This window comes from Acidovorax sp. SUPP950 (assembly GCF_030158935.1).
Classification (GTDB): Bacteria; Pseudomonadota; Gammaproteobacteria; order Burkholderiales; family Burkholderiaceae_C; genus Paracidovorax.
Genome location: NZ_BQXE01000001.1, coordinates 1521239 through 1742700, shown reverse-complemented (window position 1 = coordinate 1742700; position 221462 = coordinate 1521239). Strand labels below are relative to the sequence as shown.

Sequence of the window (221462 nt, the reverse complement as noted above, 5' to 3'; positions counted from 1 at the left end):
ATGAGCCGCGCCCCCTTCGTGATGCCGAAGGCCGAAACCGCCTTCAGCCGCGCCAATGCGGTGTACGACACCACCATCGGCTGGCGCTTCGTCAACAAGCTCATGAAGGCGCAGTACGGTGTGGATTCGATGCCTGAGACGGCCGAGAACGTGGCCGACGACTACGGCATCGAGCGCGAAGCGCAGGACTGCATGGCCCTCGCCAGCCAGCGCAAGGCCGTGGCCGCCCAGCAGGCCGGCCATCTGGCACGCGAGATCACGCCCGTGCAGGTGCCGCAGAAGAAGGGCGAGCCCGTCACCGTGGACCAGGACGAGCACCCGCGCGAGACCAGCCTGGAAGCGCTGGCCAAGCTCAAGCCCGTGGTGCGCGAAGGCGGCACGGTGACGGCCGGCAACGCCAGCGGCGTGAACGACGGCGCCTGCGCGCTGCTGCTGGCCGATGAGGCGAGCGCCGCCCGGCACGGCCTCACGCCGAAGGCCCGCGTGGTCGGCATGGCCACGGCCGGCGTGGCCCCGCGCGTGATGGGCATCGGTCCCGCGCCGGCCACGCAGAAGGTGTTGCAGCTGACGGGCCTCACGCTCGATCAGCTCGATGTGATCGAACTCAACGAGGCCTTCGCCGCGCAAGGCATCGCCGTGCTGCGCCAACTGGGCCTGCAGGACGACGACGCGCGCGTGAACGCCTGGGGCGGCGCCATCGCGCTGGGCCATCCGCTGGGCGCCAGTGGCGCGCGCCTGGCCACCACGGCCGTGAACCGCCTGCATGCCACGGGGGGGCGCTACGCGCTGGCCACCATGTGCATCGGCGTGGGGCAGGGCATCGCCGTGGTGCTTGAACGCGTCTGATCGGCCCGCTGCCAAACCCCAGGAAATCAAGCCCGTGTCCACCGCCACCCTCCATACCCCCGCCGGCGCCTTCCGCGTGCGCCTCGACGGTCCCGAAGGCGCACCCGTGCTGGTGCTGTCCAACTCCCTGGGCACCACCCTGGAGATGTGGGACGCGCAAGCCGCGCGCTTCGCCACGACGCACCGCGTGCTGCGCTACGACACGCGCGGCCACGGCGCGAGCGTGGCCTCGCCCGGCCCGTACACGGTCGACCAGCTGGGCAGCGACGTGCTGGCGCTGCTCGATGCGCTGGCCATCGAGCGCGCCAGCTTCTGCGGCATCTCGATGGGCGGCCTCACCGGCCTGTGGCTGGGCGTGAATGCCCCCGCGCGGCTGAACCACCTGGTGGTGGCCAACAGCGCCGCGAAGATCGGCACGGCCGAGGGCTGGACATCGCGCGCCGCGCTGGTCCGCGAGAAGGGCACGGCGGCCATGGCCGAGCTGGCCGCATCGTCGCCCAGCCGCTGGTTCACCGATGCCTTCGTGGCTGCGCAGCCCGCCGTGGTGCAGCGCGCCCAGGGCTGGATCGCCGGCATGGCCCCCGAGGGCTATGCCGCCTGCTGCGAGGCCCTGGCCCAGGCCGACCTGCGCAGCGCCATCCGTGCCATCAGCGTGCCCACACTGCTGATCGCCGGCAGCGCCGACCCCGTGACCACGGTGGCCGATGCGCAGGCCATGCAGGCCATCATCGCGGGCGCGCAGCTGGCGCAGGTGCCGGCCTCGCACCTGTCCAACCTGGAAGCGCCGGCCGCGTTCGACGCCGCGCTGGCCGCTTTCCTGGCGCGCTGAGCCGCGGGCACGAAGAGAGACCGAGACCGCATGGACCCGCAGCCCACCAACCCCCGCTGGCAGCACCGGCCCGCCGGATCCACCTGGGGCGACTTCGGCCCCCATGACCAACTGGGCCGTCTGAACCTGCTCACGCCCGAAAAGGTGCGCCAGGGCGTGGCCGAAGTGCAAGAGGGCCTGGCCTTCGCGCTGAGCCTGCCGCTGGACTATCCCGGCGGCAATGCCCTCAACCCCAATCGCCAGCCGCCCGTGTTGCGGCCGCTGCTGCGCAAGGGGCTGGTCAACTTCAATTGCCTGCTGGGTGCGCTGGAGCCGGGCCGCACCGACGTGCTGTCGGACGACCTGGCCATCCTGCACCTGCAGTACTCCACGCAGTGGGATGGCCTGGCGCACGCGGGCTCGATGTTCGACGCCAATGGCGACGGCCTGCCCGAAGCGCTGTACTACAACGGCTATGCCGCCGGCCGCGACATCGTGGGCCCGGACGACGTGCGCGATGCCGGCGTGCCCGCCGCGCCGGGCGCGGCCACCAGCACCTCGGCCGCGCATGCGCTGGGCATCGAGGGCATGGCCCGCACGGGCGTGCAGGGCCGCGGCGTGATGATCGATCTGCGCGCGCACCTGGGCGATGCCCGCACCGTGGTCGGCTACGACACGCTGATGCGCGTGCTGGAGGCCGACGGTGTGGCGGTGGAGCCGGGCGACATCGTCTGCCTGCACACGGGCTTTGCCGACGTGGTGCTGGGCATGCGCAGGCACCCCGATCCGGCCGTGCTGGCGGATAGCTGCGCCGTGCTGGACGGGCGCGACGACAGGCTGCTGCAGTGGATCACCGACAGCCAGCTCGCCGCCATCGCCGCCGACAACTACGCCGTCGAGGCCTTCCCCGCCAAGGCGGGCCCGGCCTGCTGCGCCGCGCTGCCGCTGCACGAGCACTGCCTGTTCAAGCTGGGCGTGCACCTGGGCGAGCTGTGGCACCTGACGCCGCTGGCCGCGTGGCTGCGCGCGCGCCACCGCTCGCGATTCCTGCTGACGGCGCCGCCGTTGAATTTGCCCGGGGCCATCGCCTCGCCCGTGACGCCGGTCGCCACCGTCTGAAGCCCTGATCGTCACCCCGTTCCGCGCAGTGCGCACTGCGCGGAAATCCATCCCCTGAAGCCGGTTGACCGGCGTTTGCAATGTGCCGGACCGCCGTGCACACGGAGACTGTTGTGCCTTTCATCATCGAGACCTTCGACAAACCCGATCACCAGCACGTGCGCCAGGCCACGCGGGCCGCGCACCTGGCGTTCCTCGACCAGCACAAGGCCCTGCTGCTGGCCTGCGGCGCCAAGCTGGCCGACGACGGCAAGGATCTGGGGGGCGGCCTGTACGTGGTGGCGCTCGATTCGCGCGAAGAGGCGCAGCGCTTCATCGAATCCGACCCGTTCCACGCCGCGGGCCTGTTCGAGCGCGTCACGCTCACGCGCTGGCGCAAGGCCTACGTCGATGGACAGAGCTACCTGTAATCCCCACGCGCCCCTGCACTCCCTGAAGAAGAAAGACCTTCCATGACCACTGCATCCGCACGCGAGCGCGTTCTCATCACCGGCGGCGGCGCCGGCATCGGCGCGGCCACGGCCGAGCGCTGCCGCGCCGACGGCTACGAGCCCGTCATCATCGACCGCGCGATCGCCCACGTGCCCGGCGGCATCCAGGCCGACCTGTCCGACACCGCCGATACCGCGCGGGCCCTGCAGCAAGCGCTGGCGGGCGGGCCCATCACGCGCCTGGTCAACAACGTGGGCATCGTGGTGCCTGCCGAAGCCGCGGAACAGACGCTGGAGCAATTCGACCTCGCCGTGGCGTTGAACCTGCGCTGCGCGCTGCAGTGCATGCAGGCGCTGCTGCCGGGCATGCAGGCGGCGGGCTTCGGGCGCATCGTGAACATGTCCTCGCGCGCCGCATTGGGCAAGGAGCTGCGCACCGCGTATTCGGCCACCAAGGCCGGCCTGATCGGCATGACGCGCGTGTGGGCGCTGGAGCTGGGCCGCCACGGCGTGACGGCCAACGCCATCGGCCCGGGCCCCATCCGCACCGAGCTGTTCGACCGCGCCAACCCGCCCGATGCGCCGCGCACCAAGGCCATCATCGACTCGGTGCCCGTCAAGCGCGTGGGCACGCCGGACGACGTGGCGCATGCCGTGTCCTATCTGCTCGATGCGCGCAGCGGCTTCGTCACCGGCCAGGTCTTGTACGTCTGCGGTGGCATGACCGTGGGCGTGGCCGGGGTCTAGCGCTTCCTCCTCGCGTTTTCTCAAAACCTCACAACACCAAAGAGACAATTTCCATGTCGAGAATCACCGCCTTCTTCACCGAACTGATGCGGCGCTACCTGCCCGATCCGTTCGTCTTCGCGATCATGCTCACGCTGCTGACCATGGCGCTCGCCTTCGGGGTGGAAAATCGCCCCATCAACGCCGTGGTGCAGGACTGGGGCAAGGGCTTCTGGAGCCTGCTGGCCTTCACCACGCAGATGGCGGTGATCCTGGTGATGGGCTACGTGCTGGCGGCCGCGCCCATCGTGGACCGCTTTCTCGACCGCATCGCCTCGCACGTGCACACGCCGCGCCAGGCCATCATCGTCGCCACCATCGTGGGCTGCGTGGGCAGCTACCTCAACTGGGGCTTCGGCCTGGTGATCGGCGGCATCATGGCGCGCAAGCTGGCGCTCAAGGTCAAGGGCGTGCACTACCCGCTCATCATCGCGGCGGCATACACGGGCTTCACCATGTACAGCCTGGGTTTCTCGGCCACCATCCCCGTGCTCATCTCCACCAAGGGCCACGCGTTCGAAAGCACCATGGGGCTGATCCCGCTCACGCAGACGATCTTCTCCGCGCCCATCCTGCTGACCAGCCTGGCCGTGCTCATCGCGCTGCCGCTGCTCAACGCCACCATGCACCCCAAGAAGGGCGAGCCGGTCGTGGAACTGGACCCGGCCACCGTGGCCGACACCAAGCCCGCCAGTGCCGAACACCTGCTGGGGGACGAGAAGACGCTGGCCTGGCGCCTGAACAACAGCCGCGTGCTGAGCCTGCTGATCGGCCTGTGCGGCATGGCGTACGTGGCCATGCATTTCATCCAGGGCGGCAACCTCGACCTGAACATGATCAACTTCTTCATCCTGTTCCTCGGGGTGCTGCTGCTGGGCACGCCGATGAAGTACGTGGAGAAGGTCAACGAAGGCGTGAAGACCATCGGCGGGATCATCCTGCAGTTCCCGTTCTACGCCGGCATCATGGCCATCATGCATGGCTCGGGCCTGGTGGAGTCCATCGCGCACGTGTTCGTGAGCGTCTCCACCGCCGACACGCTGCCGCTGTGGGGCTTGGTGAGTTCGTTCGTCATCAACTTCTTCGCGCCTTCGGGCGGCGGGCACTGGGTGCTGCAGGGCCCGTTCATGATCAACGCGGCCACCACGCTGGGCGCCTCGCAGGCGCAGACCGCCATGTCGGTGATGCTGGGCAACGGCTGGAACGATCTGGTGCAGCCGTTCTGGATCCTGCCGGCGCTGGCGCTGTCCAAGCTCAAGCTGAAAGACATCATGGGCTACACGGTGGTCTCCATGCTGCTGGTGGGCGCGATCTACGCCGTGACCATGCTGGTCTGGCCGCACCTGTGACCGCAGGCGCCTCTCTTTTCTTCCCTGTCCATCCCTTTTCGTTTTCAAGGAGCAACCGATGCTGTTCATGGCTGAAATGACGGTGAACATCCCGTCCACGCTGGCCCCCGAAGTGGCCGACGAGATCAAGCGCAAGGAAAAGGAATATTCGCAGCAGCTGCAGCAGGGCGGGAAGTGGCGCCACCTGTGGCGCGTCGTCGGCGAATACGCCAACGTGAGCATCTTCGACGTCGCCAGCAATGACGAGCTGCACACGATTCTGAGCGGCCTGCCGCTGTTCCCCTACATGCAGATCAAGGTGACGCCGCTGGCCAACCACCCGTCGTCCATCGTGCAGGAATAACGGCGTTGGCCGCTGCGCCCCGCTGGCGGGCGCCGCACCCGCCACGCGCCCCGCTTTTCATCCCCATAAAGAGATCCGAGGAAACAACATGACTTCCGTCCGCCCAAGCCTTCGCTTCGCCGCCCATCGCCGCACCCTGCTGGCCGCCGCCCTGGCCGTGGCCGCCACCGCTGCGGTGCCCACCGCGTTCGCGCAGGCGTTCCCCAACAAGCCCATCACCATCATCGTGCCCTTCGCAGCCGGCGGCACCACCGACATCCTGGCGCGCGTGATCGGCCAGGGCCTTTCCGCGGAGCTGGGCCAGTCGGTGGTGGTGGACAACCGCGCCGGCGCGGGCGGCAACATCGGCGGCCAGATGGCCGCGCGCGCGCCGGCCGACGGCTACACGCTCTTCATGGGCACGGTGGGCACGCACGCCATCAACGCCGCGCTCTACAAGAAGATGCCGTTCGATCCGGTGAAGGACTTCGCGCCGCTCACGCGCGTGGCCAACGTGCCCAACCTGCTGGTGGCCAACCCCAACCAGCCCTACAAGACGGTGCAGGAGCTGATCGCCTATGCCAAGGCCAACCCCGGCAAGGTGAACTTCGGCTCGTCCGGCAGCGGCAGCTCCATCCACCTGTCGGGCGAGCTGTTCAAGAGCATGGCCAAGGTGGACATGCAGCACGTGCCGTACAAGGGCAGCGCACCGGCCGTGACCGACCTGCTGGGCAACCAGATCGGCATCATGTTCGACAACATGCCCTCGGCCATCCAGCACGTGCGCTCGGGCAAGCTGCGCCCCATCGCCGTGACCACGGCCAAGCGCTCGCCCGAGCTGCCCGACGTGCCCACCATCGCCGAAGCCGGCGTGCCCGGCTACGAGGCCACGTCGTGGTTTGGCATGTTCGCGCCCGCCGGCACGCCCGCGCCCATCGTGGCGCAATTGAACAAGGCGCTGGTCAAGGTGCTGTCGCAGCCCGAGACGAAGAAGAAGCTGGCCGACCAGGGCGCCGAGCCGGTGAGCGAGACGCCCGAGCAGTTCGCCGCCTTCATCCAGGCCGAAAGTGCCAAGTGGGGCAAGGTCGTGAAGGAGTCCGGCGCCAGCGTGGATTGATTTGCTATATTTTTAATAGCTACATGCCCTAGTGGAATTTGCGCTGGTGGCATTTTTCATGCCGGTGCCGGCCGCTTGAGTCGCAGGCGCCGGCGCCGACTCAGCAGAACGCCTGGCGCTGCGCCTTGAGCGCATCGCGGTCGATGCTGGCGTGCAGCAGTGCCATGTCGTTCGCGTCCACGCCGTGGCCGGCAAAGTGCTGCGGCCACTGGTCCACCGTGCGTGCCACGGCCTGGATGAGCTCGATGGCCCGGGCGCGCGGAATGCCGAACTCGCTCAGGTCCGTCAGCGCGTTCTCCAACGTGGATTCGGCGCCGTGCCGGCCGACCACCATGGCCTGGTAGCCCATGTTCTGCAGCGTGGGCACCACGTCGAACGCGGGCGACAGCTCGTAGTACCCGTCCCAGCCCAGCCGCAGGCAGTGGTTGCGTTCGTGGTCGTCCGTGTTGTCCATGAGGATGTTGAACACCATGCGCTGGAACAGCTCTTCGCGCTGGGCTTTCTGCTGGTCCGGATGGGCCTGGCGCCGCAGCACGGTGGCCAGCGCCCCGTAGCTTTCCGCAAGGCCCGCCGCCGCCAGCGCCGTCCGGGCCGAGAGGCAATGCAGCCGCAGGGTCTGCCCGCCGATGTCGAGCCGGTCGAAGCGCTCGATGGTCAGCGCATGGCGCCGCTTGCCGTGCGCGTGCCGCGAGGGCAGGGGCAGCACGCCGGTGGTGGCCACATGGATGCCGGCCTGCGCCGCCAGCGTCATGGTGGCGTGTTCGATCAGCGGCGTGTCCACGGCGTCGTCCCATTCGCTGAACTTGACCAGGCAGGGGCCTTTGTCGGTCTGCAGCAGCGCCTTGGGCCGTGCGCCGCCCAGCGTGACGCCGGGCTGCACCAGGCGCTGGATGTCCGGCGTGATGGGTGCTTGCGTCTGCACGTCTTCCACGGCCTGCGCCAGCGAGGCCAGATCGCGCAGCTGCGGATAGGGCCCGATGCGCCGGGGCACGTAGCGCTCGGCGGAGGTGGAGATGCCCAAGGCACCGAAACGGTCGTCCCCAGCGAACAGCAGCATCTCCAAAATCGACAGTCGCGCGGGCCGGTCGATGTGGCGGATGATGCGCTCGCCCCACCGGTCGGGCCGCGCGTCGTCGATGGCGCCGGGGGCGGTGTCCTTGTGCCCTGCGCTGAAGGTCTGGCCCGCGATGAGTGGCAGGTCTTCGCTCAGCGCGAATTCCCACCAGTCCGCGGCGTAGGTGAAGGTGGCACAGTTGGGCACCAGCGGCGACAGGGCCACGGAGCCCGTCAGCACGGGGGCGGCCGGGTTGACCAGGGTCCAGACGCAGAGCGTGTCCTGCGGCGCGTAGGTACGGGGCGTGACCCCTCCTGGCAGCGTCATGGCCGCTCTTTCTTGATGCCGGCGATCAGGGCGGCCAGGCCTGAAGCGGCATTGGGCAGAAAGCGTTCAGCTCGCCGTTTTTCTTCAGCGAAATCCCGCAGGGCTTTTTCGATCTCCACTTTCCTGTCCGGCACAGGAACGCCGCGCAAGGCTTCTCTGGACGATGCGGATGGCCGGTTCGCCACCCGGGGGGGCGAATGGGGAGCCCCGCTGTCGGGCGCAGCGCCTGCCTTCAAGGTGGAGGGGGGGCGCTTTGCACGGCCTTGGGTCGCCGCTTTCCTGCCCCTGTCTTCTTGCTTGGCCGGAGACCGGGGTTTGGGGCGTGCTCTTGCCACTTCGCGCTCCAGCGAGGCAAGATCGTTCTGCGGGGCAACCAGATCGGCCAGCCCCTGCGCCTGGTTGATGAGCCACAGGCACATGACATAAGACGCCATCGCCACGGAGGGATCGCCCCGCTCGATGCGGGCCATGGTCGGCTGCGACACACCCAGCCGCTGGGCCCACTGCGCCTGCGTTTCCCTGCGGCGCTTGCGGGCGATGACGATGTTCTGCGCCAATTGCTCGATCTGCTGCAGTACGGCCTGGGGATAGTCTGCGGGAGGGGTGTTCTGTCTCGGCATTCATAGATGTTAGTGAAAATGCCTAAAAATAGAAACCTATGAATCAATGGCTTGGCCGGGGATCAGGGCAAGATAGTCAAAAAATTGCATAGATAGCCGATTAATGCAAAAAAATAAATATCTATGAATAAATGGAGACAAGCAACGATTGGCCCATAGCGATGCCGGCCCACGAATGGAGCGCGATCCGGCGGTTCGAGGGGCAAGGGCACGGGCAGGGCACGGCGCGGGCGGCGGCCAGTTCCCATGCGGGCGGCGGGCAACAACGCCCTTCCGCCGGTGTCCATGTCTTCAGAAGAAGTACGTCAGTCCCACGCTGAAGCTGCGCGGCAGGGCGGGCGACACCACGTTGGCGTTGATCGCGCCGTCGTAGTAGGCCTTGTCGAACACGTTCTTCACGCCCGCGGTGATGCGGTAGTTGGAGCCGGCATAGCCGATCGACAGGTCCGCCACGGTGTAGGCGGGCAGGGTGAAGGGGTACGAGCCGACCTGCTCGCTCACGTAACGGGCGCCGGCGCCCAGGGTGATCTGCGGCATCTGCGGCAGCTTGTAGGTGGCCCACAGGGCCAGCGTGTGGCGCGGCGTGAGGTTCAGCGGCAGGCCCACGATGGCGGCGTTGTTGTCGCGCGTGACCTTCGTGTCGGTATAGGTGTAGGCGCCCGTCAGCTTCAGGGTGCGCAGCAGTTCGGCGCCCACTTCCAGCTCCAGCCCGCGCGCGCGCTGCTCGCCGGTCTGCACGCTGAAGCCGGTGTTGGCCGGGTCGGCCGTGGTGACGTTGCGGCGCTTGAGGTCAAAGAGTGCCAGCGCCCCGGTGAGCCCGCCGCCGGGCGCCTCGTACTTCAGGCCCGCTTCCCATTGCTTGCCGGTCTCCGGCACGAAGGGCGAGCCGCCGAAGCTGGTTCCCGACACGGGCAGGAACGATTCGCCGTAGCTGGTGTAGGCGGCCCATCCGGGCGTGAACTCATACACCAGCCCGGCCGACAGGGTGGTGGCGGAATCCTTCTGGCGTGTCTGCCGGTTGGTCAGGCGGTCGTCGATCTGGTTGTCCGACCAGTCGCGGCGCAGCCCGACCAGGGCCGTCCATTGCGGGTTGAACTTGATCTGGTCCTGCGCGTACAGGCCCATCACGCTGAGCTTTTCAGGTGCGTTGCTGGTGTAGGCGGCCGGGCAGGTGGTGGCCGCGCCGTACACCGGATTGAACAGGTCGAGCGCGCCGATGGTGCAGCGCCGCTGGCCTTGCCAGCTGTGGCTGGTGCGTGCATCCAGCCCGGTCACCAGGCGGTGCTGCACGCCCAGGGCGGCAAACTGCGACAGCAGCGAGGTGTCGGTGGCCAGCATGTCGTCATCCAGGTACTGGCGCGTGGCCTGCCGGTTCTGCAGGCGCTGATTGGACTGCAGCGCCAGGTTGGAGACGAAGTTGCCGTTGCCCTTCTCCGATTCGTAGCGCACGTTCTGGCGCAGCGTCATCTGCGGCGAGAAGCGGTGCTCCAGCGCGTAGCCGACCGAGGTGCTTTCGATGTCGTAGCCGCCGAAGCTCGGATCGCCCGTGTACAGCGTGGTCCGCACGGGGCCGTTGCGGTTGGGCAGCACCGTGCCGTAGGGCGTGATGCCCTGCTGGCGCATCCAGTTGCTCTGGCTGTAGGTGGCGAACAGCACCAGATCGGTCCGCGCGCCCAGGTCCAGCGACAGCGAAGGCGCGATCCAGCGGTCGCGCCGGTAGATGAAGTCGGTCGGATCGTCGCTGTTCGAGACCTGGGCGTTGATGCGGAACGCCGCCTTGCCCGACTCGTTCAGCGGGCGGTTGATGTCGGCCTGCAAGGTGCGCTGGCCGAAGCTGCCCACCTCCACGCCCACTTCGCTCAAGGCATCGCGCTTGGGCCGCTTGCTGATGGCGTTGACGATGCCGCCGGGCTGCACCTGCCCGTACAGCACCGAGGCCGCGCCCTTGAGCACCTCGAAGCGCTCGTAGCCGTAGGGCGTGAGGCGCGTCCACATGCCGGGGCTTTGCACCAGGCCGTCGATGAGGATGGATTCGGTGGAGCGAAAGCCCCGGATGTTGATGTCGTCGAAGCCGCGCCGCCCGAAGTTGACCGGGCTCACGCCGGCCACGGTCTGCAGCGCCTGCTGCAGGTTGGCGATCTGGCGCGACTCCATCTGCTCGCGCGTGACGACGCTCACCGACTGCGGGGTTTCCAGCCGGCGCATGGGTGCCTTGCCGGCCGTCTGGGCTTCCACCGGGGCGAAGCCCACGTCCTTTTCCGTGCTGGCATTGATGCGCACTTCCTGCAGTTGCGGCGTCGCGTCCGCGCTGGCCTGGGCCATGGCGGCCTGCGACAGGCACAGCGCCAGCGGCGTGAGTGCGCAGCGGCACAGGGCGCGTGCGGGCGAGCGGGCCAGCGAAGGGCTCAGGGAAGGGCGCAGGAAAGGAGTGGCGTGGGCAGGCGAGTGCGCCGCGTCGGAACGGGTGTGGACCATGGAAATGCGGGAGAGGAGGGGCTAGAAAGAGGCCGCCGGCCAGCCGGAAGGCCACCGGACCAGGCGATGGAAAGAAACGGATCCATTTGATTAAGAATAATTATCATTCAAATTGATGTGAAACGGGCGAGTCGGACAGGGGCGCCGGCCATCGGCGGGCTTTCTTCAGGTTTGCAGCCGGCATGCGGCGTGCGTGCGCGTGACGCGCCTGCACCCGCTGGCAGGGGTGTCCGTGCGGTCTTGCGGCCGCCTCAGCCGCCCTGGGCCTGCAACAGCAGTGCCAGTGTGGAGAGCGCTGCCAGCAGCGGTCCGCGGTCGGCCGACCGCAGGTGCCCGCCCAGGCTTTCGAGGAGCGCGGCGCAGCGGTCCAGGCCGCCTTGCCGTAGCTGCCGGGCCTGAGACTGCGCGCGCGCATCCAGCCCGCCTGGCTGGTGGCGCAGGCCCTGGCGCAGCCACTGGGCCAGCGATTGCAGGGTTTCGTCGAGCAGGGCCTGCACGGGTGTGGGTGCATCGGCGCAGGTGCGCAGCGCCAGCGGCTGGGCGGCTGGCGGCTCGATCTGCGGCACCACGGCGCGCTGCTGGGTGAGCAGGGCCAGCGGCTGCATGACCGCCTCGCCGCCGCGCAGCGCCACCGGCCCGGCCACCGCGCGCAGCGGCCCCCATTCGCCCGCCAGCGCGCGGGCCAGCGCGTCCACGGCGCCCGGCGCGGCCGCACGGTGCGGCAGCGCAAGGTGCAGTGCAGGCCCGGCGTCCTCGTGCTGCGCGTCCACGATGCGCGCATGCAGTACCTGCTCGGCCGCATCCCACTCGCAGCCCTGCACCTGCATGCCGCCTTCGAGCGCCACCACATGCAGCGCGCCCGATGCCCCGCTGGCCGCGCCGGTGGCGGCCTGGCGCGGCTGCACGAAATCGGGAAGCGCGGCGCGCAGGCGCTCGCGCAGCGCTTGCACGCTGGCTTGGCGCAAGGGCGGGGCCAGCTCGTCCCAGGCCGCGGGCGAGAGCGGCATCACGCCGGTCTGGCGCGCCCCGGCGGTGATGTCGATGAGGCCGTTGGCGCGGCGCGTGGCGGTCTTGGTGATGACCTGCCCGGTCGCGATCTGCCGCAGCGGGAACCCCGCCACGCGCCGTCCGGCGAGGGCCTGCGCAGGGCCGCCGGCGCCTTCGCTGCGCGGCCATTGGCGTTCCAGCACCGTCACGGTCTGCGTGTCCGGATCGGCGAAAAGCACGTTGGCGCCTTCGGCCGCCGCGTCGGACCAGAGTGCGGCGCCCAGCGAGACGAGCTTGATGTGGTCCAGCGCGACCTCGCCCTTCACGCCCGCGCCCAGGATCTGGCTGGCATGCAGCGCGGGGCGTGCGGCCCCCGTCCTGTCCGCAGCGGCAGCCTCGGCGTGAACCGCGGCACGCGGGCGCGCCCACAGCTCGGCCGCCACGGCCAGCAGGCGCAGCGGGTCGTGCCGGCTGCTGCGGGCCTGCAGCGATTGCAGCAGCAGCCACAGCTCCGCGATGCCGTCGTCCACCCAGCGCCAGCCCAGGGCCTGCGACTGCGCGCGCAGCGCTTCGAAGCGCGCTGCCAGGGCCATCGTGGGCTGGGCCGATCCGTCGAGCCACAAAGACAGCAGCACCGCATCGAGCGCCCCGCGCAGGCGCAGCGCCTCGGGGGACTGCAGCTGCGCGGGTGCCGCCGCGGCGCCGCTGCCGCCATCGGTGCCGGCACCAGCCTGCCCGGGGCCCGCGCGCGGCGGCACTTCCACCATGGTTTCGTCGCCGCCCGCGGGCAGATCGCCCGCGGCGCGGAACGCCCACAGCGCCACCACGACATGCGCGCAGCCGCTGCCCTGCTGGCAGTCGCAGCGCGCATGCACGAGCGAGCTGCGCGAGAAGAACCGCACGGTGCACATCGGCAACCGGGCCGTGGGCGGCGAGGCGTGGCCCTGCCATGGCTGCACCGCCACCACGGGGCGCGAGGCCGCCAGCCGCGCGGCCTGCTCCAGCACCGAGGGCGCCACGCTGGCCGACACCGCCGCGTCGTCGAAATGCGCGGGGCTCCAGGCGCCCCCCGGTTCCGTGGGCGGCGCTGCGGCCGTGGACGCATCGACCGCAGGGGCGCTCGCCGTGCCGTGCCGTTGTTGATAGGCCAGCACCAGCATCACGCGGTGGCGGCACATGCCGCTCGCGGCGCAGGAGCATGCGGCATCGCGCAGCGTGCGGCCCGGCGGCAGGCGCGTGCGCGCGCCGTCGTCGAATTCCGCGCGCACGGTGCCGTCGGGTTCGGTCTCCAGCCGCGGCAGCACATTGGCCGCCACGTCCTTCTGCGCGCGCTTGACGAAGCCCGCGTTGGCCAGCGCCGTCAGCGCCTCCGGGGTGAGTTCGAGCAGGTCGGCCCGCAGCGGCGCGTTCATGCCTGCACCTTCTCGGCCAGCCAGCCCGCGAGCTGGCCCGGGGTCATGGCGCCGACCTGCGCGCCTTCCTTCACGAGGCGCGCGGCCATCTCGCGGTCGTAGGCGGGCTCGGCCTGCGCGTCGAGCGCGGCCAGGCCCAGCACCTTCGCGCCCGCGCCGGTCAGCGCCTTCACGCGGCGCACGAGTTCTCCGGGGTCGCCGCCCTCGTAGAAATCGCTCACCAGCACGACGATGGTGCGGACCGGGTTGGCGACAAGCGATTGCGCATAGGCCACGGCCCGGGCGATGTCGGTGCCGCCGCCCAGCTGCACTTTCATGAGCAGCTCCACCGGGTCGGACACATCGGCCGTGAGGTCCACCACCTGGGTGTCGAAGGCCACCAGCCGCGTGCGCATGCCCGGCAGCTGCCAAAGGCAGGCGGCCATCACCGCGCTGTGGATGACGGAGTCCACCATCGACCCGCTCTGGTCGATGAGCAGCACGATGTCCCACGGCTCGGCATGCCGCCGCGTGCGGCTGATGAAAATGGGCCGCTCCACGTAGAGCTTGCCGCGCGCCGCGTCCCAGCGCCGCAGGTTGGCCTGCAGGGTGCGCCGGAAGTCGAAGTTGCGCGCCACTTTCATGCGCGAGAGGCGGCGCCGGTCGCGGCTGCCGCTGAACGCCTGGCGCACTTCGGTGGCGAGCTTTTCCATGATGCGCCGCACCACCTCGGCCACGAGCCGGCGGGCGGCGGCCAGCACCTGCGGGTTCATGAGGTGCTTGGTGTGCAGCACCGCGCGCAGCAGCGATTCGGACGGCTCGATGCGTTCCAGCACCTCCAGGTTGGTCACCACTTCGTCGATGCCGTAGCGCTCCACCGCATCGCGTTCCAGCCGCTCGATCACTTCCTTGGGAAAGAGCGTGTGGATGGTGTTGATCCAGTCCGGCGTGCTGAGCGCCGAGGGCCCCAGGCCCGCGCTGCGCTCGCCGCGCTCGGCGCGATCGCTGTCGCGGCCGTAGAGCCATTCGAGCGCCGCATCGGCCGCCTGCGCGGCATCGCCGAGCGCGCCGCACGCGGGTTCCGCCGGTTCGCCGAGCAACAGGCGCCAGCGCTGCAGGGGGTCAGGGATGGTCAGCGGTGTCATGCAGGGGCTCCTGTGCCGGCGTCGATGCCCCACGCGGCCAACCGCGCCGCGGCCGCGGCTTCGCCGGCGCGGGCACGGGCCAGTGCTTCGGGGGGCAGGGCGCCCGGGGTCGCGGCCGTGAGGGTGCGGCGCGGCAGGTGCTGCGCGCCGTGCAGCGACAGCACCTGCCCGGCGAGTTGGCCCCGCTCGCGCGGTGGCAGCCAGGCGAAGGCGGCCCGCAGCGCCGGCAGGGCCTGCACGAAGTCTTCGTCGTCCAGCGCCCGGATGCGGCGGTCCATGCCGGCGGCGAAGGCCGGTTCGGTGGCGAGCGCCTCGCGCGCCAGCGCCAAAAGGCCGGCGAGGGCGTCGCCCAGCGTGGCGGCGGTCATGGCGGCGAGCAGGTCCATGGCTTCCTGCACGCCGGCCTCGGGGGTGGCGGCACCGTCGCCCTGCGCGCCACCGCCCAGGCGGCCCGACAGCGCCAGCACCGCGCCCAGCGCCGCGCCGCGGCTGACCGGTGCGGCCTGCGGGTCGGCCGCCTTGCGCTGCCATACAGCGAGGGCGCGCGCGGGTTCCAGCGCGAGCGGATGGGGCGTGCCGTCTTCCAGGTCGGCCAGTGTGTCGGCGACGATGCGCTGCAGCGCGCGGTGGCCCTGCAGATGGTCTTCGGTGTCGGCGGTGGCCACCGCGGCGGGAGCTTCGAGCAGCCAGAGCGCGCGGTCGAAGCCGGCCTCCACCGCGATGCGCAGCACGGGTGCGCCGGCCATGCCGAGCATCTGGCCGTGGCGCAGCAGCGTGTGCAGCAGCCCCAGCGCGGGGGCCAGCGCCTCGAAACGCGGCTCCTGCGCGATGGCTTCGCCGATGTCCCGCAGCAGCCCGTCGCTCAGGTCCGCAAGGCCGGCCCAGGCCGCGCTGTTCAGGCCTTCGGCCAGCGGCGCGATGCGCCCGCGTGCCTGGCGCAGGCGGTCTTCCAGGCGCGCCCGCGCGGCGTCTTCCAGCGTGGCGCCCCAGGCGCCCGCCTCGATGAGCGCGGCCTGCTGCTCCAGCGGTTCGCTGAGGCTCCAGGCCTCGCCGCGTTCGCCCGACAGCGCCATCGCCGGGCCGCGCGTGCGCACCACGCCCGGCAACTGCAGCAACGCCAGCCGGTGCAGCACGCGGCTGCGGGCGCGGTCGCCTTCCTGCAGCAGGTCGAGCGTGACGGTGCCGCGCAGCGGCAGGCCCTGCGCGGCCAGCTCGGCCCGCACGGCCGCGACCAGCGGCGGCTGCGGCGTGCCCGGTGCGAGGCGGCCCGCCGTGTCGCCGGCCAGCACGTCCATCGCCTGCACCAGCACCGGGGCGGTGCCGGCACGCAGCGGGCCGCGGTAGGTCCAGGGCAGGGGGGCGTCGAGCGCCTCCTTCACCAAGGCGCCCGCCAGGGCGTCGAGCCAGTCCGAGCGCAAGGGCTGGCGGTGCCCCCGCAGCCGCGCCAGCCCCAGCGCGCGCGCATGCACGGCCATCAGGTCGGCGGTGGAGGCGCTCAGCTGGCGCTCGCGCAGGCGCTGCACCACGCCGCGCAGCAACTCGCGGGCCGCGCCCTCGGCCCCGTGCTCCCAGAGCCACTGGTAGTACTGCGGCGACGGCATGCCCGACGCATAGCCCGCGAAGGCATCGAGCCGCCGGAAGGTGTAGGGCACGATGTAAGAGCCAAATCGTGCCGATGCCTTAGTGGTAATTGGGTGGTTTGCTATATTTTTGATAGTTTCTTCGGGGTCTTCCGCAGGCTGCGGCGTTTCCGGCTCGCCGGTGGGCATCCCGCGCCAGAGCCGCGCGAGCGCGGGTGCGTGGTAGCCGCCGCACACCACCAGCACGGCGCCGCGGTCCTGCGCCATGGCCCAGGCGATCCAGCGCGCCATCATCTGTTCGCGCGCCTGGTTGCCGAGCGAGCCCGCCTCCCCCTCGCCGCGCAGGTGGCCGAAGTACGTGGACAGGCGCAGCGCCAGGCCATCGCTGGCCTCCCAGCCGGCCTGCGCATTCTCCGGCCCTGCGTCTTCGAAGAGGTGGTCCCAGAGCGCGTCGCGGCCCTGCACCGCGAGCTGGTCCGCCAGCGCGCGCTCGTAGGCCTCGGCCCGCGCCTGGTGCTCGGCATCGGCCGCATCGGCGTAGCGGTTCTCGAGATGGGCGAACGCGTCGTGCCAGGCGGGCAGGTCGATGAAGCGCACCTGCGCGCCGGCTTCCCGCCCGGCCTGCAGCGCCTGCCATTCGGGCGAGTGATCGGCGAAGGGCGTCCACGATCCGCGGTGCGTACCGCCGCGCGCCAGGTAGCTGTAGATCGCCACGGGCAGGCGGTGCGGCAGGTAGAGCTCGTCCAGCCGGTCGTTGAAATCCGCGGGCCCCTCGATCAGCACGAACGCGGGCCGCAGCGCCCGGATGCGCGCCGCCACCAGCCGCGCACAGGCGGGGCTGTGGTGGCGCACGCCGAGGATGACGGGGTCGGCGGGCGGCGCCGTGCCGGCCTTCACGGCAGCCGGTGGCGCGCTTCGTAGTACGCGCGCCAGTGCCCGCCCGTGCGCTTGGCGGCCTTTTGCTCGAAATAGCGGCGCAGCTTGGCGCGGTCGTCGGCGTTGTCCTTGACGATGGTGCCGGCGATGCAGTCCACCAGGTCGGCGGGCGAGCCCTCGCGCCGCTCCAGGAACCAGGCGCGCACGCCCACCGCGTGGGCCACGTTCACGGCCTCGGCGGTGGACATCACCGCGCTCAGGCGGTCCATGGCCGCATCGGGCGGCGCGCCGCGCTGGCCGTCGGCCGGTGCACCGCGCAGGTCTCGGAAGGTGGACACGAGCAGCTCCAGCACCGGCGCCGGCACGGCGTGCGGGATGCCGCTTTGCGCGAGCAGCCGCGCGCTGGCGTCCTGCACGAGCGACAGCTCCCGGTCGAAGTCGAGGATCGGGAAGACGGTCTCGAAGTCGAAGCGGCGCTTGAGCGCGGCACTCATCTCGTTCACGCCGCGGTCCCGCGTGTTGGCCGTGGCGATGATGTTGAAGCCCTCGCGGGCGTAGAGCATGGCGTGTTCGCCCGCCAGCTCGGGCACCGCCATCACGCGGTCGGAGAGCATGCCCAGCAGGCAGTCCTGCACCTCCAGCGGCGCGCGCGTGATCTCCTCGAACCGCACGATGCGGCCCTGCTGCATGCCCTGGTAGAGCGGTGCGGGCACGAGCGCGCGCGGGCTGGGGCCTTCGTTGATGAGCAGGGCGTAGTTCCAGCCGTACTTGATCTGGTCCTCGGTGGTCGAGGCGCCGCCCTGGATGGTCAGCGTGGAGACGCCCGAGACGGCCGCGGCGAGCAGCTCCGACAGCAGCGACTTGGCCGTGCCGGGCTCGCCCACGAGCATCAGCCCGCGGCCGGTGGCCAGCGTGACCAGCATGCGTTCGATGCTTGCCACGGGCGCGACGATCTTGGGGGCGATGCCCAGCGCCGCATCGCCCAGGATGAAGGCCCGTGCGGCGCGCAGGCCCAGCGACCAGCCGGGCGGGCGCGGGTCCGTGTCCTGTGCGCGCAGGCGCTCCAGCTCCGCGGCATGGAGGATTTCGGAAGGCGGCCGCTGCAGCGGGACACCCGCGGTTGCGGCTTCGCCGGGAGGTGGTGTTTTGCGGGAGATGGCCATGGTGCGGTCGGTCAGGGATGGAAAAGGCAGGGGGTAGCCATGCGATGGCCGGTCAGGCGCGAAGCCCCTCCAGGTCGCGGATCAGCTCGCTGGCGGAGATGGCGTCCAGACGGCCGATGGGCTCGGCATTCTGCAACTCGCCCCACGCGGAAGGCTTGCCCACCTGCACCTCGCCCAGTTCCTGCTCGGGGTACTCGTCCACCATGCCCACGATGATGCCGGGGTCCAGGTGCAACTCGATCACATGGGCGGCCCCCAGCGGCTTGGTGAAGTACCAGATGCCGCCGCCGTCCTGCGCCTGTCCGCGGCGCCAGCCCTTGTTGACCAGGCCCAGCACGCGGCCCGTGGGCACCTTGGCCTTGGTCCAGCGCGATAGCTTGATGTCCGCCTTCTCCGCCTCGGTCAGCGTGTAGGTGTCGCGGCCGATCTGCGGGAACGGCTGCAGCAGCTCGTAGTCCGCGAAGATCTGGCCGAAGGCCGCGGCGTCCTCGGGCGACAGTTCCAGCGCATGCGGAACGCCGATGCGCACCTGCGCGCCCTCCGGGATATCGAACGGGTCGTCCTCGGCCGTGGTGGTGCTGCCGTCTTCCGCCACGCGAAAGCAGGCCGCGAGCCGGCCGCCGTAGCTGCCGCCATCTGGCACCTCGTACACGCCCCAGACCAGGCGCTGAACGATGTGGCGCACGAGCGGGTGGCCGGCGAGGAAGGTGCGGAACACCTCCGGCGTCCAGCGCCGGCGCGCGCACATGGCCACCTCCAGGCGCAGCAACTGCTGGCTGGCGATGGTACGCGCGTCCTTCTTGAGCAGCTTGAAGCGCTCCACGGCCTGTGCCGAGAGGTCGGGGTCGTCGGTCTTCTTCGGCTTGGGCAGGTCCGGCAGGCGCGCGCCGTCGCTGCCGTCCACCGAGACCTCGCGCACATAGGGTTTGAGCGTCTCGTCGAAGCCCACTTTGAACGCCCTCGGACCGAAGTCGAGCCGCAGCGTGCCCTGCGCATCCAGGCCCAGGTCGGGCGCGAGGCGGTCCTCCAGTTCCTCGGGGCTCAGGCCCCGCGCCTCGGCGATGGCGGCGATCTTCTCGCGGGCCTTGTCCTGCAGGCCCTTGAACTTGATCTTCTGTGCGATGCCGTTGAGCAGCATCAGCGCGACGTCGGTGCCGATCTGCGCGAGCACGTCCAGCCCCGTGACGGCGCGCGCATGGGCCGACTCGCCGGGCCAGGCGCGGATGAAGGGCGTGAGCCGGCGGGCCGTGTCGTCGGTGCCCAGCAGGCCCAGCGCGGTCAGCGCCCAGCCGTCCTTCGACGGGCCGCCCGCTTCGAGCCAGGCGCCGAACGCATCCCATGCGAAATCGGCCAGCGAATCGGGCGTGCAGGCCTCGCGCACCATGGCGATGCCGGCATACACCTCTTCGCTCGTGGGGAAGGTCAGCATCTGGCCAAGCGCGTCGAGCGCTTCGTCGGGCAGCGCCTTGCCGCGGCCCGGGCCGTCCTTCAGCACCGGGCGGCGCCATCCGCGCGGCTGCCAGAACTCGGGCAATTTGGCGCGCTTGGTCGGGAAGCGGTCCAGCGGGCTTTCGTCGAGCACGGTGCGCAGCGCCTGCAGGACCGCATCGTCACCGTAGCGGCCGGCCACTTCCACCAGGAGGGCCCCGTGGCCTTGCGCATGCAGCAGCCGCAGGGCGGCGCCCGCGCAGTCGCGCGCCTCGCCCGCTTTGCCCAGGGCCGGCGCGATGAGCGCACAGGCCGCGTGCTCGGGGTATTTCAGCAGCCAGGCGCGGCCGGTGTCGCGCGCGGTCTTGAGCTTGGCGAACGCGCGCGCGGCCGTGGGGGCGATCTCCACGGCACCGTAGTGCATCGCCCAGGCCAGGTTCTCGGCCGGCTTCGCGCGCACCATGGCGGTGAGCGCCGGCAGCGCGGGCAGGCCCAGCTTGGCGATGGCATGGCCCACGCCGTAGCCCTCGGCCTCGCCCGCCACGGCATTCCAGAACGGCACGGCAAGCGCTGGAGGCAGCGTGGCCGCGGCCACGCAGTCGAAGGAATACCAGTAGTAGCGCTCGCGCTTGCGCTCGGCCAGCATGGCGCGCCATGCCGCGATGAGCGCGTCGGCGTTTCCCGCCCGGATGGCGCGCGCGGCGTCCTCGGCCAGGGGGGCGAGCTGCTTTTTCCTGTTCGTGTCGAAGCCCAGCAGATCCACCATCTCCAGCACGTCCTGCGCCGCTTTCGCAAAGCGGTTGAGATGCCACGAGTTGAGACGCTGCGCCTCTTCGCGTTCGCCCGGCGCCCATTCCTCGACGGGGGCCAGCGGCAGCGGCTCCAGCGCCAGCGCCGCCGCGGTCTTGCGCGCGGTCTTCGCAAGCCAGGGCGGATCGGCGAGCACGGCCGGCAATTCTTCGCGGGCGGCCACCTCGGCCGGGCCGGTGAGGAGGGCCAGCTGCCGGTCCACGGCGGCCTGCGCGGCGGCATCCAGCCAGGGGCGCAGCAGCGGCACGCTCTGACCGTGCGCACGCAGCAGGCGCGAGAGCATGGGCGTGAGCAGGCCCGCGTCCTTTCCGTCCGAGGCCACCAGCCGCGAGAGGGCCGCGATCGCCGCGAGCGGCCAGCGGTCCGCCGCCAGGGACAGGCGCGCCAGCGCGCCCTTGGAGCTGCTGGCGGCCTTGGCCAGCGCATGCACGGCCTCGGGGGTGCCGAGGGTGGCGAGCGCTTCCCCGGCGGCCTCCTCGGCGGCCCCGCGTTCCAGCACCGCCACCGCGCCGGTGCCGCGTTCGCGCACGGCCGTCGCCACCATGCGCCGGTTGCCCCAGAAGCCCTCGGAGTAGCCCAGCCGCGTCTTCGCGGCCAGCGCAATCGCGGCGGGGTCGGTGGCCGTGAGCATCAGCCAGTGCAGGGTGTCGGGCACCTCCTTCTCGGCGGCGAGCCGGTGCGCCAAGGCGTCGGAAACGGCCGGCCGGTCGGGCAGCAGCAGCGCCATCGCCGGCTGCCGGCTCGGGTGCAGGGAGGGCAGGTCGGCCTCGATGCGGTCCGCACAGGCTTCCCACTCGGCCTGTGGCGCGGCCGCGAGATGGCGGCGGAAGGCTTCCTCGCCCTGGCCCAACGGCCCGCGCCATCCGTTGCTCATCGCGCGGGTCACGGTGGTGGACAGGTGCGCGCGGCGCTTCTTGGTGGTCGAGTCGTAATCGTTGGTCGTCTCCAGGCGCTGCGATGCCATGAGGATGTCGACGGCCCCCGGCAGTCCGTACTGCGCCACGAGGTAGTCCACGATGGCGGCGGCCGGTTCGTTCTCGCCGTAGTAGCCCGAACTGGCCAGGGCCAGCGCGAGCAGTACGGTATCGGCCTCTGCGTCGGCCTCGGCCGTGTGCCGGTCGAGGCGGTCGATGGTCCGCTGCAGCGGATCGCGCAGGGGCGCATCGGTGGCTGGCAGGTTGAAATGGAAATCGCAGTGGCTGCGCACGCGCTGCCATGCCTGGGGCAGTGCAGCGGCTTTCGCTTCCTGGGGGAAACGGCGCGAGGCATAGGCCTCGCGCTCCATCTGGGACGGCAGGCGCACGGGGTCGCCCTGGGCCAGCCAGGGCGGCACCGCGCCGGGCCCGCCGTCACCGGCCGGGGCATCGGTGGGCGCTGCGGCCGGGGGGGGTGTCTCGGCCCCAGCGGCCGCTTCGGCGAGCAGGGCCTGGGCGAGGGCGGTCGCGCGCTTGCCGACCTGCGCGGTCGTGCCCCAGCCCGTCAGCAGGCCTTCGGATTTCAGGCGCTCGAACGCCATCGAGGCACCCTGGTCGCTCACGCCGTGCTGGCGCTTGAGCACCGCGGCCGAGAACACTTCGTCCACCTTCACCGCACCTTCGGCCAATTGCGTGCAGAAGGCGGTGAAGACGCGATCGCACTGCGCATCCAGGCTTTCCGCCGGGGCGGGAGCCGGTGCAGAAGCGCTGGCGGTGGCGGAGCGCTCGGCACCATCCGCGGCCGCCTGCCTGGAAGCGGCCTGGGGTGCGGGCGCCTTGGCGGGCGCTGGCGAGGCACCGATGGCGGCGCCCGGTGCCACGCCGACTTCGCTGTAGCCCTTGTTCGTTTTCTCGGTGACCAGCTTGGTCAGCGCCGCCGAGGCCTTCGCGGCGTCGGCGAACGATTTGGTCTGGCTCTGGCCGGCCGTGCCGATGCGGCCCCACCGGATGTTGAGGTCGGAGCCGGAGGGCTCGATCTCCCAGAATTTGCTGGAGTTTCCTTCGATCAGTTCGAAACGGCGCATGGGGTCGGGTGTCCTTTCGCAAACGGGTCTTGGGGGATGGCCGGCGGCCGCGCGCGCAGCCGGTCGAAAAGGGTCAGGCGCTGCCCGGCGGCAGGCCGGTGCGCTGCGCGGGCGGGGCATGGCCTGCGGCGTCCGCAGGGGGGCCCGCATCCGCCGCGGCGGATGCGGCTTCCTGCCGCTCCTTGGCCATCTGTTCCACCAGTTGCTGGCGGCCTTGCCGCGCCACGGCGATGAACTTCTCCTGGTTCTTGTGGTGCGGGTACATGCGGTTGGCCAGGTCGATGTTGTGTTCGCGGAACCGGTCCGCCACGCGCTGGGCCTCTTGCGCCGGCAGGCCCATGAGTTCCAGTACCGTGCGGGCGGTCTTCAGGCTGGACTCGAACAGCTCGCGCTCGACGTGCTCCACGCCCAGATCGCGCAGCGCGTTCCAATGGCTCATGTTGCGGGCGCGGGCCACGATTTTCAGCTGCGGAAAGTGAGCGCGCGCCAGTGCGGCGATCTTGACGGACTGGCCCGTGTCGTCCACCGCGATGACCAGGATGCGGGCCTGCGCGGCCCCTGCGATGCGCAGGAGCTCCAGCCGCGTGGCGTCGCCGTAGAACACGCGGTAGCCGAAGGTGTGGGCCACCTCGAGCATCTCCACGCTGTGGTCCAGCACGGTGGTCGGCACGGCTTGCAGCAGCATGGTGCGCGCGACGATCTGCCCGTAGCGCCCGAAGCCCGCGATGATGACCGGCGCCTCCTGCGGCTCGGAGATCTCGGCCGCGGCCGGCACATCGGTCTTGAGCCGCGCATAGCGGCGCAGCAGCACGCGGTCCAGCAGCACCAGCAGCAGCGGCGACAGCAGCATCGACAGCGCCACGGCGCCGATCAGCAGCGACGCGGTTTCGGCCGGCAGCGCGCCCGCCGTCGATGCCGCCTGGAACACGACGAACGCGAACTCGCCGCCCTGCGCCAGCAGCAGTGTCATCACGGGCCGCTCCTGGTACGGCGTGCCGGTCACGCGCGCCAACGCGTAGATCACCACGCCCTTGATGACCAGAAAGCCGAGCAGCACCAGGGCCATCAACCCGGGCGAGCGCATCAGCACGCCGAAGTCGATGGACATGCCCACGGCCATGAAAAAGAGCCCCAGCAGCAGGCCCTTGAAGGGCTCGATATCGGCCTCCAGCTCGCGCCGGTATTCGCTGTCGGCCAGCAGCACGCCGGCGAGGAAGGCGCCCAGCGCCATCGACAGGCCCACGATGACCATCAGCCAGGCGATGCCCACCACCAGCAGCAGCGAGGCGGCGGTGAAGATCTCCGGCGTCCTGCTCTTGGCGATCCAGCGCAGCACCGGGCGCAGCAGCAGCCGCCCGCCCAGGACGATGCCGCCCACCACGCCCACGATCTTGGCCGCTTCCAGCAGCAGGTCGGGCGTGGCGTGGGGTGCGGCCTCGGCCGCGGCGGCAGCGCCCAGCAGCGGCAGCAGCGCCAGGATGGGAATGGCCGCCACGTCCTGGAACAGCAGGATCGAGAACGCCTTCTGCCCGCTGTCGGTGCGCATCAGGTTGCGCTCGCCCAGCGACTGCAGCGCGATGGCCGTGGACGACAGCGCCAGTCCCAGCGCGCCCACCAGCCCCACGCGCCACGGCAGGCCGCAGGCCCACGCCGCCAGCCACAGCAGCGCCGCGCACCCCAGCACCTGCGCGCTGCCCAGCCCGAAGATCGGGCGCCGCAGGCTCCACAGCCGGCTGGGCTGCAGCTCCAGGCCGACGAGGAACAGCATCAGCACCACGCCGAACTCGGCGAAATGCAGGATGTCCTGCACGTTGCTCACCAGGCCCAGGCCCCAGGGGCCGATGGCGATGCCGGCCGCCAGGTAGCCGATGATCGCCCCCAGCCCCAGCGCCCGCGCGATGGGCACGGCGAGCACGGCCGCGCCCAGGTAGAGGAAGCCGTAGGTGAGCCAGGTGGGTGCGTGGGCCATGGAGAAAGAAGGGGGTGGAGAGAGAGGCGGTGAAAGGGACCTCGGCAATTTTGCATCGGTAAGATCGGCGGCTCCCGATCCTTTCATCTTCTTTCCTTTCTTTTCCGGCGGACCCATGGACCTGCACACCTGGCTGGCATTTTTGGCGGCGGCTTGCCTCATCGCGATCTCGCCGGGCTCCGGCGCCGTGCTGTCCATGAGCCACGGCCTCACCTACGGCGTGCGAAAGACGGGCGCCACCATCCTGGGGCTGCAACTGGGGCTGCTGCTGATCCTGGTGATCGCCGGGGCGGGCGTGGGCTCGCTGCTGCTGGCCTCGGAGACGGCGTTCAGCGCGGTGAAGATCCTGGGCGCGTGCTACCTCATCTACATCGGCATCGCCCAATGGCGCTCGGGCGATGCGTCGTCCCTGCCGGGTGGGGAGGCCGCGCCGGCCGGCCCGTGGCAAAAGCGCTGCCTCACCGGCTTTCTGACCAACGCCACCAACCCCAAGGGCATCATCTTCATGGTGGCCGTGCTGCCCCAGTTCATGACCGACACGCGCCCGCTGTGGACGCAACTGCTCGCCATGGCGGCCACGATGGTGGCGGTGGACATGGCCGTCATGCACGGCTATGCCGCGGGCGCCAGCGCGCTGCGCCGGCTGCTGCGCAACGCCCGCGCGGTGCGTGCGCAGAACCGCGTGTTCGGCGGCCTGCTGATGGCCGTGGGCACGGGGCTCTTCTTCGTCAAGCGCGGGGCCCAGCACGGTTGAATCCATTTGCTATTAAAAATATAGCAATATGCCCTAGTGGAATATGCGCTGAAGGGGTTTTTGACGCATACTCCCCAGCCCGGCCCCGGGCGGCGCTACCATCGCCCCCGCCAACCCAACTTTTGACACCCAGGAGGCGTGCATGCCAGTGATCGCAGTGGCCAATCCCAAGGGCGGCGTGGGCAAATCCACGCTCGCCACCAACATCGCCGGCTATTTCGCCAGCCAGGGCCACGCCGTGGTGCTGGGCGACGCCGACCCGCAGCAGTCGTCCCGGCTGTGGCGCGGGCTGCGGTCCCCGGCCGTTCGGCCCATCGGCGACTGGCCCGTGCAGCCCGACGCCATCGGCCGCCCGCCCAAGGAGGCCACCCACGCGGTGCTGGACACGCCCGCGGGCCTGCACGGCGCGCAGCTCAAGTCGGTGCTCCAGCTGGCCGACAAAGTGATCGTGCCGCTGCAGGCCAGCGTGTTCGACATCTTCGCCATCCGCGGCTTCCTGGACGAGCTGGCCCAAAGCCGCCATGCGGCGAACGTGCAGATCGGCATCGTCGGCATGCGGGTCGATGCCCGCACCATCGCGGCCGACAAGCTGGGCGAGTTCGTCGAAAGCCTGGGCCTGCCGGTGCTGGGCCGGCTGCGCGACACGCAGAACTACATCCATCTGGCCGCGCAGGGCCTGTCGGTCTTCGACGTCTCGGCCAGCCGCGTGGAGCGCGACCTGGAGCAGTGGCAGGGCATCTGCGACTGGCTCGATCAGTAGGCCGGCGCGCGCGGCTGTCGCGTGCCCGACAACGCGCACGGCCCGCCCCGGCCTAAAGTGCGCGCATGAAAACCTTCCAGACGTATTCCGAAGTGGCCGCCTGCGTGGGCAGCGAGGTGGCGGTGACCGACTGGATCACCATCACCCAGGCGCAGATCGACCAGTTCGCCGAGGCCACGGGCGACCACCAGTGGATCCATGTCGATCCCGAGCGCGCGGCCCAGGGCCCGTTCGGCGCGCCGATCGCCCACGGGTTTCTCACGCTGTCGCTGATTCCGCGGTTCTTCGAATCGGCGTTCGCCATCGCCGGCGCGCGGATGGGCGTGAACTACGGGCTCAACCGCGTGCGCTTCACCTCGCCCGTGCCCGTGGGCAGCCGCCTGCGCGCGCGGCTCACGCTGCAGGCCTGCGAGCCCGCCGCGCCGGACGGCATCCAGATGACCTGGCTGGTCACCATCGAGCGCGAAGGGTCCGACAAGCCCGCGTGCGTGGCCGAGTCCCTGGCGCGCAATTACGGCGCCGCGCCCTGAAGGCGCCCCATGAAAAAGGCCCGCAGGGGCGAACCTGCGGGCCTTTTTTGGGGGAGGAGCTGGGCCGGCCGCAACCGGCCGGGCCGCCGTGCGATCAGATCAGTGGTCGCCGCTGACCGTGTTGCGCGACTTCGCGGCCGCCACGGTTTGCGCCTGCACTTCCTTGCGGGTGACGACCGTGGCGTTGCCGGAAACGGCCAGAGGCGCGGGCACGTCGTACCAGTCGCCGGCGCGGGGCAGGGTGCCGTTCTGGCGGGCGGCCACCAGGTCGGCCACGACGGCTTCACGGGTCAGTGCGCTGGAGGCGGCGACAGGGGCGGGATAGTCGGAGCCGTCGCCTTCCACCCCGGCGTGGGCGGCGAAGGCGCTCAGGGCGATGGCGGCAGCGGTGGCGAGAGTGCGGTAGTTGTTCATGATGGTGTCCTTCATTGGTTGGTGTTTCCGGGCAAGGCTGGTCTTGTTGGGGGCCGGTCTTGTCCTGCCTCGGTGGGTCCGCCTTCAGGCTTTCTCATCGATGGGTTGAACTGTACGCAGGGTTAACCCTTTGAAAAACAGCACTCTTGGCAATGAATAATTAACGAAATTGAAATAATCGCGGCCCTTGAAACGCCGTCATTCCTGCAATGGATAGATTGCTGACGATGCGCGTGTTCCAGTCGGTGGTGGACGAAGGCGGCTTCGCCGCGGCCGCGCGCGCGATGGACCTGTCGGCCGCGGCGGTCACCCGGCTGGTTGCCGACCTGGAGAGCCACATCGGCACCCGGCTGCTGCAGCGGACCACGCGCCGGGTCTCGCTCACCGATGCCGGCGAGGCCTACCTGGCCCGCGTGCGCACCATCCTGGCCGACGTGGAGGAAGCCTTCGCCGCGGCCCAGGCCCACACCTCGGAGATCGCTGGCGTGCTGCGGCTGCACGCGCCGCCGGTGCTCGCGGTCCACATTCTCGCGCCGCTGGTGGAGGGCTTTCACCGGGCGCATCCCCGGGTGGTGCTGGACATCCATGTGGACTCCTCGCTGGAGCCGCCCATCGGCGATTTCGACATCACGCTGCTGAGCGACGACGCGGTCTTCGGCGCCAACGTGATCACCCGGCCCATCGTGCGGTCCGACAGCGTGGTGTGCGCCTCGCCCGCCTACCTGCGGGACCACGGCATGCCGCAGGTGCCGCAGGACCTGGCCCGGCACCAGTGCCTGCTGCGCCGGCGCAGCGACACCAAACCCGGGGTGATGCGCCTGTTCGATCCCCTGCTGGGCCACCGGGCCATCGACATCGAGGTGCAGCCGGTCTGCGTGACCAACCACATCGAGACCCTGCTGCGTGCTGCGCTGGATGGCGCGGGGCTGACCTCGCTACCAGTCGATCTGGCCGCACCCTACCTGCGAAGCGGGCAACTGGTGCGGGTGCTGGCGCCCTGGACGGCGGGGCGCTTCACGCTGTACGCGGCCTTTCCGAGCCGCAAGTTCATGCCCGCACGCACGCGGGCCTTCCTGGATTTTCTGAGCGCCCGCACGCGCAAGTCCGTGGAGGAGGCGCTGCAGGCCCCTGGCGTCCTGGACCAGGACGCGGCGGCGCTCGCGCCGCAGGCCTGAAGGCCGGGCCTGGGCCTCAACGCGTCAAAGGAAGCTGTTTTGCCGCCAGGCTTCGTACACCGTGACCGCCACGGCGTTCGACAGGTTCAGGCTACGCTGCCCCGGCACCATGGGCAGCCGCAGCTGCTGGGCAGGCGGGAACGATTCGCGCAGCTCGGGCGGCAGGCCGCGCGTCTCGGCGCCGAACACCAGCCAGTCGCCGGCGCGGAAGCTGGTCTCATACACCGTGAGCGTGGCGTGCGTGGTCATGGCGAACATGCGGGTGGCGTCCGGCTCGGCATCGCGCAGGAAGGCGGTCCATCCCGCGTGGCGCTGCACCTCGGTGTACTCGTGGTAGTCGAGGCCCGCGCGCTTCATCAGGCGGTCTTCCATGGAAAAACCCAAGGGTTCGATCAGGTGCAGCCGGCACGCGGTGTTGGCGGCCAGCCGGATCACGTTGCCCGTGTTGGGCGGGATCTCGGGTTCGACAAGAACGATATGAAACATGGCGTCTATTGTCGGCATCTGCGCCGCACCCGGCGCGAAAGCTCGTAAACAAACGTATCCAGGCCCGGTGATCGGCCCGGGTCAGGGACTATCGGTGCGGGCGACCACCACCGCGGTGATGTGCGCGGCGCCGGCCTCGCGCAGCACCCGCGCCGCCGCGTGCAGCGTGGCGCCTGTGGTCATCACGTCGTCCACCAGAACCACCCGGCGGCCCGCGATGCGCGCGGCGCGCGCGGGCTCCAGCGCGAACGCGCCGCGCAGGTTGCGCAGCCGGTCCTTGCGCGGCAAGCCGCTCTGCGCCTCGGTGGCGCGGGTGCGCAGCAGGCTGGCGGCATCCGCCTTCGCCGGCGACAAGGCACGCGCCAGCAGCGCGGCCTGGTTGAAGCCGCGCTCTTTCATCCGCTCGCGCGACAGGGGAATGGGCAGCAGGCAGTAGGCCGCTTCCACGGCCGGTTCCACCCAGGGCGTGCTGCGAAGCAGGGTGGCCAGCGACGGCGCCCAGCCGGGGTCGGCCCGGAACTTGAAATCGGCCAGCGCCTGCGCCCAGGGGTAGCCGTAGTCCACCGCGGCAAGGCAGGCGTCCAGCGGCGGCGGGTCGGTAAGGCAGCGCCCGCAGCGCGCCACGCCCGCCGGCACGGGCAGGGCGCAGGTCGCGCAGCGCGGCTGCGGCTGTGCGAAGCGGGTGGCGCAGGCATCGCAGACGCGCCGCGCGGGCCAGGCATGGCAGACGGCGCATTGGCTGGGCACGGCACCCAGGGCCGCGCCCAGCCAGTGCGATATCCCTGCAAGCTGCCTGTGGAGCATCGACTCAATATACTCGCCGCGACCCCGTTCCCCCACGATGCCAGAGCACCTTCCCCCCACCATCGACCCGCCCGCCGCGGCCCGCTGGCATGCCGCCGCCCCCGCCAGCTCCCCCTGGCTGCACGAGGAGGTGGCCCGGCGCATGGACGACCGGCTCCAGTGGATCCGCCAGGCCCCGGCCGCCTGGTGTGACTGGGATCCGGTGCGCGGTGGCCTGCAGGCCCATGCCCTGGTGCGCCAGCGTTACCCCCAGGCCGCCTGCCAGGTGGCGGAAACCGCGGTGCGCCGCCAGCCGGTGGCCGAGCAGGCATTGGGCGCGGCATGGTGGAGCCCTTCGCGCTGGGGTGGGCGTGCTCCGAAGTTCGGCCTGCCGGCGGACGGCAGCGTCAACATGGTGTGGTCCAACATGGCGCTGCACACGGCCGCCGACCCGCAGCGGCTGATCGGCCAGTGGCACCGGGCACTCGCCGTGGACGGCTATCTCATGTTCTCCTGCCTGGGCCCCGACACCGTGCGCGAACTGCATGCCGTCTACGCCGAACTGGGCTGGCCGCCCGCCGGCCATGCCATGACGGACATGCACGACTGGGGCGACATGCTGGTGCAGGCCGGGTTCGCCGAACCGGTGATGGACATGGAACGCATCCGGCTGACCTTCGCCACCCCGGCCCGGCTGCTGCAGGAGTTGCGCGAACTGGGCTGCAACCTGCACCCGGCGCGCTTTCCCGCGCTGCGCGGGCGGCGCTGGCGCGAGCGCCTGGAACAGGCGCTGGCCGACCGCCTGGCCGACCCCAACGAGGGCGGCCAGCTGGCGCTGACCTTCGAGATCGTCTATGGCCACGCCTTCAAGCCGGCGCCACGGTTGCGGGTGAGCGAGAGCAGCGCCGTGTCGCTGCAGGACATGCGCGCCATGCTGCAGGGGGCGAGAAAGCCGGGCGCCTGAGGGTGTTTTCCCGGGGGCAGGGCCCCCATGATCCGTCGCAACAGCAGGCTACAATTCTTGGCGGTGCTGTTCCGGAACTTCTGCTGCGCGGTGCGATCCCTGCGGCCCCGCCGGGAGGCCGCCTGTCGGCGGCAGGCTCAGCGGTCGGCGCGAAACCTTCCAACCTTCTCATGGTTTGTACGGGGCTGTGCAGCGGATGTCGCCGCGGGCCTTGCAATCGGACCACGGGAACGGCATGCTGCACGGTGCAGGGCACGCGCCAACCCGCGCGGGCCTTGAAGGTCAGGAGACAAAAAGCGAAGCACCGCCGGTGCTCCGCATCGATGAAACCGGGTTCATGTGGAACCCAGCCGCGCTGAAGGGTTCGGGCATTGCGCCCCAAGGCCCGGGCACGGTCTGGATGTTGGAATTCGCATGGCTTTGTGCGCCGCCCCGACCCCACGCGGGGGCGCCCAGGGATTGGTTAATTGAGGCTTAGAAGTGAGAACTATGAAGAGCATTTCCAACAAGCTGGCTTCTTTGCTGCTGATGGCGGGTGCATGGGTGGGCACCGCAGCCCACGCCGTGCAGGATCTTCCCGGTGGCCCGGCCGTCAACCAATTGAACCTGGCGCCTCCGGTCACCCGCATCGCCGAGGAGCAGCAGTTCCTGCACTGGATGATGCTCATCATCTGCACGGTGATCTTCATCGCCGTGTTCGCGGTGATGTTCTATTCGATCTGGAAGCACCGCAAGTCGCGCGGTGTCAAACCGGCCAATTTCCATGAGTCCGTGACCGTCGAGGTCATCTGGACCATCGTGCCCTTCATCATCGTGATCCTCATGGCGCTGCCCGCCACCAAGGTGCTCGTGGCGCAAAAGGACACCACCAACGCCGACCTGACCATCAAGGTCACCGGCTACCAGTGGAAGTGGGGCTACGACTACATCACCGGCGAAGGCCAGGGCCTGGCCTACATCTCCACGCTCGACAGCAGCCACCGCCGCATGTCCGACAGCGGCAACGTGAGCAACGCGCCGGCCGACTACCTGCTCAAGGTGGACAACCCCCTGGTGGTGCCCGTGGGCAAGAAGGTGCGCGTGATCACCACCGCCAACGACGTGATCCACTCGTTCATGGTGCCGGCCTTCGGCATCAAGCAGGATGCGATCCCCGGCTTCGTGCGCGATACCTGGTTCCGCGCCGACAAGGTGGGCGACTACTACGGCCAGTGCGCCGAGCTGTGCGGAAAGGAGCACGCCTACATGCCCATCCACGTGAAGGTCGTGTCTGCCGCCGACTACACCCAGTGGGTGGCGGGCGAGAAGAAGAAGGCCGCGGCCAAGCTGGACGACCCGAGCAAGGTGTGGACGCTGCAGGACATCCTGCCGCGCGGCGAGAAGGTCTATGCCGCCAACTGCGCGGCCTGCCACCAGGCCAACGGCAAGGGCGCGGGCCCCATCAAGCCGCTGGACGGCTCCGCCATCGTCAAGAGCGACGACCACACCCAGCAGATCCACATCGTGCTCAAGGGCGCCGCCAACGGCGCGATGCCCTCCTGGGCGCAGTTGAGCGATACCGATCTGGCGGCCGTGGTGAGCTACACCAAGAACGCCTGGTCCAACAAGACGGGGCAGATCGTGCAGCCGTCCGAGATCCTGGCCCAGCGTGGCAAATAGCCACCCACGCCCCAACGCACTGAGGAATCCAAGATGAGCGCAGTTCTCGACAACCACGGTCACGCGGGCGGCCACGCACACGACAGCCACGGCGATCACCACCACCACGGCCCGACGGGCTGGCGGCGCTGGGTGTTCGCGACCAACCACAAGGACATCGGCACGCTGTACCTGCTGTTCTCGTTCACCATGCTGATGGTGGGCGGCATTCTGGCGCTGCTGATCCGCGCCGAGCTGTTCAAGCCTGGCCTGCAGTTGGTGAACCCCGAGCTGTTCAACCAGCTCACCACCATGCACGGCCTGATCATGGTGTTCGGCGCCATCATGCCGGCGTTCGTGGGCTTCGCGAACTGGATGATTCCGCTGCAGATCGGCGCATCCGACATGGCCTTCGCGCGCATGAACAACTTCAGCTTCTGGCTGATGATCCCGGCGGCCATCATGCTGGTGACCTCGTTCCTCATGCCTGGCGGTGCGCCGGCGGCGGGTTGGACGCTGTATGCGCCGCTCACGCTGCAGATGGGCCCGTCGATGGATGCCGGCATCTTCGCGATGCACATCCTGGGGGCCTCGTCCATCATGGGCTCGATCAACATCATCGTGACCATCCTGAACATGCGCGCCCCCGGCATGACCCTGATGAAGATGCCGATGTTCGCCTGGACCTGGCTCATCACCGCCTACCTGCTGATCGCCGTGATGCCCGTGCTGGCCGGCGCCATCACCATGACGCTGACCGACCGCCATTTCGGCACCAGCTTCTTCAACCCCGCCGGCGGCGGCGATCCAGTGATGTACCAGCACATCTTCTGGTTCTTCGGCCACCCTGAGGTGTACATCATGATCCTGCCGGCCTTCGGCATCATCAGCCAGATCGTGCCGGCGTTCTCGCGCAAGCGGCTGTTCGGCTATGCCTCCATGGTGTATGCCACCTCTTCCATCGCCATCCTGTCGTTCATCGTGTGGGCTCACCACATGTTCACGACCGGCATGCCCGTGACCGGCCAGCTGTTCTTCATGTACGCCACCATGCTGATCTCGGTGCCCACGGCCGTGAAGATCTTCAACTGGATCGCCACCATGTGGCGTGGCTCCATGACGTTCGAGACCCCGATGCTGTTCGCCGTGGGCTTCATCTTCGTGTTCACCATGGGCGGCTTCACCGGGCTGATTCTGTCGATGGCTCCCATCGACATCCAGCTGCAGGACACCTACTACGTGGTGGCCCACTTCCACTACGTGCTGGTGGCCGGCTCGCTGTTCTCCATGTTCGCCGCGTACTACTACTGGGCGCCGAAGTGGACCGGCGTGATGTACAGCGAAACCCGGGGCCGCATCCACTTCTGGGGCTCGCTCATCACGTTCAACGTGACGTTCTTCCCCATGCACTTCCTGGGACTGGCCGGCATGCCGCGCCGCTATGCCGACTACCCCATGCAGTTCGCCGACTTCAACATGCTGGCCTCCATCGGCGCATTCGGCTTCGGCCTGATGCAGGTGTACTTCTTCCTGTTCATCGTGGTGCCCGCGATGCGCGGCAAGGGCGAAGTGGCGCCGCAGCGCCCGTGGGAAGGGGCCGAGGGCCTCGAATGGGAAGTGCCTTCGCCGGCGCCTTTCCACACGTACGAGACGCCTCCGAAGCTGGACGCCTCGGCCACCCGCGTGATCGGCTGAGGAGGGCCTGGCAATGACCCCCGAGCAAAAGAAGTCCAACCGGCGCATGGCGCTGATCCTGGCCTCGGTGGCCGTGGCCTTCTTCGTCGGCTTCATGGTCAAGATGGCCTGGCTGGCCCGCTGAAAGCCTGGACGCGCCATGGGCATGTTCCGCACTGAAAACGCCAAGATGGTGGGCAAGCTGGCCGTGATCTCGGTCGGCATGTTCGCCTTCGGCTACGTGCTCATTCCCATCTACAAGCACATCTGCGAGATGACCGGCATCAACATCCTGTCGCTGTCCGAGCGGCAGGTGCCGGGCAACGGGGTGGCGGGACGCGATGTGAAGGTGCCCGCGAACACGCAGGTGGACAAGAGCCGTACCATCACCGTGGAGTTCGATGCGAACGCGCGCGGCCCGTGGGACTTCAAGCCCGCGCAGCGCTCACTGCAGGTGCACCCGGGCGAGCTGGCCACGGTGATGTACGAGTTCCAGAACGTGCAGAACCGCCGCATGGCCGCTCAGGCCATCCCGAGCTACGCACCGCGGCAGGCGGCCGCGCACTTCAACAAGCTCGAGTGCTTCTGCTTCAACCAGTATGTGCTGGAGCCGGGCGAAAAAAAGCAATGGCCCGTGGCGTTCGTGATCGACCCGCGCCTGTCCAAGGACGTGACCACCATCACCCTGTCCTATACCTTCTTCGAGGTGGGCGGCAAGACGCCGCCCGCGCCCACCGAGCCCACGGCCGCGCTGCCCGCCGGCGTGGTGCCGCAGGGGGCCGGATCGTGAGCCCGCGCACCCCCGGCGAATCGCCGGCGCGCCGCAAGGGCTCGCTGCTGCGCACCGTGCGGGCGGTGGCGTGGTCGTTCATCGGCCTGCGCAAGGGCTCGGAATACCAGCAGGACGTGGAGCGGCTGAACCCCATCCACATCATCGCCGTCGGCCTGGCCGCGGCGCTGCTGCTGGTGGTCGGGCTGATCGCGCTGGTCAACTGGGTCGTCTGATGGACGGCCGCAGCCCGACGGATAACAACGATTTGAGATTCAGGAGCTGACATGAGTGCATCTACCCCCGGCACGACCCCGTACTACTACGTGCCCGCCGAATCGCGCCATCCGGTGATGGCGGCGGCCGGCCTGTTCTTCGTGATCCTGGGCGCGGGCCAGTGGGTCAACGGCCATGACTGGGGCAAGTATTCGCTCGCCCTGGGCATGGTGTGGTGGCTGTTCGTGCTGTACCAGTGGTTCCGCGATTCCGTGCGCGAGAGCGAGGGCGGCCTGTACGGGCACAAGATCGATCTGTCCTACCGCTGGAGCATGAGCTGGTTCATCTTCTCGGAGGTGATGTTCTTCGGCGCCTTCTTCACCGCTCTGTGGTGGGCGCGCTCCCATTCGGTGCCGGCCCTGGGCAGCCTGGACAACGCGCTGCTGTGGCCCGACTTCAAGGCCGTGTGGCCCAGCATGGCGGCGGGCATGACCGCATCGCCCGCCGGCATCGTGGAGCCCTTCCAGACGGTCGGCCCGTTCTGGCTGCCCACGATCAACACGGCGCTGCTGCTGACCTCCGGCGTCACGCTGACCATCGCGCACCATGCGCTGCGCGAAAACCACCGCGGCAAGACCATCGCCTTCATGTGGGCCACCGTGCTGCTGGGCATCGTCTTCCTGTGCGTGCAGGGCTACGAGTACTACCACCTGTACACCGACCTGAACCTCAAGCTCAGCTCCGGCGTCTTCGGCTCCACCTTCTTCATGCTGACGGGCTTTCACGGCTTTCACGTGTTCGTGGGCATGCTGATGCTGCTGTTCATCACGCTGCGCCTGCAAAAGGGCCACTTCACGCCGGAAAAGCACTTCGGCTTCGAGGGCGCCGCCTGGTACTGGCACTTCGTGGACGTGGTGTGGCTGGGCCTGTACGTGCTGGTCTATTGGCTGTAATCCAGGCCCCTCGGCGGCCCGACGAAAAAAGCGCCGCAGGGCGCTTTTTTTGCGGCGGTGCTCCGGTGCCCGCCGCGGCCCGTGGGCCATGCCGGACGGACCGGGTGGCGCTCAGCGCGTGGCCGGGAGTCCTGTGGGCTGGATGTAGCCCAGCTTCCAGGCGGCCAGCAGGCACAGGAAGAGCAGAATCGACAGCCCCACGCGGACGGCGAGCGCGCGGGCCATGTGGCCGCTGCGGGCTTTGTCGTTGCGGCCGTTGCGCATCATGAAGAACAGCGCGGAACCGAGGCTCGCCAGAATGGCCAGGAAGGCCAGCACCACCACGTATTTCATGGAGCGCATTATCCCGTGACATCTGCAAGACGCCGATTGGGCCTGCAATTTTGGCTGGTCAGCCTGGCCGCTGTGCTGGCCATGGCCGCGACCGCGTCGCTCGGGCGCTGGCAGCTGTCCCGCGCGGCGCAGAAGGAAGCCTTGCAAGCCGCCATCGACGCGCGTTCGGCCCGGCCGCCATTGGAGGGCGCCACGCTCGCGGCCCTGCCTGCGGCCACGGGGCCGGACGACCCGCTGGTGCACCGCCGCATCGTGCTGCGCGGCCGCTGGCTGTCCGCCCACACCGTTTTCCTGGACAACCGGCAGATGCAGGGCCGGCCGGGGTTCTTCGTGCTCACGCCGCTGCAATTGCAGGGCAGCGCCACCAGCGTGCTGGTGCAGCGCGGCTGGGTGCCGCGCAATTTCCAGGACCGCACCCAGTTGCCCCAGATCCCCGCGCCGGTGGGCTACACCGAGGTGGAAGGCCGCATCGCGGCGGCGCCATCGCGGCTGTACGAAGTTGGCGCTACCGGCAGCGCCGAGGGGTCTTCCCGCATCCGGCAAAATCTCGACCTGGCAGCCTATCGCGGCGAGACCGGCCTGGCCCTGGCGCCACTCACCGTGCTGCAGACGGGGGGCGCGAGCGACGGGTTGCTGCGCGACTGGCCCGTCATCGACGCCGGGGTCGAAAAACACTACGGCTACGCCGTCCAATGGTTCGGGCTTTGCGGCCTGGTGGCAATCCTCTATGTCTGGTTCCAAATCGTCCGACGCTTCCTTCGCCCACGCCGCCAGCCTGCCGCCTGACGCGCCCCAGGGCGCCCACCCGCTGGGCCTCACGGTGCACAGCCTGCCGCCCGCGGGCGGGGCCATGGCGGCCGTGCAGCAGTCGCGCCAGGGGCGCTGGAAGATGCTGGGCATCCTGCTGGTATGCGCCGCACCCGTGGTGGCCTCGTATTTCACCTACTACGTGCTGCGGCCCGAAGGGCGGCGCAATTTCGGCGAACTCATCGCCCCCCAGCGCGCGATGCCGGCGGGCATGGCGACCACCGCTCTCGATGGCGCTCCCGGTCGGCTCGACCAGCTGCAGGGCCAGTGGCTGCTCGTGAGCGTGGCGCCCGGCGCCTGCGGCACCGCCTGCCAGAACCATCTGTACCTGCAGCGGCAGCTGCGCGAAAGCCTGGGCAAAGACAAGGACCGCATCGACTGGGTCTGGCTGGTGACCGATGGCGCCGCGCCGCCGCCCGAGATCCAGCCGGGCCTGCAAAAGGCCCAGGTGCTGCGGGTGGATGCGCAGGCGCTGTCCGCGTGGCTCGCGCCCGCCACCGGCCACGCGATCGAAGACCATCTCTACGTCGTCGATCCCATGGGCCACTGGATGCTGCGTTTTCCGGCGGGCCTGGACGCCGCCGGGGCCGCCAAGGCCAAGCGCGACCTGGAGCGGCTGATGCGCGCCTCGGCCTCGTGGGACCAGCCCGGCCGCACCGGAGCGCCATGATGCAGGACGCCCAGCCGCTGTACGACCTGGCCCCGCTCGCCCGCATGGTGCTGCTGGGCGCGGTGATCGCGCTCGGGCCGCTGGCCTGGGTGTGGCTGCGCAACCGCGGCACCTCGCGCGTGCGGCGCCTGCAGGCGCTCACCGTGCTGACCCTGTTCCTCACCTTCGATCTGGTGCTGTTCGGCGCCTTCACCCGGCTCACCGATTCGGGCCTGGGCTGCCCCGACTGGCCGGGCTGCTACGGCAACGCCAGCCCGCTGGGCGCGCATGCCGAAATCTCCGCCGCCCAGCAGGCCATGCCCACCGGCCCGGTCACGCACGGCAAGGCCTGGGTGGAGATGATCCACCGCTATCTGGCCAGCGGCGTGGGCATGCTCATCATCGTGCTCACCGTCGGCGCATGGTGGCAGCGGTCTCGCGCGGCCAGGCACCAGGGCCCGCCGCCCGCCCTGAGCCCCTGGTGGCCCACGGCGACGCTGGTGTGGGTGTGCCTGCAGGGCGCATTCGGTGCGCTCACGGTGACCATGAAGCTCTTTCCCGCCATCGTGACGCTGCACCTGATCGGCGGGCTGGTGCTGCTGGCGCTGCTGTGCGTGCAGGCCGTGCGCGAGACGCACGCCGCACGCGGCATCCTGCCCGTGGCGCTGGGCCGGGGCCTGCGGGGCCTGCTGGTGGCGACCACCGTGCTGCTGGCGGTGCAGATCGTGCTCGGCGGCTGGGTGAGCACCAACTATGCGGTGCTGGCCTGCACCACGTTCCCCACCTGCCAGGGCAGCTGGTGGCCCGACATGGCCTTCGGCCAGGGCTTCGAGATCTGGCGGCCGCTGGGCCTGCTGCAGGACGGCAGCCACATCACCTTCGCGGGCCTCACGGCCATCCACTATGCGCACCGGCTGGCGGCCTACGCCGTGCTGCTGGCCCTCGGCGTGCTGGCCTGGCGCCTGCATCGCGCCGCGCTGCTGCCGGCCCAGGCGCGCTGGATCGCGGGCCTGGCGCTGATGCAGTTCGCCACCGGCCTGTCCAACGTGGTGCTGGACTGGCCCCTCGTGGCCGCCGTGCTGCACACCGGCGGCGCCGCGGCCCTGGTCGTGGTCCTCACCTGGGCCCTGGCCGCCAGCCGCGCCGTGGGCGCCGCCCGTCCCCTGGCCGCCGCTGCCGGCGCACCGACAACCGCGCCCACGGGCGCAACGAGAATCTCCGCATGAGCGCTGCTCCCGCCACCTCCCCTCCGATCGCCAGCATGCCGTCGCGCGCGGCGCAGTTCTATGCGCTGACCAAGCCGCGCGTGGTCCAGCTGATCGTTTTCTGCGCCTTCATCGGCATGGTGCTGGCCGTGCCCGGCATGCCCAGCGGCGCGCAGTGGGCGCACATGGCCGTGGCCTGTGCGGGCATCTGGCTCGTGGCGGGTGCCGCCGCGGCATTCAACTGCATCGTGGAGCAGGGCATCGACGCGAAGATGAAGCGCACCGCCTGGCGGCCCACCGCCAAGGGCGAGCTGTCCAACACGCAGACGCTGCTGTTCTCGGCGGCGCTGTGCGCGGCGGGTTCATTAGTGCTCTACCGGTGGGTCAACCCACTCACCATGTGGCTCACCTTCGCCACCTTCGTCGGCTACGCGGTGGTGTACACGGTGATCCTCAAGCCGCTCACGCCGCAGAACATCGTGATCGGCGGCGCCTCGGGCGCCATGCCGCCGGTGCTGGGCTGGTCGGCCATGACGGGCGACGTGGCGCCCGAGGCGCTCATCCTGTTCCTCATCATCTTCCTGTGGACGCCGCCGCATTTCTGGGCCCTGGCGCTGTACCGCGTGGAGGACTATCGCAAGTCGGGCCTGCCCATGCTGCCCGTCACGCACGGCAACGAGTTCACGCGACTGCAGGTGTTCCTGTACACGCTGATCCTCTTCGCGGGCTGCCTCATGCCCTTCGTGTACGGCATGAGTTCCTGGATCTACCTGGCCGCCGCCGTGGTGCTCAGCCTGGGCTTTTGCGCCTATGGCTTTCGGCTGTGGCGCCGCTACTCCGATGCGCTCGCCCGCGAGACCTTCCGCTTTTCCCTCATCCACCTGAGCCTGCTGTTCGCCGCGCTACTGGTGGACCACTACGTGCTGTGATTGCCATGAACAAACGCGTTGCTCTTAAAAGAATCGCTGCCAGCGCTTTGCTGGTCAGCGCTGGTGGCCTGTTGGCGGCGTGCTCCAAGAAGGGCCCGGAGTTCAAGGGCGTGGACATCACCGGCGCCGACTATGCGAAGGACCTGCCCCTGCCCGACCACAACGGCCAGCCGCGCCACCTCAAGGACTTCGCGGGCAAGGTCGTGGTGGTGTTCTTCGGCTACACCCAGTGCCCCGACGTGTGCCCCACGTCCATGGTGGAACTGGCGGAGGTCAAGCGCTCGCTGGGCGCGGACGGCGACCGGCTCCAGGGCATCTTCGTCACCGTGGACCCGGAGCGCGACACGCCCGAGGTGCTCAAGGCCTACATGGCCAACTTTGACCCCACCTTCCTCGCGCTGCGTGGCAGCCCCGAGCAACTGGCCGCCGTGGCCAAGGACTTCAAGATCTACTACAAGAAGGTCGACGGCAAGACACCCACCAGCTACACCATGGACCACTCGGCCGGCAGCTACGTGTACGACCCCGCCGGCCGCCTGCGCGTGTACAACCGCTACGGCAGCGGTGCGCAAGCGTTGGCCGCCGATGTGCGGGCCCTGCTGAACGAGGGCTGAGGCGGCGGCGCGGCCGCATCGGCGTGCTTCACCACCGCCGCTGCGCACCAGGCAGCACCGGCCACCGGGCCGGACACCGGTTCTGCCATGCCGCGGGCCAGGGCCGCGAGGCGGGGCCGCACGATGGCGCAGTGCCAGCGGTCATGCCGGACCAGACCGCCCGTCTGGGCGATGTGCGCTAGCCCCCGGGCCACCGTCTCGCGCGTGGTGGCCAGCAGCGCGGCCAGCATCGCCTGCGTGGGCAGCCGCACCAGCGTGCTGCGCTGCAGATCGGCCAGCAACAGCAGGGCGCTTGCCAGGCGCGCCGTGGCCCCGCGCATGCGCAGCAGCCCCGACCAGTCCGCAAGCTGTGCCTGCGCCCGCGCGTTCTCGCGCGACAGCGCCTCCAGCCAGCTCAGTGCCGCGGCGCCGTGGTGGACCGAGCGCAGCGCTTCTGCAGACACTTCGCACAGCCGGCCCTCGCCCAGGGCCGTGCCCGACAGCTCCGCAGGCGCCGCGAACAGCGCCGTCGTGCCCAGGGCATGGCCGCAGCCCGCCAGGCCCACGGGCCGGTCGATGCCTTCGGCGCCCCGGCGGTGCAGCAGCACCGTACCGACCTTGAGGATCTGCAGCACCGGCGCGGACTGGCCTTGGCGCACCAGCGTTTCGCCCTTGCGAAAGCGCCGCTCCACCACGCGGCCCGCCATCTGCACCTCGCGCGGGGCCCGGCCGAGCAGGCAGTGCGAGCGGCCGGCGCAGGTGTGGCACGGAGGCAGGGGCGCGCCCTCTTTGGTCGGCGTGGCGCCGTGGGGCCGGGTGCGCAGACTCAGCACGAAAACGGCCTCCAGGGCATGATTTCTCCCGGCATATCGCTATAAAAATAATAGCAATTGCTTGCGATGGTGACGGACGGAGCGAACCGGGTGCTCAGGCGTAGGCCAGTTCGCCGTGGCGGCTTTCGATGCGCTGGCCGGCCGACAGCGACATCAGCAAAAGCGCGATGGTCTCGTGCAGGATGACCGTCTGCTGGTTGCCCGTGTCCACCATGTGCCGGCGCAGCGCGTCACGCACCGCCGGTTGGCCCGTCACATCGATCACGATGTCCGCGGCGCTGCCGTGCGCCGCCAGCAATCCCATGAAATCGGAGGTCACGGGCACGCCGTGGCTGCGCGCCAGCTCGATGCTGCGCAGGGAGAGGTTCAGGTCCGCCACCCCGAGCACGGAGACGAACGGCGCTGCCAGCAATTGCTGCAACAGCGGGGTGCCGGTGTGGCCGGCACCGATGACGAGGATGCGAAAGGGCTGCATGGCGTGCCTTGGAAATCACGAAGGCGCCAGTCTGCCGGCCACGGGCTCCGCGGGGCATGATCTGCATCAACATCGGTGGAGGCGCAGCGCACCCCACCGGGGCAGGGCGTCAGTCGGCCCGGATGCCCTGCGTGCGGATCACGCGGGCCATGAGCGCGGTGTCCGCCTGGATGCGGTTCGCCAGCCCCTGGGGCGAGGTCCCGGCCACCTGCCAGCCTTGCTGGAACAGCTTGGCCCGCACGTCGGGGCTGCGGGCGATGTCGGCGATCAGCGCCGACAGCCGCGCCTGCACGGCAGCGGGCATGGTGGCCGGTGCGGCGAATGCGTTCCAGATCTCCAGGTTCAGGTCCGGCACGCCGGCCTCCGCCAGGCTGGGCACGCCGGGCACGAGCGTGCTGCGACCGGCCGAGGTGACGCCGATGAGGCGCAGCTTGCCCGTGCGTTCCTGCGACAGGGCGAGCGCAGGCGGCAGCAGCGCCATCTGCAGCTGTCCGCCCAGCATGCCCGTGGCCACCTGCGGGTAGCCGGGGTAGGGCACATGCACTGGCGCGATGCCGGCGCGGGCCTTGAGCAGTTCCGTACCCAGGTGGCCCACCGTTCCCACGCCCGGTGTGCCGTAGCTCCAGCGGCTGCCGGCCTGCCGCGCCGCTGCGAGAAACGCGCGCGCATCGGCATGGGCCGGCACGTCCGGCTGCGAGGCCGGGGCGGTCAGCACCAGCGGCGAAGTGCCCACCAGGCTCAGCGGCGCGAGGTCCTTCTGCGGGTCGTAGGGCACGGCCGGGTTGAGCAGCTTGGCGATGGTCAGGTTGCCGTTGATGAACAGGCCGATGGTGTGGCCATCGGTCGCCTTGGCCACCGCATCGGCGCCGATGTTGCCGCCCGCGCCCACCTTGTTTTCCACGATCACCGGATGGCCCAACGCCTGCGCCAGCGGCTCGGAGAACGTGCGCGCCGTCAGGTCCGGCGACGATCCCGGCGGAAAGCCCACGATGATGCGCAGCGGCTTGCTCGGCCACCCCGGCGTCGCCAGTGCGCCGGGTGCCGATTGGGCCGTGGCCGTGCCCAGAGCGCCAGCGAGCGAAAGGGCCACCATCAGCGTGCGGCGTCGAACGGCAGGAAAAGTCATGGGGGTCGTGTCCTTGGAGATCGGGGGCACCGGCAGCCGGCGCACCCATGAAAAAAGCGCGCAATCCGCAGGGGATTGCGCGCTCGGGATTATCGCCATGCCAGCCGCCTGCGAAGGCGGGTGGCCAGCCGGTCAAGCGTACTCGACCAGGGCCTTTTTCATCTTCTTCATCGCGGCCACTTCAATCTGGCGGATGCGTTCGGCGCTCACGCCGTACACGGCGGCCAGCTCGTGCAGCGTCATGCCGCCGGAGCCGTCGTCGTTCACCTTGAGCCAGCGCTCTTCCACGATGCGGCGGCTGCGATCGTCCAGGCCCGAGAGGGCGGCGGCGATGCCGTCGGTGGCCAGGGCATCGCGCTGGCGCGATTCGATCATGGCGGTGGGCTCGTGGGCACCATCGGCCAGGTAGGCGATGGGGCCGTAGGCCTGTTCGCCGTCGTCGGAGGGCGAGGGGTCCAGCATCACGTCACCGCCCGACAGGCGGGTTTCCATCTCGATGACCTCTTCGCGCTTGACGTTCAAGTGCTGCGCCACCGCATCGATTTCGCGCTCGGAGAGCGTGTCGCGGTGGGTGGCTGCATCGGCGGCGGCCGCATCGGCCTTGAGGCCCTGCTTCATCGAGCGCAGGTTGAAGAACAGCTTGCGCTGCGACTTCGTCGTGGCCACCTTGACCATGCGCCAGTTCTTCAGGATGTACTCGTGAATTTCGGCCTTGATCCAGTGCATGGCGTAGCTCACCAGGCGCACGTTCTGATCGGGGTCGAAACGCTTGACGGCCTTCATCAGGCCCACGTTGCCTTCCTGGATCAGGTCGCCGTGGGGCAGGCCGTAGCCGAGGTACTGGCGGGCGATGGAGACCACCAGACGCAGGTGCGACATCACCATGCGGCCAGCGGCATCCACGTCGTTGTTGTCCTTGAGCTGGCGCGCGTATGTGCGCTCCTCTTCCGCCGTGAGCAGCGGAAGGCGGTTCACCGCCGAGATGTAGGCGTCCAGATTGCCCAAGGGGGGGATGAGCGCCCAAGGATTGGCGGGAGCCAGAGCGGTGGCTGCGGTTCCAGATTGAAGCGTCATTCCAGAGATCCTTTCTTCCATGACATTCATGTTAGCACTCCATATGAGGGAGTGCTAAGGGACTAGTTCCCGCACCGGCGTAGGACGTGGGAGATGCGTTATTGTCGGAAAAAAGGGCGTCAGCGCAGCAATTTAAAGGGTGTGGTGCTATTGAATTGGTAGCGAAAAAATCCAAAAACTTCGTTTTGTGAACAATCAATTCACTGGATGGCACCAATCCGTCCCGGTCGCCCAGCCCCCCGGCACACGTGGCAAGAGGCTTCGGACTCCATTTGCCGGTCGGTCAAGTCAGCAAAGCTTGCGCGAATTCCTTGGCGTTGAAGGTTTCCAGGTCTTCCAGCTTCTCGCCTACGCCGATGAAGTACACCGGAATGGGGCGTTCCTGCGCGATGGCAGCCAGCACGCCGCCCTTGGCCGTGCCGTCGAGCTTGGTCACGATGAGACCGGTCAGCTGCAGCGCATCGTCGAAGGAGCGCACTTGGGCCAGTGCGTTCTGTCCCGTGTTGCCATCGATCACCAGCAGCACCTCGTGCGGCGCCGTCGCATCCGCCTTGGTGACCACGCGCTTGATTTTCTGCAGCTCCTGCATCAGGTGCAGTTGCGTCGGCAGGCGCCCGGCGGTATCGACCAGCACCACGTCCTTGCCGCGCGCCTTGCCGGCGGTGACGGCGTCGAAGCTCACCGCCGCAGGATCGCCGCCGTCCTGGCTCACGATCTCGACCGTGTTGCGGTCAGCCCAGACGCCGAGCTGCTCGCGCGCCGCCGCCCGGAAGGTGTCGGCCGCGGCCAGCAGAACCGCCGCGCCCTCGTTGGCCAGGTGCTTGGTCAGCTTGCCGATGGAGGTCGTCTTGCCCGCGCCGTTGACCCCCGCCACCATGATCACGGTGGGCGTGTAGCGGCCGATGACCAGCGATTTCTCCAGAGGCCGCAGAAGATCGGCCAGGGCCTCGGCCAGCAGGGCCTTCACGGCGGCCGGATCGGTGGTCTTGGTGTCCTTGACGCGGCGCTTGAGGTCGTCCAGCAGGTGCTGCGTGGCCTTCACGCCGGTGTCGGCCATCAGCAGGGCCTCTTCCAGCTCTTCGTACAGCGCGTCGTTGATCTGGGTGCCGGTGAAGACCGTGGCGATGCTGCTGCCGGTCTTGCGCAGGCCGTTCTTCAGGCGGTCCATCCAGCCCTTGCGCTCGGCGGGAGCGGGCTGCACGGGCGGCGCGGCCGGGGTGGGCATCGCCGGTGGTGGGACCGGCACGGCGGGCACCGCCGCCGGGGCATGCACGGGCGGCACGACGGGCGTGGAAACAGGCGCAGGAACACGCGCCACTGTGGGGGCCGCCGGGGCCGGCACGGGTGCCATCACAGGGGCAGCCACGGGGGGCGTGATGGGTGCGGGAGAGGGGGGTGTAACCGCAGCCGGTGCGGGTGCCGTGGGTGCCACGGGTGCCGCAGGCGCGATGGGTGCGATGGGCGCGGGCGCCGCGACCGGGGCTGGCGGCTGCACCGGGGCATCGACAACGGGCGGGGGCGCCACCGGCACCTCCACCGGCGCCTTGGCGAACGGGTTCTTCAGCCACCCGAAACCCCCGGAGGCCGCAGGGGCACTCGAAGGGGCTGCGGAGGGCGGCGAGAGCGCGTCGGCGGCGGGCGTTGCAGGCACGGAAACCGCTGGCGCAGCCTCCGCGGGATGGGGGGCTTGCGGCTCGGTGGGGGCGGCGGGCTTTTTCTTGAAAAAACTGAACATTGGAGGGTTCTTAGAATCGCATCCATTCTATGAAACGCGCTATCACCCTTCTGGGCCTGCTGGCCTGCGTGCATGCCGGGGCCCAAACCCCGCCATCCGCTCCCACCCCCCTTCCTCCCTCGGCCCAGGACACGCAGGCGCAGCGCCCGCCGTCCACGGGGGTTCGGCAATTCACCTTGAAGAACGGCATGCAGCTGCTCGTGCAGCCCGATCGCCGGGCGCCCACGGCGGTGCACATGGTCTGGTTGCGGGTCGGCGCGATGGACGAGGTGGACGGCACCTCCGGCGTGGCCCACGCGCTGGAGCACATGATGTTCAAGGGCTCCAAGACCGTGCCGCCGGGCGAGTTCTCGCGCCGCGTGGCTGCGCTGGGCGGGCAGGAAAACGCCTTCACCAGCCGCGACTACACCGGCTATTACCAGCAGATCCCCGCGAACCGGCTGGAAGATGTGATGAAGCTCGAAGCCGACCGCTTCGCCAACAACCAGTGGCCCGACGCCGAGTTCAAGCGCGAGATCGAGGTGGTCAAGGAAGAGCGCCGCATGCGCACCGAAGACCAGCCCCGGGCCGCGCTCATCGAGCAGCTCTACGCCGCCACGTTCATCGCCTCGCCCTACCGCCGGCCCGTCGTCGGCTGGATGAGCGATCTCGATGCCATGACCGCCGACGACGTGCGCGCCTTCCACCGCCAGTGGTACGTGCCGGCCAACGCGGTCGTCGTGGTGGCCGGCGACGTGGACCCCGACAAGGTCCGCGTGCTGGCTGAAAAGTACTACGGCCGCATTCCCGTGCGCGCCGTGCCGGCCCGCAAGCCGCGCGCGGAGCCCGTGCAGCAGGGCATCCGCCGCATCGCCTACAAGGCGCCGGCCGAGCAGGCCTATGTGGCCCTGGCGTTCCGCGCGCCGAGCATCACGCGCCTGGAGAACATGGCCGATAGCGACCGCGATGCGCTGTCGCTGCTGGTGCTGTCGGCCGTGCTCAGCGGCTACGACGGCGCGCGCCTGGAGCGCGCCTTGAGCCAGGGCCCCGACCGTGTGGCCGACAGTTCGGACAGCTCCGCCTCCGTCGTGGGCCGCGGCCCCAGCGTGTTCCTGCTGACCGGCGTGCCGGCCCCCGGCAAGACCCCGCAGCAGGTCGAGGACGCCCTGCGCGCCGAGGTCGCCCGCATCGCCCGCGAAGGCGTGAGCGAGGCCGAACTGGCCCGCGTGAAGGCGCAGTGGGCGGCCTCCACCATCTACCAGCGCGATTCGCTGCAAAGCCAGGCCAGCGACCTGGGCAGCAACTGGGTGCAGGGCCTGCCGCCCGACGCCGACGCGCGCCTGATCGCCCTGCTGCGCGCGGTGACGCCCGCCCAGGTGCAATCGGTGGCGGCCCGCTACTTCGGCGACGACCAGCTCACCGTGGGCACGCTGCTGCCGCAACCCATGGCCCCTGGCGCCAAGCGCGCCGCCCCCGCAGCTGGCGCCGACGGGCGGATGCATTGATGAGAACGCGCAGGACACCCCCCATGAAAACCTTCCAACGCATGGCCGCACGCGCGTGTCTCGCCTTTGCCGGGGCCTTGTGCCTGGCCCACCCCGCCTGGGCGCTGCTGCCCATCCAGCACTGGACGGAGCCGAGCGGCGCCCGCGTCTGGCTGGTGGAGAGCCCGGCCATTCCGATGGTCGACGTGCAGGTGGACTTCGATGCCGGCGCGCGCCGTGACCCGGCCGCGCAGGCCGGTCTGGCGAGTGCCGTGGCGGCCATGTCTTCCAAGGGCGTGCGCGCCCAGGGCGATGAACCCGCCATGGACGAAAACGCGCTCGGCGAAGCCTGGGCCGATCTGGGCGCGAGCTTCGAGGCTGCGGCCGACCGCGACGGCCTGAGCTTTTCGCTGCGCTCGCTCACCGAGCCCGACCTGCTGGACCGCGCGGCGCGGCTCGCAGCCCGGCAACTGGCCCAGCCGAGCTTTCCGCAGGACATCTGGCAGCGCGAGCGTTCACGCTGGGCCGCCGCTTTGAAAGAGGCGGAAACACGCCCCGGCACGGCCGCGGCCAAGGCCTTCGGCAGCGCGGTGTACGGCAGCCACCCCTACGGCCAGCGCACGACGCCCGACACCCTGGGCCGCATCGAGATCGCGGACATGCAGGCCTACCATGGGCGCTACGTCGAAACCTGCCGGGCCCGCGTGAGCATCGTCGGGGCCGTCACGCGCCCACAGGCGCAGGCGCTGGTGGCCACGCTGCTGTCGCAGATGCCCGCGCGCGATCCCGCCACCTGCCAGCCGCTGCCGCCCGTGCCCGAAGTGCAGGCGCTGGCCGCACCGGTGCAGCAGGACATTCCCTTCGCCTCGGCGCAGGCCCATGTGCTGATCGGCCAGCCGGGCTTCGCGCGGCGCGACCCGGACTTTTTGGCCCTGCTCGTGGGCAACCACATCCTGGGCGGCGGCGGCTTCACCTCGCTGCTCACCAGCGAGGTGCGCGAAAAGCGCGGCCTGAGCTACAGCGTGTACAGCCAGTTCTCGCCGGGCCTGAACACCGGCGTCTTCCTGGTCGGGCTGCAGACCCGTCCCGACCAGGCCGCCGAGGCCGTGAAGGTGTCGCGCGACGTGCTCGCGCGCTTCGTGGCGCAGGGCCCGACCGAGGCCCAGCTCAAGGCCGCCAAGGACAACCTGATCGGCGGCTTCGCGCTGCGCATCGACAGCAACCGCAAGCTGCTGGCCAATGTCGTCAACATCGCGTGGAACGACCTGCCGCTGGATTACCTGGAGCACTGGACCGACCGCGTGCAGGCCCTGACGGCCGCCGATGTGCGCGCCGCCATGGCGCGCAAGCTGCAGCCCGACCGCATGGTCACCGTGGTGGTCGGGGGCCAGCCTTGAACCGGCCCGCACGCCGCGCCGCGCCGGCAGCTTCGGCCAGGTCGGGGGCCGCTGCGAAGAAGCCCGCGGCCAAGGGGCCCGCGGTGAAAGGCGCGGGCGAGGTCCGGATCATCGGCGGGCAGTGGAAGCGCACGCGCCTGCCCGTGGCGCAACGCCCCGGCCTGCGCCCCACGCCCGACCGGGTGCGCGAGACGCTCTTCAACTGGCTGGGTCAGGACCTGACCGGCTGGCGCTGCCTCGACGCCTTCGCGGGCACGGGCGCCCTGGGGTTCGAGGCCGCCTCGCGCGGCGCCACGGCCGTGCAGCTGGTCGAGAACGATCCGGCGCTGGTCGAGCAACTGCACACGCTGCAGCAGCGCCTGCAGGCCATGGCGGTGCGGGTTCAGCGGGGCGACGGCGTGGCTGCGCTGCGGCACTGCGCGCCAGGCAGCCTGCATTTGGTGTTTCTGGACCCGCCGTTCGATGGTGCTCTGTTCGAGCCTGCGCTCGCCGCGGCGGCCCAGGCGGTTGCGGCCCAGGGGTTCATCTATCTGGAAGCGCCGCAGGCCTGGGACGAGGCCGTGCTGGCAGAGCTGGGGCTGGCGGTGCACCGCCATCTGAAAGCCGGCGCCGTGCACGCCCATCTGCTCCAAAAACAGTGATGCTATTGAATTTGTAGCGTAATGCCCTAGTGAAATATGTGCTGGAGGCATTTTTTGCTTTGAATGCCCTCGGCCATCACTGCCGCAGAGGCGGCCTTTCCGCCCGCTGCATAATCCGCCCCTGCGCCCGCCCAACCGCGTGTGCCCCCTTCCGCCAGACCGAAAAGGAGCGACCACGCCATGGCCCAGAACGTCCTCGCCATCTATCCCGGCACCTTCGATCCCATCACGCTGGGCCATGAAGACGTGGTGCGCCGCGCCACGCAGCTCTTCGGCCGGGTCATCGTGGCCGTGGCGGCAGGGCACCACAAGAAGACGCTGTTCAGCCTGGAAGAGCGCATCGAGATGGTCCGCGAAGCGGTGCGCGGCTATCCGCAGGTACAGGTCGAGACCTTCTCCGGCCTGCTGCGCGACTTCGTGGTCGAGCGCGGCGGCAAGGCCATGGTGCGCGGCCTGCGCGCCGTGACCGATTTCGACTACGAGTTCCAGCTGGCCGGCATGAACCGCAGCCTCATGCCCGAGGTGGAAACCGTTTTTCTCACGCCCAGCGACAAGTTCCAGTTCATCAGCAGCACCTTCGTGCGCGAGATCGCCCTCTTGGGTGGCGAGGTGGACAAGTTCGTTTCCCCGGAAGTGTCCGAACGCCTGGCCGTCAAAGTGCGCGCCCAGTCCGCCTGAGGCGAGTTCGCGGCCGGCGCCGTCATGCTTGCCGTGCTTTCAGCGGTTCGGGCCGTGCACGGTTGCGGGCGGACTGCACCAGTTCATGCACGAAGCGCAGCTTGGCGAGCGCCCCGGATGACAGGGCGAACGGATAGGCATCCTGCTGGCCCAGGCTGCGGTTCAGGCTGTTGAGCAGCAGCGTGAGCGGTACCCACTCGCTGACCATCGCATCGAAATCCGGGGATTGCGGGGCGAACGGGTCGTTCATCGTGAAGCGGCGCGGCGCGCCTGCCTTGGGCTTCGGGATCTGAAGCCCGGTGCGGTAGCTCGACGCCGTTTCCAGCAGATCCACCATGTGCAGGTAGTGCGCCCAGGTCTCGGCCCAGTCTTCCCAGGGGTGGGCCGTGGCGTACGCGCTCACATGGTGGTCGCCCCAGTCCCGCAGGTGCGGACTGCTGGCGTAGTAGGTCTGCAGCGCCGCGCCGTAGTCCTGCCGCTCGTCGCCGAACACGGCACGGAAGTGGTCCAGCTTGCCCTGGTCGCGCAGGAGCCGGTCCCAGTAGAAATGCCCGGATTCGTGCCGCAGGTGGCCGATCAGCGTGCGGTAGGGCTCGTGCAGCGCCAGCCGGCGGCGCGCACGTTCGTCATCGTCGGCTTCGGCGATGTTGAGGGTGATGGTGCCGCTCGAATGCCCGGTGATCACGGGGTACCCCGGCTGGTCGGCCAGAAATTCGAACGCCGGGCTTTCGCCGGGGGGCGCCGGCTCCAGGCCCAGCTTGGCCAGCGTGTAGTAAAGCTGCCGCTTGGCGTGTTCGATCTGTTTCCAGCGCCGCAGGTTGGCGGGCTCCGACAGGTCGGGGAGGATGCGCGTCTGCCGGCACGAGACGCACAGGGCCTGGGGGTCGTCGCCCTGCAGCGCGAAGTTGCAGGCGCGGTGCGCGGTGCGGTGGTGGCACAGCCGGTACAGCGGCTGGGCACTGCCCCTGCCGGAGTCCGCGACCCGCTCCCACAGGTCCGAGTCGTCACGCAGGCCCGATACGGCTGGCACCAGCGCCGCCATCGTCAATTGGTCTGGCAGGAAGGCGAGCTTGGCGCCGCAATGCAGGCATTGGACGCTGTCGAAGAAAACGAGGTGACCGCATTGGTCGCAATTGAATACCTGCATGGTGCGAGCTTAGAGCCTGTGACGAATCTTGCATTGCACTTGCGGCAAGCCTGTGGCAACCCAAGGGGTTGGCGAAACAAAAACAGGCTCCGAAGAGCCTGTGTTTGCAAGGTCTCCGCAGGCCGCAGGGGCCTGCGTGGCCTCAAGGACGCACGACGATGCTGTTGCGCACGTCACGCACGTGCTTGGTGTTGCGTGCGATGGATTCGGCCGTGTTCTTTTCGGTCTGCGACTTGGCGAAGCCCGACAGCTGCACGGTGCCGTTCAGCGTTTCCACGCTGATGGACGTGGCGGACACGGACTTGTCTTCAGCCATCTTGGCCTTCACAGCGGTCGTGATGCCGGCGTCGTCCACGTAGGAGCCGACGGTCTGCTGGTCGCGCGCCACCGAGCAACCGGCGGAGATGATGGTTGCGCCAGCGAGGGCTGCAAAAGCGAGGGCACGTGCGTATTTCATGATTATTTCCTTGGTTTGGTTTGTTAACACGGGTGCTTTGGGATTCTGCAGCCCACCGACCTGTTGCACCCCCCGCGGTCGATGAACTGTTTCTTGGTTGGCGGCGTCGCCTTTCAGCGTTGCAGCCAGTCCTTGAGTTCGTCGGCATGCTCTTCTTCGTCGGCCAGGATGCCTTCCAGCATCCGGCGCGTCGTCGGGTCCTTGTCGCCGATCAAGGTGATCATCTGGCGGTAGGCCTCTACCGCGATGCGCTCGGCCACCAGGTTGGCTCGCACCATGGCCTTGAGGTCGGACGATTCGTCGTAGTCGGCGTGGCTGCGCTCTTCCAGCGAACTGGGGGAAAAGTCGGGCTCGCCGCCGAGTTGAACAATGCGCTGCGCGATCTTGTCCGCATGGGCGGATTCCTCGTTCGCATGCACCAGGAATTCGGCCGCGATGGCGGGCGACTCCAGGCCGTCCGCCGTGAAATGGTGTCGCTTGTAGCGCAGCACGCACACCAGTTCGGTGGCGAGCGCGTCGTTCAGCAGCTTCACGATGGCATCGCGGTGCGGACCGTAGGCGGGCGTGACAGCGCCTTCATCCAGATCCTGCGTTGCTGCGTAATGCAGCGCCTTTTCGTCCAGCACGAGGGCCTCGGACGGGGCCGCCGGATGGCTGGCTGTGTTGATGGTGGTGACAGGGGACATGGGGACGCTCGCTCTTTGTTATTGCCGTGTTTTAAGCAGTTGCCAGTGAATCAATATTCGTGGCGGCGGGGGCGGCGGCTCATCAGGCACAGCGTGGCCACTGCGGCGCCCGCGGCGGCAGCCAGCAACATCGATTTGCCAGGCTGCTCGACCACGTAGCGCGTCGTGACGTCGGCCGCCTGGTTGAGCTGGCGGCGGGCGCGTTCCGTGGTGTCTGCGCAGTAGGAGATGCCACGCGATGCCAGGTCTTGTGCACGGGCTGCGAGATCGTCGATCAGCGGGTTCACCTCACCATGCAGTTCGTCCACTTTGCGTGCGGCCTTGTCCAGGGTGTTGTTGGCAGCGTCGCGGGTGGATTGCACGGCGTCCTTGGCGGAGTCGAGCACGCTGTCTGCGGCGTTGTGTGCGGAATCCACGGCTTTTTTCGCGGCGTTCTGGGTGTCGATCATGGTTGGGTTCCTTGGGGTTTTGGAGTGGTGAGCGCTTCGGTACGCGGTGCGTTCAGTGCGTTAACCGCGCTTGAGCAGGCTCAGCACGAAGGTGACCACGGCCATGATCACGAACACGAAGAACAGGATCTTCGCAATGCCAACGGCGCCGGCAGCGATACCGCCAAAGCCAAAAAGTGCGGCGATCAAAGCGATCACCAGGAAAACCACTGCGTAATGCAACATATCCATCTCCTCTTGCACCAGAAGTTCCGGCGGGTTGGTGGGGGGCGCATTGGTCAGCGCCTGGAATTGAATGTAGTTTTCGCAGTGCAGGGTGGCTGCCGGTCCCTGGCGCGCACCCATGTAGGACGCCGCCCATGAGGGAAGGCTGCTAAAAAATCAAGAGTGGCTGGGGCGGCAGGTCCCGCCGAAACAGGGTGTGCGGGGCGCTGCGCCGGGCCCCACCGCGCTGTCAGTGCACGTGCGGCAGCACGGCGGATACGAGGGTGCCTTCGCCAGGTTCGGAGGTGACGGTCAAGCGACCGCCAGCCGCTTCGACCCGGTGGCGCATGCCCATCAAGCCATGGGCGGAAGGGTTGGCCTTGCCTGTGTCGAAACCGCTGCCGTTGTCGCGGATCTGTACCGCTACATGCGTGGGGTAGTTGTGCACGGCGACCAGCACCTTGCTGGCGTTGGCGTACTTGCCGATGTTCGTCAGCGATTCCTGGACCATGCGGTAGATGGTCAGTTGAACGGATTCGGGCAGTTCCACCGCTTCCAGATTCAGGTCCACCTCCACATTGCTGCGTTCTGCGAACTCGCGGCCCAGGATTTCAAGCGATGCCGTCAGCCCCAGGTTGAACAGCGACGAAGGCCGCAGGTCTTCGATGATGCGGCGCTTGAGCGCAATGCCGCTGTTGAGTGTGTCGGTCAGGTGCTTGAGGCGTTCGGCGATTTCAGGCGCCTGGGAATCCACCCTAGATTTGAGGCGCGCCACGTCGAGCTTGGCCGCGGTGAGCAGGGCGCCCAGTTCGTCATGCAGTTCGCGCGCCAGATGGCCGCGTTCGTCCTCGCGCACCTGCTGCAAGTGGTTCGCCAGCTCAGTGAGGGACGCGGTGCGCTCACGTACCAGCTGTTCGAGCCGGTCACGCTCGCGCTCCAAGGTTTCCTGCTCGCGCTGGTTGAACGACTGCAGTGCGCTCGCCTGCCGCAGGTACATGTAGAAAGCCAGCAGCCCGATGGCCGCCATGGTCGCGATGCCGATGCGCGACAGCATGAGGGAATGAAGGATCTCTTGCGTGCTGTGGTTGGTGCGTTCGGTGCTGCGTTCGGTCAGCCGGCCCGACAGCGAACGGATGGCATCCATGTTCTCCTTGCCCACGTCGGTGGAGAGCACGAACTTCCATGCGTCGTCGTTGTCCTGGCGCCGCAGCCGCAGGCTCAGATCGAGCTCGGACATCTTGCGGGATATCTGCCGCGAAAGCTGCGTGAAGTCTTCCTGGTCTTCGACCGAAGAGGCGGCGAAGATGGCGCGCAACTCGTCCAGATTGCTGTTGATGGTGGACGCGGCCTTCTCGTAGGGCTCGAGATAACGCTCATCACCGGTCAGCAGATAGCCCCGAAGACCAGTCTCCGCATCGAGCATGTTCTGCATCATGCGATCGAGCGCGGCGCGGGTGGTATAGGTGCGAGAGAGGGCGCTGACCGCATCGTGCGAGCGGTCATAACCGGCCTCGTTGATGCCAACCAGCGCCGATGCAGCCAGCAGTGCCAGGGGCAAGCTGACTGCCATCTTGCGAAAATTGGACCAACGCATAGGTTTCTCCGAAAGACAGGCGGGTGATTTCTGGATAATGTCACCAGCCAGCGGTGTTCCGCTGCAGGCACGCCCGCAACGGGTGAATTGGCTACCAGAACGATAACGGGCAGCTTGGCTGCCCCTTGAAAGAACGCTCAATGATCAAGATCGGCATTGTGGATGACCATGCGATTGTCCGCTCGGGATTGCGACAATTTTTGTCAGAACATGTAGACCTTCGGGTGGTGGGTGAGGCGTCCAACGGGCGCGAGGCGATCGATCTGGTTCGTGCACAGGAGATCGACGTGCTGCTCATGGACTTGTCGATGCCCGGCCAAAGCGGCCTCGATGCGCTGGCCATGCTGCGTGCGAAGGCGCCCGACATGGGCATCCTGATCCTCAGCGGCTATCCGGAGGAGCACTACGCCATCAACCTGATTCGCCAGGGTGCCAGCGGCTACCTCAACAAGGAATGCGACCCCAAGGAGATCGTCGAAGCCATTCGCACGATCTCGCTGGGCCGCCGCTACCTGACCCCTGCCGTGGCCGATCTGCTGGCCCAGCAGCTCAACCGCAAGGACGATGCGCCGCCGCACGAACAACTGTCGGAGCGCGAGTTCCAGGTGTTCCTCAAGCTGGCCAAGGGCGAAACCGCGGGCGACATCGCCAAGTCTTTGTCGCTCAGCGTGAAGACCGTGAGCACCTACCGCACGCGCCTGATGGAAAAGATGGCGCTGTCGTCCAACAGCGACCTGACCTACTACGCACTGAAGAACAAGCTGATCGATTGAACCAGCACCCAAGCAAAACGGCCACCGGGCAATCGGTGGCCGTTTTCAAATGGAATGGGTGGAAAAAGAGCCTGAGCCTGGTCCGATGACCGCGCCCTCGCGGCTTGGCATTGAATCCGGCTTCAGCGTCAGCCGGTGGCGGATTTTGGGTTGGCCTGGCGGGCCGTGCTGTGCTCTACACAGTATTCGACCAGTGCGTCGATCTCGTTGGATTTGTCGAACACTGCATCCACGCCCAATTGGGCGCAGCGCATGCGAACGTCCGGCGTCGCATAGTTGCTGAGCACCACCATCTTCTGGCCTGCGGTGCGATTGCGGCACGCTGCCAAGACCCCCAGACCGCTTCCCTGTCTCAGAAAAAGATCGACGATGGCCAGGTCCCACTGGCCTGCATTGTTGGCCAGCCACTCTTTGCCTTCGTCTTCGGTCTCCGCAATGCCTACGGCTTCCACCTCCGCCAGTTCCTCGAGCGTGCCGATCAGGTTTTCTCGGATGGTGGCGTTGTCTTCAACAATGTAGGTGCGCAGTTTCACTGTGGGGTCCAGTCCGGATCACGGAGGCAGAATGAGAATGTGATCACAGCTTCACTTTATGGGGAACCAATGTGTCATTCTGCCAGTAGCAACATGCTGAGCCGGTAGGATTCTTCCTACGGTGTGGCGTGACCACATACGCTGCAATGACCATGGCGCGGAATTTTCATCACAGTCCATTCCATGGAACGCCCGTCGAGCATCGAGAGCCGTCCCGCCAGCGATTCACCAAACCCCGCGATGAGCTTGAGAGCTTCCGCCGCCTGCATGGCGCCGATGATTCCGACCATTGGCGCGAACACGCCCAGGGTGGCGCACTGGGTTTCTTCGAATGCGGTGTCCGGCGGGAAGATGCAGGCGTAGCACGGCGATAGTGGATCGCGCGGGTCGATGACGGTGATCTGCCCGTCGAATCGGATGGCGGCGCCCGTGACCAGCGGCTTGCGGTGGGTCACGCAAGCGGCGTTCACGGCATGGCGCGTTGCATAGTTGTCGCTGCAGTCAAGCACCACGGTGGCCTGGCCCACCCAGTCATCGAGCCATTCCTTGTCGGCCCGGGCCTGGATGGCGTCCAACCGCACGCCCGGATTCAAAGCCTGCAGCGCTTGAGCGGCGGAGTGCACCTTGGGCTCTCCGACACGCTCCGTGGTATGGGCGATCTGGCGCTGCAGGTTGGTCAGATCCACCACATCGTCGTCCACCAGGGAGATGCGTCCCACGCCGGCAGAGGCCAGGAACAGGGCGGCGGGTGAGCCCAGCCCACCCGCTCCGATCACGAGCGCGTGGGCGGCCAGGATGCGCTCCTGGCCCTCGATCCCGATCTCGTCGAGCATGATGTGGCGCGAATAGCGCAGTAGCTGATCGTCTGTCATGGAGGCTGGAAACGGGTGCGATAGCGAGGCCATGAAAAAGGCCGGGCGCCTGAAAGGCGCCCGGCCGTCGGTGAATCCAGAAGGGATTTAGTTTTCCTTCTTCTCTTCCTTGCGTTCAGTCTGCGTCTTGCTGACGAGCACGGTCTGGCCCTTCAACTGGTTGAGGGCCTGCGCCAGCTGAAAGTCCTTGTCCGAACCGAACTCCGGCATCTTGCGGTCGGCGATGGGCTTCTTGGCTTCTTCTTCAAGCCGCTTGCGCGCTTCCTCGCGGGCCTTCTCGCGTGCTTCGTCCTTCTTCTCTTCGCCCTGGCCGCTGGTCAGGTGCTTTTCGAGATCGGCCTCACGCATGCGCAGCGATGCATACACATCGCCTTCGGCGCTTTCATCCACCATCACGTCGGGCACGATGCCCTTGGCCTGGATGGACTTGCCGCTGGGGGTGTAGTAGCGCGCGGTGGTCAGCTTGATGCCGGTGTCCGGACCCAGGGGGCGCACCGTCTGCACCGACCCCTTGCCGAACGTCTGGCTGCCCATGATGGTGGCGCGCTTGTGGTCCTGCAAGGCGCCGGCCACGATTTCACTGGCAGAGGCCGAGCCTTCATTGACCAACACCACCAGGGGCACGCTCTTGAGGGCGGCGGGCAATCGCTTGAGCGGATCGCCATTGCCGCGGCGCTGGTAGAACTCCGGTGCCGCCTTGAACGTGGCCTTGCTTTCCGCCAGTTGTCCGTCGGTGGTCACCACGGTGACGTTCTCGGGCAGGAAGGCGGCAGAGATGGCCACGGCTGCGTCCAGCAGGCCGCCCGGGTCGTTGCGCAGGTCGAGCACCAGGCCCTTGAGGTTCGGCTCCTGGCGATAGACCTCTTCGATCTTGCGAACGAAGTCGTCCACCGTGCGTTCCTGGAACTGCGACAGGCGGATCCAGCCATAACCGGGCTCGATCACCTTGCCCTTCACGGACTGCGTCTTGATCTCTTCGCGCGTGATCGTCACCGGGAACGTGCGGCTCTCGTCCTTGCGGAAGATCGTCAGCGTGACCTGGGTGCTCGGCTCGCCGCGCATTCTCTTGACCGCGTCGTTGAGGGCCAGGCCCTTGACGGCGGTGTCGTCGATCTTGGTGATCAGGTCGTTCGTCTTGAGGCCGGCACGGAAGGCCGGCGAGCCTTCGATGGGCGAGACGACCTTGATGAGCCCGTCTTCCTGCGTGATCTCGATCCCGACGCCCACGAAGCGGCCGGAAGTGCCTTCGCGGAATTCCTTGAAGGACTTCTTGTCGAAATACTGGGAGTGCGGATCGAGGCTGGACACCATGCCCGAGATCGCGTCGGTGATGAGCTTCTTGTCATCGACCGGCTCGACGTAATCGGTCTTCACCAGACCGAACACGGCGGACAGCTGCTGGATTTCCTCGAGCGGCAGCGGCGTCATCGCGCCGCGCGCCACCGTCTGCAGGGAGACGGTGGTCAGTGCCCCGGCAACGACGCCGATCGACACCCAACCTGCGATTTTCAGTTTGTGGCCCATTAAAAACACCTTTGCCGCTTCAATATACACCTTGGAAAGATTGCCACCAGTGCAGTTCCGCGCTGGAAGCGACTTTTGCGCTGTGCGGGCCGCCTTTACACGGACTTTACGCCTTGCCCTGCGATGCCACTGCGGCCGCGGCCTTGGCGGCGGCTTCGGCGTCGCCCAGGTAGTAGTGGCGCAGGGGTTTCAGGTCCGTATCGAGTTCATAGACCAGGGGGATGCCGTTCGGAATGTTCACGCCGACGATGTCGTCGTCCGAGATGCCGTCCAGGTACTTGATCAACGCGCGGATCGAGTTGCCGTGCGCCGCGACCACGATGCGCTTGCCGGCGCGGATGGCGGGCGCCATGGATTCGTTCCAGAACGGCAGCACGCGCGCGACGGTGTCCTTGAGGCACTCCGTCAGCGGGATCTGCTCGGGGGCCAGGCTGGCGTAGCGCAGGTCGCCCCGCTCGCTGCGAGGGTCGGCGGCTTCCAGCGCGGGCGGCGGCGTGTCGTAGCTGCGGCGCCACACCAGCACCTGCGCATCGCCGTATTGCTTGGCCATGTCGGCCTTGTTCAGGCCCTGCAGGGCGCCGTAGTGGCGCTCGTTCAGGCGCCAGCTGTGGTGCACCGGCAGCCAGGTGCGGTCCATCTCGTCGAGCGTGTGCCACAGCGTGCGCGTGGCGCGCTTGAGCATGCTGGTGTAGGCCAGGTCGAATTCGTAGCCCTCCGCCTTCAGCAGGCGGCCTGCGCTCTTGGCCTGTTCCACGCCCGTGGGCGTCAGATCGACGTCGGTCCAACCGGTGAAGCGGTTCTCGAGGTTCCAGGTGGATTCTCCGTGGCGGATCAGGACGAGTTGGTGCATGGTTTCCCTAGAGCAGGCGGGTCAAAATCCAGCATTCTAAAATTGAGCGGTTTGCCAACCCTAGGACTGACGTGAAATTCATCATCGACAACTGGTATTTGTTCTTTATCGCGCTGGCCTCCGGCGGCATGCTTTTGGTGCCGCTGCTCAAGGATGCCACCGGCGGCTCGCTGACGGCGGCACGCGCCGTGCAGCTCATCAACCGCGAGAAGGGCGTGGTGATCGACGTGTGCGAGCCCGAGGAATTCGCGGCGGGCCATGTGGGTGGCGCCAAGAACATCCCGCTGAACCAGCTGGAAGAGCGGCTGCCCCAGGTGGTCAAGAACAAGGCCCTGCCCATCGTGCTGGTTTGCGCCAAGGGCCCGCGGGCCCAGCGCGCCGTGGGCATCGCCAAAAAGCTAGGCTACGACAATGCCCAGGCGCTGGCGGGCGGGCTGAAGGCGTGGAAAGACGCCAGCATGCCGGTTGAAAAGGCCTGAGTTGGCCGCAATGTGTGTTGTGTAGCCATTTTTTGAGCAGGAAGGCCCTCCCATGCAAGCCGTGAAGATGTACACCACCGCCGTCTGCCCCTACTGCATTCGGGCCAAGCAGATCCTCAAGTCCAAGGGCGTGGAGGAGATCGAGGAAGTCCGCGTGGACCTCGACCCCGTGGCCCGCAGCCACATGATGGAAATCACCGGGCGCCGCACCGTGCCCCAGATCTTCATCGGCGATACGCACGTCGGCGGGCACGACGATCTGGTCGCGCTCGACGGCCGGGGCGGCCTGATGCCGCTGCTCGGCGGTGCCCAGGCCGATGCCTGAACTGCCGCTTTTCCGATTCTGCGGCGCTGCATAATGCAGCCCCAAGTGCCCGCTGCGGGGAGCGTTTTCCCCAGCGGGCTTTGTTTTGTCGAATAGTGTTCTGACTGAAAGACCGACACCATGGCTACCGAAGAAAATCCCGTGTTCCAGATCCAGCGCGTGTACCTGAAGGACTTGTCCCTGGAGCAGCCCAACTCGCCCGCGATCCTGTTGGAGCAGGAACAGCCCAGCGTGGACATCCAGCTGGGCGTGGAAGCCACGCCGGTGGCCGATGGCATTTTCGAAGTGGCCGTGACCGCTACCGTGCAGACCAAGATCAAGGACAAGACCGTGTTCCTGGTCGAGGCCAAGCAAGCCGGCATCTTCGAGATCCGCAACATTCCCGAAGACCAGATGGGCCCGATCATGGGCATCGCCTGCCCGCAGATCGTGTACCCCTACCTGCGCGGCAACGTGGCCGACACCATCACGCGCGCCGGTTTCCCGCCCGTGCACCTGGCCGAAATCAACTTCCAGGCCATGTACGAGCAGCAGCAGGCCCAGGTGGCCTCCGCAGCGCCGTCGCCCATCATCACGCAGTAAGCAGCGTGCAGCGCCGGGAGGCCTTTGAGCCTCCCGCGTGAACCTCGGGCACACGAACGAATGAACATCGTCGTCTTGGGGGCCGGGGCCTGGGGCACGGCCATGGCCGTCAGCGCGGCATTGCACCCATCGGCGCATGCCGTGGCCCTGTGGGCGCGCGACGCGCAGCAGGTGGCCGGCATGCAGGCCGCACAGCAGAACGCCCGGTATCTGCCGGACATCGAACTCCCTTCTTCCCTGGTGCTGAGCGCGGGCGACCCGTTGTCGCTGGCCTCCAGCGCCGATCTGGTCGTGGTCGCGACGCCCATGTCCGCGCTGCGCGGCATGCTCCAGGCACTGAGCGCCGTGGACGTGCCGGTGGCCTGGCTGTGCAAAGGGTTCGAAGCCGCCCCATCGAGCGGCAGCGCCGTGGGCCTCATGGGGCACGAGGTGTGCGCGCAGGTCGCCCCCGGCCTGCGCAGCGGAGTGTTGAGCGGCCCCAGCTTTGCGCAGGAGGCCGCCCGCGGCCAGCCGACGGCGCTGGTGGCGGCCAGCCCGCACGCCACCGTGCGCGATCTGCTGGTGGACGCGTTCCATGGCCCCACGCTGCGGGTGTACGCCAACGACGACATCGTCGGCGTCGAGGTGGGCGGTGCGGTGAAGAACGTGCTGGCCATCGCGACGGGGCTGTGCGACGGGCTCGACTTGGGGCTCAACGCCCGCGCGGCCCTCATCACGCGCGGCCTGGCCGAGATGACGCGGCTGGGGCTGGCGCTGGGTGCGCGGCCCGATACCTTCATGGGATTGTCAGGACTGGGCGACTTGGTGCTGACCGCGACCGGCGACCTGTCGCGCAACCGGCGTGTGGGCCAGGCCCTGGCACAGGGGTTGACGCTGGCCCAGGCGGTGGATTCGCTCGGCCATGTGGCCGAAGGCGTCTACAGCGCCCGGACGGTGCTGGCGCGTGCGCGCCATCTGCAGGTGGACATGCCGATCACCGAGGCGGTGGTGGCGTTGCTGGACGGGCAGAGAACGCCGCGCGACGCGGTGGCGCTGCTCATGGGCAGAAGCCCGGTGGCGGAACTCTCGCGGCCTTGAAGGGCCTTTGAAAGCTCTGCCACCGGGCTTCTTTGCCCGTTGCAGGGGTTGATGCTCAGAGCACGCCGAAGAGCATGAGCAGCAGCACGAGGGACAGTGGGACGCCGAGAAGCCAGAGGATGACAGGCATGGAAGTTCTCCTGAAGAGTGGTTGGTCGATGGATCAACCTTAAAGGCCACCCCTGGGCACCCCCTGTGCGGCGTGGGCACCTGCGCGCGTAGTCCCGAGCCTACCGGCGGTGCAGGAGAGGCCGAGCCGCTCGCCTTCGCCGCGATGCACCGCCCGGTGCGGTGCGCCCTTCAGAATTCCAGGTTGTCGATCAGGCGCGTGTTGCCCAGCCGAGCCGCGCCCAGGGCCACCAGCGTGCCTGCGCCTGCCGGGCCGCCGGCCTCGGGCGGCTGCAGGTCGTGGCGGCGCCGCACGGTGAGGTAGTCCGGTGCCCAGCCCTGGCGGCGCAGCGCGTCCAGGGCCTGGCGCTCCCGTTCGCCGGCATCGCTCCCGCCCGCGAGAAAGCCGTCCGCCAGCGCGCGCAGGGCCTGGGCCAGCTGCATGGCGCGTGACCGCTCCTGCGCCCCGAGATAGCCGTTGCGCGAGCTGAGGGCCAGGCCATCGTCCGCGCGCCGCGTTTCTCCCGCCACCACGTCCACCGGCAGCGCGAACTGCCGCACCATCTGCCGGATCACCATGAGCTGCTGGTAGTCCTTCTTGCCGAACACGGCCGTGCCGCCGCTCGCGCCCAGCACGCAGGCGAAGAGCTTCATCACCACCGTGCACACGCCGACGAAGAACCCGGGGCGAAAGTGTCCCTCCAGGATGTCGGCCAGCGCGGGGTCGGGATGCACTTTGAAGGTCTGCGGCTCGGGGTACAGGTCGGCCTCGCGCGGCGCGAAGAGCACGTCGCAGCCGGCCGCGCGCAGCTGGGCGCAGTCGGCGTCCCAGGTGCGCGGGTAGCTGTCGAAATCCTCGTGGGGCAGGAACTGCAGGCGGTTCACGAAGATGCTGGCAACGGTCACCTCGCCCAGCGGCCGGGCCTGCTCAACCAGCGAAATGTGGCCGGCGTGCAGGTTGCCCATGGTGGGGACGAAAGCGGGCCGGCCCCGGCCCGCGAGGGCCTGGCGCAGGTCGGCCACGGTGTGTGCGATGAGCATGGGTCATCCCGATCAGAAAAAAGAGGGCTGCAGGAAAAGGAAGGGGCGGCCCGGGCGCGGGCCGCCCTACCAGGCGTGCAGGGCGTCGTCCGGAAAGCGCCCGGCCTTGACGGCCTGCACATAGGCCTGCATCGCGCCGCGCACGCTGCCCGCCTCCTGCATGAAGTCGTGCACGAAGCGCGGCATCTTGGCCAGGTGGATGCCCAGCATGTCGTGCAGCACCAGCACCTGGCCGGCGGTGCCGCTGCCGGCCCCGATGCCGATGGTGTGGCAGTGGGGCAACTCGGCCGTGAGCTCGCGGGCCAGCGCGGCGGGCACCATCTCCAGCACCACCATGGTGGCGCCCGCGTTCTGCAGCTCGGACGCCTGCTGGCGCAGGGTGCGCGCGGCCAGGTCGCCCTTGCCCTGCACGCGGTACCCGCCCAGGGCGTGCACCGTCTGCGGCGTGAGGCCCAGGTGGGCGCACACGGGCACGCCGCGCTGCACCAGGAACTCCACCGTCGGCGCCGTCCAGCCGCCGCCTTCGAGCTTGACCATGTGCGCGCCGGCCTGCATCAGCGTGCAGGCGCTGCGCAGGGCCTGTTCGCGGCTCTCGGCGTAGGTGCCGAAGGGCAAATCGGCGATCAGCCACGCCGTGCCCTGCACGCGGTGCAGGCCGCGCGCCACGCTGGCCGTGTGGTAGGCCATGGTGTCCAGCGATACGCCCACGGTGCTGGGCAGGCCCTGGCAGACCATGCCGAGCGAGTCGCCGACCAGGATGCATTCCACGCCCGCCGCGTCCGCCATGGCGGCGAAGGTGGCGTCGTAGGCGGTCAGCATGGTGATCTTTTCGCCGGCCTCGCGCATCTGCTGCAGGCGCGGCAGGCTGACGGGCCGGCGCTCGGGCAGGGGAGAGGCGGGCGGCAGCGTGCCGTAGGGCGTCGCGGACGAGGCGGAGGCGTTGGGGATGGCAGTGGTCATGGGAATGGGCAGAGCCGGGCCGAAAGTGCGGCGAGTCTATGCGATGCCGCTATGCTTGCCGCCCATGACGAAATCCCCCCTTTCCCTGGACGGCGGCATCGCATCGCTGGCCCAGGACGACGTTGCCCGCGCGCTGCGCGAGGACGTGGGCGCCGGCGACCTCACCGCCGGCCTGATCGATCCGGCGCGCCGCGTGCGCGCCCGTGTGCTGGCCCGCGAAAGCGCGGTGATCTGCGGCGGCCCCTGGGCCGAGGCGGCCGTGCGGGCCCTGGACCCGGCCGCGCGCATCGTGTGGCACGTGCAGGAAGGCGAGCGCTGCGCGCCCGACCAGGTGGTGCTGGAGGTGCAGGGCAGTGCCCGCGCGCTGCTGAGCGCCGAGCGCACGGCGCTGAACTTCCTGCAGCTGCTGTCGGCCGTGGCGACCAAGACGGCGACCTACGTGGAGGCCGTGCGCGGCACGCGGGCGCAGATCGTCGATACGCGCAAGACCCTGCCCGGCCTGCGGCTGGCGCAGAAATACGCCGTGCGCACGGGCGGCGGCACCAACCACCGCATCGGCCTGCACGACGCGGTGCTCATCAAGGAAAACCACATCGCCGCCGCCGGTGGCGTGGCGGCCGTGCTGCGCGCCGCGCAGGCCGTGGCCGCGCAGGCGGCCTTCGTGGAGATCGAGGTCGAGACGCTGGAGCAGCTGCAGGAGGCGCTGGATGCCGGCGCGACGATGCTGCTGCTGGACAACATGCCGCTCCCGATGCTGCACGAGGCCGTGCGCCGGAACGCCGGCCGCGCCATCCTGGAGATCTCCGGCGGCGTGACGCTCGAAGGCCTGCGCGCCCTGGCCGAGACCGGCGTGGACCGCATCTCCATCGGCACGCTGACCAAGGACGTGAAGGCCATCGATTTCTCCATGCGCATGCAGGACATTGCCTAGCACGCCGGCTGCCCACTTCAAGACCCTGAATACTGCGTTGGCGCCGCGCCTTTCGCGGCCGAAAGACCCCTTCCCCATGACGACCCCCACCGCCATCAAGGACGTGGAGTACGAGCAGCCCGAAGACGGCGCCGTCTGCTCCACGAAGTTCGCCTGGGCCCGCGTGCCCGCCGAGCCCTCGCCCACCGAACGCGCCGCGCTCAAGGACCGCATCCGGCGGCTGCTGCGCGAGAAGAACGCCGTCATGGTGTCGCACTACTACGTGCACCCGGACCTGCAGGACCTGGCCGAGGAAACCGGCGGGCTGGTCAGCGATTCGCTGGAGATGGCGCGCTTCGGCCGCGACCATGCCGCGCAGACGCTGGTGGTCTCGGGCGTGCGCTTCATGGGCGAGACGGCCAAGATCCTGTCGCCCGAGAAGACCGTGCTCATGCCCGATCTGGACGCCACCTGCTCGCTCGACCTGGGCTGCCCCGCCGATGCGTTCAGCGCGTTCTGCGATGCGCACCCCGACCGCACCGTGGTCGTCTACGCCAACACCAGCGCGGCGGTGAAGGCGCGCGCCGACTGGCTCGTCACCTCCAGTTGCGCGCTGGAGATCGTGGGCGCGCTCAAGGCGGCGGGCCACCAGATCCTGTGGGCGCCCGACCGGCACCTGGGCGCCTACATCCAGCAGCAGACCGGCGCGGACATGCTGTTCTGGAACGGCGCCTGCATCGTGCACGACGAGTTCAAGGCCGAGGAGCTGCAGGCGCTGAAGGCGGCGCACCCGCAGGCGAAGGTGCTGGTGCACCCCGAGAGCCCCGCCGACGTGGTGGCGCTGGCCGATGCGGTGGGCTCGACCTCCGCCATCCTGAAGGCCGCGCGCGAGATGGATGCGCGCGAATTCATTGTGGCGACCGACAACGGCATGATGCACAAGCTGCGCGCGCTCAACCCGGGCAAGACCTTCCACGAGGCCCCCACGGCCGGCAACAGCGCCACCTGCAAGAGCTGCGCGCACTGCCCCTGGATGGCCATGAACGGCCTGGCCGACGTGGCCCGCGTGCTGGAAACCGGCGCCAACGCCATCCACGTGGACCCGGCGCTCATCCCGCGCGCGCGCCAGCCCATCGACCGCATGCTGGCCTTCACCGCCGCGCTCAAGGGCGGGCAGCCCCTGGGCGCGCTGGTGCCCCACATCGGCGCGGCATGAAGCGCACCGGCATGGCATCGATTTGCTATTAATTGAATAGCTATCCAGGCATGATTTTCTAGGGCATGGGCCTGTTTTGACGTGAATTTCAGGATCGACTTCTCCGACCCGCGCCACCCGGCTGGGCCGCGCCTGCGCCATGCGTTCGCCGCGCCGCGCCGCACGCTGGTGGCGCAGGCGCCGCACGAGATGCGCGCCTTGCTGGACGCGGCCGAGGCCGAGGCGCGCGCCGGGGCCTGGTGCCTGGGCTACCTGCGCTACGAGGCGGCCGGCGCGTTCGACGCCGCGCTGCGCACGCACCCGGCCGACGGGCCCCTGGCGTGGTTCGCCGTGTTCGACCGGGCCTTACCCTGGCCCGATCCCCCAGTCTCCCCCGGCGATGGCGATGGCGATGGCGATGGCGATGGCGATGGCGATGGTGGCGGCGCGGGAGCGCCCACGGTGGATTGGCACACCCGCCCGCAGCGCGCCGCGTTCGATGCCGCCCTGGCGCACCTTCACCAGGCCATCGCGGCCGGCGAGTTCTACCAGGTCAATTACACCGCGCCGATCCGGGGCACCGTGTCGCCGGTGGGCGGGGCGCAGGCGGCGCTGCCGCTGTTCGCCGCGCTGCAGCGCGCCCAGCCGGGCGGCTATGCCGCGTGCATCGACGGCGGTGCCGAGCAGATCCTGTCGGTCTCGCCCGAGCTGTTCTTCGACTGGCGCGGGGGTTCGCTGCTGGCGCGGCCCATGAAAGGCACGGCGCCGCGCGGCGTCACGCCCAACGACGACGCCGCACAGGCCGCCGCGCTGCGCGCCTCGCCCAAGGAGCGCGCCGAGAACGTGATGATCGTGGACCTGCTGCGCAACGACCTCTCGCGCATCGCCGAGCCGCACAGCGTGCGCGTGCCCGCGCTGTTCCACACCGAAGCGCTGCCGGCCGTGTGGCAGATGACGTCCGACGTCGAGGCCCGCACCCGCGCCGGCACCACGCTGGCCGACGTGTTCGCCGCGCTGTTCCCGTGCGGCTCCATCACCGGGGCGCCCAAGGTGCGGGCGATGCAGGCCATCCACGCGCTGGAGCCCGCGCCGCGCGGCGTGTACTGCGGCGCGGTGGGCATCGTGCGGCCGGACGGCGAGGGCGCCGTGGCCGCCACCTTCAACGTGCCCATCCGCACCGTGACGCTGCGCGGCCGCGACGCGCGGTGCGGCATCGGCAGCGGCATCACCTCCGGCGCCCAGGCCGCGGCGGAGTGGCAGGAGTGGCAGCACAAGAGCGCCTTTCTGCAGCGCGCCAGCGCCCCTTTTGACCTGCTGGAAACCCTGGCGCTGGAGGAGGGCGTGCTGCGCCACCGCGCCGACCACGTGGCGCGGCTGGCCGCCTCGGCCGCGCATTTCGGCCATGCCTTCGACGCGGCGCGCGTGCAGGCCTGCCTGGATGCGCTGGCTGCAGCCCACCCCACCGGGCTGTGGCGCGCGCGCCTGCTGCTCGATGCGGCGGGCCACCCGCGCGCCGAGGCCTGGGTGATGGCCCCCACCACCGTGCCGGTGCGCTTGCAACTGGCCACGCGCCCGCTGGAAGGCGCGCACGGCGAATTCGTGCGCCACAAGACCACGCGCCGGGCGCACTACGACGCCTTCACGCCCGAGGCCGAAGGCGTGTTCGACACGCTGCTGTGGAACGAGGCCGGCGAGATCACCGAATGCACGCGCGGCTGCATCGCGGCGCTGCGGGCCGACGGCCGGTGGGTCACGCCCCCGCTGTCCTGCGGCCTGCTGCCCGGCGTGGGCCGCGCGGTGGCCCTGCGCGGAGGCCGGGTGACCGAGGCCGTGCTGCGCGTGGAGGAGGTGCCACAGGTGCGGGCCTGGGCGTTCGTGAACAGCCTGCGGGGCTGGCTGGACGCCACGCTGCAGGCCTGAAGCCGGCGGGGCCGAAGGCACCTGGTTCTGGCTTTTGCTACTGATTTTGTAGCGATATGCCCTAGTCCTGATTGCGCTGGAGCCCTGTCAGGCTTCAAGGCAAATCAGGGGCTGCAGTCCGGGCCATCCCTCGGAGAACCGGTTCAGAGCGGGGCCAGGCCTGCTTCCTGAAACGAGCGGTAGATCTTGACCAGAAAGACGTGGATCTGGCCGTTGGAGGCGCTGATCCCCGGCAGCAAAGAAGCGAAGTCGAATTCGGGATGCTCTGCCGCGAAACGCAGACTGGCAATGATGCCGGCAGTTTCGTCGGGCGTGTATTCCTCGGGCAGCGAGGCCAGCTGTTCGGCGGTCAGGCCCTGAAAGGCATCGAGGTCGCCGACGTAGTCGATCATGCTCAAGGGGATGCGAAGAAATTTGACGGTATCCATGTTTTTCTTTCCGGCTACTTACTGAATCTTCTGGTCGACCACGAAATTGCTCAGGCCCTGGGAGCTGAGGTTGTGGGCCACTTGCTCCAGTTGGGCTGCGCTGGGGCGGTAGTGTCCGCTGTTGCGGGTCAGGGACTGGATCTCGCCGTTGTGCACGGTGATCTCTCCCGCACCCGCCACCGGTTGGCCGGCCAGGAAACTTGAATGGTGGAACTTGCCGGGCGCATGGTAATTGGACGCATACAGGTTGCCATCGTGATCCATGACGAAGATCGCCTTGCCCGCGCCTCCGCCGAAGCATGCCGTCTTGCCGTTGCGGGTGTCGAACGGCTTGCCCTCCGCGTCAAAAATCTTTCCGTCTTTCACCGTCAGCTTGAATTGCTGACGCTGCTCTGCATTGAGATAGGTGACGGAAGTCGCCCACGTCTTGTTGCCCTGAAGGTGCTCGCCGTCGTACTCGGCAAAGAGGGCAACGTTGTGCTGGAACTTGGCCGTGGGCGGCACTGCGGTCGATGAAAGGCGCTTGTCCTCAAAGGGATCGACATGGGGCGTGGGCGGGTTGGCCGGATTCCAGATTTGCGGCGCTTCATGAACGGCCTGCGAGGGGGCAGGACCTGCCGTGGTGGCGCCTGGCAGCATGGAGGCCAGACCGACGGCGTGCTCGGCGGGAGGCCAGGGCGAATTCCCCGGTGCGCCCTGCAGGCCGTGCGGGGCTTGCTGCAGCACGGAGGCGAAAGCGGGCTGCGGGCCGCCCGGGAACAGCGACGCGAAACCGGTGAAAGGCTGGTTTTGCGGCGGATGTGAAAGATGCGGCTCGTGCGTCATTTGCAGCGGCGCCTGAAAGCCTTGATGCAAGCCCATGGGCGGGGCGGCCTGGGGCTGCGGTTGGCCCATCCAGGGCATCGCCAGCACGGGTTCTTCATGGGGTGGCTGCGGCGATGGCGCGACCTGCGCTGGAAAGCCTCCTTGCGGTGCACTGGCGTGCGGCCGCGCCTGCGGCAACACCGTTGCGTCGGCCCCGCCGTCCGGGAGCTGCGAGGTCGGTTTCATTGACTGCAGGATCGACGCGGCGCTGATGCGCCCCGGCGCGGGGCCGGCTGGCGCGGCAATGCTCGGCTTCTGGGCGGCAGAGAGCAATTTCATCGCATCGTTCAGCGAGATCTTGGCCCCACTGCTGAGTTTGATCTGGATGCGCGGCTGCAGGGAAGACGCGGTTTCCAGTTTGGGCCGGGGCCTGAGCGGCCCTGGCAATGGCGACTCAGAGGTGCCCGTAGCGAGCTTCTCCGGTTTGACGGCCGCCAGTTGTGCAGCCTGCAGCGCCGAAGGGCGTACCTGAGTGAGCCGGGCGGCGATCGCATTGGGTAGAGGTCTCATGGCAGCCCTGTGGCTTGGGTTTTCGAATGATGTTCATCATCCGAGCAGCGCCATGGAATCTCTCCCAGGACCCGAATCTCCGATGGGGTTTGCGAAGCCGTCCTGACCCGGCAGACGGAATGCCTCACCGGTGCGACCCACTCTCGCGCTTTGGACGGATCGCCCGGCGCAAAGTGATTTGCTACTTATTTTGTAGCAATATGCCCTAGTGTTGATTGCGCTGGAGCCCGGTAGGGCTCAAAGCCGCTCTTTCACGTAGGACCCGCGGTCCATGTCCACGATCTCCACGCTGAGCTGCACCATCACGCCCCCGGGCCGGGGCGTGAGGCGTCGCAGCACGTCGGCCACTCGGCCGGCGAGGTCCTGCTTGGTCTCGGGCGAGCGGCCGGACAGCAGGCGCAGCTGCGCATGCACGAACGCGCGGTCGGCGGGGGCGGTGCCGATCTCGAAGCGGTCGGTGCGCAGGAAGCGGGATTTGAGGTCCGCCTCGTTCTGGATCTCGGGGCTCGCGGTGAGGGACTGGTTCAGTTCCGCCAGCATCTGGGCTTCGGGCAGACCGGCCAGGTTCTGGCTGTATTCGATGACGAGGTGGGGCATGGCGGTTCTCCTGCGGGGTGGGATGAAAGAAGGGGAAGGGGAAGGGGGCGGATGGGCTCAGCCGGGCACCGGGCCGGGCGGCGCCAGCTCCAACACGCAGCCGTCGCCCAGCGCCTCGCGCCACACGCGCACGCGGCTGGCGGGCGGCTGCATGCCATCGAGCGCCTGGGCGATGAAGCGGCACAGGTTTTCCAGCGTGGGCGTGCCCAGGCCCGGCACCTCGTCCAGCCAGTGGTGGTCGAGCTGCTCGCGCACGGCGGCCAGGCGCTGGCGCAGGTGGCCCAGGTCGATGACCATGCCGGTGGCGGGATCGCGCGGGCCGGTGACGGCCACCTCCGCGTGGTAGGTGTGGCCGTGGATGCGGCGGCTGCCCTCGGCCTCGATCTCGCGCTGCAAGGTGTGCGCGGCATCGAAGAAAAAGCGCTGATGGACGGTGAACTGCATGGTCGGCGAACGGGCGGGAACGGGGCGGAAAAAACGGTACGGAACAGGGCTCAGCGGATGCCGGTGAGCTTGTGGGTCTGCAGGCTCAGGCGCCACGCGGGACGGTCGAGGCAGGCGGCGATGCAGCGCCCGGTGTTGGCGGCCTGCTCCGGGCCGTCCATGGGCTGCAGGAAGCGGTGCGTGAACTGCGTCTGCGACTCGAGCGCGGCGAGGTCGAAGCCGGGCTGGGGCCACACCAGCTTGAGTTCCTGCCCGCTGCGCTGCACCCAGGGCGCGCCGGCCTTGGGGCTGATGCACAGCCAGTCGATGCCGGGCGGCGCGGCCACGGTGCCGTTGCTCTCCACGGCGATGCGAAAGCGCCGCGCGTGCAGGGCGTCGATGAAGGCCGGGTCCACCTGCAGCAGCGGCTCGCCGCCCGTCAGCACGACCAGGCGGTGCGCGGCATCGTGCGCGGGCCACTGCGCGGCGATCACCTCGGCCAGCGCGTCTGCGGTGGCGAACTTGCCGCCCAGGGTGCCGTCGGTGCCCACGAAGTCGGTGTCGCAGAAGCGGCAGACGGCGCTGGCGCGGTCTTCCTCGCGGCCGCTCCAGAGGTTGCAGCCCGCGAAGCGGCAGAACACGGCGGGCGTGCCGGCCTGGCCGCCCTCGCCCTGCAGGGTGTAGAAGATTTCCTTGACGCTGTAGGTCATGTCAGGGCCTCCACTGCGGCGGGCGCCAGCTCGGCCAGCGCCTGCAGCAGGCGGTCCACGTCGGCCTCGGTGTGCGCGGCCGACAGGGCGATGCGCAGGCGCGCCGTGCCCTCGGGCACGGTGGGCGGGCGGATGGCGGGCACCCACAGGCCGCGCTGGCGCAGGCCTTCCATGGCGGCCAGGGCTTCGTCGTTGGCGCCGATCACCACGGCCTGCACGGCGGTGCGCGACTCGCCCAGTTGCCAGTGCGTGCCCTGCAGCCGCGGCGCGAGGCCGTCCCGCAGGCGCTGGACGAGGCGCGCGAGGTGCTCGCGGCGCGAATCCTCCGCCTCGATGAGCGCCAGGCTGGCCTGCAGCGCGCGCGCCAGCAGCGGTGGCGCGGCGGTGGCGAAGATGTAGCTGCGCGTCTTTTGCAGCAGCCACTCGATCAAGGCGTCGTCACCCGCGACGAAGGCGCCGGCCACGCCCGCGGCCTTGCCCAGCGTGGCCATGTACAGCACGCGCCGCGAGGCCTGCGCGCCGACCAGGCCCGCCTCGGCCAGCGCGCCGCGCCCCTGCGGCCCGAGCACGCCGAAGCCATGCGCGTCGTCCAGCAGCAGCAGTGCGTCGTGGCGCTCGCACAGCGCCAGCAGCGCGGGAATGTCGGCCACGTCGCCGTCCATGCTGAACACGGCATCGGTGATGACCAGCTTGCGGCGCGCGGGGCTGCTGGCCAGCGCGGCCTCCAGCGCGGCCAGGTCGGCATGCGGGTAGCGGTGGATGCGGGCGCGCGACAGGCGGGCGCCGTCGATCAGGCAGGCGTGGTTGAGCGCATCGGAAAACAGCGCATCGCCCTCGCCCACGAGCGCGGGCACGATGCCGGCGTTGGTGGCGTAGCCCGCGTAGAAGTACAGCGCGCGCGGCAGGCCCACGAAGCGGGCGAGGTCGGCCTCCAGCGCCGCGTTGGCCGCGCTGTGGCCGCTCACCAGCGGCGAGCCGCCCGAGCCCACGCCGAACTCGCGCGCGCCCGCGCAGGCAGCCTCGGCCAGCGCGGGGTGGCCGGCCAGGCCCAGGTAATCGTTGCTGCAAAAAGCCAGCATGGGCGCACCATCGACCAGCAGCTGCGCGCCGCCGGCCGGCACCACGGCGCGGCGCCGGCGGCGCAGGTGGGCGGCGTCGAGCGCGGCGATGCGTGCCGGAAACTCGTCGATCCAGGAGGCGGCGTCGGGGCGGGGGCTCATCGGGTCGTCCATGCGGCGGGAAGGTCGAAGGGCAGCGCACGGGCGTCCGGCACGGCCTGGTAGGGAATGTCGGCCAGCAGCGGGGCGCCCAGGCGCTGCGCGAGCCAGTCGAGGTTTTCTTGCGGCGCCCGCATGTGCGGGTCGATGCGGCTGGCGATCCAGCCGGCCAGCGGCAGGCCGCGCGCGCGCACGGCATCGGCCGTGAGCGCGGCGTGGCTGAGGCACCCCAGCCGCAGGCCCACCACCAGCACCACGGGCAGGCCCAGGGCCTGGGCGAGGTCGGCGCCGGTCTCGGTGTCCGACAGCGGCACGTGGAACCCGCCCGCGCCTTCGACGACCACCGCATCGGCCTGCGCCGCCAGCGCTTCGTAGCTGCGCACGATGTGCGCGATGTCGATGCGCGTGCCCGCGCGCTCGGCGGCGATGTGGGGCGAGAGCGGGTCGGGCAGCAGCACGGGGTTGTCCAGCGCCGGGGGCACCGCGATGGTGGAGGCGGCGCGCAGGGCGAGGGCGTCTTCGTTGGCGAGCTGGCCATGGTGCCATTCGGCGCCCGCGGCGATGGGCTTCATGCCCACGACGCGCGTGTGGTGGCGCGCCAGCGCGTGCAGCAGGCCGGCCGAGGCCAGCGTCTTGCCCACGCCGGTGTCGGTGCCGGTGACGAAGCAGGCGAATGCCGGGGTCGGGTTCATGGGGCGGTCTCCTCGGCCAGCGTGGCCTGCAGTGCGGCGAAGGCGGCGTCGCCCAGGTGCTGCACGGCCTCGTCGTCGAGCACGTAGGGCGGCATGGCGTAGAGCGTTTTGCCGATGGGGCGCAGCACCAGTCCGCGCGCCATGGCGTGGCGGTGGTAGCGGCGGGAAAAATCGGGCAGGGAGGTCTGCACGTCCCACGCCCACACCATGCCCAGCCGGCGCGCATGGCGAACGCGCGGGTGCTGCGTGATGGGCGCGCAGGCGGCGTCGATGCGCCCGGCCAGCGCGGCATTGGCCGCGAGCGGGTCGAGCTGGTCGAACAGCTCCAGCGTGGCCAGCGCCGCGCGGCAGGCCAGCGGGTTGCCGGTGTAGGAGTGCGAGTGCAGGAAGCCGCGGGCCACGTCGTCGTCGTAGAACGCGGCGTACACGGCCTCGGTGGTGAGCACGGCCGACAGCGGCAGCGTGCCGCCCGTGAGGCCCTTGGACAGGCAGATGAAATCGGGCCGGATGCCGGCCTGCTGGTGCGCGAACATCGTGCCGGTGCGGCCGAAGCCGGTGGCGATCTCGTCCACCACCAGGTGCACGCCGTAGCGGTCGCACAGCGCGCGCGCCTGGCGCAGGTATTCGGCATCGTGCATGGCCATGCCGGCGGCGCACTGCACCAGGGGCTCGACGATCAGCGCGGCGGTGCTCTCGTGGTGCTCGGCCAGCCAGACCTCCAGCGTCTGGGCGGCGCGCCGGGCCGCATCCAGCGCGCTCTCGCCGGGTTGCGCGCCGCGCGCGTCGGGGCTGGGCACGGTGGCCGCCAGGCGCACCAGCGGGGCGTAGGCCTCGCGGAACAGGGCGATGTCGGTCACGGCCAGCGCGCCCACGGTCTCGCCGTGGTAGCCGCCGGCCAGGCCCACGAAGCGGCTCTTGCCCGGCCGCCCGGCGTTGCGCCAGCAGTGCGCGCTCATCTTGAGGGCGATCTCGGTGGCCGCGGCACCGTCGCTGCCGTAGAAGGCGTGGCCCAGCCCGGTGAGCGCGCCCAGCCGCTCGGACAGCTCCACCACGGGGGCGTGCGTGAAGCCCGCGAGCATCACGTGGTCCAGCCGCGCGAGCTGGTCGGCCAGCGCGGCCTGGATGTGCGGGTGGCTGTGGCCGAAGAGGTTGACCCACCACGAGCTGATGCCGTCCAGGTAGCGCCGGCCATCGGTGCCGTGCAGCCACGGGCCGCGGGCGCTGGCGATGGCCACGGGCGGGTCGGCCTCGTGGCGCTTCATCTGCGTGCACGGGTGCCAGACGCTGGCCAGGCTGCGGGCGACGAGGGTGTCCTGGTTCATCGTGGGTGGCCTTTCACAGGGCCTGCGTGGGCACGTGGTGGCGCAGTTCCACCTGGCGGTTGGCGGCGTCCACGAACACGAGCTGCGGCCGGTGCGCGGCCACCTCGGCTTCCTCGACCTGGGCGAAGGCGGCGATGATGAGCAGGTCGCCCACGGCAGCGCGGCGCGCCGCCGAGCCGTTGACCGACACCATGCCGCTGCCGCGCTGGCCCTTGATGGCATAGGTGACGAAGCGCTCGCCGTTGTCGATGTTCCAGATGTGCACCTGCTCGTTCTCCACGATGTTCGCGGCGTCGAGCAGGTCTTCGTCGATCGCGCAGGAGCCTTCGTAGTGCAGCTCGCAGTGCGTGGCGGTGGCGCGGTGGATCTTGGATTTCAGCAGGGTGCGTTGCATGGCGGGAGGGGCGAAGAAAACGGTTAGAGCTTGCGGTGAGGCGGTGAGGCGGTGGGGCGGTCAGCGGACCGGCGGGACCAGGATGGTGGGCGCGGCCGGGGCGGCCCGCTCGGGGTAGTCGCGGCTGTAGTGCAGGCCCCGGCTCTCGCGGCGCATCTGGGCCGAGCGCACGATGAGTTCGGCCACCTGCACCAGGTTGCGCAGCTCCAGCAGGTCGCGCGTGACGTGGAAGTGGGCGTAGAACTCCTCGATCTCGGCCTGCAGCAGCGTGATGCGGTGCGCCGCGCGCTCCAGGCGCTTGTTGGTGCGCACGATGCCCACGTAGTCCCACATGAAGCGGCGCAGCTCGTCCCAGTTGTGGGAGATGACCACGCACTCGTCGGCATCGGTCACGCGGCTGTCGTCCCATGGCGGCACGTCGGGCACGGCTTCCGCGCTGGCGGCGGCGATGGCCTGGGCGGCCGCGCGCGCGAAGACCATGCACTCCACCAGCGAGTTGCTGGCCAGCCGGTTGGCGCCGTGCAGGCCGGTGCAGGCGGTCTCGCCGATGGCGAACAGGCCGGGCAGGTCGGTGCGGCCGGTCAGGTCGGTGAGCACGCCGCCGCAGGTGTAGTGCGCGGCGGGCACCACGGGGATGGGTTCCTTCGTGATGTCCAGCCCCAACTCGGCGCAGCGCGCGAGGATGTTGGGAAAGTGCTCCTGGATGAACGCCGGGCTCTGGTGCGAAATGTCCAGGTGCACGCAGTCCAGGCCGTGGCGCTTCATTTCGTAGTCGATGGCGCGGGCCACCACGTCGCGCGGGGCCAGTTCGGCGCGCGGGTCGTGCTGCGGCATGAAGCGCGTGCCGCCGGCCGAGCGGGGCAGCAAGAGCCGCCCGCCCTCGCCGCGCACCGCCTCGGTGATGAGGAACGACTTGGCGTGCGGGTGGTAAAGGCAGGTGGGGTGGAACTGGATGAACTCCAGGTTGGACACGCGGCAGCCCGCGCGCCAGGCCGCGGCGATGCCGTCGCCCGTGGCCGTGTCGGGGTTGGTGGTGTACAGGTACACCTTGCCCGCGCCGCCCGTGGCCAGGATGGTCTGCGGCGCGCGGAAGGTGACGACCTCGTCGGTGCCTTCATCCAGCGCATACAGCCCCAGGCAACGCTGCGGCCCGCCGCGGCGCAGCTTGTGCGGGGTGATGAGGTCCACCAGCGTGTGCTGCTCGAACAGCGTGATGCCGGGCGTGGCGCGCACGGTGTCGATCAGGGTGCGCTGCACGGCGGCGCCGGTGGCATCGGTGGCGTGCACGATGCGGCGAGCGCCGTGGCCGCCCTCGCGCGTGAGATGCAGGGCGCCGTCCTCCTGCGAGAACGGTACGCCCAGGCCCTGCAGCCAGTGGATGGCCTCGGGCGCGCTCTCCACCACGAAGCGCGTGGCGGCCAGGTCGCACAGCCCCGCGCCGGCCACCAGGGTGTCCTGCACGTGGGCCTCGTAGGTGTCGCCCTCGGCCAGCACGGCGGCGATGCCGCCCTGCGCCCAGGCGCTGGCCCCGTCCTGCAGCGCGCGCTTGGTGATGACCGCCACGCGGTGCGTGGGTGCCAGGTGCAGCGCGGCCGACAGCCCGGCCAGCCCGCTGCCGATGATGAGAACGTCGAAATCGTGGGATGGCATGGTGGTGCGTGTGGTGCGTGTGGTGCGTGTGGTGCGTGTGGTGCGTTTGGGCCGGGGCGCCCGGCCGTGGCGGTGAAGGGCGTCGGCTCAGACCGGCGTGTACGCCAGCCGCACGTAGATGGGCGCGAAAGCCTCGGCCTGGGTGATCTCGATCAGGGTTTCCTTGGCCAGTTCCAGCAGCGCGATGAAGGTCACCACCAGCACGGTGCTGCCTTTTTCGGGCTCGAACAGTTCCTCGAATTCCACGAAGCGCCGGCCCTGCAGCGTCTTGAGCACGGCGCTCATGTACTCGCGCACGCTCAGCTCCTCGCGCGTGATGCGGTGGTGCTGCACCAGCTTGGCGCGCCGCAGGATGTCGCGCCACGCCTCCTGCAGGTCGGCCACGTGCACGTCGGGAAAGCGCGGCTGCAGGCTCTGTTCGATGTGCACCTGCGCCCGCAGGAAATCGCGCCCGTACTGCGGCATGCGCGAGAGGCCGGCCGCGGCCAGCTTGATCTGTTCGTACTCGAGCAGGCGGCGCACGAGTTCGGCGCGCGGGTCCTCGGGCTCGGCGCTGCCTTCCTGCTTCTTGGGCGGCAGCAGCATGCGCGACTTGATCTCGATGAGCATGGCCGCCATCAGCAGGTATTCGGCCGCCAGCTCCAGGTTGCGGCTGCGGATCTCGTCCACGTACACCAGGTACTGGCGCGTGACGCCCACCATGGGGATGTCGAGGATGTTGAAGTTCTGCTTGCGGATGAGATACAGCAGCAGATCGAGCGGCCCCTCGAACGCTTCGAGGAACACCTCCAGCGCATCGGGCGGGATGTACAGGTCGGTCGGCAGCGCGAACAGCGGCTCGCCATACAGGCGCGCCAGCGCCACCGCATCCACGACCTGGGGGGAGGCGCCCTCGGCACCCCCAGCGGGCAGGGCGGGGGCGGAGGCCCTGTCCGCGGCGGTGCTCATCGTTTGCTATTAAAAATATAGCTACCAGCGTTAGTTGCTATTGCGCTGGATGGCATTTTGATGCCTGAGATTCAGCCCTGGGTCTGGTAGACGTAGGGCTTTTGCGGCACGCTGGCTTCGTCGTACTCGCCCCAGAGGCTGCGGTCCACGCGCTTGTCCCACAGCAGCGCACGGCCGGCCTGCTGCTGCGCGTCCAGTTCGGGCTTCTCGGTCTTGAGCTGGTTGATGAACTGGGTGGTGTCGGACTGGTAGTCGGGGCGGCGGAAGAAGGACATGGCGGTGGTGCAGTCACTGTAGGGAGGCGGCGATTTTAGCGGGCGCCGCCCTTGGCTGGGGCGCCGCCGCCTCGGCGCGCTACAGTGCGGACCCCGACACTGCCCCGGAAAGGACCCCCGATGAACACCCCCCGATGGAGCGCCCCGGCGGCCCGGGCGCTGCGCGCCACCGGCCTGGCCTGCGCGCTCGGCGTCCTGGCGGCCCTGCTCGCCGGCTGCGATCCGCAACGCATCAGCGAACTGGAGGAGGGCAGTTCCACCGAGGCCGACGTGCGCTCGCGCTTCGGCGAGCCCGAGCGCGTGTGGGACGAGCCGGGCGGTGCCCGCACCTTCGAATACAACCGCCAGCCGGCCGGCCACCAGAACTACATGATCACCATCGGCCCCGACGGCCGCATGAGCGCGCTGCGCCAGGTGCTGGCGCCGCACAACTTCGAGCAGATCGTGCCCGGCATGGCCATGGACGACGTGCGCCGGCGCCTGGGCAAGCCCATGAAGGCCATGACCTATGAGCGCAAGGGCGAGACCGCCTGGGACTGGCGCTGGAACGACGGCGGTAACCAGCCCATGATCTTCACCGTGTACTTCGACGGACAGGGCCGGGTGCTGCGCAGCGGCAGCGCGCTGGAGATCCGCGAGGGGCGATAGCCCGGCGCCGGCACCACCGCCAGCGCGGGTTGGCGCGTTGTTTGCATGGCCTGCCGGTGTTGGAGTAGCCTGTGACAACCATCCGCCCCGCCATGCCCGAAGCCCCCTTGCCACCCCCTGCGTCCCCGGCCGAGGCCGCGCCGCCGCCTTCCGCGCCGCTGTACCCCATGGGGTCGCTGCGCCACGGGCATTACGAAGACGTGCAGGCGCTCTTCGCGGGTACGCTGTTCGTGGCCATGGCGCTCATGCTGTTCGGCCAGGCGGGGCTGCTCATCGGCAGCACGGCGGGCATTGCCTTCTTGCTGCACTACGTGACCGACATCTCGTTCGGCAAGCTGTTCTTCGCCATCAACCTGCCGTTCTACTGGTTCGCCTGGACGCGCATGGGGCGGGAGTTCACCGTCAAGACGTTCCTGTCGGTGGCGCTGCTGTCGGTGCTGACGGAGCTGTTTCCCCACGTCATGCACGTGGACTACCTGAATCCGCTGTTCGCCGCCGTGCTGGGCGGGCTGCTGCTGGGCACGGGCTGCCTGTTCCTCGCGCGCCACAAATCCAGCCTGGGCGGCGCCACCATCGTCTCGCTGTATCTGCAGCAGCGCTACGGGGTGCGCGCGGGCAAGGTGCAGATGGCGATCGACTGCACCGTGGTGCTGCTGGCGCTGGTGATCGTGCCGATCGAGCGGGTGGCGTATTCGGTGCTGGCGGTGGTGGTGATGAGCGGGTTTTTATGGATCAGCCACCGGCCGGGAAGGTACGTGGGGCATTGAGGCTGTGTGGGCTGGCGAGGCCGGCTCAGTCAGCGGGCGCGGCGCCCGAAAAATCCCTGCGTTGACCAGGAATGCGAGCCTCGCTGGTCAGTCCACAGTGCGGTCTTATCGCATGGCATCAACGCCCCTGCTGGTTCACCCAGTCCAAGCTCTTGCCTCTGACACACCAGGCAGGATCGCGCACCCAATCGGTGAACCACATGGTGGGGTTGTCTTTAAGGTCTGAACAAAGCGAGTAACCCAGGCTGGGCATATAAAAGCGCACGATCAGAGAGGTCACGGGAATGAGCAACAAGGCCACGCCGCTCGCGAGCACGATGATCGTGAAGAAACGCTCCATTGGCTGGATGGACTTGTCGCTGCAAGGAATCGCGCGCATGGTCCCCAGGATGATTGCTAAAGCGCAGATAAGCGCGATGAATGGGGCGAGCAGTGCTGCGGGTGCGATCCGTACTCCGGATGCCAAGGTGGCTATGCCGACAACGGTTGGGATGATTTCGTAGCGGATTACAAAGCATGAGCCTGCCATGAGTCCAAGGTAAAGAGGAATTCCCCACAACAAGGTGGCGCGAACTTTTTTGACGTCGAACATGGGTAGCGGAGGTGTTACTTAATATCGAACGCAAGAAATTCGACAGAGCCAATCTTTGACCCCCTGGTCAATGGCACGGCCCATTTGCGTCTTTTTCTGAGTCATTGCATCGCTGAGTTCGTTTTGCCATGACTGGGATTTCGTATCGATGTAGTAGATACCTTGAGCGGTCTGCTCAGGAAGCAATTTGAGGGCAGCGATCACCTTGTCCTTCAGACCGTAGTGTCGATCAACAGCATTCAGCCCGATGCCCACACCAACGGCAAAGACGGCCATCACGACCAGTGGAAGCACCGCCACTGTCGTAGCCGATCCGGCGACGCCCGCAGCCATTGAATACGCAATCAGAGCGCCAAGCCCGCCTTTGACGGCCTCCACCCCGATCCCGCCCACGAGGTCATACATGGTCTTCTCGTCATTGAACATGAAGTCCATCAGTTCGATCCCTGTGGACACCACCACGCCCAGCATGAAGCCGCCCTTGGCAATGCCTTGCAGGCTCTTCATTCCGAGTCCCAGTTGCAGCATCTTGGGATTCGTCGCCAAGTAGCGCGTGCCCTGCAACGCGCCGCTGCGCCGCGCCGAATAGCCTTTGATGATGATGTACGTGCCCGTCGCCGTGGTCTTGATGTAAGTCCCTATGCCGGCCATGCCGATGGCATTCATCGTCTTGCCGATGGCCAGCACATCGTTGGCCCCCTGCGCTACGGGCCCGACCCACGGCTCGCTGGCATTCGGGCTGAACTCTTTCTGCCAGTACTGCCCAAAAGTGGATTTGGACAGCATCTTGCGCAGGTTGAATTCCAGCGCTGCATTGTTCCGGGCCTTGTCCTGCAGGATGGTCATGTACTGCCCCTGCGTCAGCACCAGCACGTCCACCTGGTTCTTGTCCATGGACTGGGCCAGGATCTGTCCGTAGCCGACGTTGAAGAACGTGGCCGCGAGTTCTGCGCTCATTCAATCCCCCCCCTTGAGATCGTGTTTTTGTTGGGGACGAATGCTAAATGCAAGACGGCTCGAATTTGACTTTTAAGCCACTATTTTTATTGACCGTTTGTTAAATCGCTGCGCACAGTAATGCGCCCGGCCACGCGCCGTCGGGCGCAAACGCGGGCCCGCAGCGCTAGATCAGCCCGGCTTCGGCCATCGACAGTGCCGCGCCGCTCGCTGATCCAATCCTCACGAGAGATCGTGTGGATGGGACCGCCAATACCCTCAGCGCACGCGCATGCCGGGCGTCGCACCCGGCCACGGCTCCAGCACGTGGATACCCGGGTGGGCCTTTTCATCCCCATGGCTGGCGGCCAGCACCATGCCCTCGCTGATGCCGAACTTCATCTTGCGCGGGGCGAGGTTGGCCACCATCACGGTGAGCTTGCCGATCAGGTCGGCGGGCTGGTAGGCGCTGGCGATGCCGCTGAACACATTCCGGTGGCGGCCTTCGCCCACGTCGAGTGTCAGGCGCAGCAGCTTGGTCGAGCCTTCGACCGGCTCGCAGTTCACGATCTGCGCGATGCGCAGGTCGATCTTGGCGAAGTCGTCGATGGTGATGGTGGGGGTGATCTCCTCGCCGCCGGGCACGGTCTTTTCGGGCTCAGGCGCCGCGGGCGGCTCGAACAGGGCGTCGAGCTGCTTCACGTCCACGCGCTGCATCAAATGCTGGTAGGTGCCGATGGTGTGGCCGGCGCCCAGCAGCGTCTGCGCATCGGCAAAGGCGAGCGGCGCGACGTTCAGGAAGGCTTCGACCTGCGCGGCCAGGGCGGGCAGCACGGGCTTGAGGTAGATGGCGAGCACGCGGAAGGCCTCGATGCAGGTCGTGCACACGTCCTGCAGGCGCGCGTCCATGCCGTCCTGCTTGGCCAGTTCCCAGGGCTTGTTGGCGTCCACGTACTCGTTCACGCGGTCGGCCAGCAGCATCACCTCGCGCAGGGCGCGGGCGGTGTCGCGCTTTTCGAGGGCCTCGGCGATGGTGCCGCCCTGGCCCGCCAGCGTGGCGAGCAGGGCCTGGCCGTCGCCGCTCATGGCGCCCAGCTGGCCGCCGAAACGCTTGGCGATGAAGCCGGCCGCGCGCGAGGCGATGTTGACGAACTTGCCGATCAGGTCGCTGTTGACCCGGGCCATGAAATCTTCGGGGTTGAAGTCGATGTCCTCGTTGCGGCCATTGAGCTTGGCGGCGATGTAGTAGCGCAGCCATTCGGGGTTCATCGACAGGCCCAGGTACTTGAGCGGGTCCAGGCCCGTGCCGCGGCTCTTGCTCATCTTCTCGCCGTTGTTCACGGTGAGAAAGCCGTGCACGCAGATCTTGTCGGGCGTCTTGCGGCCGCTGAACTTCAGCATGGCGGGCCAGAACAGGGTGTGGAAGGTGACGATGTCCTTGCCGATGAAGTGGTACTGCTCAAGCAGCGGGTCGGCCATGTAGGCCTCGTAGTCTTCGCCGCGCTTTTCCAGCAGGTTCTTGAGCGAGGCGAGGTAGCCCACGGGTGCATCGAGCCACACGTAGAAGTACTTGCCCGGCGCATCGGGGATCTCGATGCCGAAGTAGGGCGCGTCGCGGCTGATGTCCCAGTCGCCCAGGCCCTCGCTGGTGCTGCCGTCCGGGTTGGTGCGCACGGTGAACCATTCTTTGACCTTGTTGGCCACCTCGGGCTGCACGTGCACGCCGTTCTGCGTCCATTCCTGCAAAAAATCGACGCAGCGCGGGTCGGAGAGTTTGAAGAAGAAATGCTCCGAGCTCTTCAGCACCGGCTTGGCGCCCGACAGCGCCGAGAAGGGCTGGATGAGGTCGGTGGGTGCATAGACGGCGCCGCAGTTCTCGCAGTTGTCGCCGTACTGGTCCTTGGCGTGGCACTTGGGGCATTCGCCCTTGATGAAGCGATCGGGCAGGAACATGTTCTTCTCGGGGTCGAAGAACTGCTCGATGGTGCGCGTCTCGATGAGGCCGTTGGCCTTGAGGTCGCGGTAGATCTGTTGGGCGAGCGCGTGGTTCTCGGGCGCGTCGGTGTTGTGCCAGTTGTCGAACGCGATGTGAAAACCGTCCAGGTAGGGCTTGCGGCCGGCGGCGATGTCGGCGACGAACTGCTGGGGCGTCTTGCCGGCCTTCTCGGCCGCGATCATGATCGGCGCGCCGTGGGCATCGTCCGCGCCCACGAAGTTCACCTGGGCGCCCTGCATTCTTTGATACCGCACCCAGATGTCGGCCTGGATGTATTCCATGATGTGGCCGATGTGGAAGTTGCCGTTGGCATACGGCAGGGCGGTGGTGACGAAGATCTTGCGTGCGGTCATCGGGTGCGGGCGTTCGGGGTGGGCCGCGAAAAACGCGGACAAGCCGCGGATTTTAGGCGCTCGCCCCGGCCCGCGCGGCCGGGGCTGCCCGCAGGGGCCTCATGGCCGCTCGCGCGGCGTCACCCGGGGCTCCAGCGGCTGCGGCCGGTACCCGGGCAGGAACCGGCACTCGCCGCCGAACGTCGCCTGCACGCCCGGGCATTGCGCGGCGATGCCCGCCGGCGTGGGGGCCGGGCCGCCGAGCACCCACTGGCCGAGCGCCGCCAGCAGCGTGGGATAGGCGGCATCGGTCAGGTAGCTGTGGGATTTGTCGGCCGTGAAGGTCTGCACCAGGTGGCCGGCCGTGCCGGCGCGCTCCATCGTGCGGCGAAAGCTGTCTTCCATCTCGACGAAAGCGGTGGGATCGTCCACGCCGTGCACGGTCAGCACCGGCACCGGGATGCGCCCGTCGGGGTCGGTGTCGCGCGCGAAGGTGGCCACGGCCTGCGGATCGGCGCGGTAGCGCTGCACGCTGCGGTTGAGCGCGGCATCGTCGCTCGAGCCGGTGTACACCGCGCCCCGGTTGCCGAAGGGGTTGGCGCCGCCGGTGCGCCGCTGCACGATGTCCTGGAAGTGCCAGGTGGCCCAGTTCAGGTGGCCGTGGATGGCGCTTTCGCGGATGCGCACGGTCTGCACGATGGTCTGCACGCGCGACTGCTGCGCGGCCGTGCGCTGCGCCGCGGGCCGGTCCAGGCCCAGACAGCCGTCCACGCGGCGTTTCAGGTCGGCGGGTTTCAGCGTGGCATCGGGCAGCAGGCCCATCCACAGCGGGTACTGGGGTTCGGCGGGCAGCGGGTGGTTGGCGCACAGCGCCTGGTAGATCACCCGCAGGTCGAGCCGGAAGTCGTACGCCCGGCTGCCGCCGGCCAGCACGCCGCTGGTGAGCAGCACGCCGTCGTAGGGGCGTTTGCCGTGGCCATCGTCGGTGAAGAGCGATGCGCCCACGGCAGCCACACTGGCGCCCCACGACTGGCCGTGCAGCAGCGTCATGCGCGGCGCGGCCACGTGCTGTACGAAGATGCGCCGCAGCCGCTCGGTGTCTTCGGCCGCGGCGTGTACCGCCACGCCGCCCTGGCGGTAGGTGGAGCCGGCCCAGGCGTAGCCGGCGCGCGGCACTATGGCCCAGCGCTCCAGGTCTTCCACCGTGCGCGACAGGCGCGGCGCGCTGAGCGTGGGGCCGCCGTGGGCGTGCAACACCAGCGTGCCGTTCCAGTCCGCGGGGATGGCGATCAGGTAGTGGGCGCCGGCCGAGTCCTGCCCGCTCAGGCAGCGCGTGGCGGCGGGCAGGCCTTCGGGGCATGGGGTGGGGGAGGGTGGGGCTTCGGCACCGGCCGGCGGCGCCGCGGCGGGGGCGACAGCCGCCGCCTTCGGGCCGGCCGGTGGATGCGTGCAGCCGGCGGTCAGCGCGGCGATCGCGGCCGCCGCCAGGCCGGTGCGGGCCGTGCGGGCGATGGCCGATGGGAAGTGGGGGCGGGGCGCGAAGGGCATCGGTTGGCTCCGACAGGAGGGGTGACTCCGGGCCGGGTGTGCGGGCTCAAACGGCAGGCGCCCGCACCGCGTTGCCCGCGTCGGCCCAGCCGAAGAATCGGCAGATCTCGCTGCGGCGCGCCAGGGCGTCCGCGCGGCCGAGGGCCATGAGTTCGCGCGTGTAGCCGGCCTCGAACAGCAGGTAGCTGGCCAGCGCGGCGCCGCGCACGTCCTGCATGTTGGAGGTCACGCCCAGGCCGCCCAGCAGCGTGCGGATGGGGCGGGGCAGCTCGCCCACGTAGCGGGCGGCCACCGCATCCAGGCGCTGCGAAGGCGCGATCACCAGCAGTTCCAGCGGGCGCAAGGGGCTGTGCGCGCGCACTTCGGGCGGGATGAGGGACAGCGTCTGGTTGATGCGCTGGGCGCGCTCCACATCCACCGACAGGGCATCCAGGAAGATATTGGACAGCGTGTGCCCGGCGATCTGCGCGAGCGACGGGTAGGCCGGCGCATCGCTGTGCAGCGCCTCGCCCGCCGGTTCGTGCATGCGGCCCGCGCCCACCACCAGGATGCGTTCGGCGCCCAGATGGATGGCCGGCGCGATCGGGGCGGACTGCCGCATCGATCCGTCGCCGAAGTATTCGGTGTGGCCGTCGATGCCCAGCGCCGTGGCGGGAAAGACGAACGGAATGGCCGACGACGCCAGCAGGTGGTCGTGCGTGATGCGGTCGCGCGTGGCCTTGCGCTGCGAGCGCACCCAGGGCTGCTGCGCCTGCGCGGCCTCGAAGAAGGTCACGTGCTCGCCCGAGCTGTAGCTGGAGGCGGTGATGGCCAGCGCCTGCAGGTGCCCCTGGCGGATCAGCCGGGGCAGCCGCACCAGCGGCACCAGTTGCGTGAGCAGGCCGGTGAGCGGCGAGTTGTCCAGCAGCGAGCGCGGCCGCATGCGCCGCCAGCGCGCCAGCAGCCAGCCCAGCGACATGAGGGTGAGCCAGCCCGCGCCGCTGCGCATCACGCTCAGCGAATCGGCCCGGTACACCTGTTGCGCATGGAAATTGCGCCACACGCGGGCGATGCGGCGCACGGCCCGGTCGAACTGGTCCGCCCCGCAGGCGAGGGCGGCCGCGTTGATGGCGCCGGCCGAGGTGCCGGTGATGATCGGAAACGGGTTGGGTTCGCGCCCCGCGCCGCACGCCATGCGCAGGTCGGAGATCGCCTCCAGAACGCCCACCTGGTAGGCCGCACGGGCCCCGCCGCCGGTCAGCACCAAGCCGATGGGGCGGGGCGAGACGGGTTTGGCGGCGGGGGCTGCGGCGGAAGGGGGCATGGCGGGCCTCGGCGGATCGGTGGTCGTACCGGGCGTCGGATCACCGGGCGGGTGCGGTGCGGGGCGCCTTCAGCAGCAGGGCGGCCAGGGCCTCCCCCTCCATCAGCGTGATGCCGTGCTCGCGGGCATAGCCGCGGGCGTTGTCGCTCACCGTGCCCTGCATCGCGATGTAGGTGCTGGCCGGCACGTCCTGCGCCCGGGCGGCCGCCTGCAGGTCGCGCAGCGGCTCGATGCCATGGGTGGCGGCCTTCCAGCGGCGTGCGCTCACCAGGGCGGTCTGGCCCGCTTTCTCCAGGCGGAAATCGGCCTGCAGGCCGGTGAGGCGGCGCACCGCGTAGCCCTCGGCCTGCCAGGCGCGCTCCAGCGCATCCGCGAAGGTGCGCCAGGGCATCTCCGCCGCCTGCCCCAGCACGGCCTGCACCCGCGCGCTGCTGGGCGCGCGCCACTGGCGCCAGGCGGCCAGGCAGCCCACGCCGAAGATCGGCAGGGCGCCCACCGCGGCGTACGGGGCGATGTGCGAGGGCAGCAGGGCGCCGCACACCAGCGCGATCAGACCGGCCACCGACCAACTGATCCACCAGGGCGAACGCAGCAGGATCGCGAACAGGGAGTTGGGGGCCATCTTGAATTTCACGGGAATCCTTGTACTGAACGGGTGGGCAGGCGTGGGCGGGCGCGGCAACGGTGCATTGTCCTCGGCCCTGCGGGGTTGGGAGATCAGGGAATAGACTACCGGCCCCTCAAGGAGTTATTGGCATGGCAGTCACAGAACAGGCGCTGTTGGCGGCGCTCGCGAGCGTAAGCGATCCGCACACCGGCAAGGATTTCGTCAGTGCGCGGGCGGTGCGCAACGTGCGCATCGCCGGTGGTGACGTGGCGTTCGACGTCGAGCTGGGCTACCCGGCCAAGAGCCTGGTGCCCGAACTGGAACGCCAGTTGACCGCGGCGGCCCAGGCCGTCGCCGGCGTGGAGCAGGTGGCGGTGCGCATCACCAGCCAGGTCGTCGCCCATGCGGTGCAGCGCGGCGTGCAGTTGCTGCCGCAGGTCAAGAACATCATCGCCGTGGCCTCCGGCAAGGGCGGCGTGGGCAAGAGCACCACCGCCGCCAACCTGGCGCTGGCGCTCGCGGCCGAGGGCGCCAGCGTCGGCGTGCTGGATGCCGACATCTACGGCCCCAGCCAGCCCATGATGCTCGGCATCGAGGGCAAGCCCGAAAGCGCCGACGGCAAGACCATGGAGCCGATGCGCAACCACGGCGTGCAGGTGATGTCGATCGGTTTCCTGATCGATGCCGACCAGGCCATGATCTGGCGCGGCCCCATGGCCACGCAGGCGCTGGAGCAGCTGCTGCGGCAAACCCACTGGAAGGACCTGGACTACCTCATCGTGGACATGCCGCCCGGCACCGGCGACATCCAGCTCACGCTGAGCCAGCGCGTGCCCATCACCGGCGCGGTGATCGTCACCACGCCGCAGGACATCGCGCTGCTGGATGCCAAGAAGGGCATCAAGATGTTCGAGAAGGTGGGCGTGCCCATCCTCGGGATCGTCGAGAACATGGCGGTGCACGTGTGCAGCCAGTGCGGCCACGCGGAGCACATCTTCGGCGAGGGCGGCGGCCAGCGCATGGCGGCGGAATACGGCATGGCCTACCTGGGCGCGCTGCCGCTGGACATGCAGATCCGCCTGCAGGCCGACACCGGCACCCCCACCGTGGTGGCCGACCCCGATGGCGAGGTGGCCCGCATCTACAGGAAGATGGCGCGCGACGTGGCGGTCAAGGTGGCGCAGCAGGCCAAGGACTTCTCGTCGAAATTCCCCACCATCTCCATCAGCAAGACCACCTGAGGCGGCCGCTGCCGGACGACCGGCGGCTTCGCCTGCACTGCTGTCCTTTCTGCTTCCTGACAGCGCGGAAAAACATGTCGCGTTGTGTGCAATGTGTCTTGACGTAGCTCAAGCAATGCGCTGACACTGGATCGAGAGCCCGTGCCAGGGTGGCGCGCGGACGTCGAAAAAGAGCACAGCAGAGAGGAGTGGCATGTCATCCACAAAACCCGGTTTTCTGGACAAGGAACGCATCATTGCCGGTCCCGGCTTCAACCGGTGGCTCGTTCCTCCGGCGGCCTTGGCGATCCACCTTTGCATCGGCATGGCTTACGGGTTCTCCGTGTTCTGGCTGCCGCTGTCCAAGGCCCTCTCCACGGCCGGCACCGGCGCCGCCTGCCCCAAGGACATGAGCTTCTTCGCGGAGCTGTTCGCCTCCGGCTGCGACTGGCGCGTGGCCACGCTGGGCTGGATGTACACCCTGTTTTTCGTGTTCCTGGGCTGCTCTGCCGCCATCTGGGGCGGCTGGCTGGAGCGCGCCGGTCCGCGCAAGGCGGGTGTCGTGTCCGCGGTGTGCTGGTGCGGCGGCATGCTGCTGTCGGCGCTGGGCATCCACCTGCACCAGTTCTGGCTGATGATCCTCGGCTCGGGCGTCATCGGCGGGATCGGCCTGGGGCTGGGCTACATCTCGCCGGTGTCCACGCTCATCAAATGGTTTCCCGACCGGCGGGGCATGGCGACCGGCATGGCCATCATGGGCTTCGGCGGCGGCGCGATGATCGGCTCGCCCCTCGCGGTGGACCTGATGAAGCGGTTTTCCACCCCCACCGACGTGGGCGTGATGCAGACCTTCGTGGTCATGGCGCTCCTGTACTTCGTCTTCATGATGGCCGGCGCCCTCGGCTACCGCGTGCCCGCCACGGGCTGGAAGCCGGCCGGCTGGACCCCGCCGCCGCCCAGTGCCAACACCATGATCACGCAGCGCCACGTGCACGTGAAGCGCGTCTGGGGCATTCCGCAGTTCTGGCTGGTGTGGGTCGTGCTGTGCATGAACGTGAGCGCGGGCATCGGCGTGATCGGCATGGCCTCGCCCATGCTGCAGGAGGTGTTCGGTGGCGCGCTCATCGGCGTGCCGCAGAAGTTCGGCGAACTCGACAAGGCGCAGCTGGCGGCCATCGCCGCCGTGGCCGGCGGCTTCACCGCGCTGCTGTCGCTGTTCAACATCGGCGGCCGGTTCTTCTGGGCCAGCCTGTCGGACAAGCTGGGCCGCAAGATGACCTACGTGGTGTTCTTCGTGCTGGGCGGCCTGCTGTACGCCAGCATCCCCAGCTCGGCCGGGGCCGGCAGCAAGCTGCTGTTCGTGGGGGCGTTCTGCATCATCCTGTCGATGTACGGCGGCGGTTTCGCCACGGTGCCGGCGTACCTGGCCGATCTGTTCGGCACGCAGTTCGTGGGTGCCATCCACGGCCGCCTGCTCACCGCCTGGGCCACCGCGGGCATCCTGGGCCCGGTGGTTGTCAACTACATGCGCGAATACCAGCTGGGCCTGGGCCTGCCGCGCGAGCAGGTCTACAACCAGACCATGTACATCCTGGTGGGCATGCTGGTCATCGGCCTGATCGCCAACCTGCTGGTGCGCCCGCTGGCCGACAAGTGGTTCATGACCGATGAAGAGCTGGCGCACGAGAAAAAGCTCGCGCACGAGAAATCGCTGGCGGCCGAGGTGGGTTCGGGCACCGGGGCCGGCAGCTCCACCAGCCCGGCACTGGTGGCGTTCGCCTGGGCTGCGGTGGGCATTCCCCTGGCCTGGGGCATCTACAAGACCCTGGTGAGCGCTGCCAAGTTCTTCCAGTAAGGGCCGGGCACCATGGTGCTGCCAGGCTCCCTTCACCGGCGGATCAACGCCGCCGCGGCACGGTTCGCCGCCGAGCACGCGGGCCGCTTCACGCTCGAGCCACCGCAGGGTGGCGCCGCTCAGGCGCCATTGCTGCGTTGCGCCGGGCGCCTGCTGAACGGCGACTTCTCGGTGGCCGACCGCTTCACCGCGCAGACCGGCGTGCGCGCCACCGTGTTCGCCCGGCAGGGCAACGACTTCGTCCGCGTCGCCACCTCGGTGCGCAAGCAGGACGGCGAGCGCGCGGTGGGCACGTTGCTCGACCGCTCCCACCCGGCCTATGCCAACCTGCTGGCGGGGCGCGGCTATGCCGGCTACGCCACGGTGTTCGGCCGGCAGAACATGACCCGTTACGACCCGGTGCGCGATGCGTCCGGCCACGTGGTGGGCGTGCTCTACGTGGGCCTGGATGTCAGCGAGATTCCCGCTTTGAACCTGGCGGGCCGGCTGGCCCTGCTGGTGCTGGCGGTGCAGTACGCGCTGTGGGCGCTGGCCTGGCTGGTGCTGGCGCCACTGCCTGCCAGTTGGGTAGCGGTGGTGGCGGGCCTGCCGCTGCTGGCAGCGGCGGCGATCTACGGCATGGTGCAGCGCGGCATTGCCCGGCCGGTGGCGCAGGGGCGCGCGGCGGCGCAGCGCATCGCCGCCGGCGACCTCACCACCCAGATGCATGTGGCCCGGCGCGACGAGGTGGGGCAGATGCTGCAGGCCATCAACGGCATCGGCGTGGGGCTGGCCGGACTGGTGGGCAACGTGCGGCGGGGCGCGGACGGGCTGCGCCTGTCCACCAGCGAGATCGCGGCCGGCAACGGCGATCTGGCCACGCGCACCGAGCAGCAGGCCGGCGAAGTCAACAGCGCCGCCTCGGCGCTGGAGCAGCTCACGGCCACGGTGGGGCAGAACGCCGAGCACGCCCGGCGCGTCAACGGGCTCATGGGCGCGGTGTCGCAGGCGGCCGGGCAAAGCGGCGCGGCGGTGGAGCGGGTGGTCGCCACCATGGGTGACATCCGCGAGGGCGCGCACCGCATCCGCGACATCATCGGCATCATCGACGGCATCGCCTTCCAGACCAACATCCTGGCGCTGAACGCCGCGGTCGAGGCCGCCCGTGCGGGCGAGCAGGGCCGGGGCTTCGCGGTGGTGGCGGGCGAGGTGCGGGCGCTGGCCCAGCGCTCGGGCGACGCCGCGCGGGAGATCCGTGGCCTCATCGCCGCGTCGGTCGAGCGGGTGGACGCGGGGGGCGGCCTGGTGGACGATGCGCGCCAGTCCATGCAGGGCATTGCCCACTCGATCGCCGAGGTCACGCACCTGATCGAAGACATTGCCGCAGCGAGCGGCCAGCAAAGCAGCGGCATCGACGGCATCCACCAGAGCGTCGCCCGCATCGAGCAGATGACCCAGCAGAATGCGGCGCTGGTGGAGGAGGCCGCGGCCGCCGCCCTGCGCATGCGCGAGCAGGCCGCGGCCCTGGCCGACGCTGCGGCGACCTTCAAAACGCCCTAGCATGGTGGCCGCTGCGGAACGCCGCGCGCGCGGCGGTGTCCAACCCGGTCGCTCCCTCGGGAGCCCACCCCTTTCGCCGTTCGTTTCGCCGATGAGCAGGAGACCACGATGACCGACAAGAAAATCGAGTTCTACAAAGGCCCGGCCGGCGGCTGGGGCGCGCTGCGCTCCGTCGGCCGCGCGCTGCAGTACCAGGACATTCCCCTCAAGGGGGCCAAGACCCTGTTGTCGGCCAACCAGCCCGACGGGTTCGACTGCCCCGGCTGCGCCTGGCCCGACCGCAACCATGCCTCCACCTTCGAGTTCTGCGAGAACGGCGCCAAGGCCGTGGCGGCCGAGGCCACCGCCCGCCGCGCGGGGCCGGAGCTTTTCGCCCGGCATTCGGTGGCCGCCCTGGCCGAGCAGAGCGACTTCTGGCTGGAAGACCAGGGCCGGCTCACCCACCCCATGGTGTACGACGCGGCCAGCGACCACTACGTGCCCATTGCCTGGGACGATGCCTTCGCGCTCATCGCCCGGCACCTGAACGCGCTGCCCAGCCCGAACGAGGCCATCTTCTACACCTCGGGCCGCGCCAGCAACGAGGCCGCCTTCCTGTACCAGCTGTTCGTGCGCGAATACGGCACCAACAATTTTCCCGACTGCTCCAACATGTGCCACGAGCCCAGCGGCAGCGCCATGCGCCCACAGATCGGTGTGGGCAAGGGCACGGTCACGCTGCAGGACTTCGAGGAGGCAGACGCCATCTTCATCTTCGGGCAGAACCCCGGCACCAACCACCCGCGCATGCTGGGCGAGCTGCGCGCGGCCCACAAGCGCGGCGCGCAGATCGTGAGCTTCAACCCGCTGCGCGAACGCGGCCTGGAGCGCTTTCAGGACCCGCAGAGCAAGATGGAAATGGCCACGCTGGGCTCGACACCCATCAGCACGCATTACTTCCAGCTGCGCGTGGGGGGCGATCTGGCCCTGGTCAAGGGGATGATGAAGCACCTGATCGAGATCGAGGACCGCGACGGCGGCGTGCTCGACCATGCCTTCATCGCCGAGCACACCACCGGCATCGACGGCCTGCTGGCCGACCTGCGCGCCGAATCGTGGCCTTTGCTCGAAGAGGAGTCCGGCCTGCCCGAGGCGCAGATCCGCGCCGCAGCCGAGGTGTACCGCAATGCCCGGAGCGTGATCGCCTGCTGGGGCATGGGCATCACCCAGCACATGCACTCGGTGGCCACCATCCAGATGATCGTCAACTGGCTGCTGCTGCGCGGCAACATCGGCCGGCCCGGCGCGGGCCCGTGCCCCGTGCGCGGCCACAGCAACGTGCAGGGCGACCGCACCATGGGCATCTGGGAAAAGCCCCCGGCCGCGCTGCTGGACAAGCTGCAGAAGGTGTTCGGCTTCGAGCCCCCGCGCGAGCCCGGCGTCGATACCGTGGAGGCCATCCAGGCCATGCTGGACGGCAAGGGGCGCGTGTTCTTCGCCCTGGGGGGCAACTTCGCCGCCGCCACGCCCGATACCTACGAGACCTGGAAGGCGCTGCGCCGCTGCGACCTGACGGTGCACGTGACCACCAAGCTCAACCGCAGCCACATCGTGCACGGGCGCGAGGCGCTCATCCTGCCGTGCCTGGGCCGCACCGAGATCGACATGCAGGCCGGCGGCCCGCAGGGCGTGACGGTGGAGGACTCGATGAGCATGGTGCACCTGTCCATGGGCATCAACCCGCCGGCCTCGGACCAGCTGCTGTCCGAGCCCGCCATCGTCGCGCGGCTGGCCGCGGCCACGATCGGCGGGCGCAGCCGCACCCCGTGGCTGTGGCTCATCGAAGACTACGCCCGCATCCGCGACAAGATCGAAGCCGTGTTCGCCGACTTCAAGGACTTCAACCAGCGCGTGGCCGTGCCCGGGGGCTTTCGGCTGCGCAATACCGCCAGCGAGCGCGTCTGGGCCACGGCCGGCCGCAAGGCCAGCTTCGTCGCCCACCCCGTGCCGGTGGACACGCCCTCGCACCAGGCCCGCGCGCTGCGGCGCGACACCGTCGTGTTCACGCTGCTCACCACGCGCTCGCACGACCAGTACAACACCACCATCTACGGCCACGACGACCGCTACCGCGGCGTGTTCGGCCAGCGGCGCGTGGTGTTCATCCACGAGGAGGACATTCGGTCCCTCGGCCTGAAGGACGGCGACTGGGTGGATATCCAGACCGTGTGGAGCGACGGCCAGGAGCGCCGCGCCGACCGCTTCAAGCTCGTGGCCTACGACATTCCCCGCGGCAACCTCGCTGCCTATTATCCCGAGACCAATCCGCTCGTGCCCCTTTCGTCGGTGGCGCTGAATGCGGGCACGCCGACCTCCAAGTCGATCCCCGTGGTGCTGGTGCCGCATGCGGCCGGGGCGGCAGATGCTGCAGACACGGCCGCCGCCGCGGAACCCGCGGCCGTGGCGGCCATTTGATGCCGCCCGTGCCGGTGGGCCATGACGGCGGGCTCTCACCGGCGCTGCTGTCGGCACTGGCCGAACTGGACGATCCGCAGGGCGTCTCCATGCCGCGCCTGGCCAAGCACCTGGGGTTGCCCGGCAGCGCCGTGCTGCGCGGCCTGCACCTGCTGAGCGGCGCGGCCGTGGGCGGCCAGCCGGGCCCCGGCTGGGTGCGCGTGGCGCAGGACGACAGCCGCTGGCTGGCCTGGCTGACCGATGCCGGGCGGCAGCAGCTGGCGGGCATGGGAGGGGCGCAAGAATCTGCCGGCCCCGAGGGCCTGGACGACGAAGGCCGCCCCCTGCCCACGCCGCTGGCCACCCGCAGCGTGCAGCGCCATCCCTGCCCGCAGGGTGCTGTGGCTGCCATGTGGGAGGACGACGCGGTGGCCGCCGAAGTGCCGGTGGCCCTGGTGTTCAACGGCCTCTCGCACGCCGTGATGATGGCCACGCCCGCCGACCTGCATGCCTTCGCCCTCGGCTTCGCCCTGAGCGAGGGGATCATCGACCAGCCGGGCGACTGCCACGGCATCGAGGTGCATGCGCTGCAGGCACCCACCGGGGTCCCGGCCGGCACGGCCACCGCGTGCGAGGTGCGGGTGGACATCACGGCACGCTGCTTCGCGCGCCTGAAAGACAAGCGCCGCTCGCTCGCGGGCCGAACGGGTTGCGGCGTGTGCGGCATCGACAGCCTGCAGGCGCTGGACCTGGTGCCCGAACGCGTCACCGAACGCGTCTGGGCCGGTGCGCTGCCTGCCGACGCGATATTGCGCGCCGTGGCTGCCATGCCCGCGCGGCAGTCGCTCAATGCCGCGGCCGGCGCCGTCCATGCCGCCGGCTGGGCCACGCCAGGCGGCGAGCTGACCGACCTGCTCGAAGACGTGGGCCGCCACAACGCCCTCGACAAGCTCATCGGCCAGTTGGCCGCGCAGGGCCGGCTGGGGGAGGACGGCTTCGTCGTCATGTCCAGCCGCGCCAGCTACGAACTGGTGCGCAAGTGCGCCCGGCTCGACATTCCCCTGCTGGCCGCCGTGTCGGCCCCCACCTCGCTGGCCATCGACCTGGCGCAGCAGGCCGGCATCACGCTGTGGGGGCTGTGCCGCCCGCCGCGGGCGGTGCGGTACGGGGGCGCGGACGGATAGAACGAAAGAGGGTCATGGAGCCAGTCGACCGATCCGCTCGGCCGCCAGGGCGACATGCGATTGCAGGGCAGCAAGGCAAGGCCCGAATCCACCGCTGAGGCCTTCAGCTTTCTCCAGGCGCTGCACGAAGTCCTGGGCCAGAGGCAGGGCGTGGAGCCATGCCCGGGCAGGGACTTGATGACCCACGTTCAGCTCCAGCGTGCGCTGCGGAAGATCTCCGCCGGCCGTTGGTGCGAAGGCCATGGGCGTCATGTCGTAAGCGGGTGCCAGCTGTTAGGGGCGGCCCTGTTCCGACATGAACGAAAGATTGCCACTGTGCATGTCGGTATTGCCGATCAGGGTGCCGAAAGCCCAGAGCAGGCAGGCCCCCTCCAACGCTTCAGGCACGATGATCCGCGCGCGTGCCAATGCCTGCGCGATGTCTGGCCATCGGCCACCATGGCCCACGAATTCCGCGTCCAGCGCCGCGAGAGAGTGCAGCGCGCGGCGACCCAGGGCCCCCACCTGGTCGAAACGCTGCACTTCGAGAAACCGCTGCGTGCCATGGTCGATGACACGGGTGAGCGATGCGGGGATGCCCGCGTCTCCCAGCACCTGCAGCGCGATGTGTTCCGCCAGCAGGAGGTCGCGCCAACGTTCGCTCACCAAGCTCGGCAGCGAGGCGGAGAACTTGACGATGGTGTGCACGGCCGGCCCCGTTTCCGGTTGCACATAGGCAGTGAATTTCGGTTGTTCACCCGCTGCGGACGACCCCTGCAATTCGCCGCGCGTTGCCGCTGCCGCAAGCTCCACGTAGGCCTGGGGTCTCCTGGCCGCTGGGATGGGAACCGGAGCTGGCGCATTGACGAACTGCTCGCGTGCCGCCGCACCCAAAAGAACGTTGCCCGGCAGGTCGTCTCCCTGAAGCAGCAGGGCGCGCAGCGCCTGGGTGTCTCCCCAGTCGTTCAGCCGTTCCGGTAACCCGAGACGCCCCCCGTGGCGCTGGTTGAAGGCACGCCCCAGATAACCCTGAGGGCGCATGTCGAAGATCCACCAGGGCAAGCCGTCGCTGTGAACGCGCTGACCATCGGCCTGCACCATCACGAAGCCTTCCGCAGCCACCGGAATCAGCGTGCCCAGTTCTTGGACCTTGCCCTCGGCAGAGACGCGGTAGGGCGCGCGACACCGTGGGTTGGCTGGTTCCCAAGAATTCCATGAAGGAATGCGCTGTCTTGGGCCCTTGGCGAAGCATCGTCTGGATTTTTGCGGAGTGATTCCCGGCTGCGGATGGCATGCTTCTCAGACTATCTGATTTGAATGATTTTATGAATAGATAAATGAGAATTTCAGATGCTGCAAGCGGGCATGCATCTGCTTCAACGCGGTACCACGATTTTCACGCGATCTGTGTCGGTTCCCACAGTGACCGTGAGGCAATCGTTTGACCATTCCGGATCAAGATAAGCACCGTCCGAAAAGGCCGATCGCCCGAACGCCTTGCCGTCTCTGTCCGTTAATTCGACATACCCCGCGCCGCCGCTGTATTTGTAGACACCCAGCCGATAGTTTCCATTGCCGCAGATATCGGTATGCACCAGCCTCGCCTTGTCGAAGGTTTCAGTCAACAGAAAAAGGGCTGCGACCACGGTGGCTGACAGGACACCGAAGAGGATGCCAAGACGGCGGCGCCAGCGTCGAGCCTTCTGACTGCGAGGTCCGTTGATGGGGGATAGGTCTTTCATCTCAGGGAACTTTGAGAAACCACGTGATTGGAGCATTCAACTTTTCCCAATGGACGTTTGAGAAAATCAGAAAATCGCCCCCGCGTTGATGGACCGCCCGCCACCGGCGAAAGCTTGCATTTTCTACCATCGCTAAGCGAGGCATGGGAGCCATTCCCACCTCGTCTGTGCTCCAGTTGCCAAGAGGTTGATCTTCTGTGAAGTCATAGCAGTCCCGGATGTAAAAGCCCAGACTATGAATGTCAATTTGGTGCGTGAATGGACCGCGTTGCTGGTGCAGTGGCGTCACGATCCCTTCTGCGGCAGCGTGCAAGGTGAACGCGCCCAGTGCGCAGTAAAGATCGTCAATCGGGTCCGTTAACTTCTCGAATCCATTGCTGCTGACGACGCGGGAGTTCAGGTGTGCAGTCTCATGCAAATCGACCGCCGGCAGGCCCGAGCCGAAAACCATGGGGTGAGTTCCCAGCTTGCCAGCCCGCTGCAATCTGCCAAAAAGTCTGTCTTGAGAAGCAACAAGGCTTTTTGCCAAGAGTTGTCCTTGGATGGCGCGCTTGAGCTCCTCCAACTTTTCCTGCGTTCTTCCGAACGATAGGGCCCAGGACATGGGGACTGTCGTTGTGTCCAAATAGTGTGCGCTTACCGTCCGATGATCCAACTGGCCTTGTGAGGGGTCTTTCCATGCAGGGGGCATTGCAAATGCCGGGTGGGTGAACCATCGCTTCATCAGCGCTGCGCCGACGCGAAAACCGTTTCTCTCCATTGCATAGGGCAAATCGACCAACTGCAAATTCCGAAGGCACTGCGCCGCTGGGTAACTCGCGTCCAAAGCGATTCGGTCGCCAACGGCGCGGCTGAGGCTCAACGCGGTTTCATTCCAACCCATTGATAACTCCCTTTTTGATCTTGATTGGTTGCCAGAAGGTTGCGGATGAGTCACGTTCTGGCGGCGCGGATCATAAGGCGTCATCGGGGTCTTCTTCCCCATCCATCCACCCTGGGCGCTGCGAAATTCCAAATCCCCCTCGCCCTGAGCCCCTTCCCACCCGAAGCCCAACCCATTTGCGCTAACGTCGCTCCCCATGAATCTGTCCTTCTTCCGAATTGGCTGGCGCACGCTGTGGCGCGATCTGCGGGCTGGCGAATTGCGCCTTCTCATCGTGGCGGTCACGCTGGCCGTGGCGGCCCTCACCTCGGTGGGGTTCTTTGCCGATCGGCTGCAGGGCGGGTTGCAGCGCGATGCGCTGCAGCTGCTGGGCGGCGATGTGGTGGTGGCCAGCGACAACCCGACGCCGGCGGCGTTCGTCGAACGGGCGAAGGCCGCGGGCCTGTCCACAGTGACGACGCTGGGCTTTCCCACCATGGGCCGCGCGAGCGATGCGCAGGGCGGCGCCAGCCGGCTGGTGGCGCTCAAAAGCGTGGAGCCGGGCTACCCGCTGCGTGGCAGCCTGCAGGTGGCGGATGCGCCCGGCGCACCCGCGCGGGCCACGCGCGACATTCCGGCGCCCGGCGAGGTGTGGGTGGATGCGCCGGTGCTGGGCTCGCTGGGCCTGCAGATGGGCGATTCGCTGCTGCTGGGCGACGCGCAGTTGCGCATTGCCCGCATCATCGCCATCGAGCCCGACCGGGGCGCGGGCTTCATGAGCTTTGCGCCGCGCGTCATGGTCAATGCGCTGGACCTGCCCGCCACCGGGCTGGTGCAGCCGGCCAGCCGGCTCACCTACCGCTTTGCCGTGGCGGGCGAGGCGCGGGCGGTCCAGCAGTTCGGCGACTGGGCGGCTGAGGCGGTGAAGGCGCCCGAGGTGCACGGCGTGCGCGTGGAGTCGCTGGACAGCGGCCGCCCCGAGATGCGCCAGACGCTGGACCGGGCGCAGAAATTCCTCAACCTCGTGGCGCTGCTCGCGGCGCTGCTGTCGGCGGTGGCCGTGGCGCTGGCGGCGCGCGGCTTTGCCAACGAGCACCTCGATGCCGCCGCGCTGCTGCGCGTGCTGGGCCAGAGCCAGCGCACCATCGCGGGCGGTTACGTGGTCGAGTTCGCGCTGATCGGGCTGTTCGCCAGCGCACTGGGTGTGCTGCTGGGCTACGCGGTGCACCACGTGTTCGTGCTGTTGCTGGCGGGGCTGGTGGAAACGGCGCTGCCCGCGCCCAGCCTGTGGCCGGTGGCGTTCGGCCTCGGGATGGGCCTCACGCTGATGTTCGCCTTCGGGCTGCCGCCGGTGCTGCAACTGTCGCAGGTGCCGCCGTTGCGCGTGATCCGGCGCGACCTGGGCGGCCTGAAACCCGCCTCGCTGGCGGTGCTGGGCGTGGGCGTGGCCGGGTTCGCCGCGCTGCTGCTGGCGGTCAGCAGCGACCTGAAGCTGGGACTGATCGCCGTGGGCGGTTTCGCGGGGGCGGTGCTGCTGTTCGCCGGGCTGGCCTGGGGCGCGGTGAAGCTGCTGCGCCGCAGCGTGAACGAGGCCACGGCCCCGCGCTGGCTGGTGCTGGCCACGCGGCAGATCTCGGCCCGGCCGGTGTATGCGGTGGTGCAGGTCAGCAGCCTCGCGGTGGGGCTGCTGGCGCTGGTGCTGCTGGTGCTGCTGCGCACCGACCTCATCAGCAGCTGGCAGCGCTCCACCCCGGCCGATGCGCCCAACCGCTTCGTGATCAACGTCATGCCCGACCAGTCGGAGGCTTTTCAGAAAGCGCTGCGCGACGGCGGCGTGTCGCAGTACGACTGGTACCCGATGATCCGCGGCCGGCTGGTGGCCATCAACGGGCGCGAGGTGGGCCCGGCCGACTACACCGACGACCGCGCCAAACGCCTGGTGGACCGCGAGTTCAACCTGTCGAACGCCGAGCAGGCGCCCACCCACAACCCGGTGGTGGCCGGCCGATGGACGCCGGGCGAGAAGGATGCGGTGAGCGTGGAGGACGGCATCGCCGAGACGCTGGGCCTCAAGCTCGGCGACACGCTGCGCTTTGACATCGGCGGGGTGGTCAGCGAGGCGCGCATCACCAGCCTGCGCAAGGTGGACTGGGGCTCGCTGCGCGCCAACTTCTTCGTGATGTATACGGTGGGCCAGCTGCCGCCCGAGCTGCCGGTGACCTATCTGGCGGCCTACCGCGCGCCGGCCACGCCGGGCTTCGACAACACGCTGGTGCGGGCGTTTCCCAACATCACCAACGTGGACATGAGCGCCACGCTGGCCCAGGTGCAGGGCGTGCTCGCGCAGGTGATCCGCGCGGTGGAGTTTCTCTTTGGCTTCACGCTGGCCGCAGGGCTGGTGGTGCTGTTCGCCGCCGTGACGGCCACGCGCGAGGAGCGGGCGCGCGAGTTCGCCATCATGCGGGCCGTGGGCGCGCGCGCCAGCCTGCTGCGCCAGGTGCAGCGGGCCGAACTGGCCGGCGTGGGGCTGCTGGCAGGCTTTCTTGCCAGCGGGGTGGCGGTGGCCGTGGGCTGGGCGCTGGCGCGCTACGTGTTCGACTTCGCCTGGACGGCCACGCCCTGGGTGCCGATCATCGGCGCACTGGCCGGGGCCGTGCTGGCGTTGGCCGCGGGCTGGTGGGGCCTGCGCGATGTGCTGCGCCGCCCGGTGGTGGAGACGCTGCGCCGCGCGGCGGAGTAGCGCAAAAGAGCAGGATCAGGGCGGCGCTGCTATGCCGCCCGCGCGAACGGCGTGCGGATGTCCGACAGGAACTGCTGCGCTCGCGGGTGCTGCGGGCGGCCGAAGAAGTCGGCCGGCGTGGCGCGCTCCAGCACGCGGCCTTCGTCCATGAAGAGCACGCGGTCGGCCACCTCGCGGGCAAACCCCATCTCGTGCGTCACGCAGACCATGGTCATGCCGCCCTCGGCCAGGTCGCGCATGGCCACCAGCACCTCGCCCACCATCTCGGGGTCCAGCGCGCTGGTGGGCTCGTCGAACAGCATGAGCGGCGGCTCCATGGCCAGGGCGCGGGCGATGGCCACGCGCTGCTGCTGGCCGCCCGAGAGTTCGCTGGGCCAGGCCTGGGCCTTGTGCGCCAGGCCCACGCGGTCCAGCAGGGCCAGGGCCCGCTGCTCGGCCGCCTGGCGCGACAGGCCACGCAACTGGATGGGGGCCAGCGTGCAGTTGTGCAGCACCGACAGGTGTGGAAACAGGTTGAACTGCTGGAACACGAAGCCGATGCGCGAGCGCAGCGCGTTCACGTCCACGCCCGGCCCGTGGATGGGCTGCCCGTCGATCAGGATGCGCCCGCCCTGGATGGGTTCGAGCCGGTTGAGCGTGCGGATCAGCGTGGACTTGCCCGAGCCCGAAGGCCCGCACACCACGACCACCTCGCCCTGGGCGATGGTTTCGGTCACGTCCACCAGGGCGTGGTAGCTGCCGTACCACTTGTTCACGCCGTGCAGTTCGATCATGTCGTTCGGAGTCCGGAAGAAGAGGAGGGGGCCGCGCGCCGCGCCAGCCGGCGCTCCAGCGCGTACGCCAGGCGCGACAGGCCGAAGCACAGCACGAAGTAGGTCAGGCCCAGGATGCCGAACACTTCGGCCGGCCGGATGAAGACCTGGGTGTTGATCTGCGTGGAGATGAAGGCCACCTCCGTGAGCCCGATGATGTAGCCCAGCGAGGTCTCCTTGATGGTGACGACGAACTGGTTCACCAGCGAAGGCAGCATGTTGCGCAGCGCCTGCGGCAGCACCACCCGGCGCATGGCGCGGGGGTACGACAGGCCCAGGGCGCGGGCGCATTCCATCTGCCCGCGCGGCAGGCCCCGGATGCCGGCGCGCACGATCTCGGCCAGGTACGCCGCGTTGAACACCACGAGCGCGACCAGCATGGTGGTGAACTGGTCGGTCTTCACCCCCGTCACGCTGGGCAGGAAGAAATAGGCCCAGAACACCACCATCAGCAGCGGCGTGCCGCGCACCACGAAGACGACGGCCGTGACCGGCCAGCGCACCGAGCGCCACGGGCTCACGCGCGCCAGGCCGAACAGCACGCCCAGCGGCAGCGCCAGCAACAGGGCGCCCGCCGCCAGCAGCAGCGTGAGCGCCAGGCCGCCCAGCGGGCCATTGGGGTACTGGCCGACCAGGAAGTACAGCCAGTAGGTATCGATCAGTTCCAGCATGTGTGCCTATCCGTTGTTCACTGCGCTGTGCATTACCTGCGGCGCATCCAACTGGCGCTGCCAAAGCCAGTGCCCCCGTGCAAGGGCCGCCCCGCCGCACTGGGGGCGTACCCCTCCCGACTCGCGCAGCGAGACGAGAGAGGGGGAAGGCGCGAAGCGACTCAGGGGGTGTTTCATCCAACCGTCCGCACGGGGTAGCGATGGTGGTACCAGCTCGCCAGGCCCGTGATGAGCAGCGACACCGTGAGGTAGGCGGCGCTCGCGAAGGCGAACGCCTCGATGCTGCGGAACGTGGCGCTTTCCACCTTGGCCGCCTGGTACATGAGTTCGGCCACGCCGATCACGGTGGCGATGGAGGTGTTCTTCCAGAGGTTCAGTGCCTGCGAGATGAGGGGCGGCACGGTCACGCGCAGCGCCTGTGGCAGCACCACGCGCCGCATGGTGGCGAGGAACCCCAGCCCCAGTGCGCGCCCCGCCTCCATCTGCACCGTGGGCACCGCGCGGATGCCGCTGCGGATGTCCTCGGCCATGAAGGCCGCGGTGTACAGCGACAGCGCGACGACGGCCGCGGCCGCCTCGGCATGGCCGCTGTCGTACAGCCACTGCTTCGCGGCCTCGGGCAGCAGCTCGGGCGCGCCGAAGTACCAGAACAGCAGGTGCGCCAGCAGCGGCACGTTGCGCATGCCCTCCACGAAGGCAAAGCCAGCCCAGCGCAGGGGCGCCACCGGCGCCAGGCGCAGGAGCGCCACGACCAGGGCCAGGGGCAGGGCCAGCACCAGCGAGACGGCCAGCAGCCGCAGCGACAGCAGCAGGCCGCCCACCATCATGAGGTGGTACTTGCCGCTCAGCAGCAAGGAGTAGTCAAACAAGGGCATGCACGCCAGTCATTCGGAAAACGCCGCACGCGGGGCATGCGGGCGCGGCGGCCCGCCACCAGGGTGCTGGCAACGGGGCGGCCCGCATGCGCCAATGGCATGCCCGCCGCCCGTGCGCTGCCCCCGGCGGCCATGCCGCCATGGGTGCGTCCATCAGCCGTCGATCTTGTCCGATTCGAACTTGAAGGGGCGGGTGGTGAATTGGATCTTGGTGCCGGGGCCGTACCACTTGAAGAAGATCTTCTCGGCCTCGCCGGATTTCTCCAGCTCGCGCAGCGTGTCGTCCACAATGGATTTCACGGCGGTCTCGCCCTTCTTGATGCCCAGCGCCAGCGGCTCCACGCTCAGGTTGGTGGGCAGGATGGCGTAGTCCTTGTTGCGCGGGCCCAGCTTGCCGAAGTCGTCGATCAACGAGGATTCGTCGTTCACGTAGCCCACGCCCTTGCCCTGCTGCAGCGCGAGAAACGCCTGCTGCGTCGTCTCGAACGTCACCACCTCCACGGTGGGCACGGCCTTGCGCACGTTGGGCTCCTGCGTGCCGCCCTTGACCGTCACCACGCGCTTGCCGGCCAGGTCCGCCACGTCCTGGATGCCGCTGGCCTTCTTGACCAGCACCTTCTGGCCGGTGACGAAGGTGGTCAGCGAGAAATCGATCTGCGCCTCGCGCTCCTTGTTGTGGGTGAGCGATGCGGCCAGGATGTCCACGTGGCCCTGCTGCAGTTCGGGAATGCGCGCGGCCACGGCCAGTTGCTTGAACACGGGCTTGACGCCGATCTTCCTGGCGATCGCCTTGCCCAGGTCCACGTCGTAGCCGATCAGCTCGCGCGTCTTGGGGTCGATGAAGCTGTTGGGTTCGTCGGTGCCCAGCACGCCGACGACCAGCTCGCCCTTCTTTTTGATGTCGGCCAGCTGGTCGGCGTGGGCCACGCCCGATACGGCGAACGCGGCGGCGACCAGGGATGCGATGAAGCGGATGCGCATGGTGTTGTTTCTCTCTCTCCGGTGGATGAAGCCCGAAGGCTATGCCTGCCGCGGCCCGGGATGAACGTCGCTTTTTTCATAATCAAACTCGCCGAACGCGCTTGGCACGGCGGCGGTTTCCGTGCGGCAGCCCGGCGCGCCCGGGATGCCCGGCACCCGGGGTCAATCCGGCGTGGGTGCGGGCGCCGCCTGGAACAGCCGCTCGCCGATGAAGTCCACGAACGCCCGCACCTTGGGCGACAGCTGCCGGCTCGACGACCACAGCGCCGAGAACTGCCCCGTGTGCACCAGGTGCGTGGCCAGCACCTGCCGCAGTTCGCCCCGCTCGATCGCGTCCCGGGCCAGGAAGTCGGGCATGTAGGCGATGCCCATGCCGGCGATGGCCGCACCACGCATGGCCTCCATGTTGTTGCACACCAGCTCGGTGGGCAGCGGTTGCGGCAGGCCGGGCAGCACCCAGTCGTGCAGCTTGCCGCCACTGGGAAAGCGAAAGATCAGGCAGGCGTGCTGCGCCAGATCGGCCGGCACCTGGGGCGTGCCGCGCCGCGCCAGGTACTGCGGCGAGGCCACCAGCACGAAGCGGAACGGCCCCAGCCGGCGCGCGACGAGGCCCGAGTCGGGCAGATCGCCGCTGCGGATGACCACGTCCAGGCCTTCCTCCACCACATCCACCAGGCGGTCGTTGAAGTCCAGCTCCAGTTCCACGTCGGGGTAGAGGGTCTTGAACTCGGGCAGCACCGGCAGCAGAAAGCGATAGCCGATGACCGGCAGGCTCACCCGCAGGCGCCCGCGCGGGGCCTGCACGGCCGCCTGCATCATCGCGCGGGCGTCCTGCAGCTCATCCAGGATGCGGCGGCAGCGCTCGTGAAAGAGCGCGCCCTCCTGCGTGAGGCGTACCTGGCGCGTGGTGCGCTGGAACAGCCGCAGGCCGAGCTGCTGCTCCAGCCGCGCGATGTTCTTGCCCACGGCCGAGGCCGAGATGCCGAGCGCGCGCCCGGCCTGCGCGAAGCTCGACAGATCGGCTGCGCGCACAAACGATTCGAGGCCGCTGAAGCTGTCCATGGTGGGTGAGAGTGGGGTGAATGGGTTCGGATTGCCAACCCACGGTTGTTTGTCTGGGGATGTGGGGGCCTATTTTCATCGCATTGCATCGCTTTTATCGTTCATGGGCGTTGGTGGCCTGGGGTCGCCGGCGCCCTTGTCCACTGCCTGAAAGCCGCTGTCTCCGCCATGTCCTCGACCCAACATCCTGCCCGCGCCCCGAAGCCGGCATTCCCCGTGTCCCTTCAACTCCTGGCCGTGTGCCTGGCCGCGCTGGCCATGCCCTTGAGCTTCACCGGCCCGGCCGTGGCCCTGCCTGCGTTGCGCGATGCACTGGGCGGCAGCCCCGTGCAACTGGCCTGGGTCACCAACGCCTTCATGCTGAGCTTCGGCGCCACGCTGATGGCCTGCGGCGCGCTGGCCGATGCCTTTGGGCGCAAGCGGGTCTTTCTGTGCGGCGTGGGCGTGGTGGCGCTCAGCGCGGTCGGGCTGGCGTGTGCCGGCGGCATCGTGGCCTTCAACCTGTGGCGCGCGCTGCAGGGCGTGGGCGCCGCAGCCGCGCTGGCCGGGGGCACGTCGGCCCTGGCGCAGGCGGTGCAGGGCCCGGCGCGCACGCGGGCCTTCAGCTGGGTGGGCACCGCCTTCGGCGTGGGGCTGGCCTTCGGGCCGCTGCTGGCCGGGTGGCTGCTGGGGCACGGCGGCTGGCGGGCCGTGGCGCTCAGCGTGGCCGGGGTGGCGCTGGCCGCGGGCGCGGCCGGTGCGCGGTTCCTGCAGGATTCGCGCGACCCGGGCGCGGCCGGCGTGGACTGGCCGGGCGCGGTCCGCTTCACGGCGGCACTGGCCCTGCTGACGCTGGGCGTGCTGCAGGCCCCCGAGAGCGGCTGGGCCAGCCTGCCCGTGGTGGCGGCGCTGGCGGGCGCTGCGGCCATGGCAACGGCCTTCGTGCGCACCGAGCGCCGCGTTCGGCACCCCATGCTGGACCTGTCGCTGTTCCGCTACCCGCGCTTCGTGGGCGTGCAACTGCTGGCGGCGGCGCCGGCCTATGCCTATGTGGTGCTGCTGGTGCTGCTGCCGGTGCGCTTCATCGGCATCGAGGGCCTGAGCGCGATGGCGGCGGGGCAGCTGATGCTGGCCCTGTCGGCGGCCATGCTGTGCGTGCCGCTGATGGCGGGGTGGCTCGCGCGCTGGTGGTCGGCGGCGGCGTTGTCCTCCGGGGGCCTCGCCGTGTGCGCGGTGGGGTTGTGGTGGCTGAGCGATTGCGCGCCGGGCTCGCCGGCGGCGGTGCTGGCCGGGCCCCTGCTGCTGATCGGCGTGGGCATCGGCCTGCCGTGGGGGTTGATGGACGGGCTGGCCGTGAGCGTGGTGCCGCCCGAGCGCGCGGGCATGGCCACCGGCCTCTTCAACACCGTTCGCGTGGCCGGCGAGGGACTCGCGCTGGCCCTGGTGGGCGCCGGGCTGGTGGCGCTGCTGGCCCTGCAGTGGCCGCAGGTGCCGGGGGGCGATGCGGCGCGCGCCGCCCAATCCCTCGTGGCGGGGGACCTGTCCCGCGCCCGGGCGCTGCTGCCCCAGCTGTCGCAGGCCGAACTGCTGCAGGGCTACGGCCACGCCTTCGCCGCCTTGCTGCGCGTGCTGGCCGGGGTGACCGTGTTCACGGCGGTGGCGGTGTTCGCCTGCCTGCGGGCGGGCGGCGCACGCGGGGCGGCGCTTTCTACAATCGAGGGCTAGTTGTCTTCCCCCGCCCGCCTCCATGTCCACACCCGAATCCCCGCCCGCCCCGGCCACCACGCCTTTCGAATGGATCGGCGGCGAAGAGAAAGTCCGCGCGCTGGTGGACCGCTTCTACGACCTCATGGACCTGGAGCCCGGCTATGCCGAGCTGCGCGCCGCGCACGGCAGCACCCTGGCGGACGCGCGCGACAAGCTGTTCTGGTTCCTGTGCGGCTGGCTCGGCGGGCCGGACCACTACCAGAGCCGCTTCGGCCACCCGCGCCTGCGCGCGCGGCACCTGCCGTTCTCGATCGGCATCAAGGAACGCGACCAGTGGGTCGCGTGCATGGACCAGGCCATGGGCGAGACCGGGGTGCCCGCCGAGCTGCGCACCCGGCTGCGCGAGAGCTTCATGGGCACGGCCGACTGGATGCGAAACCGCGGCGGATGACGCGGCACCCCATGGATCGTTTGCTATTGATTTAATAGCGATATGCCCTAGTACCCATTGTGCTGGGGGCACTTTTTGTTTCAACTCCCTCCACCGTCCCACACCCGAGGAAAGATTCCATGTCCTGCGATGCACGGTTCGAAGAACAGGCGCTGGCCCTGGGCCACCGCTTCGATGGCGAGATCAAGATCGGCGGCAACTACGTGCCGCTGGTGCGCGACGGCCGGCAGATCTACCTGAGCGGGCAGATCCCGCGCGTGGGCGACACCGTGGTGGTCACCGGCGCCGTGGGCGCGCAGGTGCCCCTGGAGCGCGCGCAGCATGCCGCCCAGGTGTGCGTGATGCGCGCCCTGGCGCTGCTGCAGCGCAGCCTGGGTACGCTGGATGCAGTGCGCGCCGTGCCGCGCATCACGGTGTACGTGCAGTCCGCGCCCGGCTTCACGCAGCAAAGCGAGGTGGCCGATGCGGCCTCGCAGGTGCTCTTTCATGTGCTGGGGCCGGTGACCGGGGCGCACACGCGCACCTCGGTCGGCGTGCTGCAGCTACCCAAGAACGCCTCGGTGGAGGTGGACCTGATCGCGTCGGCGGACTGACGGCGCGCAGGCCGGCGGGGCGCAGGGGCCGGGCGGGTCGGTGACTGCGGGCGGGCGGGCCACGGCCGCGTCACGCCAGTGTCAAACGGGTTCGTGACACTCTCGCCTTTACCCACCACCCAGGCCATTGCATGCTGGACACCCTCCCACGCCAAGACCTCTCGCCGGCCACCCGCCGGACCGCCCTCACCGCATTCACCGTGATCGCTGCCGCCAGCCTGCTGGCCGCCTGCGGCGGCAGCGACAACGACGGCAACAACAACGCCGGCGCCACCGCCACGCTGGCCGTGCTGGAGACGACCGACCTGCACTTCAACGTGCGCAGCTACGACTACTTCAAGCTCGCCGAAGACAAGAGCTATGGCTTTGAGCGCACCGCCACGCTGGTGCGCCAGGCGCGCAAGGAGTTCGCCAACACGCTGCTGGTCGACAACGGCGACACCATCCAGGGCACGGCGCTGGCCGACTACGAGGCCGTGGTCAAGGCCATTCCCTGCACCCAGCAGCTGTCCATGTACAAGGCCATGGGCGCTTTGGGCTTCGATGCCGGCACGCTGGGCAACCACGAGTTCAACTACGGCCTGCCGTTCCTCAACCAGGTGCTGGGCGGCGGCATGGAGGTCGATGGCGTCGATGCCGCGCAAAAATGCGCCGGCGCCGGCTACCCCGCCGTGCTGGCCAACGTGTACAGCAGCAAGACCAAGAAGCCGCTGGTGCAGCCCTACACCATCCTGGAGCGCACGCTGGTCTCCAAGGGCGCGGACGGCAAGGAGGTCAAGCTGCCCATCAAGGTGGGCGTGATCGGCTTCACCACCCCCGGCATCATGAACTGGGACAAGCGCTACCTCGAAGGCAAGGTCTACACCGAAGGCGCGGTCGAAGCCGCGCAGAAATACGTGCCTGAGCTGCGCGCCAAGGGCGCCGACATCGTCGTGGCCCTGCTGCACGGCGGGCTCGATGCGGGTGCCTACTCGGCCACCATGGAGAACCCGGGGCTGTACCTGTCCAAGGTCGCCGGCATCGACGCCATGGTCATGGGCCACCAGCACAGCGTGTTCCCCGACACCGCCGCGACGCCGGCCTATTCGCAAGCCGGCGTGGACAACAAGGCCGGCACCATCAATGGCGTGCCTGCCGTGATGGCCAGCTCGTGGGGCAAGGCGCTGGGCGTGATCCAGCTGGCCCTGCAATGGGACGGCAAGGCCTGGGCGGTGAACAAGACCGCCACCAAGAGCGAGCTGCGCAGCATCCAGGGCAAGAACGCCTTGGGCGCCACGGTGTACGTCGATGTCGACCCCACCGTCGCCCCCCTGATCGAGACGCAGCACCAGGCCGCCATCGCCTACGTGAAGACGCCCATCGGCAGCACCGACTTCCGCATGAGCACGCTGTTCGCCGACGTGGGCGACCCCGGCGCGATCCAGATCGTGAACCAGGCCCAGCGCGATTACGTGGCCGCCTACGTGGCCGCCAACCTGCCGCAGTACGCGCAGCTGCCCGTGCTGTCGGTGAGTGCACCGTTCAAGTCGGGCTTCCAGGGCGGGGCCGACTACACCGACGTGGCCACCGGGCCGCTGGCGATCTACAACGCCGCCGACCTGTACCTGTACCCCAACACCGTGTACGCGGTGAAGGTGAACGGCGCCGACATCCAGGGCTGGCTGGAGGCCGCTGCCAAGCGCTTCAACCAGATCGACCCGGCCAAGACCGCCGAGCAGCCGCTCATCAGCACCTTCCCCGGCTACAACTTCGACATGTTCACCACGGCCGACGTGCAGTACGAGATCGACGTGACGCAGCCCACCGGCCGCCGCATCAAGAACCTGACCTACAAGGGCCAGCCCATCAATGCGGCGCAGGAGTTCGTGATCGCCACCAACAACTACCGCGCCACCAGCGGCAAGAGCTTCATCGACAAGCTGGACGGCTCGGGCACGATCTGGGCCTCGCCGGACGCCAACCGCGACGTGGTAATCGACTACATCCGCAAGAACGCCAACGTGACCCGTGCCGCCAACGGCGCGGCCAAGAGCTGGCGCTTCACCAAGGTGGCCACGGCCGGCCCGGTGGTGTTCAGCTCCGGCGCCAATGCGCTGCCCGTGGCCCAGGCCGCGGGCCTGGCCAACGTCACGCTCATGGCGGCGGACGACGGCTCGGGCAAGGGCACGTCCAAGTACCGGCTGGACCTGTCGAAGTAACGGCCACCGGCCAGCGGCAACGGCTGGCCAGCAACGCCAAACGACCGGGCCCCGGCATGCACATGCATGCCGGGGCCCGGTGCTTTTTCCAGGGCCGTGCGGGCGCCTTTAGTCGTCCAGCCGTTCGCTGATCACCTTGCCGGTGGTGGGCTCCACGCGCAGTTCCATGTTCAGACCGGCCATGTTGGTGGCTTCGGCTTCCCAGTAGCCGTCTTCGTACTCGATGCCGCGCACGCGGGTGTAGCCGACCTGCTCCAGGGCCTGGCGCACCTGGTCGGCGCTCAGCACCGGCTGGTTGTTGACCGTGCCGCCGCTGCGGCCCACCTGGCTCAGCACCTCCAGCGTCACCGGGTGCAGCACGAACTCCACCTTCTCGCCCTGGTTGGCGGACTTGCGCGCCTTGGCTTCCCAGAAGCCGTCGTCCAGCTCCACGTCGTACACGAATTGGTAGCCCTTGGCGCGCAGCGCCTGAGATACCTGGTCCACACTGGGCAGCGTCTTGCCGATGTCGCTCTTGCGCACGGTGGTGAGGCTGCCGTCCGCGTCATTGACCAGCACGTCGACGCGCGCGCCGTCGAGGGCGACCGCGTCGGCAGACCAGTAGCCGTACCGCTTTTGCAGGTCTTGCGGCGCGACGTACTGGTGCTGGGTGATCACGTTGGCGGCTTCCTGGGCCGTCAGCGCCCAGGCCATGGAAGGCAGGGCGGATGCGGCGGCAGCGGCGGCGACGGCCAGGGTCAGAACGGTCTTTTTCATGGTGCTTTTCCTTTCGGTGTTGCAAGGTGGCGAGAACTGGGAGGCAGTGTGCGCAACCGCTGCTAAACCTTTCGTGAAGCGTCCGTTCACGTGCCGTTTAACGGTGCCGGCAATAATCCCGCGATGAAAAAATGGACCCGGAGCGTGCTTTTGCGTGCCGCCGTCGCGGCGGTGGCGCTCGCGTGCGTGCAGGCGCCCGCGGCCGAGCAGGACGCGGCGCGGCGCGGCGTGCTCAACGGCCAGCTCAAGCCCCTGAACAGCATCGTTGCGGACATCAGCCGCCAGTACGCGGGCCGCGTCATCGAGGTGGAAAGCAAGCGCGGGCGCAAGGGCGAGCCGCGCTACGAAATCACCCTCATCGACGGCCGGGGCAACAAGCAGGAAGTGCTGGTGGATGCCGCCACCGGCTCCGTGGTGGCGCAGGAGCGCGAGTGGCCCACGCAGCCCGTCCCGCTGGCGCAGATGGCCCGGTACGTCAAGCAGCTGGAGCAGCGGTACGGCGCGCGCGTCGTGAACGCCGAGTTCGAGCGCGATGCGCAGGGCAAGGCGGTCTACGAGGTCAAGCTGTCCGACAAGCCTGCCGTGGAGATGAAGCTGCTGATGGATGTGAACACGGGCGAGGTCCTGCATCGGCCGGAGGCGGCCGCTGCACCGGCGCCCCTGAAATCCATGGACGTGGTGCTGGAGTCGCTGCGCCCGCGCTTCTCGGGCCTGGTGCTGGAGGTGGAGCTGGAGAGCGACCACCGCCACCGCGCGTACTACAGCGTCGAGCTGCAGCAGCCCAACGGCTTCAAGCTGGAGCTGGAGGTCGACGCCGTGACCCTGGAAGTGACGCGGCGAAAGGCGGGTGACTGATGCGCATCCTGGTCGTGGAAGACGACGTCGCGCTCGCCGCGCAACTGCGCGCCGCGCTGGAGGCCGCGGGCTTTGCCGTGGATGTGGAGCATGACGGCGAAGCCGCCTCCTTCGCCGGCAGCGCCGAAGCCTACAGCGCGGCCGTGCTGGACCTGGGCCTGCCGCGCAAGGATGGCCTGAGCGTGCTGCACGACTGGCGCGGCGCGGGCCGCAACTGGCCGGTGCTGGTGCTCACGGCCCGCAACCGCTGGAGCGACAAGGTCGCGGGATTCAACGCCGGAGCGGACGACTATCTCACCAAGCCGTTCCTGATGGACGAAGTGGTGCTGCGCCTGCGGGCCATGCTGCGCCGCACGGCCGGGTCGGCCGCCGCCGTGCTGCAGGCCGGGCCGCTGGAGTACGACGTGGTGCGGGGCCGCTTCTCGCTGCAGGGCCAGAGCCTGCAGCTCACCGCGCAGGAGCACAAGATCCTGGCCTACTTCATGCACCACCCGGGCAAGCTGCTCACGCGCAGCGACATCGGCGAACACGTGTACGCGCGTGACCTCGACCCGGACTCCAACACCATCGACGTGCTGATCGGCCGCATCCGCCGCAAGCTCGGCGGCGCGCCGCAACTGGTCACCGAACGCGGCCAGGGCTTTCGCCTGCTGCTGCCCGAGGTGCCGGGCTGATGGGCTCGCCAGGCCCGGCGATGGCGCCCGGCGGCATCGACCCGCTGCCTGCACCGGACACGCCGCCCGCGCCGGCCTCGCCGGCCCCGCCGGCGCGCGGTCTCTCCGCATGGGCGCTGGCACTGGCCCAGTGGCCCATGGCCACGCGCATCGCGTTGCTCGCACTGGTCCCCATGCTGCTCCTGGTGGCCTCCGGGGGCCTGTGGCTGCGCGGGCAGATGCACCAGAGCCTGCTGGGGGGCTTCGAGCAGGTGCTGCGCGAGAAGGCCCAGCGCGTGGGCGTGCGGCTGCAGCAGGGTCCCAATGGCGAACTGCGCGAAGCCACCGGGGGGGCGGACGAATTCAGCGCCATCTACGCCGGGTGGTACTGGCGCGCCCAGGCGGGTGGCCAGGTGCTGCGTTCGCGCTCGCTGTGGGACATGGACCGCCTGCCCACCGCCCCCGAGCCTGTGCGGGGCTCGGCCCTGCTGCACCTGGCGACCGGGCCGCTGCAGGAGCCGCTGCTGTCGCTGACGCTGCCGATCCCCCTGGGCCAGCCGCCCACCCCGGTGGCGCTCACGGTCTACGGCCCCGCCGCCCAGTTGCAGACCAGCATGCGCCAGATCGACCACACCCTGGTGGTGGCCGGGCTGGTGCTGATGGTGCTCGCCGGGGGCCTGGCCTGGCTGCAGGTGCGGGTGGGGCTGGCGCCGCTTCGGCGCCTCGAAGCGCTGCTGGCCGCCCTGCGCGCGCCGCAGGGCGACGGGCCCGATGTGGCCGCGCACCTGGCCGCGCCCACGGGGCGCGACCTGCAGCCCCTTCAGAGCGAGCTGGCCGGCCTGCTGGCGCACAACGCGCACGTCGTGGCCCGCGCCCGCGCCCACGCGGTGGACCTCAACCACGCCCTCAAGAAACCCCTGGCCCTGCTCAGTGCCCAGGCCAGCGCGCGCCCCCAGGTGCCCAGCGGCGAGGTGCGCCAGCAGGTCGAGGCGATGGCCCAGCTGGTGGACCGCTACCAGGCCCGCACCTTGAGCGATGCGCTGCACGCCCACCCCGGCGCCGCGGGGCAAGCGGTGGACGTGCGCGACTGCCTGTCGCAGGTCGTGCGGATGATGCAACGCCTGCATGCCGCGCAGGAATTGGACTGGGCGCTGGACGACCGCACCGCGGGCCGCCTGCTGTGGCGCGGCGAGCAGGCCGACCTGCAGGAGGTGCTGGGCAACCTGCTGGACAACGCAGGCAAGTGGGCCGCCTCGCGGGTGCGGCTGACCCTGTCGCGGCAGGAGGGCGCCGATCGCCCGGGCCTGCGCCTGGACATCGAAGACGATGGCCCCGGCATGACCGCCGAGCAGCTGCAGTCTGCCGGGCAGCGCGGCGTGCGGTTCGACGAATCCGTGCAGGGCAGCGGGCTGGGCCTGGCCATCGCGAGCCAGATCGCCCAGGCCTACGGCGGGCAGTTGCAGCTGGACAAAAGCGAGGCCCTTCGGGGCCTGCGCGTGCGGCTGGAGCTGCGGGGGCTGGTGCGGGCAGAGCACCGTCCGGCGGGTTGACGCGGCCGCTGCGGTGGCGGTGGCAGGCAGTGCACCGCCCGCCCTTCAAAGCTCAATGCCGCTGCACCGGCTGCAGAAGCACCACCAGCGCCCCCGCGCCGCCCTCGGCCGGTCGGGCCTGCACGAAGGCCAGCACCTCTTTCTTTTGCACCAGCCAGCTTTGCACGCGGCCTTTCAGCACCGGCGTCTTGCCGGGCGAGCCCAGGCCCTTGCCGTGCACCACGCGCACGCAGCGCAGGCCGGTGCGGTGCGCCAGTCGGATGAACTCGCCCAACGCCTCGCGGGCCTCGTCGGTGCGCAGGCCGTGCAGGTCCAGCTGCCGCTGGATGCTCCAGTGGCCTGCGCGCAGGCGGCGCGTCACCTCGGGGCCGATGCCGCTGCGGCGGTAGCTCATCTGGTCGTCCACGTCCAGCAAGGTCGTCACGTCGAACTCGTCGCTGATGGACTCCATCAGCACGCGTTCTTCGTCCAGCTCGCGCTGCACGGGCAGCGGCTCCACCGGCTCGGGCAGGTGCCAGCGCCGGTCGTGCTGCCCGCGCAGGGCCTGCACCGGGCCCACCGCGGTCTCGAACAGCATCAGCTCGGCGCGTGCGCGGCGCGCGGCCTCCAGCCGCTCGCGCTGCAGCCGCGCCTCGCGCTCGGCCGCCTCCGCCAGGGCCTGGCGCAGTGGCTGGAGATCCTGGAAGGACTTCACTTTCATGCGCCGGTTGTACCCGAAGTGCGGCCGCCGCCCCGGCGTGGGCGGCAGTGCCCCGGGATCGCCGCGGGCCATGCCGCACCGGCGCCGGGGCCGGACCCGTTACACCCACCGATCGTTCGGTGCGGTGCGCTCGCCCCCGCTGTCGCCCGTGTTCACCACGCCGCGCGGCTCCACCAGCAGCAGCCAGACCTCGCCCAGCGCGCAGGGCCGGTGCTCGGTGTCCCGGGGCACGACGAACATCTCGCCGGAACTCAGCTCCACGTCGCCGTCGCGCAGCTCGATGCGCAGCCGCCCCTGCACCACGATGAACGCCTCGTCGGTGTCCGCGTGGCGGTGCCAGATGAATTCGCCGTCGATGCGTGCCAGCTTGAACTGGTAGCCGTTCATCTCGGCGACCACGCGGGGCTGCCACAGCGCATCGATCAGTGAGAACTTGTGCGCGAAATTGATCGGCGCATGGCCGGCGCGGGCCGGTGGCGTGGGGGTGTGGGCGTGTTGCATGCGGGGCGCTTTCTGTCAATGGAAAGCGCCCAGGTTAGGCAACTCAGGTCCCCGCGTCTTGCACGATCGTGCACGCGGGGGCCGGGCCGGCCTGCATGCGCAGCCAGCGGGCCGGCGGCACGCCGAAGGCCTGGGTGAACCGCCGCGTCATGTGGCTCTGGTCGAAAAAGCCCGCCGCATCGGCCGCCTGCGCCGCGCCCAGGCCCTGGCGCATCAGCGTGCGCGCCAGGTCCAGGCGCCGCAGCGTCAGGTAGCGGTAGGGGCTGGTGCCGAACAGCGCCCGGAAGTCGCGCGACAGGCGCCAGCGGTCCTGGCCGCTGGCGCGCTCCAGGTCGGCCAGCGTCACCGGGCTCGCGGCGTGCAGGTGGTCGTGCAGGAACTGGCGCGCACGCTCGGCGGCGGCCCCATCGCACACCCGCCGGCCACCCGGCATGCCGGCCGCCGCGCACAGGCCCTGGGCCAGGTCGAACAGCGCGTCCTGCTCCTGCAGCGGGTCGAGCGGGCCGTCCATGCGCTGCAGCAGCGTCTGGATGGGCGCCGCGAGCCGCGGGTCGTCGCTGATGCCGCCGGCCACGAAGGGCAGCGGCCGCCCGCCCAGCATGGGCTGCAGCAGCGCGGGCGGCAAATACACCATGCGGTAGCGAAAGCCGTCGCCCGTGCCGGCATGGCCGTCGTGCAGCTCATCGGAGTGCAGCACGATGCTTTGCCCCGGCAGGCTGTGGCGGCCCGCGCGCTGGTAGCGAAAACTCTGCACGCCCGCCAGCGTGCGGCCGAGGGCATACGTGTCGTGCCGGTGCGGCGCATACCCGTGGCCCTGGAAGTACGCCTCGATGCAGGGCATGCGGTCCGCGTCGCCCGCCTGCACCACCCAATCCCGGCGCGTGGGCAGCCCGTTGGCGGTCATGGCGCTGGCATTGCCGATGGCACCGCCGCCGGGCCCCGGTATTCCACCGCGATGAACTGCGTGGCCTGCGCGGGGTTGAAGTTGTCGTCGCTCACGAACACGATCACCCGCCCGCCCCCGGCCAGCGGCGGGCCCCAGGCCATGCCCTCCAGGTTGTCCAGCGGGCCCGCGCCCAGGTGGTCCAGGTCGGCCACCAGCGTCTTCGGCACGGCGGTGTGGTTGCTGTGCGCGCCCTGGGTATCCAGCGCGTCCAGCGCGAGCGTGTCACTGCCCGCGCGCGTGTCGATGCGGTACAGCCGCGCGGAAAAGCCCGCCCCCGCGCTGTAGCTGCGCTCCAGCACCAGCAGGTGGTGCGGCCCGTCCGCGAGCACCTCGCTCACCCCGTTCAGCTGCGGGCCCCACGGGATGCGCCGGGCGTGCGACACCGCGTCCGGCACATAGGCGATCTGCCGCAATGGCCGGCCGCTCGCCACGTCCATCGCCGTGATGCGCAGCGGCCCGCCCGGGGCCTCGGGCGTGGGGCGCGGGCCGTCCTGGACCCAGGCCGTTTCCATGGCCAGCCAGGCCGTGCGGCCGTCCGGCGACAGCGCCAGCCCTTCCAGCGTCGCGTTGGCGCGCGGCCCGCGCCGGAAGTCGGGCACACGCCCGAACGCCGTGGGCAAGGGCAGTTCGCGCACCCACGCGCCATCGGCCCGGTGTTCGCGCCACTGCGGGCCGAAGCCGCGCGCGAAGTCGCCCTCGCTGGTCCACAAAAAAGTGTGCCCGCCCGGCAGCCAGCGCACCGCTTCGGCATCGGGCACGTCCACATCGGGCGCGGCGTGCCTCGGCGCAGGGTAGGGCACGCCACTGGCCTGGCGCAGCGGTGCGGTGCCGGTGATCGCGGGGGTCTCCAGGTGCGTGGCGGTGTAGTGCAGCGTGGCGGTGTAGATGCGCGCCGGCTGCAGGGCCGAGCGGTCGTCGCTGATGAGCAGCCAGCGGTCGTGCGCCGGGTCGTAGTCGATGCCCGAGATGCCGCCGAAGGTCGTGCCCAGCACCTCGGTGCCGGGGGCGATGGCGGCGGTGCCGATCAGGCGCAGCGCGGCCGGCGCGGTGGCTTCCGGCTCAAGGCCCTGCCGCGCGCCCGTGCAGGCCACCACCAGCACGGCCGATCCCGCAAGGCCGGCAACCCACCCTCCCCAAGGGCGTTTTCTCGAAGGCTTCCGGCGGGTGTCTGGCATGGCGCGCAGTGTAGGTGCGCCGGGGGCAGGCCCGGCTGCGAGCCCATTCATCGCAGGCACTTGCCGGCAAAAAAGGGCGCCAAAAAACCACCATTTAAAACAGAACATGATGGTACAGTTATGGCCGGTGTCTGGCTTTGGCTGGGCCCCAGCGAGCCTTTTCCTCCATCCCACAACCGACCCATTGGCCATGAACACCTCCCTCAAAACCTTGTCTCTCCTGTCCACCCTGCTGGCCGCCGCCGCGCTGTTGTCCGCGTGCGGCGGGGGCAGCGATTCCCTGGACGAACGCGCGGCGTCGCTCACCGTGACCAATGCCTCGGTCAGCGGCCTGGACGGCTCGTACGGCAACGGAAACATCAACGCCAGCGAGGTCACCAAAATTGCCGCCACCGGCACGGCCCCCGAGCTGTGCAGCTTCACCTTCGACGGCGCCGACCGGGTGGGTGGCGACGGCACCGCCTCCGGCACGGTGCGCTACGCCACCAATGCCGACTCGCTCTACCGGCTGGTCCTGAACGTGCGCGGCCGCGAGTTCGCCACTGCCAGCGGCGATGGTGACGACACCGACGTGCACCACAGCCGCGACTACCTCGAGATCGTCAACAAGCGGGCGACGGCCACGGACGGCACGGGTGACACGCTGCGCGTGACCGGGCTGCTCACGCTGCGCGGAAACCGGCCGGCGGGGTGCTGAGCGGAGGAGGCGGTCGCTCGCCCGCAGGTGTGTTCCTTGGCTATCTGGAAGCGCCAGGAGTGACGGCCGAGCGGGCCTGTTCCTTGACCCATTCGATGGTCTGGCCTTTGACGCACCACTGCGTGTCGAGCACCCAGTCGTTGGACCACTTGTTGGGGTTGCCCCGCAGGATGTTGCAGGGGTAGTAGCCCAGGCTGGGCATGAAGAAATGTTGGGCGATGCCCGTGATGAGAACCAGCCACATGCCAACGAATCCGCCCAGCATCACGATGATCATGGCTTGTTCGACCGGCTTGACGATGCGTTCATTCAAGGGAATGGCGCGCATGCCGCCAACGATCATCCCCAGAATCAATAACGCTGCCAAGAACGGGCTCACTAGCATGCCCGGTGCGAATTGCACTGCAGGCGCACGGTGTGTGATGTCTACGATGGTGGGCACCATGATTTCTGTAGTCATCCAGAAGCAGCCTGCAATCGCCGCCGAAAAAAGAGTAATGATCCAAAGCAACCCCTTGCGGAGTTTTTTAACGGCGAACATTGTTGGATCGATGGTGCGCACGTCGCGCGCACGCTTTCGGCGTGGTCGTGTACCGGACATGAATCGTTCTCCAGCGCAATCAATATGCTGGCATGATGCTATTTAATTAATAGCAAAAAGGTGGAGTGTTGCAGTGATCGTCTCTATGGCGTGCCGGGATGACGGGCTATGCGCGCTTGCTCGTTCACCCACTCCAGGCTCTTGCCTTTGACGCACCAAGCAGGATCGCGCACCCAGTCGGTAAACCACATCGTGGGGTGGCCCTGTAATTCCGAACATATTGAGTAACCGATGCTGGGCATGTAGAAGCGCTGGGCCACTGATGTCACAGGAATCAGCACCATTGCGACGATGCCAGCAAAGGCCGCTGCATTGAAGGCTCGTTCAAATCCTTTGATTAGGGCCTCGCGGCAGGGAACGGCTCTCAGTCCTCCCACCATGATGCTGAGCAAACAAAACATAACGACGAAAGGCGCTAACTGCGCGGCTGGCGCAATTCTGACCACCATGGCTTTAACAGCGATGCCCTGAACCATTGGCACAACGGCTGTAAACACCAGCCAAAGAGAGGTCGCCGCAATGCCCAAACTTAGTGGAATACCCCACATTGCTGTCCGACGGATTTGTTGGATGTTCTGCATGCTTCTTCAAAGTGCGGGCGGTGCTTAATAGCGAATGCAATTGATACGACATAGCCAATCTCTCAGACCTTTGTCGATGGCTCTGCCTGTGTCGATTTTCTTTTTCTCGGCGGTATTGCGTAAATCGTCTTGCCAGGACTGAGCCTTGGTGTCGATGTAGTAAATGCCTTGAGCAGTTTCTTCTGGGAGCATTTTCAACGCAGCGATGACTTTGCCTTTGATTCCATAGGTACTGTCAGCAACGTTCAGTGCAAGGCCCATTGCAAAAGCCACTGCCGCCATGAGGCCCAGCGGCAAAATAGCAACTGTGGTGACTGCAGCGCCGGTGACATATGCTGCGAAGCCATACGCCACCAATGCACCCAATCCGCCCTTCACAGCCTCCACCCCGATCCCGCCCACCAAGTCATACATGGTCTTCTCGTCGTTGAACATGAAGTCCATCACTTCGATGCCGGTGGACACCACCACACCCAGCATGAACCCGCCTTTGGCGATGCCCTGCAGGCTCTTCATGCCCAGGCCGAGTTGCAGCATCTTCGGGTGCGTCGCCAAGTAGCGCGTGCCTTGCAGCGCACTGCTGCGTTTGGCCGAGTAGCCTTTGATAATGATGTACGTGCCCGTTGCCGTGGTCTTGATGTAGGTCCCAATGCCGGCCATACCGATGGCGTTCAGCGTCTTGGTGATCGCCAGCACGTCGTTGGCCCCCTGCGCTACGGGCCCGACCCACGGCTCGCTGGCATTCGGGCTGAATTCTTTCTGCCAATACTGCCCGAACGTGGACTGCGACAGCATCTTGCGCAGGTTGAATTCCAGCGCGGCATTGCGCCTGGCCTTGTCCTGCAGGATGCTCAGGTACTGGCCCTGCGTCAGCACCAGCACGTCCACCTGGTTCCTGTCCATGGACTGGGCCAGGGTCTGTCCGTAGCCGACGTTGAAGAACGTGGCCGCGAGTTCTGCGCTCATTCAATCCCCCCTTCGAAATCGCGTTTTTATTGGGGGCGAATGCTAATCGGAAAAAGCGAAAAAGTGACTTTCGAGCAATTGAATTGATTAACCAATTGTTAATCAATCGGCAATGCTGCGCGGCGAGGGGGCTGGAGTCGGCAGGCAGGCCGCCACTCCGGCAGCCCAGCCCGCGAGGGTCCTACAGCAGCCCGGATTCGGCCATCGACAGCGCGTTGCCGGGCGCCACGATCACGTGGTCGAGCACGCGCACGTCCACCAGCGCCAGGGCGTTCGTGAGGGTCTTGGTGAGGTTTTCATCCGCGCGGCTGGGCTCCACGCTGCCGCTGGGGTGGTTGTGGGCCAGCACCACGGCGGCGGCGTGGTGGTGCAGGGCGCGCGTGACGACTTCGCGGGGGTACACGCTGGCATGGGTGAGCGTGCCGCGGAACATTTCGTCCAGGGCGATCATGCGGTTCTGGGCGTCCAGGAACATCACGGCAAAAACTTCGTAGCCTTTTTTTGCCAGATGCAGTTGCAAGTAGTGCTTCACAGCCGTGGGGGACTCGAACGCCTCACGCTCGCTCAGTTGTTCCGCGAGCGCCCGCCTTGCCAGCTCCAACACGGCCACCAGTTCGGCCCGTTTGGCAGGGCCGAGGCCCTTGATGCGCCGCAGGTCATCGGCGCTGGTGTGCAGCAGCCCGCTGATGCCGCTGAAGCCTCCGGTGGGTTTGCCCGTTGCCGAATCCACGGTGGTGGGTGCCAGCAGCTCGCACGCCATCTCCATCACCCCTTTGCCGGCGATGCCCGTGCGCAGCAAGATCGCCAGCAGTTCCGCATCCGACAGCGCGGCAGGGCCTCGCTGCAGCAGCCGTTCACGGGGCCGGGCGTCGGCAGGCATGGTTTTCATGAGCATGGTGCGGCAGGTCCGGTAAGGGCGGCGGCATGGCCGCGCGCGGGGCAGGGAATGGGCGGGTTTCTACAATGGCGGCCAGTTTATCGGGACTCTCATGACCACCCTCGCCCCCACCTCCCTCGTTGCCTCTCCCGCCGCCGCTCCCACCGTGCAGGCCGGTTCCTTCCTGACCCTGCACTACCGTCTGGCCGGCCCGGCGGGCGACGTGATCAACACCTTCGGCGACAAGCCGGCCACCCTGTCGCTGGGCGCGGGCGAGTTGTCCCCCGCCATGGAGCAGTGCCTGATCGGCCTGCCCGAGGGCACCCGCACCACGTTCACCCTGCCCGCGGGCGAGGCCTTCGGCGACCGCAACCCCGACATGCAGCAGTGGGTGGCGCGCAAGCTGCTGGCCGAGCTGGGCGATCCCGACGAGCGCTACACGGTGGGCGACGTGGTGCAGTTCCCCACGCCGGACGGCCTGGGCAGCTACGCGGGCGTGGTGCTGGCGGTGCGCGAGGACGGCGCGGTGCGCTTCGACTTCAACCACCCGCTGGCGGGGCAGCCGGTCACCTTCGAGGTGCAGCTCATCGGGGTGCTCTGACGCCATGCAAAAACCCCAGGAAATCGTTCTGGCCGAGCCGCGCGGCTTTTGCGCGGGCGTGGATCGCGCGATCGAGATCGTCGAGCGCGCGCTGCAGAAGTTCGGCGCGCCCATCTACGTGCGCCACGAGATCGTGCACAACACCTACGTGGTGAACGACCTCAAGGCCAAGGGCGCGATCTTCATCGAGGACCTGGCCGATGTGCCGCCGGGCTCCACGCTGGTGTTCTCGGCCCACGGCGTGAGCAAGGCGGTGCAGACCGAGGCGGCCGAGCGCGGCTTCAGCGTGTTCGATGCGACCTGCCCGCTGGTGACCAAGGTGCACGTGGAGGTCGCCAAGCTGGCCAAGGAGGGCTACGAGTTCATCATGATCGGCCACAAGGGCCACCCCGAGGTGGAGGGAACCATGGGCCAGCTGGACCATGGCATCCACTTGGTGGAGGACGTGCAGGACGTGGCCCGCGTGCAGCCCGGGCAGACGGCCAAGCTGGCGGTGGTGACGCAGACCACGCTGTCGGTGGACGACGCGGCCGAGATCAGCGCGGCGGTGCGCGCGCGGTTCCCGAGCGTGCGCGAGCCCAAGCAGCAGGACATCTGCTACGCCACGCAGAACCGGCAGGACGCGGTCAAGGTGCTGAGCCCGCAGGTGGACCTGGTGATCGTGGTGGGCAGCCCCACCAGCTCCAACAGCAACCGGCTGCGCGAGCTGGCGGCGCGCCTGGGCACGCGGGCCTACATGGTGGACAGCGCCGAGGAGCTGCGCGCCGAATGGTTCGAGGGCGTGGCCCGCGTGGGGCTGACGGCCGGCGCCTCGGCCCCCGAGATCCTGGTGCGCCAGGTGATCGACCGCATCAAGGCGCTGGGCGCCGTGTCGGTGCGCAAGATGGACGGCATCGAGGAGACGGTGAAATTCCCGCTGCCCAAGGGCCTGCGCATCGATGCGGCCACGGGGCTGGCGATCACCGAGCGCACGCCGGAGACGGGCCCCGCAGGGCATTGAAATCGTTGGGCTGCCAATTTGCTATTAATTTAATAGCTATATGCCCTAGTGCTTATTGCGCTGGAGGCCATTTCGATGCTTGGTCTCTGGCGCCTGCCACGGGCCCTGTTCCGGCAGGGACAGGGCGCAAATACCACGCTGGCGCCCCAATGTCCCTACGCGGGCGGCCCTTATGACCCCACGGCGGGTGTGACTTCTTACAATTTGCGGTTGATTCACTCTGAGGGAACCCATCCGTTCCCTGTCTATGGAAATAGCAATACTGTTCGCCCTCATCCTGCTCAATGGCCTGTTTGCCATGTCGGAACTGGCGCTGGTCACGGCGCGCAAGACCCGGCTCCAGAAGCTGATCGATGAGGGCGATAGCGGCGCGGTCGCTGCCGTCAAGCTGGGCGAAGACCCGACCCGATTCCTCTCCACCATCCAGATCGGCATCACCTCCATCGGTGTGCTGAACGGTATCGTCGGCGAAGCCGCGCTGGCCCAGCCCCTGGGCGAATGGCTGCGCACGCTGGGGCTGGAGGCCAAATACGCCAGCTACCTGGCCACCGGCCTGGTGGTGATGCTCATCACCTACTTCTCCATCGTCGTGGGCGAACTCGTGCCCAAGCGCCTGGGCCAGAGCCATCCGGAAGTCATCGCCCGCCTGGTGGCCCGCCCGATCAACTGGCTGGCCATCGCCACCAAGCCGTTCGTGAAGCTGCTGTCCATGTCCACGCAGGGCCTGCTGCGCCTGCTGGGCGTGAAGGAGAACAACGCCAGCGCGGTGACCGAGGCCGAGATCCACGCGGTGCTGGCCGAAGGCACGAGCGCCGGCGTGATCGAGTCGCACGAGCACCAGATGGTGCGCAACGTGTTCCGCCTAGACGACCGCCAGATCGGCTCGCTGATGGTGCCGCGCGCCGATGTGGCGGTGCTGGACGTGGAGGACTCGTTCGAAGAGAACCTCAAATGCATCGAAGAGTCGGACCACGCGCGCTTTCCCGTGGTGCGGGGCGGCATGGAGAACGTGCTGGGCGTGCTGAACGCCCGCCAGTGGCTGTCGCGCTCGCTGCGCGAGCAGGCGCGCGACCTGGCCACGCAGCCGCTGCAGACGGCGCTGTACGTGCCCGAGACGATCACCGGCATGGAGCTGCTGGACAACTTCCGCCAGTCCGACCTGCACATGGCGTTCGTGATCGACGAATACGGCGAAGTGCAGGGCATCGTCACGCTGCAGGATTTGATCGAGGCCATCACGGGCGAATTCCACGCCCGCGACCCCGAAACCTCCTGGGCCGTGCAGCGCGAGGACGGCAGCTGGCTGCTGGACGGCCACATCCCCGTGCCCGAACTCAAGGACCGCCTGAACCTGGACGCCGTGCCCGAGGAAGACCGCGGCCGCTACCACACCCTTAGCGGCATGGTGATGCTGCTGACCGGCAAGCTGCCCCGCGTGACCGACACGGTGCAGTGGGAGGGCTGGCAGTTCGAGGTGGTGGACATGGACGGCAAGACCATCGACAAGGTGCTGGCGAGCCCGCTGCCCTCGGTGGAGATCGCCGAGCCCGAGGCGATTTCAGCCGAGTGATCCGCTGAGCGATTCGCCCAGCGGGGGCGCGGCCCGTGGCGCCAGCTGCGGGCTGACTCGATTCATCAAGAACCCGCGCGGCTGCCAGGCCCCGCGGGTTTTTTCATGCGCGGTGGCGGTGCTGCGCCGCGGGCCGCTTCAGCTCCAGAGGTCCAGGGGCGGGTCGGCCGCGACGGCGCGAAGGATGTCGGTGCGCGAGATGAAGCCGGTCATGGTGCCGGCCTCGTCGGTCACCGGCAGGCCGGGCAGGCCGGTGTCGAGCAGCACGCCCGCCACGCGGCGCAGTTCGGTGTCGGCGGCCACGGTGGGCACCGGGCTCACCATGATCTCGGAGACGGGCCGGCGCGCCAGGTCGATGGCCGCCTTCACGCTGCCGGGCTCGGGCAGCAGATCGAGCGGCGCCATGTCGGCGCGCAGCAGCAGCCCGACCACGTGGCCCGCGGCGTCGACCACGGGCGCCTGGGCGATGCGGTGCTCCGCCAGCGTGGCCCAGGCGTCGTTCACGCGGATGTCGGGCGGCACGGTGAGGGCGCCCACGGTCATCACGTCCTGCACGCGCGACAGCGGCTGGCGGGGCACCTGCGGACCCTGCTCGGTCTGCGCGTAGGCGCTCACGGCCTCCTGCGCGCGCAGGTTCACCGGGGCGGGGTCGGGGGCCGGCGCGGGGACCGGGGGGAACGGATCCGCCTCGGGGTCGGCGGAGCGGGTGCGCAGTGCCTGGGGCCGCTGCACCCGCCGCACGGGCGCCACCTGCGCCAGTTGCTCCGGCCCGCCGCGGTACATCTGGCCCGAAGGCCCGAACACATAGAACATCGCCATCTCCTGCCATGCCGCTGCACCGGCGTGCACACCGCCGTGCACGCCGCGATCGGCGGTCCATGGTATCGGCAGATGCTGGGGCCGCGGAAAGCCGGGGCATGGCGGGGGAGGGCGGCGGGCTTCGATGGCTTCACGTGGCGGGTATGTGGCGAGTGCGTGGCGGGCGCCTGGTGCGCTGCATACACTCGACGGTTTCGTGTGCCGCAAGCCCGTTGCCCGTCGTTCTTCGTGCGGGGCCGTGCGGGCACGGTCTTTCTTTTCGATTCGCCAAAGGCCCCCTCATGATCGATCGCTCCGCCATCTCCACTGCACACCAGCGCCTGGCCGCACAGGCCGGCTTTCTTCGTACCACCCCGCTGCTGCAGTTGAGCGGCAGCGCGCTGGGCGTGGACTGCGCGCAGGTGTGGCTCAAGCTGGAGCATCTGCAGGTGGGCGGCAGCTTCAAGGCCCGGGGCATGCTGTACCGCATGCTGGCCAATCCCGTGCCCGAGAGCGGCGTGATCATCGCCTCGGGCGGCAACGCGGGCATTGCCACGGCGGCCGCGGCGCGCGCGCTGGGCGTGCGCTGCGAGGTGTTCGTGCCCGAGATCTCGCCGGAGGCCAAGCGCGCCCGTCTGCGGGCACTGGGCGCCGAAGTGGTGGTAACCGGCGCCGCGTATTCCGAAGCGCTGCAGGCCTGCCTGGCGCGCCAGCAGGCCACCGGCGCGCTGCTCAACCATGCGTACGACCAGCCCGAAGTCGTGGCCGGTGCCGGCACGCTGGCGCTGGAGATGGAAAGCCAGGCGGGCGACCGGTTGCCCGACAGCGTGCTGGTGAGCGTGGGCGGCGGCGGGCTGATCGCCGGCGTGGCCGCGTGGTGCGACAGCCGCGCGCATGTGGTGGCGCTGGAGCCCGAGCGCGCGCCCACGCTGCACAGCGCCCGCGCGGCGGGCCGTCCGGTGGATGTGGAGGTGGGTGGCGTCGCCGCCGATTCGCTGGGCGCCCGCCGCATCGGCGACATCGCCTGGGAGGTGTCGCAGCGCCACGTGCATGCCGCGCTGCTGCTGCCCGACGAGGCCATCCGCAGCGCGCAGCAATGGATGTGGCGGGAGCTGAAGCTGGCGGTCGAGCCGGCGGCGGCGCTGGGCCTGGCCGCGCTGCAAAGCGGCGCCTACCGCCCGCGCGCCGACGAGACGGTCGGCCTGATCCTGTGCGGGGCCAATTTCGACCCCGCCACGCTGGCCTGAGCGGCGCCGTGCTGGGGCGCGCCTTGGCCTTCAGGCGGGCGGCTGCGCCCCGTCGCAGTTGACCATCCAGCCCACGCCGAACTTGTCCACCAGCGTGCCGAAGTGCGCGCCCCAGAACGTGACGGTGAAGGGCATGCCCACGTGCCCGCCCACGGCCAGGCTGTGGAAGATGCGCTCGCCGCGTTCGGCGCTGCCGGGGCAGTTGACCGACATCGAGAAGCCCGCGTGGCCTGCGAACGGCTGGCCTGGCATGCGGTCGCTGGCCATGAACCGGTGGCCGCCGGGCACTTCCAGGGTGGCATGCATGATCTTGTTGCGCCAGTGCGCGGGAAGCTGCTTTTCCAGCGGCGAGCCCTCGTAGCGGTGCACGGCGGTGAGGCGCCCTTCCAGGCACTGGGCGTAGAAATCCAGCGCTTGCTCGCAGTTGCCGTCGAAGAAAAGGTACGGTTCGATGTGCATGGAGTCCTCCCTGGGGCAGTGCGGTCCATCCTAAAACGGAAACTCCGGCGCGCCAACCCGGTAAGACGCCCTACTAAAATCGCGGCCTATGCTAGACATCCTCCTCCTTCGAAAAGACCTCGACTCCGCCATCGCCCGGCTGGAGACCCGCAAAAAACCCCAGGCCTTCCTGGACGTCGAGGCCTTTCAGTCCCTGGAGTCCGAGCGCAAGACCTTGCAGACCCGCACCGAGGAACTGCAGGCGCGCCGCAACACGCTGTCCAAGCAGATCGGCCAGCTCAAGGCCAAGGGCGAGAGCGCCGATGCGGTCATGGCCGAAGTGGGCTCGCTCAAGTCGGAACTGGAAACCTCGGCCGCCCGGCTGGAGCAGTTGCAGGGCGAACTGCACGCACTGCTGCTGGCCGTGCCCAACCTGCCGCACGAGAGCGTGCCCGTGGGCGCGGACGAAGCCGGCAACGTCGAGGTGCGCCGCTGGGGCACGCCGCGCGCCTTCGACTTCGCGGCGAAGGACCATGTGGACGTGGGCACGCCGCTGGGGCTGGACTTCGACATGGGCGTCAAGCTGTCGGGCTCGCGCTTCACTGTGATGAAGGGCCCCATCGCCCGGCTGCACCGTGCGCTGTCGCAGTTCATGCTCGACGTGCAGACCCAGGAGCACGGCTACACCGAGTGCTATGTGCCCTATGCCGTCAATGCCGATTCGCTGCGCGGCACCGGACAGCTGCCGAAATTCGAGGGCGACCTCTTCGCGGCCAAGAAGGGCGGCCAAGACGGCGAGCCCGTGCCCGACCATGCGGCGCTGTACCTCATTCCCACCAGCGAAGTGCCGCTGACCAACTTCGTGCGCGACGTGGTCGTGCCCGAGTCGGACCTGCCCATCCGGCTCACGGCGCACACGCCGTGCTTTCGTTCCGAGGCCGGCAGCTACGGCCGCGACACGCGCGGCATGATCCGCCAGCACCAGTTCGACAAGGTCGAGATGGTGCAGATCGTGCACCCCGACAAGAGCTACGAGGCGCTGGAAGCCATGACGGTCCACGCCGAAGTCGTGCTGCAGAAGCTGGGGCTGCCTTACCGCGTGATGAGCCTGTGCACGGGCGACATGGGCTTCAGCGCCGCCAAGACCTACGACCTGGAAGTCTGGCTGCCTGCGCAGAACACCTACCGCGAGATCAGCTCGGTGAGCAACTGCGAAGCGTTCCAGTCCCGCCGCCTGCAAGCCCGCTTCAAGAACGCGCAAGGCAAGAACGAGCTGCTGCACACGCTCAATGGCTCGGGCCTGGCCGTGGGTCGCACCCTGGTGGCCGTGCTGGAGAACTACCAGCAGGCCGATGGCAGCGTGGAGATTCCGCCAGCGTTGCGCCCTTACCTGGGCGGGCTCGCTTCCCTGGCCGCATAGGCCGCAGGCCCGGGCCGCGCAGGATGGTTTTTTGCACGATGGATGGGTGAGAAGGCCATGAAGCTCAACGTCGGCTGCGGTCGCAATACCCTCGCAGGGTGGCTGAACCTGGACAGCCAGGCGTTGCCCGGCGTGGACATCGTCGCGGACCTGGACGCCTGTGCGGCCACGCCCTTGCCGCTGGCGGACGGGAGCGTGGAGGAGTTTCTGCTGTCGCATGTCCTGGAGCACATCCCGAAGGTGCTGCCCATGATGCAGGAACTGCACCGCGTGGCCCGGCACGACGCGCGCATGGTCATCCGCGTGCCCCATGGCGCCAGCGACGATGCCTTCGAGGACCCGACCCACGTGCGCCAGCTGTTCCACGGGTCCTTCGGGTATTTCTCCCAGCCCTACTACTGGCGCGCGGATTACGGATACCGCGGCGACTGGATCACCGACCGCGTCGAGCTGACCGTGGCGCAGCGCCTGCGCGGATTGGCCCATGAGCAGATCTGGGAATGCATCCAGAGCCAGCGCAACGTGGTGGTCGAGATGGTGGCCCATCTGCGCGCGGTGAAGCCGGCTCGCATGCCGTTGCGCGACTTGCAAAACGTGCCGCAGATCGTCCTGGTCTAAAACACCATCGGACTGGGTCTTTCAGGGGTTTTCCCGCTCCGATCGTGCACCAGCAGCCCATTGCTGGTGTACTTGCGATCCGCCGGCGTTCTGCCGGCCCTCTTTTCAAGGATCGACCCGCGATGACCTCTTTCATGTACAGCGCCAGCGTGCCCGTTTTCAAGCAGATGCTTGGCTCGCTGGGGGATGTAGTCTCCAAGACCGAAGCCCACGCGACCGCACGCAAGATCGACCCGGACGCTTTGCTGCAGGCCCGGCTGTTTCCCGACATGTTCCCGATGGCGCGGCAGGTGCTGGTCGCGTGCGATTTCGCCAAGGGCATCGCCGCAAGGCTGGCCGGCGTGGACGTGCCATCGCTGCCCGATGCAGAACGGCCGGGTTTTGCTGACCTGCGCACCCGGATCGACGCCGTGCTGGCGTTCATCGAAGGCCTGCCCACCGAGGCTTTCGACGAGGCCGCTGCCCGCCAGATCACGCTGCAGCCCGGCACGCCGCGCGAAAAGCAGTTTGCCGGTGAGCACTACCTGCTGCATTACGGCCTGCCGCAGTTCTTCTTCCACGTGAACGCCACGTATGCGATTGCACGGCACAACGGAGTGGAACTGGGCAAACGCGACTACATGGGAAAGTATTGAGTCGGTCGGAAGGCTGAAACTTCCTGCTAGAATCCCGGCTTCGACACACAGGAGAGGTGGCAGAGTGGTCGAATGTACCTGACTCGAAATCAGGCGTAGTGGCAACACTACCGTGGGTTCGAATCCCACCCTCTCCGCCAGTAAGCCAACAAACGAGCGCCCTTCGGGGCGCTTTTTTGTTGCCTGCAGTCTGGCTTGAATCGTCGGTCTCAGCGCGAGACCGGCCGACCGCTCCCAAATGGCATGGAGTGACGGGCATTGCGCCAAAAACTGTGGCTCTCTTTACCACATCGAAATGTAATATTTCGCCGCAAGTGCGTGTAATTCCAAACGCCCTCCCTACAATTGTAAAATTGTAGTTTGATGAGTGTGAATTTGTAAATGCGTCGGCTGGTCGATGCGCGGAGCGTCTCAACGCTCCAATGAACTGGTTTCTATGAATGCCGACCTTGCTCTCCGGATGCTGTCCGACCTGTTTTGGACGGGATTGCTCATTTGCTTGCCTGTTCTGGGCTTGACCATGCTGGTGGGCTTGCTGATCAGCGTTTTGCAAGTGGTCACGCAAGTGCAGGAAATGTCGCTGACCTTCGTGCCGAAACTGTTCACTGCCGGTGTGGCCATCGTGCTGTTCGGCCCCTGGATGTTGAAGAAGCTGGGGCAATTCGCGTCCCAGCTCTGGACGAATATTCCCGCCATGTTCTGAGTGTGCCCGGAAATGGCCGCCCAATCTTCCCAATGGACGTTGTCGTCGTTTCTGGCAGGCGACGCGCAGGCTGCGGCTGTACTGCTCCCTTTCTTTTTGCTGTCGTTGCGCATTGCTGTAGTGCTTGCCATGACGCCTGTGCTCTACGCGATGCCCATTCCCAATCGGGTGCGGGCGCTGGTGGTGCTGTCGCTGGCTGCCGTGCTGTCTCTGGCCCTTCCCATGGATGGCGCGGGGGTGCGCACGGATGCTGGCGGAATCTTGCAAGCCGCGTTCATCGAGATGGCTCTGGGCGCCACCCTGGCGCTGGGTGTGCTGGTGGCCTTTGCCGCGTTCTCCGTGGCCGGCAACCTGCTGGACGTGCAGATCGGCTTCGGCATTGCACAGGTTTTCGATCCGGTGAGCAACAGGGCTTCTCCGCTGCTGGTGTCCGCCTTCAACTATGCGGCGGTGGTGGTGTTCTTTCTGGTGGATGGGCACCACGCGCTGCTGCGAGCGCTGGCCTATAGCCTGGAGGTTTTCCCGTTGGGAGCCCCTTGGTCTCTGGCGAGTGCCGCCGGCCCGGTGTTCAAGCATGTCAGCGCCCTTTTCATGCTGGGTTTTGCGCTGGCAGCTCCGGTGGTGTTTTGCATCTTGCTGGTGGAACTGGCTCTGGGGGTGGTGTCCCGCAATCTGCCCCAGATCAATATGCTGGTGCTGGGCATTCCCACCAAGATTGTGGTGGGTCTGGCGGTGCTGTCGCTCTGGTTTGCCGGAATGGGAGGCGCGATGAACCGTGTCTACGCCAGCATCTATGGCATGTGGGAAGGCGTCTTCCTGACAGCTTCGCCGGCTGCACGCTTCGATGGAAAACCGGCAGCGCCTTTGCGTGCGGAGGGCGTGCGCTGATGTCGGAGCAAGATCTCGATCGCAACGAAGCGGCCACGCCGTACAAGCTGCAAAAAGCGAAGGAAAAAGGCCAAGTTTCCAAGAGTGCGGACGTGGTCTCGGCGGTGGTGTTCGTGGTCGCGGTGGTGTACCTCACCTGGCAGGGCTGGGAGTCGGTGCGAGACCAGTTTCGCTTCGATCAGATGTTGCTGCTGCAGATCGAAAACATCGACCCGGGTGGTGGCAGCCTCTGGCCTGTGGTTGCTGCGATGGTCAAGGCAACGCTCGTCTGGATTGCCCCTTTTCTTGTTTGCGTCATGCTGGCTGCGGTGGCGGGGAATGTCTTGCAGACGGGCCTGATTCTTTCGTTGGATCCGGTGACCGCCGATTTCAATCGATTGAACCCGGTGAATGGGTTCAAGAAGATTTTCTCCCTGCGTGCCCTGTTCGACACCGCTCGCGCCTGCATCAAGCTGGTCTTGCTGAGCAGCACTGCGTACTACGCGCTGGTCGATCTTGCGCCGCAGTTTTACAACCTCTCGGGACTTTCGCCCCTCGGATACGTGCATACGCTGCTGGCTGACATGGGGAGCCTGGGGCTCAAGATGGCCATGCTGCTGGGTGCCATTGCGCTGGTCGACCTCATGTTCACCAAGCGCGAGTTCGCCAAGAAGATGCGCATGAGCAAGCGTGAGCTCAAAGATGAGCACAAGCAGCGCGACGGTGACCCGCGTGTGCGTGCCCGCATGCGAGAGTTGCGTCGAGAGGCGCGCAAGCGCAGCCAGGCGCTGCGCCAGACCAAGAACGCCGATGTGCTGCTGACCAACCCTACCCATGTCGCGGTTGCGTTGCGCTACGTCCATGGCCAGATGGACTCGCCGCAGGTGGTGGCCAAGGGGGCTGGCCACGTGGCAGCGGTGATGCGGCAGATCGCTGCTCGGCACCACATCCCCATCGTTCAAAGCCCTTCTCTTGCACGCAAGCTCTTCAAGGAGCTCGATGTCGAGCACCATGTGCCGCCTCAGATGTTCGCCGAGGTCGCTCGCATCATCGTCTGGGTTTTTGCCATGCGGGAACGCCAGCGCCAGGGTGTGCGCACGGGGGCGATGGCATGAAGGCACTTCAGCGTTTCTTCGGCAGGCACAGCGATATCGCCATGGTGCTTTTGGTGCTGGGGGTTCTGGTGGTGCTGTTTGCGCCCATTCCCAGTCCGCTGCTGGATTTTCTGATCCTCACTAATTTCAGCTTCGCGTTTCTCATCTTGCTGCTGACGTTCTACATGGCGAGGCCGGTGGAGTTTTCCACCTTTCCGTCGCTGCTGCTGATCGCCACCTTGTTTCGCCTGTCGCTCAATGTGGCAGCCACGCGCCTGATCCTGTCGGACGGTGACGCCGGGCGGGTGATCGGCGCCATCGGTGCCTATGTGGTGGGCGGCAACTACGTGATCGGTTTGATCGTCTTCCTGATCCTCATCGTTGTGCAGTACGTGGTGGTGACCAATGGCGCACAGCGAATCTCGGAGGTGGCTGCGCGTTTTACGCTGGACAGCATGCCCGGGCAGCAGATGAGCATCGACGCGGACCTGAACATGGGTTTCATCGATCAGGCAGAAGCCCAGCGCCGCCGCAAGAACATCGAAAAGGAAGCGGCTTTCTACGGCGCCATGGACGGCGCCAGCAAGTTCGTGAAGGGCGATGCGATCGCCGGCATCATCATCCTGCTGATCAACATTGTGGGTGGACTGGTGATCGGTGTGATGCAGCACAAGTTGCCCTGGGACCAGGCGCTGAAGACTTACTCGCTCCTGACCATCGGCGATGGCATCGTGACCCAGGTTCCCGCGCTGATCATCGCCGTGGGCACCGGCATCATCGTTACCCGTTCTGCTTCGGACGGCAATCTCAGCCAGGAAGTGCTGCGCCAGATCACGTCGTTTCCCAAGACCCTTTTGCTGGTGGGCGCCGCGCTGACGGGCCTGCTTTTCTTTCCGGGAATTCCGGTCCTGCCGACCGCAATCCTGATGGCCATCGTGGGCGCCATTGCGTGGGTGGTGTATCGAAGCGCAGCCAGTGGCGAAGGGGGCCCACCGGCGGGTGCTGGCGGCGCCGAAGTGGCGAAGGCGGAAGAGGGCTCGGCGCGCGACGATGAGGATCCCTATGCAGCGTTGCAGGTGGAGCCGATCGAGGTGCATGTGGGCAGCCAATGGGTCGCGCTCGTCAACCAGCCTGGCAGCGTGTTCATGGAGCGCATTGCCACCTTTCGCAAGCAGCATGCCCAGGAGTTGGGTCTCGTGCTGCCTCGCGTCCGTTTCAAGGATGCGGTTCGGCTCGGTGCCGACCGCTATGAGATCCATCTGGACGGCGTCATCTGTGGCCGGGGGGAGGCCCGGGCCGACCGCCTGCTGGCCATCCACCCTGCAGGCAAGACGGACGGACTGCCGGGCGAGCCGACGCGCGACCCCACTTACGGATTGCCGGCCTTGTGGATCGAGCAGAGCTTGCGTGAAGCAGCCGTTGCGGCGAAGTTCACGCTGGTGGATGCACCGACCGTCTTCATGACTCATCTGACCGAAGTCTTGCGGCGCGAATCCGCCACGCTGCTGACGCGGGCGGAAACGGATCGGCTACTGGCCCGTGTGCGGCAGCAGCAATCCAGCTTGGTCGAGGAGCTGATACCCACCGTGCTGTCCGTGAGCGATGTGCAGAAGGTGCTTCAAAACCTGCTGCGTGAGAAGGTGTCCATCCGCCACATCGAGGCGATCCTCGAAACCTTGGCCGATGCGGGCCGGCAGTCCAAGGATGCCAACTACCTGACCGAGCTGGTGCGCCTTCGGCTGGGGCACGCGATATGCCAGGGCCTCGTTGGCGAGGCGAATGCACTGCACGTGATCACGCTGGATCCGGCCGTCGAGAGCCAATTCTTGCAGAGCGTGCAGATGGCGCACAGCGCGCGTTCTGAAGATACGGGCTCACCCGCCGCGCCTTTTGTGCTCGAGCCCAAGATGGCCGAGCAACTGATGGTCAAGCTGATGCAGCAAGCGGAACGCATGATGAAAAGCAACCTGTTGCCCGTGCTGCTGTGCGCACCTGAACTGCGTCGGCATGTACGAGCACTTTCGGAGCGCGTGATGCCGCACCTGAGGGTCCTGTCGATGGCAGAGATTCCGCACACCATCGAATTGAAGTCCTATGCCGTCGTGAGCGTTTAGCCGGCCCTTTTCCCTGGCATCCCCCTGTTTTATTTCACCCCGCTTTCCTTCCATGCAAGAAGTACTCGCCCTCGCTTTGCAGTCCATGCACCAGGACATGCAGCGCCTTGACCGGATTGGCAGCAATCTGGCCAACGCGCTGACGCCGGGTTATCAGCGCGAAGCGATGGCCAGCCGGCCGCTGGGCATGGTTGGCTCCACGTTCGCCGCCATGGTGGGCAATGTGCCCACGGCCCCTTCCGCGGCGGGCATGGCATCCGCAACGGTGCCTGCGCCTGCGCTGCTCATTCAGACCGATACGCGCCCGGGCAGCCTGAAGTCCACGGGCCAGGGGTTGGATGTGGCTCTGGCTGGCCCCGGTTTCTTTGAAGTGACGACGGACGTTGGCCCAGCCTATACCCGTCAGGGCAATTTTCGGTTGGATGGGCGGGGGCGCCTGGTGACCGCGCAAGGCTTTCCCGTCATGGGCAAGGGTGGCGAAATCTACCTGAATGGGGAGCGCCCTTTCATCGATGGTGCCGGGAACGTGTATGAGTCCGAATCCAAGTCAGCAGGCGCCAACGCGCAGCCGATCGCACAACTCAAGGTGGTGCAGGCGGAAGACCCCACCCGCCTTCAACACAAGGGTGATGGGTTGCTGGCAGCGGATGGGGCGTTCAGCGTGCTCAAAGACGCGGACATTCAGATCCGGCAGGGCTTCCTGGAGAACTCGAATGTCAATTCCATGCAGGAGATGGTTCAACTGGTGCAAACCATGCGGCATTTCGAATCCATGCAAAAGGTGGCATTGGGCTATGACGAAATGACGGGGCAGGCCATCCGGAAACTCGGTGAACTTTCTTGATCCTTTGTTTTATTGGATGCGCTGCGCTTGAACAAGGCTCCGCCATCCTTTTTAGAAATTGACTTCTTCCCATGTTTGACGCTCTCTACATCGGTGCCACCGGCATGCAAGCACAGCAGCTGAATGTCGACACCATTGCCAATAATTTGGCGAACGTGAACACCGCCGGCTTCAAGAAAGCGCGGGTCAGCTTTTCCGACCTGGTTGCCAAAGATGCGGCCCGTGCAGTGTCCAGCCAGGTGGATGGTGACGCCGGTCTCATCTCGCAGGGGTTGCGGCTGGGCGCGGGTGTGGGCATTGCCAGCCTGTCCAAGCTGTTCGACATGGGGGATCTCAAGAAAACGGACTCCCCCCTGGATGTCACTGTGCAGGGCGATGGTTTTCTGGAGGTGCTGATGCCCGATGGAAGCAGTGCCTACACCCGCGGCGGCACGCTGAAAGTGAACAAGGAAGGCCAATTGGCCACGTTGGCCGGCTATGCGCTCAAGCCCGGGATCACCGTGCCCGAGGACACCCAGGCACTGGTACTACAGCCCGACGGACGGGTGCAGGCGCGCGCCGCCAACCAGGCCTCTGCCACGGACATCGGCAAGATCGATCTGGTCCGGTTTGCCAGCCCGCAAGGCTTGCTGGCCGAAGGGGACAACCTCTACCGAAGCAGCAGTGCGTCCGGGGAAGCGATTTCGGTTCGGGCTGGAGAAGATGGTGCGGGCAGCCTGGCCCAGGGCTATCTGGAGGGCTCCAACGTGAAGATGGTCGAGGAAATGGTCAACCTGATGGTGGCGCAGCGCACCTATGAAGCCAACGTCAAGATCGTTCAGGCGGCCGATGAGATTCTGGGGCTGGTCAACGGGCTGCGGCGATGAGTCCTTTCAATGCGATCAGGCGGCAGCCTCTCGGTGGAGCGCTGGGTGCCGTCTTGCTGTGGCTGGGTTCTCTTTTCGGTACTCCCGCATGGGCGATCAACGGGACTGCGGTGCCCAAAGCACTGCTGCGGGTGGAAATGCGGCCGCAGGCCCAAGTGCAACAGGCGCAAGTACAACTGGGGGACATTGCCATTTTGAGCAGTCCGGACCTGGCATTGCTGCGCCGGGCCATGGCGCTGCCGTTGGGCCAGGCCCCACGCATTGGCGATACCGCAGTTCTGGAGTCGGACCGATTGGCTCTGTGGCTTCGCAGCCGTACCGGCCTGCGCGAAGACCAGGTGCAGTGGCAAGGTTCCACGTCGACGGTCCTGACCGTGGCGGCGCGAGAGTTGCCGGGAGAGGAGGTGGTTGACAAAGCCCAGTCTGCATTGCGGGATCACCTGATGGCCGTGGTGGCGCAAAAGGGTTGGATCGAGCCGCGGATCGAAATGCAGACGGTGTCCGTGCCGTCGACGACCTTGATTCCGCTCGGAGGCAGCAGTCTGCGCGTGCGTCCGCTGGGCAACGTGCCGGTGGGCAAACGCATGCTGGTCTGGGTCGATGTGCTGGTGCAGGGACAGCACGTCAAGACCATTCCGGTCCGATTCGAAGTGAGCTTGTTCACCTTGGCGCCAGTGGCCGCGAACGACATGGCCGTGGGCACCTCGGTTCAGGCAGACAACTTGGTGATGCGCGAGGTCGATGCGGCCCGGCTGGGGGATGTGGGTCCCAGTGCATTGGGACAGCCTGCAACCCTTGGCGCAGGGGATGCTGTGGCTGCGCAACGGGTTCGCCGCAACCTCCACAGTGGTGATGTTGTCACTGCAGCGCATTTGCAGCCCGTACCGGCAGTGTCGCGCGGCGAATGGGTCAGTCTGGTTTCGCGAAGCGGTTTGGTGTCCCTGGAGAGCCGGGTGGAAGTGCTGCAGGACGGACAGGTCGGCCAGGTCGTGCGTGCAAGGCCCCTCAACGCCACCGGCGTGCTGCTGGCCCGTGTAACGGCCCCAGGGCATTTGGAGCTGCAGCCATGAAGCAATCTTTCGTCATGGCTGCGGGCAAAGGCCTTTTTGTTTTGTCGAGCATGGCGCTGTACATCCATGCGGCTCCTGCTTGTGCGGAAAGCCTCTATCAGGAACAGAGTTTCAGGCCTTTGACGGCCGATAACAAGGCGTTTCGCGTGGGCGACGTGCTGACGGTGCAGGTGTTCGAAAACTCCAGCGCGACGACGAGCGCGGATACGGGTACACGGCGCAAGAACGGGCTGTCTGCGGAGCTTGGGCATCGCAGCGGTAGCGTGGCCCAGACAGGTATCGCGGTCACCGGCGACTTCGATGGCGGGGGCAAGACCCAACGGACCAATCGGGTACTGGCCACGCTCACAGTGTCCGTTCGAGAAGTGCTACCCAACGGTGAATTGAAGGTCTCTGGCGAGCAACTGTTGACCGTCAACGATGAGCCGCAAAAAGTCACCCTGGAAGGCCGTGTGCGGCCACTGGATATCTCGGATGGCAATGTCGTTTTGTCGACGCGCCTGGCCGATGCCAGGATCAGCTATGTGGGTGAGGGCGACATTGCGGAGCGCAATCGGCGTCCCTGGTGGCGGGCGCTGCTGGATGGGATGGGATTGTGACCATGAGGCGAACCATTCGAACCCTCTTTGGCCTGTTGGCGGGCGCTGCGTTGTCGCTGGCGCTGGGGATGTCTGCCCAAGCTCATGCGGAGTCTGTACGCGTCAAGGACCTTGGAAAGCTGCAGGGTTGGCGTGAAAACGCGCTGGTCGGCACGGGCATCGTGACCGGTCTGGCAGGCACTGGCGATTCGTCCACGAACCGGAGCATGCGGCAGGCTCTCTCCAATGCCATGTCCCAGTTCAATCTGAATGTCGGGCCCGAACAAATCCAGAGCCGCAACGTGGCGGTGGTCATGGTCAGCGCTGTGCTGTCTCCCTTCTCGCGGGAGGGCGACGCGCTGGATATCACCGTGACCTCTGTCGGCGATGCACGCAGCCTGGTCGGAGGCAGCTTGATGCTTACCCCTTTGAAAGGGGCCAACGGGCGGGTCTATGCCTTGGCGCAAGGTCCTTTGTCGGTGGGGGGATACCGTTACGACGCCAATGGCAATGTGGTGCAGAAAAACCATCCCACGGTGGGTTCCGTACCCAATGGCGCCACCGTGGAAGTGGGTGTGACGGCGCAGCTGGTTTCAGAAAGCTCCCGGATGACTTTCATCCTCAATGAGCCCGACTACACCACTGCCAACCGGGTGGCGGAGGCGATCAACCGCAAGTTGGGAGCCGGCCTGGCGCAAGCGCGGGACGCATCAGGGATCGAACTGATGGTGCCCGAAAGCCAGCGCCGCCAGCTGGTCGCTTTCGTCGCCGGGCTGGAGTCGGTCATGGTCGAGCCGGACCGCCGGGCCAAGGTGGTGATCAACGAACGCACCGGCACGGTGGTGTCGGGGGGGGATGTTCGCATCTCCCAGGTGGCGATCTCGCACGGCGATATCAAGGTCTCCATTCGCAACGAGACGGTCGCTTCTCAGCCCTCTTTCATCGGACAGGCGGGCGATGGTGTTCGCACGGCGCTGGTCACCAACACGCGCATCGATGTGGACGAGCAAAACGGCCCCGGCTTTGTCACCGGCAGCACCACGGTGTCTGATCTGGTGCAGTCGCTTGCCAGGCTCAAGACGAACACGCGGGACATCATCTCCATCCTTCGCGCGGTGAAGACGGCAGGTGCGTTGCACGCCGAACTCATCATCCAGTAAGCACAGCGGAACGACCCCATGACCGAAGGAATCGAAGCCATCACCCAAGCCAGCCTGTCGCTGGCGCTCGATGCGGCAACGTTGCGCCACCAGGCCATCGCCAACAACATTGCCAATGCCGGAACGGAAGGTTTCGTGCCGCAGCGGCTGGGCTTTTCCAGCCAGATGCAAGAGGCCCGCCGCCAACTGGACGAAGGCCGACGGATCGATGCAAGCCAGCTTGCCGCGATGGCAGAAGCCGGTTTCAGGCTGGAGCCGGTATCTGCAGGCAATGGACTGCCGGCTCGGGTCCAACTGGATTCCGAAGTGGCGCAGATGGCGCAGAACGCGGTGCATTACCAAGCCTTGCTCAAAGGACTGTCGCGCCACATGGCCATTCTTTCCACCGCCGTCTCCGACGGCAAACGCTGACTTTTTCTAGGCGCAATTCCATGGACTACTCCAAAGCCTTTGCCATCAGTGCCAGCGGCATGACCCTCGAACGCACGCGCGTCGAAGTGGCATCCCTCAATCTGGCCAACGCCAACACGGTGGCGGGCCCCGACGGAAAAACCTATCAGCCCCTCCGGGTGGTCGGCCGTACCGCTTTCAGCGATGCGGTGACACAAGGCCTGGCGGGCCCCTCGGTCGCTGTGGAGCCCACGCTGCAAAGCCCTCGCATGGTGTATGAGCCTGGGCATCCGATGGCCAATGCGCGTGGATTTGTGGCTTATGCGGGCGTGGACCCCGCTGCAGAGATGGTGACGCTGATGGGGGCGATGCGCTCCTACGAAGCCAACGTCGCGGCGATGAACACTTCCCGGAACATGGCGCTCAAGGCGCTGGAAATCGGAGGCAATGCATGAGCACCGAAGCCATCACGGCCTTGGCTTCGTCCGCTCTGCCGAGCCTGTCTGCACCGCTGCCACTGCCGCCAGAGCCGGGCATGGCTGTCGGAGCGCTGCAGTCGCCGCCGTCGCCGGGATTTTCCGATCTTGTCACGCAGGGGCTGCAGCAGGTCAACCAGCAGTTGCTGGGCAGCCAGACCGATCTGCAGCAGCTCGCTGTCGGCAATGTCCAGAACTTGCACCAGATCATGATTCGGCTGGAGGAAAGCAAACTGTCCTTCCAATTGATGATGCAGGTGCGCAACCGGCTTCTGGAGTCCTACCAGGACGTCATGAAGATGCAACTCTAGCCATGACCGATAAGCCAAGACTGAAACTCCGCACCGAGAGCGTACGACCATGATCGCATTCTGGGAGGGCCTGAGCCGCTCCGCACGCGCCAGCCTGATCGCTGGCCTTTTGGGCATCGTCCTGATGACCGCTGCACTCGCTTGGTGGTTGCTGCGAGCAGACTATCAAGTGCTGTTCGCCGACCTCAAGCCACAGGATGCGACGGCCATGACCGCCGAGCTGGAGAAGCTCAAGATTCCTTATCGGTTCGACGAAAGCAATGCCTCCATCCTGGTGGACAAGGCACAGGTGCACTCCACACGCATCAAGCTGATGGGCAAGGATTTGCCACTGCACGGTGCGGTGGGCTTCGAGCTGTTCAACAACACCGACTTCGGCATGACGGAGTTCGCGCAGAAGATCAACTACCAGCGGGCGCTCCAGGGCGAGCTGACGCGCACCATCCTGTCGCTTTCGGAAATACGCGATGTGAGGGTCCATCTCGCCTTGCCGGAGCAGGGCCTGTTCAAGCAAGCCAGCGCTCGCCCCAAGGCGGCGATCACCCTCACGCTGAGAGAAGGCCAAGCCTTGCGTGCCGAGCAGGTGAGCGGTATCCAGCGATTGGTTGCAGCGGCAACGCCCGGAATGACAGCGCAGGACGTGACAGTGGTGGACAAGCAAGGTGTTGCCTTGAGCCGATCAGTGGACGATGGGGGTGAGCCCGCCTCATCCGGTGGAGGCGGCAGCCGGCTCGACCTGAAGAAGGACACCGAGACCCAGTTGGCGCGAAAAGCGGCCGCCGTGCTGGATCGCGCTTTCGGTCCAGGTCAGGCCCTGGCGACCGTCGATGTCACCTTGAACATGGACCAGGTTCGGATCACTACCGAAGACGTCATTCCTGCACCGTCGAGGACGGCGGACAGCAAAGGCGTCATCGTGAAGGAGCGGGAGTCCATACGAGACGGGAATCTGGCCCCGCTGGATGCCGTTCGATCTTCCAACGCCGCGGGCGCCAGTACACAGCGCGAGGTGGATTACCAAGTGGGCCGCAGGGTGGAGCAGGTGGTCAGCCAGGCCGGGTCGGTTCGACGGATTCAGGTCGTCGCAGTGGTTCGGCAGCCACTGGACGCCTTGCAGGAAGACAAACTGCGCCGCGTATTGGCGGCAGCGGTGGGGGCGAACATGGACCGTGGCGATACGGTGGTCGTGCAGTCTCTGCAAGCCCTTCTTCCACCCGCCATCGACCAGGCAGCGGCCGATGCTTCCAGTGCGCAAGCCGCCATGGGGCCAGAGTCTGCGGGTTACCCGGCGAGGGGTGACGCGGTTGATGGCCGGAGCATGGCACTGGGTGCCTATGCCAAGGCTTTGCTGGCCTTCGCGTTCGTCTTCGTAGTAGGCGTGTGGGCCTTTCATTCGCTGCGCCGTCGCCAATCCGCTGGCCGCACGCAAGCCGCATCGCCATTGACCGAGGCCGAACGGCAGGCCGCGCTGCGGCGCGTGCAGGCCTGGATGCAGACGGGCCCATCCAATGGTCCTTTGGACGCGGATCTGCCGCGGCATCAGCCATGATGTTTTCAGAGTTGACCAGTTCGCCCGTCGGCCGCAGCGCCAGGCATTCCGCATTGCTGCTGCACGCGATGGCTCCATCTGACCGGAGTTGGTTGCTATCGCGCCTGCCCTTGCCGCAGCAGCAGGAACTGACGGCTTTGGTGGCCGAGTTGGATGGGCTGGGCATCTCGCCCGACGCCAGTGTCTTGAACGAGGCTTTGAACGCCTGCGCGCCTGGGACTGAAGCGCACACGACAATGCGGGAAGAGGCCACCGCCTTCCATGTGGCGGAGCATTCGAATCCTCTTCCCGCGATGTCGGATTTTGATTTCTTGATGGCCTTGGACGAAAAAGACCTGGTCGCCCTTTCCAAGGCGTGGCGCAGCGAGCCGCCCGGCTTGGTAGCGATGGCGCTGCGCTTGCAAGCCTGGCCGTGGCAGCGCACGCTGCTGGAGCGCCTTCCAGCGTTGCCGCGGCGCAGAGTCGAAGACATGCTGGACATGGAAAACTGCCCAGTGCGATCGGATTCGGCACTGGCTCTGGCGCTCATGGCGAGCATGCGCACCTGTTGCGAGTCGGCGCGGATCGCTGTGCAAGATTCGCTGCCAGAGAAGGCGCTTGTATCAGGCCAAGGCTGGAAATCGCGGATGTTCCGGTGGACTGGCGCGTTGGCGAGGACGGTTCGATGAAGCCGGCCACCTTGATCTTGCGCGATGCGCCCTTGCATGCGCAGACTTTGAGCCTGGGCCGGCCGGCGCACAAAGCAGCAGAAAAAAGTCCGGTGCTCCGGCAGCGACCCGCCGGCGCAGCGGATGCCGTGTCTTTGGCAGAGGGCTCTGCGAAGGCGATCTCGCATCCATCGGAGCCGGCTGTATTGGATGCAGCAAGTGTTGCGGCAGCTCGGGAGTTGGCACTGGCTGCTGAGCTGGCCAAAAGGCATGAACATCTCCTGGAACAGGAACGCCGCGCTGCTTACGACAAAGGCCGCCAGGAAGGCATCGCGCAAGCGCAACGGGAGGCCCGGCTGCAGATGGAGAAGCTGGCTACGACCATGGCCCAAGAGCAGGTGAGCCGAGCGGCTGCAGACGCCCAGAAAGCAGCCCAGGACCATAGCCGGCAATTGAACGACAAGCTGCACCAGCAAAGCAAACTGCTGGAAAAGATCCTGGCGGAGTTGCCCGCAGAGCGCGAAAGATGCCTGCGCAACGCAGAAGAAGACATGCTTGTCCTGGCTTTCGAGATGGTGTGCCGCATCCTGGGGGATCAAGCGGCAACGCAAGACGGTCTGCGCGCATTGCTGGACAGAAGCCTCAAGTCATGGCACGGGCGCAGCCCGTTGAGCATTCATCTGCATCCCGAAGACGTGCAGCTGCTGCGTACGGACGCAGACAGTCTGCAATTGCTCTCAGCCGCAGGGTTCAGTGCAGAGCGTGCTTCCCTGCGCTGGGTGGCAGATGCGAAAGTCGCGACCGGAGGCGTTTTGTTGCGTGCAGCAGAGGGCGCGTTGGATGCCAGGCTGGAAGTGCAACTGGACGCACTGAAAGCCAGCCTTTTGCAGACCCGTGAAGCCCGCCGATCGCTGGTTTCCGTGCCTCGCCAAGGTGAGAAGGCATGAACATGTCCGCTCCCCGTTCGTCCGGCCTTCTGCAGGACTATCGCGCTGCGCTGCAGCAAACGGAGTTGTCCCGGCGGATCGGATGGGTGCGACAAATGCAGGGTTTGGCGATCGAAGCGCAGGGGCCGGATGCCACCGTCGGCGAGCTGTGCCGCATCCTGCCACGCAGGCCTTCGGCTGAAGGCGGGCTTGCTTCTGGGGACGGCCTGTCTCATGGAGTGTTGGCGGAAGTGGTTGGGTTAAGGGGCGACGTCATCACTCTGATGCCTTATGGCAGCATGCAAGGCGTGGCCGCAGGAGCGGAGGTCATCGCACTGGGACGGCAGTCGACTTTCGGTGTCGGCCCTGAACTGCTCGGGCGTGTGATCGATGGGTTCGGACACGCCTTCGATCAACGCGCAGACCCCGATGCACCGCTTCAGCGCCCATTGCATGCCAGCCCGATCAACCCCATGCAGCGGCCCAAGATTCACCAGGTGCTTCAAACGGGGGTGCGTTGCCTGGACGGGTTGCTGACGCTGGGCTTGGGGCAGCGTGTGGGCATTTTCGCAGGCAGTGGCGTTGGCAAGAGCACGTTGCTGGGCATGATTGCGCGGCATGTCAGTGCCGATGTGAACGTGATCGCCCTGATCGGCGAACGGGGCCGCGAGGTGCGGGAGTTCATCGACAAGCAGTTGGGCGAAGAGGGCCTGAAGCGGTCTGTGGTTGTCGTCGCCACTTCCGACCAGCCGGCGCTGGCGCGCATCCGTGCAGCGCATGCTGCCGTCACCATTGCAGAGTATTTCCGGGACGCGGGCCAGCAGGTGCTGCTCACCATGGACTCGATCACCCGGCTGGCCATGGCGCGCCGCGAGGTGGGCCTGGCTGCAGGGGAGCCCCCCACCGCGCGTGGCTACACCCCGTCCGTTTTTGCGGAACTGCCCCAGCTTTGCGAGCGCTGCGGCACAGCGCCCTCAGGGGGCTCCATCACGGCGCTGCTGACGGTGCTCGTCGAGGGCGACGACATGAACGAGCCCATCGCGGATAGCTTGCGCTCCATTTTGGACGGTCACGTGGTGCTGTCTCGCCATCTGGCGCATGAGGGGCAATACCCTGCCATCGATGTGTTGCGCAGCGCCAGCCGGCTGCTCCCCGATTTGACGAGCAAGGACGAGCAGGAATTGATTTCCGATGCCGTCAGGTACCTGGCTTTGCTGGATCGCAATCGCCAATTGGTGGATATCGGCGCTTATGAGAAAGGGTCGAACCCGGAAATGGATCGCGCCTTGCTGCTGGCTCCGGCATTGAAGGAATGGTTGCGGCAGCGAGAGGGTGGCATTGCGCGATCCACTGGCATGCGCAAGTTGCGCGCTATCTTGTGGCCTGACCGGGCAGTACTCCCTGTGTTTGCACCCGTACCCAACGCATCCTTACCCCCAGCGAAACTGAGTTTCGCGATTGGTGCAAACGGGATGGAAAGTCCTGTGAAAGCGGCTCGATGAAGGAAAACGCAGCTCAAAGCGTGAACGCAGACTTGCGCGGCTTCACCTATGCGTTGGCGCCGTACATGCGCAAGCAGGAATGGCAAATGGAGCGGCTGGAAAACCGTTTGGCACGGCTTCGACAATCTCTGGCAGAGTCACGTGAACAGCGCGCGGCGCTCGATCTGGATTTTCAGAGCCAGGTGGCTCACTTGCAGTTGAATTGGCAACCCCGTCCGGATCCGCACATGCACCAGCGCGGGTTGGGGTATCTGGCCCAGTTGCGTGGACATATTCAGGAAAAGGACCGGGAGATAGAGGCCTTGTGCGAGCAGAAGGCGCTTTTGCAGGCCGATTGCGTCGCTCAACAGCGCAAGATCGACGGGCTGAAAGAACACCGTGCCGATGCCATTCAGGAGTATGTCAACGATGCCGCCCGTGCCGCCGCCGCGGAAGCTGACCGCAGCTGGATTGGCCGCCTGTACTACCGCACCGCTCGCGGCGCGGAATCTTTCGAGAATTTGCCATGACGGTGCTGCAACCTGCCAACCGTGAGGCCTTGATGGACCTCGACCTGCAACGCCGGTCCACGCAACCTGGCCAGGCAGGCGAAGATGCTCCTGCGGACAGAAAGCGGGCTCGGCAGGCCTGGCTTCATGAAATGGAACGGGCCCAGTTATCCAACTGGTTCCAGCCTTTCGTCGCCAGCCCTTTGGTAAACGGGGCCGAAGCGGGGCAGTCCCAGCGCAGTGCTGCGCTTCGTCCACCAGAGCCTTTGTCCATGGCGGGGCAGACGGCTTTGGCATCCCGCAGCGGTTATTTCCCCATGTCTTCGGCGGCGACTGTCCGTGAGGGCTTCCCACGTCCTGTGTCTGAGGCACCCTTGGACGTGGCCGCCACCCATGATGCGATGGCGCCTCAGGCAATCCAAGGGAGCCAAGGTGGCACACCGCAGAGCCCTGCGGTCGTGGAGCACGAAGATACCGCCGCTGAACTCGCCGGACCTGCGTCACGGAATCAATTCGCGACGAGGACTGCCGCACAACAACCTGCGCAATCGCCGGGTGCAGGCAACCATGCAGCTGCGCAGGGCGTGGTTGTCGCGGGGTCACAGAGCCTGAGCGAGATCATGGCCGGTGCGGAAAGTGCTCGGATATCTCAGATCGTTCCATCGTTGCCAGTCAATGCGGATCCGAAGGTTGTCAATCCGTCGATGGGCACCAGCGGTGTTGCATCGCTTTCGACTCCGGTCGCGGTCGTTTTGCGGGCTCCCTCGGGTTGGGTCGACCAAGGAGGCGTTGCCGGTGAATCTTCCCTTTTCAGCGTGGAGTTGAACGCGAAAAGCGCTCTGAGCGATTTACCTCGTGCCGGCGATGCGTCCAGGCAACCCGTACAGCCCGGTACCTCACCCGTCAGCCGATTGGTTGGAGGGAGCACGGCGCAGCAAGCTGCGACACGCTTGCATGCCAATTGGACGCCGGACGGCTTGAACCTCTGGATCGGCATGGATGGAACGGCTCAGCAGGTGACTGCCCAGGCGGCAGTCGTCGTCAACACGTTGCAGCGCACCCTTCGAAACCAGGGACACAGACTGAGTCGCGTGGTCTGCAATGGAAGCGTGGTCTACGACGCGGCCACGGCATCTTCCGGTGCCTCGCTGTTCAGCGATTTTGCAAGCTTTCTGGAACAACGCACCGTGGGCCATTGCACTCCCGGTCTATTTTCTTTTCCGCCCCCCAAGGAGAATTCATGAGCATCAGTGGCATCAGCAGCACCGCCACCAACCTGCGCGCCAATGGCCTGAATCAGGAGGATTTCATGAAAATCCTGCTGACTCAGCTGACCTATCAAGATCCCATGAAGCCGATGGACAACCAGCAGTTCATGGCCCAGATGGCGCAGTTCACGAGCCTGGAGCAAACCCAGCAGCTCAACGACAAGATCTCGACCTTGATCAGCAATCAGGCGGCGCTGCAGTCGGTCGGGTTGATAGGCCGCACGGTGGACATCAACTCTACCGGAGGCACGCTGACGGGCACGGTCGTTTCGCTGTCGCTGGCCGGCGATTCGCCCCTCATCACCCTGCGCACGACCGCAGGTGCGACGTTGCAGAACATTTCCCTGAGCCAAGTCACCGCGGTGCGCTGACGCGCTCAAATCCTCAAACAGGAATCAACATGATCGAATCCATCTACGTTGGCATGACGGGCTTGTCGAGCTTTTCCCGTGGCTTGCGCGTGATCGCCAACAACACCACCAATCTCAATACGCCTGGCTTCAAAAGTACGTCGCTCCGGTTTTCGGACGCTTTTTATTCCAATGGCAGCTACTCGGGCCGACAGTTCGGACAACTGGGCTATGGGGTGAGCACGGCGGGAACAACGTTGTCGTTCAAGGCGGGGGAGCTGCGCCAGACGGGCAATGGCCTGGATCTGGCCATCGATGGCCAAGGGCTTTTTACGCTCAAGGGTGAAGATGGCCGTATCACCTATACCCGCGCGGGGCAGTTCCAGTTCAACAGCGACGGCATTCTGGTGGATCAGAGCACCGGAGCCAAGGTCATGGGCGTGGGGGCCAACGGCGCTCTCACTGAAATCAGCATTGCCAATCTCAAGACGAGCCCGGGCAAAGCAACCGCAGTCGCCAAGTTCACCGGCAATCTCTCCAGCACCGGAACCGACCAGACCATCAATGGGGTGCGTGTCATCGACGCGGCAGGGGGAGAGCATCTGCTCACGGTCAAGCTCACCAACACAGGCACCACCACGCCTGGAAGCTGGCAAGTGGACCTGATGGATGGCACCACCGTCGTCGGGACGAAGCAATTGATTTTCCAGGACGGAAAACCGACAGCGGCCACGGCAAAGCTGGCCTTTACCTACACACCGACCGGGCAGGCGGCTCTGCCTTTGACCCTGGATTTCGGCACGGATGTGACCTCCTTCGCATCTGGCACGCTATCCACCCTGGCCTTCGCATCGCAGGACGGATACGCCCCTGCGGAGCTGAGCGCCGCCGCCTTCGACGCGAGCGGAACGCTGGTTTTGACATATGCGAATGGACAGACCGTGAAGGGTTCACGCCTGTCGCTCGGGCGCTTCGATTCGGCAGATGCCGTCGGATCATTGGGCGACAACCAGTTCGAAGCCCTGGATGGCAACGCTTGGCACACCGGCGTAGCTGGTGGTGCATTCGGGTCAGTGCGATCCGGGTACATCGAAATCTCCAATGTGGACCTGTCACAAGAGTTCAGCGATCTGGTGATCATGCAGCGTGGATACCAGGCCAGCTCCCAGGTGATCTCCACCGCCAATGAGATGCTGCAAGAGCTGTTTTCAATGAAGAGCCGATAAGCCGTGTCTTCATCCCCCGACCGTCACAGCACTACCGCGGCCCCGGTTCGTGAGTCCGCTGGGCTGCTGTCCCTCGAGGACTCGCGCCGCAGAAGCCGCGAACTTCGCAGCTGGAGCGTTGCTGCCCTCGATGGCATGCGGAGCATCTTTCAGAACGTGTATGACCGCTGGCGCCAAGACTGGGGGGTGTCCACCGGGATTGCCGCGGGTGATGCGGAGGTTCGCGTTCTGGAAACTTCCGCGCGCCCAATCTTCAGCGATGCGAAGGCCCGGCAGTTGCTGGGCGCGCTCATGTTTGGAGAATCGCCTGCAGCGTGTGATTTCAGCGCGACTGATCATCCTAGCGCGCCCATGGCTCGCCAACTGGGTGCGCAGGCCTGGGAGGCCTGGTCCCGCAGCATTTCGCAGGTTCTGGCGCGGGGAGCGGAGGGCATTCCAGATGCAGAGTTGCCCAGCCTTCCAGGCGAAATGGCGCCTTGGTCGGGCGACCTGACCATCACCTTTCCTTGGGGGGAGGGCCGATGGGCGCTCTGCTTGGGCGCAAGCGCCGTAGAGCGCATTTTGACGGGCCATGGGTTTCAGGAAAAAACGCGTGCATGCCCGTTGCCTGAAGCCCCTGCGCGCGCCTTGATTTCCTTGGTGGATGCCTTGCGTCCCAAAGCCCTCCATGTGCGAGTCGAATTGACCTCGGTGACTTTGAGTCTCGGGCAATTGCAGACGGTGGCGTTGGGCGACGTGATCGCTTTGGATCACCGGCTCGATGCGCCTGCGGTGGTGCTTTTGGGGTCACTACAGGCCACCTCCGATTCGAACAACATTCCTCCCACGCCTCTTTGCGCTGCCTGGCTGGGTCAACGCCAGGGAAAGATGGCCGTAGAGCTCCATCCGTCGGCATGAACCCTGTTTTCAGATATTCCATGACTACCAACTCGACCGATACGCCCCAGCACGCCCATCGCCTTGAACTGGCAGAGTTCGATCACCCTGCCGATCCGGACATGGCATCGTCGCCGCTCGTGCCAACCCTTCATCCCTTGCATCAGGTCAAGACGACGTTGCAGGTGTGCGTCGGTGCGGCGACAGTGACGGTGGGTGAACTGCTGGGTGCGCAGGCACAGCAGGTGATTCTTCTTGATCGGAGCGTGGACCAGCCGGTCGATCTCCTGTTGGAAGGCCAGGTGGTCGCCCGTGGGCAACTGGTGGCGGTCGGGGATCGTTTCGCCGTCCGGCTCACCGAACTGCCTTTGCCGCTGTCCTTGGCGACCCCTGCTGCTGCACCATGACTTTGCCGGCAACCATTCCGCTGCGGCGTGAACCCGAGGCAGCCGCATCCACGCCTGGTCTGGAAGCGGCCTGGATGGGCATTTTGGTGGTACTGGCTTTGCTGGCCGCGGTGGTGTGGCGAAAGATCCGCATGCGCAGGCCGGTCGGGCAGGCTCCCAAGGCCACGATGACGCGCTGGAGCGATCTGTGGGCCAGACGTTCTGATAACGGTCTGGCGCTCGTGTCCAGCGCGCGCTTGACGCCAAGCCATAGCGTGCATGAAGTGCAGTGGCAAAGCCGCCGCATGCTTATCGGCTGCGCGGGTCAATCCATGCAACTCCTGGGTGAAGTGCCTGCGGTGGCGCCCGATTCCACGGGGCTGTCGGCCAATAGGGGCGAAGGTTCCGAAGCGCCATGAACAAGATGCTGACATTGCCCGCCCGATGGGGCCGGGGGCGGCCAACCCGGTGGATCAGCGTGCTCTGCGCATTGGGCCTGCTCGGCCTGACCGGCGCGGTGTACGCACAACAGGCCGGCAACGGGGCGCTCGGGGCCAGCGCTGAGACATCGCAAGCCTTGCGCATCGTGCTGGGGTTGACGGTGCTGGCGGTACTGCCTGCACTGCTGGTGTGCATCACGGGATTTCTGCGCATCATCATCGTCTTGTCGATGCTGCGGCATGCCATCGGCATGAACGAGACGCCACCGAACACGGTGCTGATCGGCTTGGCGCTTTTCCTCACCCTTTTCACGATGGCGCCAGTACTGGAGCAGGTCAATCGCGAAGCGTTTCAGCCTTTCATGGCTGGCAAGATCAGTATGGAAGCGGGATACACCAAAGGCATGGCACCCTTGCGCGACTTCATGGTGCGGCAAACGCGTGAGCAGGATCTGGCTTTGATGGTCGAATTGTCGAAGGCCAAGCCACCGACATCGATGGACGACATCAGCAACGTCCAGCTCATTCCTGCCTTCATGCTCTCGGAACTGAGGGCCGCGTTTCAGATCGGCTTCGTCGTCTTTTTGCCGTTCCTGTTGATCGATCTGATCGTGTCGAGTGTGCTGATGACTTTGGGCATGATGATGATGCCGCCAACCACCATTGCGCTGCCGGTGAAGATTCTGATGTTCATCCTCATCGATGGTTGGAGCTTGCTGCTCAAGGCCCTGGTGGGCAGCTTCCATTGATCGGGTTGGAGCGCCAGGCATGGCTGAGACAGCACGTTCTGCGAGTTCCATCGCCTCGCCCATCCCCGAGCCGGAGGATGGAGAGACACTGCTCTGGCAGCGCTGGCGCCATGCCGCAGACATGGAGGCTCGCGATCGTTTGATTCAGATCTTTCTGCCTTATGCCCGCATGTTGGCGGCGATCAGTTTCAAGGGGCGCTTTCACGACGAAGTGGAGTTTTCCGACTATTTTCAATTGGCCAGTATCGGCCTGGTGGAGGCGGTGGATCGCTACGATCCCGAACAAGGGGCCCGCTTCAAAACCTATGCGGCGCACCGAATTCGGGGGGCGATTCTGAATGGCTTGGAGAAGCTGACAGAAAAGAACCAGCAGATTGCCCTGCAGAAGCGCTTGCGTAAGGATCGCCTGGACGCTGCCAAATCGGAAGCGAGCCTGTCTGCCGATTTCGTTCTTCCGTATGAGGGCGATGCGGCGGCTAGAAACCCTTCAAACTTGCTTGCCTATCTGGCCGAGGTTGGAATCGACCTTGCGCTGGGCATGATGCTGGAGGGCACCGCAATGATCGCTGGCGAAGCATCGGAAGATGCCTGCATGGCGATTTCTCCGGAAGTGCTTTACTTTCGAAAGAGTGAGAGCCAGCACTGGCAATCATTACTGGGCGATCTGGTGGATCGATTGCCGGAACAAGAGCGGCGGGTGATCCGATGCCACTACCAGCAGAACATCGCATTCGAAGACATCAGCCACATGATAGGCGTTTCAAGAAGCCGCATATCGCAGATACATCGACAGGCACTTCTGGGCCTGCGCAAATCCCTGGCGGAAGGTGCCGCGTGTGATGTCACCTGGTAGCACCTTACCGCTCGAGCATGGCACCACCCCGGGCCACGTCAAACTATGCAAACCACACTGACCCCTCGCTTTTCCACACCCGTCGATTCCGATGCTGCGGCAACGCTCGCCCGCCTGGATCGATTGGAGGCCTACCTGCGCGACGATTCGGATAACGAAACGTTGCTCGCTGAGGCATTCAACGCGGCGCTGCAATGCGCGGCCTGGTCCCGTGCGGAGTTTCATTTGCGGCATGGGAAAGCGCTGCATCCCGATTCGCTGCAATGGGCATTGCGCGAAGCAGATCTTTGGCTGGCCCAATCCAATTTCGACCAGGCGGCCATCGTTCTTCGGGCGTTGCAGGCGCAGCCTGATACGCCAGCAGGTTTCAAAGATGCCGTCCTGCATGACTTGGCATTCATCGATTTCCAGCAAAGGAACTACGGGGCCTGCACAGCGCTATTGGCAAGTCGCATGCAGGCAGGCGATGCAGACCAGGAATCAGCGGCTGGCACCATGTCTCGTGAAATGGTTGTGCTTTGGCTGCGCGCCCTTCACCATGCCGGTGATTTGGAGCGGGCGGTGCGGTGGACGCAAGCCCTGGAAGAACAGCGCGGTCTTTTCCCTCAAGCCGCAGGAGTCGCCAGTTTGGTCGCCCTGGATGCTGCGCAGATGGCCCTTGCGAGTCGCTGGTCGGCCATGGCACTTGAGCAGGCATCCGCGTCGGACCGACCCATCGAGGCCCTCGTTGCACAGGCATCGCTGGCACTCGCCTCCACCGATGCGGCCAAAGCCCTTGATTTCTCCGAACAGGCATTGCTCATCCATCCCCAAGACGGCCGTGCGTTGTCAGCACATGCGTTCGCGCAGCTTCTAGCGGGTCAACCACAGGCTGCTTTGGCGTCTTTCCGCAGAGCCTTGTCGTTCATGCCGAACCATATCGGCACTTGGCACGGTCAAGGGTGGACGCAACTGACACTGCATGATCCGCAAGCTGCGTGCACCAGCTTCGAGGCTGCACTGGCCCTGGATCGCAATTTTGCGGAAAGCCATGGGGCGTTGGCCGTCGCCCTGGCGCTTCAAAAACAAACCGAGCAGGCGGACCAGCATGTTCAACTCGCGTTGCGTCTTGACAGCGCCAATTTGTCTGGTCGCTTTGCCCGGGCAATCCTGGAAGGAAAAACTTCAGACGCTCAGGCATTCGAGCAACTGGCGCGTCGGCTATTGGGTGGCGAGATGTACGAAACCGTCATGGGAGCCGTCAATCGCCGCGGATGAGCGCACGGCCGTCGCGCTCTAAGTGGCTTGCTGCAATAGAGAATCGACGGCGACCGAGCATGCGCTCTTAAGTCCAGGGTCATCCTGCATCTGCCCGATGACCTGATCGAGCAAATGCGGAAAACCTGGGTCCACTTGCAGCCTTGCTCCAAATTCCTTGGTGAGCACGGCTTCCATGAATATCCTCAACGCCTTGCTTCTGCGCTCAGGGTCGTCCGCGGGAATGGCGCGTATCTGCCGCAACATGGGCTGTTCGGAACCCGGGGAATTCTGAACTTCTTTGGACTCACGTTGACGCGCAGGAGAAGCCGCGCGCACTCGCCCTGTCGATTCGAGTTGCGCCCGGACGATGGCACTCAACTGGGATGCTGCGTCAATCCGAGTCATGGCCAAGTCCTTTCACCACGCGGTTGAGTGGCGGTTGAGGTCAATGTGCCGGGCCTTGCTGAAGATAGTTCGACAACAGCACATGGGAAGACTCGTCCTCGTCGGGCTGCGGGGCCAACAGCGTTGGAGCTGCCACCGGCACTGCTTGCTGTGGCGATTGGTGCGCGCCCGGCAAAAGCGCATCCATTTGCGCCAAAACCTTGCGAATATCAGCGGACATCGGCGGATGGTCTGCATTGCGGACCAATCCAGCTTCGAAACACGCCCGGGCTGTATCGAAACTGTCGCCAGCCAGCGCGGCAAAACCCCTGATCCAATGGGGCAGGGGGCTCTCATCCTCCAAACCCAACAGCGGCTGCCACGTGAGCAGCGCTGCAGAAGCACGCCCGGAGCTGAACTGCAGCAGGCCAAGCTGGTACCGGGCAACGACAAGCCCGGGCGACAGCAACACGGCATTTGCAAAACCTTGTTCCGCCAAATCCATGCGCCCGAGGGATGCGTGTTCGGCCCCCAGCAAAAAGTGAGGCAGGCCGGACTCCGGCTGTTCCTGGATGGCTTGCCGCAAGAGTGCAATCGCTTGCTCACTATCGCCATGGGTGCTTGCGGCGATCGCGTTCTCCAGGGCAGACGACATGGGGGAAGAAGACATCAAGTTTGCCTAAGTGATACAGACCGAAGAAGGGTAGGAAGGCAACGGTCCAAAGTACCGTAACCGTAGTGGGCATGCCTTCGGATGGGCATGTTCAATATATCCAGCGATAGCGAGACATGTTGAGCACTCTGGTTTTTAATCCTGACTGGTTTACTGGGAATTTTGCTGCTCCATGGATTGCATCAGCTAGAGAGTGTTGTGAACTTCCTGCCCCAGCCAGCACCCGTGCGGCAGCGGACAACGTGAGCACCGCAAAGACAAGGAAATGCAGCCCGCCCACTTCGGGCAGTCGCTCGCAGTCCCGCGAGAGCCCTGCGGAATCTCGTCAGCCAGCCGAAGCTGCGCTCCACCACCCAGCGCCGGTGCAGCAACACGAACCCCTTCTTCTTCGCCTCCGGCAACGTCATGGTCTGCAGGTCGATCCCGTTGTCCTGCGCCGCCTTTGATGCAGCCTACACCGGTGTAGCCCTGGTCCACCCAGGCACGCTGCACTGGGCGGTCCGTGGCCTGCGTCACGTCCTTGCACAGGCGCTGCAGCTGGGCACGCTCCTGTTCGTCAGTTGGCGTGACATGCACCGCCAGCAGGTGGCCCAGCGTGTCCACGGCCATGTGGACCTTTCTGCCGCGCTCATCTGCACGTGCGCCCATCCATCACCACGGCGCTGGGCTGGCCTTGGCGACCCTGCGCTACGCGAATGATGGAGCGCAGGTCGAGACCATCGCCTCGAAGCAACCCGCGTCCAACCAGCGCCGGCGTGCTGAGAGACCACTTCCCAGGGCGGCGGGACCATGGGGCTGCATCTGCCAGGGCGGTCCCGCGCGTCACAGCCAGCGCAGGGCATTGAAGACTTCCCGCAGATCGTGCTCTCGCTGGGAAGCGTGCCTGTCCATCAGGGTCAGATAGGGTGCCGCGAAGCTCCATTCTTCATCGCTGATGTCCGTTGGGTACGGCTCGCGGGGCATCTGCAAACTCTACTCGCGGCTTTGCTCTCACTGAGAAAGTTCACAATACGCTCTAGTTAAAACGGTATCGGTTAAACCGGGCACATCAGGGCTTCCAGCTGTGCCTGGATTCGCTGGTTGCGCGTGGGCTCGTGCACCAGCAAGAGTGCGTGGGGATGCGCTTTGCCGATGCGCGATGCTGATCAGCGTTCGCCGCGGTTTGTCGGCCCGAAGTCAATGAAATCGGCCGGCACATTCGCCGTGAGCCAGACGCCATTCTCGGCTTGGTAGAACCGGTGCCCTTGGCCGTGCATGGTGGCCGCTGCGATGGACAGCACCACGGGCTGCCCGTATCGCTGCCCCACGCTGGCCGCCGTCTGCGCATCCTCTGAAAGGTGCACGTGGTGCCGCAAACCCGGCAGCAATCCTTGCTGGCGGATCGACTCCAGAAACCGGGTCGCAGTGCCGTGGTACAGAACAGCGGGCGGCGTCTTTTCCTCCATGCGGATCGACACGGTGGGGGTGGAGTGCCCTTGCACCGCGCGGATACGGGAGCCATCTTCCGAAATCGAAAACCGTTTTTTGTCGCTGGTCACGACGACCTGCTCGATCAATGCACGGTCCAGCGCACGACCGTGCAGGGCCGCTGCCGCGATCAATGTGTCGATGGGGGCCCAGCCCTCGCGATCCAGGGTCAGCCCGATGGATTGGGGTTCATGGCGCAGAACGTAGCTGAGAAACTTGCTGGTTTCGGCGAGTGGCTGGGTGCTCATGGAAAACGCTGGAGCTGCTTATCCGGCCTGGCGGCCCGTCACTCTGCCGCTGCGGCGATCAATGCCTGCAGGGCCTCGTCCACTTCGCGGTCCTCGACCCCCTGCTGCGGCACCAGGCAGGTTGCCAGCGCCTGCCGTGCTCCCGCTTCCTTCTGCAGCCGTGCAATGGCCTGCCCCGCATCGCGCGGCGCATCAAAGCCGGTGCTTTGCAGCAGCACCCGGCCATCCACCGCGACCAGCTTGAAGTAGAACTTGCCGTCCGCTTCGCGGTACTGCTTGAACGTCGGCAGTGCCGCCTTGGCGGGCTTGGCCTGTGCGGGCGCCGCCACCGCGGCGGTGCGCAAACTGCGCAGCCCCACGGCCCCGCGCAGGTCGCGCATGAACGGCGTGGCGATGGCGCGTGCGCGTTCGGCGCCGGCCAGCAGGGTGTCCTCGATCTGCGAGGGGTCGGCCATCAGTGCTTCGTAGCGCGCGCGCATGGGGGCGATGACCTGGTCCACGCGTTCGAACAGCACCTGCTTGGCGTCGCCCCAGGCGATGCCTTCGGCGTATTGCCGGCGCAGCGCGGCGGTTTCCGCCTCGGTGGCGAAGGCTTGGTAGATCTGGAACAGGGCCGAGCCCTCGGTGTCCTTGGGTTCGCCGGGCGCGCGCGAGTCGGTGAGGATGCCGCCGATGAGCTTGCGCAGCTGTTCGCGCGAGGAGAACAACGGGATGGTGTTGTCGTAGCTCTTGCTCATCTTGCGGCCATCGAGGCCGGGCAGGGTGGCCACATGCTCGTCGATGGCGGCCTCGGGCAGCACGAAGCGCTCGCCGTACAGATGGTTAAAGCTGGCCGCCATGTCGCGCGCCATCTCGATGTGCTGCACCTGGTCGCGGCCCACGGGCACCTTGTGGGCCTTGAACAGCAGAATGTCGGCGCCCATGAGCACGGGGTACATGAACAGGCCGGCGGTCACGCCGTCATCGGCCTCGCGGCCGGCCGCGGTGTTCTTGTCCTGCGACGCCTTGTAGGCATGGGCACGGTTGAGCACGCCCTTGCCGGTCACGCAGCTCAGCAGCCAGTTGAGTTCGGGAATTTCCGGAATGTCGGACTGGCGGTAGAAGGTGACGTGCTCAGGGTTCAGCCCGGCGGCGAGCCAGCTGGCCGCGATCTCCAGCGTGGACCGCTGGATGCGCACCGGGTCTTCGCACTTGATGAGCGCGTGGTAGTCGGCCAGAAAGTAAAAGCTCTGCACGCCGGGCTGCAGGCTGGCCGCGACGGAGGGGCGGATGGACCCGACGAAGTTGCCCAGGTGCGGCGTGCCCGTGGTGGTGATGCCGGTGAGAAAGCGCGTGGTGGTCATGAAAGCAGGATCCGCAGAAAACAAAGAAAAAAAGAACCGCAGCCGCAGGCCTTTCGGCACCGCAACCTTCAGGTGCGGGTGCCGATCAGCGCAACATCGCCATCAGGGGCGTCAGCAGCAGGTTGATGGCCGAGTAGCCCAGCGACATGAGCGGGCGCAGCCAGACCGCACCCACCACGCCGGCCACGACCAGGGCCAGCACGATGAAGAAGCCGTAGGGCTCGATGCGCGACACCATTTGCGCCTGCTTCCAGGGCAGCAGGCCGACCAGGATGCGCCCGCCGTCCAGCGGCGGCAGCGGGAACAGGTTGAAGGCCCACATGACGAGGTTGACCAGCATGCCGGCGCGCGCCATCTCCAGGAAAAAGCGCTCCTGCACGCCGAAGCCGACCAGCGCGATGAGGAACACCGCCCACAGGATGGCCTGGAAGAAATTGGAGGCCGGCCCCGCCAGCGCGACCCAGATCATGTCGCGCTTGGGGTTGCGCAGGTTGCCGAAATTCACCGGCACCGGCTTGGCGTAGCCGAACAGAAATGCCCCCGACGTGGCGAAGTACAGCAGCAGCGGCATGAGGATGGTGCCGACCGGGTCGATGTGCTTGAGCGGGTTGAGCGTGATGCGGCCCATCATGAACGCGGTCTGGTCGCCGAAGTGGCGCGCGGCGTAGCCGTGGGCGGCTTCGTGCACCGTGATGGCGAAGAGCACCGGCAGTGCGTAGATGAGAACGGTTTGGATGAGGTTGGAGAAGTCCACCGGGCGATTGTCTCAGACGCCGGCATGGGGCCTTTCCCGCGGCATAAGCGCAACTACGGAGGGCGCCCGGCGCGATCGTTGATAGCATGGCACGGCATGTTGCAAAACGTAGCCTGTGCACACCGCCGGGCGCCGGTGGCTGCCTGCGATAACGACATACAACAGGCATAGGAGACAGTCGATCATGGGCTTGGACAGGCTGAAGATTGGTACGCGGCTGGTGCTGGCGTTCGGGGCGCTCGCGGCGCTGATGGCGCTGCTGGTGGTCGTGGGGCTCACCGACATCGGGCGGGCGCAGGCGTCGCACCGCGCGGCGTTGCAACTGGCGGGCGGCCTGGCCGACGCGCAGCGAATGCCGCTGGTGCAGGCCGTTCAGGCGGCGCAAGGGCAGCTGGACGACGTGCGGGTGTGGCTGCTGGTACTGGGCGGGCTGGTGTTCGCGGTGGCCATTGCCGCGTTCCTGCTGCTGCGCCAGGGCATCGTGAGCCCCCTGGCCCAGGCCATCGTCATCGCCGAAACCGTGGCGGCGGGCGACCTGAGCAAGGAGTTCAGCTCCGACCTGCAGGGCGATTTCGGGCGGCTGCTCGGGGCGTTGGGCACGATGGAAGACACCTTGACCGAGCTGGTCTCGCGCATCAAGCAGTCCACCGATGCGATCACGCTGTGCGCGGGCGACATCGATTCGGGCAATTCCGATCTGTCGCGCCGCACGCAGGAGCAGGTGTCCTCCCTGACCGAGACGGCCGCGAGCATGGCGCAGCTCACCTCCACCGTGCGCCAGAACGCCGACCGGGCGCGCTCCGCCAGCGGCCTGGCCGTGGCCGCGTCCGCCACGGCCGAGCGCGGCGGTGCGGTGGTGGGCGAGGTGGTGCAGACCATGCAGGCCATCAGCGGCAGCTCGCACAAGATCGTGGACATCATCCAGGTGATCGAGGGCATCGCCTTCCAGACCAACATCCTGGCGCTCAACGCCGCCGTGGAAGCGGCCCGCGCGGGCGAGCAGGGCCGTGGCTTCGCGGTGGTGGCCTCCGAAGTGCGCAGCCTGGCCCAGCGCAGCGCCGTGGCGGCGCGCGAGATCCGCACACTGATCCAGGAGTCCGTGCAGCAGGTGCAGAACGGCACCGGTCTGGTCGGCCAGGCGGGCAAGACAATGCAGGAGATCGTGCACGACGTGGGGCAGGTCACTGCCCTGCTGGGTGAGATTTCGAACGCCCTGCACGAGCAGAGCGACGGCATCGCCCATGTGAACCAGGCGGTCGCGCACATGGATGGCGCCACGCAGCAGAACGCGGCGATGGTGGAGGCGGCGGCGCGGGCCGCGTCGGTGCTGTCGGAACGCGCGAACGACCTGCAGCGCGCCGTGGGCGCGTTCAAGCTGGACGATGACGACACGCCCGCCCTGGGCTCGCCCGGCCATCACGGCCCGTCCACTCTGCGCCTGCCGGCCTGAGGGCAGCGGCGGCGCGTTGACTCGCGTCTCAGTGCCGCGTCAGCGCCGCATCCATCAGAGGCCCAGCGCCTGCAGGCTGCCGCGGCCCTCGCGCACCACCCGCGGTTCGCCGCCGTCGTACATGTCGGTCAGGTCCACCACGGTGGTGGGCTCCAGCGGGCAGGCGCCCGCATCGACGACGGCGTCGATCTGGTGCTCGTAGCGCTCGCGGATCTCGCGCGGGTCGTTCAACGGCAGGGTTTCGCCCGGCGCGATGAAGGTGGTGGCCAGGAGCGGCGCGCCGTGCAGTTCCAGCAGCAGTTGCAGGCCCTTGCGGTCCGGCACGCGCAGGCCGATGGTCTTGCGCTGCGGATGGCTCACGCGGCGGGGCACTTCCTTGGTGGCGTCCAGGATGAAGGTGTAGGGCCCGGGCGTCGCCAGCTTGAGCAGGCGGTACTGCCGGTTGTCCACGCGGGCGTAGTTGGCCAGCTCCGACAGGTCGCGGCACAGCAGGGTGAGGTGGTGCTTTTCGTCCACCTGCCGGATGCGGCGCAGGCGGTCCACGGCCGCCTTGTCGTCCAGCTGGCACACGAGGGCGTAGCTGGAGTCGGTGGGCACGGCCAGCACCGCGCCTTGCTTGAGCAGCGCGGCGCCCTGCTTGAGCAGCCGGGGCTGTGGGTTGTCGGGGTGGACTTCGAAATACTGGGCCAAGGGGAAGGTCCTCAGGCGGCGGTGTGGATGCGGTCTGCCAGCAGGTCCCACACGGGGGTCAATGCGCCGGGCAGCGGGGGCAGGGCGCCCAGGTCGGTGTGCGATTCGTCCGGACTGTGAAAGTCGCTGCCGCGCGACGCGGCGAGGTTCAATTCGGTGGCCATGGCGGCATACACGCCGTACTCGGCCACGGAATGGCTGCCGGTCACCACTTCCACCCCCCGGCCGCCATGCTGGATGAATTCGGTGAAGAGCGCGTACTCGGCGTTCGCGCTGAACTTGTAGCGGGCTGGATGCGCGATGACGGCGATGCCGCCGGCCTCGTGGATCCAGCGCACCGCATTGCCGAGCGTGGCCCAGCGGTGGGGAACGTAGCCGGGCTTGCCTTCGGTGAGGTATTTGCGGAACACCTCGGAGGTGTCGCGGCACACGCCCGTTTCCACCAGAAAGCGCGCGAAATGGGTGCGGGAGATGAGCTCCGGATTGCCCACATAGCGCAGGGCGCCCTCGTAGGCACCGCGGATGCCCACCTGGGCCAGCTGGCGGGACATTTCCATCGCGCGCTCGCCGCGCCCCCCTCGGGTGGCGGCCAGGCCCTGGCTGAGCTGTCGGTCGTCCGGATCGAATCCCAGGCCGACGATGTGCACCGTGGTGTCGGCGAAGGTGACCGAGATCTCCACACCAGTGAGGTAGGGCAGGCCGTGCGATGCGGCGGCGGCCATGGCGCGGTGCTGGCCACCGATCTCGTCGTGGTCCGTCAGGGCCCACAGCTGCACGCCGTTGGCATGCGCCCGGGCGGCCAGTTCCTCGGGCGTGAGCGTGCCGTCGGAAACCACGGAGTGGCAGTGCAGGTCGGCGTTGAGAAGGATGGACACGGATCGATTCTAGGGCGCTGGCCCTCCCGTGTGTCGCAATCTCGCACCAGGTATGGAAAACCCCGCTGACGCCCATCGGCGCAACCACTGAAAATGTAAGCAAAAGTGCACGCCGGTAACGCTCCACGCGTTGCATCGTCTGCCGTGCGCTTTTTTGCGCTTCTTCACCTTCGCCCATTTCCTGATGAACTTCCAGAACCTTTCCGTTGGCCGCAAGCTGTGGCTCATCATCCTCGGCCTCATGGGCAGCATGCTGCTGCTGGTCTATGCCCTCGTGGCCTACACGGCCCGCGTGGATGCCGACACCACCGCCATGGTCCAGGCCAATGAAGACCGCATCTCGCTGGCCTTGCGCTGGAAGGGCATGACACAGTTGGCCGTGGAGCGCGTGGTGGTGAGCGCGGTCACCACCGACGAGGTGCTGAGCACCCGCATGAAGGCGCTGGTCAAGAACGACATCGCCGCCATCACCGAGATCCAGAAGAAGATCATCGCGCAGGCCGTGGCGCCCGAGGAAAAGGCCCAGCTCGAACGCGTCTCCGCCGAGCGCGCCGCCGTGCTCAAGATCACCGCCCAGGCTCAGGAAGGCCGTGGGGACATCGACGCCACCCGCAAGCTCGTGGACGACACTTTGCTGCCTGCCGTCGCCAAGTACATCCAGACCCAGGAGACCTTCGTCGAGCAGCAGGAGGGCCAGCGCGAAGCGGCCAAGGCCGAGGGCCGGCGCCAGCGGGAAAAGGCGCACTGGATCGGCGCGGCGATTGCTGCCCTGGTGGTGTTGCTGGGCGTGTTCCTGGCGTACCTCACGGTGCATTCGATCACCCAGCCGCTGGACCGCGCCGTGGGCCTGGCCGACGCCATCGCCGAGGGCGATCTGACCGTCGACGTGCAGGACGCGCGCAAGGATGAGCTGGGCCACCTGCTTCGCTCGCTGTCCGCCATGGCGGCGCGCCTGCGCGGGGTGGTGGCCGAGGTGCGCTCGGGCGTGGAGTCGGTGTCCTCCGCCTCCACCGAGATCGCCACCGGCAACCAGGACCTGTCCGCCCGCACCGAACAGACCGCCGCCAACCTCGAGGAGACGGCGGCCAGCATGGAAGAGCTGACCGCCACCGTCACCCAGTCCGCCGACACCGCGCGCCAGGCCAACCAGCTCGCGTCCACGGCGGCGCAGGTGGCCGGGCGGGGCGGCGAGGTGGTAGGCCAGGTGGTGACCAGCATGCAGCAGATCACCGACAGCTCGCGCAAGATCAGCGACATCATCGGCGTGATCGACGGGATCGCCTTCCAGACCAACATCCTGGCCTTGAACGCGGCCGTGGAAGCGGCCCGCGCGGGCGAGCAGGGCCGGGGCTTCGCGGTGGTGGCGTCGGAGGTGCGCAGCCTGGCGCAGCGCTCGGCCGAGGCGGCCAAGGAGATCAAGCTGCTGATCGACACCTCCGTGCGCAACGTGGAGTCGGGCTCGCAGCAGGTGGCGCAGGCCGGCCAGACCATGGAGGAGATCGTCGGCAGCGTGCAGCGCGTGTCCGACCTGATCGGCGAGATCACCGCGTCGTCCACCGAGCAGCGCGACGGCATTGCCCAGGTGAACCAGGCCGTGAGCAACCTGGACCAGATGACCCAGCAGAACGCCGCGCTGGTGGAGCAGTCGAGCGCCGCCGCGACGGCGATGCGCGACCAGGCGCAGCGGCTGTCGCAGGTCGTGTCGGTGTTCAACGTGGGGGCGGTGGCCGTGGCGAGGGCGCCGATCCCGGCCCCCGCGCGGCCTGCCGCGCCGCGCCCGGTGCCCGCCGTGGCGCCGAACCGTTCGGCCGCAGCGCCGGCACGCGTCCCGGCAGCCGCTGCGCCGGCAGCGCTCGCCGCGCCAGCCACCCGGACCAGCGCGGCGGCGCCCGCGAAACCTGCCAAACCCGCTGCGGCGGCCGCGCCCCGGGCGCCTTCGGCCAAGGCGCCCGCTGCACCCGCAGCCGCGCCCCGCGGCGCCAGCGCCGCCGCAGCGCCGCGCCCGGCCGCGGCGCGGTCGGCGTCCGGCTCCGAGGACGACTGGGAAACGTTCTGAAAAGCCGGAAGGCCGGGTGCGCGCCAAGCCAGGCGCAGGCCCCGGCGCCCGGCACCCGGGCGCTCAACGCGGCAGGGGCTGTTTGCTGCAAAATTTATAGCTAATCAGGCAATCGATCCGCCGGCGTGAGGCCTGTTTCCCCATGAATGGGCCCCGGCAGCGCCCGTGCCCGCCGGGCCGCACGATGGCCCGGCGCGGCCCCTTCAAAGCTGCGCGCCTTCCACCAGAAACTGCACCCGCCGCTCGCCCTTCCACTCGTTCACGTCCAGCCGGAACGCCAGCAGCACGCGCGAGGGCAGCGGCTCGGTGTGGCCGAACCAGATGCCGTCCACCGGCTGGCCCTGGTGCAGCAGCTTGAGCGACAGGTGGTGCTTGTTCTCGCCCACCAGGCGCTGCGACAGCACCTCGACCTCTTCGCTGAAGGTGGGCGGCGCAAAGCCCTGGCCCCAGACCTCGCGGTGCAGGGTGTCCACCATGTCCGCGCGGCAGTATTCGGGGGCCAGGGCCCCGTCGGTGTCGAGACGGCGGGTGAGCGTGGCGGCGTCCAGCCACTCCTGGGCGACCTGGGCGAAGGCGCGCTCGAAGGTGGCGAAGTGTTCCTCGGCCACCGTGCAGCCGGCCGCCATGGCATGGCCGCCGAACTTGAGCAGCGTGCCCGGGTGGCGCTTGGCCACGAGGTCGAGCGCATCGCGCAGGTGAAAGCCTGGAATGGACCGCCCCGAACCCTTGAGTTCGTGCCCCTTGCCCGGCGCGGCGCTGGCGGCGAAGACGAAGGTCGGGCGGTGCAGCTTGTCCTTGATGCGCGAGGCGACGATGCCCACCACGCCTTCGTGGAAGTCGGGGTCGAACACGCTGATGGCCGGCGGGGGCTCGGTGCCTTCCTCGAACAGGCTCTCGGCCATGAGCAGCGCCTGCTCGCGCATGCCGCCCTCGATCTCGCGGCGCTCGCGGTTGATGGCATCGAGCGTGCGGGCGAGTTCGGCGGCGCGGCCGGGGTCGTCCGTCAGCAGGCATTCGATGCCCAGCGTCATGTCCGCCAGGCGCCCCGCGGCGTTGATGCGCGGCCCCAGGGCGAAGCCGAAGTCGAACGTGGTCGCCACGGGCGCCTTGCGGCCCGCGGCGTCGAACAGCGCGGCGATGCCCGCCGGCATGGCGCCCGCGCGGATGCGGCGCAGGCCCTGCGCCACCAGGCGGCGGTTGTTGCTGTCGAGGCGCACCACGTCGGCCACGGTGCCCAGCGCGACCAGCGGCAGCAGCGGCTCCAGCTTGGGCTGGCTGGCCTTATCGAACACGCCGCGTTCGCGCAGCTCGGCGCGCAGCGCCATCAGCACGTAGAACATGACGCCCACGCCGGCGATGGATTTGCTTTCGAAGCTGCAGCCGGGCTGGTTGGGGTTGACCATGGCATCGGCCAGCGGCAGCGCGGGGCCGGGCAGGTGGTGGTCGGTGACGAGCACCTGCAGGCCCAGCGCCTTGGCCTCGGCCACGCCGTCCACGCTGGCGATGCCGTTGTCCACGGTGATGAGCATGTCGGCGCCGCGCTCGTGCACGCGGCGCGCGATGCTGGGGGTGAGGCCGTAGCCGTCCGCCACGCGGTCGGGCACCAGGTAGTCCACCTGCCGCGCGCCCAGCAGGCGCAGGCCGCGCACGGCCACGGCGCAGGCGGTGGCGCCGTCGCAGTCGTAGTCGGCCACCACGATGAGGCGGCGATCCTGCGCGATGGCGTCGGCCAGCAGCACGGCGGCCTCGCGCGTGCCGCGCAGCGTGTCGGGGGGCAGCAGCCGGGCCAGGCCGTCGTCCAGTTCGTCCTTGCCGCACACGCCGCGGGCGGCGTACAGCCGTGCCAGCAGGGGGTGCACGCCGGCCTGCTCCAGCGCCCAGGCGGCGCGCGGCGGAATGTCTCTTGCTACTATTTTCATAGCAATGTGCCGTAGTCTTTCATGCGCTGGGGCCGGAAAAGGCTTTGAATCCTTTGCACGAATCCGCGCGGCCCCGTCTGCCAGGTGAGCGCGCTGCGCTCGCCGCACAGCGTGAGCCGCGCCGCGCCGCCAGCGGCCACGCGGTCGGCCAGCCGGGCGACCGCGCCGCTGTCCAGCGCCTGCCAGGCGGCGCGCCAGGTGCGCCAGTCCTCGGCCAGGGCGGCATCGCGCAGGGCCATGGGCATTTCGGGCGGCGGGGCCGCCGGCACCGCGCCCGGGGCGGCGGGCGGCAGCGATCCGGTGCCGTGCACCCAGAAGGAGTTGACCGGCCCCAGGCCCTGCGCCGCGCGCGCGTCGTTGAAGGCATGGGTGTAGAGCAGCATCTGCATCTCGCTTTGCAGGCGGTGCAGCAGGCGTGCCTGGAGCGCATCGGGCATCCAGGCGCGCACGTCGCGCTGGATCACGCGGTCCAGCGAGGCGGTGGCGAGCCCTTCGAACACGGCGCCGCGCGCCAGCCAGCGCGTGGGCTGCTCATAGGCGAGCACGATGCCGTCCTCGGCGAACCAGGGCGCCACGATGTCCAGCAGCGCGCGCGATGCGGCCTCGTCCAGGCGCAGCGCGGCCGGATCGCCGACGGTGACGTGCTCGGTGGTCACGCGCCATTCGCAGGGCGTGACGAAGGCCCAGGCCGTGCCGCCATCGCCATCGGCGCCAGTGACGCCGGTCTGGCGCTGGTGCCAGGCGGCCCAGGGCGCCTGGCGGCTGGTGGCCGGCAACCCCAGGTGGCGGGCCAGGGCGCGCTCGTGGGGAGGGATGAAATCGGTTTCGTCTCCGGGGTCGGTGGCGGGGGGCGGCAGGCGGGCGAGCAGCCGGTCGAGGTGGGGCAGGGCAAGGTCCTGCAAGGCCTGCTGGCATCCGTCCGAGGGGCTGGCCGCGAACGGAATGAGCAAATGGGGGGTGTCCGACATGGGCGTATTGTCCGGGATGCCACAATCGGCGCCGCCCGGTGGCCGACATTTCCAGAGCGGCGGCGGGCCTTCCATCACACCCATGCAAATTCCCTACGAGCTGGCCCTGGGCTGGCGCTACACCCGGGCCGGGCGCGCCACGCGGCGCAACGGCTTCATCTCGTTCATCTCGGGCGTCTCCATGCTGGGCATCGCGCTCGGCGTGGCGGCGCTCATCATCGTGCTCAGCGTGATGAACGGCTTTCAGAAAGAGGTGCGCGACCGCATGCTGAGCGTGGTCTCGCACATCGAGATCTTCGCTCCCCACGGCGCGGCGCTGCCCGACATGCCGCGCACGCTGGCCCAGGCGCGGGCCAACCCCGAGGTCGTGGGCGCGGCGCCGTTCGTCTCTGCGCAGGCGCTGCTGGCGCGCGGCGAGGACATGAAGGGCACGCTGGTGCGCGGCATCGACCCGCTGCGCGAAGGCGATGTGACCGACCTGGCCGCCGCCAACGTCGACGCCCTCAAGGCCCTGGTGCCGGGCGAGTTCCGCGTGGTGCTGGGCAGCGAACTGGCCCGTGCCCTGGGCGTGCGCCTGGGCGACGCGGTCACGCTGATCGCGCCGGGCGGGCAGGTGACGCCCGCGGGCGTGGTGCCCCGCCTCAAGCAGATGACGGTGGCGGGCACGTTCAACTCGGGGCATTACGAATACGACTCGGCGCTGGTGCTGCTGCACCATGAGGACGCCGAGCGCATCTTCCGCCTGGAGGGCCCGACCGGCATCCGCCTCAAGCTCAAGGACCTGCACCGCGCGCCCCAGGTGGCGCAGGAGCTGGCGCACTCGCTCACCGGCGACCTGCTGATCCGCGACTGGACGCAGCAGAACCGCACCTGGTTCGCCGCCGTGCAGCTGGAAAAACGCATGATGTTCATCATCCTCACGCTCATCGTGGCGGTGGCGGCGTTCAACCTCGTGTCCACGCTGGTGATGACCGTGACCGACAAGCGCGCGGACATCGCCATCCTGCGCACCCTGGGCGCGAGCCCGGGCAGCATCATGGGCATCTTCGTGGTGCAGGGCGCGATGGTGGGCGTCATCGGCACGCTGGCCGGCCTGCTGCTGGGCCTGGGGATCGCGGTGAACATCGACGTGATCGTGCCGGCCATCGAGCACGCGCTGAACGCGAGCTTCCTGCCCAAGGACATCTACCTCATCAGCAAGATGCCGAGCGAGCCGCAAAGCAGCGACATCGTGCCCATCGGCATCATTTCCCTGGTGCTGGCCTTCGTGGCCACGCTCTATCCCAGCTGGCGCGCGAGCCGCGTGAACCCCGCGGAGGCCCTGCGCTATGAATGACCTGTCCACGCCCGGCGCCGCCGCGCCCCATGCCGCTGCCGCCGCCCGCGGGCCGGTGGTCCTGCAGGCCCGGGGCCTGACCAAGCGCTTCACCGAAGGCCGCCTGGACGTCACCGTGCTGCAAGGGGTGGACCTGGACGTGCATGCCGGCGAGACGCTCGCCATCGTCGGCGCTTCGGGCTCCGGCAAGAGCACGCTGCTGCACCTGCTGGGCGGGCTGGATGCGCCCACGGCCGGCAGCGTGCAGCTGCAGGGCAAGGCCTTCGACACCCTGTCGGCCGACCGCCAGGGGCAGCTGCGCAACCAGCACCTCGGGTTCATCTACCAGTTCCACCACCTGCTGCCGGAGTTCAGCGCGCAGGACAACGTGGCCATGCCGCTGCGCATCCGCCGCATGCCGTATGCCGACTGCGTGGCGCAGGCGGTCGAGATGCTCACCGCCGTGGGGCTGGGCGGCCGGGTGCAGCACCGGCCGGCCGAGCTGTCCGGCGGCGAGCGCCAGCGCGTGGCGATCGCGCGGGCCCTGGTCACCCGGCCCGCCTGCGTGCTGGCCGACGAGCCCACGGGCAACCTGGACCGGGCCACCGCCGACGGGGTGTTCCAGCTCATGCTGGAGCTCGCGCGCGACAAGGGCACGGCGTTCGTGATGGTCACCCATGACGAGTCGCTCGCCGCGCGCTGCGACCGCGTGGTGCGGCTGACCTCGGGCGTGCTGGCGTGAGCCCTGGGCCTTCAGTGGTTTTTGGGTGCTATTGAATTAATAGCGGTATGCCCTAGAAAAATATGCGCTAGAGCCCGATTCATGCCTTCATCCGACACCCCCCTCGCCCTGCCGTCCCTCGCCATCACCCAGGGCGATCCGGCCGGCATCGGCCCTGAAATCGTGGCCAAGGCGTTCCGCGACGCGCCGGACGACCTGCGCGGCTGCTTCGCCGTGGGCGATCTGGCCACGCTGCGCCGGGCCGCCCAGTGCATCCAGCGGCCCGGCGAGCCGTCGCTGCCCGTGGCCACCCTGCAGGCGCCCGCCGACGTGGCCGGCGTGCCGCCGCGCTGCCTGCCGGTGTGGCCCCTGCCGGGGTTGCCGGGGCCGGTGCCCTTCGGGCAGGTGAGCGCCCAGGCCGGCCGGGCGGCGGCCGACTGCGTGGTCTGGGCCGCGCGGGCCGCCCTGCGCGGCGAGATCGCCGCCCTGGTCACCGCGCCACTGCACAAGGAGGCGCTGAGCGCCGCGGGCGTGGATTTTCCCGGCCACACCGAACTGCTGCAGGCCGAGGCCGCGCGCCACGCCGGCGTGCCGCTGGCCGGCATGCCCGTGCGCATGATGCTGGCGAGCGACGAGCTGCGCACCGTGCTGGTGAGCATCCATGTCTCGCTGCGCGATGCGATCGCGGCCGTCACGCGCGAGAACGTGCTGGACTCGCTGCGCATCACCCACGAAGCGCTCTCGCGCAGCCTGGGCCGCGCGCCGCGCATCGGCGTGGCGGGGCTCAATCCGCACGCGGGCGAGGGCGGCCTGTTCGGCCGTGAAGAGCTGGAAGTGATCGCCCCGGCCGTCGAGGCCGCGCGCCGCCTGGGCGTGGACGCGCACGGCCCCTACGCCCCGGACACCATCTTCATGCGGGCACGCCACACGCCGCAGCGCGCGGGCGAGTTCGATGCCGTGCTGGCGATGTACCACGACCAGGGGCTGATCCCGGTCAAGTACCTGGGCGTGGACAAGGGCGTGAACGTGACGCTCGGCCTGCCGCTGGTGCGCACCAGCCCCGACCACGGCACGGCGTTCGACATCGCCGGACAGGGCATCGCGGATGCCTCCAGCCTGATCGAGGCCGTGCGCATGGCGCGGCGGCTGGCCTCGGCCGCCTGAGCGGCCGGGAGGCCGCCCGTGCCGGGGGCTCCGCGGGCGCCGCGCGCCCCGGCTTTCAGCGCTTGAGGCTGTCGCGGATCTCGCGCAGCAGCACGATGTCTTCCGGCGTCGCCACCGGGGCCGGCGCGGGTGCCGGCGCCTGGCGCTTGAGGCGGTTGATCTGCTTGACCATCATGAAGATGATGAAAGCCAGGATCAGGAAGTTGACCGCCACGGTGATGAAGTTGCCGTAGGCCAGCACCGGAACGCCGGCCTTCTTGAGCGCGTCCAGTGTCTGCGGCACGCCGGGCGGCACGGTGCCCAGCACCACGAACAGGTTGGAGAAATCCAGCCGGCCGAAGACCAGCCCCACCACCGGCATGATCAGGTCGCCGACCACCGAATCGACGATCTTGCCGAAGGCGCCGCCGATGATCACGCCGACCGCAAGGTCTACCACATTACCTTTGATCGCGAACTCTTTGAATTCCTTTGCGATGCTCATTTCGCCCCTCCTTGATATAGCTGAAAACCCTCGCAGTATTGCGCAGGTTTAGGGGTGTTAACGCCTAGGAATACCCATTTTCACTCCGCTACAATTCCGCGATTGCCCCACCCAGCGAAGTACAACGAGGACACCCATGAGTGAAACTCCTATCGACTCCAGCAAGCGGACGTGGCTCATCGCCTCTGGCTGCGCTGGTGCCGTGGGCGGCGTAGCAACCGCCGTACCGTTCGTGAGCACGTTCCAGCCTTCCGAGAAGGCCAAGGCGGCAGGCGCCGCGGTCGAAGTCGATATTTCCGATCTCAAGCCGGGCGAGAAAATCACGGTCGAATGGCGCGGCAAGCCCGTGTGGATCATCAAGCGCACGCCCGACCAGCTCGCCGCGCTGCCCTCGCTGGATGCACAGCTGGCCGACCCGAAGTCGGAGCGCAAGCCGAGCGAACTCACCCCCGAATACGCCCGCAACGAGGCACGCTCCATCAAGCCTGAAATCCTCGTGGCCGTGGGCATCTGCACCCACCTGGGCTGCTCGCCTTCGGACAAGTTCGTGCCCGGTGCGCAGCCCTCGCTGCCCGACGATTGGAAGGGCGGCTTCCTGTGCCCCTGCCACGGCTCCACGTTCGACATGGCCGGCCGCGTGTTCAAGAACAAGCCGGCGCCGGACAACCTGGAAGTGCCTCCCCACATGTACCTGTCGGAGACCAAGCTCCTGATCGGTGAAGACAAGAAGGCATGAGGGAACACGACATGGCCCACGAATTCAAGGACATCTCCCCCAACGCCTCCACCGGCGCCAAAGTCACCAACTGGTTCGAGAACCGGTTCCCGACCGCGTTCGACGCCTACCGCGTCCACATGTCGGAGTACTACGCGCCGAAGAACTTCAACTTCTGGTACATCTTCGGCTCGCTGGCCCTGCTGGTGCTGGTGATCCAGATCGTCACCGGCATCTTCCTGGTGATGCACTACAAGCCCGACGCGTCGAAGGCCTTCGAGTCGGTCGAGTACATCATGCGCGACGTGCCGTGGGGCTGGCTCATCCGCTACATGCACTCCACGGGCGCCTCGGCGTTCTTCGTGGTGGTGTACCTGCACATGTTCCGCGGGCTGCTCTACGGCTCGTACCGCAAGCCGCGCGAACTGGTCTGGATCTTCGGCTGCGCCATCTTCCTGGCGCTGATGGCCGAGGCCTTCATGGGCTACCTGCTGCCCTGGGGCCAGATGTCGTACTGGGGCGCCCAGGTGATCGTGAACCTGTTCGCGGCCATCCCCTTCATCGGCCCCGACCTCGCGCTGCTGATCCGCGGCGACTACGTGGTGGGCGATGCCACGCTGAACCGCTTCTTCAGCTTCCACGTGATCGCCGTGCCGCTGGTGCTGCTGGGCTTGGTGGTGGCGCATCTGCTGGCGCTGCACGACGTGGGCTCCAACAACCCCGACGGCGTGGAGATCAAGGGCCCCAACGCCCCCCGCGACGACAAGGGCCACCCGCTGGACGGCATCCCGTTCCACCCCTACTACACGGTGCATGACATCTTCGGGGTCTGCGTGTTCCTGTTCATCTTCTCGGCCGTGGTGTTCTTTGCGCCCGAGTTCGGTGGCTACTTCCTCGAGTACAACAACTTCATCCCGGCCGATCCGCTCAAGACGCCCGCCCACATCGCGCCCGTCTGGTACTTCACGCCGTTCTATTCCATGCTGCGCGCCATCACCAGCGAGATGATGTACGCCCTCATCGCGTGCGTGGTACTGGCCGCCGGCTTCGGCGTGGTCAAGGGCCGCCTGCCGGTCTTCATCAAGGTGGCGATCGTGGCCATCGCGGCAGCGGCCATCGCCCTCATGCTGTCGATCGATGCCAAGTTCTGGGGCGTGGTCGTGATGGGCGGCGCCGTCATCATCCTGTTCTTCCTGCCCTGGCTGGACATGAGCCCGGTCAAGTCGATCCGCTACCGTCCGGGCTGGCACAAGTACCTGTACGGCATCTTCGTGATCAACTTCGTCGCACTAGCCTATCTGGGCGTGCAGCCACCGTCGCCGCTGGGCGAGCGTGTCTCGCAGGTCGGCACGCTGTTCTATTTCGGTTTCTTCCTGCTCATGCCCTGGTGGAGCCGGCTCGGCGAGCCCAAGCCCGTGCCGGACCGCGTGATCTTCAAGGCGCATTGAGCAGGCAGGAGACCCATCCCATGAAAAAAATCATCCTCACGCTGATCGCGGCCCTGGGCATCGCCACGGGCGCGCAGGCCGCCGAAGGCGGCATCGCCTGGGACAAGGCCCCGGTCCAGACCAACGACACGGCCTCGCTACAGAACGGCGCCAAGCTCTTCGTCAACTACTGCCTGAGCTGCCACTCGGCCGCGTTCATGCGGTTCAACCGCCTGAAGGACATCGGCCTCACCGACCAGCAGATCAAGGACAACCTGCTGTTCACCACCGAAAAGGTGGGCGAGACCATGAAGTCCACCATCGATCCGCACCAGGCCAAGGACTGGTTCGGCGCCAATCCGCCCGACCTCACGGTGATCGCCCGTTCGCGCGCCGGCCATGGCGGAACGGGGGCGGATTACCTCTATACCTTCCTGCGCACTTTCTACCGCGACGAGACCAAGGCCACGGGATGGAATAATCTCGCCTTCCCGAGTGTCGGCATGCCTCACGTGCTCTGGCAATTGCAGGGCGACCGGCGTCCCGTGTTCGAACAGCAGGAGAGCCATGGCCACAAGACGGAAGTCTTCAAGGGCTGGACGCAGGTGAGTCCGGGCACAATGAGCCCCCTCCAATACGACCAGGCCGTGGGTGATCTCGTCAATTACCTTCAATGGATGGGCGAGCCAGCGCAAAATACCCGGTTGCGCGTCGGCGTCTGGGTTTTGATTTTCCTCGGTGTGTTCACGGTGATTGCCTGGAGGCTCAACGCAGCTTTCTGGAAAGACATCAAGTAACCGCACCAACCGCCTGCGGCGCCAGACCTGGCGCTGCCCAGGTTTTCAGAGTGGACGCATCCTGCGCCCACTCTTTTTGATTTTTAGGAGCCTCTCACCATGATGGTGCTTTATTCGGGTACGACCTGTCCCTTCTCCCATCGCTGCCGTTTCGTTCTGTTCGAGAAGGGAATGGACTTCGAGATCCGCGATGTGGACCTGTACAACAAGCCCGAAGACATCAGCGTGATGAACCCCTACGGGCAGGTGCCGATCCTGGTCGAGCGCGACCTGATCCTGTATGAGTCGAACATCATCAACGAATACATCGACGAGCGCTTCCCGCATCCGCAACTGATGCCCGGCGACCCGGTGGACCGCGCCCGCGTGCGCCTGTTCCTGCTGAACTTCGAGAAGGAACTGTTCGTTCACGTGAACATCCTCGAATCGCGTGCCACCAAGGGCAACGAGAAGGCGCTGGAAAAAGCCCGCGCCCACATCCGCGACCGCCTCACGCAACTGGCGCCCGTGTTCCTCAAGAACAAGTACATGCTGGGCGAGAATTTCTCGATGCTGGACGTGGCCATCGCGCCGCTGCTCTGGCGCCTGGACTACTACGGCATCGACCTGAGCAAGAACGCCGCGCCGCTGCTCAAGTATGCTGAGCGCATCTTCTCGCGTCCTGCGTACATCGAAGCGCTGACGCCTTCCGAAAAAGTCATGCGCAAGTGATTGCGCGATCCTTCCTTCCCGCACGCCACCATGATGAACGCCCAGGACTCCACCTCCACTCGCCCCTATCTCATCCGGGCCTTGTATGAGTGGTGCACCGACAACGGGCTCACGCCCTACGTTGCTGTGCGGGTGGACGACTCGGTGCAGGTGCCGCGCGAGTATGTGAAGGATGGCGAGATCGTGCTCAACATCAGCTACGACGCTACCAGTGCGCTGCAGCTGGGCAACGATTTCATCGAGTTCAAGGCGCGCTTCGGCGGCAAGCCACGCGACATCATGGTCCCCGTGGGCCGCGTGATCGCCATCTACGCGCGAGAGAATGGCCAGGGCATGGCCTTTCCGCCCCCGGTGGACGTGCTGGAGCCGAGCGAAGGGGGCGTGCTGTCTTCCTCGGTCCTCAGCACGGCCACCTCCGCGCCCGCAGAGTCCGAGTCTTCGACGGGCGCGGACGATCGTGTGGTGCAGCTGGTGTCCACCGATTCGCCTCCGGACGACGGTGGCGCGCCGCCCCGGCCCACGTCGCCGGGTGCTGGTGGCCGGCCCTCGCTCAAGCGCGTCAAATAGCGTTGCCGTGCGGCTGCGGCGCATTTCGCGCGGCTAGAATGCAGCCTTCGCCGATTTAGCTCAGTTGGTAGAGCACCCGCCTTGTAAGCGGTAGGTCGTCAGTTCGATTCCGACAATCGGCACCATCTTTCCTTCTTTTCGTCTCCCCTTTGCCATGCCTTCCCTTGCGGGCTTCAGGTTTGGATTTTGAGGCGAATGGAGTTAACCTCCCACCCCCGAGTGCGCAAATGCGCCTGCAAGGCAGGCAGCAGCTGACGCACCTTGGCCGCCGCTGCGTTGCTGCGCACCAGCAGGCACCATGTCGGGCCTTCGATCGGCCCTGCCTGAATGGCGGGCCGCAAAGTGGGGGGGATCAATGGCTCGATGGCCTTGAGCCGCTCCGTGGATTCGCGTGTCAGTGCCGCCAGCTTGGCCAATGTGGGGGATTCCTCCGTGGCTTGAAGCAGGGTGACGGCTTGGTGACGGCGGTTCATGGCAATGCGCCGCGCGGCGCGGAGAAATGTAGTGCACTTGATTATCACGGACGCCCGGCTGGCGCGAAGCCGGGCCATACACCTGACAGGGACACGGCTCATGGCGGCAGGCTTGCTGGTCTCTTTCATCATCATGCTGGTCGCGGCCATGCTCTATCACTGGGTCTTTCTCAAGGGCGCGCGCGAAGGCTGGCCCATCGTCGGGTCGCTGGTCAAGCTGGTGGCCAAGGACGAAATGGAAGAGCGCGACCGTTTCATGCGTGCCAACCTCGATGCCATGGCGCGCAAGGTCGGCGAGATGCAGGCGCGCGTCATGCAGCTGGAGTCGCTGGGCGAGCGGGTGCTGGGGCTGGCGGGCATGCCAGCGTCGGAACTGTCGCGGCCGCCCGGGCAGGGCGGTGCGCTGGTGTCCGGCCACCCCATGGACATGCAGGAGCTGGAGCGCACGCTGGACGACCTGGCCCAGCTCACGGACCGCCGGGTGGACCTGATGACGGTGGTGGAATCGCGGCTGTTCGACCAGCACATCCGAAAGCACATGGTGCCGACGCAGGCGCCGGTGCTGGGCAAGCTTCCCGGCTCGGCGTTCGGCTGGCGCATCGATCCCATCACGGGCCACTCCGCCCTGCACACGGGATTGGACTTCCAGGCGGACACGGGCACGCCCATCCTCGCGGCGGCTGGAGGCGTGGTGGTCGCGCAGGAGTACCACCCCGCCTACGGCAACATGATCGAGGTGGACCACGGCAACCAGCTGGTCACCCGCTATGCACATGCCTCCAAAACGATGGTCAAGCGCGGCGACCTCGTGCGCCGCGGCCAGAAGATCGCCGAGGTCGGCACGACGGGCCGCTCCACCGGTCCACACCTGCATTTCGAAGTGCTGGTGCAGGGCGTTCCGCAGGATCCGCAAAAATTCCTGATGGCCGGAGCCCAGGCGCCCTCCACCCGCGTGGCCAGTGCCGGACCGGCCCAAAAGGCCGATGGCCAGCCCGTCACCCCGCGCAGGTAAAATCTGCGGTCCGGACCTGCCGACCCGGGTTGCGCAACTTGCAACCCGAGAACGCAGCCCCACCTGAACTCACTTCTTCTTTAGGGATTCTGGTCGCGCCGTACGCCCTCGGGCACGCGGCGCGGTCCTGCTCGCATGGCCACCAATTTCCTCACCAAATTATTCGGCAGCCGCAATGACCGGCTCCTCAAGCAATACCGCAAGACGGTGGCCCGCATCAATGCGATGGAGCCCGACTACGAAAAGCTGAGTGACGAGGCGCTGCGCGCCAAGACCGCCGAGTTCAAGGAACGCGTCTCCAAAGGCGAATCGCTGGACGATCTGCTGCCAGAGGCTTTCGCCGTGGTGCGTGAAGGCTCCAAGCGCATCATGAAAATGCGCCACTTCGATGTCCAGCTGCTGGGCGGCATGGCGCTGCATTACGGCAAGATTTCGGAAATGCGCACCGGCGAAGGCAAGACGCTGACCGCCACGCTGCCGGTCTACCTGAATGCGCTGTCCGGCGACGGCGTGCACGTGGTGACGGTCAACGACTACCTCGCCAATCGCGATGCCCAGTGGATGGGGCGCCTGTACAACTTCCTGGGCCTGACCGTCGGCATCAACCTGCCGCAGGCTCCGCGCGAGGAAAAGCAGGCCGCCTACCAGGCCGACATCACCTACGGCACGAACAACGAGTACGGCTTCGACTACCTGCGCGACAACATGGTGTACGAGTCGCGCGACCGGGTGCAGCGCGGGCTGAACTTCGCCATCGTCGATGAGGTGGATTCGATCCTGATCGACGAGGCGCGCACGCCGCTCATCATCAGCGGCCAGGCCGAAGACCACACGGCGATGTACATCGCCATGAACGAGGTCGTGCCGCTCCTGGTGCGCCAAGAGGGCGAGGCCGATCCGCGCACTGGCCAGGGCGTCACCAAGCCGGGCGATTTCACGCTCGACGAGAAGACGCACCAGGTGTTCCTGACCGAGCAGGGCCATGAAACCGCCGAGCGCGTTCTTGCCAGCCGCGGCTTGATCGCCGAAGGCGCATCGCTCTACGACCCGGCCAACATCACGCTCATGCACCACCTGTATGCGGCGCTGCGGGCCAACCACCTCTACCACCGCGACCAGCACTACGTGGTGCAGGAAGGCGAGATCGTCATCGTGGACGAATTCACCGGCCGCCTCATGTCGGGCCGCCGCTGGAGCGAAGGCCTGCACCAGGCCGTCGAGGCCAAGGAAGGCGTGGGCATCCAGGCCGAGAACCAGACGCTGGCATCCATCACGTTCCAGAACTACTTCCGCCTGTACAAGAAGCTGGCGGGCATGACCGGAACGGCCGACACCGAGGCCTATGAATTCCAGGAAATCTACGGCCTGGAAACCGTGGTGATTCCTCCGAACCGCCCGAGCAAGCGCAACGACCAGTTGGACCGCGTGTACAAGACCACGCGCGAAAAGTACGAGGCGGCGATCAAGGACATCCGCGAGTGCCATGAGCGCGGCCAGCCCGTGCTGGTAGGCACCACGTCGATCGAGAACTCCGAAATCATCGACCAGCTGCTGCAAAAGGAAAACCTGCCGCACCAGGTGCTGAACGCCAAGCAGCATGCCCGCGAGGCCGACATCGTGGCCCAGGCCGGCCGTGCCGGCATGATCACGATCGCGACCAACATGGCGGGCCGCGGCACCGACATCGTGCTGGGCGGCAACATCGAGAAGGCGCTGGCCGCCATCGAGAGCGACGAGTCGCTCGACGAGGCGACCAAGGAAAGCCGCGTGGCCGAGGTGCGCGCGCAGTGGATGCGCGACCACGAGAAGATCAAGGAACTGGGTGGCCTGCGCATCATTGCGACCGAGCGCCACGAGTCCCGCCGCATCGACAACCAGCTGCGGGGCCGCTCGGGCCGCCAGGGCGACCCCGGCTCTTCGCGGTTCTATCTGAGCCTGGACGATTCGCTGATGCGCATCTTCGCTGGCGACCGCGTGAAGGCGATCATGGACCGCCTCAAGATGCCCGATGGCGAGGCCATCGAAGCGGGCATCGTCACGCGCAGCATCGAGTCGGCGCAGCGCAAGGTCGAGGCGCGCAACTTCGATGTCCGCAAGCAGCTGCTGGAATACGACGACGTTTCCAACGACCAGCGCAAGGTGATCTACCAGCAGCGCAACGAGATCCTGGACGCGAGCGACCTGTCCGGCCTGATCGCCAACATGCAGGAAGACTGCCTGACCGATCTGGTGCGCCAGTACGTGCCGGCCGAATCGGTCGAAGAGCAGTGGGATCTGCAGGCGCTCGAGAAGGCATTGGCCGAGGATTGGCAGATCCAGTTGCCGCTCAAGCAGGAAGTGGACAGCGCGCACGCCATCACCGACGACGAGATCCTGGAAAAGGTGCTCACCGCAGGCAAGGCCGCCTTCCAGGCCAAGCTGGAGCTGGTGGGCCAGGAGAATTTCAACCAGTTCGAACGCGCGGTGCTGCTGCAGAGCTTTGACTCCAACTGGCGCGACCATCTGGCGGCCCTCGACTACCTGCGCCAGGGCATCCACCTGCGCGGCTACGCGCAAAAGCAGCCCAAGCAGGAATACAAGCGCGAGGCGTTCGAGTTGTTCCGCCAGCTCATCGACCAGGTCAAGAACGAAGTGACCAAGATCCTGATGACGGTGCAGGTGCAGTCGCCTGCGCAGCTGGACGAGGCCGCCGAGGCCCTGGAGAGCCGTGCCGAGAAGATCGCCAACGTGACCTACACCGCCCCCACCGAGACCGGTGAGGTGGAGGTCCGCTCCGAGGCCGCCATGGCGGCCGGTGCGCTCGCGGGCGAAGTGCCCCGTGTCGGCCGCAACGACCCATGCCCTTGCGGCAGCGGCAAGAAGTACAAGAGCTGCCACGGCCGTCTGGACTGACCATGCGGCACCGCCCTGATCGCAGGGCGGGATGCCTGTGCCCCAGGCGCGCAGGGATGGGGCGCGGCGGGCCGCAGCAGCGGTGGCTTCGTCTTCGGCTTGTCACGGGCCGCTGCTAGGCTGTTTCGCGTCACAGGGAGAAGGGCGCAAGGATGATCGACAAGCGGTTTTTCCCGCGGCAGGTGGTTCAGGCCACCGGTAACCGATGGGATTGGGCCCTGCTACCCCTGGTGCTGGCCGTGCTCTTCGCGCTGGCCTGGGGCGGCTCGCAGATGGCACGGCCCTACCAGGTGGGCGACGTGCTGCCGCTGTCGCTCGATCCGTGGATGCTGCCGTACTATCTGCTGCGCACCACGCTGCGCATGTTCATCGCACTGGGCGCATCGCTGGTGTTTGCCTGCGTCTTCGCGGCGCTGGCGGCCAAGTACCGCACGGCGGAGCGGGTGATGGTGCCGCTCTTGGACATCCTGCAGTCCATCCCGATCCTGGGCTTCCTGTCGATCACCGTGACGGGGTTCATCGCGCTGTTTCCGGGCAACCTCTTCGGCGTCGAGTGCGCGGCGATCTTCGCCATCTTCACCTCCCAAGCCTGGAACATGGCCTTCAGCCTGTACCAGTCCATGCGCACGGTGCCGGCCGAACTGCGCGAAGCCGCTGCGGTGTTCCAGCTGTCGGGCTGGCAGCGCTTTTGGCGGCTGGAGCTGCCCTTCGCCATGCCAGGGCTGCTGTGGAACATGATGATGTCCATGTCCGGCGGCTGGTTCTTCGTGGTGGCGTCGGAGGCGATTTCGGTATCACACCAGGACATCAAGCTGCCGGGTGTGGGCTCTTACATCGCCCTGGCCATCGAGGCGCGCGACCTGGGCGCGATCGGCTGGGCGATCGTGGGCATGCTGGTCGGCATCGTGCTGTACGACCAGCTGTTCTTTCGCCCGCTCATCGCCTGGGCCGACAAGTTCCGGTTCGAGGAGGGCGGCAGCGAAGCCCAGCCGACCTCCTGGCTGCTGTCCTGGATGCGCCGCACGTCGCAGCTCAAGCGGGTGGTGGCGCTGTTCGTGGTGCCGCTGGAGTGGTCGCTCACGCGGCTGCGCCGTCGTCATGACGGCACCTCGATCCGTGCACGCCCCTCCGTGCCCCATCCCGCCCTGACGCGCGCGGGCGATGCCTTGCTGGCGGCGGCCGTGATGCTGGCGGTGATCTGGCTCGTGCGCTTCATCCACAGCGAGGTGGGCTGGCACGAGGTAGGCCATGTCTTCGTGCTCGGCACGTACACGCTGGTGCGCGTGGTCGTGCTGATCCTGCTGGCGGCGGCGGTCTGGGTGCCGGTGGGCGTCTGGATCGGCATGAATCCGCGCTGGGCGGGCCGGTTGCAGGCCGTGGCGCAGTTTCTGGCGGCCTTTCCGGCCAACCTGATGTTCCCGCTGGCCGTGGTGCTGATCGTGCGCTGGCACCTCGATCCGAACCTCTGGCTGGCGCCGTTGATGGTGCTCGGCACGCAGTGGTATCTGCTCTTCAACGTGATCGCCGGGGCTTCCAGCGTGCCGTCGGAGTTGCGTTATGCCGCACAGAACCTGGGGCTGTCGGGCTGGCTGCGCTGGAAGCGCTACCTGCTGCCGGCGGTGTTCCCCAGCTTCGTCACCGGTGCGATCACGGCCAGCGGCGGCTCGTGGAATGCGAGCATCGTGGCCGAGTACGTGACCTGGGGCGACACCACGTTGCAGGCCGACGGCCTGGGCAGCTACATCGCCCACATGACGGCGATCGGCGACTTTCCCCGCATCGCGCTGGGCATCGGCGTGATGTGCGTCTTCGTCATGGGCATGAACCATTTCGTGTGGCGGCGCCTCTACGCGATGGCCGAAAACCGCATGCACTCCTGACGCCTGGAACCGAACCCATGGAAACCTCTCCCATGTCCCCCATCGCCGAGCTGGCCCAGGTGGGCAAGTCTTTTCGCTCCAGCGACGGCACCGCGCGTTCGGTGCTGGAGGGGGTCGATCTCGTGCTGCAGGAGGGCGAGATCGTGGCGCTGCTCGGGCAGTCGGGGTCGGGCAAGTCCACGCTGCTGCGCATCCTGGCGGGCCTGGTTCCGGTGGATGCCGGCAATGTTCGCTACCGGGGCCAGCCGCTGTACGGCCCGGCGCGCGGCATCGCCATGGTGTTCCAGTCGTTCGCGCTCTTCCCGTGGCTCACGGTGCAGCAGAACGTGGAACTGGGCCTGGAGGCCCGGGGGGTCGCCCCCGCCGAACGATCACGGCGGGCCGCCGCCGCCATCGAGCTGATCGGGCTGTCCGGGTTCGAGGGCGCGTTGCCGCGCGAGCTGTCGGGCGGCATGCGCCAGCGCGTGGGCATCGCGCGCGCCCTGGTGGTGGAGCCCGAAGTGCTGCTGATGGACGAGGCCTTTTCGGCCCTCGACGTGCTCACGGGCGAACGGCTGCGCGACGACATTCTGGAGCTGTGGGGCAGCGGCAGCATGCCCACGCGCGCCATGCTCATCGTGTCGCACAACATCGAGGAGGCCGTGCTCATGGCCGACCGGGTGCTGATTTTCGCCAGCAACCCGGGCCGCGTGCGCGCCGAGCTGGCGATCCAGCTGCCTCGACCGCGCCACCCCGACAGCCCCGAGGTGCGGGCCCTCATCGACGAGGTCTACGGGCTCATGACGGCGCGCCAGCCGGGCGCGGGCCGCCCGGCCGCCGAGCCGTCCCGCAGGCCCCTGGCCGACCAGTTGCCGGCTGCCGATGTCGGGCGGATGGAAGGGCTGCTCGAGCGGCTGTCCGAGGCGCCCTTCGACGGCCGGGCCGACCTGCCGCGCATGGCCGAAGACGCAGAACTGGCCGATGACGAACTGCTGGTTCTGGCCCAGGCGCTGGCCCTGCTGGGGTTTGCGCAGCTGGCCGACGGCGACCTGCACCTGACCGCGCTGGGCCAGCGCTACGTGCAGGCGCCCAACACCGTGCGGCAGACCCTGTTCGGCCAGCAACTGCTCGCGCATGTTCCGCTGGCGGCCCACATGCGCCACAGCCTGGAGCAAGACCCTGCGGGCGAGCTGCCGGAAAAGCCGTTCCTGCGCCTGCTGCACGAAAGCCTGGACGAGGCCCAGGCCGAACAGGTGCTGCGCACGGTCATCGAATGGGGCCGCTATGGCGAAGTGTTCGAATACGATTTCCACACCGGACTGATCCACCTGCCCGATGGCGATGCCCCCCAGGCCAAGCCAAATGCCACGCCCTAGAATCGGCAGCTTTCGCCGTTGACCTTCCTTCTTCTTTCCCCCCTTACCCGCCGAGACCCACTGCCATGCCCGTGAACCTGATTGCGCCGAATCCCGCTGACCTGCATCCCGTGCCCGGCGTGCGCCTGGGCGTGGCCATGGCCGGGGTGCGCAAGGCCAATCGCCGCGACCTCACGGTGCTGCTGATCGACGAAGGCGCGACCGTGGCCGGCGTGTTCACGCAGAACCGCTTCTGCGCGGCCCCGGTGCAGGTGTGCCGCGAGCACCTGGCGGGCGGCCAGGCCATCCGCGCCATCGTGGTCAACACGGGCAATGCCAATGCGGGCACGGGCGCCGAGGGCCTGGCACGCGCACGGTCCACCTGCCAGGCTGCGGCCGGCTTGCTGGGCCTGTCGCCTTCGCAGGTGCTGCCGTTTTCCACGGGGGTGATCATGGAGCCGCTGCCCGTCGACCGCATCGAAGCCGGCCTGCCCGCTGCCATCGCGGACGCGCAGCCCGGCCATTGGGCGCAGGCAGCCGAAGGCATCATGACCACCGATACGCTGCCCAAGGCCTTCAGCCGGCAGGTGCAGATCGGCGGCGCCACCGTGACGGTGACGGGCATCAGCAAGGGCGCGGGCATGATCCGTCCCAACATGGCCACCATGCTGGGCTTTCTGGCCACGGATGCGCGCATCGAACCCGCACTGCTGCAGCCGCTGCTGCGCGAACTGGCCGACCGCTCGTTCAACCGGGTGACGATCGACGGCGACACCTCCACCAACGATTCGTTCGTGGCCATCGCCACCCAGCAGGCCGCGCATGCGCCCATCGTGTCGCTGGACAGCGCCGAGGGCCAGGCGCTCAAGGCCGCGATGCTGGACGTCGCGCAGAAGCTGGCACAGGCCATCGTGCGTGACGGCGAGGGCGCCACGAAGTTCATCACCGTCCGCGTCGAGGGCGGGAAGACGGCGGAAGAATGCCAGCTGGTGGCGTACGCCATCGCGCATTCGCCGCTCGTCAAGACGGCCTTCTTCGCCAGCGACCCCAACCTGGGCCGCATCCTGGCGGCGGTGGGCTATGCCGGCATCGCCGATCTCGACCAGACCCTCATCGAGCTGCACCTGGACGATGTGCACGTGGTGACGAAGGGCGGGCGCAACCCCAGCTACCGCGAGGAAGATGGCCAGCGCGTGATGAAGCAAAGCGAGATCACCGTGCGCGTGGGCCTGGGCCGTGGCGATGCCGCGGAAACGGTGTGGACCTGCGATTTCAGCCACGAGTACGTGACGATCAACGCCGACTACCGTTCCTGAATCCGGGCCCCCTGCAGCGCTTATGACCGCCACCTTCGAACACCTGATGCTCCGTGCGGAGCAATTGATCTCCCGCATCGAATCGGTATTGCCCCAGGCCCTGACCGCGCCGGATTGGTCCCGTGCCATCGCGTGGCGCTATCGCAAGCGCAGCGGCGGCCACGGTGCGCTGGAGCCCGTGCGCCATGTGGGGGAGATGCGCCTGGACGATCTGAAGGAAATCGACGCCCAGAAAGAAAAGATCCAGCGCAACACCCAGCAGTTCGTGGAAGGCCGGCCGGCCAACAACGTGCTGCTGACGGGCGCCCGCGGGACGGGCAAGTCCTCCCTCATCAAGGCGTGTCTCAATACCTATGCGCCTCAGGGGCTGCGCCTGATCGAGGTGGACAAGGCCGATCTGACGGACCTGCCCGACATCGTGGAGATCGTGGCGGATCGGCCCGAGAAATTCATCGTCTACTGCGATGACCTGAGCTTTGAAGAGGGCGAGCCGGGGTACAAGGCGCTGAAGTCGATTCTTGACGGATCGGTGGCGGCTTCCACGCCCAACGTGCTGGTGTATGCCACCAGCAACCGCCGCCACCTGCTGCCCGAGTACCACAAGGAAAACCTGTCCTATACCCACACGGAAGATGGCGAGGTGCACCCGGGCGAGGTGGTGGAAGAAAAGATCTCGCTGTCCGAACGGTTCGGCCTGTGGGTCAGCTTCTACCCTTTCAGCCAGGACGAATACCTGGCCATCGTGGCGCAGTGGCTTTCCTTCCTGGGTGTCGCGGATGCGGAGATTGCCGCAGCGCGCCCCCAGGCGCTGGTCTGGGCACTGGAGCGCGGATCGCGCAGCGGCCGGGTCGCCTACCAGTTCGCGCGGGACTATGCGGGGCGCCAGCATGGCTGATCCCGTGGCCCCTGTCGACGCCAGAAAGCACACCGACGTGGCGGTCGGCATCCTGCTGCGTGCGGATGGCGCCATGCTGCTGTCCACCCGGCCCGCGGGCAAGCCTTACGCCGGGTACTGGGAGTTCCCTGGCGGCAAGCTGGAGGCCGGGGAGACCGTGGAAGAGGCCTTGCGGCGCGAGTTGATCGAGGAGCTGGGCGTCACCATCGGTGCGGCATCCGTCTGGAAGGTGACGGAGCACGACTATCCCCACGCGCTGGTTCGCTTGCACTGGTGCAAGGTCTGGGAATGGCAGGGCGACTTCGAAATGCGCGAGGGCCAGACCATGGCCTGGCAGCAGTGGCCCCTGCAGGTCTCGCCCGTACTGCCGGGCGCTTATCCCGTACTGGAGTGGCTGGCCCAGGAGCGGGGAGCAACCTTTGACCCTTCCACGATCAATCAGCTATAAAAATAATAGCTAAACGCCCTAGAGAAATATGCCCTGGGGGCTATTTTTCCCAGGCGCCCGGCGGAATGTGCGGAAGCCCGTCGCCCAGGTCGGGGTCTTGGGTCGGCGGTTCGGTAGGCACGCGGAATTCTTCGCTCGCCCAGGCCCCCAGGTCGATCTGCTTGCAGCGTTCGCTGCAAAACGGTCGGAAGGGATTGCTGGGACCGTAGAGGCTTTCGCCACGGCAGGCCGGGCACGTCACGTACTTGGCGTTGGAGGGGGCCGGCGAACGCGGCTGAGAACGGCTCATGGTCAACGGGCGCTCAGGCGCACAAGGTCAGTTCGAACGCGGCATCTTCGTTGGCGGCATGCAGCTTGCCGTCGTCATGCTGGCGCATCAGCCGCACGGAGACGATCAGGCGGTTGCCGCTGATCTCCGGGATCAGGTCCAGGGAAGGATCGATGCGAAGGCGCAGCAGTTGGAAGGTGCGGCCCTGGGGCAGGGTCTGCTGGAACTGCCCATGGTCCGCGGCCACCTTCTGGGGCACGCCCGAATCACGCAGCAGCTTCAGGAGGACGTACAACGACTCCGCCAGGGGGGCGAGGGTGGTCGCCCAGGCTTCCAGATCCTGCTGGCGCTGCTGGGGGGCATGGTGCTGCCAAGCGTAGTAGGCCGGCAGATCGAAGCCGCAGGTTCCCCCGGGAATGCCCACCCGGCTGCGGATGCTCATCAGCCAGTCGTTTTCTGCCAGGGCCTGGCCTGCCTTGCCCGTCTGCGCATTCAACCCGGCAAAGCACCGATCGAGCTGCGCGATGATGCCGTCCAGAACCGCTTCGGAAATCGAAGGGTTGCCCCGGTAGCCATCCAGCTGGTGCTTCTGCTTTTCCAGATCCTTGAGCACATCCGACTTGAGATCGGCGCGCGCCGCGACATCCATGATTTCGAAGACCGTCACCAGTGCGTAGTGGTGATCCAGAGGATGCTGGCGCGGAATCAACTCACCCAGGCGGCGAAACAGCTGCTCCAGCCGCAGGTAGGTTCTCAGTCGTTCGTTGAAGGGATATTCGTAAAGGATCACGCTGCAGGGTTCCTGGGGGCACACGGCTGGCGCTGCCAGCTTCGCGCGTCCGATATGCCGGGCATCATAGCCCGAACCGCTGGGCGATCTGAAGGACGTCAGCTCGCAACCCTTGCAGCGAGATTCCGTCGTTGTAGACCACCATGTCCGCTGCCGCCCGCCGGATCGCCCGGGGGGCTTGGGACGCCATGATGCCTTCGATCGTCTCGCGCGTCAGGGCGCTGCGCTGCTGCACGCGGAGGATCTGGGTTTCGGGGGTGCAGTCCACCACGAGAACCTGGTCCAGCTGCTGCGCCCAGCGGGCAGACTCGACCAGCAGCGGGATGTCGAAGACGATCAGGGCCGCACCGCTTTGCACGGCGCGCGAAGCGGCTTCCTGCGTTGCCAGGGCCACCAGCGGGTGGACGATGCGCTCCAGGCGCTGACGCGCCGCCGGGTCTGTGAACACACGTTCCCGCATGCGGTCGCGGTCCATCGCGCCGTGCGCATCGATCAAGGCGTCGCCGAACGCGTCGCGGATGGGTCCGATGGCCGCCCCCCCTGGGGCAGTCACCTGGCGCGAAAGCCGATCGGCGTCGATGAGTGCGGCGCCGTGTTCCGCCAGCATTTGGCCCACCGTGCTTTTCCCGCTGCCGATGCCGCCGGTCAAACCCAGGCGCAGAGCGGGCCGCGATTCGGTCGCCATGGGCTCAAAGCCCCAGGCTGCGCAGTAGCCCTTGCAGGATCGTTTCCGGCCCGAACACCATGGCTGCGAGTCCCGAGCCGACCAGGAACGGACCGAAAGGAACGTATCCGCCTTCGCGCAACTGGCTGGCGAATTTCATGCCGATGCCAATGAACGCTCCGATGACGGACGCAATGAGGATGATGGGCACCAGCGCCGGCCAGCCGAACCAGGCCCCGAGTGCTGCAAAGAGCTTGAAGTCGCCATGGCCCATGCCTTCCTTGCCTGTCGCGAGCTTGAAGGCCCAATACACCGTCCACAGGGACAGGTAGCCTCCCACGGCCCCCATGACCGCGCTGAACAGCGGAACGGTGGTCCACTGCATCGCGGAGGCGATGAGGCCCGCCCAGAGCAAGGGCAGCGTGATGTCATCAGGTAGCAGCGTGGTGTCCCAGTCGATGAACGCCAGAGCAATCAGCGCGGCGGAAAATCCACACCAGGCCACTGCGGTGAGTGTCGTGCCCCAATGCCAGCCGCAAAAGAAGAAAAGACCGCCCGTGGCCAGTTCGACCAAAGGATATCGGGGACTGATCCGCACTTTGCAGGCGGAGCACCGTCCGCGAAGCCACAGATAGCTCAGGACCGGGATGTTTTCATACCACTGCACCGCATGCCCGCAGGCAGGGCACCGCGACGCCGGCGTCCAGAGGTTGAAGGGCTCCACCGGCGCCGCTGGCGCCTCCGTGGAGGCCGCATCCTTGTTCGCCATGGCGGCAAAGTCAGCGCATTCTGCAGCCCACTGCCGCTCCATCATCTTCGGCAAGCGATGGATCACGACATTCAGGAAGCTACCGATCAGCAGACCCAAAATGCCGAGTACCGAAGCGTCTCCCCAAGGTCCCAGTTCCATCAGACGACTTGACCCAGTTTGAAGATCGGCAGATACATCGAAACCACGATGCCCCCAATGATGGTGCCCAGGAACACGATGATGATGGGCTCCATCAGGCTGGACAGCCCCGCGACCATTTCATCCACTTCGGCCTCGTAGAAGTCTGCGGCTTTGCCCAGCATGTGGTCGATGGAGCCGGATTCTTCGCCAATGGCGCACATCTGGATCACCATGGAAGGGAACACGTTGGCATTGCCCATGGCGGCCGTCAAGCTCGTCCCTGTCGAGACTTCCTGCTGAATCCGTTCCGTAGCGAGGGCATACACGGAATTGCCAGAGGCGCCGCCCACCGAATCCAAGGCTTCAACCAGGGGAACCCCTGCGGCGAACATGGTGGACAACGTCCGGGTCCAGCGAGCAACGCATGATTTATCGATCAAGGACCCGAACACCGGAAGCCGCAGCAACAGACGGTCCATGAACATCTGTACTTTTTCGCTGCGGCGCCACGCCTGCATGAAGAAATAAAATCCGCCGCCCAATACGCCAAAAATCAGCCACCACCATTTGACGAATACCTCGCTCATGGCCATCACGAGGAGCGTCGGTGCCGGCAATTCAGCGCCAAAGGAGGTAAATACTTCCTTGAATGCGGGGATCACAAAGATCATGATCACCGTGACCACGACGAATGCAACGATCACCACCGAAATGGGGTACATCAATGCCGATTTGATCTTCGATTTGATGGCCTCGGTCTTTTCCATGTACATGGCAAGCCGGTCCAGCAGCGCCTCCAAGATACCCGCGGCCTCGCCGGCTTCGACGAGGTTGCAATAAAGGCTGTCGAAGTACATCGGGTACTTGCGGAAGGCCGCATTCAGCGACGTCCCGGTTTCCACGTCACTGCGAATGTCGTTGAGCAATTTCGTGACGCTGGCATTGGTATTGCCCCGGCCCACGATATCGAAGGATTGCAACAGCGGCACGCCAGCCTTCATCATGGTGGCCATCTGGCGCGTGAACAATGCGATGTCCTTGGGCTTGATCTTCTTGCCCGAACGCATGCGCCGTTTTTTGATCTTGGTAGGCAGCACACCCTGTCTGCGCAAGGTCGCCTGGACCTGGTTTTCACCTACGGCGCGCACTTCCCCGCGGACAATCTTTCCACTGCGATCCTTACCCTCCCATTCAAAGACGAAGTCCTTGATATCCCTCGATGCGGCGGTTGCCATAATGATCCTCGCGATTGGCGCTATTCGTTGGTGACGGCCAGCACCTCTTCGAGAGAGGTCAGCCCCATCTTGGCTTTATGAAGGCCTGCTTCGCGCAAGGAGCGGACCCCCTCCGCCTTGGCCTGCTTGGCGATTTCCAAGGCGCTTCCATCGCGCAAAATAATGCGTTGAATTTCTTCGGAAATCGGCATGACCTGGTAGATGCCCAGCCGCCCCTTGTAGCCATTGTTGCAAGCGGAACAACCGACGGGACGATAGGTCACCCAGGTGCCATCGATTTCATCCTCTTTATAGCCTGCCTCGAGCAGGGTTTCATGTGGAATATCGGCGGGCGCTTTGCAGACCGGGCACAAACGGCGAGCCAGGCGCTGGGCTGTTATCAGAATGACGCTGGACGCAATGTTGAATGGCGCAATTCCCATATTGCGCATCCGGGTGAGCGTGGTCGGAGCATCGTTGGTGTGGAGGGTGGACAGCACCAAGTGGCCCGTCTGTGCCGCCTTGATGGAAATATCCGCCGTTTCAAGGTCGCGAATTTCGCCGACCATGATGATGTCAGGATCCTGGCGCAGAAACGACTTGAGTGCGGTGGCGAACGTCAGCCCCGCTTTCTCATTGACGTTCACCTGATTGACACCAGGCAAATTGATTTCCGAGGGGTCCTCCGCGGTCGCGATGTTGACGCCTGCCTTGTTCAGCAAGTTCAGGCAGGTGTACAAGGAGACGGTTTTCCCTGAACCCGTTGGCCCGGTCACCAAAATCATGCCGTAAGGCCGGCCGATGGCATGCATCAGCCGTTCCTTTTCTTCCGGCTCATAACCCAGCGCATCGATGCCCAGCTTGGCACTGCTGGGATCCAAAATCCGGATCACGATCTTTTCACCAAATAGCGTAGGCAGCGTGCTCACCCGAAAGTCGATGACCCGGTCCGGGCCGACTTTGAGCTTCATGCGGCCATCTTGTGGGACACGCTTTTCCGAAATGTCCAGTCTGGAAATGACCTTGATTCGGGACGCCAGCTTGTCCTTGATGGCAATGGGGGGCGAAGCAATTTCGCGCAATTCGCCATCGATGCGAAAACGCACCCGGTACTGGTGCTCGTAAGGTTCGAAATGCAAATCGGAAGCGCGCATGTTGAACGCGTCCAAAAGCATTTTGTGAAGGAACTTGACGATTGGCGCATCTTCAACGTCGTTGGCGCTGTCGGAGTTTTCGGGAGCTTCTTCGACCTTGACATCGTCGAATTCGAAATCTCCCCCGCCCGACAGGCTTTCCATCGACTCGCTGACCGACTTGGTATTGGCCTCGATCAGCTTGATGAGCTTGTCGTATTCCGCAATGATCCAGTCCACCCCCATCTGGGTCGTGAATTTGATCTTTTCCGCGGCCTCTTGGTCGGTAGGGTCTGCGGTGGCTACGATCAGCCGGTTGTTGCGCTTGCTCAGGGCCACAACGCGATAGGCGAGGCAGATCTTCGGATCCAGAAGATCTTTGGGAATCCGAAGGGGATCGATGGCTTCCAGATCCAGCAGGGGCGCACCGAATACGGCAGAAACCGTGTGCGCCAGATCGGCAGAGGAAACAGCCCCCGACCCGGTCAACTCGGCAATGAAGCTTGTTTTGCCAACCTGTGACTTGCGAAAGATATCTTCGGCTGATTTTTGACTCAGCTTGCCGGCTGACATCAATGCCCGGCCTAGACCTGGCAGGGCAATTGCGGCGCCTTCTTTGGGTGCGGTATCAACGGCCATGTAACCAGCAGAATCAATGTGGATGGAAAGGAAACCATCCTAACATCGTGCGGATGTTCGGGCCATGGGATCAACGGGATAGAGTGCGGCGAAACCACGAAGGTGTAACAACGTGGTCGGGGTGAGAGGATTCGAACCTCCGGCCTCTACGTCCCGAACGTAGCGCTCTACCAGGCTAAGCTACACCCCGATGTGTTGTTTTCAAGGCAATTACAGACGCCGCTCCAGCAATTGCGAGGCCAATTCTAGCAAACCTTCCGTGTAGCGATTGGAGGGCAATTGCCTTGCAGCATCGATTGCCTGCTGTGCTTGGGCCGCAGCGGCAAGTCGGGTTGCTTCCAGGGCCCCGGTGCTTTTCACAATTTGCACGATGGCTGGAAGTTCTTCCACCGCGCCCGTCTGTATGGCGTTCTCTATCAGGCTCCGCTGGTCCTGGGTGCCGCGCTGCATGGCAATGATCAGGGGTAGGGTCACTTTGCCCTCCCGAAGATCATCGCCAAGATTTTTCCCCATTTCCGACGAGTCGCCGTCGTAGTCGAGCACATCGTCAATCACCTGGAAAGCAGTGCCGAGCGCCTGACCGTAATCTGCGCAGGCTTTCTCCAGATCTGGTGAACTGCGAGCCAGAATCGCTGCCAGCCGGGCACTGGCTTCGAAGAGTTTGGCCGTCTTCGACCGGATGACCTCCAGATAGCCTTGCTCGTCCAGCGAGGCGTCATGGGTGTTCATGAGCTGCTGCACTTCCCCTTCGGCGATGACATTGGTGGCCTCTGAAAGAATCTGCATCACGCGCATGTCATCCGCATCAACCATCATCTGGAAAGCGCGCGAGTGCAGAAAATCACCGACCAGCACGCTTGCCGGATTGCCGAAGTTCTCATTGGCAGTCGGGCGCCCTCGCCGCAGGGTGGATTCATCCACCACATCATCATGCAGCAAGGTCGCGGTATGGATGAACTCCACCACCGCGGCCAGATTGAAACGCTGAAGTCCTTTGTAGCCGAGCGCGCCGCACATCAGCAAAAGCAAGGCTGGACGCAGGCGCTTGCCACCTGCGGAAATGATGTATCGGGCAATGTCTCCCACAAGAGAGACTGACGAATTCAGCCGGGCGGCAATGACTTTGTCCACCTCGTGCATGTCGTCGGCGATCAAGGCGAGGGTTGCTGAGGTGCTGGAGGTGGTGGTGGACAAGATGAGCGTGTGCAGCGACGAAAAATGGATTATAGGAATCGCTTCGTACCGACTCGGGCGCTCCTGGCGTGCCCGCCGTAAAAGACGACTTTTCCGGTTGCCGCCTGGTCGGATGCGGTTGGCTGGCTAAAAAATTTGCCTCGTGCTATATTCGCCGGCTCTGCGGAAATTCGTCCGCAGAACTCCATTCAAAGAGGTTCACATGTACGCGGTCATAAAAACCGGCGGCAAGCAGTATCGCGTTGCTTCCGGCGAAAAAATTAAAGTAGAACAGATTGCTGCGGACGTAGGCCAGGAAATTGTGATCGACCAGGTTCTGGCCGTCGGAAACGGCGCTGAAATCAAGGTTGGCACCCCCCTGGTGTCCGGCGCAACCGTCACGGCAACCGTCGTGGCGCACGGCAAGCACGACAAAGTGCACATCTTCAAGATGCGCCGTCGCAAGCACTATCAGAAACGCCAAGGCCATCGCCAGCAGTTCACCGAACTGCAAATCGGTGCGATCGCCGGTTAAAAGGAGCTGATGTCATGGCACAGAAAAAAGGCGGCGGCTCTACGCGAAACGGGCGCGATTCCAAGCCCAAGATGCTCGGTGTGAAGGCTTTCGGCGGCGAATTGATCAGCGCGGGCTCGATCATCGTTCGCCAGCGCGGTACGCGTTTCCACCCCGGCACGAACGTCGGTGTGGGCAAGGACCACACGCTGTTCGCACTGGTCGATGGCCACGTGTCCTTCGGCACCAAGGGCGCACTGTCCAAGCACACCGTCAATGTGACGCCGGCCTGACGCCTGCCACTTGATGCTTTCGAAGCCCCGACCTGTCGGGGCTTTGTCGTTTTGGAAGTGTTGGCTGCCGGATGAATCGGCACGGCGTCGCTTTCCGACCCCTGTTTTGTAAACTGGATCCCCATGAAGTTCGTCGACGAAGCCTTTATCGACATTGCTGCCGGCGACGGCGGCAATGGTTGTGTGTCGTTCCGGCACGAAAAGTACAAGGAGTTCGGCGGTCCCAATGGGGGCGACGGCGGCCGGGGCGGGCATGTCTTTGCCGTGGCCGACCCGAATCTGAATACGCTGGTGGATTTCCGCTATTCCCGCCGCCACGAGGCCAAGCGCGGCGAGCACGGCATGGGCTCCGACATGTTCGGCGCCGCTGGCGATGACATCACGTTGAAAATGCCAGTGGGCACCATCATCACCGATGCCGAGACGGGCGAAGTGCTGTATGAACTGTTGGTGCCGGGCGAGGTGATCACCATCGCCAAGGGCGGCGATGGCGGTTTTGGCAACATGCGGTTCAAAAGCGCCATCAACCGTGCGCCGCGCCAGAAAACACCAGGATGGCCTGGCGAGAAAAAAAATCTCAAGCTGGAGTTGAAGGTGCTTGCCGATGTCGGCCTGCTGGGCATGCCCAACGCCGGCAAATCCACCTTGATCGCTGCCATTTCCAATGCGCGGCCCAAGATCGCCGACTACCCCTTCACGACGCTGCACCCCAATCTGGGCGTGGTTCGGGTGGGGCCGGAGCAGAGCTTCGTCGTCGCCGACATTCCTGGGTTGATCGAAGGTGCTTCCGAAGGGGCGGGGCTGGGGCATCAGTTCTTGCGCCACCTCCAGCGCACGCGTTTGCTGTTGCACGTGATCGATCTGGCGCCTTTCGATGACGCTGTCGATCCTGTCGCGCAAGCCAAGGCCATCGTGGGCGAGCTCAAGAAGTACGACGCGGGTCTCTATGACAAGCCGCGCTGGCTGGTGCTCAACAAGCTGGACATGGTTCCCAAGGAAGAGCGTGAAGCGCGCGTTCGGGATTTCGTAAAACGGTTCAAGTGGAAGGGCCCCGTTTTCGAGATTTCGGCTTTGACGCGCGAGGGTTGCGAGCCATTGATCCATGCCATTTACCGGCATGTGCAGGTTCAGCAAAAGGCCGAACAGACGCCGGAAGAGGTGGATCCACGTTTCGTGGGCGATCGACCCGAGTGATCCTTCTGCTTCGCTACTCCTGCTACTTATTCAATAGCGTTCATCGCTTGTCCATCCAGCGCTGACGCCAATACTGTCCATATGGTTTCCAGCATATTGCGCGACGCGCGCCGCATTGTCGTCAAAGTAGGGTCGAGTCTCGTGACCAACGAGGGCCGTGGCCTGGATGAGGCTGCCATCGGTGAATGGAGTCGCCAACTGGCGGCGCTGGCGCGCGGTGAATCGGGTGGGCGGCGCGAGGTGGTCATGGTGTCCAGCGGCGCGATTGCGGAGGGCATGAAGCGCCTGGGTTGGGCGACGCGTCCGCATGAGATCCATGAACTCCAGGCGGCTGCGGCGGTGGGCCAGATGGGGCTGGCGCAGATGTACGAGACCAAGTTGAGGGAACAAGGGCTGGGCAGCGCGCAAGTGCTTCTCACGCATGCCGATCTGGCGGATCGGGAGCGATATTTGAATGCCCGGTCCACGCTGCTCACCCTGCTGCGCCTGGGGGTGGTGCCTGTGATCAACGAGAACGATACCGTGGTCACGGATGAGATCAAGTTCGGCGACAACGATACGCTCGGTGCGTTGGTGGCCAATCTGGTGGAGGCCGATGCCTTGATCATCCTGACGGATCAAAAAGGGCTTTACACGGCAGATCCACGGCGCAATCCGGACGCACAGTTCGTGCACGAAGCCCAGGCGGGCGATCTCGCCCTGGAGGCGATGGCGGGGGGCGTGGGCTCCAGCATCGGCCGGGGCGGCATGATCACGAAGATCATTGCCGCCAAGCGGGCCGCGGGCTCAGGTGCCTCCACTGTGATCGCTTGGGGCCGTGAGACCGATGTGCTCGTGCGCCTGACCCGGGGCGAAGCCATCGGAACACTGCTGGTCGCGCAAACGCAGAAAAAGCAGGCACGTAAGCAGTGGATGGCGGACCATTTGCAGCTCCGTGGCGCCGTGACCGTGGACATGGGGGCGGCGGTCAAGCTGCGAACCGAGGGAAAAAGCCTTCTGCCGATCGGTATGACCGCCGTGGAGGGGGATTTTTCTCGTGGTGACGTCATCGCCGTGCGTGACGAAGCCGGTGTGGAAGTGGCCCGGGGGCTTGCCAACTACGCCAGTGCGGAGGCCCGTCTGCTGTGCCGCAAGCCGTCGGCGGAATTCGAACGGCTCTTGGGTTATGTCGCCGAGCCGGAAATGGTGCACCGCGACAACATGGTGCTGGCAAACGCCTGACTCAAAGGCATGGGCTTGCGGGCTGCCTTTTCCTTGCGGCAAAGGCAGCGGCGCGTCAAACCAATTTAGGCAGGAACTGCGAAGGCGACAGTGGAATGCCCGCGCCCTGTTCCGAAGGGGGCGAGGTGGCTTTGCTCTTTTGGGGGTCGGGGTCGAAGCTGGCCCCCGGGGGCATTTCCATGCCAGGACTGACCAGCAGGGAGCCTGCCCGGTGCATGGGCATGCCGCTGGGCAAGCCTTCGCCTTCACGGGAGCGCATACCGCTGCGCAGATAGCGATTGCGTTGCTCGTGGCGCGGCAGAAAGCGTGCCAGCTCGGTCAGCGCCATTTCATACACGCCGCGCTTGAACTCCACCACCACATCGAGCGGCACCCAGTAATCGTTCCAACGCCAGGCGTCGAACTCGGGGTGGTTGGTGGCGCGCAGATTCAGGTCCCAGTCATGGCCCAGCAACTGCAGCAGATACCAGATTTGCTTCTGGCCCTTGTAGTGTCCGCGCGCATCGCGGCGGATGTACCGGTCAGGCACCTCATAGCGCAACCAGTCCCTGGTGCGGGCAACCACGCGCACATGGCCCGGCTGCAATCCCACTTCTTCGTGCAGTTCGCGGTACATTGCCTGTTCGGGAGTTTCCCCCCTGTCGATGCCGCCCTGCGGGAACTGCCAGCTGTGGGTGCGGATCCGCTTGCCCCAGAACACCTGGTTTTTCTGGTTGAGCAGGATGATGCCGACGTTCGGCCGAAAGCCGTCCCGGTCAAGCATAATCTAACCCCAATTTTTTAAACTGTGACCATTATGCACGGCGCCTTGTGCGCAGCAAGCAGACCGGGCGCAATTGCATGAAATCCCCCCAATGAAAGCGTCCCAATTCTTCGTCTCCACCCTCAAGGAAGCCCCGGCCGATGCGGAAGTGGTCAGCCACAAGCTCATGACGCGGGCGGGCCTCATCAAGAAGCTGGGGGCGGGCATCTACAACTACATGCCCATGGGACTGCGCGTCATCCGCAAGGTGGAGGCCATCGTGCGGGAAGAAATGAACCGGGCCGGCGCCGTCGAGGTCGCCATGCCCGTGGTGCAGCCGGCGGAGTTCTGGCAGGAAACCGGCCGCTTCGACAAGATGGGCCCGGAACTGCTGCGCATCCAGGACCGGCACGGGCGCGATTTCGTGATCCAGCCCACGAGCGAAGAAGTGGTCACTGACATCGCCCGTCAGGAACTGCGCAGCTACAAGCAACTGCCCAAGAACCTGTACCAGATCCAGACCAAGTTCCGCGACGAGCGTCGCCCGCGTTTCGGGCTGATGCGGGGCCGCGAGTTCATCATGAAGGACGCCTACTCCTTCGACCGCGACCAGGAGGCCGCCAAGGCCAGCTATCAGGTGATGGCCCAGGCCTACCGCCGCATTTTCGACCGCTTCGGCCTGACCTACCGGGCCGTGGCCGCGGACAGCGGCGCGATCGGCGGCGACCTGAGCGAGGAATTCCAGGTGATTGCTGCCACGGGCGAGGACGCGATCGTCTACTGCCCCCAGAGCGACTACGCCGCGAACATGGAAAAGGCCGAGGCGCTGGCTCCGGCAGGCCCGCGTCCTGCGGCAGCCCATGCCCTGGCCAGGACGCCCACGCCGGGCAAGAGCACCTGCGCGGATGTGGCGCAACTGCTGGGCGTGGCGTTGCAGACCACCGTGAAGTCCCTGGTGCTCGCCACCGACGAGACCAACGAGGCCGGCGAGATCGTCAAGACGCAGGTCTGGCTGCTGCTGCTGCGCGGCGACCACGACATGAACGAGATCAAGGTGTCCAAGGTGCCGGGCCTGGCGGGTTTCCGTTTTGCCACCGTGGGCGAGATCGAAGACCACTTCGGCTGCAAGCCGGGCTATCTGGGCCCGCTGCAGTTGCAAAAGCCGGTGAAGCTGGTGGTGGACCGCGAAGTGGCCGTGATGGCCGACTGGATCTGCGGCGCCAATGCGATCGACTTCCACATGACGGGCGTGAACTGGGGTCGCGATCTGCCGGAGCCCGAGGTGGTGGCCGACCTGCGCAACGTCGTGGCGGGCGACCGCTCGCCGGACGGCCAGGGTGAACTCGCCATCGAGCGCGGCATCGAAGTCGGCCATGTGTTCTACCTCGGGACCAAGTACAGCAAAGCCATGAATGCGACCTTCCTGGGCGAGGATGGCAAGCCCGCATTCTTCGAGATGGGCTGCTACGGCATCGGCATCACCCGCCTGCCGGCCGCCGCCATCGAACAGAACCACGACGACCGCGGCATCATCTGGCCCGATGCCATCGCCCCCTTCACGGTGGTGGTGTGCCCGATCGGCATGGACCGCAGCGCGGAGGTCAAGGCCGCGGCCGAACAGCTCTACCGCGATCTGCTGGCGGCCGGCGTGGACGTGCTGCTGGATGACCGCGGCGAGCGCCCGGGCGCGATGTTCGCCGACTGGGAGCTGATCGGCGTGCCGCACCGCGTGGTGATCTCCGACCGTGGGCTCAAGGAAGGCCAGCTGGAATACCAGCACCGCCGCGATACCACCGCGACCAAGGTCGCCACGGCCGACATCCTGGCGCACATCAAGGGCCGGCTGACACCATGAGCGCGATGAAAGGCGAGGCCGGGGCGGTTTCGCGCCGGGCCTGTCTGGTGTCCTTGTCCGCCGGGCCGGCGGCCTGGCTGGCGGCCCCCCAGGCCGCCCATGCCGGGGGGCAACTGGAAGAACCCCTGATCGACTCCGTGCGCACTGCCTTGAGTTCCGCAGTGCTCAATCAGGCGCCGCCCGAGCCCCAGTTCGGCACGACGGAAGCGCGGCTGCACTACCTGCGCTGGCTGGGCACCATGAGTGACCGGCTGCGCCGCCGCAAGCCGGATTGGGAGGTACGCCGGGATTTCCTGCAGACCGTCTGGTACGAGTCCAAGCGGGCAGGGCTGGATGTGTCGCTGGTGCTTGGCCTGGTGCAGGTCGAAAGCGCATTCCGCAAGTTCGCCGTGTCCAGCGTGGGCGCGCGGGGCTACATGCAGGTGATGCCTTTCTGGACGCGAGTGATCGGCGACGGCGATCCGGGCAAGCTGTTTCATATGCAGACCAACCTGCGCTTCGGCTGCGTGATCCTGCGCCACTACCTGGACCGGGAGCGTGGCGATCTGTTCATGACGCTGGGCCGCTACAACGGCAGCCGCGGCCGGCCGCAGTACCCCGACGCGGTGTTCGCTGCGCAGCGCAACTGGGTGTTCCAGGACCGCATCACCACCGCAGCCGAGGGCCTCGCACCGGCCGGTGGATAGCCGCCCGGTGGGGCCTCCTGGGTGCCGCCGCCCTCAGATGGCGCTGGCCGCGGCGATGGGCACGCCGTTCGCATCCTGCAGCCGCGACACCATGATCTGGTCGATGCGGTAGCTGTCCACGTCCAGCACCTCGAACTTGTAGCCGCCCCAGTTCACGCTGTCGGTGCGCCGGGGCACGCGGCGCAGCATCACCATGAGGAAGCCGGCCAGCGTTTCGTACTCTTCGGCGTGGGGCAGTTCGTCCAGGTTCAGTGCGCGCAGCACGTCTTCGACCGGGGTGACGCCGTCGATGAGCCAGGAGTTCTCGTCGCGGCGCACGATCTGCTCCTCGTCCGCCGGGCCCATGACGAGGTCGCCCATCACGGTGCTCATCACGTCGTTCAGGGTGACGACACCCACCACCAGGCTGTATTCGTTCACGATGACCGCAAAGTCTTCGTGCACCTGGCGAAACTGCTCCAGCACTTCGGACAGGGACAGCCGGTCCGGCACGATGAGCACCTTGCGCACCAGGCCCTCGTCGGCCAGCGAGATGGGCTGGTTGTTGAGCACGCGCTGGAAGAGGTCCTTGGCGTCCACGTAGCCGACCACGTGGTCGATGTCGCCGTCGCACACGGGATAGGTCGAGAAGGGCTCTTCCGCGATGCGCGCTCGGATCACGGTATCGGGATCGTCGCGCAGGAAGTACGCGATGCGGTCGCGCTGCGACATGGCGCTGCCGACAGTGCGCGTGTCCAGCTCGAACACGTTCTCGATCACCTGCTGCTCCCGCGCGGCCAGCACGCCAGCGCGGGCACCGGCCTCCATCATGGCCAGGATGTCGTCGGAGGTGACCCGGTCGTCCCGCAGCGACGACAGCCCCAGCATGCGGAACAGCAGGTCCGCGCTGCGGCTGTAGAGCCAGACCACGGGCCGCAGCACGGTCATCAGCAGCTTCATCGGCGCCGACACGCGCAGGGCCAGGCGTTCGGGATTGGCCATGCCCAGCCGCTTGGGAAACAGGTCGGCCAGCAGGATGAACAGCGAGGTGATGATGGTGAACGACGCCAGGAAGCCCGCGGTCTCCGCGCGTGCGTTGCTCAGCCAGTAGGCGAACAGTTCGGTGAAATGGGGGCTGAGCGCGCCTTCGCCCACGATGCCGCCCAGGATGGCGACGGCGTTCTGGCCCACCTGCACCACGGTGAAATAGTCGCCGGGCTGCTCCTGCATGCGCATGACGCGGTCGGCGCGGGTGTCGCCTTCGTCGGCCATCTGGCGCAAGCGCAGGCGGCGCGAAGCCGCCAGGGAGATTTCCGCGATGGAGAAGAACGCGCTGGCCACGATGAGGAGGCCGATAACGAAGAGACTTTGGGACAGGGTCATGGGACGGCAGGCGCCGCCATGATCGTGCTGTGCGCCAGCGTGCCGAGTGTAGCCGCCCTGCCGCGCGCCTTCGCTCGCCCGCACGCAGGGGATGCGAGCGAGCGGCGAGGGCGGCGGGGGCTACTTCACTGCAGGAAGCCGATGCGCGATTTGCCGCCTGCGCTGCGCGGCAGGTCGCCCACTTCAACCGCGCTGCGGTGCTGCAGGCGCGCGTTGCCGAAGCCCGTCATCAGGGCGCGGCGCATTTCGCGCGGGGGCATCTGCGCGAGCACGTCCAGCACGTCGGACTGCGGCTCGGGGTCGAGCATGCGGCCCCAGTCGTGGCCGTTGCGGATGCCCTGGTAGAGGTTGCGCGCAATGGCGCGGGCCTGCTCCGGCGTGGGCGCCTGCACCTCGAACACGTTCATGCGGTTGAGGATGGGGTCGGGGATGCCGCGCTCGTCGTTGGCGGTGGTGATCCAGATGACCTGGCTCGCGTCGATGGCGACCTCGGCGAACTCGTCGGTGAAGCTCTGCGCCGTGTCGTGCTCCAGCAGGCCATACAGCGCGCCCAGCGGGTCGTACTGCGCGTCGCTTGCGGCCTTGTCGATCTCGTCCACGACGATGACGGGGTTGGCGTATTCGCCCTCCACCAGCGCCTCGAACACCTTGCCGGGCCGCGCGCCCTTCCACTGCGAGGACGAGCCCGACAGCAGCCAGCCGGCGGTCATCGAACTCATGGGCACGAGGTTCATGCCGGTGCCGAGCAGCTCGGCCAGGTGCCGCGCGAAGTGGGTCTTGCCGATACCGGGCGGGCCCAGCAGCAGCATGGGCGTGACTTCGAGCCCGTCGCGGCTGTCCTGCGCCAGGGCCACGTGGCGCTTCACATCGTCGAGGACGTCGGTGAAGTTGGGCAACTGGTCATAGAGATGGGCCATGTCCGGCACGCCGGAAGGCTTGACCTGGAAGCGTTCGGGCCCGCGTTCCAGCATGCGTTCGTACACCGCGCGCAGATTCTCGTATTCGCGCTGGCTGCCGCCGTCCTGCAGCCGCGTGAGCTTGCGCTCGACGTCGCAGGGGTGGAACACGTTGCGCAACTGGGCCACCGGCAGGCTCAGGGCCGGCGTTTGCGGAACAAGGCTTTGTGTCGTCATGGCGCGCTCCTGTGTGAGGAAGTCACGCACCCATTCAAGCACACAACATGCCCGGTCTCAACGGCGGAAAAACCCCGTCAACCCGCCCCTGTTGTTCCCATGCAAAAGGCCGCCCGGGGGCGGCCTTCGGTCGATGCAGCCGCCGGGGCTGCCGGCGTCACTCGCCCTGCGTGCCCAGCACCTGCTTGAGTTCGCCCGACTCGTACATCTCCATCATGATGTCCGAGCCGCCGATGAATTCGCCCTTCACGTAGAGCTGCGGGATGGTGGGCCAGCTGCTGTATTCCTTGATGCCCTGGCGGATCTCCGGGTCGTCCAGCACGTTCACCGTGGCCACGCTCTTGGGGTCCACGCCGCAGGCCTTCAGGAGCTGGATCGCGCGGCCCGAGAAGCCGCACATCGGAAAACTCGCGCTGCCCTTCATGAACAGCAGGATGTCGTTGGATTTGACGAGGGCGTCGATGCGTTGCTGGGTGTCGCTCATGAGTTGCTCCTGAAAGTGGCCGTGGATCGGCGGCAAGGCGTGATTATTTCACTGTCGGCGAAGGCCGGTGGGCGCCGCAGTGATCCGCGGCATGCCCTGGCGGTGGTGCGCAGGCTCCACATGGGGGCGCCGCGGGCGCTTTCCAGTGCCGGCGGCCGGGGGGTGGATCGCATCACGGCGCGGGCGGGCGGCGGCCGCCGGTGCAGCGCGCATGCCCGGCCAGATCGGTGCGGCTTTGCACCTCGGTGAAGCCGGCCTGGCGCAGCAGCGCCTGCACGGCCTCGGCCTGGTCCCAGCCGTGCTCCAGCAGCAGCCAGCCGCCGGGCACCAGATGGGCCGGCGCCTGCACCGAAATGGTGCGGATGTCGTCCAGGCCGTCCGCGCCGCTGGCCAGTGCGTTCAGGGGCTCATGGACGAGCGCCGCCAGGTGCGGGTCGTCCGCCGCGATGTAGGGAGGGTTGGAGACGATGGCATCGAATCCCGCGCTGCCGCTCAGGCCCGCGAGCCAGTCGCCTTCGGCGAAGCGCACCGGCAGGCCCAGCCGCTCGGCATTGGCCCGGGCGACCTGCAAGGCCTGGGCGCTGGCATCGACCGCCAGCACCTGCGCGTCGGGCCGCTGGTGCTGCAAGGCAAGGGCGATGGCGCCGCTGCCGGTGCCCAGGTCGGCCACGCGCGGGGCGGCGATGGGCTGGAGCACCTGCAGCGCCCAGTCCACCAGGGTTTCGGTGTCCGGTCGCGGGTCCAGCACGCGGGCATCGACCTGCAGCGCCAGGCCGTAGAACGCCTTGCGGCCCGTCAGGTAGGCCACCGGCTCGCCGGCCGCGCGGCGCCGGCACAGCGCCAGGAAGGCGTCCATCGCCGGCGGGGGCACGGCGTCGGTGTCGTGCGCCAGCAGCCAGGCGCGGCCGGCCTCGGGGCGGCCGAGCGCGTGCAGCAGCAGCAGCTGGGCGTCGATGCGTGCCAGCCCCAGGGTGTGGGCCTGGCCCAGCGCCTGGGCCAGGGTCGGCGAGGCATTTGCTATTGAATTGGTAGCATTCAAGGCAATGAATCCTTCGGCATCGGGGTGGTTGGGCTGGAAACCGATCAGGCCGTGGTTTCCAGCTCGGCCAGTTGCTCGGCCTCGCGCGCGTGGCGCAGGGCGTCCAGCACGTCGGCAAGGTCGCCTTCCATGATGGCCAGCAGCTTGTAGAGCGTGAGGTTGATGCGGTGGTCGGTCAGGCGCCCCTGCGGGAAGTTGTAGGTGCGGATGCGGTCGCTGCGGTCGCCCGAGCCGATCAGGCCCTTGCGCAGGGCAGCCTCCTTGGCGGCGCGCTCGCTGCGCTCCTTTTCCTGGATGCGCGCCTGCAGCACCTGCAGGGCCTTGGCCTTGTTGCTGTGCTGGCTGCGCCCGTCCTGGCATTCGGCCACGATGCCGGTGGGCAGGTGGACCACGCGCACGGCCGAGTCGGTCTTGTTGATGTGCTGGCCGCCGGCGCCGCTGGCGCGGAAGGTGTCGATGCGCAGGTCGGCGGGGTTCAGGGTGATGGCCTGGTGCTCGTCGGGCTCGGGCATCACGGCCACGGTGCAGGCGCTGGTGTGGATGCGGCCCTGCGTCTCGGTGGCGGGCACGCGCTGCACGCGGTGGCCGCCGGATTCGAAGCGCAGCGCGCCGTAGGCGCCGTCGGCCTCCACGCGCAGCACCACTTCCTTGTAGCCGCCGATCTCGTTCTCGTTGGCGCTCAGGATCTCGATCTTCCAGCCCACGTTGGCGGCATAGCGGGTGTACATGCGCGCCAGGTCGCCTGCGAACAGGGCCGACTCGTCGCCGCCCGTGCCCGCGCGGATTTCGAGGAAGGCATTGCGGGCATCGTCGGGGTCCTTGGGCAGCAGCAGGCGCTGCAGCTCTTCTTCCAGCTGCGCCAGCTCGGCTTCGGCGGCGGCGATCTCCTCCTGCGCCATCTCGGCCATGTCGGGGTCGGCGAGCATCTCGCGGGCGCCGGCCAGGTCGGCCTCGCGCTGCTGGTGGCGAGCGTAGCGGCCGGCGATCTGCGTGACCTCGGCGTGCTCGCGGGAGATGATGCGGTACTGCGCCATGTCGGACATGATGTCCTCGCGCGAGAGCAGGAAGTCGAGCTCTTCAAGGCGCTGCGCATAGCGCTCGAGCTGGGTTCTGAGAAAGGGCTTCATCGTCGGGGGAAAGAAATTGCTACGGTTTTTGTAGCTGATAGCGCTAGTGGAATTTGCGCTGGAGGCGTTTTTGGCCTGGTGGCAGGCCGCGCAGCCGCGTCGCTACAGGCCGGTCTTGCTTTGCGAGCGCAGGAACAGTCGCGAGACGGTCTGGGCCGTCTGGGCGCGGGTCTCGGCGTCGCCGGCCCGCAGTTCGGCCAGGGTGCCGTGCAGCATCTTCTGCGTGAGGCCGCGCGACAGGGCCTCCAGCACTGCGTCCATGTCCTCGCCCTTGGCCAGGAGCTTCTTGGCGCGGGCGATCTCCAGCGCGCGCCACTCGTCGGTCTGGGCGTTGAGCTGCTGGATCAGCGGCACCACGCCGCCGGTGGGGCTGCGCTGGTCCATCCAGTGCATGAAGCTCTGCACGCCCGCGTCGATGATGGCCTCGGCCTGGGCCACGGCGGCCTGGCGGTGCGCCTGGGCGGTCTGCACCACGCCGGCCAGGTCGTCCACGGTGTAGAGGTAGATGTCCTCCAGCGCCTTGACCTCGGGCTCGATGTCGCGCGGGACCGCCAGGTCGACCATGAACATGGGGCGGTGGCGCCGCTTTTTCAGTGCGCGCTCCACGGCGCCCAGGCCGATGATGGGCAGGCTGCTGGCGGTGCAGCTCACCACGGCGTCGAACTCGTGCAGGCGGTCGGGCAGGTCGGCCAGGCGCATGACCTCGCCGCCGAAGCGCGTGGCGAGCTTTTCGCCGCGCTCCAGCGTGCGGTTGGCGACGGCGATGGCCTTGGGGTTCTTGGCGGCGAAGTGGGTGGCGGCCAGCTCGATCATCTCGCCCGCGCCGACGAACAGCACGCGGATCTCGGACAGGTCCTCGAACAGCTGGCCGGCCAGCCGCACGGCTGCGGCCGCCATGCTGATGCTGTGGGCGCCGATCTCGGTGCTGGTGCGCACTTCCTTGGCGACGGCGAAGCTGCGCTGAAAGAGCTGGTTGAGCGTGGTGCCCAGCGCGCCGGCGGTTTCGGCGGCGCGCACGGCGTCCTTCATCTGGCCGAGGATCTGCGCCTCGCCCAGCACCATGGAATCGAGCCCGCTGGCCACGCGGAAGGCATGGCGGGCCACCAGGCCGTCTTCCAGCGCGTAGGAGTGCGAGCGCAGCAGCGCGGGGCTGACGCCGCCGCTCTGGGCGAGCCAGCCCAGCGTGTGGTCCAGCGCGGATTCATTGCCGGCGCAGTAGATTTCGGTGCGGTTGCAGGTGGAGATGATGGCCGTCTCGACGCTGGGATGGCGGCTGGCGCCGCCCAGCGACTGGCGCAAACCCTGCAGCGTGGGCGCGATCTGATCGAGCGCGAACGCAAAACGACCGCGCAGATCGAGCGGCGCGGTCGTGTGGTTGATGCCAAGGGCCCAGACTGCCATAAGCGGCGATTATAAAATTGCCGGCCCGATGCAGGGGGCTATGCCTGTAATAGTCTTGATCTGGGTCATGTCCATGGATGCTTTGTCCGCCGTCAACCATCTGCTGAATTTCGTGCTGCCCGCGTTCGCCGTGGCGCTGCTGCTGGTCGCCGGCTGCAAGGTCTTCCTGCGAAAGCGGGCGGCCACGCGTGGAACGCTGGCCCAGCTGGGCGTGCTGTTCGGGGTGGGCTGCCTCGTCCTCGCGGCCGGTCTGGCGTGGTGGGGACGCGACGGAAAGATGCTCACCTACGCGGCGCTGGCGGTGGGCTGCGCGACCGCGCAGTGGGTGCTGCTGCGCGGCTGGCGCTGAGAAAGGCGCGCCCGGAAGGCCCGGGCCCTCAGCCCAGCTTGTGCCGGGTCTGCAGCAGGCCCACGCCCAGCGCCATGAAGGTGCCGCCCACGATGCGGTTGAACAGCTTGGCGCGCGCCACCACGTGGCCCTTCACCAGCGAGATCAGCACCACGTAGAAGGCGTGCGAGATCAACGCGCAGACGGCGAACGTCGTGGTCAGCAGCAGATACTGCGTGAACAGCGGCTCGCCGGGCACGATGAACTGCGGGAACAGGGCCGAGAAGAACAGGATGGCCTTGGGGTTGGTCAGCGACACGCCCAGCCCCTGCGCCACCAGCTGCCAGTTCTTGCGCTCGCGCCGCTGGGCGGGCGCCAGGCCGGCATCGCTGGCGATCAGCGCGTCCTGGCTGCGCCAGCGCTTGATGCCCAGCCAGATCAGGTACAGCGCGCCGACGACCTTCATCACCAGGAACGCGTTCGCCGACAGGCTGAGGATGGTGCCCATGCCGACCATCGCGAGGCCCGAGACGGCGAAGATGCCGGCCGAGCTGCCGAGCGAGCTGAACGCCGTGCGCCGCGCCCCGACATCCACCGAGTTCGACACCGCCAGCAGCACGGCCGGGCCGGGGGTGAAGCACATCAGCAGCGAAACGCCGCAGAAAACGAGCCAGTGGGCGAGGGTCATGGTGAGGGGCTTTCAGAGGCGGCGGACAAGCGGGTATTTTCGCCGAGCAGGGCCTGCCGTGAAGGGGGCTTTTGCGGGTAAGACCCCGTGCCGGGCGATGCAGGCCGGCCCTAAGCTGCGGCTGATCCCATCCAGACACAAAAGAAGGAGACTTTCGCATGCGCCTGCGCAACTGCCTGGCGGCCGCCACCCTGGCCTGCCTGTCCGTGGCCGCCCTGGCCCAGGGCTTTCCCTCCCGGCCCATCCGCATCGTGATCGGCTTTCCAGCGGGCGGGCCGCTGGACCAGCACGCCCGCCTGCTCACCGACAAGCTGCAGGCCGTGCTCGGCCAGCCCGTGGTGGTGGACTACAAGTCGGGCGCGGGCGGCACCGTCGGCGCGCAGGACGTGATGAAGGCACCGCCCGACGGCCACACGCTGATGCTGGCCAACACCGGCGTGATGGTGATCAACCCGGCGCTCTACAGCCGGCTGCCCTACCAGACGCTCAAGGATTTCACGCCCGTCGCGCGCACCGCCATGCAGCCGCTCGCGCTGCTGGTCAACCCGAAGCTGCCGGCGAAGACGCTGCCCGAATTCATCCAGTACGCACGGGCCAAGCCGGGCCAGGTCAACTTCGGCTCGGCGGGCAACGGCGGCATCAGCCACCTGGTGCCGGAGATGTTCAAGACGGCCACGGGCCTGTTCATGGTGCACATCCCGTACCGCGGCAGCGCCCCGGCCTTCACCGACCTGATGGCCGGCCAGGTGCAGTTCATGGCCGAGAGCATTCCGCAGGCGGCCGCGTACCACAAGCAGGGCAAGGTGCGCGCCCTGGCCGTGACCAGCCGGCAGCGCAACCCGGCGCTGCCGGACGTGCCCACGGCGATCGAAAGCGGGCTCAAGGGCTTCGAGGTGGTGGGCTTCTACGGCTTTCTCGCGCCGGCCGGCACGCCCAAGGACGTGGTCGCCAAGCTGAGCGATGCGTTCGGCCAGGTGCTGCAGTCGCCCGAGGTGCGCGAGCGCATGGTGTCGCAGGGCGCCGATCCGGCCTTCCTGGGGGCGGACGCCTTTGCGGCCTTCCTCGCGACCGAGATGCCACGCTGGGCCACCGCCGTGGCGCAGTCGGGTGCGAAGCTGGATTGAGGCTTTCGAGCCCAATCGGCCTCCGGCACATATTCCACTAAGGCATTGCGCTATTGAATTTATAGCGAATCGCTGCGGCCGGGGTGGCCGCGCCCCGGTCAGACCACCGTCGTGCCCGGCGCGTTGCCGCCCTGCGGCTGCGGCACCGCCACGGTCGGCGAGGTCGGCGTGGGGTGGGTGAGCGACGTGGTCGCCGGCGGCGACAGCGCCAGGCCCGCGCCGCGCAGGTTGTCCAGGATGGTGAAAAGCAGGTCGCTGCGCACCCCGCCCGAGTTGCGCGGATTGCTCACATAGCCGATGGCCAGGAAGGTGAGCGTGCCGTTCAGGATGCCTTCGAGCTGCACGATGGGTTCGGGGTCTTCCATGATCCCTTCGTGGGCGTGGAAGGCCTGCAGGATCACCTCGCGCATGCGCTGCGCATCGGTGTCCAGCGGCGCGGGCAGGCGCAGCAGCACGCGGCCCGGCGCGCCGGTCAGCGTCATGTTGCGCACGGTCTTGGTGATGAACTCCGAGTTGGGCACGATCACGGTGGACCGGTCGCCCAGCTGGATCTCGGTGGCGCGCACGTTCACGCGGCGCACGTCGCCCTCGGTGTCGCCCAGCACCACCCAGTCGCCCACCTTCACCGGCCGCTCGGCCAGCAGGATCAGGCCCGAGATGAAGTTCTGCACGATGGCCTGCAGCCCGAAGCCGATCCCCACCGACAGCGCGCTGGCCACCCAGGCGATGCGCTCCACGCTGATGCCCAGCGCCGCCAGCGCCGCGGCCACCACCAGCACGCCGCCCACGTAGCCCAGCAGCGAGACGATGGAGCTGCGCATGCCGGGCTCGAGCGACGTGTTGGGAAAGTAGCGGTCGCTCAGCCAGCGCTTGAGCACGCGGATGGCCACGAACCCCGCCGCCACCACGGCCAGCGCGGTGAGCAGGGCCTGGGGCGCGAGCGCGAAGTTGCCCACCTGCAGGCCGTTGTTGAGGCTGCTGCCGCGCCGGAAGACCTCGTCCGGTCCGGTGCCGAACGGCGCCATCAGCGCGATCACCATGTAGAAGAACAGCACCACGCGCAGCACGCCCGAGCCCAGCACGGCCGCCTGGTCGAGCAGGCCCGCGTCGATGCCCATGCCGGAATGCAGCCGGCGCCCGAAGCTGCCCTTGGACGACAGCACGGCCTCGCACACGTCGTCGGCCAGCTGGTAGAGCAGGTAGGCGGTGGCGAAGACGATGGCGCTCCACACCATCTGCCGCGCCAGCGTGCTGGCCAGGGCGACGAAGCCCAGCGCCACCAGCACCAGGGTCGCCACCGAGGCGAAGCCCGCGCAGGCCACGAGCAGGCCCACCCACAGTGGGCGCGGGGGCGCGGCAGCGGCCTCGGCGGGCTCGCTGCCGCCGTCCGCCGCGCCGTCCTTGGCCGTGGTGCGCGGGGTGTGCAGGTGGCGCAGGCAGGCGATGGCGATGAGCGCGACCAGCAGCGCCGTCACCGCCTGCGTCGTCACCTCGGCCGCGAGGCTGGCGCCCACGGCGGTGTTGATTTCGGTGATGAGCCCGCTGGTGATGGCGACCAGGGCGATCCACCAGGGGTAGGGGCTCAGCCGCCGCGCCAGGTCGTCCGACAGCGAAGGCAGCCGCCAGGAGCTGCGCCGGCGCGACAGCAGCGCGTGCCCCAGGCCGATGGCGAACGAGGCGAAGATGGCCAGGCGCACCGCCGTGCTGCCCAGGCCGTGCAGCCGGTCGCCGAGGTTGTCGCCCACGTCGACGCCGCTGAGCGCCAGTTGCGCCGCCAGCCCGATCAGCAGCACGTGCACCACGACCGACACCGCCGCGAGCAGCGAGCGCCGCAGGCGCCCGGACGGCAGCCGCGTGGGGGCCACGCGCACCAGCACGCGCTTGGCCAGCCAGTTGCCCAGCACGGCCAGCAGCAGCGCGCCGGCCAGGCTGCCGAGGAAGGTGGCGCGCCGGGCGGGCTCCATCGCCCGCTCCAGGGCCTGGCGGATCTCGACCGCCAGCATCGACAGGCGGGCGGTGTCGGAGGGCCAGGCGTTGCGCAGCGCGCGCCAGTAGGTGGGGCCCAGCGGCGAGTCGATGCGGGCGGTCAGCGCATCCTGGAACTGCTGGCGGCGCTGGCGCACGAGGTCGGCGCTGCGCTGGTCGGCATCGACCACGATGAGGCGGGCGAGCTTGAGGTCGGCGTCCACGACGGCGCGCTGCTTGGCCAGTCCGGCCCGCTGCTGCGCCACGTCGGGGGAGTCGGCGGGCGCGCCTTTCTCGGGCGAGGGGCCGAGCCCGGCCAGGCGCGTGTCCAGGTCGGCCAGCGCTTCGGTGCGCTGCGCGACGAGTTGCTCGGCGGCCGTGCCGATGGCATAGACCTCGTTGACGAGCTTGCGGCCGTCGTCGTCCGGATCGAGCTTTTTCGGGACGGCGTCGAGCTGCTTGCGCAGGTCGTCCACCGAACGAGGGGCCGGATCGCCGGCCCGGGGGGCCGTGGCGCTGGCGGCCGGGGCCGGGGCGGATGCCGCCGCGGTCCGGTCCTGCGCCGCCGCGGGGTGGGACAGGGCCAGGCCCACGAGCAGGCCGGCCAGCAGGGTTCTGAAAAAGGAAGGAAGCAAGGGCGAGTCCGTGCGTACAAGGACCCGAAAGCGTATCACTGCCCCGGGCTGAACAGGTCCACCCGGTCGGTGATGATGCCGTCGGTGCCCAGGTCGATCAGGCGCTGCGCGGCCCACTCGTCGTTCACCGTGTAGCTCAAGGCGCGCAGCCCGGCGCCTTTCACCTGGGCCACGGTCTCGGCGGTCCACAGCGCGTGGTTGCAGACGATGGCCACGCAGCCGAGCTGCTGCGCGGTGTCCAGCCAGCCGGCGCCCAGCGTGTCCAGCAGCAGGCCGCGCGGCAGCAGCGGCGCCGCGTCGCGCGCACCGGACAGCGCGCGCACCTGGAACGAGGTGAGCAGCGGCGGCACCGCGGCGCCCTGCCACAGGCGCGCGGCGTGCGCGGCGACCACGCGGCCGGTTTCTTCCTCGGTGCCGGGCGTGGGCTTGATCTCGATGTTCAGCAGGTGGCCGTTGGCCCGGCAAAAGCGCGCCACCGCGTCCAGCGTGGGCAGCGGCTCGCCGGCGTGGGCGCGCGAATGCCAGGCACCGGCGTCCAGGCGCGACAGGTCGCTCCAGGCCTGTTCGCCCGCCGTGCCCCGGCCGCAGGTGGTGCGTTCCAGCGTGGCGTCGTGCAGCAAAAAGGGCACGCCGTCGCTGCTGAGCTTGGCGTCGCATTCGAACATGCGGTAGCCGTGGTGCGCGCCCAGGCGGAAGGCGGCCAGCGTGTTCTCGGGCGCGAGCTTGCCGGCGCCGCGGTGGGCGATCCAGCGGGGATAGGGCCATTCGGACGCGGAAACGGCAGGAGCAACGGCAGCAGCAGCGGAAGGGGCGGTCATGTCAGTGAACGAGGGTGGGGAATGCTGTCGCGGCGTTCGAAACCGGCACGGGCCCGTGCCGACCGATGGCCGCGGAGCAGGCCGCGCCCGCAGGCGCCGGTGGCGACTGCGGGGGGCTTCATAGGCTTTCGCCGAACTTGAGCAGGTTGCCGTGCGGGTCGATCACGTACAGCTCGCGCATGCCCCAGGGCTGCTCGCGCGGGGGATCGACGGCCAGGCCGCGCGCGGCGAAGTCGGCATGCAGCGCGCGCGTGTCGCCCCGCACGTAGCAGGAGGTGTTCTCGGCGATGTGGCGCTCGGTGCAGAGCCAGAAATGCAGTTCGCAGCCGTCGCGCTCGGCGATGAGGTAGTCGTCCGTGCGCAGCAGGGGCATGAACCCCAGCCGGTCGGCGCAGAAGGCCGCGCTCTCGTCCAGGTCGAGCGAGGCCAGCACGGGAACGGTCGCGTGCACGAGCCGGGCCGGCGCGGGTGGGCGGCTCACGGGGTCGCTCACATCCGCTTGCCGGTGGCGGCGTCGAACCAGTGCAGGCGCGACGGGCGCGGCGCGACGTGGATGGTGTCGCCGGGCTGGGGCGAGTGCGTGCCTTCTTCCACGCGCACGATGAGGGATTCGCCGTTCATGCGGGCGTATACCAGGCGTTCGGCGCCCAGCAGCTCGACGGTCTCGACCTGCACGGCCCAGCCGGTGGCGCCGATGTCCAGGTGCTCGGGGCGGATGCCGAGGATCGCGCCCTGCTTGCCACCTTCCGCGTTCTTGAGCAGGTTCATGGGCGGCGAGCCGATGAAGCTGGCCACGAAGGTCGAAGCCGGCGAGTGGTAGACCTCCTCGGGCGTGCCGAACTGCTCCATCACGCCGCCGTTCATGACGATCATGCGCTGCGCGAGCGTCATCGCCTCGACCTGGTCGTGGGTGACGAACAGGCTGGTGATGCCCAGTTCGCGGTGCAGCTTCTGGATCTCCAGGCGGGTCTGCGCGCGCAGCTTGGCATCCAGGTTGGACAGCGGCTCGTCGAACAGGAACACCTGCGGCTGGCGCACGATGGCGCGCCCCATGGCCACGCGCTGGCGCTGGCCGCCGGACAGCTCGCGCGGCTTGCGCTCCAGCAGGTGGCCCAGCTCCAGGATCTTGGCGGCCTTGTCCACGCGCCGCTTGATCTCGTCCTTGGGCACCTTGGCGATCTTCAGGCCGTAGGCCATGTTGTCGAAGTTCGTCATGTGCGGGTAGAGCGCGTAGTTCTGGAACACCATGGCGATGTCCCGCTCGGCGGGCTCGAGGTTGTTCACCACGCGCGGGCCGATGGCGATCTCGCCGCCGCTGATCTCTTCCAGGCCCGCGACCATGCGCAGCAGGGTGGATTTGCCGCAGCCCGACGGGCCGACGATCACGATGAATTCGCCATCCTGGATTTCGGCGCTGACGCCGTGGATGACCGGGTTGGCCTTGGGGCCGGCGCCGTAGCGCTTGATGACGTTGCGAAGCGAGAGGGATGCCATATCTTTGGGATTCTTGTCAGATCGATCGGTGGTCGTTGACCGTTATTTCTCGGTGTCCACGAGGCCCTTGACGAACCACTTCTGCATGAGCATCACCACCACGGCCGGCGGCAGCATGGCCAGGATGGCCGTTGCCATGACGATGTTCCATTCGTTCTGGCCGTCTCCGCCGGCGATCATGCGCTTGATGCCGATCACCACCGGGTACATGTCTTCGCTCGTGGTGGCCAGCAGCGGCCACAGGTACTGGTTCCAGCCGTAGATGAACTGGATCACGAACAGGGCGGCGATCGAGGTCTTGGACAGCGGGATCAGGATGTCCTTGAAGAACCGCATCGGGCCCGCGCCGTCCATGCGTGCGGCCTCGACCAGCTCGTCGGGCACGGTCAGGAAGAACTGGCGGAACAGGAACGTGGCCGTGGCCGATGCGATCAGCGGCACGGTCAGGCCCGCGTAGCTGTTGAGCATGCCGAGGTCGGACACCACCTGGTACGTCGGGCCGATGCGCACTTCCACGGGCAGCATCAGCGTGATGAAGATCAGCCAGAAGCACAGGCCCTTGAAGGGAAAGCGGAAGTACACGATCGCGAAGGCCGACAGCAGCGAGATGGCGATCTTGCCGAAGGTGATGACCAGGGCCGACACCAGGCTGACCCACATCATGCGGGCCACCGGGGCGGTGGAGCCCGCGCCCGCGTCGCGGCCGAACAGGGCGGCCTTGTAGGTCTCCCAGAAGTGGCTGCCGGGCAGCAGCGGCATGGGGGCCTGCACGATCTCCTGCGCGGTGTGCGTGGAGGCGACGAACGCCAGGTACAGCGGAAAGGCGACGATCAGCACGCCCAGCACCATGATCACATGGGCCAGGATGCCGGCGGTCAGGCGGCGCTCAACCATGGGCGGCCCCCATCGAGGAAACGCATTGCATCGGGCGTTGCATCAGTAGTTCACTTTCTTTTCGACATAGCGGAACTGCACCACGGTGAGCGCGACGACGATCAGCATCAGCACCACCGATTGCGCGGCCGAGCCGCCCAGGTCCATGGCCTTGAAGCCGTCGTAATAGACCTTGTAGACCAGGATGGCCGTGTCCTTGCCCGGGCCGCCCTGCGTGGCCGCATCGACGATGGCGAAGGTGTCGAAGAAGGCATAGACCACGTTGATCACCAGCAGGAAGAACGTGGTGGGCGACAGCAGCGGGAACTGGATGGTCCAGAAGCGGCGCCACGGGCGCGCGCCGTCGATGGCCGCAGCTTCGATGAGCGACTTGGGGATCGACTGCAGCCCGGCCAGGAAGAACAGGAAGTTGTAGGAGATTTGCTTCCACACCGAAGCCATCACGATCAGCGTCATGGCCTGGCCCGAGTCGAGCAGGTGGTTCCAGTGGATGCCGACCTTCTCCAGGCCGTAGGCCACCACGCCGAGCGACGGCGAGAACATGAACACCCACAGCACCGCGGCCACGGCGGGCGCGACGGCGTAGGGCAGGATCAGCATGGTCTTGTAGAACATGGCCGCCTTGACCACGCGGTCGGCGAAGATCGCCAGCATCAGCGACAGGCTGATGCCGATGCCCGCCACCAGCACGGAGAACATGGCCGTGGTCTTGAACGACTCCACGTAGCTGCCGTCGTTGAAGAGCTGGCGGAAGTTGGCCAGGCCCACCCATTCGGTGGAGGTTCCGAAGGCGTCCTGCAGCTGCATCGACTGCACCAGCGCCTGGCTGGCAGGCCAGAAGAAGAAGACCAGGATGATGGCCATCTGCGGCGCGATGAGCAGCCAGGGCAGCCAGGCAGATTTGAAACGGACGCGTTTTTCCATGGGGCGGAAGGTTGGGAGAAATCGGCGCTTCCCAAAGCAAAAAGCAGATGGATGACCCATCTGCTTTTTACGGTTGGCGAAACGGTCAGTTTAAGCCGTATTACGACTTGTTCGCCTTCTGGAAGCGTTCCAGTTGCTCGTTTCCACGCTTGACGATCGTGTCCAGCGCTTCCTTGGCGGTCTTCTTGCCGGACCACACCTGTTCGAGCTCTTCGTCCTCGATTGCGCGGATCTGCACGTAGTTGCCCAGGCGGATGCCGCGGCTCTTGTCGGTCACCTTGCGGATCATCTGCGTCACGGCCACGTCGGTGCCGGGATTCTGCTGGTAAAAGCCCGACTTCTCGGTCAGCTCATACGCGGCCTTGGTGACGGGCAGGTAGCCGGTGCGCTTGTGGCTGGCGGACTGCACTTCGGGCGTGGAGATGAACTGGAAGAACTGCGCCACGCCCTTGTATTCGGCAGGCTTCTTGCCGGCCATGACCCACAGGCTCGCGCCGCCGATCACGGTGTTCTGCGGTGCGCCGGGCACGTCGGGGTAGTAGGGCAGGGGAGCCAGGCCGTAGGCGAACTTGGCGTTCTTGGCCACGTTGCCGTAGAAGCCCGACGACGTGTTGATCATGGCGCACTCGCCGGACACGAAGCTGGCCTCGGGCACGTTGCCGCGGCCCTTGTAGACGAACAGGCCCTGCTTGGCCATGTTGGCCAGGTTCTCGATGTGGCGCACGTGCAGGGGCGAATCGACCTTGAGGCGCGCGTCCAGGCCCTGCAGGCCGTTGGACTTGCTGGCGAACTCCACGTTGTGCCAGGCCGAGAAGCTCTCGACCTGCGTCCAGTTCTGCCAGGCCGTGGTGAACGGGCACTTGTGGCCCGAGGCCTTGAGCTTGGCCGCCGCGTTGACCACTTCGGGCCAGGTGGCAGGTGCCTTGTCGGTGGGCAGGCCGGCCGCCTTAAAGGCGTCCTTGTTGAAGTAGAAGATGGTGGTGGAGCTGTTGAACGGGAAGCTCAGCATCTGGCCGTTGGGGGCCGTGTAGTAGCCGGCCACGGCGGGGATGTAGGCGGCCGGGTCGAACTTCGCGCCTGCGTCCTGCATCACCTTGCCCACGGGCACGATGGCGCCCTTGCTGGCCATCATGGTGGCCGTGCCCACTTCGAACACCTGCAGGATGTGCGGTGCGTTGCCGGCACGGAAGGCGGCGATGGAGGCCGTCATGGATTCGTCATACGTGCCCTTGTAGGTCGGCACGATCTTGTATTCCTTCTGGCTCTCGTTGAACTGCTTGGCCAGGTCGTTCACCCACTCGCCGTTGACCGCGGTCATCGAATGCCACCATTGGATCTCGGTCTGTGCCTGCGCCGTGGCGCAGAGCGAAGCGGCGATGGCGGCAGCGGCCGCCAGGTGCTTGAATTGCATGAAAACTCCTCGAATCGATACGAAATGCACGAAGCGCCGATGGTAGGACGCATTTCGTGACACGAATATGTCGTTGTCGCATAGGCCCACGCAGCGATCAAGCGGGGAAACCCGTCGCGGCGCAGGGGCCCGCCATGGCCGCCAAACGGGCGCCAGCGCTGGCGATTTCGTGACAATTCCGTGACAGATCGGCGGTGGCCGGAGTCGCCTTGGCGACTGGTGCCGCGCACCATTTCAGCGAATTGCAAGGATGCCAGCAGGGTTTTGTGCGGTGCACAATGATCTCGCGTCCCCATTTCGGGGCTGATCGCGGGGCCGAATCCCGCGCCTTTTCCTTTTCCGATCCTCCGGACCTTTCCATGGCCAAAACCTCTCTGGACAAAAGCAAGATCAAGTTCCTGTTGCTCGAGGGCATCCACCCGTCCGCGCTCGACGTGCTGCGCGGTGCGGGCTACACGCAGATCGAGGCGATCTCCGGCGCGCTGCCCGACGACGAGCTCAAGCGCAAGATCGCCGATGCGCACTTCGTGGGCATCCGTTCGCGCACCCAGCTGACGGCCGAGGTCTTCGCCCAGGCGCACAAGCTCGTGGCCGTGGGGTGCTTTTGCATCGGCACCAACCAGGTGGACCTGAACGCCGCGCGCGAGCGCGGCATCGCCGTGTTCAACGCGCCGTACTCCAACACCCGCTCGGTGGCCGAACTGGTGCTGGCCGAGGCCATCCTGCTGCTGCGCGGCATTCCCGAGAAGAACGCGGTGGCGCACCGCGGCGGCTGGCTGAAGTCGGCCGACAACGCCTACGAGATCCGCGGCAAGACGCTGGGCATCGTGGGCTATGGCTCCATCGGCACGCAGCTGTCGGTGCTGGCCGAGGGCCTGGGCATGCACGTGATCTTCCACGACGTGGTCAACAAGCTGCCCCTGGGCAATGCGCGCCAGGCGCCCTCGCTGCACGCGCTGCTGGGGCAGGCCGACATCGTGAGCCTGCACGTGCCCGAGCTGCCTTCCACGCAGTGGATGATCGGCGCGGCCGAGATCGCGGCGATGAAGCCGGGCGGCATCCTCATCAACGCCGCGCGCGGCACGGTGGTGGAGATCGAGCCGCTGGCCGAGGCGCTCCGGGCCAAGAAGCTGCTGGGCGCCGCCATCGACGTGTTCCCGGTCGAGCCGCGCACCAACAAGGACGAGTTCCTGTCGCCGCTGCGCGGGCTGGACAACGTGATCCTCACCCCGCACATCGGCGGCTCCACCATGGAGGCGCAGGCCAACATCGGGCTCGAAGTGGCCGAGAAGCTAGTCAAGTACAGCGACAACGGCACCTCGATCTCGTCGGTCAACTTCCCCGAGGTGGCGCTGCCCGCGCACCCGGGCAAGCACCGGCTGCTGCACATCCACCAGAACGTGCCGGGCGTGCTGTCGCAGATCAACCAGATCTTCTCGGACAACCGGATCAACATCGCCGCCCAGTACCTGCAGACCAACGAGAAGGTGGGCTACGTGGTGATCGACATCGACGCCCAGTCGTCCGACCTGGCGCAGGACGAGCTGGCCAAGGTGCCGGGCACGATCCGCAGCCGCGTGCTGTTCTGACCGGCCGGGCCGGCCGCCAGGGGCTCCGCCGGCCTGCCTTGGGATTGGGTGCCAAAACGGCCTCCAGCACAATGAAAACGCCGGCATGATGCTATAGAAATAGTAGCATCCGGGGTGCGGTCGTTGCCGCAGCGGCTGGCGGGGCGGTCCCGGCCCCCGGGACCGCCCGGAGGCTGGCATAAAATCGCGGCCCCGAGGCACAGGGGCGCCCCACGCGCCCGACCCAGGTTGACCCCATGAACGTTCCCATAGCGCTGGCTGCCCTGCAGGCGCAGGCCGCCGAGCCCGCCCGCCTGCGAGAGATTCCCTACAACTACACCTCGTTTTCCGACCGGGAAATCGTCATCCGCCTGCTCGGGTCTCCGTCCTGGGACGTGCTCGACCAGCTGCGCCGCGAGCGCCGCACCGGCCGCTCGGCCCGCATGCTCTATGAAGTGCTGGGCGACATCTGGGTGGTGCAGCGCAACCCCTATCTGCAGGACGACCTGCTGGACAACCCCGACCGGCGCAAGCTGCTGGTCGAGGCGCTGGAGCACCGCCTGGCCGAGATCGGCAAGCGCCGCACGCCGGCCGACGACTCCGGCCGCGACCAGCTCGTGGGCCAATTGGTGGACGCCGCCCGCCGCGCCATCGCCGAGTTCGACGCCACCTTCATCGAGGCGGCGCAACTGCGCCGCCAGGTGCAAAAGCGCCTGGGCCGCCACACGGCCAAGGACAACATCAAGTTCGACGGCCTCTCGCGCGTGTCCCACGTGACCGACGCGACCGACTGGCGCGTCGAATACCCGTTCGTGGTGCTCACCCCCGACACCGAGGCCGAGATGGCCGCGCTGGTCAAGGCCTGCATCGACCTGGAGATGACCATCATCCCGCGCGGCGGCGGCACCGGCTACACCGGCGGCGCCATTCCGCTCACCTGGCGCAGCGTGGTCATCAACACCGAGAAGCTCGAAGCCATGACCGAGGTGGAAATGCGCCGCCTCCCGGGCATGGACCGCGAGGTCGCCACGGTGTGGACCGAGGCCGGCGTGGTCACGCAGCGCGTGGCCGATGCGGCCGAGCGCGCGGGCTACGTGTTCGCCGTGGACCCGACCAGCGCCGAGGCGTCTTGCATCGGCGGCAACATCGCCATGAACGCCGGCGGCAAGAAGGCCGTGCTGTGGGGCACGGCGCTCGACAACCTCGCCAGCTGGCGCATGGTGACGCCCGACGCCCAGTGGCTGGAGGTGACCCGTGTGAACCACAACATGGGCAAGATCCACGACGCCGAAGTGGCCAGCTTCGAGCTGCAGTACTTCGAGGCCGACGGCAGGACGCCGATCCGCACCGAGCGCCTGGACATCCCCGGCAAGACCTTCCGCAAGGAGGGCCTGGGCAAGGATGTGACCGACAAGTTCCTGTCGGGCCTGCCCGGCATCCAGAAAGAGGGCTGCGACGGCCTCATCACCAGCGCGCGCTGGGTGGTGCACCGCATGCCCGAGCACACGCGCACCGTGTGCCTGGAGTTCTTCGGCAACGCCAAGGACGCGGTGCCCAGCATCGTGGAGATCAAGGACTTCATGTTCGCCGAGCAGCAGCGCAGCGGCGTGCTGCTGGCGGGCCTGGAACACCTGGACGACCGCTACCTGAAGGCCGTGGGCTACGCCACCAAGAGCAAGCGGCACGGCGGCGGCCTGCCGAAGATGGTGCTGTTCGGCGACATCGCGGGCGACAACGCCGACGACGTGGCGCGCGTGACCAGCGAGGTCGTGCGGCTGGCCAATTCGCGCTCGGGCGAGGGCTTCGTCGCCATCAGCCCCGAGGCGCGCAAGAAGTTCTGGCTGGACCGCAAGCGCACGGCCGCCATCAGCCGCCACACCAACGCCTTCAAGATCAACGAAGACGTGGTGATCCCTCTGCCGCGCATGGCCGAGTACACCGACGGCATCGAACGCATCAACATCGAGCTGTCGCTGCGCAACAAGATCGCGCTGTGCGATGCGCTGGAAGACTTCTTCCTGCGCGGCAACCTGCCGCTGGGCCGCCAGGACGACGCGCACGAGATCCCGTCGGCCGAGCTGCTGGAAGACCGCGTGGGCCAGGCCGTGGCGCTCGTGGGCGAGGTGCGGGACCTTTGGACCGGATGGCTGCGCGACGTGGAGCCGCTCTTCGCCCAGCTGCAGGACCACACGCTGCGCGCCAGCTGGAAGACCCAGCTGCGCGAGCCGCTGGCCAAGATCTTCGCCGGCGCCGCCTTCCAGCCCATCATGGACGAGGCCCAGGCCATCCACCAGCGCGTGCTCAAGGGCCGCGTGTGGGTGGCGCTGCACATGCATGCCGGCGACGGCAACGTGCACACCAACATCCCGGTCAACAGCGACGACTACCGCATGCTGCAGACGGCCCATGAGGCCGTGGCGCGCATCATGGTGCTGGCCCGCCAGCTCGACGGCGTGATCTCGGGCGAGCACGGCATCGGCATCACCAAGCTGGAGTTTTTGACCGACGACGAGCTGCGGCCGTTCGCCGACTACAAGCAGCGCGTGGACCCCGAAGGGCGCTTCAACAAAGGCAAGCTGCTACGAAATCAGGAGCGGGGTGCCCTAGTGGATATTGCCCGGGAGCCCGGTTCGGCCCGCAACTCGCTGATGTTCGCCGACCTGACCAACGCCTACACGCCGAGCTTCGGCCTGATGGGGCACGAGTCGCTGATCATGCAGCAGAGCGACATCGGCGCCATCGCCGATTCGGTCAAGGACTGCCTGCGCTGCGGCAAGTGCAAGCCCGTGTGCGCCACCCACGTGCCGCGCGCCAGCCTGCTGTACAGCCCGCGCAACAAGATCCTCGCCACCTCGCTGCTGGTCGAGGCCTTCCTGTACGAGGAGCAGACGCGCCGGGGCGTGTCGATCAAGCACTGGCAGGAGTTCGAGGACGTGGCCGACCACTGCACCGTGTGCCACAAGTGCTACACGCCGTGCCCGGTCAAGATCGACTTCGGCGACGTGACCATGAACATGCGCAACCTGCTGCGCAAGATGGGCAAGAAGACCTTCCGCCCGGGCAACGCGCTGGCCATGACCATGCTCAACGCCACCAACCCCGACACCATCAAGCTGATGCGCAGCGCCATGGTCGGCGTGGGCTTCAAGGCCCAGCGCATCGCCGTGGACCTGCTGCGCAAGGTGGGCCGCCGCCAGACCGCGCGGCCGCCGGCCACGGTGGGCACCGCGCCGGTCAAGGAGCAGGTGATCCACTTCATCAACAAGAAGCTGCCCGGCGGCCTGCCCAAGAAGACGGCGCGCGCGCTGCTGGACATCGAGAACAAGGACTACGTGCCCATCATCCGCAACCCGGCCACGACCACGGCCGAGACGGAGGCGGTGTTCTACTTTCCCGGCTGCGGCTCCGAGCGCCTGTTCAGCCAGGTGGGCCTGGCCACGCAGGCCATGCTGTGGCATGCGGGCGTGCAGACCGTGCTGCCGCCGGGCTACCTGTGCTGCGGCTACCCGCAGCGCGGCAGCGGCCAGTTCGAGAAGGCCGAAAAGATGATCACCGACAACCGGGTGCTCTTTCACCGCGTGGCCAACACGCTCAACTACCTCGACATCAAGACCGTGGTGGTAAGCTGCGGCACCTGCTACGACCAGCTGCAGGGCTACGACTTCGGCAAGATCTTCCCGGGCAGCCGCATCATCGACATCCACGAATACCTGCTGGAAAAGGGCGTGACCCTGCAGGGCAAGGGCGCCTACCTGTACCACGAGCCCTGCCACAACCCCATGAAGCTGCAGGACTCGGTCAAGACCGTGAAGGCGCTGGTGGGGCCGCAGGTGCTCAAGAGCGAGCGCTGCTGCGGCGAATCCGGCACGCTGGGCGTGACGCGGCCCGACATCTCCACGCAGGTGCGCTTTCGCAAGGAAGAGGAAATCAGGAAGGGCGAGGCCGCGCTGCGGGCCAGCGGCGCAGCGGGCGCGCAGGACAACGTGAAGATCCTCACCAGCTGCCCCAGCTGCCTGCAGGGCCTGAACCGCTACCAGGACGACCTGAACAACGGCCTGCTGGAGGCCGACTACATCGTCGTCGAGATGGCGCGCGAGATCCTGGGCGACCAATGGATGCCCGAATACGTGCAGCGCGCCAACGCGGGTGGCATCGAGCGGGTGCTGGTCTGATGGCGGCCACGGCGCCTGCTGCGGCCACTGTGCCCGGTTGCCCGCTGTGCGATGGTGACGGCGGCACACTGGTCTGGCGCGGCCCGAAGCTGCGCGTGATCCGCGCGCAGGAGGCCGGCTTTCCGGCCTTCTACCGCGTGGTATGGAATACGCACGCGGCGGAGTTCACCGACCTGGACGCGGGCGACCGCCTGCACTGCATGGAGGCCGTGGCGGCGGTGGAGACCACGCTGCGCGCCCACGTGCGGCCGGACAAGATCAACCTGGCCGCGCTCGGCAACATGGTGCCGCACCTGCACTGGCACGTGATCGCGCGCTTTGCCTGGGACAGCCATTTCCCCGGCGCCGTGTGGGCCACGCCGCAGCGCGACCGGGCGCCCGAACGCGAGGCCGAGGTGGCCGCCCGCCTGGCCGCGGCCGAGGCGGCGATGGCCGCGCGGCTGGCGCAACTGGCCTGACGCCCAGGCGCGTGAGCCCTGGCAGGGCGCGCTGACGGCCCGGCCAGGGCGCGGTGGGACAATCGCACTCCGGCTCCATCGGGCCGCCCGCAGCGGGCACAACGCAAACGCACAGAGGATTTCCATGGCAGGTTTGAAAGCCGGCGCACCCACGCCGCAGTCGATCACGGTGCACGAGGCATCGCGCGTGCTGGAGGTGGTGTTCTCGGACGGTGCGGCCTTCCGCATCCCGTTCGAGCTGATGCGCGTGTACTCGCCCTCCGCCGAGGTGCAGGGCCATGGCCCCGGCCAGGAGGTGCTGCAGACCGGGCAGCGCCACGTCACGCTCGCGGGGCTGGAGCCGGTGGGGAACTACGCGGTCAAGCCCACGTTCTCCGACGGCCACGACACGGGCATCTTCTCGTGGGATTACCTCTACGAACTCGGCCAGCGCCAGGACGCGCTGTGGGCCGACTACCTGCGCCGGCTGGACGAGGCCGGCGCCGATCGCGACACGCCGATGCCGCCCCGGCGCGGCGGTGGCGGCCATTCGCACGGCTCTGGCGGCTGCGCGCACTGACGGCGGCGGGCCCGCTCGGCGCGCGCCCCAGCGTCCAAATTGCGACAGATGCCCCATGCAGGTGCGGGGTTGTCGCTGTACGAGCGGGGCCCGCGCCCCTAGCATCGCGGAATGAGCACCACGCATTTCGGATTCCAGTCGGTCGATGAAGCGGAAAAGGCGCGCCGCGTGCGCGGCGTTTTCGACTCCGTCGCATCGAAGTACGACGTCATGAACGACCTCATGTCCGGTGGCCTGCACCGCGCATGGAAGGCCTACACGGTCATGGTCGCCAACCTGCGCGAGGGCCACCGCGTGCTCGACATCGCGGGCGGCACGGGCGATCTGGCGAAGGCCTTCGCCAAAAAGGTCGGCGCATCGGGCGAGGTGGTGCACACCGACATCAATGAAGCCATGCTGCGCGTGGGGCGCGACCGCCTCATCGATGCCGGCGTGGTGCTGCCCACGCTGGTCTGCGACGCCGAGAAGCTGCCCTTTCCCGATGGCCACTTCGACGTGGTGAGCGTGGCCTTCGGCCTGCGCAACATGACGCACAAGGACCAGGCCCTTGCCGAGATGTGCCGCGTGCTCAAGCCGCGCGGCCGCCTGCTCGTGCTGGAGTTCTCCAAGGTGGCCAAGCCGCTGGAGAAGGCCTACGACTGGTATTCCTTCAAGGTGCTGCCCCAGCTGGGCCGGATGGTGGCCGGCGACGACGCGAGCTACCGCTACCTCGCCGAGTCGATCCGCATGCATCCGGGGCAGGAAGAACTCAAAACCCTCATGCAGAAAAATGGCTTTGGGCATGTGGACTATCACAACATGACGGGGGGAATCGTTGCTTTGCATGTTGGAATCAAGTGCTGAGCCGCCTTGCGTTTTCGTTCGCAGCCGGCACCTATCTATAAATTGGAGATGACATGATGAAACTGTGGTCCGTGGCGCTGGTCGCCATGTTGTTGGTGGTGCATGCCGATGCGGATGCGCGCCGCATGGGCGGCGGCAAGTCCGTTGGCAAGCAGTCGAGCAATGTGACGCAGCGCGAGGCGGCTTCGCCTCCGCCCGCTGCGCCCGGCGCACCGGCGCAAAACGTCAACAGCGCGGCGGCCGCCAAGCCCGCCGCCGCACCGGCAGCCGCTCCCGCGGCGGCCGCCAAGAAGCCCTGGGGCGCGATGCTCGGCGGCCTGGCCGCGGGCCTGGGCCTGGCCTGGCTGGCCCACTCGCTCGGTCTGGGCGCGGGCTTTGGCCAGTTCCTGCTGATCGCGCTGCTGGCGCTGGGGGCCTTCGCCGTGTTCCGCATGTTCATGCGGTCGCGCAAGCCCGCCGAAGGCGGTGGCGCAGGCCACTCGCCCTTCGCCTTCCAGGGCGCCGGCGGCGGTGCCGCTTCGCCGGCCGAGGCGCAGATGCCCCGCCAGTACAGCCCGCAGAACGTGGGCAACGATGCCTCCGCTCGGCCCTTCGAGCGCAGCAGCATGGCCTTCGACGCCTCGCGCCAGAGCGGCGGTGGCTCCGGCGTGGTGATCGGCTCGGCGCTGGCCGGCTCGCAGAACTGGGGCGTGCCCGAGGGCTTCGACACCGAAGGCTTCCTGACCGCGGCCAAGCGCAACTTCATCACGCTGCAAGGCGCCTGGGACCGTTCCGACATCGCCGCGCTCCGTTCGATGATGACGGACAGCATGGTGGAGGAGATCCGCACCCAGCTGAGCGAGCGCGAGTCGCTGCGCGGCGCCAGCCAGCCCAACCACACCGACGTGGTCATGCTGGAGGCACAGCTGCTGGGCATCGAGGACCTGGGTGATGGCTACATGGCCAGCGTGGAGTTCTCCGGCATGATCCGCGAGGAACTCTCGGCCGGCCCGAGCCCGTTCCGCGAGGTGTGGAACATGACCAAGCCCAAGAGCGGCGGCAGCGGCTGGCTGGTGGCCGGGGTGCAGGCCCTGCAGTAACCGGCCGCAATGGCGCGGCGGGCGCGGGGGTAAAGCCCTCGGTGCCGCGCCCAGTTCGGGGAATAATCGGGGACTATGGCAACACAGTCCCCTTTTTCATTCCTGGATGGGCTTTTCGAGCGCATCGCCGCAGGCCCGCAGCCACCGCAGTGGCTGGTGCACGAGGTGCAGCACCGCCTGGTGCTGTTCCTCAACCACGTGCTCATGCAGGAGCCCGAGGCCATGGACCGCCTCGTGCGCCAGAAGGGGCGCGTGGCGCGGGTGCAGTGGCGGGTCTATTCCATGGCCCTGCAGATCACCCCGGCCGGGCTGCTCGACCTGGCGCCCGAGGGCCAGGTGCCGGACCTGCGCCTGGAGGTGATCGAGACCTCTCCCCTGTCGCTGGCCCAGACCGCGCTGCGCGGTGACAAGCCCGGCATCCGCATCGAAGGCGACGTGCAACTGGCCGCCGACATCAACTGGCTGGTGGACCACGTGCGCTGGGACGTCGAGGAAGACCTGGCCCGCGTGATCGGCGATGCGCCGGCCCATGCCATCGGCTCGGCGGCCCGCCGCGCCG

The 221462-nt window shown here is 67.4% G+C and carries 218 protein-coding genes, 3 tRNA genes and 1 pseudogene (2 of these 222 running past the window's edge); 119 read left to right on the top strand and 103 right to left on the bottom strand.

Annotation, left to right across the window (positions count from 1 at the left end):
• The 8 genes from pcaF to AVME950_RS08045 all read left to right on the top strand — a co-directional run.
• On the top strand, positions 1–846 hold the 3' portion of the coding sequence (gene pcaF / locus AVME950_RS08080) for a 3-oxoadipyl-CoA thiolase (RefSeq protein WP_284429378.1). The gene continues 357 nt to the left of window position 1, outside the view; the window shows 846 of its 1203 coding nt (coding positions 358–1203); its start codon lies beyond the left edge, outside the window; it ends in the stop codon at positions 844–846.
• Between the two features lie 34 nt (positions 847–880).
• Positions 881–1675, top strand: a complete 795-nt coding sequence (gene pcaD, locus AVME950_RS08075) for a 3-oxoadipate enol-lactonase (RefSeq protein ID WP_284429377.1) — start codon at positions 881–883, stop codon at positions 1673–1675.
• A gap of 30 nt (positions 1676–1705) precedes the next feature.
• Positions 1706–2773, top strand: a complete 1068-nt coding sequence (locus tag AVME950_RS08070) for a cyclase family protein (protein WP_284405378.1) — start codon at positions 1706–1708, stop codon at positions 2771–2773.
• Positions 2774–2886: 113 nt separating this feature from the next.
• The gene (locus AVME950_RS08065) at positions 2887–3183 is read left to right on the top strand and encodes a YciI family protein (RefSeq protein ID WP_284393330.1); all 297 of its coding nucleotides are present in this window, start codon (positions 2887–2889) and stop codon (positions 3181–3183) included.
• A gap of 42 nt (positions 3184–3225) precedes the next feature.
• Complete coding sequence (locus AVME950_RS08060) at positions 3226–3951, top strand: SDR family oxidoreductase (protein WP_284429376.1); 726 nt, start codon at positions 3226–3228, stop codon at positions 3949–3951.
• Between the two features lie 53 nt (positions 3952–4004).
• Positions 4005–5339 carry a short-chain fatty acid transporter gene (locus AVME950_RS08055; protein ID WP_284429375.1) on the top strand — a complete coding sequence of 445 codons (1335 nt, stop codon included), beginning with the start codon at positions 4005–4007 and terminating at the stop codon, positions 5337–5339.
• Between the two features lie 58 nt (positions 5340–5397).
• Positions 5398–5682: a muconolactone Delta-isomerase gene (gene catC / locus AVME950_RS08050; RefSeq protein ID WP_272565052.1), complete on the top strand. Its 285-nt coding sequence runs from the start codon at positions 5398–5400 to the stop codon at positions 5680–5682.
• An 88-nt stretch (positions 5683–5770) separates the two neighbouring features.
• A complete protein-coding gene (locus AVME950_RS08045; protein ID WP_284429374.1) occupies positions 5771–6778 on the top strand; it encodes a tripartite tricarboxylate transporter substrate binding protein in 1008 nt (335 codons plus the stop codon).
• Positions 6779–6878: 100 nt separating this feature from the next.
• On the opposite strand, the gene AVME950_RS08040 is transcribed toward AVME950_RS08045, so the two are convergent.
• The 9 genes from AVME950_RS08040 to kefC form a co-directional block, all read right to left on the bottom strand.
• A complete protein-coding gene (locus AVME950_RS08040) occupies positions 6879–8159 on the bottom strand; it encodes a type II toxin-antitoxin system HipA family toxin (protein WP_284429373.1) in 1281 nt (426 codons plus the stop codon).
• Entirely contained in the window at positions 8156–8716 is a 561-nt protein-coding gene (locus AVME950_RS24375; protein WP_284429372.1) for a helix-turn-helix transcriptional regulator, read from the bottom strand. The genes AVME950_RS08040 and AVME950_RS24375 overlap by 4 nt, the downstream gene beginning before the upstream one ends.
• A gap of 354 nt (positions 8717–9070) precedes the next feature.
• Complete coding sequence (locus AVME950_RS08030) at positions 9071–11101, bottom strand: TonB-dependent siderophore receptor (protein ID WP_502869386.1); 2031 nt, start codon at positions 11099–11101, stop codon at positions 9071–9073.
• A gap of 404 nt (positions 11102–11505) precedes the next feature.
• Entirely contained in the window at positions 11506–13653 is a 2148-nt protein-coding gene (locus AVME950_RS08025) for a YehQ family protein (protein WP_284429370.1), read from the bottom strand.
• Positions 13650–14777 (bottom strand): vWA domain-containing protein, encoded by a 1128-nt coding sequence (locus tag AVME950_RS08020; protein ID WP_284405392.1) that lies wholly within the window; start codon positions 14775–14777, stop codon positions 13650–13652. The genes AVME950_RS08025 and AVME950_RS08020 overlap by 4 nt, the downstream gene beginning before the upstream one ends.
• Positions 14774–17254, bottom strand: a complete 2481-nt coding sequence (locus AVME950_RS08015) for a DUF5682 family protein (RefSeq protein WP_284429369.1) — start codon at positions 17252–17254, stop codon at positions 14774–14776. Before AVME950_RS08015 ends, AVME950_RS08020 begins: the two co-directional genes overlap by 4 nt.
• Positions 17251–18396, bottom strand: coding sequence for an ATP-binding protein (locus AVME950_RS08010; RefSeq protein WP_284393350.1), 1146 nt, complete (start codon positions 18394–18396; stop codon positions 17251–17253). Before AVME950_RS08010 ends, AVME950_RS08015 begins: the two co-directional genes overlap by 4 nt.
• Before the next feature lie 52 nt (positions 18397–18448).
• A complete protein-coding gene (locus tag AVME950_RS08005) occupies positions 18449–22633 on the bottom strand; it encodes a WGR and DUF4132 domain-containing protein (protein ID WP_284429368.1) in 4185 nt (1394 codons plus the stop codon).
• Between the two features lie 73 nt (positions 22634–22706).
• The gene (gene kefC / locus AVME950_RS08000) at positions 22707–24602 is read right to left on the bottom strand and encodes a glutathione-regulated potassium-efflux system protein KefC (protein ID WP_284429367.1); all 1896 of its coding nucleotides are present in this window, start codon (positions 24600–24602) and stop codon (positions 22707–22709) included.
• 115 nt (positions 24603–24717) lie between these two features.
• On the opposite strand from kefC, the gene AVME950_RS07995 reads away from it, so the two are divergent.
• The 3 genes from AVME950_RS07995 to AVME950_RS07985 all read left to right on the top strand — a co-directional run bounded on the left by AVME950_RS07995 (position 24718) and on the right by AVME950_RS07985 (position 26646).
• Positions 24718–25356: a LysE family transporter gene (locus tag AVME950_RS07995; RefSeq protein WP_284393355.1), complete on the top strand. Its 639-nt coding sequence runs from the start codon at positions 24718–24720 to the stop codon at positions 25354–25356.
• 142 nt (positions 25357–25498) lie between these two features.
• Positions 25499–26116: a nucleotide-binding protein gene (locus AVME950_RS07990; protein ID WP_284429366.1), complete on the top strand. Its 618-nt coding sequence runs from the start codon at positions 25499–25501 to the stop codon at positions 26114–26116.
• Between the two features lie 65 nt (positions 26117–26181).
• Positions 26182–26646 (top strand): MaoC family dehydratase, encoded by a 465-nt coding sequence (locus AVME950_RS07985; RefSeq protein WP_284393360.1) that lies wholly within the window; start codon positions 26182–26184, stop codon positions 26644–26646.
• Positions 26647–26745: 99 nt separating this feature from the next.
• On the opposite strand, the gene AVME950_RS07980 is transcribed toward AVME950_RS07985, so the two are convergent.
• Positions 26746–27060 (bottom strand): DUF4148 domain-containing protein, encoded by a 315-nt coding sequence (locus AVME950_RS07980; RefSeq protein ID WP_284405399.1) that lies wholly within the window; start codon positions 27058–27060, stop codon positions 26746–26748.
• A gap of 209 nt (positions 27061–27269) precedes the next feature.
• On the opposite strand from AVME950_RS07980, the gene AVME950_RS07975 reads away from it, so the two are divergent.
• Complete coding sequence (locus tag AVME950_RS07975; RefSeq protein WP_284429365.1) at positions 27270–28235, top strand: LysR family transcriptional regulator; 966 nt, start codon at positions 27270–27272, stop codon at positions 28233–28235.
• A 24-nt stretch (positions 28236–28259) separates the two neighbouring features.
• On the opposite strand, the gene trmL is transcribed toward AVME950_RS07975, so the two are convergent.
• On the bottom strand, positions 28260–28721 hold the full coding sequence (trmL, locus tag AVME950_RS07970; RefSeq protein WP_272565035.1) for a tRNA (uridine(34)/cytosine(34)/5-carboxymethylaminomethyluridine(34)-2'-O)-methyltransferase TrmL: 462 nt from the start codon (positions 28719–28721) through the stop codon (positions 28260–28262).
• An 81-nt stretch (positions 28722–28802) separates the two neighbouring features.
• Positions 28803–29525, bottom strand: coding sequence for a ComF family protein (locus tag AVME950_RS07965; RefSeq protein WP_284429364.1), 723 nt, complete (start codon positions 29523–29525; stop codon positions 28803–28805).
• A 37-nt stretch (positions 29526–29562) separates the two neighbouring features.
• On the opposite strand from AVME950_RS07965, the gene AVME950_RS07960 reads away from it, so the two are divergent.
• The 7 genes from AVME950_RS07960 to AVME950_RS07930 all read left to right on the top strand — a co-directional run bounded on the left by AVME950_RS07960 (position 29563) and on the right by AVME950_RS07930 (position 35718).
• Positions 29563–30468: a methyltransferase domain-containing protein gene (locus AVME950_RS07960; protein WP_284429363.1), complete on the top strand. Its 906-nt coding sequence runs from the start codon at positions 29563–29565 to the stop codon at positions 30466–30468.
• Between the two features lie 489 nt (positions 30469–30957).
• On the top strand, positions 30958–32127 hold the full coding sequence (gene coxB, locus AVME950_RS07955) for a cytochrome c oxidase subunit II (RefSeq protein WP_272565032.1): 1170 nt from the start codon (positions 30958–30960) through the stop codon (positions 32125–32127).
• A gap of 33 nt (positions 32128–32160) precedes the next feature.
• A complete protein-coding gene (ctaD, locus tag AVME950_RS07950) occupies positions 32161–33801 on the top strand; it encodes a cytochrome c oxidase subunit I (RefSeq protein ID WP_272549039.1) in 1641 nt (546 codons plus the stop codon).
• 13 nt (positions 33802–33814) lie between these two features.
• Complete coding sequence (locus AVME950_RS07945) at positions 33815–33925, top strand: cytochrome oxidase small assembly protein (RefSeq protein WP_272549038.1); 111 nt, start codon at positions 33815–33817, stop codon at positions 33923–33925.
• 21 nt (positions 33926–33946) lie between these two features.
• Positions 33947–34570: a cytochrome c oxidase assembly protein gene (locus AVME950_RS07940; protein WP_372588226.1), complete on the top strand. Its 624-nt coding sequence runs from the start codon at positions 33947–33949 to the stop codon at positions 34568–34570.
• Entirely contained in the window at positions 34567–34785 is a 219-nt protein-coding gene (locus AVME950_RS07935) for a DUF2970 domain-containing protein (protein WP_284429362.1), read from the top strand. Before AVME950_RS07940 ends, AVME950_RS07935 begins: the two co-directional genes overlap by 4 nt.
• A gap of 51 nt (positions 34786–34836) precedes the next feature.
• Positions 34837–35718, top strand: a complete 882-nt coding sequence (locus AVME950_RS07930; protein ID WP_284429361.1) for a cytochrome c oxidase subunit 3 — start codon at positions 34837–34839, stop codon at positions 35716–35718.
• Between the two features lie 111 nt (positions 35719–35829).
• On the opposite strand, the gene AVME950_RS07925 is transcribed toward AVME950_RS07930, so the two are convergent.
• Positions 35830–36060, bottom strand: a complete 231-nt coding sequence (locus tag AVME950_RS07925) for a twin transmembrane helix small protein (RefSeq protein ID WP_272549034.1) — start codon at positions 36058–36060, stop codon at positions 35830–35832.
• A gap of 6 nt (positions 36061–36066) precedes the next feature.
• Between AVME950_RS07925 and AVME950_RS07920 the strand changes: the two genes are divergently transcribed.
• The 5 genes from AVME950_RS07920 to AVME950_RS07900 are packed head-to-tail and all read left to right on the top strand — an operon-like array spanning position 36067 to position 40255.
• On the top strand, positions 36067–36837 hold the full coding sequence (locus AVME950_RS07920; protein WP_284429360.1) for an SURF1 family protein: 771 nt from the start codon (positions 36067–36069) through the stop codon (positions 36835–36837).
• A complete protein-coding gene (locus AVME950_RS07915; protein ID WP_284429359.1) occupies positions 36779–37528 on the top strand; it encodes an SCO family protein in 750 nt (249 codons plus the stop codon). The genes AVME950_RS07920 and AVME950_RS07915 overlap by 59 nt, the downstream gene beginning before the upstream one ends.
• Entirely contained in the window at positions 37528–38733 is a 1206-nt protein-coding gene (locus AVME950_RS07910; RefSeq protein WP_284429594.1) for a COX15/CtaA family protein, read from the top strand. Before AVME950_RS07915 ends, AVME950_RS07910 begins: the two co-directional genes overlap by 1 nt.
• On the top strand, positions 38730–39641 hold the full coding sequence (gene cyoE / locus AVME950_RS07905; protein ID WP_284408102.1) for a heme o synthase: 912 nt from the start codon (positions 38730–38732) through the stop codon (positions 39639–39641). Before AVME950_RS07910 ends, cyoE begins: the two co-directional genes overlap by 4 nt.
• Before the next feature lie 5 nt (positions 39642–39646).
• Positions 39647–40255, top strand: a complete 609-nt coding sequence (locus AVME950_RS07900) for an SCO family protein (RefSeq protein WP_284429358.1) — start codon at positions 39647–39649, stop codon at positions 40253–40255.
• Here AVME950_RS07900 and AVME950_RS07895 read toward each other — a convergent pair.
• From AVME950_RS07895 to ftsY, 5 genes are all read right to left on the bottom strand, one after another.
• Positions 40195–41067 (bottom strand): Crp/Fnr family transcriptional regulator, encoded by an 873-nt coding sequence (locus tag AVME950_RS07895; protein WP_284429357.1) that lies wholly within the window; start codon positions 41065–41067, stop codon positions 40195–40197. The two genes, AVME950_RS07900 and AVME950_RS07895, sit on opposite strands and share 61 nt — an antisense overlap.
• Positions 41068–41161: 94 nt before the next feature.
• Positions 41162–41542, bottom strand: coding sequence for an oxidoreductase (locus AVME950_RS07890; RefSeq protein ID WP_284429356.1), 381 nt, complete (start codon positions 41540–41542; stop codon positions 41162–41164).
• 109 nt (positions 41543–41651) lie between these two features.
• Positions 41652–42668 carry a Bug family tripartite tricarboxylate transporter substrate binding protein gene (locus AVME950_RS07885; RefSeq protein WP_272565020.1) on the bottom strand — a complete coding sequence of 339 codons (1017 nt, stop codon included), beginning with the start codon at positions 42666–42668 and terminating at the stop codon, positions 41652–41654.
• Positions 42669–42800: 132 nt separating this feature from the next.
• Complete coding sequence (rpoH, locus tag AVME950_RS07880; RefSeq protein ID WP_284429355.1) at positions 42801–43742, bottom strand: RNA polymerase sigma factor RpoH; 942 nt, start codon at positions 43740–43742, stop codon at positions 42801–42803.
• A 283-nt stretch (positions 43743–44025) separates the two neighbouring features.
• Positions 44026–45093, bottom strand: coding sequence for a signal recognition particle-docking protein FtsY (gene ftsY, locus AVME950_RS07875; RefSeq protein WP_502869385.1), 1068 nt, complete (start codon positions 45091–45093; stop codon positions 44026–44028).
• A 413-nt stretch (positions 45094–45506) separates the two neighbouring features.
• Between ftsY and AVME950_RS07870 the strand changes: the two genes are divergently transcribed.
• From AVME950_RS07870 to coaD, 4 genes are all read left to right on the top strand, one after another.
• Positions 45507–46961, top strand: a complete 1455-nt coding sequence (locus AVME950_RS07870) for a M16 family metallopeptidase (RefSeq protein ID WP_284429353.1) — start codon at positions 45507–45509, stop codon at positions 46959–46961.
• A gap of 23 nt (positions 46962–46984) precedes the next feature.
• Complete coding sequence (locus AVME950_RS07865; RefSeq protein WP_487115770.1) at positions 46985–48337, top strand: M16 family metallopeptidase; 1353 nt, start codon at positions 46985–46987, stop codon at positions 48335–48337.
• On the top strand, positions 48334–48978 hold the full coding sequence (rsmD, locus tag AVME950_RS07860) for a 16S rRNA (guanine(966)-N(2))-methyltransferase RsmD (protein ID WP_284429352.1): 645 nt from the start codon (positions 48334–48336) through the stop codon (positions 48976–48978). Before AVME950_RS07865 ends, rsmD begins: the two co-directional genes overlap by 4 nt.
• Before the next feature lie 180 nt (positions 48979–49158).
• Positions 49159–49656, top strand: coding sequence for a pantetheine-phosphate adenylyltransferase (gene coaD / locus AVME950_RS07855; protein ID WP_284429351.1), 498 nt, complete (start codon positions 49159–49161; stop codon positions 49654–49656).
• Positions 49657–49678: 22 nt separating this feature from the next.
• Here the strand turns inward: coaD and AVME950_RS07850 are convergent, their stop codons facing one another.
• From AVME950_RS07850 to AVME950_RS07825, 6 genes are all read right to left on the bottom strand, one after another.
• On the bottom strand, positions 49679–50803 hold the full coding sequence (locus AVME950_RS07850; RefSeq protein WP_284429350.1) for a zinc-binding metallopeptidase family protein: 1125 nt from the start codon (positions 50801–50803) through the stop codon (positions 49679–49681).
• 142 nt (positions 50804–50945) lie between these two features.
• Positions 50946–51260 carry a BON domain-containing protein gene (locus AVME950_RS07845; protein ID WP_092741513.1) on the bottom strand — a complete coding sequence of 105 codons (315 nt, stop codon included), beginning with the start codon at positions 51258–51260 and terminating at the stop codon, positions 50946–50948.
• Between the two features lie 113 nt (positions 51261–51373).
• A complete protein-coding gene (locus tag AVME950_RS07840) occupies positions 51374–51946 on the bottom strand; it encodes a ferritin-like domain-containing protein (RefSeq protein ID WP_284429349.1) in 573 nt (190 codons plus the stop codon).
• Between the two features lie 50 nt (positions 51947–51996).
• Positions 51997–52395, bottom strand: a complete 399-nt coding sequence (locus tag AVME950_RS07835; protein WP_272565011.1) for a hypothetical protein — start codon at positions 52393–52395, stop codon at positions 51997–51999.
• A 60-nt stretch (positions 52396–52455) separates the two neighbouring features.
• Positions 52456–52620: a DUF1328 domain-containing protein gene (locus tag AVME950_RS07830; protein ID WP_011796896.1), complete on the bottom strand. Its 165-nt coding sequence runs from the start codon at positions 52618–52620 to the stop codon at positions 52456–52458.
• Between the two features lie 229 nt (positions 52621–52849).
• Positions 52850–54193 (bottom strand): sensor histidine kinase, encoded by a 1344-nt coding sequence (locus AVME950_RS07825; protein WP_284429348.1) that lies wholly within the window; start codon positions 54191–54193, stop codon positions 52850–52852.
• A 140-nt stretch (positions 54194–54333) separates the two neighbouring features.
• On the opposite strand from AVME950_RS07825, the gene AVME950_RS07820 reads away from it, so the two are divergent.
• Positions 54334–54966 (top strand): response regulator, encoded by a 633-nt coding sequence (locus AVME950_RS07820; protein WP_092741509.1) that lies wholly within the window; start codon positions 54334–54336, stop codon positions 54964–54966.
• Positions 54967–55094: 128 nt separating this feature from the next.
• On the opposite strand, the gene AVME950_RS07815 is transcribed toward AVME950_RS07820, so the two are convergent.
• The 4 genes from AVME950_RS07815 to gpmA all read right to left on the bottom strand — a co-directional run bounded on the left by AVME950_RS07815 (position 55095) and on the right by gpmA (position 58745).
• Positions 55095–55499, bottom strand: coding sequence for a response regulator (locus tag AVME950_RS07815; protein WP_272565009.1), 405 nt, complete (start codon positions 55497–55499; stop codon positions 55095–55097).
• A gap of 116 nt (positions 55500–55615) precedes the next feature.
• Positions 55616–56371 carry a HesA/MoeB/ThiF family protein gene (locus tag AVME950_RS07810; RefSeq protein ID WP_284429347.1) on the bottom strand — a complete coding sequence of 252 codons (756 nt, stop codon included), beginning with the start codon at positions 56369–56371 and terminating at the stop codon, positions 55616–55618.
• Between the two features lie 87 nt (positions 56372–56458).
• On the bottom strand, positions 56459–57895 hold the full coding sequence (locus AVME950_RS07805) for a S41 family peptidase (protein ID WP_284427224.1): 1437 nt from the start codon (positions 57893–57895) through the stop codon (positions 56459–56461).
• 106 nt (positions 57896–58001) lie between these two features.
• On the bottom strand, positions 58002–58745 hold the full coding sequence (gpmA, locus tag AVME950_RS07800; RefSeq protein ID WP_284429346.1) for a 2,3-diphosphoglycerate-dependent phosphoglycerate mutase: 744 nt from the start codon (positions 58743–58745) through the stop codon (positions 58002–58004).
• 71 nt (positions 58746–58816) lie between these two features.
• On the opposite strand from gpmA, the gene AVME950_RS07795 reads away from it, so the two are divergent.
• From AVME950_RS07795 to AVME950_RS07780, 4 genes are all read left to right on the top strand, one after another.
• Complete coding sequence (locus AVME950_RS07795; protein ID WP_284427225.1) at positions 58817–59224, top strand: rhodanese-like domain-containing protein; 408 nt, start codon at positions 58817–58819, stop codon at positions 59222–59224.
• A gap of 52 nt (positions 59225–59276) precedes the next feature.
• Positions 59277–59549, top strand: coding sequence for a glutaredoxin 3 (grxC, locus tag AVME950_RS07790; RefSeq protein ID WP_272565005.1), 273 nt, complete (start codon positions 59277–59279; stop codon positions 59547–59549).
• 120 nt (positions 59550–59669) lie between these two features.
• Positions 59670–60131, top strand: coding sequence for a protein-export chaperone SecB (gene secB / locus AVME950_RS07785; protein ID WP_092741496.1), 462 nt, complete (start codon positions 59670–59672; stop codon positions 60129–60131).
• 60 nt (positions 60132–60191) lie between these two features.
• Positions 60192–61208 carry an NAD(P)H-dependent glycerol-3-phosphate dehydrogenase gene (locus AVME950_RS07780; protein ID WP_284429345.1) on the top strand — a complete coding sequence of 339 codons (1017 nt, stop codon included), beginning with the start codon at positions 60192–60194 and terminating at the stop codon, positions 61206–61208.
• A gap of 300 nt (positions 61209–61508) precedes the next feature.
• Here the strand turns inward: AVME950_RS07780 and panC are convergent, their stop codons facing one another.
• Together panC and panB are read right to left on the bottom strand one after the other, a co-directional pair.
• Positions 61509–62357, bottom strand: a complete 849-nt coding sequence (panC, locus tag AVME950_RS07775; RefSeq protein WP_284429344.1) for a pantoate--beta-alanine ligase — start codon at positions 62355–62357, stop codon at positions 61509–61511.
• Between the two features lie 66 nt (positions 62358–62423).
• Entirely contained in the window at positions 62424–63317 is an 894-nt protein-coding gene (gene panB / locus AVME950_RS07770; protein ID WP_284429343.1) for a 3-methyl-2-oxobutanoate hydroxymethyltransferase, read from the bottom strand.
• Positions 63318–63381: 64 nt separating this feature from the next.
• On the opposite strand from panB, the gene nadC reads away from it, so the two are divergent.
• The 3 genes from nadC to AVME950_RS07755 all read left to right on the top strand — a co-directional run bounded on the left by nadC (position 63382) and on the right by AVME950_RS07755 (position 67342).
• Positions 63382–64248, top strand: coding sequence for a carboxylating nicotinate-nucleotide diphosphorylase (gene nadC / locus AVME950_RS07765; protein ID WP_284429342.1), 867 nt, complete (start codon positions 63382–63384; stop codon positions 64246–64248).
• Between the two features lie 76 nt (positions 64249–64324).
• Entirely contained in the window at positions 64325–65443 is a 1119-nt protein-coding gene (gene nadA / locus AVME950_RS07760) for a quinolinate synthase NadA (RefSeq protein ID WP_284429341.1), read from the top strand.
• Between the two features lie 81 nt (positions 65444–65524).
• Entirely contained in the window at positions 65525–67342 is a 1818-nt protein-coding gene (locus tag AVME950_RS07755) for a chorismate-binding protein (RefSeq protein WP_284429340.1), read from the top strand.
• A gap of 143 nt (positions 67343–67485) precedes the next feature.
• On the opposite strand, the gene AVME950_RS07750 is transcribed toward AVME950_RS07755, so the two are convergent.
• From AVME950_RS07750 to AVME950_RS07695, 12 genes are all read right to left on the bottom strand, one after another.
• Positions 67486–67770, bottom strand: coding sequence for a hypothetical protein (locus tag AVME950_RS07750; protein ID WP_272564997.1), 285 nt, complete (start codon positions 67768–67770; stop codon positions 67486–67488).
• Positions 67771–67788: 18 nt separating this feature from the next.
• Positions 67789–69144, bottom strand: coding sequence for an IQM protein middle domain-containing protein (locus AVME950_RS07745; protein WP_284429339.1), 1356 nt, complete (start codon positions 69142–69144; stop codon positions 67789–67791).
• 237 nt (positions 69145–69381) lie between these two features.
• The gene (locus AVME950_RS07740; RefSeq protein WP_284429338.1) at positions 69382–69741 is read right to left on the bottom strand and encodes a 5-carboxymethyl-2-hydroxymuconate Delta-isomerase; all 360 of its coding nucleotides are present in this window, start codon (positions 69739–69741) and stop codon (positions 69382–69384) included.
• Between the two features lie 57 nt (positions 69742–69798).
• Positions 69799–70185, bottom strand: a complete 387-nt coding sequence (locus AVME950_RS07735) for a 6-carboxytetrahydropterin synthase (protein ID WP_284405422.1) — start codon at positions 70183–70185, stop codon at positions 69799–69801.
• Between the two features lie 50 nt (positions 70186–70235).
• Positions 70236–70874 carry a 7-carboxy-7-deazaguanine synthase gene (queE, locus tag AVME950_RS07730; RefSeq protein WP_284429337.1) on the bottom strand — a complete coding sequence of 213 codons (639 nt, stop codon included), beginning with the start codon at positions 70872–70874 and terminating at the stop codon, positions 70236–70238.
• A complete protein-coding gene (gene bioF, locus AVME950_RS07725) occupies positions 70871–72094 on the bottom strand; it encodes an 8-amino-7-oxononanoate synthase (RefSeq protein WP_284429336.1) in 1224 nt (407 codons plus the stop codon). Before bioF ends, queE begins: the two co-directional genes overlap by 4 nt.
• Entirely contained in the window at positions 72091–72783 is a 693-nt protein-coding gene (bioD, locus tag AVME950_RS07720; protein WP_284393457.1) for a dethiobiotin synthase, read from the bottom strand. Before bioD ends, bioF begins: the two co-directional genes overlap by 4 nt.
• Positions 72780–74105 carry an adenosylmethionine--8-amino-7-oxononanoate transaminase gene (bioA, locus tag AVME950_RS07715; protein ID WP_284429335.1) on the bottom strand — a complete coding sequence of 442 codons (1326 nt, stop codon included), beginning with the start codon at positions 74103–74105 and terminating at the stop codon, positions 72780–72782. Before bioA ends, bioD begins: the two co-directional genes overlap by 4 nt.
• A 13-nt stretch (positions 74106–74118) precedes the next feature.
• Positions 74119–74499, bottom strand: coding sequence for an aspartate 1-decarboxylase (gene panD / locus AVME950_RS07710; RefSeq protein WP_284393461.1), 381 nt, complete (start codon positions 74497–74499; stop codon positions 74119–74121).
• A 60-nt stretch (positions 74500–74559) separates the two neighbouring features.
• Complete coding sequence (gene nadB, locus AVME950_RS07705; RefSeq protein ID WP_284429334.1) at positions 74560–76149, bottom strand: L-aspartate oxidase; 1590 nt, start codon at positions 76147–76149, stop codon at positions 74560–74562.
• Between the two features lie 87 nt (positions 76150–76236).
• Positions 76237–77097 (bottom strand): segregation and condensation protein A, encoded by an 861-nt coding sequence (locus AVME950_RS07700; protein ID WP_272564987.1) that lies wholly within the window; start codon positions 77095–77097, stop codon positions 76237–76239.
• Between the two features lie 71 nt (positions 77098–77168).
• A complete protein-coding gene (locus tag AVME950_RS07695) occupies positions 77169–77372 on the bottom strand; it encodes a DUF3460 family protein (protein ID WP_272564986.1) in 204 nt (67 codons plus the stop codon).
• 120 nt (positions 77373–77492) lie between these two features.
• Here AVME950_RS07695 and AVME950_RS07690 point away from each other — a divergent pair, with 120 nt between their 5' ends.
• Both AVME950_RS07690 and AVME950_RS07685 read left to right on the top strand, forming a co-directional pair.
• Complete coding sequence (locus tag AVME950_RS07690) at positions 77493–78020, top strand: outer membrane protein assembly factor BamE (RefSeq protein WP_284393469.1); 528 nt, start codon at positions 77493–77495, stop codon at positions 78018–78020.
• Positions 78021–78112: 92 nt separating this feature from the next.
• Positions 78113–78787 (top strand): YitT family protein, encoded by a 675-nt coding sequence (locus AVME950_RS07685; RefSeq protein ID WP_502869369.1) that lies wholly within the window; start codon positions 78113–78115, stop codon positions 78785–78787.
• Positions 78788–78905: 118 nt separating this feature from the next.
• Here AVME950_RS07685 and AVME950_RS07680 read toward each other — a convergent pair whose 3' ends face one another.
• The 6 genes from AVME950_RS07680 to AVME950_RS07655 form a co-directional block, all read right to left on the bottom strand.
• Entirely contained in the window at positions 78906–79379 is a 474-nt protein-coding gene (locus AVME950_RS07680) for a DUF1240 domain-containing protein (protein WP_284393471.1), read from the bottom strand.
• 18 nt (positions 79380–79397) lie between these two features.
• Complete coding sequence (locus AVME950_RS07675; RefSeq protein WP_284429333.1) at positions 79398–80336, bottom strand: hypothetical protein; 939 nt, start codon at positions 80334–80336, stop codon at positions 79398–79400.
• 258 nt (positions 80337–80594) lie between these two features.
• Positions 80595–82664 carry a methionine--tRNA ligase gene (gene metG, locus AVME950_RS07670; protein WP_284429332.1) on the bottom strand — a complete coding sequence of 690 codons (2070 nt, stop codon included), beginning with the start codon at positions 82662–82664 and terminating at the stop codon, positions 80595–80597.
• Positions 82665–82763: 99 nt separating this feature from the next.
• Positions 82764–84191: a hypothetical protein gene (locus AVME950_RS07665; protein ID WP_284429331.1), complete on the bottom strand. Its 1428-nt coding sequence runs from the start codon at positions 84189–84191 to the stop codon at positions 82764–82766.
• Positions 84192–84237: 46 nt separating this feature from the next.
• Positions 84238–85494, bottom strand: a complete 1257-nt coding sequence (locus AVME950_RS07660; RefSeq protein ID WP_284429330.1) for a patatin-like phospholipase family protein — start codon at positions 85492–85494, stop codon at positions 84238–84240.
• A 40-nt stretch (positions 85495–85534) separates the two neighbouring features.
• A complete protein-coding gene (locus AVME950_RS07655) occupies positions 85535–86116 on the bottom strand; it encodes a restriction endonuclease (protein ID WP_284429592.1) in 582 nt (193 codons plus the stop codon).
• A gap of 134 nt (positions 86117–86250) precedes the next feature.
• Between AVME950_RS07655 and apbC the strand changes: the two genes are divergently transcribed.
• From apbC to fdhD, 5 genes are all read left to right on the top strand, one after another.
• Positions 86251–87342, top strand: coding sequence for an iron-sulfur cluster carrier protein ApbC (gene apbC / locus AVME950_RS07650; RefSeq protein ID WP_284429329.1), 1092 nt, complete (start codon positions 86251–86253; stop codon positions 87340–87342).
• A 193-nt stretch (positions 87343–87535) separates the two neighbouring features.
• Positions 87536–89176, top strand: a complete 1641-nt coding sequence (locus AVME950_RS07645) for an OFA family MFS transporter (protein ID WP_284429328.1) — start codon at positions 87536–87538, stop codon at positions 89174–89176.
• A gap of 12 nt (positions 89177–89188) precedes the next feature.
• Entirely contained in the window at positions 89189–90715 is a 1527-nt protein-coding gene (locus tag AVME950_RS07640) for a methyl-accepting chemotaxis protein (protein WP_284429327.1), read from the top strand.
• Between the two features lie 108 nt (positions 90716–90823).
• Positions 90824–93169 (top strand): FdhF/YdeP family oxidoreductase, encoded by a 2346-nt coding sequence (locus tag AVME950_RS07635; RefSeq protein ID WP_284429326.1) that lies wholly within the window; start codon positions 90824–90826, stop codon positions 93167–93169.
• A gap of 266 nt (positions 93170–93435) precedes the next feature.
• A complete protein-coding gene (gene fdhD, locus AVME950_RS07630; protein WP_502869384.1) occupies positions 93436–94332 on the top strand; it encodes a formate dehydrogenase accessory sulfurtransferase FdhD in 897 nt (298 codons plus the stop codon).
• Positions 94333–94344: 12 nt separating this feature from the next.
• Here fdhD and AVME950_RS07625 read toward each other — a convergent pair whose 3' ends face one another.
• From AVME950_RS07625 to AVME950_RS07610, 4 genes are all read right to left on the bottom strand, one after another.
• Positions 94345–94575, bottom strand: coding sequence for a hypothetical protein (locus tag AVME950_RS07625; protein WP_284429324.1), 231 nt, complete (start codon positions 94573–94575; stop codon positions 94345–94347).
• A 30-nt stretch (positions 94576–94605) separates the two neighbouring features.
• Complete coding sequence (locus AVME950_RS07620; protein WP_502869368.1) at positions 94606–95433, bottom strand: HipA domain-containing protein; 828 nt, start codon at positions 95431–95433, stop codon at positions 94606–94608.
• A 254-nt stretch (positions 95434–95687) separates the two neighbouring features.
• Positions 95688–96053 carry a hypothetical protein gene (locus AVME950_RS07615; protein WP_284429322.1) on the bottom strand — a complete coding sequence of 122 codons (366 nt, stop codon included), beginning with the start codon at positions 96051–96053 and terminating at the stop codon, positions 95688–95690.
• A gap of 1 nt (position 96054) precedes the next feature.
• Positions 96055–97020: a DUF6402 family protein gene (locus AVME950_RS07610; protein WP_284429321.1), complete on the bottom strand. Its 966-nt coding sequence runs from the start codon at positions 97018–97020 to the stop codon at positions 96055–96057.
• 112 nt (positions 97021–97132) lie between these two features.
• On the opposite strand from AVME950_RS07610, the gene AVME950_RS07605 reads away from it, so the two are divergent.
• Positions 97133–99655 carry an ABC transporter permease gene (locus tag AVME950_RS07605; protein ID WP_284429320.1) on the top strand — a complete coding sequence of 841 codons (2523 nt, stop codon included), beginning with the start codon at positions 97133–97135 and terminating at the stop codon, positions 99653–99655.
• Positions 99656–99684: 29 nt separating this feature from the next.
• Here the strand turns inward: AVME950_RS07605 and AVME950_RS07600 are convergent, their stop codons facing one another.
• From AVME950_RS07600 to AVME950_RS07580, 5 genes are all read right to left on the bottom strand, one after another.
• Positions 99685–100428, bottom strand: coding sequence for an amino acid ABC transporter ATP-binding protein (locus tag AVME950_RS07600; protein ID WP_284429319.1), 744 nt, complete (start codon positions 100426–100428; stop codon positions 99685–99687).
• Positions 100425–101138, bottom strand: a complete 714-nt coding sequence (locus AVME950_RS07595) for an amino acid ABC transporter permease (protein ID WP_284429318.1) — start codon at positions 101136–101138, stop codon at positions 100425–100427. Before AVME950_RS07595 ends, AVME950_RS07600 begins: the two co-directional genes overlap by 4 nt.
• A 173-nt stretch (positions 101139–101311) precedes the next feature.
• On the bottom strand, positions 101312–102013 hold the full coding sequence (locus AVME950_RS07590; RefSeq protein ID WP_284429317.1) for an amino acid ABC transporter permease: 702 nt from the start codon (positions 102011–102013) through the stop codon (positions 101312–101314).
• 153 nt (positions 102014–102166) lie between these two features.
• The gene (locus AVME950_RS07585; RefSeq protein WP_284429316.1) at positions 102167–102994 is read right to left on the bottom strand and encodes an ABC transporter substrate-binding protein; all 828 of its coding nucleotides are present in this window, start codon (positions 102992–102994) and stop codon (positions 102167–102169) included.
• A 162-nt stretch (positions 102995–103156) separates the two neighbouring features.
• Complete coding sequence (locus tag AVME950_RS07580; protein ID WP_284429315.1) at positions 103157–104056, bottom strand: LysR family transcriptional regulator; 900 nt, start codon at positions 104054–104056, stop codon at positions 103157–103159.
• Positions 104057–104224: 168 nt separating this feature from the next.
• Here AVME950_RS07580 and AVME950_RS07575 point away from each other — a divergent pair, with 168 nt between their 5' ends.
• The 4 genes from AVME950_RS07575 (at position 104225) to AVME950_RS07560 (ending at position 108984) form a co-directional block, all read left to right on the top strand.
• Entirely contained in the window at positions 104225–105760 is a 1536-nt protein-coding gene (locus AVME950_RS07575; RefSeq protein ID WP_284393507.1) for an MFS transporter, read from the top strand.
• A 22-nt stretch (positions 105761–105782) separates the two neighbouring features.
• A complete protein-coding gene (locus AVME950_RS07570; RefSeq protein WP_284429314.1) occupies positions 105783–106193 on the top strand; it encodes a group II truncated hemoglobin in 411 nt (136 codons plus the stop codon).
• Positions 106194–106312: 119 nt separating this feature from the next.
• Positions 106313–106786, top strand: a complete 474-nt coding sequence (locus AVME950_RS07565) for a RidA family protein (RefSeq protein ID WP_284429313.1) — start codon at positions 106313–106315, stop codon at positions 106784–106786.
• A 131-nt stretch (positions 106787–106917) separates the two neighbouring features.
• Positions 106918–108984 carry a bifunctional 2',3'-cyclic-nucleotide 2'-phosphodiesterase/3'-nucleotidase gene (locus tag AVME950_RS07560; RefSeq protein WP_284429312.1) on the top strand — a complete coding sequence of 689 codons (2067 nt, stop codon included), beginning with the start codon at positions 106918–106920 and terminating at the stop codon, positions 108982–108984.
• A 108-nt stretch (positions 108985–109092) separates the two neighbouring features.
• Here AVME950_RS07560 and AVME950_RS07555 read toward each other — a convergent pair whose 3' ends face one another.
• Entirely contained in the window at positions 109093–109740 is a 648-nt protein-coding gene (locus AVME950_RS07555; protein WP_284429311.1) for a PepSY domain-containing protein, read from the bottom strand.
• Positions 109741–109863: 123 nt separating this feature from the next.
• Between AVME950_RS07555 and AVME950_RS07550 the strand changes: the two genes are divergently transcribed.
• From AVME950_RS07550 to AVME950_RS07540, 3 genes are read left to right on the top strand one after another with little or no spacing between them, the layout of a single operon-like run.
• Complete coding sequence (locus AVME950_RS07550; protein ID WP_284429310.1) at positions 109864–110595, top strand: PepSY domain-containing protein; 732 nt, start codon at positions 109864–109866, stop codon at positions 110593–110595.
• Positions 110595–111269 carry a response regulator transcription factor gene (locus AVME950_RS07545; RefSeq protein WP_284405448.1) on the top strand — a complete coding sequence of 225 codons (675 nt, stop codon included), beginning with the start codon at positions 110595–110597 and terminating at the stop codon, positions 111267–111269. The genes AVME950_RS07550 and AVME950_RS07545 overlap by 1 nt, the downstream gene beginning before the upstream one ends.
• A complete protein-coding gene (locus AVME950_RS07540) occupies positions 111269–112798 on the top strand; it encodes a sensor histidine kinase (protein WP_284429309.1) in 1530 nt (509 codons plus the stop codon). The genes AVME950_RS07545 and AVME950_RS07540 overlap by 1 nt, the downstream gene beginning before the upstream one ends.
• 52 nt (positions 112799–112850) lie before the next feature.
• On the opposite strand, the gene AVME950_RS07535 is transcribed toward AVME950_RS07540, so the two are convergent.
• From AVME950_RS07535 to AVME950_RS07520, 4 genes are all read right to left on the bottom strand, one after another.
• Positions 112851–113498: a Smr/MutS family protein gene (locus AVME950_RS07535; RefSeq protein WP_284393529.1), complete on the bottom strand. Its 648-nt coding sequence runs from the start codon at positions 113496–113498 to the stop codon at positions 112851–112853.
• Between the two features lie 99 nt (positions 113499–113597).
• Positions 113598–113999, bottom strand: a complete 402-nt coding sequence (locus tag AVME950_RS07530) for a cupin domain-containing protein (RefSeq protein WP_284429308.1) — start codon at positions 113997–113999, stop codon at positions 113598–113600.
• 43 nt (positions 114000–114042) lie between these two features.
• Positions 114043–114903 carry an AraC family transcriptional regulator gene (locus AVME950_RS07525; protein ID WP_284429307.1) on the bottom strand — a complete coding sequence of 287 codons (861 nt, stop codon included), beginning with the start codon at positions 114901–114903 and terminating at the stop codon, positions 114043–114045.
• On the bottom strand, positions 114900–116120 hold the full coding sequence (locus AVME950_RS07520) for an esterase-like activity of phytase family protein (protein WP_284429306.1): 1221 nt from the start codon (positions 116118–116120) through the stop codon (positions 114900–114902). Before AVME950_RS07520 ends, AVME950_RS07525 begins: the two co-directional genes overlap by 4 nt.
• Positions 116121–116310: 190 nt before the next feature.
• Between AVME950_RS07520 and AVME950_RS07515 the strand changes: the two genes are divergently transcribed.
• On the top strand, positions 116311–116817 hold the full coding sequence (locus AVME950_RS07515; RefSeq protein WP_284429305.1) for a hypothetical protein: 507 nt from the start codon (positions 116311–116313) through the stop codon (positions 116815–116817).
• A 40-nt stretch (positions 116818–116857) separates the two neighbouring features.
• Here the strand turns inward: AVME950_RS07515 and AVME950_RS07510 are convergent, their stop codons facing one another.
• The 4 genes from AVME950_RS07510 to radC form a co-directional block, all read right to left on the bottom strand.
• Positions 116858–117418: a hypothetical protein gene (locus AVME950_RS07510; protein WP_284429304.1), complete on the bottom strand. Its 561-nt coding sequence runs from the start codon at positions 117416–117418 to the stop codon at positions 116858–116860.
• Positions 117419–117501: 83 nt separating this feature from the next.
• Positions 117502–117999, bottom strand: coding sequence for a hypothetical protein (locus tag AVME950_RS07505; RefSeq protein ID WP_284429303.1), 498 nt, complete (start codon positions 117997–117999; stop codon positions 117502–117504).
• A gap of 24 nt (positions 118000–118023) precedes the next feature.
• On the bottom strand, positions 118024–118965 hold the full coding sequence (locus tag AVME950_RS07500; RefSeq protein ID WP_284429302.1) for a hypothetical protein: 942 nt from the start codon (positions 118963–118965) through the stop codon (positions 118024–118026).
• A 181-nt stretch (positions 118966–119146) separates the two neighbouring features.
• Positions 119147–119860 carry a RadC family protein gene (radC, locus tag AVME950_RS07495; protein ID WP_284429301.1) on the bottom strand — a complete coding sequence of 238 codons (714 nt, stop codon included), beginning with the start codon at positions 119858–119860 and terminating at the stop codon, positions 119147–119149.
• Between the two features lie 94 nt (positions 119861–119954).
• Between radC and AVME950_RS07490 the strand changes: the two genes are divergently transcribed.
• From AVME950_RS07490 to AVME950_RS07480, 3 genes are all read left to right on the top strand, one after another.
• Entirely contained in the window at positions 119955–120443 is a 489-nt protein-coding gene (locus AVME950_RS07490) for an FKBP-type peptidyl-prolyl cis-trans isomerase (protein ID WP_284408153.1), read from the top strand.
• Positions 120444–120447: 4 nt separating this feature from the next.
• The gene (ispH, locus tag AVME950_RS07485) at positions 120448–121443 is read left to right on the top strand and encodes a 4-hydroxy-3-methylbut-2-enyl diphosphate reductase (protein ID WP_284427615.1); all 996 of its coding nucleotides are present in this window, start codon (positions 120448–120450) and stop codon (positions 121441–121443) included.
• Positions 121444–121690: 247 nt separating this feature from the next.
• Complete coding sequence (locus AVME950_RS07480; protein ID WP_272567714.1) at positions 121691–123013, top strand: hemolysin family protein; 1323 nt, start codon at positions 121691–121693, stop codon at positions 123011–123013.
• 138 nt (positions 123014–123151) lie between these two features.
• Here the strand turns inward: AVME950_RS07480 and AVME950_RS07475 are convergent, their stop codons facing one another.
• Positions 123152–123826 carry a CBS domain-containing protein gene (locus AVME950_RS07475; RefSeq protein WP_284429591.1) on the bottom strand — a complete coding sequence of 225 codons (675 nt, stop codon included), beginning with the start codon at positions 123824–123826 and terminating at the stop codon, positions 123152–123154.
• A gap of 287 nt (positions 123827–124113) precedes the next feature.
• Here AVME950_RS07475 and AVME950_RS07470 point away from each other — a divergent pair, with 287 nt between their 5' ends.
• Complete coding sequence (locus AVME950_RS07470) at positions 124114–125058, top strand: threonine/serine dehydratase (protein WP_284429300.1); 945 nt, start codon at positions 124114–124116, stop codon at positions 125056–125058.
• 30 nt (positions 125059–125088) lie between these two features.
• Here AVME950_RS07470 and AVME950_RS07465 read toward each other — a convergent pair whose 3' ends face one another.
• Positions 125089–125517 carry a VOC family protein gene (locus AVME950_RS07465; RefSeq protein WP_284405457.1) on the bottom strand — a complete coding sequence of 143 codons (429 nt, stop codon included), beginning with the start codon at positions 125515–125517 and terminating at the stop codon, positions 125089–125091.
• 88 nt (positions 125518–125605) lie between these two features.
• On the opposite strand from AVME950_RS07465, the gene serS reads away from it, so the two are divergent.
• The 30 genes from serS (at position 125606) to AVME950_RS07315 (ending at position 151159) form a co-directional block, all read left to right on the top strand.
• Positions 125606–126916 carry a serine--tRNA ligase gene (gene serS / locus AVME950_RS07460; protein WP_284429299.1) on the top strand — a complete coding sequence of 437 codons (1311 nt, stop codon included), beginning with the start codon at positions 125606–125608 and terminating at the stop codon, positions 126914–126916.
• Positions 126917–126973: 57 nt separating this feature from the next.
• Positions 126974–127534, top strand: a complete 561-nt coding sequence (locus AVME950_RS07455; protein WP_284429298.1) for a class I SAM-dependent methyltransferase — start codon at positions 126974–126976, stop codon at positions 127532–127534.
• Between the two features lie 122 nt (positions 127535–127656).
• Positions 127657–128169, top strand: a complete 513-nt coding sequence (locus AVME950_RS07450; protein WP_284429297.1) for a DUF1993 domain-containing protein — start codon at positions 127657–127659, stop codon at positions 128167–128169.
• A gap of 50 nt (positions 128170–128219) precedes the next feature.
• Positions 128220–128309, top strand: a tRNA-Ser gene (locus AVME950_RS07445).
• Positions 128310–128605: 296 nt separating this feature from the next.
• Positions 128606–128872 (top strand): flagellar biosynthetic protein FliQ, encoded by a 267-nt coding sequence (locus tag AVME950_RS07440; protein WP_284408159.1) that lies wholly within the window; start codon positions 128606–128608, stop codon positions 128870–128872.
• A 12-nt stretch (positions 128873–128884) separates the two neighbouring features.
• Positions 128885–129760, top strand: coding sequence for a flagellar biosynthetic protein FliR (locus AVME950_RS07435; protein ID WP_284429296.1), 876 nt, complete (start codon positions 128885–128887; stop codon positions 129758–129760).
• Positions 129760–130854 carry an EscU/YscU/HrcU family type III secretion system export apparatus switch protein gene (locus tag AVME950_RS07430; RefSeq protein ID WP_284429295.1) on the top strand — a complete coding sequence of 365 codons (1095 nt, stop codon included), beginning with the start codon at positions 129760–129762 and terminating at the stop codon, positions 130852–130854. The genes AVME950_RS07435 and AVME950_RS07430 overlap by 1 nt, the downstream gene beginning before the upstream one ends.
• Positions 130851–132947 carry a flagellar biosynthesis protein FlhA gene (gene flhA / locus AVME950_RS07425; protein ID WP_284429294.1) on the top strand — a complete coding sequence of 699 codons (2097 nt, stop codon included), beginning with the start codon at positions 130851–130853 and terminating at the stop codon, positions 132945–132947. The genes AVME950_RS07430 and flhA overlap by 4 nt, the downstream gene beginning before the upstream one ends.
• Before the next feature lie 52 nt (positions 132948–132999).
• Positions 133000–133791, top strand: a complete 792-nt coding sequence (locus AVME950_RS07420) for a flagellar hook-basal body protein (protein WP_284429293.1) — start codon at positions 133000–133002, stop codon at positions 133789–133791.
• Positions 133792–133862: 71 nt separating this feature from the next.
• Positions 133863–134657, top strand: coding sequence for a flagellar basal-body rod protein FlgG (gene flgG, locus AVME950_RS07415; RefSeq protein WP_284429292.1), 795 nt, complete (start codon positions 133863–133865; stop codon positions 134655–134657).
• The gene (gene flgA, locus AVME950_RS07410; protein WP_284429291.1) at positions 134654–135727 is read left to right on the top strand and encodes a flagellar basal body P-ring formation chaperone FlgA; all 1074 of its coding nucleotides are present in this window, start codon (positions 134654–134656) and stop codon (positions 135725–135727) included. The genes flgG and flgA overlap by 4 nt, the downstream gene beginning before the upstream one ends.
• Positions 135724–136326 carry a flagellar basal body L-ring protein FlgH gene (locus tag AVME950_RS07405; RefSeq protein ID WP_284429290.1) on the top strand — a complete coding sequence of 201 codons (603 nt, stop codon included), beginning with the start codon at positions 135724–135726 and terminating at the stop codon, positions 136324–136326. The genes flgA and AVME950_RS07405 overlap by 4 nt, the downstream gene beginning before the upstream one ends.
• A 2-nt stretch (positions 136327–136328) precedes the next feature.
• Positions 136329–137465: a flagellar basal body P-ring protein FlgI gene (locus tag AVME950_RS07400; RefSeq protein WP_284429289.1), complete on the top strand. Its 1137-nt coding sequence runs from the start codon at positions 136329–136331 to the stop codon at positions 137463–137465.
• A gap of 18 nt (positions 137466–137483) precedes the next feature.
• Positions 137484–137876 (top strand): flagellar basal body rod protein FlgB, encoded by a 393-nt coding sequence (locus AVME950_RS07395; RefSeq protein WP_284408168.1) that lies wholly within the window; start codon positions 137484–137486, stop codon positions 137874–137876.
• Positions 137877–137896: 20 nt separating this feature from the next.
• Positions 137897–138310, top strand: coding sequence for a flagellar basal body rod protein FlgC (gene flgC / locus AVME950_RS07390; RefSeq protein WP_284429288.1), 414 nt, complete (start codon positions 137897–137899; stop codon positions 138308–138310).
• Positions 138307–138642, top strand: a complete 336-nt coding sequence (gene fliE, locus AVME950_RS07385) for a flagellar hook-basal body complex protein FliE (RefSeq protein ID WP_284429287.1) — start codon at positions 138307–138309, stop codon at positions 138640–138642. Before flgC ends, fliE begins: the two co-directional genes overlap by 4 nt.
• 49 nt (positions 138643–138691) lie before the next feature.
• Positions 138692–140191 (top strand): flagellar basal-body MS-ring/collar protein FliF, encoded by a 1500-nt coding sequence (gene fliF, locus AVME950_RS07380; RefSeq protein WP_284429286.1) that lies wholly within the window; start codon positions 138692–138694, stop codon positions 140189–140191.
• Positions 140188–140859: a hypothetical protein gene (locus AVME950_RS07375; RefSeq protein WP_284429285.1), complete on the top strand. Its 672-nt coding sequence runs from the start codon at positions 140188–140190 to the stop codon at positions 140857–140859. Before fliF ends, AVME950_RS07375 begins: the two co-directional genes overlap by 4 nt.
• A complete protein-coding gene (locus AVME950_RS07370; protein ID WP_284429284.1) occupies positions 140856–141785 on the top strand; it encodes a FliH/SctL family protein in 930 nt (309 codons plus the stop codon). Before AVME950_RS07375 ends, AVME950_RS07370 begins: the two co-directional genes overlap by 4 nt.
• A complete protein-coding gene (locus AVME950_RS07365; protein WP_284429283.1) occupies positions 141782–143266 on the top strand; it encodes a FliI/YscN family ATPase in 1485 nt (494 codons plus the stop codon). Before AVME950_RS07370 ends, AVME950_RS07365 begins: the two co-directional genes overlap by 4 nt.
• Positions 143263–143775: a hypothetical protein gene (locus AVME950_RS07360; RefSeq protein ID WP_284429282.1), complete on the top strand. Its 513-nt coding sequence runs from the start codon at positions 143263–143265 to the stop codon at positions 143773–143775. Before AVME950_RS07365 ends, AVME950_RS07360 begins: the two co-directional genes overlap by 4 nt.
• Positions 143772–144998, top strand: a complete 1227-nt coding sequence (locus tag AVME950_RS07355) for a hypothetical protein (RefSeq protein WP_284429281.1) — start codon at positions 143772–143774, stop codon at positions 144996–144998. Before AVME950_RS07360 ends, AVME950_RS07355 begins: the two co-directional genes overlap by 4 nt.
• Complete coding sequence (locus AVME950_RS07350) at positions 144995–145393, top strand: flagellar hook assembly protein FlgD (protein WP_284427681.1); 399 nt, start codon at positions 144995–144997, stop codon at positions 145391–145393. The genes AVME950_RS07355 and AVME950_RS07350 overlap by 4 nt, the downstream gene beginning before the upstream one ends.
• 29 nt (positions 145394–145422) lie before the next feature.
• Positions 145423–146598 carry a flagellar hook protein FlgE gene (locus AVME950_RS07345; RefSeq protein WP_284429280.1) on the top strand — a complete coding sequence of 392 codons (1176 nt, stop codon included), beginning with the start codon at positions 145423–145425 and terminating at the stop codon, positions 146596–146598.
• A 3-nt stretch (positions 146599–146601) separates the two neighbouring features.
• On the top strand, positions 146602–147495 hold the full coding sequence (locus tag AVME950_RS07340) for a flagellar motor switch protein FliM (RefSeq protein WP_284429279.1): 894 nt from the start codon (positions 146602–146604) through the stop codon (positions 147493–147495).
• Positions 147496–147515: 20 nt separating this feature from the next.
• A complete protein-coding gene (locus AVME950_RS07335) occupies positions 147516–147881 on the top strand; it encodes a FliM/FliN family flagellar motor switch protein (protein WP_284429278.1) in 366 nt (121 codons plus the stop codon).
• Positions 147878–148279, top strand: a complete 402-nt coding sequence (locus tag AVME950_RS07330) for a flagellar biosynthetic protein FliO (protein ID WP_284429277.1) — start codon at positions 147878–147880, stop codon at positions 148277–148279. The genes AVME950_RS07335 and AVME950_RS07330 overlap by 4 nt, the downstream gene beginning before the upstream one ends.
• Positions 148276–149049: a flagellar type III secretion system pore protein FliP gene (gene fliP, locus AVME950_RS07325; protein WP_284429276.1), complete on the top strand. Its 774-nt coding sequence runs from the start codon at positions 148276–148278 to the stop codon at positions 149047–149049. The genes AVME950_RS07330 and fliP overlap by 4 nt, the downstream gene beginning before the upstream one ends.
• Positions 149050–149068: 19 nt before the next feature.
• The gene (locus AVME950_RS07320; RefSeq protein ID WP_284429275.1) at positions 149069–149902 is read left to right on the top strand and encodes a sigma-70 family RNA polymerase sigma factor; all 834 of its coding nucleotides are present in this window, start codon (positions 149069–149071) and stop codon (positions 149900–149902) included.
• Between the two features lie 45 nt (positions 149903–149947).
• Positions 149948–151159 (top strand): tetratricopeptide repeat protein, encoded by a 1212-nt coding sequence (locus tag AVME950_RS07315; protein WP_284429274.1) that lies wholly within the window; start codon positions 149948–149950, stop codon positions 151157–151159.
• An 18-nt stretch (positions 151160–151177) separates the two neighbouring features.
• Here the strand turns inward: AVME950_RS07315 and AVME950_RS07310 are convergent, their stop codons facing one another.
• The 6 genes and pseudogenes from AVME950_RS07310 to AVME950_RS07285 form a co-directional block, all read right to left on the bottom strand.
• The gene (locus AVME950_RS07310; RefSeq protein ID WP_284429273.1) at positions 151178–151546 is read right to left on the bottom strand and encodes a hypothetical protein; all 369 of its coding nucleotides are present in this window, start codon (positions 151544–151546) and stop codon (positions 151178–151180) included.
• A 40-nt stretch (positions 151547–151586) separates the two neighbouring features.
• Positions 151587–152195, bottom strand: a complete 609-nt coding sequence (locus AVME950_RS07305) for a tetratricopeptide repeat protein (protein WP_284429272.1) — start codon at positions 152193–152195, stop codon at positions 151587–151589.
• 202 nt (positions 152196–152397) lie between these two features.
• Positions 152398–153161 (bottom strand): annotated as a pseudogene (locus AVME950_RS07300) (IS5 family transposase); the annotation flags it as partial.
• 182 nt (positions 153162–153343) lie between these two features.
• Positions 153344–153913, bottom strand: coding sequence for an RNA 2'-phosphotransferase (locus AVME950_RS07295; RefSeq protein ID WP_284429271.1), 570 nt, complete (start codon positions 153911–153913; stop codon positions 153344–153346).
• A gap of 38 nt (positions 153914–153951) precedes the next feature.
• Positions 153952–155256 (bottom strand): tryptophan--tRNA ligase, encoded by a 1305-nt coding sequence (locus tag AVME950_RS07290; RefSeq protein ID WP_284429270.1) that lies wholly within the window; start codon positions 155254–155256, stop codon positions 153952–153954.
• Between the two features lie 85 nt (positions 155257–155341).
• On the bottom strand, positions 155342–156010 hold the full coding sequence (locus tag AVME950_RS07285; protein WP_272565547.1) for a site-2 protease family protein: 669 nt from the start codon (positions 156008–156010) through the stop codon (positions 155342–155344).
• 184 nt (positions 156011–156194) lie between these two features.
• On the opposite strand from AVME950_RS07285, the gene AVME950_RS07280 reads away from it, so the two are divergent.
• Complete coding sequence (locus AVME950_RS07280; protein WP_284429269.1) at positions 156195–157460, top strand: methyl-accepting chemotaxis protein; 1266 nt, start codon at positions 156195–156197, stop codon at positions 157458–157460.
• Positions 157461–157514: 54 nt separating this feature from the next.
• Here AVME950_RS07280 and AVME950_RS07275 read toward each other — a convergent pair whose 3' ends face one another.
• On the bottom strand, positions 157515–158150 hold the full coding sequence (locus AVME950_RS07275) for an L-threonylcarbamoyladenylate synthase (protein ID WP_272565544.1): 636 nt from the start codon (positions 158148–158150) through the stop codon (positions 157515–157517).
• Between the two features lie 11 nt (positions 158151–158161).
• Positions 158162–159025: a 3',5'-nucleoside bisphosphate phosphatase gene (locus AVME950_RS07270; protein ID WP_284429268.1), complete on the bottom strand. Its 864-nt coding sequence runs from the start codon at positions 159023–159025 to the stop codon at positions 158162–158164.
• 184 nt (positions 159026–159209) lie between these two features.
• Here AVME950_RS07270 and AVME950_RS07265 point away from each other — a divergent pair, with 184 nt between their 5' ends.
• Positions 159210–161081, top strand: a complete 1872-nt coding sequence (locus AVME950_RS07265; protein WP_284429267.1) for a methyl-accepting chemotaxis protein — start codon at positions 159210–159212, stop codon at positions 161079–161081.
• A gap of 203 nt (positions 161082–161284) precedes the next feature.
• Here the strand turns inward: AVME950_RS07265 and recJ are convergent, their stop codons facing one another.
• Positions 161285–163000 carry a single-stranded-DNA-specific exonuclease RecJ gene (recJ, locus tag AVME950_RS07260; RefSeq protein ID WP_284429266.1) on the bottom strand — a complete coding sequence of 572 codons (1716 nt, stop codon included), beginning with the start codon at positions 162998–163000 and terminating at the stop codon, positions 161285–161287.
• Positions 162997–163968 carry a phosphoglycerate mutase gene (locus tag AVME950_RS07255; RefSeq protein ID WP_284429265.1) on the bottom strand — a complete coding sequence of 324 codons (972 nt, stop codon included), beginning with the start codon at positions 163966–163968 and terminating at the stop codon, positions 162997–162999. The genes recJ and AVME950_RS07255 overlap by 4 nt, the downstream gene beginning before the upstream one ends.
• Positions 163969–164050: 82 nt before the next feature.
• Here AVME950_RS07255 and AVME950_RS07250 point away from each other — a divergent pair, with 82 nt between their 5' ends.
• From AVME950_RS07250 to pdxA, 3 genes are all read left to right on the top strand, one after another.
• The gene (locus tag AVME950_RS07250) at positions 164051–165304 is read left to right on the top strand and encodes a lipoprotein-releasing ABC transporter permease subunit (RefSeq protein ID WP_284393696.1); all 1254 of its coding nucleotides are present in this window, start codon (positions 164051–164053) and stop codon (positions 165302–165304) included.
• Entirely contained in the window at positions 165297–166025 is a 729-nt protein-coding gene (lolD, locus tag AVME950_RS07245; RefSeq protein WP_284429264.1) for a lipoprotein-releasing ABC transporter ATP-binding protein LolD, read from the top strand. Before AVME950_RS07250 ends, lolD begins: the two co-directional genes overlap by 8 nt.
• Positions 166026–166106: 81 nt before the next feature.
• Positions 166107–167168, top strand: coding sequence for a 4-hydroxythreonine-4-phosphate dehydrogenase PdxA (gene pdxA, locus AVME950_RS07240; RefSeq protein ID WP_284429263.1), 1062 nt, complete (start codon positions 166107–166109; stop codon positions 167166–167168).
• A gap of 55 nt (positions 167169–167223) precedes the next feature.
• On the opposite strand, the gene mscL is transcribed toward pdxA, so the two are convergent.
• Positions 167224–167652, bottom strand: coding sequence for a large conductance mechanosensitive channel protein MscL (gene mscL / locus AVME950_RS07235; RefSeq protein ID WP_284393702.1), 429 nt, complete (start codon positions 167650–167652; stop codon positions 167224–167226).
• Positions 167653–167788: 136 nt separating this feature from the next.
• On the opposite strand from mscL, the gene petA reads away from it, so the two are divergent.
• The 6 genes from petA (at position 167789) to AVME950_RS07205 (ending at position 171994) form a co-directional block, all read left to right on the top strand.
• Entirely contained in the window at positions 167789–168388 is a 600-nt protein-coding gene (gene petA, locus AVME950_RS07230; RefSeq protein ID WP_272565535.1) for a ubiquinol-cytochrome c reductase iron-sulfur subunit, read from the top strand.
• An 11-nt stretch (positions 168389–168399) separates the two neighbouring features.
• A complete protein-coding gene (locus AVME950_RS07225; protein ID WP_284393705.1) occupies positions 168400–169815 on the top strand; it encodes a cytochrome b in 1416 nt (471 codons plus the stop codon).
• A 20-nt stretch (positions 169816–169835) separates the two neighbouring features.
• A complete protein-coding gene (locus AVME950_RS07220; RefSeq protein ID WP_284429262.1) occupies positions 169836–170591 on the top strand; it encodes a cytochrome c1 in 756 nt (251 codons plus the stop codon).
• 99 nt (positions 170592–170690) lie between these two features.
• On the top strand, positions 170691–171302 hold the full coding sequence (locus AVME950_RS07215) for a glutathione S-transferase N-terminal domain-containing protein (protein ID WP_272565532.1): 612 nt from the start codon (positions 170691–170693) through the stop codon (positions 171300–171302).
• Positions 171303–171335: 33 nt separating this feature from the next.
• Positions 171336–171869 (top strand): ClpXP protease specificity-enhancing factor, encoded by a 534-nt coding sequence (locus AVME950_RS07210; RefSeq protein ID WP_284409383.1) that lies wholly within the window; start codon positions 171336–171338, stop codon positions 171867–171869.
• Positions 171870–171918: 49 nt separating this feature from the next.
• A tRNA-Thr gene (locus tag AVME950_RS07205) sits at positions 171919–171994 on the top strand.
• A 48-nt stretch (positions 171995–172042) separates the two neighbouring features.
• Here the strand turns inward: AVME950_RS07205 and AVME950_RS07200 are convergent.
• Positions 172043–172342: a hypothetical protein gene (locus AVME950_RS07200; RefSeq protein ID WP_272565530.1), complete on the bottom strand. Its 300-nt coding sequence runs from the start codon at positions 172340–172342 to the stop codon at positions 172043–172045.
• A gap of 4 nt (positions 172343–172346) precedes the next feature.
• Between AVME950_RS07200 and AVME950_RS07195 the strand changes: the two genes are divergently transcribed.
• The 7 genes from AVME950_RS07195 to AVME950_RS07165 all read left to right on the top strand — a co-directional run bounded on the left by AVME950_RS07195 (position 172347) and on the right by AVME950_RS07165 (position 182119).
• A complete protein-coding gene (locus AVME950_RS07195) occupies positions 172347–173354 on the top strand; it encodes a M23 family metallopeptidase (RefSeq protein WP_284429590.1) in 1008 nt (335 codons plus the stop codon).
• Positions 173355–173489: 135 nt separating this feature from the next.
• Positions 173490–176246 carry a preprotein translocase subunit SecA gene (gene secA / locus AVME950_RS07190; protein ID WP_284429261.1) on the top strand — a complete coding sequence of 919 codons (2757 nt, stop codon included), beginning with the start codon at positions 173490–173492 and terminating at the stop codon, positions 176244–176246.
• A 152-nt stretch (positions 176247–176398) separates the two neighbouring features.
• The gene (locus tag AVME950_RS07185) at positions 176399–178126 is read left to right on the top strand and encodes an ABC transporter permease (protein WP_284429260.1); all 1728 of its coding nucleotides are present in this window, start codon (positions 176399–176401) and stop codon (positions 178124–178126) included.
• A 17-nt stretch (positions 178127–178143) separates the two neighbouring features.
• Positions 178144–179481, top strand: coding sequence for an ABC transporter ATP-binding protein (locus AVME950_RS07180; RefSeq protein WP_284429259.1), 1338 nt, complete (start codon positions 178144–178146; stop codon positions 179479–179481).
• A 65-nt stretch (positions 179482–179546) separates the two neighbouring features.
• On the top strand, positions 179547–180776 hold the full coding sequence (gene argJ, locus AVME950_RS07175; protein ID WP_284429258.1) for a bifunctional glutamate N-acetyltransferase/amino-acid acetyltransferase ArgJ: 1230 nt from the start codon (positions 179547–179549) through the stop codon (positions 180774–180776).
• Between the two features lie 22 nt (positions 180777–180798).
• Positions 180799–181671 (top strand): ATP-binding protein, encoded by an 873-nt coding sequence (locus AVME950_RS07170; protein ID WP_284429257.1) that lies wholly within the window; start codon positions 180799–180801, stop codon positions 181669–181671.
• Entirely contained in the window at positions 181664–182119 is a 456-nt protein-coding gene (locus AVME950_RS07165) for an NUDIX domain-containing protein (protein WP_284429256.1), read from the top strand. The genes AVME950_RS07170 and AVME950_RS07165 overlap by 8 nt, the downstream gene beginning before the upstream one ends.
• Before the next feature lie 40 nt (positions 182120–182159).
• On the opposite strand, the gene AVME950_RS07160 is transcribed toward AVME950_RS07165, so the two are convergent.
• From AVME950_RS07160 to AVME950_RS07125, 8 genes are all read right to left on the bottom strand, one after another.
• Positions 182160–182408: a DNA gyrase inhibitor YacG gene (locus AVME950_RS07160; RefSeq protein WP_272565521.1), complete on the bottom strand. Its 249-nt coding sequence runs from the start codon at positions 182406–182408 to the stop codon at positions 182160–182162.
• Between the two features lie 13 nt (positions 182409–182421).
• Positions 182422–183177, bottom strand: a complete 756-nt coding sequence (zapD, locus tag AVME950_RS07155) for a cell division protein ZapD (RefSeq protein WP_272565520.1) — start codon at positions 183175–183177, stop codon at positions 182422–182424.
• A 64-nt stretch (positions 183178–183241) separates the two neighbouring features.
• Entirely contained in the window at positions 183242–183862 is a 621-nt protein-coding gene (coaE, locus tag AVME950_RS07150) for a dephospho-CoA kinase (protein ID WP_284429255.1), read from the bottom strand.
• Positions 183863–183866: 4 nt separating this feature from the next.
• Positions 183867–184751, bottom strand: coding sequence for a prepilin peptidase (locus tag AVME950_RS07145; protein WP_284429254.1), 885 nt, complete (start codon positions 184749–184751; stop codon positions 183867–183869).
• Positions 184751–185968 carry a type II secretion system F family protein gene (locus AVME950_RS07140; RefSeq protein WP_272565514.1) on the bottom strand — a complete coding sequence of 406 codons (1218 nt, stop codon included), beginning with the start codon at positions 185966–185968 and terminating at the stop codon, positions 184751–184753. The genes AVME950_RS07145 and AVME950_RS07140 overlap by 1 nt, the downstream gene beginning before the upstream one ends.
• Positions 185969–185988: 20 nt before the next feature.
• Entirely contained in the window at positions 185989–187719 is a 1731-nt protein-coding gene (gene pilB, locus AVME950_RS07135; protein ID WP_284405479.1) for a type IV-A pilus assembly ATPase PilB, read from the bottom strand.
• A 113-nt stretch (positions 187720–187832) separates the two neighbouring features.
• Positions 187833–187909 (bottom strand) — tRNA-Pro (locus AVME950_RS07130).
• Between the two features lie 20 nt (positions 187910–187929).
• Positions 187930–188859: a polyprenyl synthetase family protein gene (locus AVME950_RS07125; RefSeq protein WP_272569825.1), complete on the bottom strand. Its 930-nt coding sequence runs from the start codon at positions 188857–188859 to the stop codon at positions 187930–187932.
• A 256-nt stretch (positions 188860–189115) separates the two neighbouring features.
• Here AVME950_RS07125 and rplU point away from each other — a divergent pair, with 256 nt between their 5' ends.
• The 4 genes from rplU to proB all read left to right on the top strand — a co-directional run bounded on the left by rplU (position 189116) and on the right by proB (position 192114).
• Positions 189116–189427 carry a 50S ribosomal protein L21 gene (gene rplU, locus AVME950_RS07120; RefSeq protein ID WP_092741307.1) on the top strand — a complete coding sequence of 104 codons (312 nt, stop codon included), beginning with the start codon at positions 189116–189118 and terminating at the stop codon, positions 189425–189427.
• 14 nt (positions 189428–189441) lie between these two features.
• Positions 189442–189699: a 50S ribosomal protein L27 gene (gene rpmA, locus AVME950_RS07115; protein ID WP_272548923.1), complete on the top strand. Its 258-nt coding sequence runs from the start codon at positions 189442–189444 to the stop codon at positions 189697–189699.
• A gap of 123 nt (positions 189700–189822) precedes the next feature.
• Entirely contained in the window at positions 189823–190893 is a 1071-nt protein-coding gene (gene cgtA, locus AVME950_RS07110) for an Obg family GTPase CgtA (RefSeq protein ID WP_272565511.1), read from the top strand.
• Between the two features lie 81 nt (positions 190894–190974).
• Positions 190975–192114 carry a glutamate 5-kinase gene (proB, locus tag AVME950_RS07105; RefSeq protein ID WP_284429253.1) on the top strand — a complete coding sequence of 380 codons (1140 nt, stop codon included), beginning with the start codon at positions 190975–190977 and terminating at the stop codon, positions 192112–192114.
• 55 nt (positions 192115–192169) lie between these two features.
• Here proB and AVME950_RS07100 read toward each other — a convergent pair whose 3' ends face one another.
• A complete protein-coding gene (locus AVME950_RS07100; RefSeq protein ID WP_272565507.1) occupies positions 192170–192877 on the bottom strand; it encodes an RNA pyrophosphohydrolase in 708 nt (235 codons plus the stop codon).
• Between the two features lie 91 nt (positions 192878–192968).
• On the opposite strand from AVME950_RS07100, the gene AVME950_RS07095 reads away from it, so the two are divergent.
• Together AVME950_RS07095 and AVME950_RS07090 are read left to right on the top strand one after the other, a co-directional pair.
• Positions 192969–194711: a proline--tRNA ligase gene (locus AVME950_RS07095; protein ID WP_284429252.1), complete on the top strand. Its 1743-nt coding sequence runs from the start codon at positions 192969–192971 to the stop codon at positions 194709–194711.
• Positions 194708–195397 (top strand): lytic transglycosylase domain-containing protein, encoded by a 690-nt coding sequence (locus tag AVME950_RS07090; RefSeq protein WP_284408212.1) that lies wholly within the window; start codon positions 194708–194710, stop codon positions 195395–195397. The genes AVME950_RS07095 and AVME950_RS07090 overlap by 4 nt, the downstream gene beginning before the upstream one ends.
• A 33-nt stretch (positions 195398–195430) precedes the next feature.
• Here AVME950_RS07090 and paeA read toward each other — a convergent pair whose 3' ends face one another.
• From paeA to hemA, 6 genes are all read right to left on the bottom strand, one after another.
• On the bottom strand, positions 195431–196759 hold the full coding sequence (paeA, locus tag AVME950_RS07085) for a polyamine export protein PaeA (RefSeq protein ID WP_272565502.1): 1329 nt from the start codon (positions 196757–196759) through the stop codon (positions 195431–195433).
• A 125-nt stretch (positions 196760–196884) separates the two neighbouring features.
• Positions 196885–197892: an AAA family ATPase gene (locus AVME950_RS07080; protein ID WP_284429251.1), complete on the bottom strand. Its 1008-nt coding sequence runs from the start codon at positions 197890–197892 to the stop codon at positions 196885–196887.
• A gap of 157 nt (positions 197893–198049) precedes the next feature.
• On the bottom strand, positions 198050–198376 hold the full coding sequence (gene grxD / locus AVME950_RS07075; protein ID WP_272565499.1) for a Grx4 family monothiol glutaredoxin: 327 nt from the start codon (positions 198374–198376) through the stop codon (positions 198050–198052).
• A gap of 172 nt (positions 198377–198548) precedes the next feature.
• On the bottom strand, positions 198549–199397 hold the full coding sequence (prmC, locus tag AVME950_RS07070; protein WP_284429589.1) for a peptide chain release factor N(5)-glutamine methyltransferase: 849 nt from the start codon (positions 199395–199397) through the stop codon (positions 198549–198551).
• Between the two features lie 62 nt (positions 199398–199459).
• Positions 199460–200542, bottom strand: a complete 1083-nt coding sequence (gene prfA / locus AVME950_RS07065) for a peptide chain release factor 1 (RefSeq protein WP_284429250.1) — start codon at positions 200540–200542, stop codon at positions 199460–199462.
• 102 nt (positions 200543–200644) lie between these two features.
• Positions 200645–201943, bottom strand: coding sequence for a glutamyl-tRNA reductase (gene hemA, locus AVME950_RS07060; protein WP_272565496.1), 1299 nt, complete (start codon positions 201941–201943; stop codon positions 200645–200647).
• Between the two features lie 73 nt (positions 201944–202016).
• On the opposite strand from hemA, the gene AVME950_RS07055 reads away from it, so the two are divergent.
• Entirely contained in the window at positions 202017–202292 is a 276-nt protein-coding gene (locus tag AVME950_RS07055) for a hypothetical protein (protein ID WP_272565495.1), read from the top strand.
• A 28-nt stretch (positions 202293–202320) separates the two neighbouring features.
• Here AVME950_RS07055 and AVME950_RS07050 read toward each other — a convergent pair whose 3' ends face one another.
• Positions 202321–202959: a LysE family translocator gene (locus tag AVME950_RS07050; protein WP_272565494.1), complete on the bottom strand. Its 639-nt coding sequence runs from the start codon at positions 202957–202959 to the stop codon at positions 202321–202323.
• A gap of 158 nt (positions 202960–203117) precedes the next feature.
• Between AVME950_RS07050 and AVME950_RS07045 the strand changes: the two genes are divergently transcribed.
• A complete protein-coding gene (locus AVME950_RS07045) occupies positions 203118–204083 on the top strand; it encodes a Bug family tripartite tricarboxylate transporter substrate binding protein (protein WP_284429249.1) in 966 nt (321 codons plus the stop codon).
• Between the two features lie 98 nt (positions 204084–204181).
• Here the strand turns inward: AVME950_RS07045 and AVME950_RS07040 are convergent, their stop codons facing one another.
• From AVME950_RS07040 to ugpB, 7 genes are all read right to left on the bottom strand, one after another.
• Positions 204182–206656 carry a DUF3772 domain-containing protein gene (locus tag AVME950_RS07040; protein ID WP_284429588.1) on the bottom strand — a complete coding sequence of 825 codons (2475 nt, stop codon included), beginning with the start codon at positions 206654–206656 and terminating at the stop codon, positions 204182–204184.
• 62 nt (positions 206657–206718) lie between these two features.
• Complete coding sequence (ugpQ, locus tag AVME950_RS07035) at positions 206719–207501, bottom strand: glycerophosphodiester phosphodiesterase (protein ID WP_284429248.1); 783 nt, start codon at positions 207499–207501, stop codon at positions 206719–206721.
• A gap of 118 nt (positions 207502–207619) precedes the next feature.
• Entirely contained in the window at positions 207620–207982 is a 363-nt protein-coding gene (locus AVME950_RS07030; RefSeq protein ID WP_284429247.1) for a bleomycin resistance protein, read from the bottom strand.
• An 8-nt stretch (positions 207983–207990) separates the two neighbouring features.
• A complete protein-coding gene (locus AVME950_RS07025; protein ID WP_284429246.1) occupies positions 207991–208995 on the bottom strand; it encodes a sn-glycerol-3-phosphate import ATP-binding protein UgpC in 1005 nt (334 codons plus the stop codon).
• 42 nt (positions 208996–209037) lie between these two features.
• A complete protein-coding gene (ugpE, locus tag AVME950_RS07020) occupies positions 209038–209889 on the bottom strand; it encodes a sn-glycerol-3-phosphate ABC transporter permease UgpE (RefSeq protein WP_284429245.1) in 852 nt (283 codons plus the stop codon).
• 42 nt (positions 209890–209931) lie between these two features.
• The gene (ugpA, locus tag AVME950_RS07015; RefSeq protein WP_284393763.1) at positions 209932–210813 is read right to left on the bottom strand and encodes a sn-glycerol-3-phosphate ABC transporter permease UgpA; all 882 of its coding nucleotides are present in this window, start codon (positions 210811–210813) and stop codon (positions 209932–209934) included.
• Positions 210814–210913: 100 nt separating this feature from the next.
• A complete protein-coding gene (gene ugpB, locus AVME950_RS07010) occupies positions 210914–212224 on the bottom strand; it encodes a sn-glycerol-3-phosphate ABC transporter substrate-binding protein UgpB (RefSeq protein ID WP_272565484.1) in 1311 nt (436 codons plus the stop codon).
• 359 nt (positions 212225–212583) lie between these two features.
• Between ugpB and serA the strand changes: the two genes are divergently transcribed.
• From serA to AVME950_RS06975, 7 genes are all read left to right on the top strand, one after another.
• Positions 212584–213813 carry a phosphoglycerate dehydrogenase gene (gene serA, locus AVME950_RS07005; protein ID WP_284429244.1) on the top strand — a complete coding sequence of 410 codons (1230 nt, stop codon included), beginning with the start codon at positions 212584–212586 and terminating at the stop codon, positions 213811–213813.
• A gap of 236 nt (positions 213814–214049) precedes the next feature.
• Positions 214050–217964 (top strand): DUF3683 domain-containing protein, encoded by a 3915-nt coding sequence (locus tag AVME950_RS07000; protein WP_284429243.1) that lies wholly within the window; start codon positions 214050–214052, stop codon positions 217962–217964.
• Positions 217964–218422 carry an HIT family protein gene (locus AVME950_RS06995; RefSeq protein ID WP_284429242.1) on the top strand — a complete coding sequence of 153 codons (459 nt, stop codon included), beginning with the start codon at positions 217964–217966 and terminating at the stop codon, positions 218420–218422. The genes AVME950_RS07000 and AVME950_RS06995 overlap by 1 nt, the downstream gene beginning before the upstream one ends.
• 124 nt (positions 218423–218546) lie before the next feature.
• Positions 218547–218981 carry a gamma-butyrobetaine hydroxylase family protein gene (locus AVME950_RS06990; RefSeq protein WP_272565478.1) on the top strand — a complete coding sequence of 145 codons (435 nt, stop codon included), beginning with the start codon at positions 218547–218549 and terminating at the stop codon, positions 218979–218981.
• Between the two features lie 111 nt (positions 218982–219092).
• Positions 219093–219824, top strand: a complete 732-nt coding sequence (gene ubiE / locus AVME950_RS06985; protein WP_284405490.1) for a bifunctional demethylmenaquinone methyltransferase/2-methoxy-6-polyprenyl-1,4-benzoquinol methylase UbiE — start codon at positions 219093–219095, stop codon at positions 219822–219824.
• 53 nt (positions 219825–219877) lie between these two features.
• Positions 219878–220903 carry a Tim44 domain-containing protein gene (locus AVME950_RS06980; protein ID WP_284429241.1) on the top strand — a complete coding sequence of 342 codons (1026 nt, stop codon included), beginning with the start codon at positions 219878–219880 and terminating at the stop codon, positions 220901–220903.
• Positions 220904–220978: 75 nt separating this feature from the next.
• Positions 220979–221462 carry the 5' portion of a hypothetical protein gene (locus tag AVME950_RS06975; RefSeq protein ID WP_272565475.1) on the top strand. 83 nt of this gene lie beyond the right edge of the window, so 484 of the gene's 567 nt are visible here — the first part of the coding sequence; it begins with the start codon at positions 220979–220981; its stop codon lies beyond the right edge, outside the window.

Coding starts and splice junctions, on each gene's coding strand:
- AVME950_RS07645 (WP_284429328.1), top strand. CDS start 87,536: ATGTCATCCACAAAACCCGGTTTTCTGGACAAGGAACGCATCATTGCC.
- AVME950_RS07470 (WP_284429300.1), top strand. CDS start 124,114: ATGATCGATCGCTCCGCCATCTCCACTGCACACCAGCGCCTGGCCGCA.
- lolD (WP_284429264.1), top strand. CDS start 165,297: ATGAATGACCTGTCCACGCCCGGCGCCGCCGCGCCCCATGCCGCTGCC.
- flgA (WP_284429291.1), top strand. CDS start 134,654: ATGAGTCCTTTCAATGCGATCAGGCGGCAGCCTCTCGGTGGAGCGCTG.
- ispH (WP_284427615.1), top strand. CDS start 120,448: ATGCAAAAACCCCAGGAAATCGTTCTGGCCGAGCCGCGCGGCTTTTGC.
- apbC (WP_284429329.1), top strand. CDS start 86,251: ATGGCAGTCACAGAACAGGCGCTGTTGGCGGCGCTCGCGAGCGTAAGC.
- AVME950_RS07515 (WP_284429305.1), top strand. CDS start 116,311: ATGAACACCTCCCTCAAAACCTTGTCTCTCCTGTCCACCCTGCTGGCC.
- AVME950_RS07540 (WP_284429309.1), top strand. CDS start 111,269: ATGGGCTCGCCAGGCCCGGCGATGGCGCCCGGCGGCATCGACCCGCTG.
- AVME950_RS07525 (WP_284429307.1), bottom strand. CDS start 114,903: ATGACCGCCAACGGGCTGCCCACGCGCCGGGATTGGGTGGTGCAGGCG.
- rpmA (WP_272548923.1), top strand. CDS start 189,442: ATGGCACAGAAAAAAGGCGGCGGCTCTACGCGAAACGGGCGCGATTCC.
- AVME950_RS07840 (WP_284429349.1), bottom strand. CDS start 51,946: ATGTCCCCTGTCACCACCATCAACACAGCCAGCCATCCGGCGGCCCCG.
- AVME950_RS07830 (WP_011796896.1), bottom strand. CDS start 52,620: ATGTTGCATTACGCAGTGGTTTTCCTGGTGATCGCTTTGATCGCCGCA.
- flgC (WP_284429288.1), top strand. CDS start 137,897: ATGGACTACTCCAAAGCCTTTGCCATCAGTGCCAGCGGCATGACCCTC.
- bioD (WP_284393457.1), bottom strand. CDS start 72,783: ATGAACCCGACCCCGGCATTCGCCTGCTTCGTCACCGGCACCGACACC.
- AVME950_RS07575 (WP_284393507.1), top strand. CDS start 104,225: ATGTCCTCGACCCAACATCCTGCCCGCGCCCCGAAGCCGGCATTCCCC.
- AVME950_RS07255 (WP_284429265.1), bottom strand. CDS start 163,968: ATGTCGGACACCCCCCATTTGCTCATTCCGTTCGCGGCCAGCCCCTCG.
- AVME950_RS07550 (WP_284429310.1), top strand. CDS start 109,864: ATGAAAAAATGGACCCGGAGCGTGCTTTTGCGTGCCGCCGTCGCGGCG.
- AVME950_RS07665 (WP_284429331.1), bottom strand. CDS start 84,191: ATGCCCTTCGCGCCCCGCCCCCACTTCCCATCGGCCATCGCCCGCACG.
- AVME950_RS07520 (WP_284429306.1), bottom strand. CDS start 116,120: ATGCCAGACACCCGCCGGAAGCCTTCGAGAAAACGCCCTTGGGGAGGG.
- AVME950_RS07865 (WP_487115770.1), top strand. CDS start 46,985: ATGAAAACCTTCCAACGCATGGCCGCACGCGCGTGTCTCGCCTTTGCC.
- trmL (WP_272565035.1), bottom strand. CDS start 28,721: ATGTTTCATATCGTTCTTGTCGAACCCGAGATCCCGCCCAACACGGGC.
- hemA (WP_272565496.1), bottom strand. CDS start 201,943: ATGGCAGTCTGGGCCCTTGGCATCAACCACACGACCGCGCCGCTCGAT.
- kefC (WP_284429367.1), bottom strand. CDS start 24,602: ATGGCCCACGCACCCACCTGGCTCACCTACGGCTTCCTCTACCTGGGC.
- recJ (WP_284429266.1), bottom strand. CDS start 163,000: ATGAAAATAGTAGCAAGAGACATTCCGCCGCGCGCCGCCTGGGCGCTG.
- AVME950_RS07080 (WP_284429251.1), bottom strand. CDS start 197,892: ATGACGACACAAAGCCTTGTTCCGCAAACGCCGGCCCTGAGCCTGCCG.
- panC (WP_284429344.1), bottom strand. CDS start 62,357: ATGCTCATCGCACACACCGTGGCCGACCTGCGCCAGGCCCTCGCGGGC.
- AVME950_RS07345 (WP_284429280.1), top strand. CDS start 145,423: ATGATCGAATCCATCTACGTTGGCATGACGGGCTTGTCGAGCTTTTCC.
- AVME950_RS07430 (WP_284429295.1), top strand. CDS start 129,760: ATGTCGGAGCAAGATCTCGATCGCAACGAAGCGGCCACGCCGTACAAG.
- AVME950_RS07365 (WP_284429283.1), top strand. CDS start 141,782: ATGAACATGTCCGCTCCCCGTTCGTCCGGCCTTCTGCAGGACTATCGC.
- AVME950_RS07900 (WP_284429358.1), top strand. CDS start 39,647: ATGAACAAACGCGTTGCTCTTAAAAGAATCGCTGCCAGCGCTTTGCTG.
- ugpA (WP_284393763.1), bottom strand. CDS start 210,813: ATGGAAAAACGCGTCCGTTTCAAATCTGCCTGGCTGCCCTGGCTGCTC.
- AVME950_RS07180 (WP_284429259.1), top strand. CDS start 178,144: ATGGAAACCTCTCCCATGTCCCCCATCGCCGAGCTGGCCCAGGTGGGC.
- nadC (WP_284429342.1), top strand. CDS start 63,382: ATGACGAAATCCCCCCTTTCCCTGGACGGCGGCATCGCATCGCTGGCC.
- AVME950_RS07565 (WP_284429313.1), top strand. CDS start 106,313: ATGTCCTGCGATGCACGGTTCGAAGAACAGGCGCTGGCCCTGGGCCAC.
- AVME950_RS07890 (WP_284429356.1), bottom strand. CDS start 41,542: ATGCAGCCCTTTCGCATCCTCGTCATCGGTGCCGGCCACACCGGCACC.
- AVME950_RS07580 (WP_284429315.1), bottom strand. CDS start 104,056: ATGGACAGCTTCAGCGGCCTCGAATCGTTTGTGCGCGCAGCCGATCTG.
- AVME950_RS07100 (WP_272565507.1), bottom strand. CDS start 192,877: ATGCTTGACCGGGACGGCTTTCGGCCGAACGTCGGCATCATCCTGCTC.
- AVME950_RS07635 (WP_284429326.1), top strand. CDS start 90,824: ATGACCGACAAGAAAATCGAGTTCTACAAAGGCCCGGCCGGCGGCTGG.
- AVME950_RS07465 (WP_284405457.1), bottom strand. CDS start 125,517: ATGCACATCGAACCGTACCTTTTCTTCGACGGCAACTGCGAGCAAGCG.
- grxD (WP_272565499.1), bottom strand. CDS start 198,376: ATGAGCGACACCCAGCAACGCATCGACGCCCTCGTCAAATCCAACGAC.
- AVME950_RS07045 (WP_284429249.1), top strand. CDS start 203,118: ATGCGCCTGCGCAACTGCCTGGCGGCCGCCACCCTGGCCTGCCTGTCC.
- AVME950_RS07850 (WP_284429350.1), bottom strand. CDS start 50,803: ATGCAGGTATTCAATTGCGACCAATGCGGTCACCTCGTTTTCTTCGAC.
- AVME950_RS07685 (WP_502869369.1), top strand. CDS start 78,113: ATGCCCGAAGCCCCCTTGCCACCCCCTGCGTCCCCGGCCGAGGCCGCG.
- AVME950_RS07940 (WP_372588226.1), top strand. CDS start 33,947: ATGTTCCGCACTGAAAACGCCAAGATGGTGGGCAAGCTGGCCGTGATC.
- proB (WP_284429253.1), top strand. CDS start 190,975: ATGGTTTCCAGCATATTGCGCGACGCGCGCCGCATTGTCGTCAAAGTA.
- nadA (WP_284429341.1), top strand. CDS start 64,325: ATGACGACCCCCACCGCCATCAAGGACGTGGAGTACGAGCAGCCCGAA.
- AVME950_RS07330 (WP_284429277.1), top strand. CDS start 147,878: ATGACTTTGCCGGCAACCATTCCGCTGCGGCGTGAACCCGAGGCAGCC.
- AVME950_RS07225 (WP_284393705.1), top strand. CDS start 168,400: ATGGCCCACGAATTCAAGGACATCTCCCCCAACGCCTCCACCGGCGCC.
- AVME950_RS07450 (WP_284429297.1), top strand. CDS start 127,657: ATGACCTCTTTCATGTACAGCGCCAGCGTGCCCGTTTTCAAGCAGATG.
- AVME950_RS07780 (WP_284429345.1), top strand. CDS start 60,192: ATGAACATCGTCGTCTTGGGGGCCGGGGCCTGGGGCACGGCCATGGCC.
- serA (WP_284429244.1), top strand. CDS start 212,584: ATGGCCAAAACCTCTCTGGACAAAAGCAAGATCAAGTTCCTGTTGCTC.
- AVME950_RS07500 (WP_284429302.1), bottom strand. CDS start 118,965: ATGAGCGCAGAACTCGCGGCCACGTTCTTCAACGTCGGCTACGGACAG.
- secB (WP_092741496.1), top strand. CDS start 59,670: ATGGCTACCGAAGAAAATCCCGTGTTCCAGATCCAGCGCGTGTACCTG.
- AVME950_RS07140 (WP_272565514.1), bottom strand. CDS start 185,968: ATGGCAACCGCCGCATCGAGGGATATCAAGGACTTCGTCTTTGAATGG.
- AVME950_RS07370 (WP_284429284.1), top strand. CDS start 140,856: ATGAAGCCGGCCACCTTGATCTTGCGCGATGCGCCCTTGCATGCGCAG.
- panB (WP_284429343.1), bottom strand. CDS start 63,317: ATGACCACTGCCATCCCCAACGCCTCCGCCTCGTCCGCGACGCCCTAC.
- AVME950_RS07985 (WP_284393360.1), top strand. CDS start 26,182: ATGAAAACCTTCCAGACGTATTCCGAAGTGGCCGCCTGCGTGGGCAGC.
- AVME950_RS07195 (WP_284429590.1), top strand. CDS start 172,347: ATGCGCCGCGCGGCGCGGAGAAATGTAGTGCACTTGATTATCACGGAC.
- ctaD (WP_272549039.1), top strand. CDS start 32,161: ATGAGCGCAGTTCTCGACAACCACGGTCACGCGGGCGGCCACGCACAC.
- cgtA (WP_272565511.1), top strand. CDS start 189,823: ATGAAGTTCGTCGACGAAGCCTTTATCGACATTGCTGCCGGCGACGGC.
- AVME950_RS07170 (WP_284429257.1), top strand. CDS start 180,799: ATGACCGCCACCTTCGAACACCTGATGCTCCGTGCGGAGCAATTGATC.
- AVME950_RS07820 (WP_092741509.1), top strand. CDS start 54,334: ATGATCAAGATCGGCATTGTGGATGACCATGCGATTGTCCGCTCGGGA.
- ubiE (WP_284405490.1), top strand. CDS start 219,093: ATGAGCACCACGCATTTCGGATTCCAGTCGGTCGATGAAGCGGAAAAG.
- AVME950_RS07930 (WP_284429361.1), top strand. CDS start 34,837: ATGAGTGCATCTACCCCCGGCACGACCCCGTACTACTACGTGCCCGCC.
- AVME950_RS07090 (WP_284408212.1), top strand. CDS start 194,708: ATGAGCGCGATGAAAGGCGAGGCCGGGGCGGTTTCGCGCCGGGCCTGT.
- AVME950_RS07750 (WP_272564997.1), bottom strand. CDS start 67,770: ATGGATACCGTCAAATTTCTTCGCATCCCCTTGAGCATGATCGACTAC.
- AVME950_RS07885 (WP_272565020.1), bottom strand. CDS start 42,668: ATGACTTTTCCTGCCGTTCGACGCCGCACGCTGATGGTGGCCCTTTCG.
- AVME950_RS07160 (WP_272565521.1), bottom strand. CDS start 182,408: ATGAGCCGTTCTCAGCCGCGTTCGCCGGCCCCCTCCAACGCCAAGTAC.
- AVME950_RS07590 (WP_284429317.1), bottom strand. CDS start 102,013: ATGCCCTTGTTTGACTACTCCTTGCTGCTGAGCGGCAAGTACCACCTC.
- AVME950_RS07960 (WP_284429363.1), top strand. CDS start 29,563: ATGCCAGAGCACCTTCCCCCCACCATCGACCCGCCCGCCGCGGCCCGC.
- AVME950_RS07825 (WP_284429348.1), bottom strand. CDS start 54,193: ATGCGTTGGTCCAATTTTCGCAAGATGGCAGTCAGCTTGCCCCTGGCA.
- AVME950_RS07210 (WP_284409383.1), top strand. CDS start 171,336: ATGAACGCCCAGGACTCCACCTCCACTCGCCCCTATCTCATCCGGGCC.
- AVME950_RS07405 (WP_284429290.1), top strand. CDS start 135,724: ATGAAGCAATCTTTCGTCATGGCTGCGGGCAAAGGCCTTTTTGTTTTG.
- AVME950_RS07055 (WP_272565495.1), top strand. CDS start 202,017: ATGGATGCTTTGTCCGCCGTCAACCATCTGCTGAATTTCGTGCTGCCC.
- AVME950_RS07310 (WP_284429273.1), bottom strand. CDS start 151,546: ATGACTCGGATTGACGCAGCATCCCAGTTGAGTGCCATCGTCCGGGCG.
- AVME950_RS07980 (WP_284405399.1), bottom strand. CDS start 27,060: ATGAACAACTACCGCACTCTCGCCACCGCTGCCGCCATCGCCCTGAGC.
- paeA (WP_272565502.1), bottom strand. CDS start 196,759: ATGACCCTGTCCCAAAGTCTCTTCGTTATCGGCCTCCTCATCGTGGCC.
- AVME950_RS07640 (WP_284429327.1), top strand. CDS start 89,189: ATGGTGCTGCCAGGCTCCCTTCACCGGCGGATCAACGCCGCCGCGGCA.
- AVME950_RS07990 (WP_284429366.1), top strand. CDS start 25,499: ATGCCAGTGATCGCAGTGGCCAATCCCAAGGGCGGCGTGGGCAAATCC.
- AVME950_RS07545 (WP_284405448.1), top strand. CDS start 110,595: ATGCGCATCCTGGTCGTGGAAGACGACGTCGCGCTCGCCGCGCAACTG.
- AVME950_RS08030 (WP_502869386.1), bottom strand. CDS start 11,101: ATGGCCCAGGCCAGCGCGGACGCGACGCCGCAACTGCAGGAAGTGCGC.
- AVME950_RS07375 (WP_284429285.1), top strand. CDS start 140,188: ATGATGTTTTCAGAGTTGACCAGTTCGCCCGTCGGCCGCAGCGCCAGG.
- petA (WP_272565535.1), top strand. CDS start 167,789: ATGAGTGAAACTCCTATCGACTCCAGCAAGCGGACGTGGCTCATCGCC.
- AVME950_RS07610 (WP_284429321.1), bottom strand. CDS start 97,020: ATGACGCCTTATGATCCGCGCCGCCAGAACGTGACTCATCCGCAACCT.
- bioA (WP_284429335.1), bottom strand. CDS start 74,105: ATGAACCAGGACACCCTCGTCGCCCGCAGCCTGGCCAGCGTCTGGCAC.
- AVME950_RS07915 (WP_284429359.1), top strand. CDS start 36,779: ATGTCTGGTTCCAAATCGTCCGACGCTTCCTTCGCCCACGCCGCCAGC.
- AVME950_RS07490 (WP_284408153.1), top strand. CDS start 119,955: ATGACCACCCTCGCCCCCACCTCCCTCGTTGCCTCTCCCGCCGCCGCT.
- AVME950_RS07250 (WP_284393696.1), top strand. CDS start 164,051: ATGCAAATTCCCTACGAGCTGGCCCTGGGCTGGCGCTACACCCGGGCC.
- coxB (WP_272565032.1), top strand. CDS start 30,958: ATGAAGAGCATTTCCAACAAGCTGGCTTCTTTGCTGCTGATGGCGGGT.
- coaE (WP_284429255.1), bottom strand. CDS start 183,862: ATGGCGACCGAATCGCGGCCCGCTCTGCGCCTGGGTTTGACCGGCGGC.
- AVME950_RS07050 (WP_272565494.1), bottom strand. CDS start 202,959: ATGACCCTCGCCCACTGGCTCGTTTTCTGCGGCGTTTCGCTGCTGATG.
- fliP (WP_284429276.1), top strand. CDS start 148,276: ATGAACAAGATGCTGACATTGCCCGCCCGATGGGGCCGGGGGCGGCCA.
- panD (WP_284393461.1), bottom strand. CDS start 74,499: ATGCAACGCACCCTGCTGAAATCCAAGATCCACCGCGCCACCGCCACG.
- AVME950_RS07360 (WP_284429282.1), top strand. CDS start 143,263: ATGAAGGAAAACGCAGCTCAAAGCGTGAACGCAGACTTGCGCGGCTTC.
- AVME950_RS07810 (WP_284429347.1), bottom strand. CDS start 56,371: ATGACAGACGATCAGCTACTGCGCTATTCGCGCCACATCATGCTCGAC.
- AVME950_RS07290 (WP_284429270.1), bottom strand. CDS start 155,256: ATGACCACCACGCGCTTTCTCACCGGCATCACCACCACGGGCACGCCG.
- AVME950_RS07420 (WP_284429293.1), top strand. CDS start 133,000: ATGCAAGAAGTACTCGCCCTCGCTTTGCAGTCCATGCACCAGGACATG.
- AVME950_RS07315 (WP_284429274.1), top strand. CDS start 149,948: ATGCAAACCACACTGACCCCTCGCTTTTCCACACCCGTCGATTCCGAT.
- AVME950_RS07095 (WP_284429252.1), top strand. CDS start 192,969: ATGAAAGCGTCCCAATTCTTCGTCTCCACCCTCAAGGAAGCCCCGGCC.
- fdhD (WP_502869384.1), top strand. CDS start 93,436: ATGGGAGGGGCGCAAGAATCTGCCGGCCCCGAGGGCCTGGACGACGAA.
- AVME950_RS07505 (WP_284429303.1), bottom strand. CDS start 117,999: ATGCAGAACATCCAACAAATCCGTCGGACAGCAATGTGGGGTATTCCA.
- AVME950_RS07000 (WP_284429243.1), top strand. CDS start 214,050: ATGAACGTTCCCATAGCGCTGGCTGCCCTGCAGGCGCAGGCCGCCGAG.
- AVME950_RS07215 (WP_272565532.1), top strand. CDS start 170,691: ATGATGGTGCTTTATTCGGGTACGACCTGTCCCTTCTCCCATCGCTGC.
- AVME950_RS07570 (WP_284429314.1), top strand. CDS start 105,783: ATGTCCACACCCGAATCCCCGCCCGCCCCGGCCACCACGCCTTTCGAA.
- AVME950_RS07165 (WP_284429256.1), top strand. CDS start 181,664: ATGGCTGATCCCGTGGCCCCTGTCGACGCCAGAAAGCACACCGACGTG.
- AVME950_RS07595 (WP_284429318.1), bottom strand. CDS start 101,138: ATGCTGGAACTGATCGATACCTACTGGCTGTACTTCCTGGTCGGCCAG.
- radC (WP_284429301.1), bottom strand. CDS start 119,860: ATGCTCATGAAAACCATGCCTGCCGACGCCCGGCCCCGTGAACGGCTG.
- AVME950_RS07965 (WP_284429364.1), bottom strand. CDS start 29,525: ATGCTCCACAGGCAGCTTGCAGGGATATCGCACTGGCTGGGCGCGGCC.
- AVME950_RS07435 (WP_284429296.1), top strand. CDS start 128,885: ATGGCCGCCCAATCTTCCCAATGGACGTTGTCGTCGTTTCTGGCAGGC.
- prfA (WP_284429250.1), bottom strand. CDS start 200,542: ATGAAGCCCTTTCTCAGAACCCAGCTCGAGCGCTATGCGCAGCGCCTT.
- AVME950_RS07660 (WP_284429330.1), bottom strand. CDS start 85,494: ATGCCCCCTTCCGCCGCAGCCCCCGCCGCCAAACCCGTCTCGCCCCGC.
- bioF (WP_284429336.1), bottom strand. CDS start 72,094: ATGAGCCCCCGCCCCGACGCCGCCTCCTGGATCGACGAGTTTCCGGCA.
- AVME950_RS07200 (WP_272565530.1), bottom strand. CDS start 172,342: ATGAACCGCCGTCACCAAGCCGTCACCCTGCTTCAAGCCACGGAGGAA.
- AVME950_RS07320 (WP_284429275.1), top strand. CDS start 149,069: ATGGCTGAGACAGCACGTTCTGCGAGTTCCATCGCCTCGCCCATCCCC.
- AVME950_RS08025 (WP_284429370.1), bottom strand. CDS start 13,653: ATGAACGCGCCGCTGCGGGCCGACCTGCTCGAACTCACCCCGGAGGCG.
- mscL (WP_284393702.1), bottom strand. CDS start 167,652: ATGAGCATCGCAAAGGAATTCAAAGAGTTCGCGATCAAAGGTAATGTG.
- AVME950_RS07945 (WP_272549038.1), top strand. CDS start 33,815: ATGACCCCCGAGCAAAAGAAGTCCAACCGGCGCATGGCGCTGATCCTG.
- AVME950_RS07845 (WP_092741513.1), bottom strand. CDS start 51,260: ATGAAATACGCACGTGCCCTCGCTTTTGCAGCCCTCGCTGGCGCAACC.
- AVME950_RS08005 (WP_284429368.1), bottom strand. CDS start 22,633: ATGCGCCGTTTCGAACTGATCGAAGGAAACTCCAGCAAATTCTGGGAG.
- rplU (WP_092741307.1), top strand. CDS start 189,116: ATGTACGCGGTCATAAAAACCGGCGGCAAGCAGTATCGCGTTGCTTCC.
- AVME950_RS07690 (WP_284393469.1), top strand. CDS start 77,493: ATGAACACCCCCCGATGGAGCGCCCCGGCGGCCCGGGCGCTGCGCGCC.
- AVME950_RS07350 (WP_284427681.1), top strand. CDS start 144,995: ATGAGCATCAGTGGCATCAGCAGCACCGCCACCAACCTGCGCGCCAAT.
- AVME950_RS08045 (WP_284429374.1), top strand. CDS start 5,771: ATGACTTCCGTCCGCCCAAGCCTTCGCTTCGCCGCCCATCGCCGCACC.
- AVME950_RS07455 (WP_284429298.1), top strand. CDS start 126,974: ATGAAGCTCAACGTCGGCTGCGGTCGCAATACCCTCGCAGGGTGGCTG.
- AVME950_RS07695 (WP_272564986.1), bottom strand. CDS start 77,372: ATGTCCTTCTTCCGCCGCCCCGACTACCAGTCCGACACCACCCAGTTC.
- AVME950_RS07355 (WP_284429281.1), top strand. CDS start 143,772: ATGACGGTGCTGCAACCTGCCAACCGTGAGGCCTTGATGGACCTCGAC.
- AVME950_RS07145 (WP_284429254.1), bottom strand. CDS start 184,751: ATGGAACTGGGACCTTGGGGAGACGCTTCGGTACTCGGCATTTTGGGT.
- pdxA (WP_284429263.1), top strand. CDS start 166,107: ATGCCTTCATCCGACACCCCCCTCGCCCTGCCGTCCCTCGCCATCACC.
- AVME950_RS07535 (WP_284393529.1), bottom strand. CDS start 113,498: ATGAAAGTGAAGTCCTTCCAGGATCTCCAGCCACTGCGCCAGGCCCTG.
- argJ (WP_284429258.1), top strand. CDS start 179,547: ATGCCCGTGAACCTGATTGCGCCGAATCCCGCTGACCTGCATCCCGTG.
- AVME950_RS07440 (WP_284408159.1), top strand. CDS start 128,606: ATGAATGCCGACCTTGCTCTCCGGATGCTGTCCGACCTGTTTTGGACG.
- AVME950_RS07805 (WP_284427224.1), bottom strand. CDS start 57,895: ATGGGCCACAAACTGAAAATCGCAGGTTGGGTGTCGATCGGCGTCGTT.
- AVME950_RS07295 (WP_284429271.1), bottom strand. CDS start 153,913: ATGAGCACCCAGCCACTCGCCGAAACCAGCAAGTTTCTCAGCTACGTT.
- AVME950_RS07835 (WP_272565011.1), bottom strand. CDS start 52,395: ATGATCGACACCCAGAACGCCGCGAAAAAAGCCGTGGATTCCGCACAC.
- ugpB (WP_272565484.1), bottom strand. CDS start 212,224: ATGCAATTCAAGCACCTGGCGGCCGCTGCCGCCATCGCCGCTTCGCTC.
- serS (WP_284429299.1), top strand. CDS start 125,606: ATGCTAGACATCCTCCTCCTTCGAAAAGACCTCGACTCCGCCATCGCC.
- rpoH (WP_284429355.1), bottom strand. CDS start 43,742: ATGACGCTTCAATCTGGAACCGCAGCCACCGCTCTGGCTCCCGCCAAT.
- AVME950_RS07395 (WP_284408168.1), top strand. CDS start 137,484: ATGACCGAAGGAATCGAAGCCATCACCCAAGCCAGCCTGTCGCTGGCG.
- AVME950_RS07510 (WP_284429304.1), bottom strand. CDS start 117,418: ATGTCCGGTACACGACCACGCCGAAAGCGTGCGCGCGACGTGCGCACC.
- AVME950_RS07870 (WP_284429353.1), top strand. CDS start 45,507: ATGAAACGCGCTATCACCCTTCTGGGCCTGCTGGCCTGCGTGCATGCC.
- AVME950_RS08055 (WP_284429375.1), top strand. CDS start 4,005: ATGTCGAGAATCACCGCCTTCTTCACCGAACTGATGCGGCGCTACCTG.
- AVME950_RS07625 (WP_284429324.1), bottom strand. CDS start 94,575: ATGGCCTTCGCACCAACGGCCGGCGGAGATCTTCCGCAGCGCACGCTG.
- secA (WP_284429261.1), top strand. CDS start 173,490: ATGGCCACCAATTTCCTCACCAAATTATTCGGCAGCCGCAATGACCGG.
- cyoE (WP_284408102.1), top strand. CDS start 38,730: ATGAGCGCTGCTCCCGCCACCTCCCCTCCGATCGCCAGCATGCCGTCG.
- ugpQ (WP_284429248.1), bottom strand. CDS start 207,501: ATGACCGCCCCTTCCGCTGCTGCTGCCGTTGCTCCTGCCGTTTCCGCG.
- AVME950_RS07125 (WP_272569825.1), bottom strand. CDS start 188,859: ATGCACGAGGTGGACAAAGTCATTGCCGCCCGGCTGAATTCGTCAGTC.
- AVME950_RS07925 (WP_272549034.1), bottom strand. CDS start 36,060: ATGCGCTCCATGAAATACGTGGTGGTGCTGGCCTTCCTGGCCATTCTG.
- AVME950_RS07480 (WP_272567714.1), top strand. CDS start 121,691: ATGGAAATAGCAATACTGTTCGCCCTCATCCTGCTCAATGGCCTGTTT.
- AVME950_RS07025 (WP_284429246.1), bottom strand. CDS start 208,995: ATGGCATCCCTCTCGCTTCGCAACGTCATCAAGCGCTACGGCGCCGGC.
- metG (WP_284429332.1), bottom strand. CDS start 82,664: ATGACCGCACGCAAGATCTTCGTCACCACCGCCCTGCCGTATGCCAAC.
- nadB (WP_284429334.1), bottom strand. CDS start 76,149: ATGCCATCCCACGATTTCGACGTTCTCATCATCGGCAGCGGGCTGGCC.
- AVME950_RS08060 (WP_284429376.1), top strand. CDS start 3,226: ATGACCACTGCATCCGCACGCGAGCGCGTTCTCATCACCGGCGGCGGC.
- AVME950_RS07600 (WP_284429319.1), bottom strand. CDS start 100,428: ATGATCGAACTGCACGGCGTGAACAAGTGGTACGGCAGCTACCACGCC.
- AVME950_RS07975 (WP_284429365.1), top strand. CDS start 27,270: ATGGATAGATTGCTGACGATGCGCGTGTTCCAGTCGGTGGTGGACGAA.
- AVME950_RS07555 (WP_284429311.1), bottom strand. CDS start 109,740: ATGAAAAAGACCGTTCTGACCCTGGCCGTCGCCGCCGCTGCCGCCGCA.
- coaD (WP_284429351.1), top strand. CDS start 49,159: ATGGCCCAGAACGTCCTCGCCATCTATCCCGGCACCTTCGATCCCATC.
- AVME950_RS07335 (WP_284429278.1), top strand. CDS start 147,516: ATGACTACCAACTCGACCGATACGCCCCAGCACGCCCATCGCCTTGAA.
- grxC (WP_272565005.1), top strand. CDS start 59,277: ATGCAAGCCGTGAAGATGTACACCACCGCCGTCTGCCCCTACTGCATT.
- pilB (WP_284405479.1), bottom strand. CDS start 187,719: ATGGCCGTTGATACCGCACCCAAAGAAGGCGCCGCAATTGCCCTGCCA.
- AVME950_RS07735 (WP_284405422.1), bottom strand. CDS start 70,185: ATGCAGTTCACCGTCCATCAGCGCTTTTTCTTCGATGCCGCGCACACC.
- ftsY (WP_502869385.1), bottom strand. CDS start 45,093: ATGGCACCCGTGCCGGCCCCGGCGGCCCCCACAGTGGCGCGTGTTCCT.
- AVME950_RS08010 (WP_284393350.1), bottom strand. CDS start 18,396: ATGGCCATCTCCCGCAAAACACCACCTCCCGGCGAAGCCGCAACCGCG.
- AVME950_RS07280 (WP_284429269.1), top strand. CDS start 156,195: ATGGGCTTGGACAGGCTGAAGATTGGTACGCGGCTGGTGCTGGCGTTC.
- AVME950_RS06995 (WP_284429242.1), top strand. CDS start 217,964: ATGGCGGCCACGGCGCCTGCTGCGGCCACTGTGCCCGGTTGCCCGCTG.
- AVME950_RS07220 (WP_284429262.1), top strand. CDS start 169,836: ATGAAAAAAATCATCCTCACGCTGATCGCGGCCCTGGGCATCGCCACG.
- AVME950_RS08040 (WP_284429373.1), bottom strand. CDS start 8,159: ATGACGCTGCCAGGAGGGGTCACGCCCCGTACCTACGCGCCGCAGGAC.
- AVME950_RS07475 (WP_284429591.1), bottom strand. CDS start 123,826: ATGTTCTATGTGTTCGGGCCTTCGGGCCAGATGTACCGCGGCGGGCCG.
- flgG (WP_284429292.1), top strand. CDS start 133,863: ATGTTTGACGCTCTCTACATCGGTGCCACCGGCATGCAAGCACAGCAG.
- AVME950_RS07560 (WP_284429312.1), top strand. CDS start 106,918: ATGCTGGACACCCTCCCACGCCAAGACCTCTCGCCGGCCACCCGCCGG.
- AVME950_RS07265 (WP_284429267.1), top strand. CDS start 159,210: ATGAACTTCCAGAACCTTTCCGTTGGCCGCAAGCTGTGGCTCATCATC.
- AVME950_RS07615 (WP_284429322.1), bottom strand. CDS start 96,053: ATGAAAGACCTATCCCCCATCAACGGACCTCGCAGTCAGAAGGCTCGA.
- AVME950_RS06980 (WP_284429241.1), top strand. CDS start 219,878: ATGATGAAACTGTGGTCCGTGGCGCTGGTCGCCATGTTGTTGGTGGTG.
- AVME950_RS07655 (WP_284429592.1), bottom strand. CDS start 86,116: ATGGCCCCCAACTCCCTGTTCGCGATCCTGCTGCGTTCGCCCTGGTGG.
- AVME950_RS07745 (WP_284429339.1), bottom strand. CDS start 69,144: ATGAGACCTCTACCCAATGCGATCGCCGCCCGGCTCACTCAGGTACGC.
- AVME950_RS07700 (WP_272564987.1), bottom strand. CDS start 77,097: ATGAGCACCGCCGCGGACAGGGCCTCCGCCCCCGCCCTGCCCGCTGGG.
- AVME950_RS07740 (WP_284429338.1), bottom strand. CDS start 69,741: ATGCCCCACCTCGTCATCGAATACAGCCAGAACCTGGCCGGTCTGCCC.
- ugpE (WP_284429245.1), bottom strand. CDS start 209,889: ATGGTTGAGCGCCGCCTGACCGCCGGCATCCTGGCCCATGTGATCATG.
- AVME950_RS07585 (WP_284429316.1), bottom strand. CDS start 102,994: ATGCGCATCCGCTTCATCGCATCCCTGGTCGCCGCCGCGTTCGCCGTA.
- gpmA (WP_284429346.1), bottom strand. CDS start 58,745: ATGCACCAACTCGTCCTGATCCGCCACGGAGAATCCACCTGGAACCTC.
- AVME950_RS07675 (WP_284429333.1), bottom strand. CDS start 80,336: ATGAGCGCAGAACTCGCGGCCACGTTCTTCAACGTCGGCTACGGACAG.
- AVME950_RS07910 (WP_284429594.1), top strand. CDS start 37,528: ATGCAGGACGCCCAGCCGCTGTACGACCTGGCCCCGCTCGCCCGCATG.
- AVME950_RS07305 (WP_284429272.1), bottom strand. CDS start 152,195: ATGTCTTCTTCCCCCATGTCGTCTGCCCTGGAGAACGCGATCGCCGCA.
- queE (WP_284429337.1), bottom strand. CDS start 70,874: ATGACCTACAGCGTCAAGGAAATCTTCTACACCCTGCAGGGCGAGGGC.
- AVME950_RS07185 (WP_284429260.1), top strand. CDS start 176,399: ATGATCGACAAGCGGTTTTTCCCGCGGCAGGTGGTTCAGGCCACCGGT.
- fliE (WP_284429287.1), top strand. CDS start 138,307: ATGAGCACCGAAGCCATCACGGCCTTGGCTTCGTCCGCTCTGCCGAGC.
- AVME950_RS07995 (WP_284393355.1), top strand. CDS start 24,718: ATGGACCTGCACACCTGGCTGGCATTTTTGGCGGCGGCTTGCCTCATC.
- AVME950_RS06990 (WP_272565478.1), top strand. CDS start 218,547: ATGGCAGGTTTGAAAGCCGGCGCACCCACGCCGCAGTCGATCACGGTG.
- AVME950_RS08020 (WP_284405392.1), bottom strand. CDS start 14,777: ATGACACCGCTGACCATCCCTGACCCCCTGCAGCGCTGGCGCCTGTTG.
- AVME950_RS07400 (WP_284429289.1), top strand. CDS start 136,329: ATGAGGCGAACCATTCGAACCCTCTTTGGCCTGTTGGCGGGCGCTGCG.
- AVME950_RS07605 (WP_284429320.1), top strand. CDS start 97,133: ATGAATCTGTCCTTCTTCCGAATTGGCTGGCGCACGCTGTGGCGCGAT.
- AVME950_RS07680 (WP_284393471.1), bottom strand. CDS start 79,379: ATGTTCGACGTCAAAAAAGTTCGCGCCACCTTGTTGTGGGGAATTCCT.
- AVME950_RS07530 (WP_284429308.1), bottom strand. CDS start 113,999: ATGCAACACGCCCACACCCCCACGCCACCGGCCCGCGCCGGCCATGCG.
- flhA (WP_284429294.1), top strand. CDS start 130,851: ATGAAGGCACTTCAGCGTTTCTTCGGCAGGCACAGCGATATCGCCATG.
- AVME950_RS08070 (WP_284405378.1), top strand. CDS start 1,706: ATGGACCCGCAGCCCACCAACCCCCGCTGGCAGCACCGGCCCGCCGGA.
- catC (WP_272565052.1), top strand. CDS start 5,398: ATGCTGTTCATGGCTGAAATGACGGTGAACATCCCGTCCACGCTGGCC.
- fliF (WP_284429286.1), top strand. CDS start 138,692: ATGATCGCATTCTGGGAGGGCCTGAGCCGCTCCGCACGCGCCAGCCTG.